Below are 227,259 nucleotides of genomic sequence, written 5' to 3' on the forward strand. Positions count from 1 at the left end.
CGAGGGCGTCGACGACGTTGGACTTGCCGGAGCCGTTGGGGCCGACGATGCACGTGATGCCCGGCTCGAGGCGCAGGTCGGTCGCCGAGGCGAAGGACTTGAAGCCCTTGAGGGTCAGGCTCTTGACGTACATGAGCGGCGGGGTCCTCCGTCGGCCGGGCGATCGATCCCGCTCACTCTACGTCGCGGGCCGCACCGGCCCCGGGATCTCGAGGGTCGGGCGGGGGTCGTCCGGCTCGTGACGGTCGGCGGCGATCAGTCGGGCGGCCGATCAGTCGGCGCTGGTCAGTCGGCGGTGGGGGTGCCCTCGGTCGCGGCGCCGGCGGGGCCGTCGGCGGCGCTGCCGGCGGCGGCGTTGCCGGCGATCGCCTCGTGGTGGCGGATCACCTCGGCGATGATGAAGTTGAGGAACTTCTCGGCGAAGTGGGGGTCCAGCCCGGCCTCGTCGGCCAGACCGCGCAGCCGGGCGATCTGCCGCTCCTCGCGGGCCGGGTCCGCCGGCGGCAGGCCGAGGTCGGCCTTGAGCTCCCCGACGCGCTGGGTCGCCTTGAAGCGCTCGGCGAGCAGGTGGACCAGCGCGGCGTCGACGTTGTCGATGCTTTGCCGCAGCCGCTGCAGCTCGGAGGGTGGCTCGCTCACGTCCGCCAGCCTAGGCGCCGCCCCCTTTGTCGGTCCGCACGCCCCCGCCGCCCGCTTCCCCGCACGCCATCCCATCCGCGCACCCACGATCCCCTTCGCGCGCCCTACGACGCGGGCTACCACGCAGTAAGTGCTGTGATCACGACACTTACTGCGTGGTAGCCGGAGGTTCTGGGTGCGCGGCGACTACTTCTCGACGAAGGTGGTGAGGCCGTCGCGGGGGGTACCGGGCTGGCGGACGACGCCGTCCACGCGGCCCGGGCGGCGGATGGTCGAGGGCTGCTCGCCGAGCCGCTCCCCCAGGGTGTCCAGCGCTGCGGGATCTCCCTGGGCGACCACCTCGACCCGGCCGTCACCCATGTTGCGGGCGTGCCCGACGAGCCCGAGCTCCAGCGCCTGGGAGCGGGTCCACCAGCGGAAGCCGACGCCCTGCACCCGACCCTTGACGAACCAGGTGGCGCGCTGCGGCGTCGACTCGCTCATGGCCGCCAACCTACCGGCGCGCCAGGCCCGCCGAGCCCGAGCGCGGTCGGGAAGCTGACCCGGGCACCGAGGCGGGCGAAGGGGACCGGACCCCGGTGAGCCTCCCCCACCCCGGGGCGCGAAGTCCCTAGATTCCCCTGCGTGAGCGCCACCCTGACCTCACCCGTGGAGGAGCAGACCCCCGCGGGACGCCCCCTTCGTGGCCATCTCGCCGGCCTGGACGGGCTGCGCGCGGTGGCCATCGGCGCGGTGCTGCTCTTCCACCTCGACCCGGCGTGGCTGCCCGGCGGCTTCCTCGGCGTCGACGTCTTCTTCGTCATCTCCGGCTTCCTCATCACCACCCTGCTGGTCCGCGAGCGCACCGCCACCGGCCACGTCGACCTGCGTGGCTTCTGGACCCGCCGCGCCCGCCGGCTGCTGCCCGCGCTGCTCGTCGTCGTGCCGGTCTGCGTGCTGCTGGCCCGCACCGTCGAGACCGACCTGCTCGTCGGCATCCGGCGTCAGGTGCTCGGGGCGCTCACCTTCTCCACGAACTGGCTGGAGATCGCCAACGGCAGCAACTACTTCGAGGCCACCTCGCCGCAGCTCTTCATGAACTTCTGGAGCCTGGCGGTCGAGGAGCAGTTTTACCTCGCGTGGCCGTTCGTCATGCTCGGGCTGCTGGCGCTGCACCGCCGCACCGGGGTGACCGAAGGGGTGATGGCCGGCCTCGTCGCGGGCATCGGGCTGGTCTCCGCGCTGCTCATGGGGCTGACCTACGACCCGGCCAACCCCACCCGCGCCTACTACGGCACCGACACCCACCTGGTCGGCCTCATGCTCGGGGCCGCGCTGGCGATCGTCTGGGCCGGACCGGGACGCGCCTGGACGTGCTCGCCCGGCTGGCAGCGGCGCCGCCGCGGGCTGATCGCCGTGGCCGGGGTGACCGTCGTCGCGCTGCTGCTCCTGGCCGGCGAGGAGCACGCCTGGACCTTCCGCCTGGGCATCCCGCTGATCTCGCTGGCGACCGCGGTGCTGCTGCTCGGCGCGATCGACCGGCCGGGTCGGCTGCGCGCGATCCTCGAGCTGCCGCCGATGACCTGGCTCGGGCAGCGCTCGTACGGCATCTACCTGTGGCACTGGCCGGTCATCCTCATCGTCGGCCAGGACATGCCGGCCGCCGCCGGGACCACCGCCTTCGTGTGGACCCGGGTGTGGGCGGTCGTGGTGACCCTGGCGCTGGCCGACCTGACGCTGCGCTTCGTCGAGATGCCGGTGCGTCGGCTCGGCTTCCGCGGGGCGCTGGCCGCGGCCCGGGGCGCGCTCGTGGGCTCGGCGCGGCGCACCCGGCAGATCACCGCGGGTCTGGCGGCCGTCGCCGTGCTGGCGCTGGTCGTCGTGCTGACCACGGCGCCGGAGACCACGAAGACCCAGCAGACGATCGAGCAGAACCAGGCGGCCGCGAGCGGGCCGCGGGACAGCGAGCCGAGCGCCACGCAGACCGCGAGCTTCACCATGCCGGAGGGCGACGAGATCGACGTCTTCGGCGACTCGATGGTCGTCGGGTCGGTGCCGGCGCTGGAGTACTACTTCCCCGGGATCCAGATCGACGCCGAGTCCAACCGGCGCTGGAGCGACGGGCTGACCGCCGTCGAGGACGCCGGGGACTCGCTGCGCCGCGCGGTGGTCCTCGGCTTCGGGACCAACGCCGGCACCGACGTCGCCACCGTGGAGCGGCTGCTCGACGAGATCGGCGAGGACCGGATGGTGGTCATCGTCAACCTGCACGCCGACCGGCTCTCCCGGATCGACAGTGACAACGAGGCGCTCACCGAGATCGCCGCCGACCGGCCGAACGTCGCGATCGCCGACTGGGACGCGGCGGTGGCCGGGAGCCCCAAGGAGCTGCAGGCCGACGGGATCCACCCTTCGCAGCCCGGGTCGCACACCTACGCGGCGACGATCCGGCAGGCCTTCGCCGACCTCTCCGAGAAGCACACCGGCAAGGCCGTCGAGCTCGAGGAGCTCCCGCAGCCCTGAGCACCCCGGCAGGTCGAGAACTGGACCCGCTCTGGGTGTTTTGAGCGTTTCATGGCGTATCCTGAAGAGATGGCAGGAGCGATCGCGCATGAGAAGGCCGTGCAGCTGCGCGAGGCGGTGGATGAGGCCCTTCGCGGCACGCCCGAGATCACGGACACCGCCCGCGCGGCATTCGCGCGGCTGCTCGACGTGCTCGAGTCCAGCGACGACGCAGTCGTCTTCCCGGCCGAGGCGACCATCTCTACGAGTCAGGCGGCCGCCCTGCTCGGCGTCAGTCGGATGACTGTGGTGCGGCTGGTCGACCGCGGTGACCTGCAAGCGGAGACCAGTGCCGTGCACCGTCGCATCTCGGTCTCTGAGCTAGCGCGCTATCAGGCAGAGGCTCAGTCCCGCAGGCGCTCCGCGATGACCGAACTCGCTGGTGACGTCACCGCGGCCACTCCTGCCGACCGGGTGATCGAGACACGGTGATAGACGCGACAGAGGGAGGCACCCGCGGAGCCATCCTCGACGCGTGCGCGCTGGTGCCGATACGCCTGGCCACGACGTTGCTGTGGATCGCCGAAGCAGGGATCTTCGAGCTGCTCTGGTCCGACCAGATCCTCGACGAGGTGCGGCGCAACCTTCCGAAGCTCGGCATCAGCGAGGAGAGGGCTGCGCACCGCGTGCGCACGATGCGAGACGCCTTCGGAGCAGCCGCGCTCGTCGATGACTTCGACCACCTGACGGACGGCATGACCTGCGACCCGAAGGATCGGCACGTACTCGCGGCTGCGGTCCGGGCCGAGGCCGACACGCTGGTGACGTTTAACCTCAAGGACTTCCCCCCGACCTCAACGCGCGATCGGCAGATCGACGTCGTCCACCCGGACGCGTTCCTGACCGGCCTGCTGGCCGAGGACCCGACCGGTGTCGTCGAGGCCCTGCGCCGAGGTAGCGCCGCCCTGACGAACCCGGCGCAGACCGCCACCGAGTTCATCGCCTCGCTGACCGCGACGGTGCCGATCTTCGCCAACCTGGCCGCCGACGAGATCCGCTCCCTCGACAAGGGCCCCGAAGCGCCTTCCTCGCCGATCACCGCGCTCGTGAGCGCCGACCAGGACGAGGCCGTGGCCGCGTTCGGCGAGGCCGGAGACCTGACCGACCCCGCGCAGGTCGCGCTCCGGTGGTGGATGGCCCTCGACGCGGAGCCGGAGGCGGCTCGCGGACTCACGTTCGCACCTCGCGCGTGGGGCGACTACCAGTGGGCCGTCAACATGCTCGCCGACAAGTCGCTCGCGTCACGAGTGATCCGCGCCGTCGACGAACCGGAACGGATCGCGTTCATGCGCTTCATCCCCGAGGTCGCCGCCACCGCGCAAGTTTTCGCCGCCTACGCGACGACCGTCACATTCCTCACGCTGGTCAGACTCGATGACGGCACGTGGCGGGTCTGGGGCCTCGGCCCGGCGGTCCTGGCCGCCAGGGACATCGTCGGCGACACCTAGGACGCCTAGAGGTCAACGGCAGCACGTTGGCCGGCCGTTCGGTCGGACACCCAGACGTCTGCCCGCTTCGCCGGCAGACAGTCCCCGCACCTCCGCACGCGAGGACCTCTCGGATGCGCGACAAGCCTTCCCCGGTGACCGTGCCTTTATCGGGTAACCCGATAAAGGGGAGGCGGGTGAGGTCAGCGGCGGGTGCGGGGCCGGGGCTGGCAGCGGGGGCAGGAGGTCGAGCTGCGGTTCATGAAGGTCTCCCGCCGCATGAGCGTCCCGCAGCGCGGGCACGGACGCCCCTCCTGCCCGTAGGCCGCCAGCCGGCGGTCGAAGTAGCCGGAGGTGCCGTTGACGTTGACGTAGAGCGCGTCGAAGCTCGTGCCGCCCTGCTCCAGCGCCTCGGCCATGACGTCCCGGGCGTGGTCCAGCAGCCGCCCGATCGCCGGCTTCGTCAGCGTCGCGGCGACCCGCTCCCCGTGCAGCCCGGCTCGCCACAGCGCCTCGTCGGCGTAGATGTTGCCGATCCCGGAGACGACGGTCTGGTTGAGCAGCACCCGCTTGATCCCGCTGTCCCGGCGCTTGACGTCCCAGATCACCGCGGCTCGGTCGTAGCCGGGGTCGAAGGGGTCGAGGGCGATGTGCCCCAGGCTGGTCGGCACGAGGTCGTCGTCGAGGTCGACGAGGGCGAAGCCGCCGAAGGTGCGCTGGTCGACGAAGCGCAGCTCGCGCCCCCCGTCGGCGAAGGTGAACCGGCCGTGCAGGTGCGCCGGCTCGGCGCTGCCCGGCTCAGCGACGAGCATCTGGCCGCTCATCCCCAGGTGCACCACGAGCCCCTCGTCGGCCACCTGCTCCGGCCCGTCGGCCAGCGCCAGCCAGAGGTACTTGCCGCGGCGGTGGGCGCCGGTGACGACCCGCCCGGCCAGCCGACCGGCGAGGTCGTCCGGGCCCTCGACGTGACGGCGGGCGACGCGGGTGCCGCGCAGCTCGACGGCGGCGATCCGGCGGCCGGTGACGTGGTCGGCGAGGCCGCGGCGGACGACCTCGACCTCGGGCAGCTCGGGCACGTCAGGCGGGCGCGGGCTGGTCGCCGGCCTCGTCGCCCTCGTCCTGGACGCTCTCCGCGACCGAGCTGCCGTGCAGCGCGCCGCCGTCCGTCCCGCCGTCGTCCGCGGCGTCGGTCATGAGCGCCGCGTAGGCGGTGGCGGCCGCCCGCTGCTCGGCGTCCTTCTTCGTCCGCCCGGTGCCGCGGCCCCACTCGGAGGCGTCGATGACGGCTCGGGCGACGAAGGTCTTGTCATGGTCCGGGCCGCTGTCCTCGGTGCGGTAGGCCGGTGCGCCCATGCCTCGGGCGGCAGCCGCCTCCTGCAGCGAGGTCTTCCAGTCCAGCCCGGCGCCGAGGCGGGCGGAGCGCTCCATCACCGGGTCGAGCAGGGCGTGCACCAGCCGCGCGGCGGCGTCCGGGCCGGCGTCGGGCGAGAGGTGCACGGCGCCGAAGAGGGCCTCGAGGGTGTCGGCGAGGATCGAGCTCTTCTGCCGGCCGCCGGTGGCCTCCTCGCCGCGCCCGAGGTAGACGTGGCCGCCGAGGTCGATGGTGCGGGCGACGTCGGCCAGGGCCCGCATGTTCACCACGGCGGCGCGCATCTTCGCCAGCTGCCCCTCGGTGAGGTCTGGGTGGCTGCGGTAGATGTGCTCGGTGACGACGAGCCCGAGCACGGCGTCGCCGAGAAACTCCAGGCGCTCGTTGTGCGGCAGGCCGCCGTTCTCGTAGGAGTACGAGCGGTGCGTCAGGGCATGCGTGAGCAGCGACGCGTCGACGGGCGCCCCGCACAGCTCGGTCAGCAGTGCGGAGAGCTCCTCGACGGGTCGCTGCTCGGCGTCGTCGGGTCGGCCCATGGGACCGCCCGGGTCAGGCCTGGTGCTCGGCGCGGTCGGCGCTGCCGTAGTAGCGGCCCTTGTAGGTGCCGCACGTCGGGCAGGCCTGGTGGGCCGGAGCCGGGTTCTTGCACTGCGGGCAGGTCGACAGCGCGGCCGGCGTCGCCTTCCAGTTGGCGCGGCGGCTGCGGGTGTTGGAGCGGGACATCTTCCGCTTCGGGACGGCCACGTCAGTTCCTCTTCTCGTCGTTCGTCTCGGTCTCGCTCGACCCCTGGCTGCCGGCGAGAGGCGCCAGGGCCTCGAGCGCCGCCCACCGGGGGTCGATCACGTCGTGGTGGTGCTCCGGGTCGTCCTCGAGCCGGGCCCCGCACTGGGAGCACAGCCCGGGGCAGTCGTCCCGGCACACCGGTTGGAACGGCAGGCTCGGCAGCACCGCGTCCCGGAGCACCGTCTCGAGGTCGATCATGTCGTCCACGATCTGGTGCTCCTCGTCCTGGTCGTGCTCGGCGTCCACCTCACGGTGGTGCTCCGCACGGTCCGGCCAGACGAACAGCTCCTGGAAGCGGGCGTCGACCGGCAGGTCGATGTCGTCCAGGCACCGCACGCAGGCCCCGACCGCCGTTCCCGACACCGTCCCGGTCACCAGCACGCCCTCGTGCACGGACTCCATGCGCACGTCGAGGGCCAGCGGCTGGCCCTCGGGGACGGCGATGACGTCGGTGCCGAAGTCGGCGGGTGCGCCGGCGGTGCGCTCCACGGCATGCATCGCTCCGGGTCGCCGACCGACGTCCTTGGCGTCGAGCACCAGGGCCGAGGCGGGATCGAGGCGTTCCATGGTCACAGTCTCCGGCAGGGGACGGCCTGGGTCACGACGACACCGGCCGACGTCCCAGAGTACCGGCGGCTCCCCCTTCGCCCAAACCCGCGCCCGCAGAGGTCAGGCGGAGCTCTCCGCCAGCCGGGCGACGAGCTCGGTGCGGACCCGCTCGCTGACCAGGCCGGTGATGTCCCCGCCGAAGCGGGCCACCTCCTTGACCAGCGAGCTGGAGACGTGCTCCAGCGCCGGGTCCCCGGGCAGGAAGAGGGTCTCGACGTCGGTGAGGTGCCGGTTCATCAGCGCCATCGGTACCTCGTAGGCGAAGTCGGTGCCGCCGCGCAGCCCCTTGACGATGCACGGCGCGTCTAGCTCGGTGCAGACGTCCACGAGCAGCCGGTTGGCGAAGGCGGCGACCCGCACGTTGCCGAGGTGGTCGACCTCGTCGTGGATGAGCGCGATCCGCTCCTCGACGCTGAAGGTGCCGTGCTTCGCCGGGTTGTGCAGCACCGCGACGACGACCTCGTCGAAGAGGGCGGAGGCCCGGCGGATGACGTCGGTGTGCCCGGCGGTGATCGGGTCGTAGGACCCGGGGCAGACGGCTCGGCGGGGGCGGGTGGTGGTCTCGGCGCTCACCGGGACACTGTGCCACGGGCCGGGTGGCTCAGATGTGGTACTCGATGCCGATCCGCTCGGCGGACCACAGGACGGTCTCGCCGTAGGTGCGCGAGCCGATCGAGACCAGCCCGGCCGGCCAGGTCGGCTCCGGGGAGCGGGTGGAGCGCTCGAGCACGACGAGCGCCTCCTCGGCGAGCCAGTCCCGGGCCAGCAGCAGCTCGAGCACCCGGGAGAGGGTGTCCTCGTCGACCTCGTAGGGCGGGTCGGCGAGCACGAGGTCGTAGCGCAGCGACGCGGGTCGGTCCAGGGCCGACTCGACCGTGCCGCCCTGCAGGCGCGCGCCGGCGGCGCCCAGGTCGGAGATGTTGGCGCGGATGACCCCGCAGGCGCCCTTGTCGGACTCGACGAGCAGCACGCTGGCGGCGCCGCGGCTGGCGGCCTCCAGGCCGAGGGCGCCGGAGCCGGCGTAGAGGTCCATGACGTGCGCGCCCTCGACCATGCCGCGCGCCTCGAGCGAGGAGAAGAGGGCCTCGCGCACCCGGTCGCTGGTCGGCCGGGTGCCGTCGCCGTCGGGGGTGCGCAGCCGGCGGCCGCCGGCCTCGCCGCTGATGATGCGTGTCACGGCTCCATCATCGACCATCCCCGGCCGAGGGTCACACCGGGCCGCTGCCGACGCCCCCGCCGCCGCCCACCTGCCCCCTTCTCCGCAACTGCCCGGGCTAATCACCCCACCCCGCGCAACTGCCCGGGCAAATCACCCCACCCCGCGCAACTGCCCGGGCAAATTTCGCCCTCCCCCGCAACTACCCGGGCAAATCACCCCACCCCGCGCAACTGCCCGGGCAAATCACCCCACCCCTGCGCAACTGCCCGGGCAATTTCGCCCCACCCGGCAACTGCCCGGGCAAATGCGCAGTGGTGGGGGTCAGCCCTTCTCCAGGTGCGCGGCCTGGTCGGGGTCCAGCCAGGCGGCCATCTCCGCGGCCAGCTCGGGACACCCGGTGAGCTCGGGGTCGGCGGCCAGCAGCGCCGCCGCGTCCTCGCGGGCCATCTCGATGAGCTCCTCGTCGCGCAGCACGGACAGGTGCTGCAGCTGCGAGCGCACCCCGTGCTGGGCGTTGCCGAGCACGTCGCCCTCGCGGCGCTGGGTCAGGTCCAGCCGGGAGAGGTCGAAGCCGTCGCTGGACCCGGCCACCGCAGCGAGCCGTTCGTGCGCCGAGTCGGCCTCGCTGGCGATGAGCAGCAGGCACAGACCGGGCTCGCTGCCGCGTCCGACACGCCCGCGCAGCTGGTGCAGCTGGGAGACCCCGAAGCGGTCCGCGTCGAGCACGACCATCGCCGAGGCGTTCGGCACGTCGACGCCGACCTCGATGACCGTCGTCGAGACGAGCACGTCGATCTCGCCGCGGGTGAAGCGGGCCATCACCGCGTCCTTGTCCTCGGCCGGCATCCGACCGTGCAGCGCCGCGATCCGCACCCCGGCCAGCTCCGGCTCGGCGCCCAGCTGCTCGAGCACCTCGAGCACCGCCGCCAGCGGACGCTCGGCCGCGCCGCTCGCTCCGTCGCCGCTCTCCCCGTCACCTTCGACGGTGCCGACCGCCTCGCCGTCGGCGCTCTCGTCCTCCTCGGGCAGCGGCTCCTCGACGAGCTCCAGGCCGTCGGTGTCCCCCGGGCCGCCGACGTCGTCGCCGATCCGCGGGCACACGACGTAGGCCTGGCGCCCGGAGCGCACCTCCTCGGCCAGCCGCGCCCAGGTCCGCTCCAGCCACCCCGGCCGGTCCACCGGCACGACGTGGCTGGTGATCGGCTGGCGCCCGCGGGGCAGCTCGCGCAGCGTCGAGGTCTCCATGTCGCCAAAGACGGTCATCGCCACCGTCCGCGGGATCGGGGTGGCGGTCATCACGAGCACGTGCGGCGGGGTGGCCCCCTTCGCCCGGAGCGCGTCGCGCTGCTCGACGCCGAACCGGTGCTGCTCGTCGACGACCACCAGGGCCAGGTCGGCGAAGCTCACCTTCTCCTCCAGCAGGGCGTGGGTGCCGACGACGATCCCGGCGGTGCCGGAGGCGATCTCCAGCAGCGCCTCCTTGCGCGCGGCGGCGGACAGGCTGCCGGTGAGCAGGGTGACCCGGGTGGCGTTCTCCGCGCCGCCGAGCATGCCGCCCTCGGCGAGGTCGCCGAGCATCCGGCGGATCGAGCTCGCGTGCTGGGCGGCGAGCACCTCGGTGGGCGCCAGCAGCGCCGCCTGCCCGCCGGAGTCGACGGCGGCGAGCATGGCCCGCAGCGCGACCACGGTCTTGCCGGAGCCGACCTCGCCCTGCAGCAGCCGGTGCATCGGGGTGGGCCGGGCCAGGTCGTCGAGGATCTCGCCGCTGACCTGCTGCTGGCCCGGGGTGAGCTCGAAGGGCAGCCGGGAGTCGAAGTCGGTGAGCAGCCCCCCGTCGCGGCGTCGCCGCTCCTGGGTGACCACCTGGGCGGCCTCGGCCCGGCGGGTGGCCAGGATGGTCTGCAGCACCAGCGCCTCCTGGTAGCGCAGCCGGCGCCGCCCGGCCTCGACCTCGCCCCGCTCGCGCGGGGCGTGGATGGCCCGCAGCGCCGCCTCCCGGTCCAGCAGCCCGCGCCGGTCGCGGATCTCGGCCGGCACCGCGTCGGGCACGCTCTCCAGCTGGCCGAGGACGAGACGAACGCAGCGGGTGATCGTCCACGGGTGCACCCCGGGCACGTGCCGGTAGATCGGGATGAGGCCGCTGTGGTCGGCGTCGCCGAGCTCGCCGAGGGCGGCCGCCTCCTCCAGGGTCGCGTAGCCGGGGTGGGCGAGCTGGCGCTGCCCGCGGTACTCGGTGACCTGCCCGGCGAAGAGGTACTCCCGGCCCTGCAAGAGCTTGCGCTCGTGGCCGCGGGCGTCGAAGAAGGTCAGCCGCAGCCGGCTGCGGCCGTCGGTGATCCGCGCCTCGAGCATCCGTCCGCGGCGGTTGCGCATGGAGCGGGTGGTGACCTCCTCGACCCGGGCCACGGCGACGAGGAAGTCACCGACCCGCGGCTGGCCGAGGTCGGCCTCGGCGGTCCGGTAGCGCCGCGGCCAGAAGGCGAGGAGGTCCCCGGCGGTCTCGATGTCCCGGTGGGTGGCGAGCTTGGACGCGGCCTGGCCCAGCAGCCCCTTGAGCCGGGTGCGCTCGGTGACCACTACTCCGCCCCGAGCAGCAGCGGGTAGTGCGGCTGGCCCCCGTCGACGACCTCGATCTCGACGCCGCGGTGCTCGCCGCGCAGGCGCTCCTGCAGCCGGTCGGCGACCCCGTCGGGGGCCTCGTCGCCGACGACGAGGGTGACCAGCTCGGCGGTCCCGCCGGTGACCGCCTGCAGCACCTCGGTGGCCACGGTGTCGAAGTCGTCGCCGACGATGGCGATGTCGCCGCCGACGATGCCGAGCACGTCCCCGACCTCGCAGGCACCGCCGGAGGTCAGTCCCGCCTTCGCCGCGATCGTCACGGCGCCGTGCCGGGTGGCCGCGGCGGCCCGGGTCATCGCGACGACGTTGCGCGAGGCGCTGGTGCCGGGTTCGAAGACGGCGAGCGCGGCGATCCCCTGGACGGCCGTGCCGGAGGCGACGACGTGCACCTCCTGACCCTCCTGGCCGGCGGCGTGGGCGGCGGCGTCGGCGGCCAGCCGGGTGTCCCGGTCGTTGGGCAGCAGGATGACCTCGGCGGTCCCGGTGGCCCGGACCGCCTCGAGCAGCTCGCCGGCGGAGGCGCGGTGCCGCGGTCCGCTGGCGACCGTCGTCGCGCCGGCCTGCTCGAGCAGGGCGGCGATGCCGGGGCCTGCCGCACAGGCGACGACCGACAGACCGACCGCCGGGGTGCGGTGGCGGGTGTCCTCCAGCGCGGTGACGGCCAGGTCGTGCGGGCGGGCGTGGTCGAGCCCCGCGTCGATGGCGGCACCGATGTCGTCGGTGTGCACGTGCACCCGGCAGGTGTCGCCGGCCACCGAGACGACCACCGAGTCGCCGATCCCGTCGAGGCGCTCGCGCAGCGTGGCAACCGCCTCGTCGCCCACCCCGTCGAGCCGGTACATCACCTCGAAGGCGGGGTGGGTCGGTGCGGGCGCGGCCTGCGTGGCCCCGGAGGAGGGTGGCCGGTCGACCACGGGGCGGGACCACTCCGCCCGTCGCTCCATGCTCGGGTTGAGGGTGAACTCGTCGACGAGGAAGCCGTCCACCGGGTTGCTCTCCCGCACCACCCGGTCCAGCGCCTCGAGGAAGAGCAGGTAGCCGGCGCCACCGGCGTCGACCACGCCGGCCGCGGCGAGCACGTCGAGCTGCTCCGGGGTGCGGGCCAGCGCGTCGCGGGCGCCCTCGACGGCGGCCCGGGTGACGCCGGCGAGCTCGGCGCCGTCGTCGGCGGCGCGCTCCGCGGCGGCCGCGGCCTCGTCGGCGACGGTGAGGATCGTGCCCTCCTGGGGGCGGACGACGGACTCCCGCGCGCGCTGAGCGGCCCGGGTCAGCGCGGCTGCCACCAGCGCGGGCGCGGCGCGGCCGTCGGGCTCGACGAGCACCTCCGTGGTACCGCGAACGATCTGGCTCAGGATGACCCCGGAGTTGCCGCGCGCGGTGAGCAGGATCGCCCGGGACATCGCGGTGAGGTCCTCGCCGAGGTCGTCGACGCCGAGCACCCCTCGCTGCTCGTGGTCGGTGCGCACCGCGTCCAGCGCCTGGTCGAGGGTCAGGTAGAGGTTGGTGCCGGTGTCGCCGTCCGGGACGGGGTAGACGTTGAGCGCATCGATCTCGGCCCGTCGCGCGGCCAGGGCTGCCCGGGCGACCACGGCCCATCGGCGCAGGGCGGCGGTGTCCAGGTCGGCGAGCACGTCTGACACGGTAGTCCAGCGGTGCGGTCGGGATGCTCGCATCCACGGCGATCTGGGTGCGCGTCTCCGCGTCGACCACGGGTGAGCGCACCGGTGGGTGCCTCGTCGACAACCTGAGTGAGCGCAGCCGGTCGCCTCGCCGCACCGTGAGGCACCGATATACCCTCGCTCGCGGCGCCGGCGCCGGCCGAGTTGGTCAGCACCAGCGCCCTCGGCTACGCTGGACCGGTTGCCCGGCGCCAGACCCCGGTGGTTCGTCACCGACGCAGGTCATCTCCGGCGCACACCTCGACCACTGACACGACACCAGGAGATCAACCGTGGCTGCCAACTGCGACGTCTGCGGCAAGGGACCCGGCTTCGGCCACTCCATCTCGCACTCGCACCGGCGCACCAAGCGTCGCTGGAACCCGAACATCCAGCGCGTGCGCGCCACCGTGGGCGGGACCCCGAAGCGTCTCAACGTGTGCACCTCGTGCCTCAAGGCCGGCAAGGTCACCCGCTGACCTGAGCCGCCCGTTCCGACAGCCGTCGCCCCCGCTCGGGTCGGCGGCTGTCGCGCGTCTGGCCCCTCCCCCCTTCGCACCCGTGACGAGCCTTTATCGGGTAACCCGATAAAGGCTCGTCTCCCGGGGAAGCCTTCTCCAGGAAGCGAGAGCTTCTCGACATCGGTCGGGTGCGCCTGCTCGGTCACTCGACGTCGGCAGGTCGCCGCCCCGCAGGACGAAGGGGGCGCCTCAGCGCCGGAAGTGGTCCCAGCCGGCCGCCTCGACGGCCCGGGCGTCCACCGTCACCCCGGGCGGTCCGTCCAGCACCCGGCCGATGACCTGCCAGCCCGTCGGGACCGCCACCGGAGCGAAGGTGGCCACCAGCGCGTGCTCCTCGCCCCCGGCGAGCACGTGGTGCAGCGCCCTCTCGGGTCCGTGCACCTCGTTCAGCGGCCCGGCAGCCACCGCCGTCAGCGCCGCACGCTCAAGATCGACCGCCACCGCGCTGGCGGCAGCCACCCGCCCCAGGTCCTGCACCAGGCCGTCGGAGACGTCGATCATCGCGCTCGCCCCGGCCTTCGCCGCGACGGGTCCGGCGGCCAGCGGCGCCCCCAGCGCGGTGCGGTGCACCTCTCGCAGCTCGTCGGCCGCCTCTCCCCCGCCCTGATCGGTGCCGTCGAGGTAGAGCGCCAGCCCACCACCGGAACGCCCCAGCGTCCCGGCCACCGCGACGACGTCCCCCGGTCGAGCGCCGCTGCGGCGCACCGGGTCCCGCCCCTGCAGGTCACCCATCGCCGTGACCCCGACCATCACCGTCCCGGCCGGAGCGCCGGAGAGGTCGCCGCCGATCACCGCGGCACCGGCCGCACGGCTGGTCCGCCCGACGCCCCGGGCGAGCTCGGTCACCCAGGCCATCGGGGTGGCCGGGTCGGCGGCCAGCGCCAGCACCAGACCGGTCGGGACCGCGCCCATCGCCGCCACATCGGCGAGGTTCTGGCGGACCACCTTCTGCCCGACGTCGTCACCGGTCGACCAGTCGTCGCGCCAGTCGAGGCCGCGCACCATCGAGTCGGTGGTCACGACGACGCTCCCCGACGGGGTCGCCAGCACGGCCGCGTCGTCCCCGGCAGCCACCGGCACGTCGCCGGGCTGCGGGCCGAGCGCTGCCAGCACCTCCGCCAGCACCGCGTCCTCACCGAGCTCGCCCAGCGTGGGCCATGACTGGGCGCGGCCGTCCGGCCGCCGGTCCGACTCGCTCACCCGTACCTCCTGATCGAGAAACCATCGACGGCGACAGGGCACCGCCAGCGCGTGACCGAGCACCACCAGCCCCGTCACGAACCCCTGAGCTGCCGGGTCCGCGCTCACGGTAGCGTCGAGCCGATCTGATCGTGCGACCCCGGAGGCTCCTCGCCGATGCGCCGCCTGGCCACCTGCACCGCGCTGGCCGCCCTGGTCCTCGCCGGCTGCTCCTCGGCCGTCGAGGTCGCCGTGCCCGACGCGGGCGGCTCCTCGGCGTGCGCCACCGCGGCCGAGAGCTGGCCGCAGACCCTGGCGGGCCAGCCGGTCGCCGAGACCGATCCGGCAGACCCCGCCGTGCGCGCCTGGGGCGACCCGGCGATCATCGCCCGGTGCGGTGTCCCGGCGCTGGGTCCGACGACCGACAGCTGCGCGGTGGTCGACGGGATCGACTGGGTGGTCGAGGATCTCGAGGACGGCAGCCGGGTCACCACCTTCGGCCGGGACCCGGCGATCGAGGTGCTCGTGCCGGAGGACTACGGCGCCCCGGCGCTGCTGCTGCCGCCGCTCACCGAGGCCGCGCAGGACCTGCCGCGCAACGACCTGACCTGCACCTGAGCCGGGGAGACGGCCCGCTCAGCGCAGCCCGACCGGCCGCTCCAGCGCCAGCTGGACGAGCTCGTCGATGAGCTCCGGGTAGCTCAGCCCGCTGGCCTGCCACATCCGCGGGTACATCGAGTGCGGCGTGAAGCCGGGCATCGTGTTGATCTCGTTGAGCACGACCTCGCCGCGCTCGGTGACGAAGCAGTCCACCCGGGCCAGCCCCTCGCAGCCCAGCGCCTCGAAGGCGGTCGCCGCCACCCGCCGCACCTCCGCGGTCACCTCGTCGGTGAGGTCTGCAGGGCAGGACAGCTGCACCGAGGCCTCGTCGAGGTACTTCGCCTCGAAGTCGTAGAAGTCGTGACCGCTGCGCAGGTCCACCGCGATCTCGCCGGGCATCGAGGTGCGCGGGGCGTCGGTGCCCCGGCCCTGCAGCACGGCGCACTCGATCTCGCGGCCGACGATGCCGGTCTCGACGATGACCTTGGGGTCGTGCTCGCGCGCGGCCTCGATCGCCGCCTCCAGCCCGTCGAGGTCGTCGACCTTGGAGACACCCATCGACGACCCGGCGCGGCACGGCTTGACGAAGACCGGGAAGGTCAGCGCCCCCACCGCGTCCATCGCAGCCGCCTTGTCCCGCCGCCACTGCGCATCGGTGATGACGACGAAGGGCGACATCGGCAGCCCCGCCCCGCCGAGCACGAGCTTCATGTAGTGCTTGTCCATGCCGGTCGCCGAGGCGAGCACCCCGGAGCCGACGTAGCGCAGGTCGGCCAGCTCGAGCATCCCCTGCAGGGTCCCGTCCTCGCCGTAGGGGCCGTGCAGCAGCGGGAAGACGACGTCCACCTCACCGAAGGCGGCCAGCGCCTGCCCCGGCTCGTGGACCACCAGGGTGCGGTCCCCGGTGCGCTTGGGCAGCAGCACCTCCGCGCCACGACCGAGCACCTCGGGGGTATGGCCCGGGGTCAGCTGCAGCGGCGCCGGGTCGTCGGCGACGAGCACCCACGAGCCGTCCCGAGCGATGCCGATCGGCACGACCTCGTAGCGGTCGCGGTCGATCGCCTGCAGCACCCCGGCGGCGGTGGCGCAGCTGACCGCGTGCTCGGAGGAGCGTCCCCCGAAGACGACGGCGACGCGCGGGCGCGCCGGCGTGGTGGGGTCGTGCGGGGTGGGGGTCGCGTCGCTGGTCATCACCGCCGACTCTAGTCCCCGCAGCCGCGCCGTATCGTGGCCGCATGCCCCAGCCCGCGGACGCCCCCGCCACCCAGGTCGTCTCCCTCGGCCGCCCGCCGCAGGAGCCGGGTGCCCCGATGAGCGTGCCGCCGGTGCTCACCTCCACCTACGTCGCGGACGGCCCGGTGAACTACGCCCGGGTCGGCAACCCGACGTGGACCGCCTTCGAGGACGCCGTCGGCCCGCTCGAAGGGGGCCGTGCCCTCGCCTTCGCCTCCGGGATGGCCGCGGTCGCGGCCGTCGTCTCGCTGGTCCCGGTCGGTGGCACGGTCGTCGCCCCGGCCGCCGCCTACAACGGGGTGGTCGTGCACCTGACCGAGGCCGCCGAGCGCGGGCAGCTGCAGGTGCGCTGGGTGGACGACGTCACCGACACCGCCGCGGTGACCGCGGCGCTGGAGGGGGCCGACCTGCTCTGGCTGGAGTCCCCGACCAACCCGCTGCTGGACGTCGCCGACCTGCGGACCCTGCTGGCCGTAGCCCGCGAGCGCGGTGTGCTGAGCGCGGTGGACAACACCTTCGCCACCCCGCTGCTGCAGCGCCCGCTGGAGCTCGGCGCAGACGTCGTGGTGCACTCGGCGACGAAGTACCTCGCCGGGCACTCCGACCTGCTCATGGGCGTCACGGTCACCGGGTCGGAGGGCGCCGCCACCCACGAGCGCCTCGCCCGGCACCGGCAGCTCTCCGGCGCGGTCCCCGGGCCGATGGAGACCTGGCTGGCGCTGCGCGGGCTGCGCACGCTGGCCGTCCGGCTCGAGCGGGCCTGCGCCAACGCCGCCGAGCTCGCCGCTCGCCTCGGCGACCACCCTCGGGTGCACCGGGTCCGCTACCCCGGCTTCGGCGCGATCGTCTCGATCGAGGTCGACGGTGGCGCCGAGGGCGCCGAGCGGCTGTGCGCGGCCACCCGGCTGTGGGTGCACGCGACGAGCCTCGGCGGGGTGGAGTCGCAGCTGGAGCGCCGCCGCCGTCAGCCGGGCGAGCCCGAGGCGGTGCCGGTCGACCTCGTCCGGCTCTCGGTCGGCATCGAGGACGTTGAGGACCTCTGGCGCGACCTGGACGCCGCGCTCCGCGGCTGAGCCCGCCGAGGACGACGGTCAGTCGGTCTCGTGCTTGCGCGCCCGCGACAGCAGCGCCCGCACCATGTTCTGCACCGAGTGGCCGTGGTTGACCGCGTTGTTGACCTGCTCGGTGATCGGCACGTCGACGCCGTGGTGGCGGGCCAGCTCGAGGATCGAGGCGCAGGACTTCACCCCTTCGGCGGTCTGGCGCTTCTCCGCCTGCACCTGCTCGACCGTCATCCCCTGGCCCAGGCTCACCCCGAAGGCGTGGTTGCGCGAGAGCGGCGACATGCACGTGGCGATGAGGTCGCCGACCCCGGCGAGGCCGGACAGGGTGCGCGGGTCGGCCCCGAGGGCGACCCCCAGCCGGGTGGTCTCGGCCAGGCCACGGGTGATGATCGAGGCCTTGGTGTTGTCGCCCAGGCCCATCCCCTCGGCCATGCCGACGGCCAGGGCGATGACGTTCTTCACGGCGCCGCCGACCTCCGCGCCGACGATGTCGGCGGAGGTGTAGGGGCGGAAGTAGTCGGTCGAGCAGGCGGCCGCGACCCGCTCGGCGGAGGCGACGTCGGCGCAGGCGACGACGCTGGCGGCGGGCTGCTGCTGGACGATCTCGCGGGCCAGGTTGGGTCCGCTGACGACAGCGATCCGCTCGGTCGGCACCTGGCCCACCTCGGCGATGACCTCGCTCATCCGCTTCGTCGTGCCGAGCTCGACCCCCTTCATGAGGGAGACGACCACCCGGTCACCGCCGGCGAGCAGCGGCGCCCAGCCGGTGAGGTTGTCCCGCAGCGACTGGCTGGGCACCGAGAGCACGACGATCTCGGCGTCGCCGACCACCTCCTCGGGGTCGGTGGAGGCGCTGATCCGCTCCGAGAGCCGGGTCTGCGGGAGGTAGTCCTCGTTGACCCCGGCGTTGATCTGGTCGACCACCTCCTGGCGGCGCCCCCAGATGCGGACGTCGTTGCCCCCGCCGGCGAGGATCGTGGAGAAGGCGGTCCCCCAGCTCCCGGCTCCGAAGACGGCGATGTGGCTCACGGGTGACCTCCTGGTCGGGTGCGCGGGGCGCGTCGGTAGTTGCCGGTGACCTGCTGGCCGTGGGTGGACGGGTCGTGCCGCTGCGCGGGGGCCGGCTCGCCCCGCAGCTGTTCCAGCTCGGCGGTGATCGCCGCCATGATCCGGTCGGTGGCCTCGGCGGCCACGTGCCGCTCGTCCGGGCGCGCCGCCAGGTCGGTGAGGTCGACGGGCGGACCGAAGCGGATCTGCACCCGGTGCCGGCGGTGCAGCCGCGGCACCCGGGCGTAGGGCGGCAGCAGCTCCTGGGCTCCCCAGGTGGCGATCGGGATGACCGGCGCGCCGGACTGCAGGGCGAGGCGGGCCGCGCCGGACTTGCCGCGCATGGGCCACAGCTGCGGGTCCCGGGTCAGCGACCCCTCGGGGTAGACCGCGACGCAGCGTCCCTGCTCGAGCGCGGTGACCGCGTCGCGGAGCGCGTCGACCGCGCGACGCGACTCGCGGTAGACCGGCACCTGCTGGGCGCCGCGCATCACCTGCCCGACGACCGGCGTCTGGAAGAGCTCGCTCTTGGCGAGGAAGACCGGGGCGATGCCGCGCAGGTAGAGCACGTGCGCCCAGGGGAAGGGGTCGATGTGCGAGACGTGGTTGGGGGTGACGATGAACCCGCCGGAAGCCGGGACGTGCTCGGTGCCGCTGACCTCGTAGCGGGTGGCGGCGCGGAAGATCGGCCGCAGCGCCCCGGCCACGACGCGGTAGGTGCGGGGGACGTCGGTGCGGTGCTCGATCACCGTCCACCCCTTCCGCTGCCGGCCTCGTCGTCGTGGCGTGGCTCACCCTAGATCACCCTGCCGCTCCCCCGTGGCAGGTCGGCGCGTCCGACGGCCCGCCCGGCGGCACCGGCGGTCAGGGGCGCGGCTCAGCGCTCCTTCGCCACGTAGGGGGTGACGCTGGAGCCGTCCCCGATGGCGTCGTAGCCGATGACGCCCAGGCCGCCGTTGCGCAGCAGCAGGACCGTGTGCACGTCGGCCAAGGATCCCTTGCCTGCGCCGCGCGCCGCCTCGTGCACGTCGGCCTCGACGAGGCGGTGGCGGCGCAGCGCCCGGTCCCCCATCGTCCCGTCCTCGTAGAGGACCACCGGCGGGTGGTCGAGCAGGTGACGCATCCGCTCCGACCGCGACCGCAGGTAGGCGAAGGCCCACTTGAGGGCGACCAGCACGACGAGCACCCAGATGAGCTGCACCACGGCGACCTTCTGGGCGGTGATGGTCCGGCCGAAGGCGGAGCCGAGCGTCACCGCGACGACGAAGTCGAGCGGGGTCATCTGGGACATCGTCCGGGGGCCGCTGGTGCGCAGCAGGATGAGCAGCACGACGTAGCCGACCGTGGCCATGACCGCGCCGTGCACGATCGGGGTCCAGCCGTTCCAGATCATCGAGGAGTCCATGGCGGGCACGCTCCCACACCCGCGTCCGACCTGGTGAGCGGCGCTCCGCAGCGGCTGCCCCGTCCCCCGCGGGGCAGCCGCCACCTGGCCATGCTCAGCGGGTGAGGTCGACGGTCGTCCCGCCGCTGAACATGGAGTCGTGGAGCTCGATCTGGCTGGGGGTGGCGCCAGCCGGCAGGTCGAAGACGAGGGTTCCCTCGACGGTGTTCCCGGGGTTGATCTCCTCGAGGAAGACGTCCTGGGCGCTGTCGAGGTAGATCGCAGCCTCGGTGTCGGCGGAGTGCTCGCGGCCCTCCTCGTCGATGACGACCTGGTCGCTGTCGCTGAAGTACTGGGCGGAGTCACCGGTGTTGGTCACCGAGATGTCCACCAGCCAGAAGGTGCCCTGGGCGCTGGTCCCGAGCATGTCGTCGCCGATCTGCTGACCACCGTCGCGCACCTGCGACACGGTGAAGTCGAAGGTGCCGTCGCTGACGACGTCACCGGGGGCCGCGGCGCCCTCGTCCGGTGCGTCGGCCCCGTCGCCTCCGTCGGTGCTCTCGGCGGACTCGCCGGCAGTCGTGCCGGCGCCTTCCTGCCCGCTCGCCGACGTCCCGCTCGGGTCGTCCCCGGACAGTCCGAGGGCGGCCCCGCCGCAGCAGAGGACCAGCAGCAGGCCGAGCCCGAGCAGGGTGGTCAGCACCTTGTGACGGCCGAACCAGCTCTGCTGGCGAGGCGGGGCGGGCGGATTGCTGGGCTGCCAGCCTCCGGGGCCGGGCTGCGAGCCGTGGGTGGGGTGGTCCTGGGACATGGCATCTCCTGTCGTGGTGGTGTGACCATGGGACCGTCTGCGCCGGGCCGCTCACATCCGTCGATCGGTCACCGCGGACTGTCCCTTCGGCGCACGCCCCCTGTCGGTGGCGACGCGTACTCTCCGGTGCCATGACCACGGGCCGGGGAGGAGCGAGCGAGCTGATGCTGCGCCTGCTGCGCAGCACGACCTGGCGCTCGGTGCTGTGGGTGCTCGTCTGCGTGCTCGCGGCGACCATGGCAGCGGCCACCTTCGACGGCCGCCGCGGCGGCTCGGCCGAGGAGGTGAGCGACCTGGGCCTCCTCGTGTGGTTGGTCGGCATCCTGCTCGCCGTCTCGGTCGTGTGGCGACGGCGGTGGCCGCACTCCCTGGGCGTGCTGGCTGCCGTGGTCACCATCGCGGCACCCCTTGACCCCGTGGCCGGCCTGGTCCTCCTCATGCACGCAGTGATGCGGGAGCGCTCCTGGCGCACAGCTGCACTGACCGCCCTGGTGCTGGCGGCCACCTGGGTGAGCACCTGGCGCGACCTGCAGGGGCGCACCCACCTGGAGTCCTTCTGGAGGATCTTCAGCCAGGACACCACCGACATGACCCCACCTGACCAAGGGCCTGCCCCGTGGTGGCTGCCACCCGTGATCGCCGTGGCGATGGTGGCTGCCGCGGTGGCGACCGGCTGGTTCCGCAGCCTGCTCGCCGAGGCGCGGCAGGAGGGGGCCGACCACCAGGCCCAGGCGCACCTGCTCGGGGACCAGGTGGCCCGTCAGACCGAGCGGGAGCAGCTGGCCAGGGAGGTGCACGACGCGCTGGGTCACCGGCTGTCGGTCATGGCGATCCATGCTGGTGCGCTGGAGGCGCACAGCAGCTCCAGCACCGACCCGCTGGCCCGGTCGGCTCGCCTGGTCCGCGAGTCCGCCAGCCAGGCGAACGCCGACCTGCGCGACCTGCTGGCCACGCTGCGCAGCCCGGATGAGCCGACGACGCCGCAGCAGGGCATCGACGCGGTGGGTGATCTCGTCGACGAGTCGGTGGAATCCGGGATGCCGCTCATCGCCACGGTCCGTCTTGACGACACCAGGACGCTGCACCCGCAGGTGAGCCGCAGCGTCTACCGGATGGTGCAGGAGCTGCTGACGAACGCACGCACGCACGCACCCGGCCACGGGGTGCGGCTGGTGGTGCGGGCCAGCGCCGCCGCGGGCATCGACATCGAGACCGCCAACCATGTCAGCGATCCGCACCGGCGCCACTCCCGTCCCGCGGGAGGATCGTCAGGGCACGGGCTGCCAGGCATCCACGAGCGCGTGCAGCTGGTGGAGGGCGAGATGTACGTCTGGCTCGACGACGACCAGGTGCACCGGGTCGCCATCCACCTGCCGTGGGTGCCGGCTGGGCCTGCGGCCGAGCAGGTCGCCTCCGGAGACGCCCGATGAGCGACGGTCGAGCAACGGGCGGACAGCACGCCCTGAGGAACTCCTCGGCCGACCCGGCCGGGACGCCCGAGGGCAGGACGGTGCGGGTGCTGCTCGTCGACGACGACCACATGGTGCTGCAGGGCCTCGAGCTCATGCTCGGGGCGCACCCTCGGATCAGGGTGGTCTCCGCTGTCGGCTCGGGCGAGGAGGCGCCGGCGGCGACGCTCGCGCACCGACCCGACGTCGTCCTGATGGACGTGCGGATGCATGCCCGCGACGGCATCGAGACGACCGCCGTGGTCAAGGCCCTGCCCAACCCTCCCAAGGTGCTGATCCTGACGACCTTCGACTTCCAGGACATCACCGTGGGTGCGGTGCGCTCCGGGGCCGACGGCGTGCTGCTGAAGACCACCTCGCCCACCGATCTGACGACAGCGATCCTGGAGGTGGCTGCGGGACGCTCCTACTACTCCCCTGCCCCGGCCAGCCACCTCACCGACGTCGTCCGGGACGACTCCCGGTCGGCACGGGCGGACGGCGCGGCGCGGGCGCTGCAGCTGCTCTCGCCTCGCGAACGCGACACGCTCGTGCTGCTCGCCCTGGGGGGCACCAACGACGGCATCGCCCGTCGGCTGCACGTCAGTGTCGGCACGGTGAAGTCGCACATCAGCGCGGCTCAGGCGAAGCTCGGGGTGAGCAGCCGCACCGAGCTCGCGGTGCTGGCCGAGCGCGGCGGGCTGCTCGACCAGGAGACCTGACCGTCGCCCGTGCCGTGCGGCACGGCGACGGACTAGCCTGCGGACCATGCAGGCGACGGTCTTCTCGCAGGACGCCGGCTCGGGCGCCCAGGTGGTCACCGACGACGGGGTCGCCTACCAGGTCTCCGACGAGGTGGTGGCGGCCAGCGGCCTGCGCTTCCTGCGGGCCGGGCAGCGGGTGAGCATCCGCCTCGAGGACGCGCACGTCACCCGGTTGTGGATCGTCGGGATCGGCGAGGGCGAGACGATCCGGTGACCGGAGTGCCGGCCCGCGGATCGCGGGCCGGCACAGCGGGTCAGGACTTCTTGGCCATCGACTTCTTCGCGGTCGACTTCTTGGCCGTGGACTTCTTGGCCGCCCCGCCCGAGCTGGCCTTCTTCGCCGACGACGTCTTCGCGGTCGAGCTCTTCTTGGCGGCTCCGCCCGAGCCGGCCTTCTTGGCCGACGACGTCTTCGCGGTGGACGACTTCTTCGCCGCGCCGCCCGAGCTGGCCTTCTTGGCCGACGACGTCTTCGCGGTCGAGGACTTCTTGGCGGCCCCGCCCGAGCTGGCTTTCTTCGCGGTGGACGACTTCTTCGCCGCCCCACCGGAACTCGACTTCTTCGCGGTGGACGACGTCTTCGCCGCGCCGCCCGAGCTCGACTTCTTCGCCGGGGCCTTCTTCGCGGTGGACGGGGTGTCCCCCGGGGCGGCCGCGCTGGTGCCGGCCGTCTTCGTCGAGCTCGCCGCGGTGGACGGGGTGGCTGCGCGACCGCCGGAGCCGACGGTCGCGGCGACCTCGGCGGCGGCGCGGGTCGCGCTGCTCACGGTGCCAGCGGCAGCGCGAGCGACCGCACGGGCCTCCTTGGGCAGCGAGGCCGGGTTGGCCACGTACGCCTTGAAGGAGGTGCCGGCCTTGAAGCGCGGGACGATCGCCTCCGGGATCTTCACCTCTTCGCCCGTCCGTGGATTGCGTCCGGTACGGGCGGCGCGAGCGGCCTGCTCGAAGGTGCCGAAGCCGGTGATGGCCACGTGACCCCCTCTGGCCACCTCGCGCACGATCGCGTCGAGCACCGCCTCGAGGGCCTCGGTCGCGGCCTTGCGGCTGCCGAGGGTCTCCTCCAGCGACTTGATCAGATCTCCCTTGTTCACGTCAGCTCCCATAGGTGAGGCGATGCCGGTCACCCGGCGGGGACGATCGGGCGGTCACCCGGTCTGGGTCAGACCGTAGGCGTCATAGCAGGTCGCGGTCCACACCGACGCGCGATCCGTCGGCGGACGGACAGCCCTGTCGCTCAGGCGGAGACCGCTCCGGTGGTCGGCTTCCAGCTCGGGCGCAGCGCCTCGAAGTCGGTGATCTCCTGCTCGTGACGCATGGTCAGCCCGATGTCGTCGAGACCCTCGATGAGCCGCCAGCGGGTGTAGTCGTCGACCTCGAAGGGAGCCACCACCTCGCCGGCGGTGACGGTCTTGGCGACGAGGTCGACGGTGACCTGCTCGCCCGGGTTGTTCTCCAGGAACTTCCACAGCAGCTCGACGTCGTCCTGGCTGACCTGCGCGGCGAGCAGGCCGCCCTTGCCGGAGTTGCCGCGGAAGATGTCGGCGAAGCGGCTGGAGATGACCACCCGGAAGCCGTAGTCCATGAGCGCCCAGACGGCGTGCTCACGGGAGGAGCCGGTGCCGAAGTCGGGGCCGGCCACGAGGACCGACCCGTCCCGGAACGGCGCCTGGTTGAGCACGAAGTCGTCGTTGGCGCGCCAGGCGGCGAAGAGCCCGTCCTCGAAGCCGGTCCGCGAGACCCGCTTGAGGTAGACGGCCGGGATGATCTGGTCGGTGTCGACGTTGCTGCGGCGCAGCGGGACGCCGACGCCGGTGTGCGTGGTGAACTTGTCCATGGCGTCTCAGATCCTCTCCAGCGCAGGGGTGCCCGTCGGTGCGGCCGGGGCGTCGGCCGGGCCCAGGTCGGCCGGGCTGGCCAGGGTGCCGCGCACCGCGGTGGCGGCGGCGACCAGCGGGCTGACCAGGTGGGTCCGCCCGCCCTTGCCCTGGCGGCCCTCGAAGTTGCGGTTGGAGGTCGACGCGCTGCGCTCCCCCGGGCTGAGCGTGTCCGGGTTCATCCCCAGGCACATCGAGCAGCCGGGCAGGCGCCACTCGGCGCCGGCGGCGGTGAAGACCTGGTCCAGGCCCTCCTGCTCGGCCTGCACGCGCACCCGGGCCGAGCCGGGGACGACGAGCATCCGGACACCCTCGGCGACCTGGTGCCCCTTGATGACGTCGGCGGCGGCGCGCAGGTCCTCGATCCGACCGTTGGTGCACGAGCCGACGAAGACGGTGTCCACGGCGACCTCGCGCAGCGGGGTGCCCGCGGTCAGGCCCATGTACTCCAGCGCGTTGCGCGCAGCGACGCGGTCGCTCTCGTCGGCCATCGCCTCGGGGTCGGGCACGGCATCCCCCAGCGGCGAGCCCTGGCCGGGGTTGGTGCCCCAGGTGACGAAGGGGGTCAGCGTGCTCGCGTCGATCTCGACCTCGGCGTCGAAGGTGGCGCCCTCGTCGGTGCGCAGCTCGCGCCAGGCGGTCACGGCAGCGTCCCAGTCGGCCCCCTTCGGCGCGTGGTCCCGGCCCTCGAGGTAGTCGAAGGTGGTCTGGTCGGGAGCGATCATCCCGGCCCGGGCGCCGGCCTCGATGGACATGTTGCAGATCGTCATCCGCGACTCCATCGACAGCGCCTCGATGGCCTCGCCGCGGTACTCGAGCACGTAGCCCTGACCGCCGCCGGTGCCGATCTTGGCGATGACCGCGAGGATGATGTCCTTGGCGGTCACGCCGGGCTGATGCTCGCCCGTGACGGTGATCGCCATGGTCTTGAAGGGCTTGAGGGAGAGCGTCTGGGTGGCCATGACGTGCTCCACCTCGCTGGTCCCGATCCCGAAGGCGAGCGCGCCGAAGGCCCCGTGGGTGGAGGTGTGGCTGTCGCCGCAGACGACGGTGGTCCCGGGCTGGGTGAGGCCGAGCTGCGGGCCGACGACGTGGACGATGCCCTGCTCGGCGTCACCCATGGGGAAGATCCGCACGCCGAACTCGGCGCAGTTGTCCCGCAGGGTCTCGACCTGGGTGCGGCTGACCGGGTCGCTGATCGGACCCGGCGTGGTCGGGACGTTGTGGTCCTCGGTCGCCAGGGTGAGGTCCGGTCGGCGCACCGGACGACCGGCCAGGCGGAGCCCCTCGAAGGCCTGCGGGCTGGTCACCTCGTGCAGCAGGTGGAGGTCGATGTAGAGCAGGTCGGGCTCGCCCTCCGCACGGTGCACCACGTGGGCGTCCCACACCTTCTCTGCCAGCGTCTTCGCCATGGCTCCTCCCCTTCTGGTCCGATCGGATGATGAGGTGCCCACGGCGGCGGTGGCCGGCGTCGCGGGCTCTCCACGAGAGTCGCACGTCCCCGGGGCCCCAACGCTTGCGTCTCACGAGGTGAGATGTAAGTATCACTCCATGGACAACGGGAGTGGAGTCGGCGTCCTCGACAAGGCCGCCGTCGTGCTGGGGGCGCTCGAGGCTGGTCCGTCGACCTTGGCACAGCTGGTCGCCGCGACGGGCCTGGCGCGACCGACGGCGCACCGCCTGGCGGTGGCGCTGGAGCATCATCGGCTGGTCGGACGGGACATGCAGGGGCGCTTCGTGCTCGGGCCGCGGCTCGGTGAGCTGGCGGCCTCGGCCGGGGAGGACCGGCTGCTCGTCGCGGCCACCCCGGTGCTGGGGGCGCTGCGCGACCACACCAACGAGTCGGCCCAGCTCTTCCGCCGGCAGGGCGAGCACCGGGTGTGCGTCTCGGCCGCGGAACGACCCGTGGGTCTGCGCGACTCGATCCCGGTCGGCGCGACGCTGTCGATGATGGCGGGCTCGGCCGCGCAGGTGCTGCTGGCCTGGGAGGAGCCCGACCGGCTGCACCGCGGCCTGCAGGGCGCCGCCTTCTCGGCGACGATGCTCTCCGGGGTCCGGCGGCGCGGCTGGGCGCAGAGCGTCGGCGAGCGCGAGGCAGGCGTAGCCTCGGTCAGCGCGCCGGTGCGCTCCCCCTCCGGGCGGGTGATCGCCGCGGTGTCGATCTCCGGACCGATCGAGCGGCTCTCCCGGCAGCCGGGCCGGCTGCACGCGGCCACGGTGATCGCCGGCGCGAACAAGCTCACCGAGGTGCTCGAGCGGCACGCGCAGGCGGCCGAGGACGCCGACCGCGACACCGAGTAGCCGCTCCGCGCCACGACCCGCGCCGCAGCACGTCGAAGGCCCCCGCTCGTATCGAGCGGGGGCCTTCATGACGTAGCCCCGACGGGATTCGAACCCGCGCTACCGCCTTGAGAGGGCGGCGTGCTAGGCCGCTACACAACGGGGCCTTGCCGTGCTCCGCCGGTGACCGGCGGGCGGACCGGAGGAACTCTACCCCGCGGGGCGGACAACTCCGAAATCCGTTGCCTCGTGGAGGCACAGCGCTGGGGTACCAGGACTCGAACCTAGAACAACTGAACCAGAATCAGCCGTGTTGCCAATTACACCATACCCCAATGGGTATCACTGCCCCTTCGTGCCGAGGCACGCGCGGGCGGTGAACCGAGGAGCGAGTCTAGCGGGCGGTCCGGGCGCACCCAAATCATGGGGCTGGCCCGACGACCGGAACCCGCAGATCGCCGGCAGGCAGGCTCAGAGCTCGGCGCGCAGCCGCCGCAGGCGGGCCAGCGTGGCGTGCTTGCCGAGGATCTCCATGGACTCGAAGAGCGGCGGGCTGATCCGCTGCCCGGAGACGGCGGTGCGCAGCGGCCCGAAGGCCAGGCGCGGCTTGATCCCCAGACCGTCGACGATCGCCTCGCGCAGGGCGGCCTCGATCCGCTCGGTGGTCCACTCGTTGCCCTCGCGGTTCTCGCCGAGCACCCCGGCCGGCAGGGCCAGCGCGTCCAGCGCCGCGATCCCGGCGTCGAGCACCTCGGGAGCCGACTCCTTCAGGCCGCTGCGGGCGTCCTCGGCGATCTCCAGCTCCTCGTCGTCGACGAAGAAGGGGTGCACCAGCGCCGGGGCCTCGGTGAGCAGCGCCATCCGAGTCTGGATGAGCTCGGTGACCGAGCGCAGCCGGGCGATCTCCCCCATGCTCGGGCTCTCCCCCAGCACGCCGGCCCGCTGCAGGTAGGGCAGCAGGCGGGAGGTCAGGTCGTCGAGGTCGAGGTCGCGGATCCAGGCCCCGTTGAGCCACTCGAGCTTCTTGAGGTCGAAGATCGGGCCGACGGTGTTGACCTTGCCCCAGTCGAAGTCGGCCGAGAAGTCGGCGAAGGTGAACTGCTCGACGTCCTGGCCGTCCTCCCCCTTCGCCGGCGGGTAGGCCAGCAGGCCGAGGAAGTTGACCAACGCCTCCGGCAGGTACCCCTGCTCCTCGAACCAGGTCAGCCGCGCCCACGGGTTCTTGCGCTTGGAGATCTTCGACTTGTTCTCGTTGCGCAGCAGCGGCATGTGCGCGAAGGCCGGCGGCTCCAGACCGAGCCAGCGGTAGAGCAGCACGTGCTTGGGGGTGGAGGAGATCCACTCCTCGCCGCGGACGACGTGGGTGATGCCCATCTCGTGGTCGTCGACGACGACCGCCAGGTGGTAGGTGGGGAATCCGTCGGCCTTGAGGATGACCTGGTCGTCCGGCAGCGGTGCGGAGACGGTGCCGCGGATGACGTCCTCGAAGGTGGTCGGCGCGTCGTCGGGGACGAGCATCCGCACCACCGGGGTCTCGGAGAAGCCGTCGAGCTCGGCCCGCTCCTCCTTCGTCTTGCCGTAGCAGAGCCGGTCGTAGCCGGTGGGCTGCTTGAGCTTCTGCTGGCGCTCGCGCATCGCGGCCAGCCGCTCCGAGGAGCACCAGCAGTAGTAGGCGTGACCGTCGGCGATGAGCCGCTCGACGTAGGGGCGGTAGGTCTCCAGCCGCTCGCTCTGGCGGTACGGGGCGTGCGGGCCGCCGATGTCCGGGCCCTCGTCCCAGGTGAGCCCCAGCCAGGTCAGGGTGTCGTAGAGCTGCTGCTCGCTGGTCGCGTCGAAGCGGGCCCGGTCGGTGTCCTCGACCCGCAGCACGAACCGGCCGCCCTGCTGGCGCACGAAGGCGAGGTTGAAGAGCGCCATGTAGGCGGTGCCGACGTGCGGGTCCCCGGTCGGCGAGGGGGCCACCCGCAGCCGCGGCGTGGCGTCCGGACCGCCGACGGTCGACTCGGGCATCTGGTCAGGGAGGGTGGCCTCGGCGGCAGCGGCGCCGTCGGTCGCGGAGGGGGTGCTCATGGTTCCTCGATGCTAGTCGCCTCCCTGTCCGTGGGCCGCATCCCGTCGCCGGCGCCGGGGCGGGGCCCGGGGGCGGATCCCGCTCCCGCTCCGGCTCCGGCTCCGGAGAGCACGGCAGCGGTCAGGCGCACGACGATGTGCCGGGCCAGCAGGGCGCAGGCGGCGTAGAGGACGTAGAGGGCCGCCGTGGCCAGCGCGGCCGGGCGCACCGTCTCCGCCCAGGTCAGCGGGGTGGCCCAGGGATCCACCGCCCCCCAGCTCGCGGCCATGACGCCGGCGGCGGGCCACAGGGCGACCCAGGTGGCCCACCACCACTGCACGGGCCGTCGGGCGCCTGCAGCTCCGGGGCGTCGCGACCTGCGGTCCAGGTCGAGCACGACGAGCGCGGGCAGGACGAGGTTGACCCACGGCAGCACCCAGGCCAGGAGCGCCCAGCCGGGCCAGTAGCGGGCGTACCAGTCGACCCGGTCCGAGGCGCTGGCCAGGTACAGCCAGAGCGCGAAGGCCGCCACCGACGTGACCGCGGCGAGGGTCGTGAGCAGGATCCCGAGGACGGTGACGATCTCACCGAGCCGCGGCAGCAGCGCGTCTCGGCTGGCGCCGGACTCGATCCGCTGCGCGCCGAGCCAGAGGACGAGGCAGGCGATCACCGTGATGGCGGAGAGCGCGGCCACGACCGCCAGGAGGAGCTGAAGCCCTGCGGCCAGGCGCGGCCACCACGGCGGCAGCGGGCGCGCGGTGGGTGACGGGCCGGTGGGCGCGAGGGTCGGCTGCGGCGGTGGGGCCGGTGGGTCCATGCTCCGAGGCTAGGGAGATCCGCGACAGCGGCCGCGGAGTTCTCCACAGGGGGCTCAGTCCGGGTAGCGCTCCTCCATCGCCTCGGTCATCGGGTCCCAGTGATGGCCCCACGCGCCGACGCCGACGTCACGACCCACCTCAGCTCCCGTGCCCACGTCGTCCGCGACGTCTCCGAGGTCGCCGTCGAAGAGACCGGCCACTCCCCCGACGACTCCACCGACCACCGCGCCAGTGCCGGCCACGGCGTCGCCCTGGTCGCTCTGCGGGGTGTCCAACGTGATCGGTGTGCCCTGCGCGTCCGGGATGGCGCCGCCGAGCAGACCGTCGTCCTCGGCGGTCTCGGTGAGGATGTCCGTGTCCATGCGGTAGGTGCGGATCTGCCCTTCGGACGTCTCCGCCAGCACGGACTCTTGGGTGGACCCGTCGCCGCGCATCTCGGCCGCCTGCGCTGCGGTCGTCTCGTGGACCCCGGCAGCATCGAAGGTCACGGCTGGCTGCCCGGTCGCCATCGCGGCAGCCGCAGCCTGGCCACCACCCAGGCTGTGCCCGGTGAAGGTGACGTTGCCGCCGCTGGCGTCGTCCACGGCGACCGCGAGCTCCATGGCGTCCTCGTAGGCGGCGCCTCCGCCGACGGCACCCTGACGGGCATTCGTCCACCAGTCGAAGCCCTGGTCGCTGCCGCGGTAGGCCACGACATAGCCACCGTCCGGGGTGCGGTACACCTCCGCCTGCATGCCGTGCTCGTCGGAGAGCAGCTCGGGATTGATGCCCAGCTCCTCGACCGGGTCGACGACCTCGTACCCCTCAGGCAGGTCCGGCTGCTCGTCATAGAAGAGGTCGTCCTCGTAGAGCCCGTTGTCCGGTCCGTAGGAGTGGTGCGCGAGGTACCAGAGGTCCTTGTCCTCGGGCTTCCCCTCGGTGCCACGGATGTCCTCGTCGAAGGTCGAACCCTCGCTCTCGCCGTCGTCCGGCGGGCCGGTCGGCGCCGGACCTGACGGCCCGGCCGGAGCGATGCCGGAGGGGCCGGTCGGCGCGCCCGGGCCGATGCCCATGGTGATCCCCAGCCCCTGGGTGCCGCCCTCCGCACCATCGCTCGCCGCGACCTGCTGGTCGGCCTCCTCCAGCATCAGCGCCGCCGCCGACTCCAGCCGCTCCGCGCACTCGTCCAGCGCCCGCGCCGAGACCTGCCACCGCCGCGCGAAGGACTCCAGATCCTCACCTTCCCAGGCCCCCTGCAGCACCCCCAGCCGCCCGGACCCGGACTCCCGCACCGCCACCGTCCGACGCGACTGCACCCGCAGCTGCCCCGCGATCCCCTTCAACCTCTCGGCATGCGCACCGTGCGTCAGCGACATCCGTCACCCCTTCGTGGCGTTCGTGATCACCCGACGCTACGACGCCCACCCGCCCCTGCCCATGGGGAGCACTCCCCTACCGGCTCGCGAAGGTGACCGGCTCGATTAGGTGCCGCGACCGCCCGGACACAGACGCTCACCTTCGTCCCAGGCGCCTAGCGTGCAACCTGAGCGGACCCAGCTGCCTAGGGGGTTGCGGGGTGGAGGGCCTGGCGGGGCGGGGGGGCCGGGCGACGGGGGTCAGGGGGTGTCGGAGACGAAGGGGTTGGTGAGGGTGCCGATCTCGTCGATCTCGACGTCGACGCGCTGCCCCGCGGTCACCGGGCCGACGCCGGCCGGGGTGCCGGTGAGGATGACGTCGCCGGGCAGCAGGGTGAAGGCGCGGCTGGCGTGCGAGACCAGGGCGGCCACGTCGTGCACCATGTCGGCGGTGGTGCCGTCCTGGACCACCTCGCCGTCGCGGCGGGTGACGATCCGGCAGGCGGCCGGGTCGAGGTCGGTCTCGATCCACGGGCCCAGCGGGCAGAAGGTGTCCATCCCCTTCGCCCGGGCCCACTGCCCGTCGCCGCGCTGCAGCTCGCGGGCCGAGACGTCGTTGGCGCAGGTGTAGCCGAAGACGACCTTGCTGACGTCATCAGGCGTGATGTCCTTGGCCATCCGCCCGATGACGACCGCGAGCTCGCCCTCGTAGTGCACCTCGCCGGCCCAGCCCGGCAGCACGACCGGGTCGCTCGGGCCGACGACCGCGGTGTTCGGGACGAGGAACATCATCGGCTCGGCCGGCGGCTCGTTGCCCATCTCGGCGGCGTGGTCGCGGTAGTTGCGGCCGATCCCGATGACCTTGCTGCGCGGGATGACCGGCGCGAGCAGCCGCACGTCCTCCACGGCCGCGGTCTCCCCGGTCAGCTCGATCCGCTGGTAGAGCGGGTCGCCGGTGACCTCGGCGATCTTCTCCCCGGCCCCGTCGACGAGGCCGTAGACGGGATCTTCTCCGGTGGTGTACCTCGCGATGCGCATGCCCCGAGGCTAACGATCCGGGCCCGCCGACCGCGCGGCCGGGCGACCCCCTCCCCTTCGCCACCCCCTGCGACGCGACCTACCACGCAGGAAGTGTCGTGATCACAGCACTTACTGCGTGGTAGCTGGGGGTCTTGGGGGCGCGGCTACCCTGGGGCGGATGACCGAGCGCCTCCCCCGCACCGACTGGCAGCAGCGGGCGCGGGCGCACGAGGAGGCGGTGGACGCGCTCACCGCGGGCCACCGCGAGCGCCGGTCCCGCGGCCAGACCCACGAGGTCGAGGACTTCCTCTTCACCTACTACCCGCACCGACCCGGCCGCCTGCGCCGCTGGCACCCCGGCCCGGACGTGATCCTCGAGGACGCCGACGACGAGTACGCCGACCGGAGCGGCTACGTCGTCGCCGAGGACGGATCGGCCACCGTCGACGTCCCCGCCGTGGTCGAGCGAAGGGGGCGCACCCTCACCTTCGTGCAGAGCCTGCTGCGGGCGACCCTGGACCGACCGGCGCACCTGGGCTGCTTCGGGATGCACGAGTGGGCCATGGTCTACCGGCTGCAGCCCGGCGAGCAGCGCCACGAGGACCTGCCGCTGCGGCTCAGCCAGGCCGAGACCGACCGGGTCGTCGAGGGGCACCAGGTCCGCTGCAGCCACTACGACGCCTACCGTTTCTTCACCGCACCGGCGCGGCCGCGCAACACCCTCTCCCCGACCCGGGAGAGCCAGGTCGCCATGGAGCAGCCGGGTTGCCTGCACGCCGGGATGGACCTCTACAAGTGGGCCTTCAAGCTGAGCCCGCTGGTCCCCTCGACGCTGACCCTGGACGCCTTCCGGCTGGCCCGCGAGACCCGCACCCTAGACATGCAGGCCTCGCCCTACGACGTCACCGGCCTCGGCCTGGACCCGGTGCCGGTGGAGACCGCCGCCGGCAAGGCCGAGCACCTGCAGCGGCAGCGCGACCTCGCCGCGCGCAGCAACGCGCTGCGGCGCCGGATGCTCGACGTGCTCGGCCCGCTCACGCCCGACCAGGCGACGCTCAGCCCGGCTGCCCACCCCCGTCCGGATCGGTGACCAGCAGCCCCAGGTGCAGCTCCAGGCGGTGGCGGCCGTCGGCCAGGTCCAGCCCGGTGATCTGCTCGATCCGCCCCAGCCGGTGGTAGACGCTCTGCCGGTGCAGGTCCAGCTCGCCCGCGGTGGCCGCGACCGACCCGGCGCGGTCGAGGTAGACCCTGGCCGTGCGCACCAGCTCCGGGTCGGCCGCGAGCAGCGCCCGGACCGCCGGGGTCCGCGCCGCCTCGGCGAGCGCGTCGGCGTGCGAGCCGCCGAGCATCCGTCGCACCCCGAGCTCGTCCCAGGCGTGCACCCGCGTCGCCGCCGGCCCCGAGCGCCCGGCCGGGGCCTCCGGCCGCACCACGCGAAGGGCGGCCCGGGCCTGGGTCCACGAGTCCCCGGCCTCGGCCAGCGGCACCACCTGCCCCACCCCGGCGACCACGGTGCGCCCGGGGTCCTCCTTCTCCAGCTGCCCGAGCGCCCGCTCGACGAGGGAGCGAGCCTCCCCCAGCGGGTCATCGGCCCCGGCACCACCGACGAGCGGCAGCAGCAGCACGACGTCGCCCTCGGCATCACCCACGGCCGCCCGGCGCGGCAGCCCGCCCGCGCCGCGCAGGCTCTCCGCCGACAGCCGCTGGCCCGGGGCGGCCCCCAGCACGGCCACCACCGCGCGCGAGCCCGGCGCGACCGCGAGGTCGTCGGCCAGCGCCCGCGCCCCGGCCGACCGCTCCGCAGGGCCCGCGTCGAGCAGCTCGTGCAGCAGCCGCTCGGTGGCCCGGCGCCGGCTGACCTGCCGCGCCAGCTGCTCCCCCGCCTCGTCGGCGAGGTGCATCGCCGCGGCCACCCGCTCGGGCGCGTAGCGCGAGCCCTCGCCGATCACCCACAGGTACCCCTGGACCACCCCGCGGCCGCGCGCGGGCAGGCACAGCCGCGGCCCGATCCCCCGCTCCGGGTCGCCCGGCACCGGCACCGGCCCGGTGGCCCGGGCGATCCCGAAGCCCTCGAACCAGGCGCGCACCTGGGGGCCGGCGCCCTTCCCGAGGATCGTCTCCACCCGCACCGGGTCGGTCGCCCCGGGATGAGCGGCGAAGGCGAGCAGCCGGAAGCGGCGGTCCTCCAGGGTCACCGGCCCCTCCAGCAGCAGCGACGCCTCGTCGACGAGGTCCTGCAGATCTGCCATCAGACGATCGTATGGCAGATCGCTATGAGCCCGTGACATCTGTGCGTGGCCGCCGCCACGCCCCGGGCATAGCGTGCTGACCATGACCACCGACGCTCTCGCCCCTGCTCCCGCCGACGTCGCCGCCGAGCTGCGGGCCGTCGCCGACGACGCCGTCGCCCTCGCCGACCGCTGGTCCGAGGCGACCCACGCCGGGGAGACGAAGGCCGAGGCGGCCACCACCGGCCGGCTGGCCGCGCTGCTCGCCGACCCGGCCGGCCTGGACCTCGCGGTCCGGTTCGTCGACCGGGTGGCCCGACCCGAGGACGACGCCGTCGCCGCCCGGGAGCTGGCCCGGATCACCTCCTCGGACGCCGCCTCCTTCCTCGGCGTCGGAGACCGGGCCCTGCTCGGCCTCGGCGCGAAGGTGGCCCGCCTCGCCCCCCGGCTGGTGGTCCCCGCCGCTCGGATGCGGATGCGGCAGATGGTCGGCCACCTCGTCGTCGACGTGCGCGACCCGCACCTCGGCACGCACCTCGCCGCGGCCCGCGAGGACGGCTTCCGGCTGAACATCAACCTCCTCGGCGAGGCCGTCCTCGGCGAGGAGGAGGCCTCCTCGCGCACCGAGCGCACCCGTCGGCTGCTCGCCCGCGACGACGTCGACTACGTCTCGATCAAGGTCTCCTCGCTCGTCTCGCAGATCATCACCTGGGACACCGAGGGGACCATCGAGCGCTGCCTGGAGCGGCTGCGCCCGCTCTACCGCACCGCCGCGGCCAGCAGCCCGCGCGCCTTCGTCAACCTCGACATGGAGGAGTACCGCGACCTCGACCTCACCCTGGAGGTCTTCACGCGGATGCTCTCCGAGCCGGAGTTCCACGACCTCGAGGCCGGGATCGTGCTGCAGGCCTACCTGCCGGACGCGATGCCCGCCCTGGAGCGGCTCGTCGACTTCGCCCAGCAGCGCCGGGCCGCCGGCGGCGCCCCGATCAAGGTGCGCCTGGTCAAGGGCGCCAACCTCGCCATGGAGCGGGTCGAGGCGCGGATGCACGACTGGACCCAGGCCCCCTACGGCACCAAGGCCGAGGTGGACGCCAGCTACCTGCGCTGCGTCGAGCGGGCGCTGCGCCCCGACGTCGCCGGCGCACTGCGTCTCGGGGTCGCCAGCCACAACCTCTACGACGTCGCCACCGCGCATCTGCTGGCCGAGCGCCGCGGGGTCAGCGAGCACCTCGACGTCGAGATGCTGCAGGGCATGTCGCCCTCGCAGGCCCGCGCGGTCCGCGACACCGTCGGCACGGTGATCCTCTACACCCCGGTCGTCGACCCGCGGGACTTCGACTCCGCGGTCAGCTACCTGGTGCGCCGCCTGGAGGAGAACGCCGCCCCGGAGAACTTCCTGCACTCCTTCTTCGCCGAGGGGTCGGCCGCGATGAGCGAGCAGGAGGCCCGTTACCGGCGCAGCGTCGAGGACGCCGCCACGGTGGGCTTCGGCGCGCGCCGGGAGGACGCGCCGGCCACGATCACCGCCACCTTCAGCAACACCCCGGACGCCGACCCGGCGCTGCCCTCGGTGCGCGCCCGCGCCGGTGAGGCCGTCGACCAGCCGCTGGCCGAGCTCACCTCGCCGCACCTGGGCAGCACCGCCGAGATCGACGGCGTGGTGGCCACCGCCGCCGGTGCGCAGGCGGCCTGGGCCGAGCGCCCGGCGGCCGAGCGGGCCGAGCTGCTGCTGGAGGCGGCCCGGAGCATCGAGTCCCGCCGCGACCACCTGCTCGCCGTGATGGCCGCCGAAGGGGGCAAGACCGTCGCCGAGGCCGACCCGGAGATCAGCGAGGCCGTCGACTTCGCCCGCTACTACGCCGACAGCGCGCTCGCCCTGGAGGACGGCCCGATGACCGACGGGGCCACCTTCGCCCCGGACCGGGTCGTGCTCGTCACCCCGCCGTGGAACTTCCCGCTGGCCATCCCGCTCGGCGGGGTGCTGGCTGCCCTCGCCGCCGGCTCCGCGGTCATCATCAAGCCCGCCCCGCAGACGCCGCGGATCGTCGAGGCAGGCGTGGCCGCGCTGCACGACGCCGGCATCCCGCAGGACGTGCTGCAGGTGGTGCGCACCGAGGAGGACGAGGTCGGCCGCTCGCTCATCGCGCACGCCGACATCGAGACCGTCGTGCTCACCGGCGCCAGCGAGACCGCGCGGCTCTTCGCCGGCTGGCGCGACGGGCGCGAGCGCGGGCCGCGGGTCTACGGCGAGACCTCCGGCAAGAACGCGCTCATCGTCACCCCGGCCGCCGACATCGACCTGGCCGTCGCCGACCTGGTGCACTCCGCCTTCGGGCACGCCGGCCAGAAGTGCTCGGCCGCGTCGCTGGCCATCCTCGTCGGCTCGGTCGCCGACTCCGACCGCTTCCGGCGGCAGCTCGTCGACGCCGTCCGCTCGATCCGGGTCGGCTGGCCCCGTGACCTCGGCACCCGGATGGGTCCGGTCATCGAGGCGCCCGGCGAGAAGCTGCACCGCGCGCTGACCACGCTGGAGCCCGGGGAGACCTGGCTGGTCGAGCCCGAGCAGCTCGACGACTCCGGGCGGCTGTGGTCGCCCGGGCTGAAGGAGGGGGTCGCGCCCGGCTCCTTCTTCCACCTCACCGAGGTCTTCGGTCCGGTGCTCGGGCTGATGCGCGCCGACACCCTCGACGAGGCGATCACGCTGCAGAACGCCACCGACTTCGGCCTCACCGGCGGGCTGCACAGCCTCGACGAGGACGAGATCGCCACCTGGACCGAGCGCGCCGAGGTCGGCAACGCCTACGTCAACCGGCACATCACCGGAGCGATCGTGCAGCGACAGTCCTTCGGCGGCTGGAAGGGCAGCTCGATCGGCCCCGGGGCGAAGGCGGGCGGCCCGAGCTACGTGGCCCAGCTGGGGTCCTGGGTCGCCGACGGGCAGCCGAGCGCGACCGCGCCGGTGGCCGAGCGGGTGCAGCGGGTCGTCGACGGGATGCTCGAGCGGCTCGACGAGCGCGTCGACGTCGCCGAGCGCGGCTGGCTGGCCGCGGCGCTGGGCAGCGACGCTCAGGCCTGGGCCCAGGAGATCGGCGTCGAGCACGACCCGTCCGCGCTGGTCGTCGAGACCAACGTCTTCCGCTACCGGCCGCTGCCGCTGACCCTGGTGCGGGCCGGCGCCGACGCCCGACCGGTCGAGGTGGTCCGGCTGGTCGCCGCCGCGGTGCTCGCCGCCACCCCGGTCGCGGTCTCGGCCGACCCGTCGCTGCGGCTGCCGGCCAGCCTGGCGCACGCGGTCGTCTCCACCGAGGACGAGGCCGCCTTCGTCGCCCGCGCGCAGCGTCGGGTCGGCGGCGGCCGGGTGCGCCTGGTCGGGGTCGGCGAGCAGCGCGGGCCGCTGCTGGACGCCCTGGCCGCGGTCGGCGTGGACGCCATCGACGGCGAGGTGCTGGCGACCGGGCGACGCGAGCTGCTGTCCGTGGTGCGCGAGCAGGCGGTCAGCACCACCCGGCACCGCTTCGGGCACGTCGCGGCGGACCGCTCCGCGCCCTGATGTCCGCGGTCAGCGCGGGTCGACCCCGGCGCGGCGCAGCCCGTAGGTGATGCCGTCGAGCAGCGCCTCCCAGGAGGCCTCGACGATGTTGCCGGCCACGCCGACGGTGGTCCACGAGCTGGCGCCGTCGCTGGTCTCGATGAGCACCCGGGTGATCGCGTCGGTCCCGTGCGCGGCGTCGAGGATGCGCACCCGGTAGTCGATGAGCTCCAGCTCGGCGATCTCCGGGTATACGACGCCGAAGGCCTGGCGCAGCGCCTCGTCGAGGGCGTTCACCGGGCCGTTGCCCTCGCCGGTCGCGACGATCCGCTGCCCGCCGGCGTGCACCTTCACGGTGGCCTCGGAGAGCGCGTCCTCGCCGCCGCGGGCATCGGTCATGATCCGCCAGGACTCGATCCGGGCGAGCTCGAGGTCCTCCTCGCCGAGGAGGCGACGCAGCAGCAGCTCGAAGGAGGCGTCGGCCGCGTCGAAGGTGTAGCCGCGCTGCTCGAGCTCCTTGACCCGGGCCAGCACCCGCGCCAGCGCCTCGTCGTCACCGGCGAGGTCCACCCCGAACTCGCGGCTCTTCAGCTCGATGCTCGCCCGGCCGGCCATGTCGGAGACGAGCATCCGCATGTCGTTGCCGACGTCCTTGGGGTCGATGTGCTGGTAGAGGTCGGGGTCGACCTTGATCGCCGAGGCGTGCAGCCCTGCCTTGTGCGCGAAGGCGCCGGCCCCGACGTAGGGCTGCCGGGAGAACGGCGGGAAGTTGGTGACCTCGCTGATCGCGTGCGCGATCCGGGTGGCGTCCTGCAGCCGGTAGGGCTCGACGAGGTCCATGCCCTTCTTCAGCTGGAGGTTGGCGACGACGGTGACGAGGTCGGCGTTGCCGGTGCGCTCGCCGTAGCCGTTGATCGTCCCCTGCACGTGGGTGGCCCCGGCCTCGACCGCGGCCATGCTGCTGGCCACCGCGCAGCCGGTGTCGTTGTGGCAGTGGATGCCCACCCGCGCGCCGGTGCTGGCGATGACGTCGGCGACGGCGTCGTGCACCTGCCCGGGCAGCATCCCGCCGTTGGTGTCGCACAGGGCGACGCAGTCGGCGCCGGCCTCGACCGCCGCGGAGACGCACGCCAGCGCGTAGTCACGGTCGAGGAGGTAGCCGTCGAAGAAGTGCTCGGTGTCGACGACGACGGTGCGCCCGTGGGCGACGAGGTGGGCGACGGTGTCGGCGATCATCGCGAGGTTCTCCTCGCGGGTGGTCTTCAGCGCGCGCTCGACGTGCCCGACGTGGGACTTGGCGACGAGGGTGACCACCGGGGTTCCGGCGTCGAGCAGCGCGGTGACCTGCGGGTCGGTGGCGGCGCTGCCGCCGGCCCGCCGGGTGGCGCCGAAGGCGGCCAGGGTCGCGGTGCGCAGCTGCAGCTCCTGCGCGGCCCGGGCGAAGAACTCGGTGTCGTTGGGGTTGGCCCCGGGCCATCCCCCTTCGATGTGGGTGACGCCGAGGTCGTCGAGGTGACGGGCGATGGTCAGCTTGTCAGCGACGGAGAGGTTGATCCCCTGCTGCTGCGCCCCGTCGCGCATCGTCGTGTCGTAGACGTCGAAGCCGTGCATCGTCTCCAGCCTGTCCTGCTCGCGGCGCGGGTGCGATCCCGCGTGGGTGGGTGCCCCGCCCGTCGCGCCGGCCCGAGTCATGGGTGGCGCCTCGTCCCGCTGTCGTCTCGCTCCCTGCCCGAGACACACGAAAGACCCCCCGGGTGCGGGAGGTCTGCGCGACGAGCGGGGCTCGTCGCGCCTAGATAATGAGCAGCGCCGCGGTGGCGGCGGTCATCGTCTCGGGCGGCATGCGCCTCAACCTGCCACGCCCGCCGACGGGTGGACACCGCCGTCCGGATGATGGGACGGCGTCGCGCTCAGAGCAGCGCCTCGAGGACCCGGGCCACGCCGTCGTCCTCGTTCGCCCGGCAGGTGTCGGTGGTCGCGGCCCGCACGCTGTCGTGGGCGTTGGCGACGGCGAAGGAGCGCCCGGCCCAGGCGAGCATCGGCAGGTCGTTGGGCATGTCGCCGAAGGCCCAGACGTCGTCGGCGGCGATGCCCAGCTCGGCGCTCCACGCGGCCAGGGCGCTGGCCTTGGTCACCCCGGGCGCGGACATCTCGGCCAGGCCGCCGGCGCCGGAGTAGGCCAGGACCACCCGACCGGCGACGACCTCCGTGGCCGCGGCGAGGAACTCCTCGTCGTCGAGGTGCTGGTTGCGGGCGAGCAGCTTGCCGACCCGGGCGTCGCCGAGGTCCTCGATCCGGTCGGTGGTGACCAGGTCCTCGGGGTGGTCGTGGATCGCCGCGAACATCCGCTCGGCGGCCAGGCCGGTCGCGCGCTCGGCGGCGAAGCCGGTGCACGGCAGCTGCTCGCGCAGGTCACGGGCCACCTCGGCGACCAGGGCCGGGTCGATGGTGCGCTCGGCGAACACCCGGCGGTCGGCGACGTCGTAGCGGAAGGCGCCGTTGCCGCAGACCGCGATCCCGCGGTCGCCGACGACGTGCGCCAGGTCGTGCAGCCAGCGCGGCGGACGGGCGGTGACGAGCACGGTCTCGATGCCGGCCGCGGCGACCGCCCGGAGCGCGGCCACGCTGCGCGCCGAGACGGTGCCGTCGTCGCGCAGCAGGGTGCCGTCGAGGTCGGTGGCGACCAGCCGCGGCCGCCCTCCCCCGACGCGCTCCCCGGTGCTCATGGCTCAGGCCAGCCGGGTCATCCAGCCACGGGTGTCCTCGGCCCGGCCGTACTGGATGTCCAGCAGCCGCTCGCGGATCCTCTTGGTGACCTCGCCGCCGCCCTCGCCGGCGGTCGAGGGCACCGAGCCGCCCTCCCAGCGCAGCTCGCCGACCGGGGTGATGACCGCGGCCGTGCCGCAGGCGAAGACCTCGGTGATCTCGCCGGAGGCGACCCCGTCCTTCCACTCCTGCAGGGCGATCCGCCCTTCCTCGGGCTGCAGGTCGAGGTCCTTGGCGAGCTCGAGGATGGAGTCTCGGGTGACCCCTTCGAGGATGGAGCCGGTGAGCTCGGGGGTGCGCAGCCGCCCGTCCTTCATGACGAAGAAGAGGTTCATCCCGCCCAGCTCCTCGATGTAGGTCTGGGTCGCCGAGTCGAGGAAGACCGCCTGGTCGCAGCCCTGGGCGATGCCCTCGAGCTGGCCGGCGAGCGAGGAGGCGTAGTTGCCGCCGGTCTTGGCCGCGCCGGTGCCGCCCTGACCGGCGCGGGCGAAGTGCTGGCTGACCCACAGGGTGATCGGCTTCAGGCCGCCGGAGAAGTACGCACCGGCCGGGCTGGCGATGACCGAGTAGGTGACCTCGTGCGCCGGTCGGACCCCGAGGAAGGACTCCGAGGCGAACATGAAGGGTCGCAGGTAGAGGCTGGTCTCGCCGGTGCCGTAGGCAGGCACCCAGGCCTTGTCGGTGGTGACGATCTGGCGCAGCGACTCCACGAAGTCGGCCTCGGGCAGCTCCGGCAGGGCCAGCCGGGAGCAGGAGCGGGCCATCCGCGCGGCGTTCTTGTCGGGGCGGAAGGTCCACACCGAGCCGTCCTCGTGGCGGTAGGCCTTCATCCCCTCGAAGACCTCCTGCGCGTAGTGCAGGACGGCGGCGGCCGGGCTGATCTGGATCGGGCCGAAGGGGTGCACCCGCGCGTCGCCCCAGCCGGAGTCCTTGCGCCACACCACGCTGACCATGTGGTCGGTGAAGTGGTTGCCGAAGCCGGGGTCGGCGAGGATCGCCTCACGGTCGGCGGCGCTCACCGGGCTCGGGTTGCTCTCGGTGGCGAAGGTCAGCTGGGTCATCGTCGACTCCTCGGGTGCGGCGGGGGCGGGCCCGGGATCGCCGGGCACTCCGCAGGGTAGTCGCTCTCGCTGGGCCCGGTCTCAGGTGATCGCGGTGGGGTTGCGGGTGCCGGCGGGCCGTGCGTGGTGCCCGTCGGTGGAGGTGATCCAGCGAGCCGCCCCTCAGAGACGCGCGGCGATCGCGTCCCCGATCTGGCTCGTGGCGCGCGAGGCGGTGCCGCGCTCGGCGAGGTCGGCGGCCACCGCGGTCTCGACCCGCTCCGCCTGCGCGCCCAGCCCGAGGTGGGCCAGCAGCATCGAGGCGGAGAGGATCGCGGCGGTCGGGTCGGCCTTGCCCTGGCCGGCGATGTCCGGCGCCGAGCCGTGCACCGGCTCGAACATGCTGGGCGACTCGCGGGTCGGGTTGATGTTGCCGCTGGCGGCCAGGCCGATGCCTCCGGCGACCGCCGCGGCGATGTCGGTGATGATGTCGCCGAAGAGGTTGTCGGTGACGATGACGTCGAAGCGGGCCGGGTCGGTGGCCAGGAAGATCGTCGCCGCGTCGACGTGCTGGTAGGCGGTCTCCACGTCGGGGAACTCGGCGCCGACCTCTTCGACGGTGCGCCGCCACAGGTGCCCGGCGTGGGTGAGCACGTTGTGCTTGTGCACCAGGGTCAGGTGCTGGCGCGGCCGGGCCTGGGCGCGGGCGAAGGCGTCGCGGACGACCCGCTCGATGCCGAAGCGGGTGTTGACGCTGACCTCGGTGGCCACCTCGGCCGGGGTGCCGACGCGCAGCGCTCCCCCGTTGCCGGTGTAAGGCCCCTCGGTGCCCTCGCGGACGACGACGAAGTCGAGCCCCTTGCTCGTCACGTGGTCGGCCAGCGGGCTGGTCACCCCTGGGAAGAGCTTGGCCGGGCGCAGGTTGACGTAGTGGTCCAGGGCGAAGCGCAGCGGCAGCAGCACCCCGCGCTCCAGCACGCCCGAGGGCACTCCCGGGTCGCCGATCGCGCCGAGCAGGATCCCGTCGTGGCCGCGCAGCTCCGACAGCACCGAGTCCGGCAGGGTCTCCCCGGTGCGGTGCCAGCGGGTCGCGCCGAGGTCGTACTCGGTCGTGCGCACCGTGACGTCACCGCCGACGGCGTCGATGACCTTCAGGCCCTCGGCGACCACCTCGGGGCCGATGCCGTCGCCGCCGATGACTGCGATGTCGAAGCTCTGCTGCGTCATGCCGCGCAGCCTAGGTCGGCCTCCGGCATCCGCCCGGCGGGGCCCGCATCGCGGACGTCGGTGGTCGGAACCGACGCGCGTCAGCCGGCGCCGAGGATGAGCAGGGTCCCGGCGAAGACGATGCCGGAGAGGATGAGCGTCACCAGGGTGTAGCCGAGGATGTCGCGCACCTTGAGCCCGGCCACCGCGAGCATCGGGATCGCCCAGAAGGGCTGGATCATGTTCGTCCACTGGTCGCCGTAGGCGATGGCCATGATGACCACCGACTGGTCGACCCCCTGCGCCTCGGCGGCCCCGGCGAAGAGCGGCGCCATGAGCTCGAACTGGCCCCCGCCGGAGGGGACGAACATGTTGAGCAGCCCCGCGGAGAGGAAGGTGAGCAGCCCGAGGGTCCCGGCCGAGCTGATGTCGATGAACCACTGGCTGATCTTCTCCACCAGCCCGGTGGCCCCCATCATGCCGATGATCCCGGCGTAGAGCGGGTACTGCAGCAGCACCTCGCCGACCGCCCGACCGCCGCGGGCGACCAGCCCGGCGAGCTCGCGGGCGTTGCCGACGAGCAGCAGGATCAGCGCGAGGAAGGTCCAGTTGACGATGTCCAGGGTGAGGTTGAAGCCGTTGTCCATGAAGTACAGGACGAGGTAGGTGCCCAGCAGCACGCCCATGATCAGCGGCACCGCACGCAGCCGCTCGATGCGGTCGGCGGGGGTGTGCTCCTCGTGGTCCTCGGGCGTCGGGTCGGTGTCGATCGGCTCCTCGAAGACGGCCTCGGGGGCGACCGTGACCGTCTCGCCGGCCCGCGGGGCGAGCAGCATCATCGACCCGATGACGACCACCAGGGTGACGATGGTCGCGATGATGTTCCAGCTGGAGAAGGTGGTCTCGGTGATCGCCACGAGACCGCCCGGGAGGTCGGTGTAGGCGCCCCCTTCGGTGGCGGCGTTGAGCGGGCCGGAGCCGGAGTAGCCCATGTGCCAGACGACGAAGCCGCTGTAGCCGGAGGCGACGAGCAGCGGGTAGTGCAGCGGCTCTCGGCGCTCCCGGAAGACGCGCGCCACCTCGACGGCCATGACCCCGGCGACGATGAGCCCGAGCCCGAAGCTGATCAGCGAGGCCAGCCCGCCGATGAGCGCGACGAAGCCGTAGGCCTGGCGCGGGCTGCGCGGGACCGAGGCGACCCGCACGAGGAGACGGTGCACCGGGCGGGTGTTGGCCAGGGTGTAGCCGAGCAGCAGCACCAGGCTGACCTGGGTCATGAAGGCGAGCAGCCCGATGAGCCCGTCGCCCCAGCCCATGATGACCTCGCGCGGCGAGGCCGGGGTCAGCACGAGGGCCATGATCATCGTGATGATCGTCAGCAGCACGGCCAGGACCATCGGTCCGGGGATGTAGCGCTCGACGAATCGGCTGAGCGGGCGGGAGAGGGTCGACAGCACTGGCGGCCCGTCCTTCCTTCGTGATCGGGGGCCTCGGCCCTGGTGGTGGGTCTGGCCCGTGGTTCGTCTGGTCGAGGTGGTGAGTCAGGTGCGGGTAGCGCCGTCGCGCAGCGCGCGACGCTGGATCTTGCCGGTGAGGGTCTTCGGGAGCTCCTCGACGAGGTGCACCTCGCGCGGCGCCTTGTAGCGGGCCAGCCGCTCCCGGGCGAAGGCGATGAGCTCGTCGGCGTCGACGTCCGCGCCCTCGGCCAGGGTCAGGTGGGCGACCACCCGTTCGCCGGAGTAGTCGTCCGGCTCGCCGACGACCGCCGCCTCGTGCACCGCCGGGTGCCCCAGCAGCGCGTCCTCGACCTCGCGCGGCCAGACCTTGTAGCCGGAGACGTTGATCTGGTCCTTGAGCCGGTCGACGATGTGCACCCAGCCGTCGGCGTCGATGATCGCGCCGTCGCCGGTGCGCAGCCGCCCACCGGGGAAGGTCTCGGCCGTCGCCTCGGGCTTGCCCCAGTAGCCGGGGACGACGGCGGGCCCGGCGATCTCCAGCTCGCCAGGCTCCCCGGTCGGCAGCGGGCGCCCGTCCGGGTCGACGATCCGCAGCTCGACCCCGGGCAGCGCCTTGCCGATGGACAGGCTGCCGCTGGTCGCGTCCACCGGTGCCCGCTCCCCCGGCGGCACGGCGATCACCGCGGAGCTGGTCTCGGTCATCCCGTAGATGTTGTGGATGTAGACGCCGTGCCGCTGCTCGAAGCGCTCCACGGTGGCGGGCGGCACCGGTGCCCCGCCGGAGTGCAGGCAGCGCACGCTGGCGAAGGTGTCCTCGGGCAGCTCGAGGCGATCCATCCCGTTGAAGACGGTGATCGAGCCGGTGGTGCAGGTGACCGCCTCCTCCCGGATGAGCCGGGCGGCGCCGTCCGGGGTGGGTCGGCCCGGAAGGATCACCGCGGCACCGGCCAGCAGCGGGGTGGCCAGGTCGATGACGGCGCCGGTGATGTGGAAGAGCGGCGCCACCGCGAGCACCCGGTCGGCGGGGGTCAGGTGCATCACCGCGGCGCTGGTGGCGGCGACGGCGAGCAGGTTGCCGTGGGTGTTCATCGCCCCCTTCGGCGGTCCGGTGGTGCCGGAGGTGTAGGTGAGCAGGGCGACCGTGTCGTGGTCGGCCGCGACCGGCTCGGCGGAGCGTCCGTCGTGGGCGGCGAGCACGGTGGCCAGGTCGTGCTCCGGGTCCTGCTCCTCGTCCAGCTCCGGGCCGGCCTGTCCCTCGCCGACCGTCAGCAGCCAGGCGACGTCGGTGCCCTCGACGAGAGCCGCGATCTCCTCGTGGCGACTCGCCTCGACGAGCAGGCCGACGGCGCCGGAGTCGGTGACCAGGTGGCGCAGCTCGTCGCCGGCGTACATCGGGTTGAGCAGCACCGCGGCCGCCCCGCGCCGCCACAGGGCGAGCATCAGCATCACGACCTCGGGGACGTTCTGCAGCTGCACCCCGACACGGTCGCCGGGGCCGACCCCGCGGTCGGCGAGCGCGGCCGCGAGCGTCTCGGCGGCCCGCTCCAGCTCCGCCGCGGTCGTGCTCGTGCCGTCGTGGCGCAACGCGAGGCCGTCGGGGGCGTGGGCGACGACCTGCTGCCAGGCCTCGGTCAGCGACCCGCGCAGGGCGGGCATCGGCTCGGGCGGGGCGGACATCGTCGTCTCCTGGGCGGTGCGGCACCGGGCACGCGGCCGGGTCGGTGCCCCGAGACTGTCCCGCGGATGCCCCCGGGCGCAAGCGTCGCGGCCGGTGACGGACAGACCTGCTCCCGTGCCGTGACCTGCGCGGAGGCCGGTCGAGCGCGGTCAGTCGACCAGGCGCGCGGCACCCTTGTCGGCGGACTGGGCGAACTTCGCGAAGATCTTCAGCGCCGCCGAGATCGGCCGCTCCCGGGCGACCGGCTGCCACCCCTTCGCGTCCTGCTCGGCGCGGCGGGCGTCGAGCTCCTCGTCGGGCACGAGCAGCTGCACCCGCCGGTTCGGGATGTCGAACTCGATCATGTCGCCGTCGCGGACCAGCCCGATGACGCCACCGGCCGCGGCCTCCGGGGAGACGTGCCCGATGGACAGCCCGGAGCTGCCGCCGGAGAAGCGGCCGTCGGTGATCAGCGCGCACTTCGGGCCGAGACCGACGCCCTTGAGGTAGGAGGTCGGGTAGAGCATCTCCTGCATGCCCGGTCCCCCCTTCGGGCCCTCGTAGCGCACGACCACGACGTCGCCCTCCTGGATCTCCTTGGAGAGGATCATCGTCACCGCGTCCTCCTGGCTCTCGGCGACCTTGGCCGGGCCGGTGAAGTTCCACTGGTGCTCGGGCACGCCGGCGGTCTTGACGATGCAGCCGTCGGCGGCGAGGTTGCCGGTGAGCACGGCCAGGCCGCCCTCGGCGGTATAGGCGTGCTCGACCGAGCGGATGCAGCCGCCCTCGCTGTCGGTGTCCAGGCTGCTCCACCGGTTGGTCGAGCTGAAGGCCTCGGTGGTGCGCACGCCGCCGGGGGCCGCGTGGAAGAGCTCGAGCGCCTTGTCGGTGGCGGTGCCGGAGCGGATGTCCCAGTCGCCGAGCCACTCCTTGACCGAGCGGCTGTGCACCGCACGCACCGACTCGTCCAGCATGCCGCCGCGGTGCAGCTCGCCGAGGATGGCGGCGATCCCGCCGGCACGGTGCACGTCCTCCATGTAGTAGTCGCCGGAGTTCGGGGCGACCTTGACCAGGCACGGTGTGACCCGGCTGAGCGCGTCGATGTCGTGCTGGTCGAAGTCGACGCCGGCCTCCTGGGCCGCCGCCAGCAGGTGCAGGATCGTGTTTGTCGAGCCGCCCATGGCGATGTCCAGGCGCATCGCGTTGGCGAAGGCGGGCTTGCCGGCGATCGAGCGCGGCAGCACCGAGTCGTCGTCGCCGTCGTAGTAGTCGCGGCACAGGTCGACGACCAGCCGGCCGGCGTCGAGGAAGAGCTCGCGACGGGCCGAGGCGGTGGCCAGCGTGGAGCCGTTGCCCGGCAGCGAGAGGCCGAGCGCCTCGGTGAGGCAGTTCATCGAGTTCGCGGTGAACATCCCCGAGCAGGAGCCGCAGGTCGGGCAGGCCGACTGCTCGATGGTGGTGATCTCCTCGTCGGAGACGTTCTCGTCGACGGACTTGATCATCGCGTCGACGAGGTCGAGGCGGGTCTGCGCGGTGCCGTCCTCGCCGATGATCGCCTTGCCGGCCTCCATCGGGCCGCCGGAGACGAAGACGGTGGGGATGTTCAGCCGGAGCGCGGCCAGCAGCATGCCGGGCGTGATCTTGTCGCAGTTGGAGATGCAGACCAGCGCGTCGGCGCAGTGCGCCTGGACCATGTACTCGACGGCGTCGGCGATGACCTCGCGGCTGGGCAGGCTGTAGAGCATGCCGGCGTGACCCATGGCGATGCCGTCGTCGACGGCGATGGTGTTGAATTCCTTGCCGACCCCGCCGGCCTCCTCGATGGCGCCGGCGACGAGCTGGCCCATGTCCTTGAGGTGGACGTGGCCGGGGACGAACTGGGTGAAGGAGTTGGCGATCGCCACGATCGGCTTGCCGAAGTCGTTCTCCCCCATGCCGGTGGCCCGCCACAGGGCGCGGGCGCCGGCCATGTTGCGGCCGTGGGTGGTGGTCTTGGAACGCAGCTCGGGCATGTCTCTACCGTAGTTCTCGGGTCGATGAAGGGCGAACGGCCGCAGCCGCCACGAGCGGTCGTGGCGGCTGCGGCGGTGTCGTGCGCGGACTCAGGCGTCGCGGCGGTCCAGGCTCTCCTGGAGGGCGCGGCGGGCCTCGCGGGTCTCGTCGCTCATGACGTGCTCCTCACGTCGTCGTGTCAGGGCGGCGGCGACGGCGGTGCGCCCTCGTCGGTCGCGGGGCGAACGCTGCGGGCCACGGGATCGCCGCTGGCCGGGCCGTCGTCGGCTGCGCACGACGCTACGCCGGTTCGTCCACGAGGTGGACACCCCTTCCACATCCTGGACACACCTCCGCAACTGCCCGGGCAATTCACACCCCCGTCCGCAACTGCCCGGGCAATTCACACCCACCTCCGCAACTGCCCGGGCAAATTTCGCACCCCCTCCGCAACTGCCCGGGCAATTCACACCCCCGTCCGCAACTGCCCGGGCAAATTTCACCTCTCCCCCTCCGCAACTGCCCGGGCAATTCGCACCTAGCTGTCGGTGCGTTCGCGCGGGTGCGCACTCTTTACCGGGACCGCGGTCCGGCGAGGCGACGGTTGACGAGGAACACGACGAGCACGGCACCCAGCGCCGCCAGCGCCCAGCACCAGGACAGCCGGCCGAGGAAGGCGTCGATCACCGCGAAGCCGATGGTTGTGTAGATGGTCGCCCAGAGCAGGGCGCCGACGACGACGGCGGGCAGGAAGCGCGTCCAGGGCATCCGCAGCAGCCCCGCGCTGAGGTTGATCGCGGTCTGGAAGCCGACGGTGAGGAAGCCGAGGCTCACCGCCGGCGGCCCGACCCGGCGCACGAAACGTTCCGCCCGCTGCAGAGCCGGTCGCTCCAGCTGCTCGGCGGCCCGGGAGCGGTCGCCGGCGCTCCGGATGCCGCGGCCGATGGCGAAGGTGAGGGTGCCGCGCAGCAGCGCGACGAGGAAGAGGAAGCCGAACGCCAGCCAGACCGGCCAGTCGCTCGTGAGCTCGTCCACGGCGGTCACGCTACGTCACCGGGACCGCACCGACCGCGGCCGTGCCAGGAGAGCCTGCCCAGCGTCCACGCAGCGTGACCCCTTGTCCCCGCCGACGGCGCCAGGCAGGGTGGACAGATGCGCGTCGTCGTCACCGGTGGGCTCGGGGCCGTGGGCTCCCGGGTGGTCCAGCAGCTGCGCTCGCAGGATCACGATGCGGTGGTCGCCAGCCGCCGCACCGGGGTGGACGTCGCAACCGGTGAGGGGCTGGAGGCGATGCTCGAGGACGCCGAGGCGGTGGTGCACACGGCTGACTCGGCCTCGCCCCGGGCGCGGTCGCTGCGCGAGATCACCGTCGGCGGGACGCGACGGGTGGCCGAGGCGGCGGCACGCGCGCCGCGCCGCCCGCACCTGGTCACGCTGTCGATCGTCGGGTGCGCCGAGGTCCCGTACGTCTACTACCGGGCGAAGGCGGCGGCCGACGAGGCGGTGCTCGCCTCCGAGGCCTCGGCGACGGTCGTCGCGGCCACCCAGTTCCACTCGCTGGCCGCGTACTTCGCCCGCCTCGGCAGGATCGGGCCGGTGGTGCTCGGTCTGCGCGGGATGCGCATCCAGCCCGTGGAGATCGACTGGGTGGCGCAGCGCCTGGCCGAGATCGCCGTCGGCCAGGCCCCCTCTGACGCGGTCCGCGGCCCGGACCTGACCGGGCCGGCCTCCTTCGACGTGGCGACGATCTCCCGGCTGGTCGCCGAGCACCACGGTCGGCGGGCGCCGCGGCCGGTGGCGCTGCCGGCGCCGGGGCGGACGCTGGGCGGCTTCGCCGGGGGCGCGATCCTGCCCGGGCCGGACGCCGAGGTGGGCGGTCTCCCCTTCGCCGAGTGGTTGGCGGCGCAGCCGGTGCCGCTGCGCGGCCGCTGACCGCGCACGCCCTCCTCTTCCCCCTTCCCCACCCCACCGACGCCCACCTGCACCGGGCTACCACGCAGTAAGTGCTGTGATCACGACACTTACTGCGTGGTAGCCGGGTGTCGTGCTGGTGGCGCTGACGATGTCGAGAAACGCTCGATCCCCCGAGAAGCCTTCTCGGGGGATCGACGCATTATCGGGTAACCCGATAAAGGGGTGGCGGGTGGGACTCAGCGGGCGGCAGAGCCCTCGGTGTAGTCGTCGTCGGTCTGCTGCCAGGCGAAGTGGCTGCGCAGGGTCTTGCCGGTGGCCTCGATCGGGTGACCGGCCTCCTCCTGGCGCAGCTGCTGGAACTCGGTGGCCCCGTTGTCCTGGTCGTCGATGAAGCGCTTGGCGAAGGAGCCGTCCTGGATGTCGGCGAGCACGCCCTGCATCCGCTCCTTCACCCCGGCGTCGATGACCCGCGGGCCGGAGACGTAGTCGCCGTACTCGGCGGTGTCCGAGATCGACCAGCGCTGCTTGGCGATGCCACCCTCGAACATGAGGTCGACGATGAGCTTCATCTCGTGCAGCACCTCGAAGTAGGCGATCTCCGGCTGGTAGCCCGCCTCGGTGAGGGTCTCGAATCCGGCCTGGACGAGGTGGCTCATCCCGCCGCAGAGCACCGCCTGCTCACCGAAGAGGTCGGTCTCGGTCTCCTCGGTGAAGGTGGTCTTGATGACCCCGGCGCGGGTGCCGCCGATGCCCTTGGCGTAGGCCTTGGCCAGCTCCCAGGCCTGCCCGGAGGCGTCCTGCTCGACGGCGATGATGTCCGGGATGCCGCGCCCGGCGACGTACTCGCGGCGCACCGTGTGGCCCGGGGCCTTCGGCGCGATGAGGATGACGTCGACGCCGGCCGGTGGCTGGATGTAGCCGAAGCGGATGTTGAAGCCGTGCGCGAAGACGAGCGCGTCGCCCTCGGTGAGCACCGGCTCGATCTCCTCGGCGTAGAGCGAGCGCTGAGCCTGGTCCGGGGCGAGGATGACGATGACGTCGGACTCCTCGGCGGCCGCCCGCGGGGTGAGCACGGTCAGGCCCTCCTCCTCGGCCTTGGCCCGGCTGCGGCTGCCCTCCTTGAGGCCGATCCGCACGTCCACGCCGGAGTCGCGCAGGTTGAGGGCGTGCGCGTGGCCCTGGGAGCCGTAGCCGATGACGGCCACCTTGCGTCCCTGCAGCAGGCTCAGGTCGGCGTCGTCGTCGTAGTAGATCTCGGCCATGTCAGGTCGTTCTCCTTCGTCGTTCGGGGTCGGGTGCCGCGTCGGCGACGCGGCGAGGGGTGGGTCGAGGGCGGGCGGGGTCGAGGGCTGGTCAGTGCCGGGCGCGGTCGGTGATCGAGCGCGGCCCGCGGTTCACGGCGACCATCCCGGACTGGACGATCTCCTTGATCCCGTAGGGCTCGAGGATCTCCAGCATCGAGGCGATCTTGTCCGCGTTGCCGGTGGTCTCGAGGATCATCGACTCGGCGGTGGCGTCGAGCACCTTCGCCTTGAAGATCTGCGCGGTCTCCAGGATCGAGCTGCGGGTGGAGGCGTCGGCGCGGACCTTGACGAGGACGACCTCGCGGTTGACCGCGGACAGCGGGTCGAGCTCGACGACCTTGAGCACCTCGACGAGCTTGTTGAGCTGCTTGGTCACCTGCTCCAGCGGCAGCAGGTCGACGTCGACGACCACGGTCATCCGGGAGATCTCCGGGTGCTCGGTCGGCCCCACGGCGAGGCTCTCGATGTTGAAGCCGCGCCGGGAGAAGAGCGCCGAGATGCGCGCCAGGACGCCGGGCTTGTCCTCGACGAGGACGGACAAGGTGTGCCGGTTGCTCATGCTCTGCTCACTCACCGTCGTGGTCGGCGTCGGTGTCCTGGTCGAAGGCCTCAGACTCCTCGCGGTCCCACTGCGGGGCCACGTCGCGCGCGATCTGGATGTCGTCGTTGCTGATCCCGGCCGGGACCATCGGCCACACCATGGCGTCCCGCTCGACGACGAAGTCGACGACGACCGGGCGGTCGTCGATCGCCATCGCCTGCCGGATGGTGTCCTCGAGGTCCTCCGGGCGCTCGCAGCGCAGCCCGACGCAGCCGTAGGCCTCGGCGAGCTTGACGAAGTCGGGGATCCGGTTGCCCACCGAGGTGTGCAGGTCGGTGTTGGAGTAGCGCTCGTTGTAGAAGAGGCTCTGCCACTGCCGGACCATGCCGAGGCTGGAGTTGTTGATGATCGCGACCTTGATCGGGATCTCGTTGATGACGCAGGTGGCCAGCTCCTGGTTGGTCATCTGGAAGCAGCCGTCGCCGTCGATGGCCCACACCACCCGGTCCGGCTCGCCCACCTTCGCGCCCATCGCGGCAGGCACGGAGTAGCCCATCGTGCCGGCACCGCCGGAGTTCAGCCAGGCTCCGGGGCGCTCGTAGCCGATGAACTGGGCGGCCCACATCTGGTGCTGGCCGACGCCGGCGGCGTAGACCGCCTCCGGGCCGGCGATCTGACCGAGCGCCTCGAGCACGTGCTGCGGCATGAGGCCCCCGTCGGGGTCGGGGGTGTAGCCGACCGGGTAGCTCTCCCGCCAGCCGGTGGTGCGCCGGCGCCACGGCCCGTAGTCGGGCAGCTCGTCCTCGTCGCGGACGGCCGCGGTCAGCGCGGCGATGATCTCCTTGGCGTCCCCGACGATCGGCACGTCGGCGACCCGGTTCTTGGAGATCTCCGCAGGGTCGATGTCGGCGTGGATCACCTTGGCGTGCGGGGCGAAGGTGGACAGCTGCCCGGTCACCCGGTCGTCGAAGCGGGCGCCGAGGGTGATCAGCAGGTCGCTGCGCTGCAGCGCGGTGACCGCGGCGACGCTGCCGTGCATCCCGGGCATGCCCAGGTGCAGCGGGTGGCTGTCCGGGAAGGCGCCGCGGGCCATCAGGGTGGTCACCACCGGGATCCCGGTGGCGTCGGCCAGCGCGAGCAGCTCGGCGTGGGCGCGGGCGCGGACCACGCCGCCGCCGACGTAGAGGACCGGCTGGGTGCTGCCACGCAGCAGCTTCAGCGCCTCGCGGATCTGCTTGGCGTGCGGCTTGGTCACCGGGTGGTAGCCGGGCAGCTCGAACTGCGGCGGCCAGGCGAAGGTGGTGCTGGCCTGCAGCGCGTCCTTGGCGATGTCGACGAGCACCGGGCCGGGCCGGCCGGTGCCGGCGATGTGGAAGGCCTCGGCGATCACCCGCGAGATCTGCGCCGGGTCGGTGACGAGGTAGTTGTGCTTGGTGATCGGCATCGTGATGCCGCGGATGTCCGCCTCCTGGAAGGCGTCCGTGCCGATCGAGCCGGAGGCGACCTGCCCGGTGATGGCGACCATCGGCACCGAGTCCATGTAGGCGTCGGCGATCGCGGTGACGAGGTTGGTCGCGCCCGGGCCCGAGGTGGCCATGCACACCCCGACCCGGCCGGTGGCGGCGGCGTAGCCCTCGGCAGCGTGCCCGGCGCCCTGCTCGTGGCGCACCAGGATGTGCCGCAGCGCGGTGGAGTCCATGAGCGGGTCGTAGGCCGGCAGGATGGCCCCGCCGGGGATGCCGAAGACGACGTCGGCGCCGACGTGCTCGAGCGCCAGCACGAGGCTGCGGGCCCCGGTGACGTCCTCGATCCTCGTCGTCTGCTCGGCCCGCTCCTGGCTCGCGGCCGGCCGCGGCGCACGCTGCGCCAGGCTGGCCGGGCTGGGAGCGCTGGTCGTCCCGCTGCTGCTCACCGTCTCGCCCTTCGTCGTCGCTGACACCCGTCTGCTCTCCTCATCCTCTCCCGGCATGAAAAAACCCCTCAGCCCGGGTCTGCCGGGTGAAGGGTGCGCGCCGCCCTCGGCCGTCGCCGGTCAGGCAGCGCGCCGGGGAAGTACGAGGTTCCGGGTCATGCGGCGAACTCTGCTCCGCCGCCCCGCCGGTGTCAATCCCTGAGACAGCGACTTCCGCGATGTGGACGGTGCGGCCGCGGCACGGTCCGGGAGGTGGTTCCCGGGCCGTGCCGCGGCCGAGCGGTCAGCCGCCGACGATCAGTAGTAGCGGGTGGTGCACAGGTAGGCGCGGGTGCGCACGTTGCTCATCCCGTACTTGCCGGCGCGCTTGCGGGCCAGCGAGATCGTCGAGTCCTTGTACCGGCCGTAGGCGGTGGCGTAGCGCACCGGGCGACCCTTGCTGTCGTACTTGATGGCCAGCGAGGCGCACCCGTTGCGCACCGACACGACGGTGCGGCACTGCCACGCCTTCGAGTAGCGCTGGCAGCGGTTCATCCCGCCGCGCTGGGCCCAGTACATGCTCGAGGCGTCGTTGGAGTACCCGACGGCCAGGGTGAGCGGGTTGAAGGCGATCGACCCGTAGTAGCTACGACGGTCGGCGCGGTCCTGCGCCGCCGGGGCGGTCTGGGTGGTCTCGGCGGTCGGCGCCGCCTGGGCGGGCGCGGCCATCGCGCCGCCGACGCCGGTGGCCATGGCGGCCGCCAGGATCGCGGCGCGGGTGCGGGTGAGCTTCATCGGGTGTCCCCTTCGTCCGTGGTGGTGTGGCAGGACGAAGCATCTACCCCCGAGGGGCAGGAGGGGAAGGGGGAGAACTCCCCTCCGCTCCCGCAGCGCCCGCCCCGCTGCCGGCGACGCTCAGCCGGCCGGGTGGCGAACCTGCTCGAGCACCGCGCTGCCGTAGGCGAGGTCGGACCAGTGCCCGCGGTAGCTGAGCACGGCCGCGGTCCCCGCGGCGAAGCCCCGGGTGAGCGCGTCGTGCGCCTCGTCGTCGCCCTCGCCGTCGGCGAGCATGCTCACCGCTGCCGGGACGCCCGGGGCGTGCCCGACGACGAGCACGACGCTGGCGTCCGGGGTGGCCTCCCGGGCGACGGCGAGCACGTCGTCGCTGTCGCCGTTGTAGAGCCGGTGCTCGATCTGGACCTCGGCCTCCGGGCAGCCGGCCGCGCCGACCTCCTCCATCGTCTCCCGGGTGCGCTGCGCCGGGGAGCAGAGCACCTCGTCGCAGCCGTAGCCGTGCTCGCGCAGCCAGCGCCCGAGCTCCTGGGCGTCGGCGCGGCCCTGCTCCGAGAGCGGCCGGGAGTGATCGTCCCCGGACGGGCCGGAGCCCAGCGCCGAGGCGTGACGTACCAGTACCAGGATGCGGTCCTCCGACGACGTCGTCATGACGACATGATCCTCCCGCAGCGGCCTCAGCGCCACCGCCGCACGGTCTCCGGAGCTGACCTGCTCGCCCCGGGACAAGCCCCGCCGCCCAGCCTGTCGCGGGCCGCGCGCCGCAGCGTCCGCGACCCCTGGCCGCGATGAAGGGTACCCTTACCTTGCCGGGGTGACGGGAGAGGAACCGGCGTGAGCGACGAGACCGACGACCAGACCCACGGACCGAGGCAACGCACCGGCGTGCTGCTGCTCGCCGTGCTCATCACCTTCAGCGCCCAGCAGGTGCTCATGCCGGCGCTGGCGCCCTTCGCCCGGGAGACGGGTCCGAGCGAGACCGAGCTGGGATCGGTTATCGGGATCGCCGCGGGCATCCTCGTGCTCGCCGCTCCGCTGTGGGCGCGCACCTGTGCGCTCCAGGGTCCGCGCGCGATCCTGGTGACCGGGCTGCTGCTCACCCTCGTCGGCAGCGGCGGATTCGCGCTGGTGGCTACCGCAGCCCTGGACGGGCAGCTCTCGGGGGGCACCACCTTCGCCCTCGTGCTGCTCACCCGCGGCCTGATCTTCGGCGCCGGTCTGGCCGCGGTCCCGGTCGCCGCGCTGGCCTTCGTCGCTGCCGCCACCAGCGGCACCGAGCGCACCTCCGGTATCGCCAAGGCCGGTGGCGCGCAGGGCGCCGCGGTCGTCGTCGGGCCGACGGTCGGGACGGTGGCCGCCTTCGCCGGGCTGCTCGGGCCGCTGTGGGTGGCGCCGCTCTTCGTGCTGCTGGCGCTCGTGCTCGTGGTGCTGCGGCTGCCGCGCACCCGCCCGACCAGCCCGCCCGGGAGCCGGGTGCGGCTGCGGCCGTGGGACCCGCGGCTGCGCTCCTTCCTGCTGCTCGGCCTGGCGCTCTACACCAGCCTCGGGCTGGTGCTGCTCACCCTGGGCTTCGCGATCCAGGACCAGGGCGGCCTCGACCCCGCCGAGGCGGCCCGGGCGACCGGCGCGGCCACGGTCGCCTGCGGGGTGGTCCTCGGCCTCGTCCAAGGGGTGCTCGTCCCGCGCCTGGACCTGTCCCCACGCGCGCTGATCCTGCTCGGGGCCCCGATCGCGGCCGTGGGCCTGGTCTGCCTGGCGGTGGCCGGCGGCGCGCTCGTGCTCGGCGCCAGCATGGTGGTGGTGGCCCTGGGCATGGGTCTGGCCTCACCGGGCTACATGGCCGGTCCCTCGCTGGCGGTCGCCGACGAGGTGAGCAGCCAGCGGTGGCCGGCCTGCTCACCGCGACCAACGGCCTGGCCTTCGTCATCGGCCCCACCGCCGGGGGCGCGCTCTACGCGCTGGCCCACCCGCTGCCCTTCGTCGTCGCGGCGGTGATCACCGCGGCCGATGTGCTCGTGGTGCTCCTCGACCGGCGGGTCACCGACCAGCCCTCCCCCGACCAGACCGCCAGCGACCGACGGCCGGCGAGCGCCTGAGGCGGCCACGCGACGCCGGGAGCGTCGGTCAGGGTGTCGCGACGAGATGCATCGGCTCGTCCCCGCGGGCCAGCCGGGTCAGCTGCTCGCGCAGCAGCGCCACGGCCCGCGGCCGGAAGGCCTCGCTGGGGCCTCCGGTGTGCGGGCTGATGATCACCCCGTCCGCGCTCCACAGCGGGTGCTCCGGCGGCAGCGGCTCGGGGTCGGTGACGTCGAGGGCGAAGCGCAGCCGCCCGACCTCGGCCAGCGCGGCATCGGTCACGAGGGCGCTGCCGCGCCCGACGTTGACCACCAGCGCCCCGTCCGGCAGCGCGGCCAGGGCCCCCTCGTCGAGGATGCCGGCGGTGGCCGCCGACCCGGGCAGCACCGAGACGACGATGTCGTGATCGGGCAGCAGCGCGGACAGCTCGTCGATGCCGTGGACCTGGTCGACGAGCTCGTCCCCGCCGCGGGCGCGGGAGGCGACGGCGGTGAGCCGCACCTCGAAGGGGGCCAGCCGCGCCGCGATCGCCCGACCCACCGAGCCGTAGCCCAGCAGCAGCACCCGGTGGTCGGCCAGCCCGGGACGCACCCGCGCCGGCAGCCACTCGCCGCGCCGCTGCGCGGCGGCGAACTCGTCGAGACCACGCTGCGCGGCGAGCACGAGAGCCAGCGCCAGCTCGGCGGTGGCGGTGTCGTGCACCCCCTTGGCGTTGGCCAGGCGCACACCCTCCGGCAGGCGCTCGGGGACCCCGTCGAAGCCTGCGGTGAGCAGCTGCACCAGGCGGGTGCTCGGCGCCTGCGGCAGCCCGTCGAGCCATCCTGACCCGGACATGTAGGGGGCGACGACGACGTCGATCTCTGCCTCCGGGGGCGGCCCGCCGGCGGGGTCCCACACGAGCGCGTCCACCCCCTCGACGGGCCCGACGTCCTCGCGCCAGCTGTCGTCCGGGAAGGTCACGGTGAGCACGCGCAGCAGTCTAGGTCCGACGGGCCGGGCTCGACCGGCTACCGCTGGCGCTCCCGGGCGAGGCGCCGGGCGAGCACCCAGGACAGGCCGCCCACGAGCAGGGTGCCCCCACCGGCGATCGCCGCGCGGGCGAGGTCGTCGTCGCCGGTGCCGCCGACAGCCTCGACGCCGGTGCTGGAGCCTGCGGTGGGTCGGGCCGCGGACGCGCCGCTGCGGCTCCGGCCCTGCTGGTCTGACGTGCCGCCTCCGGGCCGTGTGCTCGACGACGGCGTCCCGGTCGCGCTCCCCTGGGTGGTGCTCGAGGTCTTGGTGGTCGAGGGCGCGCTCGAGGGCGTCGAGCTCGAGCGGGACGAGGCGCTGCTCGCGCCCGCGGTCGGACCGCCCGCGCCCTGCAGCCGACGCGCCCCGGGCAGCAGCTCGGCCGCCACGAGCCCGTACCCGACGTCGCCGGGGCAGGTGGTCAGCGACATGTCCCGGTGCCCGGCGACCGGCTCGGTCGTCACCGCGGTGCCGGCCGGCCAGCGGTCCGAGCCGCGGGAGGTGAAGCGCACCGTGGATCCCTCGCCGAGGTCGATGCCGTCCCGCTCGGCCAGCCAGGCCAGCAGCCCGGTCATCGCGGTGACCGCGGCCGGCGTGGGACGGGTGCTGCTGAGGTCACCGATGAAGCAGCACAGCTCGGCGTGCCCCTGGCTGCCGCCGGTGGCGTCCCCGCGGACGGGGGCGGCGAGGCTGCCCTGGCGCCCCTCCCACACCTGGCCGCCGACGTCGACGAGGAAGTTGTAGGCGAGGTCCGGCCACCCCTTCGTCCCGGTGTGGTGGCGGTAGAAGGAGCGCAGCTGGTCCACCGAGGCGCTGGCCGGCACGTTCGGGGTGGCGGTGTGGTGCACCAGCAGGAAGCGCACGTCCTCCTCGGCGCGCAGCGCCCCGGTCGGCGGCAGGTCGGCGCCCCAGTCCGTGCGCGGCCGCACCTGAGGGGCCTGGGCGCGCCCCGCGACGGCCGTGGTGCGGCGGCTCACCCGACCTGGCGCTCGTAGCAGTCGCCGCCGAGGTCGTAGCCCATGTCGCGGCAGGCCGCACGCGCCGCCTCCTGCGAGCCGAACCCCACCACGGACACCGCCCAGTAGCCCGGGCGCAGCCCCGGGATCGTGCTGGAGTCGACGACCACCGTCCCGTATCCGCCGGACAGCTGGCCGGCGCGCTGGCTGGCGTAGGCCGGCGTGTGCTCCGACTTCTCCAGCGACTCCAGGACGACCAGCCAGCTGCCCGAGGGCAGCTCGGTGACCACCTCGGTGCCGTCCTCGGTGGCGGTGACCGTGCGGGTGGTCTCGGTGACCGTGGCCGTGCTGGCGCTGCTGGGTGGCGCCGCCGCCGTGGGCACCTCGGCGGTCGGCGGCGGGGAGGCGGTCTCGGTGACCACGGTGACCGTCGCCTCGTCCCCGGCGACCTGCTCGTCGTCCTGACCGACGACCGCCACCCCGTAGGCGATGGCCGCGGCCACGAGCACCAGCGCGAGGATCCCGGCGAAGATCCAGCCCACCGAGCCGCCGCTCGAGCGCTGCGGGTAGGCCGGCGGGGTGGCCGTCGACCAGCCGGCACCGGCCGCCGGCGTGCCGCAGTACGGGCAGCGCTCACCGTGGAAGGCGTTGTGACAGACCTGGCACTCCTGCACGAGCCACCCCCGGGGACCGTGTCGGCGTCGTGACCGGCGCCACGACGCATCCAGCGTAGGCAGGTGCGCACCGGACGGCGGTGACGATCACGCGGTCGTCACGCGGTGATCACGCCACTGCGTGACGAGCGCGTGCGGGCCGAGATCTCAGGTATTTCTGCTCATGGACAGCACGGTCCCGGTGTGGGTCGATGGTTCGGCAGCGCCCTCGTCAGCGCGCAGCCCGCGCGCTCGGCGCCGTGTCGAAGGGGACACCATCATGACATCCACGACCCGCACCTGTACGGCACTCGCCCTGTCCGCCGCCCTGCTCGTGGCCGCACCGACCACCGGCGCGAGCGCCGACCCGGTCACCCCGGGCGAGCGGGCGGCCCGCTCGGCACCCGCCGGCCACCACGACTTCGTCAGCAGCGGGGTGGTGCTCGCCGGCGCGGTCAACAACGAGTTCGGGCCCCGCATCTGGGGCAACCGGCACCAGCTGCGGCTGACCACCGACAACGGGGTCGCCTCGGGGTACCTGCGCTCCTTCTACTGCCCCTCCGGCGCCTCGGTGAGCCCGACCTGGGCCTCGTCCCGCTGCACCCACCGGCAGACGATCCGGCTGCAGCGCTGGCCGGGCTTCGACGTCGGCTGGGTCAGCTCGACCGGGCTCTCGGCGACCCAGCGGGGCAACCTCTACGGCGCGCGGGACGGTCGGGTGCGCTGGCCGTTGGAGAGCAACCTGACCCTCTACGCCACCGGCTACCCGATGGACGACGGTGACGGCACCTTCTACTCGTGGTGGCGCGAAGCCAGCGTGCGGGGCACCTTCGCCGGGCTGCCGATCCTGGCCGGCAGCCGCCGCGAGGGTCTCATCGGCGGGTACGGACCGGCCTGATCCGCACCGGGGTGCAGATGGCCGGCCCTCGGGAGCCGGGGGCCGGTCAGCCGTCGACGCCGAGGGAGGCGAGGATCAGCTCCCGCGCCCGACCGGCGTCCGCCTGCCCCTTCATCTCCTTCATCACCTGGCCGATGAGGGCGCCGGCGGCCTGCACCTTGCCGCCGCGGATCTTCTCGGCGATGTCCGGGTTGGCGGCGACGACCTTCTCGACGGCGGCCTCCAGGGCCCCGTCGTCCTGGACGAGCTCCAGCCCGCGGGCGTCCGCGACCTCGGTCGGGGTGCCCTCGCCGTCGAGCACGCCCTCCAGGGTCTGCCGGGCCATCGAGTCGTTGAGCCGCCCCGAGGTGACCAGCGACTCGAGCTCGGCGACGTGCGCCGGGGTGATGCCGACCCGGTCGGCGTAGGTGACCAGGTCGGTGCCCTCGGTGTTGGCCCGGCGCGAGGGCTCGGCCAGCCACCACTTGCGGGCGGTCTGGGCGCTGGCGCCGGCGGCCACGGTCTCCTCGATGAGCTCGACGGCGCCGGCGTTGAGCACGTCGCGCATCTCCAGGTCGGAGTAGCCCCACTCCCCCTGCAGCCGGCGGCGGCGCTGCGCCGGGGGCTCGGGCAGGGTCGCCCGCAGCTCCTCGACCCGCTCCGCCGACGGAGCCACCGGCACCAGGTCGGGCTCGGGGAAGTAGCGGTAGTCCTCGGCGTCGGACTTCTCCCGGCCGCTGGTGGTGATGCCGGTGTCCTCGTGCCAGTGCCGGGTCTCCTGGACGATCGACCCGCCGCCGGTGAGCACCGCCGCGTGCCGGCACACCTCGTAGCGCACCGCCCGCTCCACGCTTCGCAGGCTGTTGACGTTCTTGGTCTCGCTGCGGGTGCCCATCGGCACCGCCAGCTGCTCGGCGTTGCGCGGGTCGGTCGGGTCGCCCGCCTTCGGGCGCAGCGAGAGGTTGACGTCGCAGCGCATCGAGCCCTGCTCCATCTTCACGTCCGAGACGTCCAGGGCGCGCAGCAGGTCGCGCAGCGCGGAGACGTAGGCGCGGGCGATCTCGGGGGCCCGCTCGCCGGCCCCGACCAGCGGCCGGGTGACGATCTCGATGAGCGGGATCCCGGCCCGGTTGTAGTCGACGAGGGAGTGGTCGGCGCCGTGGATGCGCCCGGTGGCGCCGCCGACGTGCAGCGACTTGCCGGTGTCCTCCTCCATGTGCGCGCGCTCGATCTCGACGCGGTAGGTGCTGCCGTCGTCGAGCTCGACGTCCAGGTGCCCGTCGACGGCGATCGGCTCGTCGTACTGGCTGGTCTGGAAGTTCTTCGGCATGTCCGGGTAGAAGTAGTTCTTCCGGGCGAAGCGGGACCACGGCGCGATCTGGCAGCTGAGCGCCAGCCCGATCCGGATCGCCGACTCGACGCCGACGGCGTTGACCACCGGCAGCGCGCCGGGCAGCCCGAGGCAGACCGGGCAGACCTGGGTGTTCGGCTCGGCGCCGAAGGTGGTGGCGCAGCCGCAGAACATCTTCGTCGCGGTGCCGAGCTCGACGTGCACCTCCAGACCCATGACCGGGTCGAAGGTGGCCAGCGCCTCGTCGTAGCCGAGCACCTCGTCGGTGGCGCGGGTGGCGGTCATCTCAGGCTCCCTTCGTCGGCAGGGCGGGGGCGCTGTCCAGCAGCGGGCCGCCCCAGTCGGCGTGCAGCCGCTGCTCCAGCGCGGCGCCGACCGAGTAGAGGCGCTCGTCGCGCATCGCCGGGGCGAGGATCTGGAATCCGGCCGGCAGCCCGTCCTCGTCGGCCAGACCGCTGGGCAGCGACATCCCGGGCAGCCCGGCGAGGTTGGCCGGGATGGTGGCGATGTCGCCGCGGTACATCGCCAGCACGTCGCCCGACTTCTCCCCGACCCGGAAGGCGGTGGTCGGCGCGGTCGGGCAGACCAGCACGTCGGCGGTCTCGAAGGCGGCGGCGAAGTCGTCGGCGATGAGCCGGCGCACCTTCTGCGCGCTGCCGTAGTAGGCGTCGTAGTAGCCCGAGGAGAGGGCGTAGGTGCCCAGGATGATCCGGCGCTTGACCTCGTCGCCGAAGCCGGCCTCGCGGCTGGCGGCCATCACCTCCTCGGCGCTGGGGTCGCCGTCCGGGGCGACCCGCAGCCCGTAGCGCATGGCGTCGAAGCGGGCCAGGTTGCTGCTCGCCTCGCTGGGCAGGATGAGGTAGTAGGCCGCCAGCGCGTGCTCGAAGCTGGGGCAGCTCACCTCGACGACCTCGGCGCCGGCGTCAACGAGGTGGGCGACCGCCTCGTCGAAGCGGGCCTGGACGCCGGGCTGGAAGCCCTCGCCGGTGAGCTCGCGGATGATGCCCACCTTCGTGCCGGCGACGTCGGCGCGGCGGGCGGCCTCGACGACCGGCGGGACCGGGGCGTCGATCGAGGTGGAGTCCATCGGGTCGTGCCCGGCCATCACCTCGTGCAGCAGGGCGGTGTCCAGCACGGTGCGCCCGCACGGACCGGCCTGGTCCAGCGAGCTGGCCATCGCCACCAGGCCGTAGCGCGAGACCCCGCCGTAGGTGGGCTTGACCCCGACGCTGCCGGTGACCGCGGCCGGCTGACGGATCGAGCCCCCGGTGTCGGTGCCGGTGGCCAGCGGTGCCTGGAAGGAGGCGAGCGCGGCGCTGGAACCACCGCCGGAGCCGCCGGGCACCCGGCCGAGGTCCCAGGGGTTGCGGGTGTCGCCGAAGGCGGAGTGCTCGGTGGAGCTGCCCATGGCGAACTCGTCCATGTTCGTCTTGCCGAGGATCGGCAGGCCCGCGGCGCGAAGGCGGGTGACGACCGTCGCGTCGTAGGGCGGGACCCAGCCGGCCAGGGTGCGGCTGCCGCAGGTGGTCGGCTGGTCGGTCGTCGTCATGACGTCCTTGACCGCGACCGGGACGCCGGCCAGGTCGTGCAGGCTCTCGCCCGCGGCCCGGCGGCGGTCCACCGCGTCGGCGGCGGCCAGCGCGGCCTCGTCGGCGACGTGCAGATAGGCCCGCACGCTCTCGTCCACCGCGGCGGTGCGGTCGAGGTGGGCCTGGGTGACCTCGCGGGCGCTCAGCTCGCCCGCGGCCAGCGAGCCGGCGAGGTCGGCGGCGGTCAGCCGGGTGATGTCGGTCACGGGGGTGTCCTTCGTCGGTGGGGCCATCGGGTCTGGGGGCGACGCGGGTCTGGGGGACGCGGGTCGTGCGGGCGGCTCGGGCCGGGATGCCGGCGCGCGCGGCGCCGGGCGGGTCGGGCGCGCGAGCGCCGGGATCACTCCTCGGAGAGGATCCGGGGCACGGAGAAGCGCTGCTCCTCGGCGGCCGGGGCTCCGGCCAGGGCCTGCTCGGGGGTGAGCGAGGGGCGCACCACGTCCTCGCGGGTGACGTTGACCAGCGGCATCGGGTGGCTCATCGGCTCCACCCCCTCGATCGGGGCCTGCTGCACCTGGGCGACGGCGCCGAGGATCTCGTCGAGCTCGCCGACCATCCGGTCGAGCTCGGCGTCGCTGAGCCGGATCCGGGCGAGGCCGGCCAGGTGGGCGACGTCGTCGCGGGTGATGCTGTCGCGGCTGGGGTCGGGCATGGGGGTCAGTCTATGGCGGTGCCGGCCACGGCCACGACCGGCACCTGGCGACGGGCGGCGGTCACCGACGCGGCGTCGACGTCGGCGACGAGCAGCCCGTCGCCGCCGTCGAGGCGGGCGCGCACCGCCCCGGTGGGGTCGGCCAGGGCCGAGCGCCCGATGCCGAAGGGGCCCTGCGTGGAGCGCGGGGTCCAGGACTGCCCGGCCGCCAGCAGCCAGGCCTGGGCGTCGTGCGCGCGGGCCCGGGTGAGCAGGTCCCACTGGTCGGCCTTGCCAGGGCCGTCCCCCCAGGAGGCGGGCAGCACGACGAGCTGGCAGCCGCGGCGTCCCAGCTCGGTGAAGTGGTCGGCGAAGCGGACGTCGAAGCAGGTGGCCAGGCCGACCCGCCACCCGTCGACGTCCACGTCGACGACCTCGCGCCCCGGGGCGACGCCGTCGGACTCGGTGGTGCCGAAGGCGTCGAAGAGGTGGATCTTGCGGTAGGTCGTCTCGGCCACCCCGGGGCCGGTGACCAGCAGGGTGTTGTGCACCCGGTGCCGGGTGCGGCCCTCGTCGGTGGTGATGGTGTCCGCCGGGGTGAAGAGGCCGACGACGAGGACCACCTGGTGCTCCTGCGCGGCGGCGCGCACCCCGTCGGCGAAGGGGCCGTCCAGCGGCTGGGCCACCTGGTCGAGGCGGCGGTTGGTGAAGGCGGACATCGTCGCCTCGGGGAGCACGACGAGCCGGGCGCCCTGCTCGGCGCCCGCGGCGGCGGCCTGCCGGACGAGGTCGAGGTTCGCGGCGGGGTCCTCGCCGGCGGTCAGCTGGGCCGCGGCGACGCGCAGCGGTGCGGGCTCGGGCGTTCGGGCGGGCTCGGGCGTTCGGGCGGGCTCACGCACCGGCGCTCCCGGGGCCGTGCTCGTCGGCGGCGAGCACCTCGCGGGCGGCGGCCAGGACCACCTCGTCGCGGCACCCCGCCGCGAAGCCCTCGATCCGCTGCCGGATCTCCCGGCCGAGCAGCCGCTGGCCGATCGGTACCGCGACCGGGGAGAGCCAGGAGGGGGTGATGTCGTAGGTGTACTTCCACACCGCGCGGGTGCCGCCCTCCTCCGGGCTGAAGCGCCACCCGCCGCCGAAGCGGGCGAAGAACCACGGGCCCTGCACCATCGTCATCCCGACCGAGGTCGGCGGCCGCCAGGAGACGTAGCGGCTGGTCATCGCCGGGCTCAGCGGGCCGAGGAAGGAGCTGCGGGTGAAGGTCTGCACGCCGACCCCGGGAGCAGTGGCCCCGTCGAGGAAGTGCTGCTCGCGGATGAACGGGTCCCACCGCAGCCGCACCGGGCCATGGGTCTGCGACACGGCGAAGGCGAGGTCCGGCGGGACCGGCACGTGGACGTCCGCGCTGACCTGGGGCATGCGACCAGCGTAGGCGCCCGGCCCGCGCAGCGGCCAGAGATCCTAGGCTGGCGGCATGGCCACCCTCTTCACGAAGATCATCGACGGCGAGATCCCCGGGCGCTTCGTCTGGTCCGACGACGTGTGCGTCGCCTTCCTGACGATCGAGCCGCTGACCGACGGGCACGCGATGGTCGTGCCGCGCGCCGAGCTGGAGCAGTGGACCGACGCCGACGAGCAGACCTGGGCGCACCTGCAGCGGGTCGCCCGGATCGTCGCCCAGGCGCAGCAGGAGGAGTGGGCGGCGCCGCGGATCGGGATGCTGCTGGAGGGCTTCCTCGTGCCGCACCTGCACGTGCACGTGTGGCCGGCCTTCTCGGCGGACGACTTCGACCCGCACGCACCGATGCAGGACGTGCCGGCCGAGCGGTTCGACGAGGCGGCCCGTCGGCTGCGCGAGCGGCTGGTCGCCGAGGGGCACGGGGCGCACGTCCCCGACGCCTGAGCGCCCGTCAGCCGACCGTCGGCGGACGGTCAGACGACGCTCAGGCGGTCGCGAGGTCGGTGAGCTCGGTGACGTCGTACCAGAGCAGCGCGTCGTAGCCGGTGCCCTCCTCGCCGGGCTCCTCCTCGACGTGGAAGGAGACGACGTCCTCGAGGTCCACCCCGGGCGCGTCGGCCGCCGACCCGGCGACCGCGTCCGCGCCAGCTCCATCGGCGGCGACGCCCTCGGCGGTCTCGGGCACCTCGGCGGCGGCGACCACCCGGCGACCCTGGCCGGGCAGCGCCGCGGCGGCGTCCAGCGCGGCGCACATCGCGTCGAACTCCAGATCCTCCTCGTCGGCGCGTGGCTCGGCGGCGCGCATCGCCGGGGTGACCGCGTACCGCGGCCGCGACGGCAGCCGACCGGAGTTCTCGACAGCGGCCAGGTCCTCGGTGCGCAGCGGCAGGTAGACCCTCACGAGCGCCGCCCGCTGCGGTGCGCGGTGCGCAGCTCGTCGAGGGAGTCGTAGATCGCCTGGGCGAGCACGTCGAGGTCGGGCATGGCGTCCCGGTCGGCGGTGAGCCCGTAGAAGACCTTGCCGTCGTAGGAGGTCATCCCGATGGCCAGGGCCTGACCCCGGCCCAGCGGCATCACCGGGTAGGTGGAGGCCATCCGCGACCCCTCGACCGAGAGGGTCTGCTGCGGACCGGGGACGTTGGTGATGACGAGGTTGAAGAGGCGCCGGGTCATCGCGCTGCCCAGCCGCGCCCCGAAGCTGTGCAGGGTCGGCGGGGCGAAGCCGTTCATCGACGACAACGAGGCGGCGTCCACCCCTTCGATCGCGGCGCTCTCCATCTGCTGACGCATCGCGAAGGCGATCTGGTGCAGCCGCATCGAGGGGTTGGTCTCGCCCACCGGCAGGTCCACGAAGCAGGCCCGCAGGGTGGTGCCCCCGGCGGCGTCGCCGTCGTCGCCCTTGATGCTCACCGGGACCATGACCCGCACCGTGGTCGTGCTGGTCACCGGCAGGCCGCGGGTCTGCATCCAGGTGCGCAGGCCGCCGCTGATCGTGGCCAGCACGACGTCGTTGATGGTGACGTCCTCGACGTAGCGGCCCCGGGTGAGCCGGGTGCGGATCGAGCGGTAGTCCTCGAGGTCGGTCTTGAGCACGACGAAGCGGCGGGCCGAGCCGACCGGCTGGTTCAGCGGGCTGTCCGGCGCCGGGCTGGCGCCGACCTTGGCGAGGGTGGCGACCACCTGGCCGGCGGTCTCGGCGACCCGCCGACCGGTGTCGGTGACGTCCCGCAGCCCGGTGCGCAGCGTGCCCAGGGCGGTGCGCGGGCTGAGCACCGAGGACATCACCGCGTCCGCGACGAGCCGCAGGTCGGAGGGGGCGTACTCGCCCGGGTCCTCGCCGGCGACCGCCTCGGGGTCGAGGATGAGCGCGGCGATGTCGACCGCCTCGATGCCGTCGACCATCGACTGGTGCGCCTTGGTGACGACCGCGAACCGGCCGTCCTCGACCCCTTCGACGAAGTAGGCCTCCCACAGCGGCCGGTCCCGGTCCAGCGGGCGGGAGAGGATCCGCGCGACGAACTCCTCGAGCTGGCCCTGGTCCCCGGGGACCGGTAGCGCCGAGCGCCGCACGTGATAGCTGAGGTCGAAGTGCGGGTCGTCCACCCAGACCGGGTTGGCGATCCGCCCGGGCACGTGGCGCACCCGCTGCCGGTAGCGGCGGCGGCCGGCGATCCGGTCGCTGATCACCTGGACGAACTGGTCGTAGTCGAAACCCTCCTTGGGCGGGTCGAAGACCATCACCGAGCCGACGTGCATCGGGAGGGTCGGCTCCTCCAGGTAGAGGAAGGCGGCGTCCTCGGCGCTCAGACGGTTCGACACGCCCGCCATGGTCTCACGCTCCCGGAGACGGGTCAGCGGCTCGGCGGAACCATCCCGACCTCGTCGGACGTCGCCCGCGGTCACCGACGCAGCAGCCGCGACCCGGTCCGCGACGGCCGGGGCAGCGCCCGTCCGGCGAGGGCGCCGGCGAGCTCGCGGAGGGCGGCGCGCAGCGGGCTGCCCGGCGCCGTCTCGGCGAGGGTGCGCCCGGCCAGCATGGCCGCGTCGGTGCTCGCCGGGTCGTCCGGGAGGAAGGCGATCCGCTCCAGTCCGGCGAAGCGCCGCAGCGAGTCGGCGATCCGGCGCTGCGGGTCGGACCCGACGGCCGACGCACGGACCCGGTTGACCACGGGACGAGGTGCCACCACCGGCAGGTCGGCCAGCGCCTGCACGGCCCGCACCATCCGCTGCAGGCCGACCGGGTCGCCCGCCCCCACGACGAGGATCTCGTCTGCCGCCTCGAGCGCGACCAGGGTGGTGGCGTTGCGGCGCGGCGCGAGGGTGTCGTAGCTCAGCTCCTCGTCGTCCTCGATGCTGAAGCCGCAGTCGACCACCACGAGCGGTGCGAGGTCACGGGAGAGGTCCAGGACGTGCTCCACCGCCGCGGCCCGCAGCTCGGTCCACCGGGCCGGGGTCGGGATCCCGGAGAGCACCCGCAGACCGGGCAGCACCTCCGGGGCGACCCGGGCCAGGGTCGGCAGGTCCAGGGAGCCGGCCTCGGAGGCCCGCACCGCGGCGGCCGCACCGGGCGCCTCGTCGATCATCGACAGCGCCTGGGCCACGCTGGCGCCGTAGGTGTCCACATCGACCAGCAGGGTCGGGACGCCGGACCCGGCGAGCTCGGCCGCCAGGTTGACCGCCACCGTGGTCCGGCCCGGCGCGCCGGTCGGGCCCCAGACGCAGACGACGCGACCGCGGGCCCGGCCCGCCTCGGGTGCCGGTGGCGGCTCGTCGGTGGGTCTCGGCGGCCCCGCCTGCGGGTCGTCGGTCGCGACGGCCACTCCCCCGGTCGACGTCGGGCCCGCGCCCACCGTCCCGGCCAGCGTCGCCGCACCGGGAGCCGGTCCGCGCCGGGCGACGCCGAGCAGGTCGGCCAGCTCGTCGGCGGGCGTGCCCAGGTGGACCACCCGGGTCAGGCCGAGCTGGCGCAGCCGACGCTCGCTGTCCTCGTCCCCCTCGGCGGAGGCACCCACGACGTGCACCCCGGCCAGGTCGAGCTGGTGCAGCGCGTCGCGGTCCAGGCCGCGCAGCTCGAGCGAGACCAGGGCCACGTCCCCGTGACCGGCCGCGACGGCGGAGACCAGCTCGGCCAGGTCCACGCAGCGACGGCCGACATCGATGCCGGGGAGGCTGTCGACGAGGGCGACCATCCGCGCCTCCCACTCGTGGCCCAGCGCGGTGACGACGGTGCTCACCCGGCGCTCCGCTCGGCGACGAGCTTGATCGGGGTCTCCTCGGAGTCCAGCGTCAGCAGCCGCTGAACCTGCGACTCAGGGACGAGGATCGTCACCGCGTCGGTGCTCTCCGAGCCGAGCACCCGCCCGGAGGGCTCGGGCACACCGGCCACGGTCACCCGCTCGAGCATCTTCTCGTAGACGATCTCCTCCTCGGCCGCCGCACCGGTGGCCGCGGTCGGCGCCTCGCCGGCCGCGGGGTCCGAACCCTCGCTGCTCGCCGGGTCCGATCCCTCGCCGCTCGTCTCGTCGGGCTCGCTCGGGTCCTCCCCGGCCGCGCTGGCCGGCACGGCGGTGTAGACGCTCACCCGGGAGCCCTTGGTGAGGTCGGTGAGGTAGATCGGGTCGACGTGCACCGGCACCGGGCTGACCGTCAGCGAGGACGCGTCCACCAGGGCGTCCCGGGGGACGAGCTCGCCCTGGCGCAGCGGACGGTCGACGACCGCGTCCTGGGGCAGCCCGTCCTCGGTGCGCAGGTAGGCCGCCGCGTCGTCGTCGAGCTGCACCTCGACCCGGGTCAGGTCGTCCTCGCCCACCCGGTCGCCGGGGGTCATCTCGCCGGCGGCGACCCAGACCCCTTCGCGCTCGTCGACGGCGCTGAAGGCCAGCGCCCCGACGATCACCGAGGCGAGCACGAGGACGACGCCGAGCACGAGCCGGGAGTCCTTCCAGGTGGCCGGGCGCAGTCGTCGGGCCTGGGGCGTGGGTAGCTGGGTCACGGGCTCGGCCTCTCCTGCTGGTCGGTGTCGCCCGAGCATCATGCCCCGGTATCGCGGGCCTCGCGCGGCGAGATCCACAGGCAGGCCCGTGATCCGCAGCATCCACAGGGTGGCTCGTGGGGCGGGGCGGCGCGTCCCGTGGTGGTGGCAGACTGGCCACGACCGCACCCTGCCGAGACCCAGGAGGACCAGGTGCCCCGGCGCTTCATCCCGCTGAGCGAGGTCTCCGAGATCCTCGGGATCTCCTCGGCCCAGGCCTACGCCCTGGTGCGCAGCGGGGACCTCCCGGCGATCAAGGTCGGCGGCCGGGGGCAGTGGCGCGTGGAGGTCGACGAGCTGGAGGCCTACATCCAGCGGATGTACGCCCAGACCCGCGACCTCGTCGCCGGCGGCGAGGAGGTCGACGCGCCGGAGCGGGCGCCCGGGGGCTGACCGACGCCGGCTCGGTGCCGACCCAGGGTTGACGCCCGGCTAGCCCGAGCTCACCGAGGCCAGCCCGGCGAAGGGGATCGTGCGCACCGAACGCACCGAGTCACGGCGCCGCGGGGCGTCCAGCGGATGCTCCGCCAGGTCGAAGGCGTCGGCACCCACCGCGTCGACCGTCCCGTGGGCGCTGCCCCCGGCGATGTCACCGACGACCACCGGGCGACGGTCCCGGCTGATCACCCGGAGCGCGTAGCCCAGCCCGAAGCGTCGTGCCCGGGCGTCGTCCCGGCGCGCCCCGCTCAGCCCGTGGATGCTGACCACCGCGGGCAGCGGCACCAGCACCGTGCGGGTCCGCTCCTGGAGCAGCAGCCACCCCTCGCCGGTGTCGAGCAGCTCGCCACGCACGTCGTCACCGCCGAGCAGGCGCAGCGCCAGCTGCGCGCCCACCGCGGCGACGAGGCGCTCGGAGAGGGTGACCCGGGCCCGCTCGGCCCGGGTCCGGTCGGCGATCTCGCCGTCGCGCTCGCGCCGGTCCTGGGCCTCGAGCTGGGCCTCGAGGTCGTCGAAGAGCCGGTCCCACCGCATGGTGCGCAATCTAGTCCGGTGGAGCGATTGCCGACGGGCGATACCCATGATTTGCTGTCTATCACTATCAAACAGCATCAAAAAGCACTGATAGATGCCACGAGGACACCCGGGGGATGACATGGACACGGGCGATGACATGGACGTGGGGGACGTCATGGACGCGAGCACGGCGGAGACGGGATCGACCCTGGCCGGCCGAGGGGGCGCGGGCCGTCCGGCGCTGGCGCTGCTCGTGGGAGCGGGTCTCCTCGCCGGCTCGGCGCAGCTGGCCCGGTGGACGCTCCCGCAGGGGCTCGGCCCGGCCGGCGACCCGGTGCAGCTGCTCGTCGGGGCGGCCGCGGTCGCCCTCGCGGGCCTGGTGGGCTGGCTGCTGCTGTGCATGGCGCTCACCCTGCTGGCCCGCCTGCCGGGCGCGGCCGGTCGCTGCGCCGCGCGCTGGCGACGCCGCCTCGCGCCGCGGCTGGTGCGCCGCTGGGCGGCTCTCGCGGTGGGCCTCGCGGTGCCGATCGGCGTGGGCCCCGCCGCAGCCGCCAGCACGGTCGCGACCTCCGTGGCCGCTCCGGGCGCCGCGCCCGCCGAGGACGAGCCGGGCGGGCGTGGGACCGGGTTCCCGGTGACCGGCCGGGCAGGAGCCTCCGCCGACGCCTCCCCGGAGACACCGTCCGCGGCATCGTCGGACGACGCCACCGCGCAGCCACCCTCCGCGACATCCTCGGACGACCCGGAGCGCCCGGGCTGGACCCCGCAGCGCCCCAGCTCGTCGCCGCAGCGGGCCGACGGGTCGCTCGTCGGCTCCCGCGTCGGCCCCCCGGGCGAGGGCGGCGCCGCCGAGGTGGTGGTCCGTCGGGGCGACACCCTGTGGAGCATCGCCGCCCGGGCGCTCGGTCCGGGCAGCACCGACCTGGAGATCGCCCGCGCCTGGCCGGACTGGCACGAGGCGAACCGGGCGGCGATCGGCCCGGATCCCGATCACCTGCTGCCGGGCACCCGGCTGCAGGCCCCGACGTCGACGTCCGAGGGGGCCGCGCGATGAGCCTGCGACCCGTGCTCGGCCCGGTCCGGATCTGCCCGGCTCCCCCGTCGGCGCCACCCGGGGTGGCCCTGCCCACCCACGAGGAGAACGCCGAGGAGAGCACCGGCAGCGGCGACCACGACGCACCCCCGTACGTGCAGGACGCGCTGGCGATGGACTTCGCCTCGGCCCGGGACGACCAGATCTTCGGGCCGCAGCCGAGCCGGGCGGCGGACCTGCCCGACCCGGCGGGATGGGCGGCGCACATCGCCCAGGCGATCGTCGAGGTGATGCACGGCGCCCGCCCGGCGACCCAGGTGCTGCGCTGGACCTCGCCCGAGGTGTACGCGGTGATCGCCCGACGCGGGGCGCTGGCCGCGCGGCGAGAGGCCGCCGCCCGGGGTGCGGAGCGCCGTCAGGACGCCGCCACCGACCACCGGCCGAGGCGCCGCACCCAGGTCACCCGGGTCCTCGTCGGGCACCCTCGACCCGACGTGACCGAGGCATCGGTCGTGCTCGTCGACGGCAGCCGGGTCCGCGCGCTGGCGATCCGGCTGGTCGGCCGCGACGGGCGCTGGGTCGTCGAGGCCCTGCAGATCGGCTGACCCGCAGGGCCCACGGACCTGCCAGCGCCAGGCTCAGCGCTTCTTGGCCTTCTTCTTGCTCTTCTTCGCCGCCGCCCGACGCTGGGCGCGGCTGCCGCCGCCGGCGGAGCCCCCTTCGTCGTGCTCCTCGACACCGCCGTCGGCGCTGGGCGCGGAGTAGTGCAGCCGGCGGTTCGCCCGCTCCTCGTCCAGGCCCTTGGCGCGGATCTGCGGACGCTCCTGCTCCGCGGTCGCACCGTCGGCCGCGTCATCGGCGGTCTCTGCGTCGCTCGCGCCGTCCTCGCCGAGCAGCTCGTCGACGCTCTTCGGAGCGGTGCTCGAGGCGGGCACGCTGGGCACCTCGACCTCGGTGTTGAAGAGGTAGCCGACGCTCTCCTCCTTGATCGCGTCGTTCATCGCCTCGAAGAGCCCGAAGCCCTCCCGCTGGTACTCCACGAGCGGGTCGCGCTGGGCCATCGCGCGCAGCCCGATGCCCTCCTTGAGGTAGTCCATCTCGTAGAGGTGCTCGCGCCACTTGCGGTCCAGCACCGAGAGCACCACCCGGCGCTCCAGCTCGCGGGCCACCGGCTCGGTGAGCTCGGCCTCGCGCCGGTCGTAGGCCTCGTGGATGTCGGTGACCGTCTCCTCGCGCAGGTTGGCCGCGTTGAGCTTGGCGATGCCGCCGGCCCGCTCGACCAGCTCCTCCTTGGTGAAGCTGATCGGGTAGACCGCCTTGAGCGCCGTGAAGAGCCGGTCGAGGTCCCAGTCCTCGGAGAAGCCCTCGCCGGTCTCGGCGTCGACGTAGCCGCCGACGACGTCGGTCATGAAGAGGCGCACCTGCTCCTCGAGGTCCTCGCCGCCGAGCACCCGACGACGCTCGTCGTAGACCACCGTGCGCTGCCGGTTGAGCACGTCGTCGTACTTGAGGACGTTCTTGCGGGTCTCGTAGTTCTGCCCCTCGAGCTGGCTCTGCGCGCTCTCGATGGAGCGGGTGAGCATCTTGCCCTCGATCGGGGTGTCGTCGTCGATCTTGGCCGTGGTCATCACCCGGTCGACGAAGCCGGCGTTGAAGAGCCGCATGAGGTTGTCCTGCAGGGAGAGGTAGAAGCGGGACTCCCCAGGGTCGCCCTGACGGCCGGAGCGGCCGCGCAGCTGGTTGTCGATGCGCCGGGACTCGTGGCGCTCGGTTCCCAGGACGTAGAGGCCCCCGAGCTCGGTGACCTCGTCGTGCTCGGCCTCGACCGCCTTCTCGGCGTCCGCCAGCGCCTCGTCCCAGGCCGCCTCGTACTCCTCCGGGGTCTCCTCCGGGTCCAGCCCGCGGGCGCGCAGCTCGGCCACCGCCCGGAACTCGGGGTTGCCGCCGAGCATGATGTCGGTACCCCGACCGGCCATGTTCGTCGCCACCGTGACCGAGCCCTTGCGGCCGGCCTCGGCGATGATCGACGCCTCCCGCTCGTGGTGCTTGGCGTTGAGCACCTCGTGCTTGATGCCGCGCTTCTTCAGCTGGGCCGAGAGGTACTCGCTCTTCTCCACGCTGGTGGTGCCGACGAGGACCGGCTGCCCCTTCTCGTGGCGCTCGACGATGTCGTCGACGACCGCGCCGAACTTGGCCTCCTCGGTCCGGTAGACCAGGTCGGCCTGGTCCTCACGGATCATCGGCTTGTTCGTCCGGATCGGCACGACGCCGAGCTCGTAGATCGAGTTCAGCTCGGCCGCCTCGGTCTGCGCGGTGCCGGTCATCCCGGAGAGGGTGTCGTACATCCGGAAGTAGTTCTGCAGGGTGATCGTGGCCAGGGTCTGGTTCTCGTTCTTGATCTCCACACCCTCCTTCGCCTCGATCGCCTGGTGCATGCCCTCGTTGTACCGACGGCCGGCGAGGATGCGCCCGGTGTGCTCGTCGACGATGAGGACCTCGCCGTCGATGACCACGTAGTCCTTGTCCCGGGTGAAGAGCTCCTTGGCCTTGATGGCGTTGTTGAGGTAGCCGATCAGCGGGGTGTTGACGCTCTCGTAGAGGTTGTCGATGCCCAGCAGGTCCTCGATCTTCTCGATGCCCGGCTCGAGCACCCCGACGGTGCGCTTCTTCTCGTCGACCTCGTAGTCGCCCTTCGCCTCGATCCCCTTCATCGGCTCGGCGCCGTGACCCTTCTCCAGGCGGCGGACCATCTTGGCGAACTCGGTGTACCACTTGGTCGGCTGGTCGGCCGGGCCGGAGATGATCAGCGGGGTGCGGGCCTCGTCGATGAGGATCGAGTCCACCTCGTCGACGATGGCGAAGTTGTGGCCGCGCTGGACGAGCTCGTCGGTGGACCAGGCCATGTTGTCGCGCAGGTAGTCGAAGCCGAACTCGTTGTTCGTGCCGTAGGTGATGTCCTTGGCGTACTCCGCCCGCCGCTGGGCGGGGTTCATCCGGGAGAGGATCACGCCGGTCTCCAGGCCCAGCGCCCGGTGCACCCGGCCCATCAGCTCGGCCTGGTACTCGGCGAGGTAGTCGTTGACGGTGATGACGTGCACGCCCTTGCCGGAGAGCGCGTTGAGGTAGGAGGGCAGGGTCGCGACGAGGGTCTTGCCCTCACCGGTCTTCATCTCGGCGACGTTGCCCATGTGCAGCGCGGCGCCGCCCATGATCTGGACGTCGAAGTGGCGCTTGCCGAGGGTGCGGCGGCTGGCCTCGCGGACGGCGGCGAAGGCCTCCGGGAGCAGGTCGTCGAGGCTCTCGCCGTCCTCGATGCGCTGCTTGAACTTGTCCGTCTCGCCGCGCAGCTCCGCGTCGCTGAGGGCCTCGAAGTCCTCCTCGATGGCGTTGACCTGCTGGGCGATGCCTTCGAGGCGCTTGACGATGCGGCCCTCTCCGGCGCGCAGCATCCGCTCGACGATCTTCACGGGCTGTCTCTCTTCCCTCTACGGCTGGTCTCCGACGGTCCAACGCACACGTCGGGCACGAATATCCCAGGCCACCCTAGTCGTCGCCGACCTAGACTCCCCCGATGGCCGACGAGACACCGCTGCCGCACGCGGTACCGACCCTGGGCGACGGACGGGTCGAGCTGCGCGCGCTGACCGAGGCGGACCTGCCCGCGCTGGTGGAGCAGAGCCGTGACCCGGCATCGGTGCGCTGGACCGGGGTGCCCGACCCCTACGGCCTGGACGACGCCCGGCACTTCCTGGACCTGCACCGCCGCGCCTGGGCCGACGGCTCCGGCGCGTACTGGGCGGTCACGGTCGCCGCCGGCGAGGACGGGCCGGGGCTGCCCTTCGCCGGGCTCATCGACCTGCGCCACCCGCCCGGCGCCGGTCCCGCCTGGGAGCTGGGCTTCGGGCTGCACCCGCAGGCGCGCGGGCGCGGAGTGATGAGCGCCGCGGTGCGGCTGGCCGCGGGCTGGGCCTTCGACCACGGCGCCGCCAGCCTCTACTGGCACACGGAGCGTGGCAACTTCGCCTCGTGGCGGGTGGCCTGGGCGACCGGCTTCACCGACCACGGGCTGCTGCCGGCCCGGGTCCCGGTGCGCGGCGGTGGCGCGGCCAGCGCCTGGTGCGCCTCGCTGCTGCCCGGTCGGCCGATGCGACCGGCCCACCCCTGGCTGGAGGCCCCGGTGCTCGCCGCCGACGGGATCCGGCTGCGCCCGCTGCGGCCGGACGACACCGCGATCGGCGAGCCGCACGACCACCCGCCGCACCACGTCCCGGCCGGCGCCGTGCCGACCCCCGAGACCGTCGAGGACTGGCTGCTGCGTCGCGGTGAGGTGATGGCCCGGGGCACCAGCACCAACTGGTGCATCGCCGACGGCGAGACCGACGAGCCGCTGGGCGAGGTGCTCGTCTTCGTCCGCCACGGCACGCTGGAGGTCGGCGGCACCGCCGAGCTCGGCTACCTGGTCAAGCCCTCGGCCCGCGGTCGGCGGGTCGCGGTGCGGGCCGCCCGGCTGGCCGCCGACCACGCGCTCGCCGCCACCGACGCCGGGGGCCTCGGGCTGCGTCGGCTGCTGGCCGAGACCGCCTCGGACAACCTGGCGAGCAACCGGGTGCTCACCGCGGCCGGCTTCACCCGGTGGGGCGAGGAGGCGCAGGCCGACGCCCCGGACGGCTCGGTGGGCCCGGCGACGCACTGGGAACGTCTCGGCTGAACGGCCGGTGCGGGCGACGGCAGCCGGCCGGTGTACCGACGGCAGCCGGCCGACGCGCCTCGGGCTCGCCCGCAGCCGCTCACCTTCGTCGAACGTCCTCACCTTGCAGGGTGAGGGGCTCCAGCTGCCTAGGGGGTTGGGGGTCGGGGAGTGACGGTGGGGAGGGTGAGGAAGGTGGCCAGCTGGTGCAGCTCGGCGTCCAGCTCGGCGGCGTCGCTGCGGCCACCCCGGCCGGGTTCCCAGGTGACCTGCTGGACCCGCAGCGCCCCGGCGGACCGGTCCGCCTTGAGGTCGATCCGGCCGACGAGCTCCTCGCCGAGCAGGAACGGCAGCACGTAGTAGCCGTGCACCCGCTGCTCGGCCGGGGTGTAGATCTCGATGCGGTAGCGGAAGCCGAAGATGCGCTCCACCCGCGGCCGGTACCAGACCAGCGAGTCGAAGGGCGAGAGCAGCGCCCGGGCCTGCACCCGCCGCGGGCGCCGGGCCGCCGGGTCGAGGACGGCCGGACGCGGCCAGCCGTCGACCTCCACCGGCAGCAGCTCGCCGGCGGCGACCAGCCGCTGCAGCGCCGGCTCGGTGCGGTCCCGGCGGGTGCGGAAGTAGTCCGCGACGTCGGCGGCGTCGGCCACGCCCATCGCCCGGACCGCGATCCGGGCGAGCTCGTCGTAGGCCGCGTCCGGGTCCGGCCAGGCGTCCCGGTCCAGCCACCGCTCCCGCTGCTCCGGCGGAGCCACCCGGCCCAGCCCGGCGTAGCGCCGCTCGAACTGGCTGGTGCGGCCCGCCGAGGAGATCCGGCCGGCCCAGAAGAGGTGCTCCAGCGCGTTCTTCACCAGCGACCAGTTCCAGCCCCAGTGCTCCCCCTTCGGCCCGCGTTCGTGACCCAGGGCGGCCTCCAGCTGGCGGGCGGTGCGCGGCGGACCGGAGGCGACCTCGTCCAGGACCGCGGCCACGAGCTCAGGGTGCTCCCGCTGGACGCGCTGGATCCCGCCCCAGGAGCCGTCCTCGGCCCGCCGCATCCGCGGGTGCTCCATGAGCGGCCAGGTCGACGGCGGCAGCAGGCTCGCCTCGTGCGCCCAGTACTCGACCATGCGCCGGGGCGCCCGGTCGCGCATCCGGTCCAGCAGCGCCGGGTCGTAGGGACCCAGGCGGGAGAAGAACGGCAGGTAGTGGCTGCGGGCGAGCACGTTGACGCTGTCGATCTGGACGAGCCCGACGGTCTCCAGCACCCGGATCAGGTCCCGGGTGGTGACCGCGTGCCCGGGACGCGGGCGAGCCAGTCCTTGCGCGGCGATCGCGATCCGGCGGGCGGCCCCGGGGCTGAGCCTCACGCGTCCTCGGCGTGGGCGATCGGCACCAGTCCGGTGCGCATCGCCCAGGCCGCCGCCTCCACCCGCGAGGAGAGCTCGAGCTTCTCCAGGATGGAGCGCACGTGGTTCTTCACGGTGAACTCGCTGATGTAGAGGCGCTCGCCGATCTCCTTGTTGCGCAGGCCGGCGGCGACGAGGGTGAGCACCTCGATCTCCCGCTCGGTCAGCACCGACCACGGGTCCACCGGCGCGGGCCGGCTCAGCGCCGCGAACTCGGCCAGCAGCGACCCGGCGATCCGGGGGTGGATCAGCGAGTCGCCGGCGGCCACCCGCCGCACCGCCTCGCCCAGCTCGTCCGGGGGACCCTCCTTGAGCAGGTAGCCGACCGCCCCGGCCCGCACGGCGGCGAAGAGGTCCTCACGGGCGTCGCTGGTGGTCAGCATGATCACCCGCAGCCCGGGGTGCTCGGCGATCGCCCGGGCGCAGATCTCCGGTCCGGCCATGCCGGAGATGTTGAGGTCGAGCAGCATGACGTCCGGGCTCGCGGTGGAGAGCACGTCCAGCGCGGTGGGGCCGTCGTCCGCCTCGCCCACGACGAGGATGCCCTCGTCCGCCGAGAGGAAGCTCTTCAGCCCCTCCCGGTAGAAGACGTGGTCGTCGACGACGACGACACGGATCGGCCCAGCCCCCACTGCTCTTCCTCCCGCCACGCTCAGACAACCCCCGACGACCCATTGTGCTCCCGACCACACCCCGACCGCTGGCGATCGGGCAGATCGGTCGCGGGACGACCCTCGGGCCGCCCCGCGACCGACGGGCTCAGCCGCCCGCGCTGGCCGCCGGCTCGACGCCGTTGCCGGCCGCCGGGTCGACCTCGAGGTGGATCACGCCGTAGGACCAGCCGCGACGGCGGTAGACGACGCTCGGCCGGTCCAGCTCGACGTCGTGGAAGAGGTAGAAGTCGTGACCGACGAGCTCCATGTCGCGAACCGCGTCGGCCAGGGTCATCGGGCTGGTCTCGTGCACCTTCTCGCGCACCTCGACCGGGCTGTCACCCTGCGAGCCGAAGCGGTCCGGCTGCTCCGGCTCGGTCTCCTCGAAGGACTCCGGGGTGACCACCGGCAGGTCGGCGGTGGCCTCGGCGACCGACAGCCGTCGGCGCCGGTCGCGTCGCACGTTGCGCTTGTCGTGGGCCCGGCGCAGCCGCTCGATGAGCTTGTCGGCGGCCATGTCCACCGCGGCCTGACGGTCGTCGTGGGCCGCCTCGGCCCGGATGACCGGGCCCTTGGAGCGGCAGGTGATCTCGACCCTCTCGCTGGCCTTGGCCTGGCGGGGGTTGGGCTCGTGGCTGACGAGCACCTCGATCCGCTGCACCCTCGGCTCCAGCTGGGGCACCTTCTCCAGCTTGCTGTCGAGGTAGTCGCGCAGGCGGTCGGACACGTTGACGTGTCGTCCGGTCACAGCAATTTCCACGGTGGTCCTCCTCGGACGTCGGTGACGAGACTCAGCGCCTGGCCGGGGCGTGCGGGCCGCCGCACCACCTCCCGCCGAGGTCGCCGTCGCCGTCCGAGGACGCGACGAGCCCCTCTGCCGTGCCGGCGGTGCCGGTGAGCGAGGGGCCCATGACGACACGTTAGTCCCCCGACCGCGTCGGGGACAGGTTTCCGCCGGAACCGGCCGCGCCGCCGCGCCACGGGGTGGCCGCCAGGGCGGCCAGCGTCACCTCGCCCGCCCCAGCCGCGAGCAGCACCCGACGGGCCTCGGCCAGGGTGGCCCCGGAGGTGACCACGTCGTCGACGACCACCAGCCGGGAACCGCGCACGTCCGCCCCGCCGGCCACCCGCAGGGCACCGTCGAGGTTGCCGCGGCGGGCCGCCGCCCCCAGGCCGGCCTGGTCGGCCACCACCCTGCCCGGCCGCAGCAGCGGCCGCACCGCGGGCTCGCCGTCGAGCCGGCGGGCGGCCCGGCGCACCATCGTCTCGACCGGCGCGTCCCCGCGGCGCCGCCGGTTGGCCGCGGACGAGGGCGCCGGCACCAGCACCGCCGGGCCGGGACCGAGCTGCTCGATCGCGCGCCGCACCGGCTCGCTGAGCAGCCGTCCCAGCACCGGCAGCAGGTCGCGGCGCTCACCGTCCTTGGCCGAGCGGACCAGGCGCGCGCCCACCCCCGCGTAGGTGAGCATCGCGTGGCAGCCCGGCCATCCCGGCGGGGGCGGTCGAGGGTGCACCGGCACCGGCGGCAGGGCGGCCCGCGCCAGCTCGTCCCGGCAGCCGGCGCAGAGCAGCGCCCCCGGGCACCCGCAACCGGCGCAGGTCAGCGGGACGACGAGCTCGACCGCGGCGAGCAGCGACGATCCGGATCCGTCCATGGCCCCAGGTTGGCGCCCGGCCCGGCACCCCGCCCGCTCGCTCACGGGGTCGTGGACGGGCCGCCGCCCGGGCGACGGGCTGTGGACGAGCCTCAGGAGCCCCCGACGACGACGTCGTCGATGGCGGTCAGCTCGCGCCAGCTCGACCCGGTGCGGATCCAGCAGGTGCCCCGGGCGTTGCCGAGCACGATGTCCCGCTCGCCGCCGATGGTGGTCACCTCCACGGCGCCGCCCCTCGGCGTCATCTCGCGCAGCTCGCCACCGACGTCGACGAGGTAGGGCATCACGGTGCGCTGGGTGTGGTCGCGGCCGATCACCGCCAGCGTGGTCTCGCCGACCCAGACCACGTCCCGGATCTCGACCAGCAGCGCCGCCACCCGCAGCGGCCGCTGGGAGAGCCCGGTCGGCAGCCGGTTGGCGCTGCGCTCGACGCCGACGACCTCGAGCACGCTGGCCCCGCCGTCCGGGGCGGACACCAGCGCCAGCCGGCTGCCCTCCGGCGAGACCGCCGCGGCCTGCACGAGCCGGTCCTCCAGCCAGCCGCTGGGCAGCGCCTGCGGCGCCGAGGCCTGCTCGTCGGTGACGTCGGCGGCGGAGTTCACCGACCAGATGTGGTTGCCCTCCTCGGTGCCCAGGCCGTGCCCGGCCAGCCAGAGCACCCCGTGCACGTCGTAGCCGGGGCGGACCAGATCCCGGGCGAAGGAGGGCACCGGCACGATGGACCCGTCGTCGCGCCAGCGGGAGAGCTCGGTGCCCTGGGCGCTGACCGCGGCGACCTCGGCCGCGTCGGTGGACAGGGCCAGGTGCCGCCACCGGGTGGGCACCTCGGCGAAGTCGGAGTCGCGACCGGCCAGCCGCTTGCGGTCCAGGGAGGTGAGCCGGTCGTCGTCCACCCCGACGAGGTGGTCGCCGACCCGGACCATCACCGGCCGCTCGCTGGGGCGCGGGTCGACGTAGTCGAGCTGCTCGGCGGTGGTCAGCGGCGCCTGCACCCCGCTGAGCTCGATGCTGGCCCCGCCGACCGTGACGTTGACCTCGCTGACGTCCGGCAGCTGCATGAGGGTGGCCACCAGCTGGGCGACGAGCTGACGGCGGTCGGTGGCGTCGGCGGAGAGCGACTCCGGCTTGAGGTCCACCCCGGCCACGCCGTCGGTGACCGGGACCGAGTCGACGATGAGCTCGGCCCCGTCGTCGCTGCGCACCGCCCCGGTGAGGTACTCCGGCACCCCGCCGAGCTGGGCGCGGGTGAGCCGGGTGGCCTGCTGGTCGACCGGGATCCAGCGCAGGTCGGCCACCAGCCGGTTCCACACCACGGCCGGGTAGTGCACCGGGTAGGCCCGGTACATCCGGCTCACCTCGTAGCTGGGGACGACCCGTCCGAAGCCCTGCTGCAGCTCGCCGATGCGCCAGCTTCCCTCGATCCGGGTCAGCCCGAAGTCGAAGGTGGCGCTGTCGTAGGGCGCGCCGACCGTGTAGCGCGCGTCGCTGTCGATCCGGGCGGACACCCGCAGGGTCACCCGGTAGCGACCGTCGCCGAGCTCGGAGATGGCCGGGGTGCCGGAGTAGACGACGGTCTGGGAGTCCGGCAGCCAGGCGTCGGCCGCCTCGTCGGTGAGGAACTCGCGCGGCACCCGCAGCTCGGGCCCGGTGGCCTTGCCGGCGCGCATGAAGCCGCGGATGGTCTCCATCGGCCCGTCGCCGGCCTGCGGCCCCGGCGGCAGGTAGCGCACCACCCGCGGCTCGGCGTCGATGTCCAGCCCGGGACGGATCGTCTGGTCCGCCTCCAGGCCGCAGCCGGCCAGCCCGCCGAGCGCGCCGAGCCCGAGCACGCCGCGGCGGGTCAGCCGCCACCCGGCGGCGCCTCCCGGGCGATCCGGCCCGGTCACGGCACGGCCTCGGCGAGGTCCCCCTCGCGCGGGGTCAGCGGCAGCGGCGCCTCGCCGATCGAGCCGCCCCCGCGGCGCGGGAGGGTGAGCCGGAAGCGGGAGCCGTTGCCGGGCTCGCCCCACGCCTGCAGCCAGCCGTGGTGCAGCCGGGCGTCCTCCAGCGAGATGGCCAGGCCCAGACCGGTGCCGCCGGTGGTCCGGGTGCGGGCGGGGTCCGCCCGCCAGAAGCGGTTGAAGACGAGCGAGCCCTCGCCCGGTCGCAGCCCCACCCCGTGGTCCTCGACGACGACCGCCACGGCGTCCTCGTTCGCGGCCACCCAGACGTCCACCGGCCGCCCTTCGCCGTGCTCGACCGCGTTAACCACGAGGTTGCGCAGGATCCGCTCCACCCGCCGGGTGTCCACCTCGGCGACCGCCTCCCCCGGTCCGGGGCCGTGGATCCGGACCTCGCTGCCGGCCGCCTCGGCGATCGACCCGGCCGCGGTGACGACCCGCTCGATCATCGGCACCAGGTCGGTGGGGTCCTGCTCCAGGACCGCGGCGCCGGCGTCGTAGCGGCTGATCTCGAGGAGGTCGGCCAGCAGCGCCTCGAAGCGGTCCAGCTCGGTGCTCAGCAGCTCGGCCGAGCGGGCCGAGACCGGGTCCAGCTCGTCCTTGGAGGAGTCGAGCACGTCGGCCGCCATCCGGATCGTGGTCAGCGGGGTGCGCAGCTCGTGGGAGACGTCCGAGACGAAGCGCTGCTGCACCCGGGAGAGGCCCTCGAGCTGGCGGATCTGGGTCTGCAGGTTGTCGGCCATCTCGTTGAAGGAGCGACCGAGCTGGGCGAGGTCGTCGTGGCCCCGGGCGGACATCCGCTCGTTGAGGTCGCCGCCGGCCAGCCGGGTGGCCACCTCCGCCGCCCGGCGCACCGGGGAGACCACCGTGCGGGTGACCACGTAGGCGATGGCCGAGACGAGCAGGATGAGGAAGGCGGAGCCGAGCAGGAAGGACCGGGAGATGACGTCCAGGGTGCTCTGCTCCTGGTCCATCGGGTAGATCATGTAGAGGTCGTAGGGCCCGGCCGGCGAGATCGTCACCTGGGAGCCGACGACCACCGCGGGCACCCGGTCGGTCTCCCCGGCCTCGTCGTCGATGACCGCCTGCGGCTGCTCGTCGAGGGTGCGCTCGAGGTCGATGGTCGTGGTCTGCTGCCGCTCCGGGTCGGCGCTGACCGCCTCGCGCAGCGCCGGCGGGATGTCCTCCAGGCCCACCCCGGAGCCGGTGATCGTCGTGCCCAGCTGCAGCGGGGTCTCGTTGTCCAGGCTGCGGGTGAGGATGACGTACCGGCTGGTGTCCCCGTCCGGTGGCGCCAGGCTCTGCCGGACCACGGTCCCGGCGTTCTCGGCGAGGTCGTCCTCGTTGTCGTTGCGGTCGCTCTCGTCGAAGAGGTTCTGCGCCTCGATGGTCAGCTGGCGCGCCTCCGCCTGGGAGATCTCGATGCGGTCGTCGACCAGGCCGTCGGCGATGCTGCGGTACATCGAGACGCTGATCACCGACACCGTGGCGAGCCCGAGGACGAGCGTGGTGGCGACCACCCGGAACTGCAGGCTGCGCCGCCAGAGGCCGACGAGCCGCTTGGCCAGCCGCGTGGCCGGGTTGTCCGACCGCGACCGCTCCGGTGCCTGCGTCGCGGTCGACATGCTCAGGCGGACCCGGCCTTGTACCCGACGCCGCGCACCGTGACGACGATCTCCGGGTGCTCCGGGTCGTGCTCGATCTTGCTGCGCAGCCGCTGCACGTGGACGTTGACCAGGCGGGTGTCGCCGGCGTGCCGGTAGCCCCACACCTGCTCCAGCAGCACCTCGCGGCTGAAGACCTGCCAGGGCTTGCGGGCGAGCGCCACGAGCAGGTCGAACTCCAGCGGGGTGAGCGCCAGCGGCTCCTGGCCGCGCATCACCGAGTGGCCGGCGACGTCGATGGTCAGGTCGCCGATGGTCAGCCGCTCCGGCTCGGGGTCGTCGCCGCGGCGCAGCCGGGCGCGCAGCCGGGCGATGAGCTCCTGCGGCTTGAAGGGCTTGAGGATGTAGTCGTCGGCGCCGGCCTCCAGACCGACGACGACGTCGACGGTGTCGGTGCGGGCGGTGAGCATGACGATCGGGACCCCGGACTCGGCGCGGATCCGGCGGCAGATCTCGATGCCGTCCAGGCCGGGCAGCATGACGTCCAGCAGGACGAGGTCCGGGCGGGCCTGGTGGAAGGTGTCCAGGGCCTGCGAGCCGTCGCCGACGTGCGAGACCTCCAGCCCCTCCTTGCGCAGCACGATCCCGAGCATCTCGGCCAGTGCCTGGTCGTCGTCGACGACGAGGACGCGTCCCTTCACCTGGGTCTCCCTCTCCGTGCCATGGGCGTTCTCCGGGCCGGGGTCAGTGTCCCACAGGGGACGCGGACCTCCTGGGGTGCCACGCGCGACGGGGGTGTCCCGGGCGCTGTGCCCGGGACACCCCCGTCGTGGTGCGCTGGTCGGCGCCGTCCAGCGCCCTCCAGCACCGGTGACGCTCAGTAGCGGTAGTGCTCCGGCTTGTACGGACCGGCCACGTCCACCCCGAGGTACTCGGCCTGCGCCTTGCTCAGCTCGGTCAGCTCGACGCCGAGGGCGTCGAGGTGCAGCCGGGCCACCTTCTCGTCGAGGTGCTTGGGCAGGGTGTAGACCTCGTTGGCGTACTCGTCGGTCTTGGTGAAGATCTCGATCTGCGCGATGGTCTGGTTCGCGAAGGAGTTGCTCATCACGAAGCTGGGGTGACCGGTCGCGTTGCCGAGGTTCATCAGGCGGCCCTCGGACAGCACGATGATCGAGCGGCCGTCGGGGTAGGTCCACTCGTGGACCTGCGGCTTGATCTCGGTCTTGGTGATGCCCTCGGTGCGGGCCAGCCCGGCCATGTCGATCTCGTTGTCGAAGTGGCCGATGTTGGCGACGATCGCCTTGTTCTTCATCTGCGCCATGTGCTCGGCGGTGATGACGTCGTAGCAGCCGGTGGTGGTGACGAAGATGTCGCCCTGGCCGACGACGTCCTCGAGGCGGGCGACCTGGTAGCCCTCCATCGAGGCCTGCAGCGCGCAGATCGGGTCGATCTCGGTGACGATCACCCGGGCGCCCTGGCCGGCGAGGCTCTCCACGCAGCCCTTGCCGACGTCGCCGTAGCCGCAGACCACGGCGACCTTGCCGCCGATGAGCACGTCGGTGGCCCGGTTGAGGCCGTCGATCAGGCTGTGCCGGCAGCCGTACTTGTTGTCGAACTTGCTCTTGGTGACCGAGTCGTTGACGTTGATCGCCGGGAAGATCAGCTCGCCGGCCTCGGCCAGCTGGTAGAGCCGGTGCACACCGGTGGTGGTCTCCTCGGTGACGCCCTTGATCTGCTTGGCGATCTCGGTCCACTTCGTCGGGTCGGACTCCATGGTGCGGCGCACCAGCGCCTTGAAGACGGTGAACTCCTCGGCGTCGTCCTCGGTGGTCGGCGGGACCTGCCCGGCCTCCTCCCACTGCCGGCCCTTGAGCACGAGCATGGTGGCGTCGCCGCCGTCGTCGAGGATCATGTTCGGCCCGTCGTTGCCGGGCCAGGTGAGGATCTGCTCGGTGCAGCTCCAGTACTCCTCGAGGGTCTCGCCCTTCCAGGCGAAGACCGGGACGCCCTGCAGGTCGTCGGCGCTGCCGTTCGGGCCGACGACGACCGCGGCGGCGGCCTCGTCCTGGGTGGAGTAGATGTTGCAGGAGGCCCAGCGGACCTCGGCGCCGAGCGCGGTGAGGGTCTCGATGAGGACGGCGGTCTGCACGGTCATGTGCAGCGAGCCGGCGATCTTCGCCCCGGCCAGCGGCTGCGAGGCACCGAACTCCTCGCGCAGGCTCATCAGGCCCGGCATCTCGTGCTCGGCCAGACGGATCTGGTGGCGGCCGGCCTCGGCGAGGCCCAGGTCGGCGACCTTGTAGTCGAAGGACACGTCAAAGCTCCTTGGGTTCGTGGTGGCTGACGCGGCGTCGCCCGTCCGGGCCGCTGGGGTCATCACCCACGCCGGCGGCTCCCAGTGTAGACGGCAGCCCGCGCACCGGCCGGACCCGCGCCGGTGGGGGACGCGGCGGTCGGGTGCCGGGGCTCAGCCGGCCCGGGCGGTCCCGGCCTCGTCGTGCTCGCCGCCGTCGTGCTCCCCGTCGTCGCCACGACCGATCGGCAGCACGTGCATCACCGCGACGATGACCGCGCCCCAGGCGAGGCCGAGGAGGAAGGAGAAGAAGGTGTTGGTGAGCCACCCGAGCACCCAGCCGAGGGCACCGGTGGCCTCGGCCACCCCTTCCTCGAGGTGGTGCACCCACTCGTAGGGCTGCGGCAGCCAGCCGGTCTCCTCCAGTCCCACGAGGATGATGTGGCCGCCGACCCAGAGCATGGCGACGGTGCCGATCACCGAGATCGCCGCGAGCACCTTGGGCATGGCCTTGACCAGCCCGCGCCCGAGGCTCTCGGTGGACTCCTTCTCGGCCAGGCGCAGCCCGATGTCGTCCATCTTGACGATGGCCGCGACGACCCCGTAGACGACCGCGGTGATGAGCACGGCGACCACGGCGAGGATGACCGCCCGCGAGACGAAGCCCTCGTCGGCGACCTCCTTGAGCGCGATCACCATGATCTCGGCGGAGAGGATGAAGTCGGTGCGGATCGCGTTGGAGGTGACCCGCTCCTCCTGGGCGGCGGCGCCCTCCCCCTGCGCGGCGACCGGCTCGGCGTGGCCGCCCTCGTGCCCGGAGACCTTCTCCCAGATCTTCTCCGCGCCCTCGTAGCAGAGGTAGGAGCCACCGATCATGAGGATCGGCTCGATGATCCAGGGCAGGAACTGGCTCAGCAGCAGCGCCGCCGGGAGGATGAAGAGCAGCTTGTTGCGGATGCTGCCCGTGGCGATCTTCCGGATCATCGGCAGCTCGCGGTCCGGCTTCACCCCTTCGAGGTACTGGGGGGTGACCGCGGTGTCGTCGACGACGACCCCGGCGGACTTGGCGCTGGCCCGGCCGGCGGCCGCGGCGACGTCGTCGACGCTGGCGGCGGCCAGCCGGGCGAGCGCCGCGATGTCGTCGAGCAGCGCGAAGAGACCGCCGCTCATCGCCGGGCCCCCGTCGGGGCAGCGGTGGGCGCGGCGGGGAGGTCTCGCTCGGTCAGCACGGGCACGAGGGTAGCCGCCCGCTCAGGACGGCAGGCTCTCGGACACGTGCGGGTCCATCTGCTCCAGCAGCCCGAGGATCGCGTTCTCGGCCACCTCGGTCAGCGCCGGGTGGATCCAGTACTGGCCACGGGCCACCTCGGTCAGCGGGGTGCCCAGCGACATCGCCTGGATCAGCGGCTGGATGATCACCGAGGCCTGGGGGCCCACCAGGTGCGCGCCGAGCAGCGCTCCGGTGCGCCGGTCGCCGACGAGCACGCACCGGCTGGTCTCGTCCTCCAGCGCCCAGCCGTAAGCGGTGGCACCGTAGTCCTGGACGTACCGGACGACGTCGTGGCCGGCCTCCTGCGCCTGGGCCGTGGTCATGCCCACCGCGGCGACCTGGGGGTGGGTGAAGACCGCCGAGGGGACCGCGTCCAGCCGGAAGGAGCGCAGGTCGTCGGGGTGGGCGAGGTTGTGCGCGACCACCCGGGCCTGCTGGTTGGCCACGTGCTTGAGCTGCTCCGGCGAGCAGACGTCGCCCAGCGCCCACACCCCGTCGGCGGTGGTGCGCCCGTGGCCGTCGACGACGACCCGGCCGTCGGGGTGCAGGTCGATCCCGGCGGCGTCGCAGCCCAGCCCCTCGGTGCTGGGCGCGCGCCCGACCGCCACGAGCACCTCGTCCACCGTCACGGTGCTGCCGTCGCTGAGCGAGGCCACGACGCCGGCGTCGCCCTGCTCGAGCCCGGTGACCTCCACCCCGGTGCGCAGGTCCCAGGCGTCGGCGGCGGCGGCGTCGACGGCCTGGTGCACCTCGGTCTCGTGGTGACGGAGCATCCCGTCACCACGCACCGCGAGCGTCACCCGGGTGCCGAGGGAGCCGAAGACGTGCGCCATCTCGGCGGCGATGAAGCCGCCACCGACGATCAGCAGCCGCTCCGGCAGCGCGGGAAGGCGCATGATCGTGTCCGAGGTGTGCACCGGGACCGACGAGGCGGCGATCGCCGGGGGCAGCACGGCGTGGGCGCCGGCGGCGACGACGACCTGGTCACCGGTGACCTCGACCGGGCCCTCGGGCAGGTCGACGACCAGGGACCGCTCCCCGACGAAGCGGGCGTGCCCCCGGTAGAGGGTGGTGCGTTCGCCGTCGCGGCGGTACTCCTCCCCGGACGCCGCGATCGGGTCGATCCGGCCGAAGATGCGGTCCCGGATCGCCGGCCAGTCGGCGCCGTCGAAGGTGGTGGCGATGCCGAGGCGGTCGTTGTGGGCCGCCTCGTCGGCCCGGTCGGCCGGGAGCACGAACATCTTCGTGGGGATGCAGCCGACGTTGAGGCAGGTCCCGCCGAAGTGCGGGCCGCCCTCGATGATCGCGACGTCCCGCTCGGCCAGGCGCCGGGTGACCAGGCTGTTGCCCGAGCCGGAGCCGATGATGACGATGTCGTGGTGCGGCATGGAGCTCCTCGGTGCTGGCGGCGCTGGTCGGGGTCGGGGCTGGTAGCGGGCGGGTCGGGGCGGTTTGCGGTCGGGTTCGGGCGGGTCGCAGACGGACGGGTCGGGCTCAGTCGAGCGGCGGCAGCGGCGCCGCCGGGTCGAGGCTGTGACCGATCCCGAGGTACACGCTGGCCAGGTCGACCAGAGCGGTGAGCCCGGCCACCCGTTCCAGGGCGTGCCCGGGCTCCGCGTGCTGCTCGATGACCCGGGTGCCGGTGGCGGCGGCGCGCTCACGCACGCTCTGGGCCCGGTTGTGCCGGGCGCGCTCCCCCTCGTCCGCCTCGGGCCCCGGCACCGGGTCGCGCAGCAGCAGCAGACCCACCGGGGTGCCGACGGGCTCGTCGAGGTAGGGGTCGGCGAAGATGTCCCGGCCGCCGTCCGGAGCGGTCCCGGAGCCGGCCATCGGACCGTCGAGGCAGGCCAGCACGGGGGCCGCCTCGTCCGGCAGCCAGCCCCAGGCGCCGGGCGTGCGTGCGGTGCGCGCCAGCATGGTGCTGGCCCGGCGTGCGGCCACCCCGGTCACCTCGCCGTCGCCCAGGGTCAGCGGGACGATCTCGGCCAGGTCGGCGGCCAGCGACTTCGCCGGGTTGACGACGCTGTCGGCGTCCGGGCGGCAGGCCTGCGCCTGCCCGTCCAGGCGGTCGGCGACCCGGTCGAGCAGCCCCCCGGGCAACGTCGCCAGCCCGGCGTCGGCGACCGCGAGCAGGACCGGCGTCGCCAGCCCCCAGAGCGCGGTGCGGGAGTGCCCGGCCACGGTGGTCGGGTCGAGGGGCACATGGGTGCCGCGCGCGTCCGCGGCCGCCTCGGCCAGCGGGCCGCCGGCCGCCCCCACGGTGAGCAGGTGGGCCCCGCGACGGGCGGCCTCACGGGCCTGGCCGAGCGGTCCGGAGGCCGTGCCGGAGAGGGAGACCGCGACGACCAGGTCGAGCGGACCCACCCAGCCGGGCAGCGGACCGCTGCCGCCGAGGGAGAGCGGCACGGCACCGGTCCGGCCCAGCACCAGCTGCAGCAGACCGGCCACCCCGTCCGAGGCGCCGACGGCGGCGAGGTGCACCGCCCGGGGCCGCTCCCCGCCGGTGACCCGTCCGTCGGCGACGCCGGCCTCGCGGGCGACCGAGCCCGCCCGGCGCACCTGGGCACCCGCGGTGGCCAGGGCACGCAGCATGTCCGTGCGGTCGATCGCCGCACGCTGCCGGGGGTCGTCCAGCCGGCTCTCGTCGAGAGGGGTCATCGGACCGCTCAGCCCGGGCGCCGGGCCTCGTCCACGAGCAGCACCGGGATCCCGTCCTCGACCCGGTAGACCAGGCCGCAGCTCTCCCCGGTGCAGGCCAGCTCGGGGCCGGACCCGCCGTCCTGGTCGCGCAGCTGCGACCGGCAGGCCGGGCAGCGCAGGATCTCGCGCAGCCAGGGGTCGATGGTCGTTCCGCTCATCTCAGGCCTTCCGGATCAGGGCGAGCACGTCGTCACGCACCCGCGCCATCGTCTCGTCGTCGCCGGCCTCGACGTTGAGGCGCAGCAGCGGCTCGGTGTTGCTCGGCCGCAGGTTGAACCACCACATGGCGCTGTCGGCACCGCCGTCGTGACGGACCGTGAGGCCGTCGACCTCCTCGATCCGCACCCCTTCGTCACCCTCGTGGGCCGACCGGACCGCGGCAGCGACCGCGGCGGCATCGGCGACCTCGGAGTTGATCTCCCCGGAGGCCGGGTAGCGGCTGTAGGGGGCCATCACCTCGCTGAGCGGTGCGTCGCTCTCGCCGAGCGCGGCCAGCACGTGCATCGCCGCCAGCATGCCGGTGTCGGCGAACCAGAAGTCGCGGAAGTAGTAGTGCGCGCTGTGCTCGCCGCCGAAGACGGCGTCGTGCTCGCTCATCACCGCCTTGACGAAGGAGTGCCCGACCCGGGTGATCACCGGCCGTGCCCCCTTCTCCCGGATGATCTCGGGCACGGCGGCGGAGGTGATCGCGTTGTGCACCACCGCGACCTGGTCGGCGGTGGCGCCGGCCGCGACCTCGCGGGCGATCTCGCGGTCGGCGATCATCGCGGTGATCGCGCTGGGGCTGACCGGGTCGCCCTTCTCGTCGACGACGAAGCAGCGGTCCGCGTCGCCGTCGAAGGCCAGGCCGATGTCCGCGCCGTGGGTGCGCACCCGGGCCTGCAGGTCGACGAGGTTGCGCGGGTCCAGCGGGTTGGCCTCGTGGTTGGGGAAGGTGCCGTCCAGCTCGAAGAACATCGGGTCGAGGGTCAGCGGCAGCTCCGGCAGCCCGGCGTCGGTGCCGAGCACGGCCGGGGCGGTCAGGCCGGCCATCCCGTTACCGGCGTCGACGGTGACCCGCAGCGGGCGGCTGGCGGAGAGGTCGACCCGCTCGCGCAGGAAGGCGGCATAGTCGGCCAGCAGGTCGCGGTGGGTCACGCTGCCGGCGGTGACCCCGTCGAAGCCGCTGACGCCGTCGTCGAGCAGCTGCTGCGCCCGGTCCCGGATGTCGAAGAGGCCGGAGTCCTGGCCGACGGGTCGGGCTCCGGCGCGGCACAGCTTGATGCCGTTGTAGCGGGCCGGGTTGTGGCTGGCGGTGAACATCGCGCCCGGCAGGTCCAGCGCCCCGGAGGCGTAGTAGAGGCCGTCGGTGCTCGCCAGGCCGATGAGCACCGCGTCGCAGCCACGGGCGGCTGCCCCGCGGGCGAAGGCCTCGACGAGCTCCGGCGAGCTGGGACGCATGTCGTGGCCGACGACCACCGACCCGTGGTCGTGCGCGACGACCTCGGCGAAGGCCGCGCCCAGGGCCCAGGAGACGTCGATGTTCAGCTGGTCGGGCACGAGGCCCCGGACGTCGTAGGCCTTGATGAAGTCGGAGAGCGTGGTCACGCAGGTCAGCGTAGTTGGCGCGAACCGGCCGGGCTGCTCGCGGGCGAGGCGCGCCGGGTCAGTCGCGGTCGCGCAGCACCCGCAGGTGGCCGCGCCGGCTCGTCTCGTGCACGCTCTCCGGCTCCTCGCGCGCCGGCACGGCACGGGGCGTCGCGGCCGCCGGGTGCTCGGGGCGGCGGCGGACGACCTCGGCGAGCGCCACCAGGTCGTCGTGGGTGGCCGGAGCGGGCTGGTCGGTGGACAGGCGCACCACCTCCCAGCCGCGCGGGGCGGTCAGCCGGGCGGAGTGGTCCTCGCAGAGGTCGTAGGCGTGCGGCTCGGCGTAGGTGGCCAGCGGGCCGAGCACCACGGTCGAGTCGGAGTAGACGTAGGTCAGCGTGGCCGCCGCCGGGCGGGTGCAGGCGGAGCGGGAGCACTGACGGGTGAGAGCCACCACGGCACTGTAGGCCACCGGGGCGGGGTGGCCCAGCCGGGCGCGCCGCGGCTGGCCTACCGTGGGCCGGGTGAGCCGGGCACGAGACCGACGTGGGCGCGGGCTGCGCGGACCGCTGGCCTGGCCGACGGTGCCGGCCATGGTGAGCCGCGCGGAGGCCTTCGACGCGCTGGTCCTGGACACCGCGGGCAGGTTCCGGGACGTGCTCGGGCGCCGCTGGTCCCAGGTGGAGTTCGCCGTGCAGGACGTGCCGGCCGAGGGCCCGCTGCCGTGGGAGACCTCGGCGCCGCTGGCGCGGCTCTTCCCGGCAGAGCGGGGGCTCCCGGCGCGGGTGGTGCTCTACCGCCGGCCGATCGAGGCCCTCACGGTGCGCGGCGACGAGACCGCGGCCCTGGTGCACGAGGTGGTGCTCGACCAGGTCGCGCAGCTCCTCGGCGTGGATCCCGGCGAGATCGACCCGCCCGGCTGATCCCCACGTTCCCTCCGTCCGGGGACCCCGCCCCTCCCCTTCATCCGCAACTGCCCGGGCAATTGCCAAGGAGAGCCCGCAACTGCCCGGGCAGTTGCGCAGGGGGCGCAATTTGCCCGGGCAGTTGCGCACGGGGGTCGTAATTTGCCCGGGCAGTTGCGCAGGAGGGCCGTGAATTGCCCGGGCAGTTGCGCAGGAGGGCCGTGAATTGCCCGGGCAGCTGCGCAGGAGGGCCGTGAATTGCCCGGGCAGTTGCGCACGGGGGTCGTAATTTGCCCGGGCAGTTGCGCAGGAGGGCCGTGAATTGCCCGGGCAGCTGCGCAGGAGGGCCGTGAATTGCCCGGGCAGTTGCGCAGGAGGGGCGTGATTTGCCCGGGCAGTTGCGCAGGAGGGCCGTGATTTGCCCGGGCAGTTGCGCACGGGGGGCGCGATTCGCCCGGGCAGCTGCGCAGGGGAGGGTGGGCGGGTCAGTCCAGGTTGGTGACCGGCACGTCCTGCACCGTCAGCGGGGTCGGCACCAGGGGCACGGACGAGGTGAGCACCTCGCCGTCGGCCTGCGACAGCAGCACCGTGGCACGCACGTCCTCGGCCTCGGTGCTCGCCCGGACCGCGTCGACGGCGCCGACGGAGAGCACCCGGCTGCGGCCGGCCGGCACGTCCACCGTCTCGGTCTCGGTCTCGCCGCCGCGGGTGAGGATCACCTCGACCTGGGCATCCTGCTCGCCGGCCGTCACCTCGACGAAGCGGCGGACATCCTCGGGCAGGTCGGCCGGCAGGGCGGCACCGGCCAGGGGTCCGACCTCGGGGGCCGCCACCGACCACGCGAGATCGCGGACCCCGCCCTGGCCGCTCGGCGAGAGCGTCCAGGCGCCGGCCACCACGGGGACGTCGGACTCGACCACCCAGGTGTGCACGCCGGGCATCTCCGGCAGGTCCACCTCGGCCAGCCGGCCGGCGGGCACGGTGACCACCTCGATCGCCTGCTCCTCGTCCTCGGCGATGCCGCGCACCTCGACGACCGCGTCCTCCTCGCCGGGCGCACCCAGCACCAGACCGCGCCCGGCGCCGTTGGCGTTGCCGGGCAGCACCTGGCGGGTGGCCGGCTCCGCCGTCGGGCCGACCAGCTCCACGCCGGAGGGATCCAGCCCGTCGAGCCAGACGTCGCTCACCGCGGCGACCACCTGGCCCCCTTCGCTCTGCACCCGCACCACCTGGGCGGCCCGGGTGCCGGAGAGACCGTCGAGCAGCACCTCGGTCCGCTCCCCCGCCGGGACGACGACACCCTGGCCGCCGCCGGGCGCCTGCGGGCCGTCCGGGGTGAGGAAGCTGACGTCGACGCTCACCGGGTTCGCCCCCGGGTTGCTCAGCACGAGCCGCTCCTGGCGCCCGGCCTCGCCGCCGCCGGCGACCAGCCACTGGTCGGCCGAGGGCTCCGTGCACCCGGTGACGGCCAGGCCGTAGGCCTCCTCGCCGCCGACCTCGAGGCTCTGCCCGGCCACCACGCCCGGGGCGCTCTGGCCCGAGGCGCGCGCCGTCACCGGATCGGCGCCCAGCTGCTCCAGCCGGCGCAGGTCGCCGTCGGCGCCGGCCGCGTCGCCCGGTCCGAGCTCGGTGCTGCCGGGCGCCTCCGGCACCGTCACGAGGTCGGCGAGGCCCTCCGGGTCAGCCGGGGCGAGCACCGCCTGCCCGGTGACCGTCGCCTGCGGCGCACCGTCCCCGACGAAGGGGTCACCGGGGCAGGTCAGCGTGCTGCTGTCGACCGCCACGTCGCGGGTGCCGGTCGGCTCGTCGGCCTCGGCCGGCAGGTCCAGCCGGTCTGCGCCGAGCAGCACCCCCGCGGCCAGCGCGCCGACCGCGCCGACCCGCGCCAGCGGCATCAGGGCGGACCTCATGCGTCCCTCTCCTCGTCCGTGGTTCGCGCCGGGCGCCGCGGACGGCCCCCGACCGGCAGGGCCAGGTAGAGGGCGAGCGCCAGGGCCAGCCCCTGCAGCCCCTTCCACCACGGGTGGCCGACCCCGACCTCGACGGCCACCTCGTCGGCGTCCTGCGGCAGCTCGTAGGCCGGGGTGGCGCTGCGGTGGTCGAGGTCGAGCGAGCGGCCGTCCGCGGTCACCTCGGCATGGTCGGCCCAGTCCAGCGACTCGGCGACGACGAGGCGGCCGCCCTGGCCGACCGGGACGTCACCGTCGGTCTCACCATGGCCGCCGGAGACATCCACCGCTGACGGGGAGCCGTCGGCGACGACCCGCACCCGGCTGGGCGCCTGGCCGCCGCCGCCCTCCGGGCGCACCGTCCAGGTCGTGGTGCCCGCGCTGGTCCCCAGACGCACCAGCCCCGGGGTGGCGTCGACCACCCGGCGCTCGGCCTCGGTGGGACCGGTCACCACGACGTAGCCGATGCCCTGCTCGGCAAGCACCTGCCCGGCGGCGTCGCCGGTGGTCCCGCCGTCGCCCAGCAGCCCGGCGACGACGTCGGCCACGCCCTGCTCGGCCGGCGTCGGGGCGGTGGCGGTCGGCAGGTCCCGCACGAGCGGGCCGATCTCCGCGCCGACCAGGCGGTAGGTGATGCCGTCCTCGGCCCGCTGCACCAGCAGCGTGCGGGTGGCCCCTGGTCCTTCGGCGGCGTCGACGGCGACCGTCGGCCGCGGCTCGCGCCAGGTGGTCAGCCGCTCGCCGAAGGACTCCTGCGCCACGGTGACCGCCGAGCCGACGGCCGCGACCGCCAGGACCAGCACGGGCACGAGCAGCAGCGCGCGACGCTCCCGACGCAGCCGCTGCGGCAGCACGTCGGCGGCCGTCAGGACCGCGGTCAGGGCGCCACCGACGACGAGCAGCATGCCGGTGCCGACCCACGGGGTGATGCTCGCCCCGGCGTCGCTGCTGCCGACCGGTCGCTGTCCGAGGGTGAGGTAGGGCGCACCCACCGCCCAGGCCAGGCCGAGGCCGGCCGCGAGGACGCAGAGCCAGGAGAGCGGACGCCGACCGGGCACGAGCAGCGCCAGCACCCCGACGGCGAGGATGGCGGCGGTCCACGCCCAGACGTGCGGCGCCCCGGGCACCTGGGCCAGCGCCAGCCGCCACGGCTCGGCGGCCGTGGTGGTGTCGGTGGCGCCCCAGCCGGCCAGCAGCCGTCGCGGCTGCTCCTGCAGGGTCAGCAGCCACGGGCCGAGCAGCAGGGTGGGCAGCAGCGCCAGGGTGACCCCCCGGCCACGACGCCCGACCGGCCCGACGAGCAGCCAGACCAGGCCGAGGACAACGACGGCGACGCCCGCGACAGGGAGGACCGTGGCCAGCAGCGCGGTCCAGAGCGCGGTCCGCGCGGCGTCGGCGACGGTCCCGGTCGGGCGTCCGGCCCGGACCAGCCCGGCCACGATCCGGGGCAGCAGCACGATCGCCAGCAGCGGGCCGATCCGCCCTTCGCCGACGGCCGCGGCGGCCGGCGCGGTGGAGACCCAGGCGAGGGCGACGACGGCCCGCAGCCAGCGACGGTCGGTGAGGGTGCGGGCGCTGAGATAGGTGACCAGGGCGGCCAGCGGCAGCGCCGCGACGACGAAGGCGGCCAGCGCCAGGCCGGCCGGGGACTGCACCTGGCCCAGGCCGGGGACGTGCTCGACCAGCCAGGCGAGCCCGGCCAGGACCAGCATGGCGGGGCTCTGCTCCGCGGCCGAGCCCCAGCCCGGCCCGTTCCACGCCGACCACCAGGCGTCGAAGAGCTGGGCGGAGGTGGCCCGGCCCCCGGTCAGCTCGCCGCCGACGAGGCCGGCGTCCAGGCGGCTGCGCATCTCGCCGGTGATGTGCCGGCCGGCCCAGGCGGACATGCCGAGCGTGGCCAGCAGCAGCCAGGGCAGCGGGTGGGTCAGCCACCCGCCGGAGCGCTCAGCCTCGAGCGAGCGGGCGTCGACGCCGTCGGCGCCGCGCTCCCCGCGCAGGTCGTCGGCGAGCGCCTGCCGTGCGGTGGCGGGGGTGACGAAGAGGGCGTCGAGGTGGCTGCGGGAGACCTCCCGCGGGCTGGTCCGGGTCCCGCGGTAGCTGCTCGGGGAGAGGAAGGCCGGCAGCTGCGAGATCTCGTCGCGGGCGAGGTCGGGTCGCTTGGCCAGCAGCAGCCCGAGCGCGGTGAGGGTGGTCAGCAGGGCCAGCCAGGGTCCGCGCAGCAGGCGGGTCGGCAGCGAGGCATGCGCCATCGCGGCGCGGCGGGCCTGGCGGCGGTGCGCGCCGCTGGGGCGGTGCTCGGCGGCCGTGGGGGTCAGCGCGACCCGGGCGCCCGGGACGCCGACGACGCGGTGCCCGGCCCGCTGGGCACGCCAGCCGAGATCGAGGTCCGCCCCGATCTCGCCGAGCCGGGCCAGGTGCCCGCCGAGCTCGACGAGGACGGCCCGGTCGAGCAGCGCCCCCTCCAGCGGCGCGGCGAGCAGGTCGCGGCCGCCGAGCTCGTCGTACTGGCCCTGGTCGAGGGCGTCCGGTCGGGGGTCGGGCACGAGCCGACCAGCCCGGGTGGCCTGGATGCCGAAGCGGACGAGGCGTCGCGGGGCCTCGGCGTCGACGAGCTTGGGGGCGGCGACACCGACGCCCGGACGGGCCGCGGCGACCAGCTGGTCCAGGCTCTCCGGGTGGGGCACCGCGCGCGAGGGCAGCACCCACAGCAGGTCACGGCCCTGGCCAGCCTCGGGGAGCGCCTCGACCACGCGCTGCAGGGCACGCCGGCTGCCGGTGCCGGTACCGATCCGGGTGCGCAGCACCTCGATGCCGGCGTCGTCGACCGGGTCGAGCAGGTCGTCGGTGTCGCCGAGACCGTCGAGCGAGGCGTCGACGAGGACCACCCGATCGGGGGGTCGGCGCTGGGAGAGGAGGGAGCCCAGCAGCCGCCCGGTGTCGTGCGGGTCACGGGCGACGAGCACGACCGTCACCGTCGCCGGCGGCGCGGCCGCCCGACGGGAGGGTGCCGCGGGCTGGTCGTCCAGACGCGTCGGCGGCACGGCCTCGAGCGTGCTCAGACCGCGCGCTTCTTCAGCTTGCGGCGCTCCCGCTCGGAGAGGCCGCCCCAGATGCCGAAGCGCTCGTCGTTGGCCAGCGCGTACTCCAGGCACTCCTGGCGCACCTCGCAGCCGGTGCAGACGCGCTTGGCCTCACGGGTGGATCCGCCCTTCTCCGGGAAGAACGCCTCCGGGTCCGTCTGGGCGCAGAGCGAACGCTCCTGCCAGGACAGCTCGGAATCGTCGTCCTCGGGGACGGCGGTGATCAGGTGTAGCTCGTGCAACATGGGTCCTCCTCGACCTCGCCTCTCGACCCAAGACCTCGATGCCGCCGCAGCCCGTCGCGAAGGACATCACTGGAATTACACGCGTGTCATGCGCTGTAGTCAAGCCGTAGCGTGCTATCCGCACCGGTCCGACCCCGCCAGAGGGGCCGGTGCGAGGATGGCGACCATGCGAATCACCGTGCTCTCCGGAGGGGTCGGCGGCGCCCGCTTCGTCCGCGGTCTGCTGCACCACCGGGACCGTACCGACGAGCTCGCGGGCAGCGAGATCACCGTCATCGGCAACACCGGCGACGACATCACGCTCTACGGTCTGCGGGTCTGCCCGGACCTGGACACGCTGCTCTACACCCTCGGTGAGGGGGCCGACGAGGAGCGCGGCTGGGGTCGGGCGCAGGAGAGCCACGCGGTGCAGGCGGAGCTGGCGGCCTACGGGGTGCAGCCGCAGTGGTTCACGTTGGGCGACAAGGACATCGGCACGCACCTGGCCCGCACCACGTGGCTCGGTCAGGGGGCCTCGCTGAGCCAGGCGACCGACCGGCTGGCGCAGCGCTGGGGCCTGCCGGCGAAGGGGGTCCGCCTGCTGCCGATGAGCGACGTGCCGGTCGAGACGCACGCCGTGCTCGACGGCGAGGAGGCCCAGGAGGCGGTGCACTTCCAGCAGTGGTGGGTGCAGATGGGCGCCCGCCCCACCCCGGCGCGCTTCGTCGTCGCCGGTATGGACCGCGCCACCCCGGCCCCCGGGGTGCTGGAGGCGATCCGCGGCGCCGACGTCGTCGTCCTGCCGCCGAGCAACCCGGTGGTCTCGCTGGGGATCATCCTGTCCGTCCCCGGTCTGCGGGACGCGGTCCGCGGGTGCGCCGCGCCGGTGGTCGGGGTCAGCCCGCTCGTCGGCGGCCGCCCGGTCCGCGGCCACGCCGACGTCTGCCTGGAGGCCATCGGGGTCGAGGTCAGCTCGGCCGGGATCGCCGGCCTCTACCGCGACCTGCTCGACGGCTGGCTGGTGGACCCGCAGGACCCCCGGCCGAGCGCCCCCGGGTCGCGATGGACCACCCGGGCGCACTCCTCGCCGCTGCTGATGAGCGACCTGGAGGCGAGCGCCGACATCGCCGCTGAGACGCTGCGGCTCGCGCAGGACGTGCGGCGGTGACCTCCGCCGATCCCGACCGGGTCGAGGTGCTCGCCCTGCACGGGGTCGGCGAGGTGGGTGCCGACGGCCTGGCTGCGCTGGCCTGCGACCTGGTGGCGGCTGCGGCCGAGCACGGCGGTCTGACCGACGGTGACGTGCTGGCCGTCTCCAGCAAGGTCGTCTCCAAGGCGCTCGGCCTGCGCGCGCCGGCCGACCAGCGCGAGCAGGCGGTCGCGGCCGGGACCGTCCGGGTGCTGGCCGAGCGCGCCGTCGCCCACGGCCGGGTCACCCGGGTGGTCGAGGCGGCGGCCGGGCCGGTGATGGCCGCGGCCGGGGTGGACGCCTCGAACGTCGGCGTCGACCCGGACGCGGTGCTGCTGCTGCCGGCCGATCCGGACGGCTGCGCGCACGAGCTGCGCCAGCAGCTGGCGCAGCACAGCGGCAACGACCCGGACCGGCTGGGCGTGCTGGTCACCGACACCGCGGGGCGGGCCTGGCGGGCCGGGCAGACCGACCTGGCGCTCGGCGCCAGCGGGGTCCGGCTGGTCCACGACCACCGCGGCGAGCCGGACGCAGACGGGCGTGCTCTCTCGGTGACCAGCCGGGCGGTGGGCGACGAGCTGGCCGCCGCCGCCGACCTCGTCAAGGGCAAGGCCCGGGGCGTCCCGGCAGCCCTGCTGCGCGGCCTCCCGGCGATGGTCGACCCCACCGCTGCGGGGGCCCGGAGCCTGGTGCGGACCGGCCCTGGCGACTGGTTCGCCCGGGGGCACGTGGAGGCCGTGCGCGCGGCGCTCGGCGCGGCACCGGGCGGCCCGACGGCCTCGGCCGTCGGCATCCCCGCGACCGGCACGGAGACCGTGGCGGAGAGGCTCGCCCGGGCGCTGCGGCTGACCCTGCTGCCGCTCGCGGAGGATCTGGCCGAGCAGGCCGGCGCCGACCTCGGCGAGGACGAGCTCACCCTGGTCGCCGCGGACCGCTACGTGCTCGGGGTGCTGCGCGCCCGCGCCGAGGTCGCGCTGCACGCCGAGGGGCTGCGGGTGGTCGACGAGCGGTGGACCAGCGACGGGCTGCGCCTGCGCGTCGCCGGGCGGGACCTGAGCGCGCCGCCGGGCGAGACCTGAGCGCGCAGCCGGTCGAGCCTGGAGCGCCAGGGCCGAGGCCCGAGCACGTCCGGGCCGGCTGCCTCACCAGCGGGTCGGCAGGTGCGTCGGCAGCGAGCGGCGCGGACCCCGGCGCGGCACCCCCGGGCCGGCGCCCTCGATGATCCGCTGCGCCCGGTACCGCTGCGGCGCATAGGGCGAGAGCAGCGCGGCCATCGCCTCGTCGTCGCCGATCTCGCCGGTGAGGTTGTAGGTGACGTTGCGGGCCACGTGGTAGTCGCCGTAGCTCGGTGAGTCGGCGTCGCCGAGCGCCCGCTGGGTCACCTCGGCCGTGGTCCACACGCCCACCCCTGGGAGCGAGCGCAGCCGGGCCCGCGCCGCCTCCAGCGGCAGCCCGGCGCACTCGTCGAGCCGACCGGCCGAGCGCAGCGCGGTGACCACCACCCGTGAGCGGGAGGCGTCCACGCCGGCGCGCAGCCACTCCCAGGACGGGATCCGGGCCCAGTCCGCGCTGCTGGGCGGGCAGACCAGCCCCAGCGCGGCGCCCGGGCCGGGCGCCGGCTCGCCGAAGCGGCGCACCAGCCGCCGCTGGCTGGTGAAGGCCTCCCGGCCGGTGACCCGCTGCTCGAGCACGCTGCAGACGAGGGACTGGGCGACCAGCCCGGTGGCCGGGACCCGCCAGGCGGCGTAGCGCGGCCAGGCGCGGGCGACCAGTTCGTGGTGCGGGACGAAGCCGGAGACGTCGTCCCGCTCCCCGAGCAGATCGGGGAGCCGGTCGAGCATCCAGTCCGCTCCGCTCCCCCAGGCGCTGGCGGCCACCTGCTCGCCCTCGGGGCGCAGGTGCAGCGTGGTCGGGCCCTGCGGGGTGTGCCAGGCGAACCACCAGCCGTCCGACCGGCGCGACGAGGTCGGGTCGCCGCGCCCGCGCACCAGCGTCCCCAGGCTCAGGTCGAGGTCGACCGGGTCGGGCGGCCGGTGCGCTCTGCTGCGTTCCACGGGGACCTCAGGCGGTCGGTCCGGTCGCCAGACGGGCGGAGCCGGGCGTCAGCGACGCCGGAAGGTGAGCAGGATGAAGGTGTAGTCGAGGTCGACCCGGTCCCAGTGCACCGGTCGCTCCTGGTGGGCCAGCACCGCGTCGTCGAGGGTGCCGACGAGCTCCAGCCCGTGCGCCTCGGCGGTCGCCACGAGGTCGCGGATCTCCGCCGGGGAGAAGATGTGCACCTCGCTGCCGTAGACGGTGCGCCCGGTGGTGTCCGGCGGGTCCTGGTCGTAGTCGGTGGAGACGCACAGTACCCCGCCGGGGCGCAGCAGCCGCGCCGACTCGGCGAGGAAGCCCTCCAGCGGGACCCCGTGCTCGATCACCGACATGCACGTGATCGCGTCCAGGCGGCCGTCGGCGATCCCGGTGTCGGTGACGTCCCCGTAGCGGAACTCCACCCCGTCCCGGCTGACCGCGGCGCCGAACTCGAGGTTGATGCCCAGCAGCGAGCCCGGCTGCTCGCCCAGCCCGTAGAGGCGCAGCCACGGCAGCACCGGCGAGTAGCGGGCGCTGCCGGCGTCCATCACCCTGGCGCTCCGGCTGCCGTCGTCGGCCAGGTCCAGCACGGCGCCGATCGCGCCGAGGGCGTCCCAGTTCTTCGGCAGGTCGCGGTGCAGCGGCAGGCGCAGCCGCCGTGCCTCGGCCGCGGCCGCCTCCCAGGTGGCCCGGGAGTCCAGCACCCCGGTGGGCGGGACCGACGTCGGCAGCGGGCGGGCCGCCCCCTTCGTCCGGGCCTCGACCCGGCGCTGGCCGCCCACCCGCGCCCACAGCACGTGCTCGGCGACACGCTTGGCGACGGCGAGGACCCGGCCCCCCGGAGGCGCGGCCACCTGGCCGCCGGTGCTGGTGCTCTGCTCAGACATGGTCGTCCATCCTAGGTCGGCGATCGGGCAGGAGATGGTGGGTACGTCCCCAGAGCCAGCCGGCGCCGGCCCAGGCGACGTCGGCCACCACGGTGAGGAAGCGGGAGACGACGACGACGGCGGTCGCGGCGGCCACCGGCATCGAGGTGGCCAGCAGCAGCACGAGCACGCCGTCGCGCACCCCGACGCCGGCCGGCACGATGAAGCTGAACATGCCGATGCCGGCGGCGAGCAGGTAGCCGCTGACCGAGACCAGCAACAGGTGCCAGCCGTCGTAGCCGGCCGGGGCGACGCTGCGGGCCATCACCCAGACGGCCAGCCCGCCGGCGCCCCAGGAGAGGGTGAACCAGAGCGCCGAGAGCCCGACCGCGGCGGGGGTGAGGTCGTGCGGCAGCGGGTCGCGCCGCAGCAGCCGCATGGCCGTGCGGATCCCCCGGTTGAGCAGCGGCGGCCAGAGCAGCACCGCCAGCGCCAGGATGACCGCGACGATCGCCCACGGCGGGACCGCGCCGGCCTCGCGGGTGAGCAGGGCCGGCAGCGCCGGCAGCCCGGCGATCATCCCGGTCAGCGCCGAGATCATGATCGTCAGCAGCCCGATCACGGCGGTCCGGCTGCGCGGGACCCCCAGCCCCTTGGCCATGTCCGCCTGGACGACCACCGACCACACCGAGCCGGGCAGGTACTTGCCCAGCTGGCCGACGAAGAACACCCCGGAGGCCGGGGCGATGTGCAGCCGCGACCCGAGGTCGGCCATCAGCACCCGCCAGCCGCACACGGTGAGGAAGGGCGAGGCCAGCGAGAGGAGCACCGCGGCGACCAGGCTGGCCGGGCCGATCCGGCCGATGTCCCCTCGGACGGCGTCCCAGTTGCGCCACAGGGCGATGCCGACGGCCAGCAGGATGACGACGAGCACGACGACCCGGACGACGTCGAGCAGGCGCTTGCGCGACGAGCGTCTCGGGGCGGCCGCCGGCTCGGCCGAGGGGCTGGCGCCGGTCATCGGCGCCGCAGGGTCAGCCGGACCAGCGCGTGCGCCGCCTCCGGGTCGGCGCTGACCCGCGCGGCGTGCTGCAGCCGCGCGGTGAGGTCGCCGTCGAGGTCGCCGACGAGGGCCAGGCCGGCGCTGTCGGCGCGGGCCACGGCGCCGCGCAGGTCGGCGGTGGTGGCCACCGCGCCGTGGGCCCCGCCGACCGGCAGGGTCAGGCACAGCAGGCCGCCGTGGCGGAGCGCCCCCGCGGCCTGGTGCAGCAGCGGGCCGAGCTCGTCGACGGTGACGTCGCCGGGGTGCAACCTCGAGATGAGGTCGAGGCTCTGCGGGTCGACGTCCAGCGCCGGGGAGTCGCTCTCCTCCCCCGCCTCCACCGGGGCGAACCCGGCCGCTCGGGCCCACCGGGCGAAGGGCGAGCCCTCCCCCGAGGCGTCGACGACGACCGCCGACCGGTGCCCGTCGTCGACCGCGGCGACCAGCGCCTCAAGGGCCCCGAGGGCCGCCCAGCGGGCCATGCCGCGGCCGCTGCGCGGCAGGCCCAGCCCCCGGGCGACGGCGGTGGCCTCGTCGATCTGGGCGTCGACGGCGAGGACGTCGGTCGGACGGACCGAGGCGGGGAAGTCGCGCCGGGTCAGCTCGACGGTGGTCCCGGCGCGCTCCAGCTGCTCCCGGACCGCGCGACCGGTCCGGCGACGGGCACCCAGCAGACCTCGCCGGGCCCGCGTCAGAGGACCGGACGTGCCGCGCTCGGCGTCCGGCTCGGTCGCCGTGACCCCGGCGGCCGCACGCTCCAGCGCACCGACGTAGCGGGCCCAGGGGCCGGTGAGGTCGGGCGGGCGCACCGCCGCCAGCAGGCCGGCCAGGGTGCCCGGGTCGGCCAGCCGGCGCAGCGCGGCGGCCACCGCCGGCTCGTCGTCCGGGGGCACCAGGTAGCCGTCCACCCCGTCACGGACCTGCTCGCCGAAGGTGCCCACCCGGGAGGCGAGCACGGCCATGCCGTGGGTCTGGGCGAGCAGCACGTTCTGGCTGGCGGTGGCGCTGCGGTAGGTCAGCGCGAGCACGTCGTGCTCGGCGAGGAGGCCGGCGATGTCGTCGGCGGGCACGTAGCCGCTGCGGATCTCGACCCGGCCGCGCAGCGCCGGCTCGGCGGCCAGGCCGCGGATGGTCTCGCCCGCCTCGCCCCACATCTCCCCGGCGACGGTGAGGGTGACCTCGGGCACCTGGCGCATCGCCCGCAGCAGCACGTCGATGCCCTTGTAGCCGCGCACCAGCCCCAGCGCGAGCAACCGGGTCGGGCCGTCGTGCCGGGCCCGCTCGGCGGGCGGACCACCCGGCAGGTGCGGCGGCAGGTCGGCGACGACGACGTCGGCGGCGCCCAGCTCGCGGGCGAGGCCGGCCTGCTCGGCCGAGTGCACGACCACCGCGTCCACCCGCCGCACCAGGGCCCGCATGAGGGCGGCGTCCCCGGGGTGCGGCTCGTGCGGCAGGACGTTGTGGGCGATGACGATGCTGCGCGGGCCGCCGGCGCGGCCGGCGCCCGCCGCGGCGAGCAGGGTCAGGTGCAGCGGGACCACCGGGGGGATGACGTGCACGACGATGATGACGTCCATCTCGCGCAGCCGCCGACCGGCCCGGACCAGGGTGTCCGGGCGCGCCCAGGAGAGGGCGCGCACGGTCCGCGGGAAGGGGGTGACGTCGGGCGAGCCGCCGCTGGGCACCGACTGCTCGCCGGGGTAGAAGAAACTCGGGTAGAGGTGGCTCCAGGAGACCAGGGTCACCTCGTGGCCGGCCGCCTCGAGCTCGTGGGCGAGCGTGGTGGTGTGCGACGCGACGCCACCCTTGTACGGGTGCGTCGGGCCGACCAGGGCGACCTTCAGCGAGGCCTCCGGGCTCATCCGCGCCGCGCTAGACGGTGGTGTCGTCGCGGCTGCGCACGAGCAGGTCGGCCATCAGCGCCAGCGAGCCGATGAGCAGGCCGGCGACGAGCAGCAGGATCGTGCTGGCCGGGAAGTAGAAGGGGTGGCGGACCATGTCCACCAGACCCTTGCCGACCCCGATCAGGAAGAGGATCAGCGCCGGCGGCATGAGCACCCGCAAGGGATCGAAGTACATCACCATCCGCAGCACCTGCAGGATGTAGCGGTAGGCGTCCCGGAAGAACTTGAACTTGCTCTCCCCGGCCCTCTTCGCGTAGCTCGTCTCGACGTACCGGATGTCGTGCTGGTTCATGAGGAAGGCCAGCGTGATCGTCGTGACGCAGGAGAAGCCGGGCGGCAGCAGCCGCAGGTAGGGCAGCGAGACCGAGCGCCGGAAGGCCCGCAGCCCGGAGTTGAGGTCCGGGATGCGCTGCTTGCTCAGCCACTCGGCGATCTTGCGGATCACCCACTTCGCCGGCACCCGCGCCCACTTGTGGGTGCCCTCCTCGGTGGTCCGGGCACCGACCACCTGGTCGTAGGAGTCGTCCTCCTCGAGGATGCGCACCAGGTCGGGGATCCGCTCGTTCTCGTAGGTCATGTCGGCGTCGGTCCACACGACGATCTCGCCGCGGGCCTGCTGGGTACCGATCCGGCGGGCCGTGCCGGAGCCACCGTTGCGGCGGAAGGCGAGGATGCGGATCGCGGGATAGTCCCGGGCGGCCGTGGTGAGCACCTCGAGGGTGTTGTCGGTGGAGGCGTCGTCGATGCAGAGCAGCTCGTAGTCGAACTCGCTGGCGTCCATGACCCGGCTGATCCGCTCGATCTCCAGCAGGACGTGCTCACCCTCGTTGAAGCACGGCAGCACGACGGTCACCTGCGGGTCGCCGGGGCGCCGCTCGACCGGCTCGCCGACGCCGACGTGCTCCACGACGGGGTCGCGGCGCCCGGGGTGTCCGGCGACCGCGGGGGTCACCGAGGAGGGTGCGTTGGGGTCCCACGTCGTCTCGGACGCAGGTCGGGTCATCGGCCGCGTGGGCTCCTCGTGCTCGCTCATCTCGGGTGGCAGCCTATGCGACCCGCAGGGCGCGGCCGGTCACGGCACGCGGCGGCCGGGTCAGCCGCCCGCGGGCACCCTGCCCGTCCACACCTGCAGCGGCAGCTCGGTGGTGCCGTCGGGGCGTTCCTCGAGGATGCGCATGTCCTCCTCCAGGGTGACGTCGACGACCTGGGTCACCTCGGTGGCGCCGAGGTCGGTGAGGCTGGCCTCGTCGCGGTTGGCCAGCAGCAGCACCCGGCCGCCCCGCTCGGCGACCAGGGCGTCCAGCTGCTGGGCCGCGTCGGCGAGCGCCTCCGGGTCGTCGCGCAGGCTGCCCTCGGCGGCCAGCGCCGGGACCTCGCACATGCCGCGGGAGACCTGGGGCCACTGGTTGACCGCCCAGTCGTCGACGGCGAGCACCACGTCCTGCGGCTGCAGCGACGCGCATACCTGCTCCACCGCCGCCAGCTCGCCCTGCTCGATCCGCTCGGTGGCGTGCGGGGCGGTGGCCAGCCAGGTGGGCACCGCGGCGACGGCGAGCAGCGCCGCCCCGGCCGCGGCGGCCGCCGGGTGCTGGCCCCGCTCGGCGAGCCGCCGGGTCGCCCAGGCGGCCGCGGCGACGACGAGCACGAGCACCAGCGGGAGGGCGATGAGCAGCCGACGGTCGGCCCAGGGGTGATCCGGGGTGATCCCGGGGCGCCACAGGGTCAGCAGCGTGGAGCCGGTGGTCACCAGCAGCGCTGCGCCCCACGCGGGCAGCCGGGCGGGCTCCCCGTCCCGCCAGGCGCTGCCCAGCCGGTGGGCCAGCAGCGCCAGCGCGAGCAGCGCGACGACGAGCGCGGCCGGCCCGACCCACCAGGAGAGCCACTGCACCGAGTGCTCGGCGTAGGTCCGTCCGCCGTCCACGGTCAGCCCCTGCTCGGCCTGCATCCGGGCGACGTACATCGCCCCCGGGTCGCTGGGGTCCTGGCGCACGGTCATCACCAGCGGGCGCAGCGCCAGCCCGACGCCGACGAGCACGACCAGCCCGGCGAGCAGCCCGGGCAGCCGGCCGGTGACCGCGGCGGGCAGGCTCCACCCGGCGCGGGCCCGGCCCAGCAGCCACCAGCAGACCAGCGACATCAGCAGCACGAGCGCGACGAGCGGCACCAGCGATCCGGCGATCTCGCCGAGGTAGCGCCAGCTGACGACGCCGGCGACGAGGAAGCCGACGATCGTGCTGGCCGCGGCGCCGACGAGGACGTCCCGGGGCCAGGTGCGTCCCCGGGCCATGAGCAGCGCGGCGACCGGCACCAGCAGCATGGTCTCGCGCAGGGCGTCGATCCGCACGATCGTCGTGCCCCCGACGAGCAGCCCGGCGAGCAGCGCGGCCAGCCGCAGACCACGACCGGCGGCACCCGTCGCCCGTCCCGGTGGCCCGCCCCCGGCCGGTCCTCCCCCGGCGGCGCGGGCGTCCTCGGCGGCGGCCGCGACGAGGGTGAGCAGCAGGAAGCCCGCGGCCAGGGTGAGCCCGGCCAGCGGCTCGGAGTAGGTGGACCGGGAGGTGTGCAGCCACGGGAAGCAGGCGCCGACCAGCAGCGCCGCCGGCGCCCCCCACCAGGGCCCGACGACCCGCGAGACCAGCAGCCCCAGGGCGAGCAGGGCCAGCCCGCCGAAGACCGCCGGCGCCCAGAAGGTGGCCTCGGCCCCGGCGATCGACCACGGCAGCGAGTACCAGAGCGCCGGGCCGGGCATGAACTGCGGCTGGACGGTCGGGCTGTCCGCCGACCCGATCTCGTAGAAGGCCGGCGACTCCAGGGTGATCCCGTCGATCTCCAGCGCCTGCGGCCCGCCGATGCTCTCCGGCTCGACCGGGACCGGCCGGGAGCCGGTCTCGGCGACGTAGACCGTGGCCTGCAGGTAGCTGGCCGAGTCCCGCCGCGGCAGGATCTGCTCGGAGTGGGTGACCCCGGTCCACACGGTGACCGCGAGCACGGCGAGCACGAGCAGCAGCGCCGGCCACGGACCGCGGGCGCCGCCGCGCGGATCGGGCACCCGCGCGGACACCCGCCAGGAGGCGGCCCCGGTGACCAGCAGCGCGGTCAGCGCGACCAGCGGGTGCCAGGCGCCGAGCAGGGCGATCACCGAGCCGACGAGGCCGAGCGAGACGGTCCACAGCGCGAGCGCGACCACCGCCCGCTCGAGGACGAGGGTGGTCCGGCCGGAGCGGGGCGGTCGGGGGTCGTCCACGGCGGACACCGTAGCCGAGCGCCGTACGGTGGCCGCATGACCACACCGGCCGAGCTCTTCACCGGGCTGCTCCGCGAGGACGCGGCGGCGCCCCGGATCACCTGCTACGACGACCTGCCCGGCCCGACCCTCGGCGAGCGCATCGAGCTCTCCGGTCGTGTCCTGGGCAACTGGGTGAGCAAGGCGGCCAACGCCCTGCAGGAGGAGCACGACCTCGAGCCGGGCGGGCTGGTCCGGCTCGAGGTGGCGGCGCACTGGCGGGCCCTCTACTGGGCGCTGGCCACGTGGAGCGTCGGCGGCGGCGTGGTCCTCGGCGCAGGCGTCGACGGCGAGGAGGACGAGGTGCTGCTGGTCACCGACGACCCGGACCGCCTGCGGCCGGGTCCGGCGGTGCTGGTGACCCGCGGCGCGCTGGCCCGCCGGGCCGCGGCACCGGTGCCGGACGGGGTGATGGACGAGGCGGCCGAGCTGGCCACCTTCGGTGACGACTTCACGGCCTGGATGGAGCCCGCGGGCAGCGACCCGGCGCTGGTCACCACCGGCCGCCGGCTGGACCACGGCTCGCTGGTGGCGGCGGCCGGCGCGGCCCACCCGCTGAGCGCCGGCGCCCGGGCCCAGCTCGTGGGCCCGGGCACCGAGGAGCTGCTGCTGGGCTGCCTGGCCGCCTGGTCCGTCGGCGGGTCGGTGGTCGCCCACCTCGGGTCGCCGCAGCCGGACGTGGTGACCCGGCGGGCCCAGGACGAGGGGGTCACCGCCACCCTGGGCTGAGGCCCGCGGTCACGGGCCGCCGGGACGGGCCGGCGGGACGGGCCGGCGGACGTGGTGGTGCCGGCTCAGCCGCGCCGCGCCCGCACCTCGCGCTCCAGGGCCTGCCAGGTCAGGCCGCCGACGTAGCCGGTGCGCGACAGGCCGTGCCGGCCCTGCAGCGCACGCACCGCGTCCGCGGTGGAGGTGCCGTAGACACCGTCGTCCTTGAGCCCGAGGTAGCGCTGCAGGATCTTCACCGCGTAGCCGGTGGAGCCCTTGCGCAGCACCGTCTTGCGGTACCGCAGGAAGGGGTACTTCTGGTTCTCCAGGGCCTCCCACGTCTTCGCCGTGGTGGTGCCGGTGGTCGGCAGCCCGTTGTGCCACTGGAAGGAGCGCAGCGCCTTCTCCGTGCCGGAGCCGAAGGCGCCGTCGACGGCGACCCCGCCGAGGGCCCGCTGCAGCGTCTTGACGGCGGCCCCGCGGGAGCCGGTGCGCAGCACCGTGGACTTGAGGTTCTGGTACTCGGTGGTGGTCTTGATCGCCGGCGCGGCCGGCTTGTCCGGCGTGGTGGTGCTGCCGCCGCCACCGTTCTTCTTGTAGTCGATGCCGGCCAGGGCGCGCCACACGTTGTTGGTGACGATCCCGTCGACGATGAGGCTCTTCTTCTTCTGGAAGGCCTTGACCGCCGCCTCGGTGCCGGAGCCGAACTGGCCGTCGGCGGTGATCCCCAGCGTCCGCTGCAGCGCCTTGACGGCGGACCCGGTGGACCCCTTCTTGATGGAGGTGTCGAAGTAGCGGGCCAGCCCGCCGTCGATGTCGCCGCGGGCGGGGATCTTGCCGAGCAGGACCATCTTGTTCCAGGTGGCCTTGTCCAGCACCCCGGTGACCTTGACGTCGTTCTTGCGCTGCCAGGTCTTCAGGGCGGTGAAGGTGGCCGGGCCAAACTCTCCGTCGGCGCTGACCCCGATGACCTTCTGGGCGAGCGCCACGTCGGAGCCGGAGGCACCCTGGCGCAGCGTCGGGTAGCTGCTGCTGTCGACGACGTTGCCGGGGGTGCCGCCCGGGGTGCGGGTGACGCTGGTCCACGGCTTCCCGGTCCACCAGGACGTGCGCTGCATGGCGCCGTCCCAGCTGAAGCTGAAGTGGATGTGGTCGGTGTGCGGGCTGACGCCGCTGTAGGGCCGCCAGCCGGCGCTCATGTTGTAGGTCGACCAGATCTTGCGGTTCCAGATGATGTACATGATCCCGAAGCGGCGGGCCATGGCTGCCGGCCGACCCTGGCTGTCGGGGGCCATCAGCCAGGCGAGGACGCTGTCTGCGACCTCGCGCTCGTGGGAGTCGTAGGCGTTGAGCATCCAGTCCAGGGCACGACCCTCGGAGTGCTCGGTGAGGCCGTAGTTGCAGGCCCGGGAGATGCCGTAGCTGTACTCGCTGTAGTGGTTGGCCATGAGCCGGGCGAAGGCGGTGACCCCTGGCTTGGCGTCCGGGTCGCAGACGGTCTGCGGCAGGTACGGCGAGGCCACGTCCAGACCGCTGGGCAGGTTGCTGTTGGTCGGTGGTGCCGGCACGGCACCCTGGCGCGCGGTGGCGATCGACGCCCCCAGCGGGAGGGCGAGGGCCGGGACCATCGTCGCGCCGACCAGGCGGGCGGTACGGGACACGCGGGTGCTCCTTCGTGGCGTCGTCACGGAGGTCAGGGGGAGGACCTCTCCAGGAAGGTCAGGGGTGAGCCGTCCTGGGCCAGGGCACCAGCAGTCACACGAACATCAGCCACCCCGGCCAACCACTCTTATTCCATCCGCACCACCAGACACGCCAGACCCAAGAGGCTAATTACGTCCCTGTTGTTCGGGGATTTCGGGCTCCTGCGGGGTCCGTCGTGGCCCAGGTCACCCGCCCGATAGCCTGCGCGACATGGACAAGGTGGTCACATCCCCGGCCGACGCCGTCGCCGACATCCCGGACGGCGCCTCCCTGGCCGTCGGCGGCTTCGGCCTGTGCGGCATCCCCAGCGTGCTCATCGCCGAGCTGCACTCCCGCGGCGTGCGCGACCTGGAGTGCGTCTCGAACAACTGCGGCGTCGACGACTGGGGGCTGGGCGTGCTGCTCGACGCCGGCCAGATCCGTCGGATGGTCTCCTCCTACGTCGGGGAGAACAAGGAGTTCGCCCGGCAGTACCTCAGCGGCGAGCTGGAGGTCGAGCTCACCCCGCAGGGCACCCTCGCCGAGAAGCTGCGGGCCGGCGGCGCCGGCATCGCCGCCTTCTTCACCCGCACCGGGGTGGGCACCCAGATCGCCGAGGGCGGCATGCCCTGGCGCTACGACGGCCAGGGCAACGAGACCGCGAACATCGCCGTCGCCTCGCCGGCGAAGGAGACCCGCACCTTCAGCACCACCACGCTGGACGCCGACGGCGCCAGCGTCACGGCCGACCACGAGTTCGTGCTCGAGGAGGCGATCGCCACCGACTTCGCCCTGGTCCGGGCCTGGAAGGGCGACCGGCACGGCAACCTCGTCTTCCGCACCAGCGCCCGCAACTTCAACCCGCTGGCGGCGATGGCCGGGCGGGTGTGCGTGGCCGAGGTCGAGGAGCTGGTCGAGCCGGGCGAGATCGACCCGGACGAGGTGCACCTGCCGGGGATCTACGTCCACCGGGTGGTGGCGCTGACCCCGGAGCAGGCGCAGGAGAAGCGGATCGAGAAGCGGACGGTCACCCCGGCCGGGACGAAGGAGGCCTGAGATGGCGCTGACCCGTGACGAGATGGCGGCCCGGGCTGCCCGCGAGCTGGCCGACGGCGACTACGTCAACCTCGGTATCGGCCTGCCGACGCTGGTGCCCAACTTCGTCCCCGACGACGTCGAGATCGTGCTGCAGTCGGAGAACGGGATCCTCGGGGTCGGGGCCTACCCCGCCGAGGACGCGGTCGACGCCGACCTCATCAACGCCGGCAAGGAGACGGTCACCCTGCGCCGGGGCGCGAGCATCTTCGACTCGGCGACGAGCTTCGGGATGATCCGCGGCGGGAAGGTCGACGCCGCCATCCTCGGCGCCATGCAGGTCGCCGCCAACGGCGACATCGCCAACTGGATGATCCCGGGCAAGATGGTCAAGGGCATGGGCGGGGCGATGGACCTCGTGCACGGCGCCCGCAAGGTCGTCGTGCTCATGGAGCACGTCGCCAAGGACGGCACCCACAAGATCGTGCCGGACTGCACGCTGCCGCTCACCGGCAAGGGCGTCGTGCAGCGGATCATCACCGACCTCGCGGTCATCGACGTCACCGCCGACGGCCTGGTGCTGCGCGAGCTCGCTCCCGGGGTCACGCAGGACGAGGTGCGTGCCGCGACCGGGCCCGAGCTGGCCGTCGACCTGGGCTGAGCCGCTCGTAGAGCACGCGACGACGCGGCGCACAGGTCGTCGCCGCGGCTCACGCCTCCCGGGCCGCCCAGAGCCAGCCCGAGGGCACGACGTCGGCGTCGCCGACCGCGCGCACCCGCGTCCATCCGGGCGCCTGCTGCAGGGTGCTCGCGGTGCTCGACGGCAGGCCGGAGCCCCCGACGAGGACGACCGTCGAGGTGCCGCCGGCGAGCGCCCGGTGCAGGCTGCGGCCCGCTCCCCCGGGCACCAGCGCCACCTCGCTGCCGCCGACCGAGCGGTCGAAGTAGCGGCCCAGCGCACCGGCGACGTCGGCCGTGTCGCGCCCGGAGACCCGGATCGGCCCGATCCCCCGGCTGCGCAACGAGGACTCCACCGCGGCGGAGACGTGCGCCGTCGAGCCGAGCAGGTGCACCCGGTCCACCCCGGCCCGGCTGAGCGCTCCCCGGGTGCGCCACGGCAGCACCGTCGAGCCGGCGACGACCACGGGTTCGCGCAGCCGCCGGGCGGTCCCGGAGAAGGCGGCGGAGACCTCCTTCGAGCTCGTGGTGGTCACCGCCACCCGGGTGACGGTACGGCGCCGACGGATCTCGTCGAGGACGGCGGCGGCCACCGAGTCGGTGCTGTCCTGTCCCAGGCGGGTGACGCTCAGGCCGCGGGCGCGCAGCGTCGCCAGCACCCCGTCGCCGATGATGCCGGGACCGCCGACGACGAAGGCGTGCCGCAGCCGGGAGCCGCGCCGGTCGAGCTCGGCGAGGGTGGCCGCCGGCAGGGTGCTGCGGCCGGAGAGCAGCAGCGGCCCGGACACCGTGCCGGCCAGCGGCTGACCGATGAGGGTGTGCACCGAGTCCTGCTCGTACATCCCGGTGATGACCACCGACGACGCCGAGGACGAGGTGCGCCGGGCCATCGCCGCGGCCAGCTCCGGCGGGTAGTCCCCGGAGGTTCGCGCCGACGCGCGCCGCAGCACCGCCGAGGGCAGCCCGAGCGCACGGCGCAGGGCCGTGCCGGAGCGGGTGGCGGTGCGCCCGTCCGAGGAGGTGGCCACCGCCCGGGCCACGCCGTGCCCGGTGGTGCGCCCGCTCAGGTCCAGCGAGACGACGTCCGGCAGGCCGAAGGCGGTGGCCAGGGCGCTGCCGCTGACCGTGCGGGTCCAGCTGCGGTAGGGGTTGGCCGCGGTGAGGCTGGCGCTGTCGTAGCGGCTGCGCAGGTAGGGCAGGTAGCCGCCGAAGACGTCCTCGCTGTCCTCGCTCCAGCCGCCGTTGCTCGAGGAGTACAGCGCCTCGATCACCGCGCCCTGGTAGCGGGGCACGTAGCCGGTGGTGCTCGCTCCGGTGGCCCGCACCGCGGCCCGCCAGCGCGGCCAGGCGGCCAGCTCGCCGCCGGTGGGCAGCGGGTGGAAGACCTGGTCGGCGGTGGTGTCGGTGACGTGGCAGGCGCAGTCGCTGCGCAGACCGGCGGCCACCTTGCGCAGCGCGAAGGCGCGGGCCGCGGCGGCCTGCGCCTCCAGGGCCGCCTCCGGCCAGCTCCACGGCACCTCACGGATCTGGTCGAGGTACTCCTCGTGCAGCCGCATGTGCAGCACCGCGTCCACCCCGGAGGAGGTCGACGGGGTCAGGTGCAGCCGGCCGTAGCGGTAACGGTTGCCGGCGACCTCGAGGTCGGTGCGCGCCTCCCACACGTCGACGAGCAGCCTGCTGCCGCTGACGCTCCAGCCGCAGGCGGAGCAGGCCGCGGCGAGGGTGCTGCCGGACCGGGTGACCCGCACCTGCTGGCCGGCGCGGGCGGTGACCTGCCTGCTGCCGACGGTGATCGTCACGGTGCCGCCGCCGGAGGCGGTGGCCCGGCCGACCAGGTCGACCCGGAGACCGCGCGCTCCAGCGAGGTGGCGATGGTGGCGTCGTCGCGCACCGCGTCGTAGGTGGTGCCGCGGTAGTAGTGCGCCAGGATCCGCTGCGCGGAGTACCCCTTCTCGGCCAGCGCCCGCGCGCCGTACTGGCTCATCCCGACGCCGTGACCGAAGCCGGAGCCGGTGAGGGTCCACGAGGTCGGCGCGGCCGTGGCGGCAGCAGGCGCCGCGGCGGCGGGCGGGGCGGCAGGAGGCGCAGCCGCGGCCGATCCGACCGGGACCAGCGCCCAGGCCGACACGGCGGCGACCACGCCGGCGAGCCGGCCCCCGACCCGCCGCCGACCGGTCACGACCGGGCCTGCTGGCAGAAGCTCGGCGGCGAGGAGGTCGTCGAGCGGATCCAGATCCGGCCGCTCGTCCACGTCGGCACCGGCTCGGCCCGGCCGTCCCGGTCGATCGCGGTCAGCGTGTAGTAGTAGTACCCGGGCGGGGCCCAGGACCCGTCGGCCAGACGGCCGCTCCAGCCGGTGTCGATCGGCGAGGATGCCGAGGCGAAGCCCCGGCGGTAGCGCACCAGCCCCTCGCAGGAGTTGCGGATCTCCAGGCGGTACTCGACCCGGCCCTGCACCCGGGCGGTCAGCCCGGTGTTCGAGGCGGCCGTGCCGTAGCGCCAGGAGGTCTCGGAGGCCTTCGGGTTGTAGAACATCGCGCCCTGCGCGTCACCGGTGGCCTGGCGGATCGACGGCAGCCGGTCGTAGAGCCGCTGCCCGGGGCAGGCGGTCTGGCCGGCGTCACGGTGCCCGGAGATCGTGGGGGTGACCAGGGTGGAGCTGCCCGAGGGGATCCAGGCGTAGCGCCGCGGGTCGGCGTGGTGCCGGCCGAGCTTCCACGCGTAGAGCCGGGCGTAGGCGGACCGCACCGCGCTGGGGACGGCGGTGCTGGTGTGGTCGCCGAGCGCGCTCATCGCGAAGGAGTTCGAGTTGTAGCCGGCGGTGTGCGCCCCGACCACCGGCCGGTCGACGCCGCCGGCCCGGCCCTCCCAGACGCGGCCGAAGCGGTCGACGATGAAGTTGTAGCCGATGTCGTTCCAGCCGCGGCCCTGCACGTGGTAGCGGTAGATCGAGCGGATCATCGCCGGCACCTCGGCGGCGGAGTAGCTGTTGCTGTTGACGGTGTGGTGGACGAAGCCACCCTTGATGTCGCCGTAGGAGGGCGAGCCGCGGCGGATCGACTCGTCGGCGCCCCAGCTGGCCCGGCTGAGCACCTCCGGCTCGGCGCGCAGCGCCGAGCTGCGCGATCCGGCGGCGGCCACGTCGGTGGGCGAGGCGTCCTGCGCCGTGCTCGAGGAGTCGGCGCTGACGACGCCCGGGTCGACCAGCTCGACCTCGGCGTCCTGCGGCTCGCCGGACGTCCCGCCGGGCAGGTCGTCGATGCGCACCTGCACCGCGTCGGACTCCTCGACGATCATCGGGTCGGTCCCGCCGCGCTGGGCGGCCGCCTCCCCGGCCCCCGGGTCGGGGGCGTGCTCGTCGCTGACCGGCAGCTCGGTCCAGCCGCTCCACCCGTCGTCGGTGCGGGTCCGGGCCCACACCGCGACGTCGCTGCGCTGACCGGACCAGGTGACCCCGACGAGGCGGAAGGGGTCGGTGTCCTGCTGCGGGGTGAGGGCGACGGTGCTGGAGCGCCCGGCGCTGCTGCCCATGGCGCGGGCGCGCGGGGCGGTGGGCGCCTGGGCCGCGGCAGCGGCGTCGACGCCCCGGACCGGGAGCGACTGCTCGCTGCCCGGGCGCGGGTCGGGATCGGCGTCGGGGTCGGCCTGGGCGGCCGACGGGAGAGCGGCCGGGGTGGCCACGATCAGGGCGGTGGCGAGCAGGCGGGCGAGAGCGCGCGAGGTCTTCACGGGGTTGGTCCTCATGAGTCAGGGGGGACGAGTCAGGGGGACGAGTCAGGGGATGACGGAGGGCGCGGCGTGACGCAGAGGTGCCGCACGGTCCGGGCGCCGGGTGTCAGGGGTCGGTGTCGGGTCCCGGACGTGATGACGGCCATGACCATATGGCACTTCCGAACCAGGTGGGGGGCTATCGCCGTCGCCACTTCGTACGCCCTTCGAGCCGTCGTCAGGACGACGGGGCGAGGTGGGCGCGAGCGAGCACATCCGGTCGCCTCCGCCCGGTGCGAGGCGACCAGGTGCGCTCACTCAGCTGCTGAGGACCGCGGCGCGGCCGCGAGCGCCCGCGGCGAGGTGAGGAAGCCGATCCCCCACGACCAGTGCATCGTGGCCATCGCCAGCGGAACCCGGGCGCGCACCGCCGGCGGTTCGCCGCGGCCGGCCGACCACCCGCCGAGGCCCACGCCCACGGCGTAGCCCAGCGGCACGAGCAGCGCCGGGCGCCAACGGGTGCCGAGCGCGGTCGCCGCCAGGGTGCCGACGACCATCGCCGGCGCGGCCAGGTATCGGGCGCCCGCCGTGCCCGGGTGCTGCCGCGCGACCACCCGGCGCCACCGCCCGTAGTCGCGGTACTGCCGGGCCAGGCGCCGCACGCTGCCGCGCGGGCGGTAGGTGACCCGCAGGGCGGGGGTGAACCACACCAGGCCGCCCGAGGTGCGGATGCGGTGGTTCATCTCCCAGTCCTGGGCGCGGGCGAAGTGCGGGTCGTAGCCGCCGACGCGGCGCAGCGCCTCCCGGCGGAAGACCCCGAGGTAGACGGTGTCGGCCGGGCCGGCGCCGCCGCCGACGTGGAAGCGGGCCGAGCCGACCCCCAGCGGCGAGGTCATGGCGCAGGCCACCGCCCGCTCGAAGGGCGTCCGGCCGACGGCGTGCATGATGCCGCCGACGTTGTCGGCCCCGGTCTCGGCCAGCTCGGCAACGGCCAGGCGTAGGTAGTCCGGCGGGATCTCGGCGTGCGCGTCGACCCGCGCGACCACCTCGCCGGTGGCGGCCTCGATGGCCCGGTTCAGACCGTCGGGGGTGCGCCCGCTCGGGTTGTCCACGAGCACCACCCGGGGATCGGCGGCGGCCATCTCGGCGGCCACCCGGGGGGTGTCGTCGGAGCAGGGACCGACGGCGAGCACGACCTCGAGCTCGCCGGGCCAGTCCTGCTGCAGCACCTGACGGACCGAGGCGGCCAGGTGCGCCTCCTCGTCCAGGACGGGCATGACGACGCTGACACGCTGGACTTCGCTGGGCACCGCCCCAGTATGGCGGCGCGTGTCGCGCCGTCCGTCCCCACCCAGGCGCACCTCGTACCCTGTCTCGCATGCCTGACCCCTCTGACCGCCCGCGTCGGCCTGCTCGCCCGCCTCGGCGCCCCGGCGACGAGGACGAGGCGATGACCTTCGACATGCGCCGCGGTCGGCGCCCGAAGGCGGACGAGACCGCGCGCGCGATCCCCACCGGGCGCCGCGACCCGCAGCAGGCGACCCAGCAGGTCCCCTCGGGTCGGGGCGGCGCACGCCCCTCGTCCGCCGGACGCCAGCGGTCCGGCACCCGCTCCGGCTCCGGGGTGGCGGCAGCGCCGTCCGCCGGCGCGGCCGGTGGCGAGCCACGCACCCGGGTCATGCCCGTGGCCGGAGCCGGCGAGGGTGCCCGCGGCGCAGGCCCGGACGGTCGGGGCGAGCGTCCGGGGGGTCGCGCACCGGGCGAGCGAGGGCCTGGCGAGCGCGGACCGGGAGGTCGCCGACCCGGCGACGAGGCCGGTCGTGGCGGCCCGCCGCGAGGCCCCCGTGACGAGCGCGACGGCGGTCGTCCGCGCCGCGGACGACGTGGCCGCCGCATCCTCACGGTGCTGGCGGCGCTGGTGCTCGTCTGGGCGCTGGCCACCGTGTGGGCGGTCAACAGCGCATGGGACCAGGTGAGCACGGTGGACGCGACCCCGGACGGGGACCGCCCGGACAGCGCCGGGCGCAACACCCTTCTCGTCGGCTCGGACAGCCGCGCCGACCTCACCCAGGAGCAGCGCAACCGCCTGGGGACCGGTCAGGACACCGGCGGTGCGCGCACCGACTCGATCATCGTGCTGCACCAGGGCGGCGGCGACCCGACCCTGCTCTCGATCCCGCGGGACAGCTATGTGGAGATCCCCGGGCACGGGATGAACAAGATCAACGCCGCCTACGCCATCGGCGGGCCGGAGCTGCTCGCCGAGACCATCGAGCTCAACACCGGGCTGCGGATGGACGGCTACATGGAGATCGGCTTCGACGGCTTCGCCAACGTCGTGGACGCGGTGGACGGGGTGTGGATCTGCGTCCAGCAGGACATGGACGACGAGCAGGCGCACATCAACCTCAAGAAGGGCTGCCAGACCCTCAACGGCACCGACGCCCTGGGCTACGTGCGGGCCCGCTACTCCGACCCGGAGGGCGACCTCGGCCGGGCGCAGCGGCAGCGCCAGTTCCTCGGGGCGCTGATGGGTGAGGTGGTCACCCCGGCGAACCTGCTGCAGCCGTGGAAGATCCACGGGCTGGGCGGCGACGCGGCCAGCAACCTCACGGTCGGCGAGGACGACTCGATGATCGGCACCGCCCGGGCCTTCTGGGCGATGCGGGCTGTCGCCAACGGCGAGGGCAACTCGGTGACGGTCCCCGTGGACGACAACAACTACGCCACCGAGGTCGGCTCCGCGGTGCACTGGGACGAGCAGCGCAGCCAGCAGCTCTTCGACCAGCTGGCGAACAACGAGGAGCTCACCGTCACCCCCAGCGACGACTCCTGACCCTCGCCCCCTCCCCCCTCCTCTGCCCTCCCATTACTCCCCAACCCCCTAGGCAGCTGCATCCGCTCACCCTGCAAGCCGAGCGAAGGGGACGAAGGTGAGCGTCTGCGTGCCGGGTCCCCATGCGTGGCGGCCATCACACCTCGGTAGCGTGGAGCGGGTGGGCCGCCCGCGGCACGGCCCGCCCTGTGACCCGAGCGCCGCACGAGGAGCAGTCGTGGAGCGGATCGGAGTCGTCGGTGGCGGGCTCATGGGGGCGGGCATCGCCGAGGTGTGCGCCCGTGCGGGCAGCGCGGTGGTCGTCGTCGAGTCCGAGCAGACCCGCGCGGACGACAGCCGGGCGCGCCTGGAGAAGTCGCTGCGGCGGGCACAGGAGCGCGGCAAGCTCGACGACGCCGAGGCCGTCCTGCAGCGGATCACGGTCACCACGGAGCTGGAGGACCTGGCCGACCGGCAGCTCGTCGTCGAGGCGATCGTCGAGGACGAGAGCGCCAAGGTCGACCTCTTCAAGCGGCTGGACCAGATCGTCACCGACCAGGACGCGATCCTCGCCTCCAACACCAGCTCGATCCCGATCATGAAGCTGGCCACGGTGACCAGCCGGCCCTCGCACGTCCTCGGCATCCACTTCTTCAACCCGGTACCGGTGCTCAAGCTCGTCGAGCTGGTGCCCTCGCTGATGACCGCCGACGAGACCACCGAGCGATCCCGGGAGTACGTCGAGGGGAGCCTGGGCAAGAACGCGATCACCTGCCAGGACCGGGCCGGCTTCGTCGTCAACGCGCTGCTCATCCCCTTCGTGCTCAGCGCGATCCGGATGTACGAGTCCGGCTTCGCCACGGCCGAGGACATCGACCAGGGCCTCGTGCTGGGTGCGGCGCACCCGCAGGGTCCGCTGGCGCTCGCCGACCTCATCGGTCTGGACACGACGATGTCGGTCGCGCAGTCGCTCTACGAGGAGTTCAAGGAGCCGCTCTACGCTCCCCCGCCGCTGCTGGCCCGGATGGTCGACGCCGGGCTGCTCGGCCGCAAGGTCGGGCGGGGCTTCTACACCTACGACCGCTGAGCCGCCGCGCCCGGACCTCGAGGCCTGACCTCGGGTCCGGGCCCGGAGCCCCGGACCGGGCACAGGCGCTCACCTTCGTCCTATCCGCTCGGCGTGCAGGCTGAGGGGATACAGCTGCCTAGGCAGTTGGGGAAGAGGGAGCGGCGGGTAGAGGGGGTCAGCGGGTGGAAGGGAGGCCGGCGAGGAGCTGGCGGGCCATGACGAGCCGCTGCACCTGGTTGGTGCCCTCGTAGATCTGGGTGATCTTGGCGTCGCGCATCATCCGCTCCAGCGGGAAGTCGCGGGTGTACCCGGCGCCGCCGAGCAGCTGCACCGCGTCGGTGGTCACCTTCATCGCCACGTCGGAGGCGTAGCACTTGGCGGCCGCGCCGAAGTAGGTGAGGTCGGCGTCCCCGCGCTGCGACTTCGCTGCGGCGACGTAGACCATCTGGCGGGCCGCCTCGACCTCCATCGCCATGTCGGCCAGCATGAACTGGATGCCCTGGAAGTCGGCCACCGCGCGGCCGAACTGCTGACGCTCCTTGACGTAGGCCAGCGCCTCGTCGATGGCGCCCTGGGCGATCCCGACGGCCTGGGCGCCGATGGTGATCCGGGTGTGGTCGAGGGTGCGCAGCGCGATCCTCAGCCCGTCGCCCTCGCCGCCGATGATCCGGTCGCCGGGGATGCGCACGTCGTCCAGGTGCAGCTCGCGGGTGGGGCTGCCCTTGATCCCGAGCTTGCGCTCCTTCTCGCCGAAGCCGAAGCCCTCGTCCCCCTTCTCCACGACGAAGGCGGAGATGTTGCGCCCGCGCTCCCCGTCCGGGTCGGTGACCGCCAGGACGGTGTAGAACTCGGAGATCCCGGCGTTGGTGATCCACGCCTTGGTGCCCTTGAGCACCCAGTCGTCGCCGTCCCGGGTGGCCTTGGCCCGCATCCCGGCGGTGTCCGAGCCGGCCTCGCGCTCGGAGAGGCCGTAGGAGAAGAAGCCCTCCCCGGAGGCCAGCCGGGGCATGTACCGGGCGTTGATGTCGGCGTCGCCGCCGAGGATCACCGGCATCGAGCCGAGCTTGTTCACAGCGGGGATGAGCGAGGAGCTGGCGCAGACCCGGGCGACCTCCTCGATGATGATGCACACCGCGAGCGCGTCCGCGCCGACGCCGCCGTGCTCCTCGGCGACGTGCGCGGCGTGGAAGTCCGCGGCGACCAGCGCGTCGTGCGCCTCCTGCGGGTACCGGCTGTCCTCGTCGACCGCGGCGGCGAAGGGGGCGATCTTGTCCCGCGAGACCGCGCGCACCGCCTCACGGAGGGCCTCGTGGTCCTCGGTGGTGCGGAAGAGGTCGGTGTCAGCGTTGGTGGTCACGCCGCCGATGCTATCCAGCGGCCCACCGGGCTCAGCTGTCGGTGCCGAAGAGGTCCCGGGTGTAGACCTTCTCGGCGACGTCCTCGAGCTCGGGCACCCGCCGGTTGGCCACGATGACGTCGGCCATCGCCTTGAACTCCTCGAGGTCGCGGACCACCCGCGAGCCGAAGAACTCGTCCTCGTCGAGCTCCGGCTCGAAGATGACCACCTCGACGCCCTTGCCCTTGATCCGCTTCATGATCCCCTGGATCGAGGAGGCGCGGAAGTTGTCCGAGCCCGCCTTCATGATGAGCCGGTGCACGCCGACCACGTCGGGCCGACGGCGCAGGATGTCCTCGGCGACGAAGTCCTTGCGGGTGCGGTTGGAGTCGACGATCGCCTGCATGAGGTTCTGCGGGACGTCGCTGTAGTTGGCCAGCAGCTGCTTGGTGTCCTTGGGCAGGCAGTAGCCGCCGTAGCCGAAGGACGGGTTGTTGTAGTGGCCGCCGATCCGGTGGTCCAGCGCCACGCCGTCGATGATCTGCCGGGTGTTCAGCCCGTGCGTCGCGGCGAAGGTGTCCAGCTCGTTGAAGTAGGCGACCCGCATGGCCAGGTAGGTGTTGGCGAAGAGCTTGATCGCCTCCGCCTCGGTGGGGTCGGTCAGCAGCACCGGGACGTCGGTCTCCTGCGAGCCCTCGACGAGCAGGTCGGCGAAGCGCCGGGCCCGCTCGGAGACCTCGCCGACGACGATCCGCGAGGGGTGCAGGTTGTCCCGCAGCGCCTTGCCCTCGCGGAGGAACTCGGGGCTGAAGATGAGGTTGTCGGTGCCCAGCCGCTCGGAGAGCCCTCGGGTGAAGCCGACCGGGATGGTCGACTTGATGACCATGGTGGCCTCGGGGTTGACCGCCATGACGTCGGCGACCACCCCTTCGACGCTGGAGGTGTTGAAGTAGTTCGTGCCCGGGTCGTAGTCGGTGGGCGTGGCGATGACCACGTACTCGGCGCCGGCGTAGGCGTCCTCGGTGTCCGTGGTGAAGCGCAGGTCCAGCTCACGGTGGGCGAGGAAGTCGCTGATCTCCTCGTCGTGGATGGGGCTGCGCCCCTCGCCGAGCATGGCTACCCGGCGCTCGTCGATGTCGTACCCGACGACCTCGTGGTGCTGGGACAGCAGGACGGCCATGGACAGACCCACGTAGCCGGTCCCGACGACGGCGATCTTGGTGCTCACGCGATTCCTCTTCGGTAGACGTCACCGGGGGGCTGGCGGCCCCGACGCATTATGACCCACGCGCCCGACCGTCCGTGATCTGATGTCGGCATGGCGTACGAGCACCAGAACGACAACGACACCATCCGCAGCCTGCTCAACGACCCGGGCACCTGGGTGGTCGTCGGCCTGAGCAACGACACGGAAACCGACGCCTACCAGGTCTCCCGGTGGCTGCGGGCCGAGTGCCACAAGGGGATCATCCCGGTGCACCCGGACGCCGAGGAGGTCGACGGCGACACCGGCTACGCCAGCCTGGCGGACATCCCGGACCAGGACGTCAAGGTCATCGACTGCTTCGTCTCCTCGGCGAACGTCGGCGCGGTCGTCGACCAGGCCATCGAGCACAAGGACCGGCTGCAGATCGACGCGGTCTGGATGCAGCTCGGGGTGGTCGACGCGGACGCGGCGCAGCGTGCCCGCGAGGCCGGGCTGGACGTCGTCATGGACACCTGCCCGAAGATCGAGGCCCGCCGGATGCGCACCGAGGGCTCCGCCCGCTGACCGACCGGCGCTCCGCGCCAGGCCCTGACCCCCGGCCGCTGACCGCAGCGGCGTCAGCCGTCGGCCAGGCGGGCGCGCAGGCGCTCCCCCTTCGCCCGGGCCTGGGCGCCCAGGTCGGCGGCGTGCTGCACCAGACGGGCCCGCAGCGCGACGTCGTATGCGCTCTCTCCCGAGGCGAGGATGCGCGCGGCCAGCAGACCGGCGTTCGCGGCGCCGCCGATCGCCACGGTGGCCACCGGGATCCCGGCCGGCATCTGGGCGATCGAGAGCAGGCTGTCCATCCCGTCCAGGGTCTTCAGCGGCACCGGGACCCCGATCACCGGCAGCGGGGTCAGCGAGGCGACCATGCCCGGCAGGTGGGCCGCTCCCCCGGCGCCGGCGACGATCACCCGCAGCCCTCGGTCGGCGGCCCGCTCGGCGTAGTCGACCATCTCCCGCGGCATCCGGTGGGCCGAGACGACATCGGCCTCGTAGGGCACCCCGAGCCCCTCCAGGGTGGTCGCGGCGGCCTCCATCACCGGCCAGTCGCTGTCGCTGCCCATGATGATGCCGACCAGCGGCTGCTCGCTCATGCCGTCCTCCTGCCCGTGCTCACTGCGTGATCGCCCCTTCGATGTAGCCGGCGGCGTGCCGGGCCCGCTCCCGCAGGTCGGCCAGCTCGGTCCCGGAGACGTTGACGTGGCCGATCTTGCGTCCCGGCCGCACGCCCTTGCCGTAGAGGTGCACCTTGGCCTCCGGGTCCCGGGCCATGACGTGCCGGTACGCCGGGTAGAGGTCATCGTGGTGGCCGCCGAGCACGTTGCCCATGACCGTCCACGGCGCCCGCGGGCGGGGCGAGCCCAGCGGCAGGTCGAGCACCGCCCGCAGGTGCTGCTCGAACTGCCCGGTGACCGCGCCGTCCATGCTCCAGTGCCCGGAGTTGTGCGGGCGCATCGCCAGCTCGTTGACGACCACCGAGCCGTCGGCCAGCTCGAAGAGCTCGACGGCCAGCACCCCGGTGACCGCCAGGGCGGCGGCGATCTCCAGGGCCACCTCGGTGGCCGCCACCGCGGCGTCCTCGCCCAGGTCGGGCGCCGGGGCGATCACCTCGGTGCACACCCCGTCGGTCTGCACGGTCTCGACGACCGGCCAGGCCGCCGCCTGGCCGGAGGGGCTGCGGGCGACCAGGGCGGCCAGCTCCCGGACGAAGGGGACCCGCTCCTCCAGCAGCAGCTGCTCCCCCTTCTCCTGGGCGGTGGCCAGCCAGTCGGTCAGGTCCTCCGGACCGGCGGCGACGAGCACGCCCTTGCCGTCGTAGCCGCCGGTGGGGGTCTTGGCGACCAGCGGCCAGCCGACCTCGGCGGCGAAGGCGTCCACCTGCGCGGCGTCGGCGACCGCCGCCCACCGCGGGCAGGGCACCCCGGCGTCGGTGAGCGCCCGGCGCATCACGAGCTTGTCCTGGGCGTGCCGCAGCGCCTCCGGGCGGGGGTGGACGGCGACCCCGTCGGCGACCAGCGCGGCCAGCACGTCGGCCGGCACGTGCTCGTGGTCGAAGGTGACGACGTCGCAGCCGGCGGCGAAGTCGCGGACCGCCTCCAGGTCGTCGTGGGCGCCGACGGGGGCCGACGGGACCGCCAGCGCGGCCGCCGCGGTCTCGCTCTCGGCGAGGACGGAGAGGGTGATGCCGAGCTCGGTGGCGGGACCGGCGCACATCCGGGCCAGCTGCCCACCACCGATGATCCCGACGACCGGGAAGCCGCCCGGGGCACGCTGAGGTCGAGGCACGATGCCGAGGATATCGGCCGCGGCGACTACCCTGCTCGGGTGTCAGGATCAGGATCCGGGGACGAGCAGGCCACGACGCGCGCACCGCGCCGGGGTCTCGTCGGCCTCGTCGACACCATCTGGCACGAGATGGCGAAGTTCGGCCTCATCGGGCTGATCAGCTTCGTCATCGACCTCGGCGGCATGAACCTGCTGACCCACACCGTCCTCGAGGACAAGGTCACCACCGCCAAGATCCTCAGCGGCGTCGCGGCCACCCTCTTCGCCTGGGTGGGCAACCGGTCCTGGACCTTCGCCCACCGGCGCAGCCGCCCGGTCAGCCACGAGGTCACCCTCTTCTTCGTGGTCAACGGGCTCGCCCTGGGCATCTCGACGCTGTGCCTGGTGATCTCGCACTACGTGCTCGGCTTCGAGTCGCGGCTGGCCGACAACATCAGCACGATCTTCGGGATCGGGCTGGGCACGATCTTCCGCTTCTGGGCCTACCGGGCGTTCGTCTTCGCCAACGAGCCGATGGACGTGGACACCTCGCCGCTGGCGCACGACGACGAGGCCGAGGGCGACGAGGCCGAGGGCGGGCGCGCGGACCGGGCGGGCACCGAGGCGACGCGCCAGCGCGACTGACCCGCAGGCGGACTGCCGAGGTCGCCGGAGGTCGCCAGGGCACCGCCGGGTCAGCGCGAGCGCGGGCCGGCGAGGAAGACCGAGAAGATCGCCGGGCGCGCCTGCACCAGCTCCAGCCGGCCACCGTTGCGCAGCGCGATCTGGCGGGCCAGGGCCAGACCGATGCCCGAGCCGCGCGAGGTGACCGAGCGCTCGAAGATGTGCGGGGCGATCGCCGCCGGGATCCCGGTGCCCTCGTCGCGCACCTCGACGAGCACCGCGAGCCCGCGCCGCGAGACGTCCACGGTCACCGTGCCGGCCCCGTGCTCCAGGGCGTTCTCGACGAGGGTCTGCATGACCTGGGCCAGGTCGGCCGGCGCGGCCCGCACCAGCAGACCGCGCTCCCCCTCCACCCGCATGCTGCGCCGCGCGGCGGTGAAGGCCGGCTGGTACTCGCGCTGCAGCCCCGCCAGCACCGAGTCCAGCGAGATCTCCGGCAGCGCCGCGTCACCGTCCTTGCTGCGGGCCAGCAGGGTGTCGACGACCCCGGTGAGCCGCTCCACCTGGGCCATGGCGATGCCCGCCTCGTCCCGGGCGACGGCGAGGTCGTCGGTGTCCACGATCTCCTCCAGCCGCATCTGCAGCGCGGTCAGCGGGGTGCGCAGCTGGTGCGAGCCGTCGCGCACCGCCTCCTGGGCGCTCGCCTGCCGCCGGGCGACGGCGGCGGCCCGCTCGGCCAGCTGCTGGTTGGCCTCGTCGATCTCCTGCAGGCCCACCGGCTCGCCGGCCCCGGCCTGCGGCCCGTCCCCGAGCGCGTCGACCTGGGAGCGCAGCCGCTGCATGCCCCGCTCGTGCCGACGCAGCACGACCTCCGCCGCAGCCAGCCCGAGCCCCGCGGCCAGGGCGGCCGCGGCGACGGCGGCGGCGAGCACCACCGCGCCGTCGCCCTCGGACCGCCCGGCGAGGCGCAGCACGAGGACGTGACCGAGCACGGCCAGGCCCGCGGCCACCACCGCCACGCCGACGACCAGCCGCCGCAGCACCTGCCGCAGGCCGGTCACGGGTCGAACCGGAAGCCGATCCCGCGCACGGTCGCGATGTGCCGGGGCGCCGCGGGGTCGTCGCCGAGCTTGCGGCGCAGCACGGAGACGTGCATGTCGAGGGTCTTGGTCGACCCGAACCACTCGGTCTCCCACACCTCGGCCATGAGCTGCTCGCGCGAGACCACCTTGCCGCTCTCGCGGACCAGCACCCGGAGCACCTCGTACTCCTTCGTCGTCAGCGGCAGCTCCTCGCCGTGGAACCAGGCGCGGCGAGCCTCCGGGTCGACCTGGACGGTGTCCTCGGCCGGGCGCTGCTGCTCGCTCGGCTGGCGCCGCAGCAGCGCCCGCACCCGGGCCATCAGCTCGGCCAGCCGGAAGGGCTTGGTGACGTAGTCGTCGCCGCCGGCGTCCAGTCCGACGACGGTGTCCACCTCGTCGGCGCGGGCGGTGAGGATGAGCACCGGCACGGTGGCGCCGGTCGCCCGCAGCCGGCGGCAGACCTCGAGCCCGTCGAGCGTGGGCAGCCCGAGGTCGAGGATCACCAGGTCCGGCTCCTGGGTGGTCGCCGCCTCGAGGGCGGCCTGCCCGTCCGCGTGCGCGGTGACCTGGTAGCCCTCGCGCAGCAGGGCGCGCGAGAGCGGGTCGGCGATGCTCGCATCGTCCTCGGCGAGCAGGACGCGTGTCATGCGGGTGATCCTAGGTGGTCGTGGCGCGGCCGGCCGGGACTACGGGTGGACACCGGGCTGCGGTCCGCGGACGCCGGTGACCCGGACCAGCCGGGAGGGCACCACCTCACCCAGCCCGCGCAGGGTGCGCCGCCGGGTCGGGGTCGTGGAGAAGGCGCTCAGCGGTGCCAGCAGCCGGGCCAGCGGGTCGTCGACGAAGACGCCGCTGGCCGGGGCCGCGGCGGTCAGCCGGCTGGCCCGGTTGACGGTGGTGCCGAAGACGTCGCCGAGCCGGTGCACGACGTTGCCGTGGGCCATCCCGACCCGGGCGTCCGGCAGCAGGTCGTCGGCGGCCATCGCCTCGACGAGGTCCAGCGCGATGGCCGCGGCCGGGGCCGCCTCCGCGGTGGAGAACATCACCTCGTCGCCGGCGGTCTTGACCACCCGGCCGCCGTGGGCGGTGACGATGTCGGTGCACAGGTCCTCGAAGCGCTGCACCATCCGGGCCAGGTCGCGCTCGTCGAGGCGGCGCACCACCGAGGTGAAGCTGACCAGGTCGGCGAAGCCGATGACCAGCGGCTGCGCGGCGGGGTCCTCGTCGCTGGAGGCGGTGGTGATGACCTGGTTGATGGCCGCCGAGAGCTGACGGCGCCAGACGTAGGCCAGCAGCGGCTCGAGGTCGTCGACGTGCTCGGCGACCCGGATCGCGGTCTCCTCGGTGATCGCCGCGGTGGCCTCGCGGGACGGCTCGAGGTCGCCCAGCTCGCGGGTCACCTCCTCCAGCAGCAGCTGGGTCTGCCAGCTGGCCAGCCGGTCCATGGTGCGGGCCAGGGCGCGGGTCATCGCCAGCGCGAACTCCTCCTCGACCTCGCCGCGGCGGACCAGGTCGGCGACCCGCTGCAGCGCCTCGAGGTCGGCCTCGGTGAACATCGCGTCGCCCTCGCCGACCAGCGGGAAGCCGAGGGCGTGCCAGAAGCGGCGGGCCGAGCGCACCGAGACCCCGGCGCCGCGGGAGACCTGGCGCCGACCGAGCGAGGCCGGCCGGCCCAGCAGAGCACGCTCGAGCACGTCGGGCAGCGGGTCCCGCCCCAGCCGCTTGGTCCCGTCGTCGGCGCGCGCCCCGGGGTCCGCCTCGCTCGCGTCCGACGGGGTGCTCGGGGGCGCCGAGGGCTCGCGGTCGTCCGCGTCCATCCTGCGCCCTCCTTCGTCCGCTGTGCTCGTCGGTGCCCGGGTGACGCGCCGGCCTCAGCCGGACGCTGCGTCCGTGCCCGGCGGCCGGATGTGGTGCACGTCACCGGCGCTGAGGCTATCGAAGCGCCCCCGCAGCCGCAGGCCCCCGTCGTCGGCCACGCCGTCGACGTGGTGGCGCTGCACGCTGCCGTCCGGCAGGTGCACGTCGACCTCGCGCCCGATCGTCACGCACGCCGAGCGGTACTCCTCCCGCACGGCGGCCGCCTGCGTGCCGCCCGCGCGCACCGCGGCGTGCCGGCGACGCAGCCCGATCAGCAGCCGGGCCGCCAGCCCGGTCCGGTCCACCGTCCCGCCGGCCAGCCGCACCGAGGTGGCCCCCGGGACCGGCAGCTCGTCGCGGTCGTGGTCGACGTTGACCCCCGCGCCGACCACCACGAGGTCGGTGCCCGGCACCAGCTCGCAGAGGATGCCGCAGGTCTTGCGGTCCTCGTCGGCCGGCAGCAGCACGTCGTTGGGCCACTTCAGGTCTGCCTGGACGCCCGCGGCCGCGACGGCCTCGCGCACCGCGAGCCCGGTCACCAGCGGCAGCCAGCCGTCCGGCTGCACCCGGGGCACGAGCACCGAGACGGCCACCCCGGCCCGAGGCACCTCGCCCCAGCGCCGCCCCAGGCGGCCCCGGCCCGCGGTCTGCTGCTCGGCCAGCACCGGCTGCCAGGGCACCCCGAGGCGGCGGGCCTCGACGTTGGTCGAGCCCACCTCGGCCAGCACCACCGGGGGCTGCCAGCCGTCCTGCCCGGGCAGGGCCTGCGTCAGCCGACGGACGTCGACGGATGTCCTCACCCGGGCAAGGCTAGGGTGGGCCGCATGTCGCAGAGCACCGAGTCCTCCGTGGAGGCCAACCAGAGCATCGGTGGGACCGACGTCCCCGCGGACATCGACATCCACAGCACCGCCGGCAAGCTCGCCGACCTCAAGCGCCGGGTCGCCGAGGTCGCCCACGCCGGGTCCGAGCGGGCGGTGGAGAAGCAGCACGCGCGAGGCAAGAAGACCGCGCGCGAGCGGATCGCGATGCTCCTCGACGAGGGCAGCTTCGTCGAGATGGACAAGTACGCCCGGCACCGCAGCACGAACTTCGGCCAGGAGGCGAACCGTCCCTACGGCGACGGCGTGGTCACCGGCTACGGCACCGTCGACGGTCGCCAGATCGCCGTCTTCGCCCAGGACTTCACCGTCTTCGGCGGCTCCCTCGGTGAGGTCTTCGGAGAGAAGATCGTCAAGATCATGGACTTCGCGATGAAGATCGGCTGCCCGGTGGTCGGCCTCAACGACTCCGGCGGCGCCCGCATCCAGGAGGGCGTGGTCTCGCTCGGCCTCTACGGCGAGATCTTCAAGCGCAACGTGCACGCCTCCGGGGTCATCCCGCAGATCAGCCTCATCATGGGCCCGTGCGCCGGCGGGGCGGTCTACTCCCCCGCGGTCACCGACTTCACCGTCATGGTCGACCAGACCTCGCACATGTTCATCACCGGCCCGGACGTCATCAAGACCGTCACCGGCGAGGACGTAGAGTTCGAGGACCTCGGCGGCGCCCGCAGCCACAACACCAAGTCCGGTGTGGCGCACTACATGGGCAGCGACGAGGAGGACGCCATCGACTACGTCAAGGCGCTGCTGTCCTACCTGCCGAGCAACAACCTCGAGGACCCGCCGGTCTACGGCGAGGAGCTCGACCTCGCGGTGACCGACGAGGACCGCTTCCTCGACACGGTGATCCCGGACTCGGCGAACATGCCCTACGACATGAAGGGGGTCATCGAGCACGTCGTCGACGACGGCGAGTTCCTCGAGGTGCACCCCCTCTTCGCGCCGAACATGATCTGCGGCTACGCCCGGATCGAGGGCCGCTCGGTCGGGGTCGTGGCGAACAACCCGATGCAGTTCGCCGGGACGCTGGACATCGACGCCTCGGAGAAGGCGGCCCGCTTCGTGCGCACCTGCGACGCCTTCAACGTGCCGGTGCTCACCTTCGTCGACGTCCCCGGCTTCCTGCCCGGAACCGACCAGGAGTGGGACGGCATCATCCGGCGCGGCGCCAAGCTCATCTACGCCTACGCCGAGGCGACCGTGCCGCTGGTCACCGTCATCACCCGCAAGGCCTACGGCGGCGCCTACGACGTCATGGGCTCCAAGCACCTCGGCGCCGACATCAACCTCGCCTGGCCGACCGCGCAGATCGCCGTGATGGGCGCCCAGGGCGCGGTGAACATCCTCTACCGCAAGCAGCTGGCGGCGGCCGAGAGCGAGGGTCGGGACGTCGAGGAGGCGCGGCAGGAGTTCATCACCGCCTACGAGGACGCGCTGGCCAACCCGTACGTGGCGGCCGAGCGCGGCTACATCGACACGGTGATCACCCCGAGCAACACCCGGATGAACGTCTCCCGGGCGCTGCGCGCGCTGCGCAGGAAGCGGGAGAGCCTGCCGGCCAAGAAGCACGGGAACATCCCGCTGTGACCCGGTCGCCTGCTGAGGGATCTGACCCGGAGGCCACGGAGGCCACGGAGGCCACGGAGGCCACGGAGGCCACGGACGAGCCGACCTCGGTGCGCGCCATCGAGGTGCTCGGCGAGGCCACCGACGAGCAGGTCGCCGCGCTGCTGGCCGTGATCAGCGGCCTCGGCGGCGGAGAGCCGGAGGAGGCTCCGCGCCCCGTCTCGCGCTGGGCCTCGCGCGAGCGCCTGGTGCGTCGCCCGGTCTCCCCCGGTCCGGGCGGCTGGCGGGCCTCGGCCTTCCCCCGCTGACCCTCCCCGTCACCCCCTCCGCCTCTGGGTCGAGGTGATACCCACCCCCTTCGACGGCGTGGATCACCTCGACCGCCGCGGTCTCGCGAGCATGCTGCGGATCTGCGCGGCGAACCGACCTTCGTACAGCCGCAGCCCCAGCAGGTCCACCCGCAGCAACGGCTCGCCCCCGATGACCAGGTCGTTGGTGCGCAGGTGGTCCAGGGCCACGTGCGCGCCCGCGCGGTGACCGCTGCCGTCGACCTCGATGCCGAAGCCCGCCTCCTCCCAGAAGGCGTCGAGGTAGCAGCGACCTCCCGGCGTCTCGCGCACCACCTGGCGGGACGGGGGCGGCAGCGCGTGCCGCCGGCACATCGCCCCCAGGTCGAGCTCGCCGATCGACTCGACCCCGCCGTGCACCGCCTCCCCGATCTCCCGCAGGTGACGCCGGCGCGTCCGACCCGGAGGCTGCCGGGTCAGGTCTCGCAGCGCGGCGGCATCGACGAGGCGCTGCTGCACGGGCATGACCAGCAGCAACGCAGCCTGGCGGTCGCTGACCGCCCAGTGCCCCGCCCGAACGCTCGCCCACAGCGGTGCTGTCACCGGCACCGCCCGGGCGAGCACCTCTCCCGCCGCGCGGCGCGCCACCTTGTGCAGCACGACGTCGCCGGGGGCGCTCACCCGTGCCGTGTGCGGCACCGAGACGTGCACCCGCTCGTCCTGGTACCCGGTCAGCCCGTGCCAGGCCAGCGCCGACACCCCGTCCAGCGCGGCCACCCGTTCCCCCACCTCCCACACCGCGCGCACGGCACGTCCTCGGGCGCTCAGCGGGCCGTTGTGCAGGGCCACCGCCTGCTGCCCCTGCACGACCCAGCGACCGGCCCGGACCTCCCGACGCACCTGCTTGTGGGTCCAGCCGTGCTCGCGCAGCTGCCGGCGACCGAGCACCAGCCCGCTGGCGGAGGCGAGGTCCCGGAGCGTCTCGACCGAGGTAGCCATGCCTGAGGGTCACCCCCGGCAGATCGCCCTGGCCCCCCACGGTCGCGCATGGTGGACGGGACCTCGACCAGCCGACCCCCTGTGCATGACGCGCGTCCACCCGTGGGTCGAGGTGATACCCACCCCCTTCGACGGCGTGTATCACCTCGACCACCGCATCGCGCGCGCCCGCTACGGTGGCGCCATGGCCAGCGTGCTCTCCACCAACGTCGGACGACCGATGCAGCAGGCGGTGCCGAAGGGGCGCCCCACCGGCATCGGCAAGCAGCCCGTGGAGCAGATCACCGTCGCCGACCCCGGCCCCAAGCGGGAGGGACCGGCGGGCGAAGGGGTCAGCGGCGTGGCCGGCGACTTCATCGGCGAGGGCCGTCACCACGGCGGCAGCGACCAGGCGGTCTACGCCGTGGCCCGCGCGGAGCTGGACCACTGGGCGGACGAGCTCGGTCGCGCGATGCCGGACGGGTTCTTCGGCGAGAACCTCACCATCACCGGCCTGGACGTCGATGCCGCCGAGATCGGCGACGTCTGGCGGATCGGCTCGGCCGTGCTGCAGGTGAGCGCGCCGCGGATCCCGTGCGCCACCTTCGCCGCCCGGATGCAGGAGAAGGGGTGGGTCCGCCGGTTCGCCGAGCGGGGCCGCGTCGGCGCCTACCTGCGGGTGCTGCAGCCGGGCACGATCCAGCCCGGTGACCCGGTGCTCGTCGAGCCGGCCGGCTCCGGGGTGGACGTCCCGACGAGCCTGCGGGCCTTCATGGGCGACACCGAGGCCGCACAGACGGCTCTGGACGCCGGGGTCTTCGCGGGGTCCGACCGGGACGATCTGGAGCAGGTGCTCGCCCGCGGCTGAGCGCTGCAGGATGCTGGTCTGAGCGGCCGGCGCCTGCACGGGTGGTGCACCGCCGGGGCCGGTAGCGTCGGGCAGATGAACGCGCCGAGCGACGGGCCACGCCAGCAGACCGAGATCGACCGCATCGCCGAGGCGCACCTCGACGCCGAGGTGGCGCTCAGCCCGATCGAGGCCACCTACCTCGGCCTCCCGGGCGGTGAGGACCGGCTCGACGACCTCTCCCCCGACGGGCTCGCCGAGCACTCCGCGCTGCGCCGCCGCACGCTGGCCGCCCTCGACCGCGCGGCCCCGCAGGACGAGATCGACCGGGTGACCCTCGAGGCGATGCGCGAGCGGCTCGGGCTCGCCGAGGAGATGCATGCCGCCGGGGAGGACCTGGCGGATCTCAACGTCATCGCCTCCCCCGCCCAGGGCATCCGGGACGTCTTCGACGTCATGCCCACCTCGTCCGACGACGACTGGCGCACCATCGCCCGACGGCTCGGCCAGGTCCCCGCCGCGCTGGAGGGCTGGCTGGCCTCGCTGCACGCCGGTCTGGACACGGGCCGGGCGCCGGCCCGCCGTCAGGTGGACGCGGTCGCCCAGCAGGCGCGCGACCTCACCGCCGCCGACGGCTACTACGCAACCCTGCTGCGCGGTGCCAGCGCCGACGGCCGGGCGCTCGACCCAGCGGTGGCCGACGCGCTCCGCCACGGCGTCGAGGCGGCTGCGGCCGCCTACGCCGCCCTCCCGGACCGGCTGCGCCGGGTGCGGGCGGCGGCGCCCGAGCGGGACGCGGTCGGTCGCGAGCGCTACCAGCTGCACTCGCGGCAGTTCCTCGGTGCGCAGATCGACCTCGAGGAGACCTACGCCTGGGGCCAGGAGGAGCTGGCCCGGATCGACGGGCTGATGCGCGAGACCGCCGAGCGCATCCGTCCCGGGGCGAGCGTGAAGGAGGCGGTGGCGCTGCTCGACGCCGACCCCCGCTACCAGCTGCACGGCACCGAGGCGCTGCGCGCGTGGATGCAGCAGCGGGCCGACGAGGTCGTCGACCGGCTGGACGGGGTGCACCTCGACGTCCCCGACCCGGTGCGCACCATCGAGTGCATGATCGCCCCCACCCAGACCGGAGGCATCTACTACACCGGTCCCAGCGACGACTTCTCCCGGCCGGGGCGGATGTGGTGGTCGGTGCCGAAGGGGGTCACCACCTTCGGGACCTGGCGCGAGCTGACCACGGTCTACCACGAAGGGGTGCCCGGCCATCACCTGCAGATCGGGCAGGCGGTGCACCGGCGCGACCTGCTCAACCGGTGGCGCCGGCTGGCCAGCATGACCTCCGGCCACGCCGAGGGGTGGGCCCTCTACGCGGAGTGGCTGATGGCCGACCTCGGCTTCATGGACGACCCCGGCGACTACCTCGGCCTGCTCGACGGGCAGTCGCTGCGCGCGGTGCGGGTGGTCATCGACATCGGCGTGCACTGCGGCTTGGACGCGCCGGCCGAGGTCGGGGGCGGCGCGTGGACCTACGAGAAGGCGTGGCAGATGCTGGACAGCTATGCCAACCAGGGCACCGAGCAGCTGCGCTTCGAGCTGGACCGCTACCTCGGGTGGCCGGGCCAGGCGCCCAGCTACAAGATCGGCGAGCGGATCTGGCTCGACCTGCGCGACGAGGCCCGGCGGGCAGAGGGAGACGCCTTCTCGCTCAAGGACTTCCACGCGCGTGCCCTGGACGTCGGCAGCGTCGGCCTGGACACCCTGCGGTCCGCGCTCTCGCCCTGATCCTGGGTCGAGGTGATCCCCGACGACGCCCGCGGCGCGGATCACCTCGACCGGCAGGGGGTTCGCTCGGACTACTCCGCAGATCGTGGCAGCGCCCTAGCCTGACCTCATGCGCGTCGTCGCGGCGGGGGCCGCAACCTTGACCGTCCTGCTCACCGGGTGCTCGCTCGGCACGTCCGAGCAGAGCTCCGACTCCTCGAGCACGGTCACCGTGACCGAGTCCTCGACCCCGGCCAGCGACTCGTCCTCCGCCGCGCCGGCGACGAGCTCGGCATCGACCAGCACCGCGACGACGAGCACGAGCAGCGCCCCGGCACCGGACGCCGGTGGCGAGCTGCCGGGCGACCCCGGCGAGTACGCCGACGCCTTCGTCCGCGCCTGGGGGGTCGGCGACCGGGTCGAGGCCGAGCGCTACGCCACCGGCGACGCCGTCGACTCCCTCTTCGCCTACGACGGCCGGGGCGGCAGCACGTGGACCCGCGACGCGGTCACCAGCCAGGACGGCCGCACCCAGGTCGGCTACACCGACGGCACCGGGCAGTCCCTCTACGTGCTGCTGGACACCGTCACGGTCGGCGCGCCGGACGCGGTGGTCAGCGCGAACGTCGAGTGGGAGGGCACCAGCGAGGACGCCGCGGCGGAGGAGGACCCCGGCGCCGCGACCGGTCTGCCCAGCGACGTCGGCGACTACGGCGACGCGCTGGTGCGCGCCTGGGGCGTCGGCGACCGGGACGCCGCCGACGCCTACGCCACGGCGTCGGTGCTGTCCACGCTCTTCGACGGGTACGGCACCGGTGGCAGCGACTGGAGCCGCACCGGGAGCACCGCCGACTCGATCACCTACACCGACTCCTTCGGAGACACGGTCACCATCTACGTCGACGCGGCGACCGTCTCGGCCGGGCGGGGCGACGCGGCCTACCTGGCCGTCTTCTCCTGACCGCAGCACACCACCGCGCCCGCCGCGAGCGCCGGGTCGAGGTGATCCACGCCGACGTGCGCGGCGCGGATCACCTCGACCCGTGGGGCGTCGGCCCGGTCAGCGCACCGCCCAGCAGTTGCTGCGCAGCGCCTTGCCCTCGAAGCGGTCCTCGAGGAAGGGGATCACCTGCGAGCTGTTCGGCAGGATCCCGCCGAGGTGCAGCGGGGCCCAGTTCGGGCTCCAGCGCAGGTTCGTGCCGCTGGCGCACCAGTCGCGGGCCAGCTGCTTGCCGACGCCGTAGGGGATGGTGTCGTCCAGCCGGCTGTGGGTCAGCAGCACCGGCACGTCAGGGGTGCGCTCGCCGATCGTGTTCTCGGCGATCACGCTCTTGAAGGGCTCCTCGTCGAGGTAGTCGGTGATCGGCCGACCGTCGGCGGAGTAGTCGGCGGACTCGGTGAAGGCGTACTCGCCGAAGTTCGTCACGCAGGCGCTCTCCACCTTCTCGGCGAGCGCCTTGCCGTCCTCGTTGAGGTAGGCGGGCAGGTCGACGTGGTGCCCCTGGCTCAGCCCGACGAGGGCGAAGTAGAGGAAGGCCGCCCAGAAGGAGCCGTCGAGGTTCTCGGCGACCTTCGCCAGGTCGGCGGGCACCGCGCCGGCGACGACTCCCTTCACCGGCAGCTCCGGGGCGTACTCGGCCCGCAGCTCGGCGGCGGAGGCGGCCGCGCCGCCGCCCTGGGAGTAGCCGACGATGCCGATCGGGCTGGTGGCCAGGCCGCTGCGGGGCAGCGCCCGGGCGGCACGGGCCATGTCGAGCACCGCGTGCCCCTGCACCTCCCGGTTCATGTAGGTGTGCGCGCCGGGCGTGCCCAGCCCCTGGTAGTCGGTCATCGCCACCGAGTAGCCCTCGGCCAGCAGCGAGCTGAAGAAGAGCGACTCGTACTCGAAGCTGTCCGAGAGGAAGCGGGTCGGCGCGCAGCCGTCACCCATCCCCTGGGTGCCGGGGGCGTAGCTGACCACCGGGCGCTCGCCCTGACCGGTCCAGGCCTTCTTCGGGGTGATGACGATGCCGGTGACGGCGATCGGGGTGCCCTCCCGGTCCAGCGAGGAGTACATCACCCGGCGGGCGTCGAAGTGGGCTGCCTTGAGCCCGAGCGGGTCGAGGACCGAGGTCGACGGCTCCTCCTTGAGGACGGTGCCCGGCGTGGCCGGGATGTCCTCCGGCGGCTCGTAGAAGTCGCGCCGCTCCGGCTCGGCGACGCCGGTGAGGGTCTCCGCGCCAGCGGTGCCGGGCACGTCGTTCTCGTCGGCGCCGGCGGCACCGACGGCCGGGACGGACAGGGCGAGCGTCAGCGTGGCGCCGGTGAGGGTTCGTGCGGTCCGGGACATGTGTCCTCCAGGTGGCGGGCGTCCGGGCCGCGAAGGGGGCGACGACGACCCGCGTACCTACGGAACAGTAAGTTACCGAGGGTCAGCGGGTTCGGCAGCGGCTGTGGCGTGCCGCACAATGTCCTGCGTGGACCCCCTCTCGATCGCTCTGCTCCTCGTCGGCGTCACGGTCACCGTCATCGTCGTGGCCCGCGCCTGCGAGCCGATCGGCCTGCCCAGCCCGCTGGTCCTGCTCGGCGTCGGCGCGGTCGGCTCGCTGCTGCCCGTCGTCCCGCAGATCTCGATGTCCCCCGAGCTCGTGCTCTACGGGCTGCTGCCGCCGCTGCTCTACGCGGCGGCGATCAGCACCTCCCTGGTGGACATCCGCACCAACGCCGTCCCGATCCTCGGGCTGTCGGTGGGGCTGGTCCTCTTCACCGCGCTCGGGGTGGCCCTGGTCGCTCAGGCGCTCATCCCGGACCTGCCCTTCGCGGTCGCCTTCGCCCTCGGTGCCATCGTCGCTCCCCCGGACGCGGTCGCCGCGACCGCGGTCGCCCGGCAGATCGGTCTCCCCCGTCGGATCACCACCCTGCTCGAGGGCGAGTCGCTGCTCAACGACGCCACCGCCCTGGTGTCGCTGCGCACCGCGCTGGCCGCCGCCGGGCTGGCGGTGCACGGCGCGGGCAGCGAGGAGGTGAGCGTCGCCGGGGTCGCCGGCGACTTCGTGTGGGCGGTCGTCGGCGGCGTCGGGATCGGGGTGCTCACCTTCGTCGTCGTCGGGATGCTGCGCCGCTACCTCACCGAGAGCGCCGCGGACACCGCGCTCTCCTTCGCCAGCCCCTTCATCGCCTTCGTCCCGGCGGAGTCGCTGGAGGCCTCCGGGGTGCTGGCCGTGGTCACCGCCGGTCTGCTGCTGGCCCACAAGGCCCCGCGGCTGCAGAGCTCGTCCTCCCGGCTGGCCGAGCGGATCAACTGGACCACGGTCACCTTCGTCCTGGAGAACGCGGTCTTCCTGCTCATCGGCCTGCAGCTGCAGGAGATCCTGCAGGCGCTGGACGACGCCCAGGACCTCACCTTCGGCCGGACCATGCTCATCAGCCTCGTCGTGCTGGCCACCGTGCTCCTGCTGCGGCCGCTGTGGATGGTGCCCTTCGCCTGGGTCTACACCCGGGTGGACGGGGTGCCCGGGCACTCCCGGGTGCGGGAGAGCCTCGTCGGGTCGTGGGCCGGGATGCGCGGCGTGGTCACCCTGGCCGCCGCCTTCACCCTGCCCGAGGGCACCCCGCACCAGCCGGTGCTGGTGATGATCGCGCTCGTGGTCACCGTCGGCACCCTGCTGCTGCAGGGGCTCAGCCTGCCCCGGGTGGCGGCCGCGCTGGGCGTCGAGGGCCCCGACCCGCGCCAGGACGCGCTCGTCGAGGCCAGCGTCGTCGGCGCGATCACCGGCGCCGGGCTGCGCGAGCTCGAGGCCGACCCGGACTCCGACCCGGACGTGCTCGCCGAGCTCAAGGAGCAGTCGACCATCCGGGTCAACCGCACCTGGGAGCGGCTGGGCAGCCTCAGCGAGAGCGAGGGCGAGACCCCGGCCGAGGCGAGCGCCCGGATGCGCACCCAGATGATCGACGCCGAGCGGGCCGAGCTGCTGCGCATCCGCAGCCAGGGCCAGGTGGACCAGGAGGTCCTCGCCGGGGTGCTGCGCCAGCTCGACGCCGAGGAGTCGGCGATCTCCTACGGCGCGGACAAGGCCGCCCGGATCCGCCGCTCGCCGCTGCTGCCGCCGCCGGAGGTGGCGCCCGGCTGCGAGCACCTGGCGGCGCAGCCAGCCAGCGTCACCCCGACCACCCCGGAGGGCTGCCAGGAGTGCGTGGCCGCCGGGCAGCGCTGGGTGCACCTGCGGGTGTGCACGCAGTGCGGGCACGTCGGCTGCTGCGACTCCTCGCCGGGCCGGCACGCCAGCACCCACCACCACGAGACCGGGCACCCGGTGATGGCCAGCCTGGAGCCGGGCGAGGCCTGGCGGTGGTGCTTCGTCGACGACGTGCTGGGCTGAGCACGAACCCGGCGCGCCCGGCGTCGGCGACCGCTGGGTCGGCGACCGCTGGGTCGGCGGCCCGGGGTCGGCCGGTGGCCCCGGGTCAGCCGGTGGTCGCGGCCTCGGGCTCGGCGCCTGTGGTGACCGGCCCGTGGTGCCGCCCGATCGGCAGCACCAGCGGCTTGCCGGAGACCGGGTCGGGGATCACCTGGCTGCGCATGCCGAAGACCTCGGCGACCGTCTCCGCGGTGAGCACGCGGTCGGGGGCGCCGCTGGCGACCATCCGACCGCCGCACATGGCCACGAGATGGTCGGCGTAGCGCGCGGCGAGGTTGAGGTCGTGCAGCACGATGACGATCGTCGTGCCTCGCTCACGGTTCAGGTCGGTGAGCAGGTCGAGCACCTCGACCTGGTGGCTGATGTCGAGGAAGGTCGTCGGCTCGTCCAGCAGCAGGATGTCGGTCTGCTGGGCCAGCGCCATGGCGATCCACACCCGCTGTCGCTGACCGCCGGAGAGCTCGTCCACCGCGCGGTCCGCCAGCTCGGCGGTGGCGGTGAGGTCCAGCGCCTCGGCGACCGCCTCGTCGTCCGCCGACGACCAGCGGCTGAGCATCCGCTGGTGCGGGCTGCGGCCGCGGGCGACGAGGTCACCGACGACGATTCCCTCCGGGGCGATCGGCGACTGCGGGAGCAGTCCCAGGGTGCGAGCGAGCTCCTTGGTCGGCAGCCGGTGCAGGTCCTGGCCGTCGAGCACCACGGTGCCCTCGGCGGGGGTCAGCAGCCGCGACAGCGAGCGCAGCAGGGTGGACTTGCCGCAGGCGTTCGCCCCGACGATGACGGTGATCTCCCCGGGGGGCACGAGCAGGTCCAGGCCCTCGACGACGGTGCGCTCGCCGTAGCCGAGGGTGACCTGCCGGGCGTGCAGGGTGTGGTCGTCGGTCACAGCGAACCTCCGGCGCGGTTGGTGCGGATGAGCAGGTAGACGAGGTAGGGCGCGCCGAGGGCGCCGGTGATGACGCCCACCGGGTAGCGGCTGCCGAAGGCGTTCTGCCCGAGCAGGTCGGCGCCGAGCACGAGCAGCGCACCGACGAGGGCCGCCGGGACCATCAGCGAGCCGCCGGAGCCGGTGATCCGGGCGGCGATCGGGCCGGCGAGGAAGGCGACGAAGGCGATCGGGCCGGCCGCCGCCGTGGCGAAGGCGATGAGCGCGACGGCCGCGAGGATGGCCACCAGCCGGGTGCGCTCCACCGGCACCCCCAGCGCGGAGGCGGCGTCGTCGCCGAGCTGCATCAGCCGCAGCCCCGAGGACTGGCTGAGCAGCACCGGGGTGAGCACGAGGACCGCGGCCAGCAGCGGCAGCACCGTGGACCAGCTGGCGCCGTTGACGCTGCCGCTGAGCCAGCGCATCGCCACCTGCACGTCCCACGCCGCGGCCTTGACGATGACGTACCCGACGAGCGCGTCGAGCATCGCCGCGATGCCGATGCCGATGAGGATGAGCCGGGTGCCCAGCACCCCGCCCTCGTAGGCGAGCGCGTAGATGAGCCCGGCGACGCCCATCGCGGCGAGGATGGCGACGACCGAGGTGATCGTCTCGTCGAGGTGCAGCACGACGAGGCAGAAGACCGCGGCGGCGCTGGCGCCGCTGGAGATGCCGATGATGTCCGGCGAGGCCAGCGGGTTGCGCAGCATCGTCTGGAAGGTGACCCCGCCGAGGCCGAGCGCGACCCCGGCCAGCACCGCCAGGACCGCCCGCGGCAGGCGCAGGGTGCCGACGGTGAAGGAGGCCCCGGGCACGTCCTGACCGGCGATGACCTGCAGCACCTCGCCCGGCCCGTAGAAGCGTTCGCCGACCATGAGGCTGGCCATGAAGAGCACGAGCACCGCCGCGCCCATGGCCAGGCAGGCCGTGAGGCGGGAGCGGGAGCGCCGGGTGCGGCCGGCGCGGAACCGCTGCCGCGTGCCGACGGCGGCGTCCGGCGACGCGTCCGACGGCGAGGCGGGCGGGGGCGAGGCGGGCGAGGTGGTGGTCACAGGGCACGCGCCTTCTGCCGGCGGACGATGAGGATGAAGATCGGCGCCCCGACGAGCGCGGTGACGATCCCGACGTCGACCTCCGAGGGGCGGGCGACCACCCGGCCGATGACGTCGGCCGCGGTGAGCAGGACCGCCCCGACGACCATCGAGAAGGGCAGCAGCCACCGGTGGTCGAGCCCGACGACCAGGCGGCAGGCGTGCGGCACGACGAGCCCGACGAAGGCGATCGGCCCGGCCGCAGCGGTGGCCCCGCCGAGCAGCAGCACCGCCGCGGCCGTCGCCAGCCCGCGGATCAGCCCGACCCGCTCGCCGAGCCCGGAGGCCAGCTCCTCGCCCAGCGCCAGCGCGTTCAGACCCCGGGCGATGGCCATGGCCAGCAGGGCCCCGAGGACGAGGAAGGGCAGCACCTGCATGATCCGGGTGAGCGAGGCGCCGCCCACCCCGCCGATCTGCCAGAAGCGGTAGGAGTCCATGACGTCGACCCGGGGAAGCAGGATCGCCGTGCTCATCGACTGGAAGGCGGCTCCGCTGGCCGCCCCGGCCAGGGCCAGCTTCAGCGGTGTCGCGCCGCCCCGGCCCATCGAGCCGATGGTGTAGACGAAGACGGCCGCGACCGTGCACCCGGCGCTGGCGACCAGGACGTAGCCGGTCGGCGAGCTGAGCCCGAAGAAGGCCATGCCGACGACGACGAAGAGCGCGGCGCCGGGGGTGATGCCGAAGATCACCGGGTCGGCCAACGGGTTGCGGGTCAGCCCCTGCAGCACGACGCCAGCCGCGCCCAGGGCGGCGCCGACGAGCATGGCCAGCACGGTGCGCGGGATGCGCTTGGTCACCGCGGCCTGGCCGATGGTGTCCTGCGCCCCGCCGAGGGCGGCGACCGCGTCGTCCAGGCTCACCCCGCGGTTGCCGAGCACGAGCGAGAGCAGGCCCACCCCGGCCAGCACGGCCAGGGCGAGCAGCATCCAGCCCAGGCGCGCCGCCGCCGCAGACCGGGTCCCGGTCTGCGGCGGCGACTCCGGCTCGGCCGGGCTGAGGGTCGTGCTCACTTCGCCTTCGCGGCGGCCTCGTCGAGGATCGTGAGGTACTCGTCCAGGCCCCAGTCGATGGACAGCGGCGACGGGTTGGCCGAGGCGGCCAGCGGCGTGCCGTCCTCGAGCACGGCTACCGAGCCGTTCTCGACGGCCGGGATCTGGGAGAGCAGCGCGTCGTCCTGCAGGGTCGAGAGCAGCGTGTCGTCGCCGTAGGAGATCATCAGGTCGACGTCCTCGAAGTCGTCGGCCTGCTCCGAGCTCACCGTGGTGTAGAACTCCTCGCTCTCCTCGGCGGCGGTGCTGACCATCTCCGGGGTGGTGAAGCCGAGGTCCTCGAGGAAGACCGCGCGCGGGTCGTTGGTGTTGTAGTACCCGACCTGGGAGAGGTCCTTCGGGTCGAGGTAGGCGAAGACCGCGCTCTTGTCGGCGAGGTCGGGGTGGTCGGCGACGGTCTCCTCGATGGTCGCGTCGAGCTCGGAGATGAGCTCCTGGCCCTCGGCCTCCATGCCGAGCGCCGTGCTGTTCATCTCGATCATCTCGTCCATCGTCGTGCCCCAGGCGATGTCCGGGTAGGCGACGACCGGAGCGATCTCGCTGAGGGTGTCGTAGTCCTCCTGGGTCAGGCCGGAGTAGGAGGCGAGGATGACGTCGGGCTCGGTGTTGGCCACGGCCTCGAAGTCGATGCCGTCGGTCTCGTCGAATAGCTCCGGGGTCTCGGCGTCCAGCTCGGTGAGCTTCTCCTCGACCCACGGCAGCACGCCGTCGCCGTCGTCGTCGCCGTAGTCGGCCTTGGCCATGCCCACCGGGACCACGTCGAGCGCCAGCGGCACCTCGTGGTTGGCCCAGGCCACGGTGGCCACCCGCTCCGGCTTCTCCTCGATGGTGGTCTCGCCGAAGGCGTGCTCGATGGTCACCGGCCAGGCACCGGAGCCCCCGTCGCCGCCGGAGGTCGAGTCGGCGTCGTCGGACGAGCTCCCGCAGGCGGCGAGGGCGAGCGTCGCGACCGCCGCGACGGCGGCGCTGAGGATGCGCGTGGACATGGAGCTCCTAGGAAGGTGGTCGGGCGGACCCGAGATAGGTAAGGCGAGCCTATCTAACACGATGGGCGGCGTGCGCGCGAAACGCGACGCGGTGCGGCTGGTTCGATGGGGACGTGCCCCGTCAGCTCGTCCTCGCCTCCGCCTCCCCCGCCCGCCTCGGCCTGCTCCGCGCCGCGGGCATCGAGCCGGGGGTCGTCGTCAGCGAGGTCGACGAGCGCGCCGTCGAGGACCAGGCCCGGCGCGAGCAGCCCGAGCTCACCCCGGCAGCCCTGGCCCAGCTGCTCGCCGAGGCGAAGGGGGCGGATGTCGCCGCCCGGCTCGGCGGCGACGACCGGCTGCTGCTGGCCGGCGACTCGGTGCTGGAGATCGACGGGGCGGTGCACGGCAAGCCCGGTACCGCGCCGGAGGCCACGCGGCGGTGGCGGGCGATGCGTGGGCGCCGCGGGGTGCTGCACTCGGGCCACCGGCTGATCGACCTGGCCACCGGACGGGCGGTGGGACGCCCGGCCTCGGCAGCGGTCTCCTTCGCCGAGATCAGCGACGCCGAGATCGAGGGCTACGTGGCCACCGGAGAGCCGCTGCACGTCGCCGGCGGCTTCACGCTCGACGGGCTGGGCGCCCCCTTCGTCACCACCGTCGAGGGCCACCCGAGCACGGTCGTCGGGCTGAGCCTGCCGCTGCTGCGCGAGCTGCTCGCCGAGCTGGACGTGCCCTGGTGGCAGGTGGCTGCCGGCTGACCGCGGCGACGCGGCACAGACCGGGGACCGCCGACGCCGGACGTGACCCGGCTCAGCCGGCGGCGCGGTCCTGCTCGCGCAGCGCGCCCTTGACCACCTTGCCGCCGGCGTTGCGCGGCAGCGGCTCCCGGCTGACGACGAGGTCCTTGGGCAGCTTGAAGGAGGCGATCCGCCCGGACACGTGCTCGTTGAGGTCGCTCAGCGTCAGCTCCGCGGCCTGGGCGCCGATCGTCACGTAGGCGACCGGAACCTGGCCCCAGCGCTCGTCGGAACGGCCGATCACCGCGACCTCGAGCACGTCCGGGTGCGAGGCGACCGCGTTCTCCACCTCGGCGCAGTAGATGTTCTCGCCGCCGCTGATGATCATGTCCTTCTTGCGGTCGACCACCCAGAGGTAGCCCTCCTCGTCCTGACGGACCAGGTCCCCGGAGTGGAACCAGCCGCCGTCGAAGGCGGCCGCGGTCTCCTCGGGCTTGTTCCAGTAGCCCTGCATGACGTTGGGCCCGCGGTAGACGATCTCGCCGACCTCGCCGGCCGGCACGTCACGCATCTCCTCGTCGACGACCCGCACCTGCATCGAGGGGATCGGCCGGCCCACCGACCCGAGCTTGCGGCGGGACTCGGCCCCGCGCAGCACGCAGGTGATCGGCGAGGTCTCGGTCTGCCCGAAGACCGCGACGTTGAGCGCGTCCGGGAACTGCTCCCCCATCGCCTGCAGGGTGGCGTCGCTGGCCGGCGCCGCCCCCCAGCTGATGATCCGCAGCCGCAGGTCGCGCTCGGCGATGTCCGGCTGGGCGCAGATGAGGTCCCACTGCTGGGGCACGTTGAAGACGACGGTCGCCCCCTCGGCCTCGTAGGCGTCGAGCACCGCGGCCGGGTCGAAGGCACCGAGCGGATGGATCACGGTGGTGGCGCCGACGAGCAGGTTGGCCACCGTGGAGCCGAGCCCGGCGATGTGGAAGAAGGGGGCGGTGAGGAAGCCGACGTCGGAGTCGTCGAACATCTCCATCGCCCGGATGCAGGTCAGCGCCTGGACCTGCAGGTTGCGGTGGGTGAGCATGACCCCCTTCGGCCGGCCGGTGGTGCCGGAGGTGTACATGATCAGCGCGACGGCATCCTCCGGCACGTCGGGGACGTCGATCGGCTCGTGCGCGGCGACGAGCTCCTCGAAGGGCTCGCCGGCGACCGGCTGCTCGGCCTCGCCCACGACGACGGTGGCGCCCACGGCGGCGGCCTGCTCGGTGGCCGCGAGCAGCGGCGCCAGCGGCGCGTCGACGACGACGGCCGCCGGGGTGCAGTCGGCGAGGATGTAGTCCAGCTCGGGCGGTGCCAGCCGGAAGCTCAGCGGAACCGCCATCGCGCCGAGGCTGTTGGCCGCCAGCACGGCCTCGACGAACCAGGGGTGGTTGAGGGTGAGCAGGGCGACCCGGTCGCCCTCGCCGACGCCACGCTCGGCCAGCGCTGCCGCCAGCCGACGGGAGCGGTCGGAGAGCTGGGCCCAGCTGGTGCTCTCCCCGCGGAAGCGGAGCGCGGGCCGCTCCGGGCGCATCAGGGCGTGCGTCGCGACGTGCGCGACCCAGTGGTTGCGGAACGTCCAGGCCGGGGCGGTGGTGGTGCTCGTCATCGCGGGGATCCTCCGATGCTGCGCTGCTTCGGTCTCTGCTCAGCATGCCAGCCGGACCACCCGCTGGGAAGGGGTTTTGTTAATCGCGAATCACATGGGTGCGTCTCACTGGTCGGCTGCCCGGACCACAGGCGGGCGTGGTTGACTGCCGGGCATGGGAACCCTGGGGGCCGGGCGGCGAGCCGGATGAGTCGTCGACCCGCGGCACCAGGGAGCCGCCCGCGCAACCGCAAGGAGCTCATCCTGCTGGCGGCCGGTCGAGCCTTCGCCGCCGGCGGCTACCCGGGCACCTCGATGGAGGACATCGCCCGCGCGGTGGGGATCACCGCCGCCGCCCTCTACCGGCACGTGCCGAGCAAGTACGAGCTCTTCCGGCAGTGCACCGAGGTCATGGTCGGCTCGCTCGCCGAGACGCTGGCAGAGCAGGAGGCCGACGCCGACCTGGGGCAGGTCCTGCTGGCGCTGGCCCGCACCACCGTGGCCGACCGGGCTACCGGCAGCCTCTACCGCTGGGAGGCCCGGTACCTCGACGCCGACGACCGGGCGTCGCTGCGGGCGCGCTTCGCCGAGGTCGTGGAGGGGGTGGACGCCCACGTGGGTCGTGCCGCCCCGGAGCCAGCTGCCAGCCGCAGCAGCCGCACGGCGGCCGCGCTGGGCGCGATCGGCTCGGTGACGGTGCACCGCACCAGCCTGGCCGCGCGACGCCTGGAGCGGCTGGTCACCGAGGCCGCGCTGCGGGCGGCCACCGCGGACGTCGACCTGCACGCCGACGACCGGGGAGGCGCGGGCTCCGGCGAGACGTCGGTGGCGTCGGTGCTCGCCCCCGGCGCCGGCCGGCGCGAGCAGATCCTCGCCGCCGCGGTGCCGCTCTTCCACCGGGAGGGATTCGCCCAGGTGACGATGAGCCGGATCGCCGCGGACGTCGGGCTGACCCCGTCCGCGCTCTATCGGCACTTCGACGGCAAGACCGAGATCCTCGCCGCCGCCTGCCTGCAGGCGGCGGACTCGCTGCAGGCGGCGGTGCAGGCCCGGGTGGACGTCGACACGGCACCGCGCCTCGCTCTGGCCGGGCTGGCCGAGGCCTACGTCGACCACGCCTTCGCCTGCACCGCGCTCACCGCGGTGGCCGAGGCCGAGGTGCTCGGACTGCCGGAGGATCTGCGGCGCCCGGTGGTGCAGGTCCAGCGTGACCACGTGGGTCTGTGGACCGAGCAGCTGCGGCGGCACCGCCCGGAGCTCGAGGTCCGCGAGGCGCGGGTGCTGGTGCACGCCGCGCTCGGGGTCGTCGTCGAGGTGGGCCGCCACCTGCACTGGCAGGACAGCCCGGGGCACCGACGGGTCACCCGCGAGCTCATGCTCCGCGCCCTGGACGCCTGACCCCTCCCCCGACTGCGCAAATGCCCGGGCAGTTGCGGACCTTCGCGTGAATTGCCCGGGCAGTTGCGGACCTTCGCGTGAATTGCCCGGGCAGTTGCGGACCTGGGGGTTAGCGGTAGGTCTGGCCTGCCGCCGCCAGCTCGACCAGCGACTCCGGCGGAGCCAGGTGCGGACCGTAGGCGTCGGCCAGCTCGCGGGCCCGCTCGACGAAGCCGGCCGGTCCGCCCTCGTACTGGTTGATGTACTGCAGCACCCCGCCGGTCCACGCCGGGAAGCCGATCCCCTGGATCGAGCCGACGTCGGCGTCGGCGACCGAGCGCAGCACCCCGTCGTCCAGGCACCGCACGCTGTCGACCGCCTCGGCGAAGAGCATCCGCTCCTGCAGGTCGGTCATCGGCACCTGGGCGCTGCCGGAGGTGAAGGCCTCGCGCAGCCCCGGCCACAGCCCGGTCCGTCGCCCGTCGGCGTCGTACTCGTAGAAGCCGGCCCCGCCGGCGCGCCCGGTGCGCCCGTGCTCGTCGATCATCGCGTCGACCACCGGCTCGGCGCCGTGCTCGGTCCACGTGCCGCCGGCCGCCTCGGTCGCCGCCCGGGTCTCCTTGCGGATGGTGCGCGGCAGGGTGAGGGTGAGCTCGTCCATGAGCTGCAGCGGCCCGGTCGGGTAGCCGGCCTGCAGCGCGGCCTGCTCGACCAGGGCCGGCTCCACCCCTTCGCCGACGGCGGCGATGCCCTCGTCGATGAAGCGGCCGATCACCCGAGAGGTGAAGAACCCGCGGCCGTCGTTGACCACGATCGGCGTCTTGCGGATCTGCCGCCCGAGGTCGAAGGCGGCCGCGATGCTCTCGTCGCTGGTCTGCTCGCCGACGACGATCTCGACCAGCGGCATCTTGTCCACCGGGGAGAAGAAGTGGATCCCGACGACCCGCTCGGGGCGCTGCACGCCGGCCGCCAGGTCGCTGATCGGCAGGGTCGAGGTGTTGCTGCCGAGGATCGCGTCCGGGGCCACCTCCTCGACCCGGCGCAGCACCTCGTGCTTGACCGGGACGGACTCGGCGACCGCCTCGATCACCAGGTCGATGCCGGCCATGTCGGCCAGGTCGTCGGTCGGGGTGATCCGGGCGAGCAGCTCGGCGGAGCGCTCGGCCGTCGTCCGCCCGCGCTCGACCGCCGCGCGCTCCCGCTGCTCGGCGTACCCCTTGCCGCGACGCGCCGTCTCCAGGTCGAGGTCGCTGAGCACGACCTCGATGCCGGAGCGGGCACACACGTAGGCGATCGCCGCACCCATCATCCCGGCACCAACCACCCCGACCCGGCGGGCGGCGAAGGGGGCCGGCCCGTCCGGCCGCGAGGCCCCGCCGTTGACCCGCTGGGTGGCGAAGAAGACGCCGATCATGTTCTTGGCGACCTGCCCGGTGATCAGGCTGACCAGGTAGCGGGACTCGATCCGGGTGGCGGTGTCGATGTCGACGAGGCTGCCCTCGACCGCGGCCGCCAGCGCCGCCCGCGGCGCCGGGTAGGGCGCCCCCTTCGTCTGCTTGCGCAGGTTCGCGGCGAAGGCGGGTAGCACCGAGGCGACCTTCGGGTGGTCGGCGCCGCCGCCGGGGATCCGGAAGCCCTTGACGTCCCACGGCTGCGCCGCCTCCGGGTTCTCCCGGATCCAGGCGGCCGCCGCCGGCACCAGCTCGGACTCGTCGCTGACCAGCTGGTCCAGCACCCCCTTCTCGGCCGCCGCGGACGCACGGTGCTGGGTGCCGGTGAGGATCCAGTCCATCAGCGCCGGCTGCAGACCGAGCATGCGGACCAGGCGGGTGACGCCGCCGCCGCCGGGCAGCAGACCGAGGGTGACCTCGGGGACCCCGACCTTGAGGTCGCGGCGGTCCACGGCGACCCGGTGGTGGCAGGCCAGCGCGATCTCCAGGCCGCCGCCGAGCGCCGAGCCGTTGAGCGCGGCGACGACCGGCCGGCCGAGCTGCTCCAGCCGGCGCATGTCGGCCTTGATGGCGTCGATGTGCGCGGTGAGCTCGGCGGCCCGGTCCGGGGTGCCCTGGGAGAGCAGGGTGAGGTCACCCCCGGCGAACCACGTGGACTTGGCGCTGGTGAGCACCACACCGGTGATGCTCTCGCGCTGCGCCTCCAGCCGGTCGACCATCGCCGAGAAGCCGGCCGACCAGGTGTCGTTCATCGTGTTGACGCTCTGGTCGGGGTCGTCCATCGTCACCACGACGATGCCCTCGGCGTCCTGCTCCCAGTGCAGACCGGGGATCTCCTGCTGCGTGCTCATGCTCGCGTCCTCTCGGGTGGTCTCGCTGCGGCGCTCGGCCGCGTCGTCGCTGCTGCGTTGGGTGGACCAGCGGCCCTGCGCGTCGCTCAGACGCGCTCGATGACGGTGGCGACGCCCATGCCGGCGCCGACGCACAGGGTGGCCAGGCCGGTGCTGAGGTCGCGCCGCTCCATCTCGTCGAGCAGGGTGCCCAGGATCATCGCGCCGGTCGCGCCGAGCGGGTGGCCCAGGGCGATCGCGCCGCCGTTGACGTTGACCTTGTCGTGCGGGATCTTCAGGTCCTTCATCCACTTCAGCACGACCGCGGCGAAGGCCTCGTTGAGCTCGAAGAGGTCGATGTCCGAGACGCTCATCCCGGCCCGGGCGAGCACCTTCTCGGTGGCCGGGGTGGGGCCAGTGAGCATGATCGTGGGCTCCGAGCCGACGACGGCGCTGGCGACGACCCGGGCGCGCGGGGCGATCCCGGCGCGCCGTCCGGCGTCCTGGCTGCCGACGAGGGTGAGGGCGGCGCCGTCGACGATCCCGGAGGAGTTCGCCGCGGTGTGCACGTGCTCGATCCGCTCGACGTGCGGGTAGCGCTGCCGGGCGACCGCGTCGAAGCCGCCCTGGTCGCCGATGCCGGCGAAGGCGGGACGCAGCCCGGCCATCGACTCAGTGGTGGCGTCCGGGCGGGGGTGCTCGTCCCGCTCCAGCACCGGGACCCCGTTGAGGTCGCGGACCGGGACCAGGCTGCGGTCGAAGCGTCCGGCCGCGACCGCCTCGGCCGCCCGGCGCTGCGAGGTGAGCGCGTACTCGTCGACGTCTTCGCGGGTGAACCCCTCGAGGGTGGCGATCAGGTCGGCACCGATGCCCTGCGGGACGAAGTAGTGGTCGTAGGCGGTGGTCGGGTCCTGGTGGTAGGCGCCGCCGTCGCTGCCCATCGGCACCCGGGACATCGACTCGACGCCGCCGCCGAGGACGAAGGAGTCGCCGGCCAGCACCTTGGCCGCGGCGGTGTTGACCGCCTCCAGCCCGGAGGCGCAGAAGCGGTTCAGCTGCACCCCGGCGACGCTCTCCGGCAGGCCGCCGACCATGGCCGCGGTGCGGGCGATGTCGCCGCCCTGCTCACCGACCGGCGAGACCACCCCGAGCACGATGTCGTCGATCTCGCCGAGGTCCAGGCCCGGGTTGCGCGGGGTCAGCTCGTGCAGCAGCCCGGCGACCAGGTCGACCGGCTTGGTGCCGTGCAGGGCGCCGCCGCGGTTCTTGCCGCGCGGGGTGCGCAGGGCGTCGTAGATGTAAGCGGTCACAGTCCCATCCCTCGTCCGACGATCTCCTTCATGATCTCCGTGGCCCCGCCGTAGATCGTCGCGATCCGGCAGTCCTCGTAGTCCCGGGCGACCCGGTACTCGCGCATGTAGCCGTAGCCGCCGTGCAGCTGCAGGCAGCGGCTGACCAGGCGCACCTGGAGCTCGGTGCACCACCACTTCGCCGCGGCCGCGTCCTCGGCGCTGAGCTCGCCGGCGACGTGCTTGCGCAGGCACTCGTCGACGTAGGCGCGGGTGACGTCGAGCTCGGTCTTCATCTCGGCGAGCGCGTGCCGCGAGCTCTGGAAGGTGCCGATCGGCCGCCCGAAGGCGGTGCGCTCCTTGGCGTACTCCAGGGTCCGGGCGAAGGTGCCCTCGGCGGCGGCCAGCGAGCCCAGGGCGATGGCCAGGCGCTCCTGCGGCAGGTTGCGCATCAGGCCGAGGAAGCCGCTGCCCTCCTCGCCGAGCAGGTTGGCCGCGGGGACGCGCACGTCGGTGAAGGACAGCTCGGAGGTGTCCTGGGCGTGCAGCCCGATCTTCTCCAGGTTGCGGCCCCGCTCGAAGCCCTCCATGCCGCGCTCGATGACGAGCAGCGAGATGCCCTTGTGCGGGTCGTCGCCGGTGCGCACCGCGGTCGCCACGAGGTCGGCGTTCTGGCCGTTGGAGATGAAGGTCTTGGCGCCGTTGACGATGTAGTCGTCGCCGTCGCGCACCGCCCGGGTGGCGATCCCGGAGAGGTCGGAGCCGGTGCCGGGCTCGGTCATGGCGATGGCGGTGATGAGCTCGCCGCTGGCGATGCCGGGCAGCCAGCGCTGCTTCTGCTCGTCGGTGGTCAGCCCGGTGAAGTACGGGAAGACGATGTCGTTGGACAGGGCGATCCCGCCGGTGCCGCTGGAGACCGCGCCGCGGCCGAGCTCCTCGTTCATCACGGCGTTGAAGCGGAAGTCGTCCACCCCGCCGCCGCCGTACTGCTCGTCGATGGAGAAGCCGAGCACGCCGTCCTGCGCCGCGGCGGTGAAGAGCTCGCGGTCGACGAGACCGCTCTCCTCCCAGCGCTCGGCGTTGGGCACGACGTGCCGCTCCACCCAGCCGCGCACGGTGGCGCGGAAGTCCTCGTGCTCCTGCTCGTACAACGTCGAGGCGGTCATCACGATCCTTGCTCGTCGGGGCCACGCTGCCGCCCCCATCATGCCCACGAACCGACCGCTTTGTAAATGGGGATTCACATGATGCGGGTCACCGCTCAGACCGGCGGGATGCTGCGCCGCTTCGTGGCGAAGTGCCGCTCGCGGCCCCGGGCGTGCGCGATCCGCCGGACGAGGTCGGCCCGCAGGTCCTCGGCCTCGACGACGTCGTCGATGACCAGGTCGGCGGCCAGCCGCTCGAGATCGACGTCCTGCTCGTAGTCCTCGCGCCGGGCCGCGACGAAGGCGTCCCGCGCCTCGGCCCCCTCGCTCGCCTCGATCGTCGCGATGGTGTTGGCGTAGACCGCGTTGACCGCGGCCTCGGGCCCCATCACCGCGATCCGGGCGGTCGGCAGGGCGATCGTCGCGTCCGGGGCGAAGCCGGGACCGCCCATCGCGTAGAGCCCGGCGCCGTAGGCCTTGCGGACGACGACGCAGACCTGCGGCACGGTGGCCGCCGAGACGGCGTGCACCATCTTCGCGCCGTGCCGGATGATCCCGCCCCGCTCGACCTCGCTGCCGATCATGAAGCCGGGCACGTCGGCCAGGTAGATCAGCGGGATCGAGTAGGCGTCGCACATCCAGATGAACCGGGCGGCCTTGTCGGCGCTGTCGGCGAAGAGGACCCCGCCCTTGGCCATCGAGTTGTTGGCGACGATGCCGACGGTCTGCCCCTCCAGGCGACCCAGCCCGACGACGAGCTCGGGGGCGAAGAGCGCCTTGACCTCGAAGAAGGAGTCGTCGTCGAGCAGGCCGTCGATGACCTCGTGGATGTCGAAGGGCTGGCTCTCCCGCTCCGGGACCACCGCCCGGGTCAGCGGCTGCGTCGGCGGCTCGACCTGGTAGCTCGGGACCTCGCCGCGCCAGGACAGCGGCAGGTAGCTCAGCCACAGCCGGGCCAGCTCGATCGCCTCGGCGTCGTCGCCGACGAGCACGTCGCCGCAGCCGGAGACGGTGCAGTGCATCCGGGCACCACCCATCTCCTCCAGGCTGACCCGCTCGCCGACGACCATCTCGGCCATCCGCGGGCTGCCCAGGTACATCGAGGCGTTGCCCTCGACCATGATGACCAGGTCGGTGAAGCTGGGGATGTAGGCGCCGCCGGCGGCGCTCGGCCCGAAGAGGCAGCAGACCTGCGGGACCTTGCCGGAGAGGGCGACCTGGTTGTGGAAGATGTGCCCGGCGCCGCGCCGCCCGGGAAACATCTCCACCTGGTCGGTGATCCGGGCACCCGCGGAGTCGACGAACCAGAAGACCGGGAGCTCCTCGCGCAGCGCGGTCTCGGTGGCCCGCACGATCTTCTCGACGGTGCGTGCGCCCCACGAGCCGGCCTTGACGGTCGGGTCGTTGGCGATGACGATGACCGGCCGCTCGTCGACCAGCCCGCGGCCGGTGACCACCCCGTCGGCGGGCAGCCCGTCGGCGAGCGCGTTGGCGTACCGGCCGTCCTCGACGAAGCTGCCCTCGTCGAGCAGCAGCGCGATCCGGTCCCGGACGTAGAGCTTGCCCTGGGCCTCGAGCTTGGCGGCCGCCTTCTCGGTGGGCGCGGCGGAGGCGGCGTGCGCCTGCTGCAGCCGGGCCCGGACGTCGGCGACCCGCGGGTCGCCCGGGTGCTCGGCGGGGTGCTGGCTGGGGTGTCCTGCCGGGGACATCAGGAGACCAGCCCGAGGTGGCGGGCGATGACCATGCGCTGCACCTCGGAGGTGCCCTCGCCGATCTCGAGGATCTTGGCGTCCCGGTAGAAGCGGGCCACCGGGTACTCCTCCATGAAGCCGTTGCCGCCGAAGATCTGGGTGGCGATCCGGGTGGCGGTCACCGCCGCCTCGCTGGTGTAGAGCTTCGCGATGCTCGCCGCCTTCGCCACCTCGGCGGCGCTGCGCCGACCGCGGTCGGCCTCGTCCTTGAGCCAGGCCGCCTTGTAGGTCAGCGCCCGGGAGGCCTCGACCATGACGGCCAGGTCGGCGACCTGGAAGGAGACGCCCTGGTTGGCGCCGATGGGGCGGCCGAAGGCGGTGCGGGTGCCGGCGTACTCGGTGGCCAGCTCGAGCATCCGCTGGGTCAGGCCCAGGGCCAGCGCGGAGATCGCGATGCGACCGTCGTCGAGGGTCTTGAGGAACTGCCGGAAGCCCTCCCCCTCGGCGCCGAGCAGGTTCTCGGCGGGGACCCGGCAGCCGTCGAAGGTCAGCCCGTGGGTGTCGCTGATGTGCCAGCCGAGCTTGTCGTAGGCCGGCTCCACGGTGAGGCCCGGGGTGCCGGAGGGGACGATGATCGCCGAGATCTGCGGGCGGCCGGCGTCGCTGGTGCCGGTGCGGGCGGTGACGGTGACGCACGAGGTGATGTCGGTGCCGGAGTTGGTGATGAAGGCCTTGGCGCCGTCGATCACCCAGTCGGCGCCGTCACGCACCGCCTTCGTCCGGGTGCCACCGGCGTCGGAGCCGGCGTCCGGCTCGGTGAGGCCGAAGCCGGCCAGCGCCCGACCGGCGACGAGGTCCGGGAGCCAGGTCGCCTTCTGCTCGTCGCTGCCGAAGGTGAGGATCGGGTTGATCCCCAGGCCGACCCCGGCGGAGAGCGTGATGCCGATCGACTGGTCGACCCGGCCGAGCTCCTCGATGGCCAGGCAGAGCGCGGTGAAGTCGCTCTGCACCACCCCGTCGACGGTCTCGGCGCTGCCGCCGTGCTCCTCGGGGACGACCAGGCCGAAGAGGCCGAGGTCGCCCATCCGGGCGACCACCTCCAGCGGCAGGTGGTGCTCCCGGTCCCAGCCGGCCACGTGCGGCTCGATCTCGCGGGTGGCGAACTCGCGCACGCTCGCGCGGAAGTCCTCGTGGTCCTGGCTCAGCTCGAACATCGTCGTCCTCGCGTCGGTGGAGGCTCCTGGGGGTCGCCCCGGAGCACGGTCTGGCACGTCGGTCTGGTGCTTGACGTTGACGTCAACGTAAAGCATGCTCACGGGTCATGACAAGCACGCGCGAGGAGCAGCGCACGTGGAGCATCGCGGAGGTGGCCGAGGAGCTCGGGATCACCCACCGGACGGTGCGCCACTACGAGCAGCTGGGCCTGGTCTCCCCGGCGCGGGAGGGCACCCGGCGGGTCTACCGGCGGCGCGACCGGACCCGCCTCGGCCTCGTGGTGCGCGGGCGGCGGCTGGGCTTCCCGCTGGAGGAGATCGCCAAGATCATCGACCTCTACGACGCCCCGCGCGGGCGCACCAGCCAGCTGGAGTACGTGCTCTCCCAGATCGACGAGCGCCGCGCCGACCTCGAGCAGCGCCGTCGGGACGTCGAGGCGGCCCTCACCGAGCTGGACACCTTCGAGCAGCGCTGCCGCGACGAGCTCGCCTCCCGCTGACCCTCCCCCTCCCCCTCCGCAACTGCCCGGGCAAATCACACGGCCTCCCTCGCAACTGCCCGGGCAAATCACCACCCTCCCTCGCAACTGCCCGGGCAAATCACCACCCTCCCCCGCAACTGCCCGGGCAAATCACACGGCCCCTCCGCAACTGCCCGGGCAATTCACCACGGTGGAGCCCGCGCGGAGTCGCGCCCTGTGGATAACCCCACGGGGCTCGGCCCCGAAGTCGGCAGCCTGGCCTTCGTGACCACCACGCTGCACGTCGACCTCACCAACGTCGGGGACCTGCCCGTCTTCAGCCGGGAGCAGGCCAGGGGGTGGGGCATCTCCGACCGCGACCTCGCCGCGCTGTGCCGAAGGGGCAGCTTCCGGCGTCTCGCGCGCGGTTGGTACTCGTCGCGCATGGACGCCACGCCTGAAGAGCTCCATGTCCTCCGGACCGTCGCCAACATCCGCCTGCATGCTGGCCGATCCGTCGCGGTCCGCCACTCGGCAGTCCTGCTGCACGGGCTCCCGCTGGCCAAGGCTGATCTCGACATCGTCGAGCTCGCCCGCGCCGGGCAGGGCCATGGCCGGATACGTGCTGGCGTCCGCGAGAGCCTGCTGGAGGGGCGCCCCACGACGCAGGTCGAGCTGCCGGACCTCGGCGCCGGCGCATCTCTCGTCACGGTCCCGCACGCGATCGTGGGCACCGCACAGACCAACAATCCCTCGGCCGCCCTCGTCGCCGGCGACCACGCCCTTCGCCTCGGCCTGTGCACGCCCGCCGAGATCCACGAGGCGCTCGCCGATGCCGCAGGGCAGACGGGGGTCGGCCAGGCGCGCCTGGCGCTGGCGCATCTCGACGGCCGTCACGAGTCACCCGGCGAGACGCTGACCGCAGTGATCCTGCGGACGCTCGGGTGGGACGTCGACCCGCAGGTCGAGGTGGTGGCCGCTGGCCGGCTCTACCGTCTGGACTTCGCTCTGCGTGCCTACCGGGTCGCCATCGAGTTCGACGGCCAGGTGAAGTACAACGATCCAGCGGCGCACCTCGCCCAGGAGCGCCGCGAGGCGGACCTCAGATCCGTCGGTTGGGCCTTCGCGCGGTTGGGCTGGGACGACCTCGACGACCCGGCGATCCTCGGCGGGCGCATCCGTTCGGCGATCGCCGAGCTGGACCCGGTCGCCTGACGCCAGCGGCCGATGTGATTTGCCCGGGCAGCTGCCCCCTTCTGGTGATTTGCCCGGGCAGTTGCGCACCCCTCGGTGATTTGCCCGGGCAGTTGCGGAGGCGGCGTGTGAATTGCCCGGGCAGTTGCGGAGGGGCCGTGTGAATTGCCCGGGCAGCTGCGGAGGGGGCGGGCGGGTCAGAGGCGGACGACGTGGGCCTTGGCCCGGTGCTCGATGCGGAACTCGGGACGGGCGGCGAAGAAGTCCTGCGTCGCCTGGCGCGATCCGTCCCAGTAGTAGTAGTCGTCGAGCACGATGCGCCCGCCACGCACCAGCTGCGGGGCGACCCGCTCCAGGCAGACCATCGTCGAGTCGTACCAGTCGCCGTCCAGGTGGGCCAGCGCCACCGGTCCCTCGACGTGCAGCGTGTCCTCGAAGAGACCCGCCACCAGCTCGACCCGGTGCTCGGGAGCCGGGACGCCCAGCCGGTCGAAGGAGGCGCAGACCTCGCCGAGCAGATCCTCCCGGTAGCCGTAGTAGGTGTCGTCGCCGATGCCCGACGACCGCCCGGAGACGATCTGCCGGTACCGAGCGTGCACCGCCTCGGGGTCTCGCTCGGACGGCTCCGGGATCATCCCGAAGACGTCGTAGACCGCCATCGGCCGTTCCCGCGACTTGGCCGCGGCGAGCACGATCGCCGACCCGCCCAGGGCGGTGCCGGCCTCGATGATCTGCCCCTCCCGACCGGAGCGCTCGATCTCCCCGACCAGCGCCGCGAGCGCCCGCAGGTCCTCGGCCCGCAGATAGGTCAGCCGTTCCTGCCGCACCCGGGCCACCACCTCCTCGACGCTCTCCGGGAGGTCGTCGCCGAAGGGGTAGCGGGTCGCCGCCCGGAGCAGCTCCAGCTCTGCGGTCATCCGCTCGCGCTGCTCGTCCGATCGCGTGAGCCTCCCCCGCAGCCGGGAGAGCTCGCGACGCAGGTCCTCCTCCGGAGCTGGGGACGTCTCTGCACGGGACCGTTCGTCGGGCACGGTGCGTCTCCTCTCGTGTCCTGTCGTGGCAGGCGCCGCCCAACCTAGCCGGAGACCTGCCGGGCCAGGTAGGCGTCGATCTCGGCGTGGCCGGGAGCGGTGGTCGGCCCGCGCCGGGTCACCTTGACCGCCGCGGCGGCGTTCGCCCGTCGGCACGCCTCGACCCACCCGGTCCCCCGGGCACGTTCGGCGACGAGCACGCCGGTGTGCGTGTCGCCCGCCCCGTTGGTGTCCACCGCTCGCTCCGGGAAGCCCGCGAGGACGGTCGCGCCCGCATCGCACACCGAGACCGCGCACCCGGCCGGACCGTCCCGCACGATCGTCACCGCACCGGCCGGCAGCAGGGCCCGCACCGCGTCCGCGGCATCGGCCATCCCGCTGGCCCCGGTCAGCGCGCTCGCCTCGTCGAGGTTCGAGGTCCACACGCTCGTCCGCGCGAGCACCTGCGTCACGAGCTCGGCCGGCAGGCCCTCGAGGGCGTCCCCGGGGTCGAGGACGACGACGACCCCCTCTGGCAGCCCGGCGAGCCAGGTCAGCAGCGGCTCGCGGGTGCGGCCGTGCAGGCTGTAGCCGCTGACGCACACGAGGTCCCCGGGCCGAGGGTGCGCCGCGTCCAGCGACGCGACGCTGATCTCGCGCTCCGCCTCGTGGGTGGTGACGAAGGTGCGCTCCCCACCCGGCTCCAGCAGCACCAGGCACGAGCCGGTGTCCTGGTCGAGGACCGGCGGGCTCGCCAGCTCCACCCCGTCGTCGGCGAGGGCGGAGCGGACCATGTCGCCGTGCGGGCCGGTGCCGTGGGCCCCGGCGTGCACGCACCGGGCGCCCGAGCGGGCCGCCGCCAGCAGGATCGTCACCGCGCCGCCGGCGTGCCGCGCGCACCCGTGCGCCACGACGTTGCCGCCGCGGCGCGGCAGCCCGGGCACCTCGAGCACCACGTCGACGAGCGCCTGGCCGGTGTGGATCACCCGCGGGGCCGGGTCCGCCACGTCGCCGCCGGCACCCACGTCACCCCGCCCGTCCCCGACGCCTCGGTCGAGGCTCACCCGGGCACCTGGGTGGCCGCCCGCTCGGCCAGGCACGGCTCCCGGCGCCAGCACCCGACCATGTGGTCGTCGACGATGCCCATCGCCTGCATCGCCGCGTAGGCGGTGGTCGGTCCGACGAAGCGGAAGCCGAGCCGCTTGAGGGTGCGCGAGAGCGTCACCGACCCGTCGGTGACCGCCGGCACGTCCTCCACCCGCCGGGGGGCAGGCTGGGTCGACGGCTCCGCCGACCACATCACCCGGGCCAGGCTGTCGCCCTGCCCGTGCAGCGCCAGCAGCGCCCGGGCGTTGCCGATGGTGGCCTCGATCTTGCCGCGGTGCCGGATGATCCGGGCGTCGGTCAGCAGCCGCTCCACGTCGCCCTCGCCGTACGCGGCGACCCGCTCGGGGTCGAAGCCGGCGAAGACCTCCCGGAACGCCTCCCGCTTGCGCAGGATGGTGATCCACGAGAGCCCGGACTGGAAGCCCTCCAGACAGAGCTTCTCGAAGAGGGCCCGCTCGTCCGTCGTCGGGCGCCCCCACTCGGTGTCGTGGTACGTCACGTAGTCCTCGGCCTCACCCGCCCAGGCGCACCGCTGCCGCCCGTCCGCTCCCGCCAGGAGCCCGTCGCTGCTCATGAGCGGCAGGCTAGACCCGAGCACCGACGACGCCGGCCCGACCCGTCGGGCACACTGGGCGGCATGGCACCTGAACCCCGCTTCACCTCGGTGGACGACGTCCGCGAGCGCCTGGCCGCGGTCGGCTACCTCGCCTCGGACGCCATCGCGACCACCGTCTACCTCGCCGACACCCTGGGCAAGCCGCTGCTGGTCGAGGGGCCGGCCGGCGTCGGCAAGACCGCGCTGAGCACCGCCGTCGCCGCGGCCACCGAGGCCGAGCTCATCCGGCTGCAGTGCTACGAAGGGGTCGACGAGGCCCGCGCCCTCTACGAGTGGAACCACGCCAAGCAGCTGCTGCGGATCACCGCCGCCGGCGCCCACCACGACGCCTCCGGCGACGACGAGGCCGACTGGAGCAGCGTCAAGGAGGACATCTTCACCGACGAGTTCCTGCTCGACCGGCCGCTGCTGAAGGCGGTGCGCAGCGAGCGCCCCAGCGTGCTGCTCATCGACGAGCTGGACAAGGCCGACGTGGAGATCGAGGGCCTGCTGCTCGAGGTGCTCTCCGACTTCCAGGTGACCGTCCCCGAGCTCGGCACCATCCAGGCGCGGCACACCCCCTTCGTCGTGCTCACCTCCAACGCCACCCGCGAGCTCTCCGAGGCGCTGCGGCGCCGCTGCCTCTACCTGCACATCGACTACCCCGAGGCCACCCTGGAGCGCCAGATCGTCGACCTGGCGGTGCCCGGCCTGGACGACGCCCTCGCCGACTCGGTGGTCCGGCTCGTCGGGGCGCTGCGCGAGATGCGGCTGCGCAAGTCGCCGTCGGTGGCCGAGACCGTGGACTGGGCCCGCACCCTGCTCGCCCTGGGCGCCGGCAACGACCTCGACCCGGCGATGCTGCGCGAGACCCTCGGCGTCGTGCTCAAGCACCGCGACGACATCGAGACCGCCGCGGCCCGTCTCGAGCTGGACCGTGAGCTCGCCTGAGGTCGCGCTCGAGCCGGGCGCGCTGGGCGCCCGGCTGGTCGAGCTGGGCCGGTCGCTGCGGCGCCACGGGGTCACCGTCGGCACCTCCGAGGTCGCCGACGCGGCCGCGGCCGCGCACGCCCTCGGCCTGACCGACCGGGAGCGGCTGCGCGCCGGGGTGGCCGCCTCGATGATGCGCCGGGCCGGTGACCGCACCGTCTTCGACCAGCTCTTCGACCTGCACTTCCCGGCCGCCCTCGGCGAGCGGGCAGCCCCTGAGCCGGAGATCGAGGGCACCGACCGGGAGCGGGCCGAGGCCATCCGCGAGCGCCTGGTGCAGGCCCTGGCCGACGGCGACGAGGACGAGCTGGAGCGGCTGGCCGCACTGGCCCTGCGCGAGCTCGGTGCGCTGGCGAACCAGGCCACCATGGGCGGCTGGTCGGCCGGTCAGGCGCTGGACCGGCTGGCCCCGCAGACGGCGATCGCGGCCGCCCTGGAGCGGGCCCGGGACGCCGGAGAGGTGCCCGGCGGCTCCGGCGAGGGCAGCGGCGGTGGTGGCGAAGGGGGTCAGGGCGCCACCGGCAGCGGCGCCGGCGGCGGCTCCGGCTCGCCGTGGCGCCCGGAGCGGATGACCGACCGGATCGACCGCGACGAGATCCGCGGCCGGGTGGCCGCCTTCCGACGGGCGGTGGAGACCGAGGCGGCCCGACGCAACGCCGAGGTCCGCGGCCGCGACCGGATCGCCCGCTACGGCGTGCGGGACCCGTTGGAACGCAAGGACTTCCTGCTCACCGGCCGGACCGAGGCGGCCGAGCTGCAGGCGGCCATCGCGCCGCTGTCGCGCAAGCTCGCGGCGCGGCTGGCCGCCCGCCAGCGGCGCAGCGGCCGCGGCGGCATCGACATCCGGCGCACCCTGCGCGCGGCGATGTCCACCGGCGGGGTCCCGGTGCGCCCGGCGCACCGACGCCGGCACCGCAGCCGCGCCGACGTCGTGCTGCTGTGCGACATGTCCGGCTCCGTCTCGGGCTTCTCCCGCTTCACCATCCTGCTGCTGCAGTCGCTGGCCGGGCAGTTCCGCCGGGTGCGCTTCTTCGGCTTCGTCAACGTCACCGACGACATCACCGACATCGTCCGCGAGTCCCGGGTCGGGGAGGACATCAGCCGACAGATCGCCGAGCAGGCCACCCTCTCCCGGTGGCACGGCAGCAGCGACTACGGCGGGGCGCTGGCCGACTTCGCCGAGCGGCACCTGGACGCGGTCGGTCCGCGCAGCACCGTGCTCATCCTCGGCGACGCCCGGACCAACGGCACCGCCCCGCGGCCGGAGGCGCTGCGCGAGATCGTCGCCCACGCCCAGCACGTCGTCTGGCTCAACCCGGAGGCGGCCCGGCAGTGGGACAGCGGCGACTCGGTCGCCGGGGTCTACGGGCGGGTGGTGGACATGCACGAGTGCCGCAACATCGACCAGCTGCGCCACTTCGTCACCCGGGTGCTGCCGACCTGAGCCTGGCTCCGCGGCTGCCGACCGGCGCCGCGCCCGGGGCACCGGCCCGACCGGCCCGCAGACACCGGGCGCGGCACCGCTCCGGCAGGCGTAGCATCACTGGTGATGGCTGCTGCGAGAACGACTTTGACCGCCCTGCGGGAGCTGGTCCGCCCGACCGTCGGCAGCCGTGAGACCGGCTGGGAGCAGCACCGCGAGGGCGTGCAGCGGCTGCTCGACTCCTTCGCCGCCGTCCCGGCCAGCCAGCAGGTGCGCCTGGCCAAGCGCACCTCGAACCTCTTCCGGCACCGCGCCGCGACCACCGGGCCCGGCCTGGACACGACCGGGCTGACCGGGGTGATCGAGGTCGACCCGATCGCGCGCACCGCCGACGTGCAGGGGATGTGCACCTACGAGGACCTCGTCGACGCGACCCTCGCGCACGGGCTGATCCCGCTGGTGGTCCCGCAGCTGAAGACGATCACCCTCGGCGGCGCGGTCACCGGCCTGGGCATCGAGTCGACGAGCTTCCGCAACGGCCTGCCGCACGAGTCGGTGCTGGAGATGGACGTGCTCATCGGCACCGGCGAGATTGTCACCGCCCGGCCGGACGGCGACGAGCACGAGCGCCGGCTGTGGCGCGGCTTCCCCAACTCCTACGGCAGCCTCGGCTACGCCGTGCGGCTGCGGATCCGGCTGGAGGAGGCGCCCCCCTTCGTCGCCCTGCGGCACCTGCGCCTGCACGACCTGGACAGCCTGCAGCAGACGATGACCGAGATCGTCGAGGCGGGCGAGCACGACGGCGAGCGGGTGGACGCGATCGACGGCGTCGTCTTCGGCGCCGAGGAGAGCTACCTCGTGCTGGCCCGGTGGAGCCACGAGCCGGGGCCGGTCAGCGACTACACCGGCCAGCAGATCTTCTACCGCTCGCTGCAGCACCCGCGCGGGACCACCCGTGACCGGCTGACGATCCGGGACTACCTGTGGCGCTGGGACACCGACTGGTTCTGGTGCTCCCGGGCCTTCGGCGCGCAGAACCCGCGGGTGCGCCGGCTGTGGCCGCGGCGGCTGCTGCGCAGCAGCATCTACTGGAAGATGGTCGCGGTCGACCAGCGCCACGACGTCGCCGACCGGCTGGAGGCCCGCAAGGGCCTGCCCCCGCGGGAGCGGGTGGTCCAGGACGTCGAGGTGGACATCTCCCGCACCGCCGACTTCCTGCGCTGGTTCCTCGCCGAGGTGCCGATCGAGCCGATCTGGCTGTGCCCGCTGCGGCTGGCCGAGACCACCGCTGCCGAGGGCAGCGAGCGCCCCTGGCCGCTCTACCCGCTGGAGCCGAACCGCACCTACGTCAACATCGGCTTCTGGTCGACGGTGCCGATCACCACCGACGACCCGACCGCGTGCAACCGGGCCGTCGAGGCGCAGGTCAGCGCGCTCGGCGGGCACAAGTCGCTCTACTCCGACGCCTTCTACGACGAGGCCACCTTCGCCCAGCTGTACGGCGGCGAGCACGCCGCCGCGCTGAAGGCCACGCTCGACCCCGACTCCCGATTCCCCACCCTCTACGACAAGGCGGTGCGCCGACGATGACCCGGCTCGAGGACTCCCCCACCGACGCCGGCGAGACGATGAGCGTCGGGGAGATCATCGGCGCCTTCCTGCCGCCGGACGTGCCGCTGCGCTTCCGCGCCTACGACGGCTCCACCTTCGGCCCCGCGGACAGCCCGCTCGAGCTCGAGGTGGTCTCGCCGCGGGCGCTGCAGTACGTCGTCACCGCCCCCGGCGACCTCGGGCTGGCCCGGGCCTACCTCATGGGCGAGCTGGTGGTGCACGGCGTCCACCCCGGGTCGCCGCACGACCTCTTCGCCGCGCTGGAGCAGGTGCGCAAGGAGACCGCCACCCGCCCGGACGCGCGCACCCTCGCTCGGATCGCCCGCTCGCTGGGCTTGGAGTCGCTGCACCGGCCGCCGGTGCCCGAGATGGAGGTGGCGCCCGGCTGGCAGCGCTACCTCAAGGGCCTGCGGCGGCACTCCAAGGAGCGCGACTCCGAGGTCGTCTCCTACCACTACGACATCTCCAACCGCTTCTACGAGCTGGTGCTGGGGCCGTCGATGACCTACACCTGCGCCTGCTACCCCGAGCCCGGCGCGAGCCTGGAGACCGCCCAGGAGAACAAGTACCGGCTGGTCTTCGACAAGCTGCGGCTGCAGCCCGGGCAGCGTCTGCTCGACGTCGGCTGCGGCTGGGGCCAGATGGTGCTCTACGCCGCCCGCCGCGGGGTGCACGCCCTCGGCGTGACGCTCAGCGAGCAGCAGGCGGCCTGGGCGCAGGAGCAGATCGCGAAGGAGGGTCTGTCGCACCTGGCCGAGGTGCGGCTGCAGGACTACCGCGACGTGTCCGAGTCCGGCTTCGACGCGGTCAGCTCGATCGGGATGACCGAGCACATCGGGCAGAAGCAGTACCCGGCCTACTTCGGCGCGATGCTGGCCCGGCTGCGCCCGGGCGGGCTCTTCCTCAACCACTGCATCACCCGGCGGGACAACACCGACACCTCCGGGGCGGGGCAGTTCATCAACCGCTACGTCTTCCCCGACGGCGAGCTGTGCGGCGCCGGCACGGTGCTCGGCGCGATCCAGGACGCCGGGATGCCGGTGCTGCACGAGGAGAGCCTGCGCCCGCACTACGCGCTCACCCTGCGGGACTGGTGCGCCAACCTCACCGAGCACTGGGAGGAGTGCGTCGCCGAGGTGGGTGAGCCCACCGCCCGGCTGTGGGGGCTCTACATGGGCGCCTGCCAGTACGGCTTCGAGGACGGCCGGGTCGAGCTGCACCACGTGCTGGCGGTCGCCCCGGGCGGCGAGGAGCTGCCGCTGCGGCCGTGGTGGGCCGCCTGAGCCGTCCGATCTCCAGAGGATCTCCACATCTGCCTCCCGTCTTCGGCACAGGGGCCTGCCTAGCCTGACGCCATGACCGAGGCCAGCAGCTCCGCGAGCACCCGCCGCACCGTGCTCGTCGTCGAGGACGACCGGGTGATCAACCGGGCCCTGGCCGACCGGCTGACCGCCGAGGGCTTCGCCGTGGCGCAGGCCTACGACGGCCCCGGCGCGGTGACCACCTTCGCCGAGCAGGGCCCGGACGTGGTGCTGCTCGACCTCATGCTGCCCGGCTTCGACGGGCTGGAGGTGTGCCGCCGGATCCAGGCAGAGCGCCCGGTGCCGGTGCTCATGCTCACCGCCCGGGACGAGGAGACCGACATCGTCGTCGGCTTCGGGGTCGGCGCCGACGACTACCTCACCAAGCCCTTCCGGATGCGGGAGGTGGTGGCCCGGGTGCACGCCCTGCTGCGTCGGGTGGAGCGGGCCGTCGAGCTGGCGAGCACGAGCGTGGGCGACCGGCTGCTGGTGCGCGGCGACCTCGTGCTCGACCTCGGGGCGCGCCGCTGCACCGTGGCCGGTCAGGCGGTGCATCTGACCCCCACCGAGCTGGACCTGCTGCACCTGCTGGCCTCGGCGCCCGGCGTGGTCCAGCGCCGCGAACAGCTCTCCGTGCGCCTCTTCGGCTGGGAGGAGAGCTACGGCAGCCGCACCCTGGACAGCCACGTCAAGGCGCTGCGGGCGAAGGTGGGGCCGCACCGGATCCGGACCGCGCACGGCGTGGGCTACGCCTTCGAGGACGGCGCCGAGGCTGCCGGAGCGCCTGGCACCGACGAGCCCGGCACCAACCAGCCCGGCACCGAAGAGCACCGGGGCCGGCGAGCACCGGGTCGGCGATGAGCCGCGAGGAGCCGCTGAGCCGGCTCACCTCGATCCGCGCCCGGCTGGCGGCGCTGGTTGCCGCCGGGGGCCTGGTGGCCGTGCTCGTCGGGGCCGTCGGCAGCCGCGCCGGCGTGCCCGTGTGGCTGGCCGTGCCGGCCACCCTGGCGGTGGCCGTGATGATCACCCGGTGGCTGGCCACCGGGCTCACCCAGCCGCTGCGGGAGATGACCGAGGCCGCCGAACGGATGGCCGCCGGCGACTACGACGTGCAGATCACCACGACGGCGCGGGACGAGGTCGGCGTGCTGGCCCAGGCCTTCACGACCATGGCCCGCCGGCTGGGCGAGGCCGAGGAGCACCGCCGCCGGCTGGTGGCCACGGTCAGCCACGAGCTGCGCACCCCGCTCAGCGCCCAGCAGGCGCTCCTGGAGAACCTCGCCGACGGCGTCACCACCCCCGACGAGCCCAGCCTGCGGGCCGCGCTGGCCCAGTCGGAGCGGCTGGGCGCGCTGGTCGGTGACCTGCTCGACCTCTCCCGCGGCGACGGGCGCGGGGTGCCGCTGCACCCCGAGCCGATCCCCGTCGGCGCGCTGCTGGAGCAGGCCGCCGCCGAGGGCGCGCTGCAGGGTCGTGACGTCAGCCTGGCGCTCGACGTGCAGCCGGCCGACCTCGTGGTGACCGCCGACCGCGGCCGGCTGGCCCAGGTGGTGGCCAACCTGCTGGACAACGCCGTGCGGCACAGCCCGGCCGGCGGCACGGTCACCCTGGCCGCCCGGCACGTCACCACCGGCGTGCCCCGCTGGTCGCTCGTCGTCAGCGACGAGGGACCGGGGCTGAGCCCGGAGCGGGCCGAGCACCTCGTCGACCGTTTCGGTGCCGGCGGCGACTCCGGCGGCGGCACCGGGCTGGGCCTGGCCATCGCCGGCTGGGTGGTCACCATGCACGGCGGCCGGATCGAGGCGCTGCCGCCGCTCGACGGGCGGGTCGGCGCCCGGATCAGGGTCACCCTGCCGATCGAGCCGGATCTCTCCGGCGCCACCCGCACCGACCAGACCGCCCAGACCGCAAGGCCCATCCAGGCCGAGAAGGAGATGACCATGTCCCCGGCCGACCGCCCGGAGAGCACCTCCCGCCCCGCAACAGCTGCCCGTCCGGCAGGCACCGGCACGGCGGGCGCCCCCCGCCCTGCAGGCAGCCGCGCGGTCGCCACCCACCCTGCGCCGGCGCTCCCCCCTCAGGGTGCGTTACGGGCGACGGCGCCGGCCGCCCCAGGGCTCGCGACGCTGGCCCGGTGGTGGCCCGAGCGCGACTCCACGCCGCAGCCCGGGATGCTGCTGGCGGCGCTCTCGGTCGGGCTCGCCGCGGCCGTCCTCGTCGTCGACGCCGAGGTCGGGCTCGGTCTGCTGATCGTGCTGGCCCTGGGTGGGGTGCTCATCTGGCGCGCCTCGCCGCACCGCGCGACCCGGTGGTCCTGGCTCACCGCCGCGCTGGCGCTGCCGCTGGGACTGACCACCGTGCTGCGGGCCGACGTCGGCTACGTGCTGCTGGCCATGCTCACCGCCGGGACGCTGGCCGCGATCGCCTGCACCCGCGCGACCACCCTCGTCGGGATGGCGCTTAGCGTGGCCGCCTGGCCCACCGCCGGGCTGCGCGGGCTGCCGCTGCTGGACCGCACCGTGCGCCGGCTCGGACGGCGCGGCAACCTCTGGTCCGGCGCCCGCATCCTCGTCGTCAGCCTCGCCCTGCTGCTCGTCTTCGGCGGGCTGCTGGCCTCGGCCGACGCCGTGCTGGGCTCGTGGGCCGCGCACCTGGTGCCGACCCTCAGCGACGTCCTCGTCCTGCGGGTCTTCACCGCGGTCTTCTTCACCGGGATCACCCTCTGCGGCCTCTACCTCGCGCTCAACCCGCCGCGGGTCGAGGGGCGCTCCCCCACCGAGCTGGTCTCCTCCCGGATCCCGGTGCGGGAGTGGCAGATCCCGATGCTCGTCGTCATCGCCGTCTACCTCGCCTTCCTCGCCGCCCAGGTGGCCGCGGTCACCGGCGGGCACGACTACGTGCTGCGCACCACCGGCCTGACCTACGCCGACTCGGCCCGGCAGGGCTTCGGGCAGCTCACCCTGGCCACCCTGCTCACCGTGCTGCTCGTCGCCGGGGTGCGCGCCTGGGGCCGGGTGGAGACCGCCCGCGACCGGCACCGCATGCAGCTGACCTGCGCGGCGCTGTGCCTGCTGGCGCTGGGCGTCGTGGTGTCGGCGCTGCGGCGGATGGCCCTCTACCAGGAGGCCTACGGCTACACCGTGGCCCGGGTGCTGGCCGACCTCGTCGAGGTGTGGTTCGGCCTCGTGCTGCTGGCCCTGCTCGTCTCGCTCTTCGCACCGTCTCGCCGGTGGCTGGGCCGGGCGGTGCTGCTCACCGGGGTGGCCGCGGTGCTCGCCTTCACCGTGGGCGGGACCACGGGGTTCGTCGCGGAGCGCAACCTCGACCGGTACGCCGACGGGTCACCGGTGGACGTCGCCCACCTGGCCCGGCTGGGCGACGAGGCGGTGCCGGCGGTGCACGCTTCTGCCCTGCCGACGCGGGTCAAGGCGTGCATCCTGCTCGACCCGGAGCTGCGCGGGGTCCGGACCGCGGACCCCGGCGCCGAGGACACCGCGACCGGGCTGTCCCGGCTGGCCGGGTGGAACCTGTCCCGCGACCGGGCTGCGGAGATCCGCGCCGGCTACACCCTCCCCGACGACTGCGCGAGCGACCGGGAGCGCGTGCGGTGAGCGGGGCGCCAGCCCGGCGGAGGCCGTCGGCCCGCCCGCCGCGTCAGCTGCCGGGGGCGTCGTAGGCGAAGTCGGCCGGCACCGGGCCGATCCGGCCGCCCCGGTCCAGGCCGGAGATCGCGGCGACGTCGTCCTCGTCGAGGCGCACGTCCAGGCTGGCGTGGTTCTCCACGATCCGGCTGGGGGTCACCGACTTCGGGATGACGACGTTGCCGATCGCCAGGTGCCAGGCGATGACCGCCTGGGCCGGGGTGATGCCGTGCTTGGCGGCCACCTGCGCGATCACCTCGTCGTCGAGCAGCCCGCTGCCCTGCCCGATCGGGGCCCACGCCTCGGTGACGATGCCGTGCTCCTCGTGGAAGGCGCGCAGCTCGGCCTGGGCCAGGTAGGGGTGCAGCTCGACCTGGTTGATCGCCGGCCACTCGCCGGTCTCGTCGTGCAGCCGCTGCAGGTGCTCGATGTCGAAGTTGCACACGCCGATGGCCCGGGTCAGGCCCTCGTCGCGCAGGGTGCGCAGCGCCTGCCAGCTCTGCACGTAGCGGTCGACCGAGGGCATCGGCCAGTGGATGAGGTAGAGGTCGGCCTGCTCCAGGCCGAGCCGCTCCAGCGAGCCGGTCAGCGCGGCGCGCGCCGTGCCGTGGTCGCCCTGGTCGGCGTTCCACAGCTTGGTGGTGACGAAGACGTCCTCGCGGGCCACCGGGGAGTCGGCCAGCGCCCGACCGACGCCGGCCTCGTTGCCGTAGACCTTCGCGGTGTCGATGTGCCGGTACCCGGCCTCCAGCGCGGCGGTGACCGGCGCGACGACCCCGTCGTCGTCGACCTGGAAGACACCGAAGCCGAGCTGCGGGATCGAGACCGTGCCGGACGGGGTGGTCAGCGGGGTCAGCGGGGAAGCAGTCATCCACCCACCGTAGGACCCTGCCCACCCTCGCCGCACATCCCGCACCACACCTCACCCGCCTCCCCTTTATCGGGTAACCCGATAAAGGCTCGCTCGCCGGAGAAGGCTTCCCCCGGGAACGAGAGGTTCTCGCCGGCCGCGGACGACGCCCGGCCCACCTCGCCGCAGCCCCCCGCGCGCTGCCGATAGGCTCCGCTCATGGCCATCAGCAAAGTCCTCATCGCCAACCGCGGCGAGATCGCGGTGCGCATCGCCCGAGCCTGCAAGGACGCGGGCATCGCCTCGGTCGCCGTCTACGCCGAGCCCGACCGTGACGCCCTGCACGTCAAGGTCGCCGACGAGGCCTACGGTCTCGGCGGCCAGACCCCGGGCGACAGCTATCTCGTCCAGGAGAAGCTGCTCGAGGTGGCGAAGGAGGCCGGCGCCGACGCGGTGCACCCCGGCTACGGCTTCCTCGCCGAGAACGGCGACTTCGCCCAGGCGGTGCTCGACGCGGGCCTGATCTGGATCGGCCCCAGCCCGGAGGCGATCGACGCCCTCGGCGACAAGGCCAAGGCCAAGCACATCGCGGTCGCCGCGGACGCCCCGCTGGCCCCCGGCACCAAGGACCCGGTCAAGGACGCCGACGAGGTCGTCGCCCTCGCCGAGGAGTTCGGCCTGCCCATCGCCATCAAGGCGGTCTACGGCGGTGGTGGTCGCGGCCTGAAGGTGGCCCGCACCATGGAGGAGATCCCCGAGCTCTACGACTCCGCGGTGCGCGAGGCGGTCTCCGCCTTCGGCCGCGGCGAGTGCCTCGTCGAGAAGTTCCTCGACAAGCCCCGCCACGTCGAGACCCAGTGCCTGGCCGACCAGCACGGCAACGTGGTCGTCGTCTCCACCCGGGACTGCTCGCTGCAGCGGCGCAACCAGAAGCTCGTCGAGGAGGCCCCGGCCCCCTTCCTCACCGACGAGCAGCACGCCGAGCTGGTCCGAGCCTCCAAGGCCATCCTCAGCGAGGCCGGCTACGTCGGCGCGGGGACCTGCGAGTACCTCGTCGCCGCCGACGGCACGATCTCCTTCCTCGAGGTCAACACCCGCCTGCAGGTCGAGCACCCGGTGACCGAGGAGGTCACCGGCATCGACCTGGTGCGCGAGATGTTCCGCATCGCCGACGGCGAGGTGCTCGGCTACGAGGACCCGGTGGCGCGCGGGCACTCCTTCGAGTTCCGGATCAACGGCGAGGACGCCGGCCGCAACTTCATGCCGGCCCCGGGCACGGTCACCCGCATGCGGGTGCCGCACGGCCCGGGCGTGCGCTGGGACGCCGGGATCGAGGAGGGCGACACCGTCGCCGGCGCCTTCGACTCGATGATCGCCAAGCTCATCGTCACCGGCTCCTCCCGCGAGCAGGCGCTGGAGCGCTCCCGACGCGCGCTGGCCGAGCTCGAGGTCGACGGCATGCCCACGGTTCTCCCCTTCCACCAGGCGGTCGTCTCCGACCCGGCCTTCGCCCCCGAGGGCGGCGAGCCCTTCGCGGTGCACACCCGGTGGATCGAGACCGAGTTCGACAACCAGATCGCGCCCTACGGCGGTGAGACCGGCGAGGCCGAGGAGGACGAGGAGCGGCAGCGGATCACCGTCGAGGTCGGCGGCAAGCGGCTCGAGGTCGTGCTGCCCGGCGGCCTCGCCCTGGGCGGCGGCGGCCAGGCGAAGAAGAAGGCCCCGAAGCGCTCCGGCGGCTCCGGCGGCGGCGCCGCGGCCTCCGGCGACAGCCTCACCGCGCCGATGCAGGGCACCATCGTCAAGCTCGCCGTCGAGGAGGGCCAGGAGGTCGCCGAGGGCGAGCTGGTCGTGGTCCTCGAGGCGATGAAGATGGAGCAGCCGATCAACGCGCACAAGGCCGGCACGGTCGGCAACCTGCAGGCCGAGGTCGGCGCCACCGTGAGCAACGGTGGGGTCATCTGCGACATCACCGACTGAGGTCGCACCGACCCAGGGTCCCGCCGGACGGCGAAAGGGGGCCCCGACCAGATCTGGTCGGGGCCCCCTTCGTCGTTCGGGTGACGTCGCTGCTGACCCGTTCTCAGCGACCGCCCTTGAGCTTGGCCCAGGTGGCCGGGCCGACCACGGCGTCGGCGGTCAGCCCCCGCAAGCTCTGGTAGCGCTTGACCGCGGCGGCGGTGGTCGAGCCGAACTTGCCGTCCACCTTCATGGTCGTGCCGAGGTTGGCGTTGATCCCGCGCTGCAGGTACTTCACCTCCATGCCCTCCGAGCCCTGGCGGAGCTTGGTCCCCTTCGCCGGGGCGGTCTCCAGGGCGCCCCAGGTCTTCGGGCCGACGACACCGTCGGCCTTGGTGCCGATCTTCTTCTGGAAGGCCTTGACGGCCGCATCGGTGGCCGAGCCGAAGGAGCCGTCGGCGGTCACCTTGTGCCCGGCGGTGGTCAGGTGCACCTGCAGCCTCTTGACGTCGTTGCCCCGGTCGCCCTTGCGCAGCTTGGGGTAGTTGGGGTTGCTGCTGCTGGAGCTGCCGCCGGGCAGCCCGGGGAAGCTGTAGGTGATGGCCTTGCCGCGGCTGACCGTGCTGCCGCAGCGGAAGTCGTTGAGCAGCGAGGACGAGCGGATGACCGCGTCGTTGCGCTCGACCTGGAAGTGCAGGTGGTTGCCGGTGGAGTTCCCGGTGCTGCCCACCTTCCCGATGACCTGTCCCTTGGTGACGGTCTGCCCGGTGCGCACCGACTTGCTACTCAGGTGCAGGTACCGGGTCTCCCACCCGCCGGCGTGGTCGATGACCACCCGGTGGCCGGGGCTGGAGGCGTAGTCGGCCTGGCGGACCTTGCCGTCCGCGGCCGCGACCACCGTGGTGCCGGCGGGGGCGGCGATGTCGAAGCCCTCGTGCGCGTTGCCGGAGCTGCAGTAGCCGCTGGGGTTGCCGGTGATCCGGCCGCTGGCGGGGACGATCATCGCCCCGTCCTCGGCCTGGGCGGCACCGGCGCCGACGGTGGTGAGGCCGAGGCCGGCAGCGGCCGTCGCCGAGACGGCGGCGGCCAGCATCCGGCGCGAACGGCTGGGTCGTGCGGTGACTGTCCATGGTGTCGTCATCGTGGGTTCCTCTCGATGGTGCACACGTCGTGGTATGGCATGGCGAGATCGCCTCGGAAGGGTGGAAGGCGTTGGGGCACACCGCGACCGGCCGATGGATCACACCCGCTCAGGGGCGGCTCGGTGCTCCCGTGAGCACGCTAGCGGGATGTCGTCGGACGCGCGCGGCGAACGGCCCCACCCGGCCATCCCCCTTTGCTCCCCCTCCGCTCCTCAGAGCAGCCGCACCCCAGGACACCGCGCCCCAGATATCGACCTACCACGCAGTAAGTGTCGTGATCACAGCACTTACTGCGTGGTAGCCCGGTCGGTGGGGGGCGTCGTGCCCGGGCGGGGTGGGTCGGGAAGGGGGGTCAGTCCGTGGGGTGCAGCCGGCGCGCCGCCTCGGCGATCGAGCCGCTCAACGAGGGGTAGACGGTGAAGGTCGAGGCCAGCTGGTCGACCGACAGGCGGTTCTGAACGGCGATCGCCACCGGGTAGATGAGCTCCGAGGCCCGGGGGGCGACGATGACGCCGCCGGTGACTGTGCCCGCACCGCGGATGGCGAAGAGCTTGACGAAGCCCTCGTGGATGCCGAGCATCTTCGCCCGCGGGTTGGTCGAGAGCGGCATCGTCACCGCGTCGACGTCCGCGTTCTCCTCGGCCTGCTCCGCAGTCATCCCGACGGTGGCGATCTCCGGGTCGGTGAAGACGTTGCTGGAGACCGTCGGCAGACGCAGCGGCGCCACCGCGTCACCGAGCGCGTGCGACATCGCGATCCGGCCCTGCATCGCGGCCACCGACGCCAGCGCCAGCACCCCGGTGCAGTCCCCGGCGGCGTAGATGCCGCGCACGCTGGTGCGCGAGACCCGGTCGACGACCACGTGGCCCGAGTCGCTGAGCTCGACCCCGACGTCCTCCAGACCCAGCCCCTGAGTCTGCGGCACCGCGCCGACGGCGATGAGCACGTGGCTGCCCTCGACCTCGCGGCCGTCCTCGAGGGTCACCACCACCCCGTCCCCGCGGCGCTCGGCCGAGGCCATCCGGGACCGGTTGAGCACGGTCATCCCGCGGCGACGGAAGACGTCCTCGATGACCTGGGCAGCGTCGCTGTCCTCGCCGGGCAGCACGAGGTCGCGTGAGGAGACCAGGGTGACCCGGGCCCCCAGCCCGAGGTAGCCCTGCGCCAGCTCGGCGCCGGTCACGCCGGAGCCGACGACGATCAGGTGCTCGGGCAGCGAGGGCAGGCCGTAGATCTGCTGCCAGGTGAGGATCCGCTCGCCGTCCGGCTGCGCGGTCGGCAGCACCCGCGGGGTGGCCCCGGTGGCGAGCAGCACGATGTCTGCCTCGATCCGCTCCCCTGCGGCATCGCCGCTCTCCACGACGACGCAGGTGGCCGAGTCCAGCCGACCCGCGCCGCGGACGATCCGCACGCCGTCCGCCTCCATCCGGGAGGCGATGTCCTCCGACTGGGCCGAGGCCAGGCCGAGGACCCGCCGGTTGACCTGGGCCAGCTCGGCCCGGGCGTCGGCGACGTGGTCCCCCTCGTCGTCCTCGAGGTGGACCCCGAGGTCGGAGGCGGCGTCGAGCTCGCTCATCGCGTCGGCGGTGGCGATGAGGGTCTTGCTGGGCACGCAGTCGGTGAGCACCGCGGCGCCGCCGACGCCGTCCCGGTCCACGACCGTCACCCGGGCACCCAGGTGCGCGGCCACCAGGGCCGCCTCGTACCCACCCGGCCCGCCGCCGAGGATCACCACAGAGCTGGATCGTGTCACCGGTCCATCCAACCACCCCGGCCCCACCGGTCCCGACCCCGCGGCCCCTCCCCACGGTGCCGAGGTCGGCCCCGGCCCGCTAGTACATTGCCGGGGTGAACGACGCCACCGCCGCCCCCGCACCCAGCACCGAGACCCCCCAGCAGCTCGCGGAGGAGGCCGCCGCGGTGATCGCCGAGCGCACCGGCCGCCCGCGCCACGACATCGCCCTGGTGCTGGGCTCGGGCTGGGCCGGCGCCGCCGACCTGCTCGGCGAGACCACGACGACCATCGACAACGCCGACGTGCCCGGCTTCGCGCCGGCCGCCGTGGCCGGCCACTCCGGCTCGATGCGCTCGATCACCGTGGCCGGCTCGGGGCGCCAGGCCCTCGTCTTCGGGACCCGCACCCACTTCTACGAAGGGCGGGGCGTGGCGGCGGTGGTGCACGCCGTGCGCACCGCGGCCGCAGCCGGCTGCAGCACCCTCGTGCTGACCAACGGGTGCGGCGGGCTCGACCCCGACCGGGCGCCCGGCACCCCGGTCCTCATCCGGGACCACATCAACCTCACCGCGGCCACCCCGCTGGAGGGGGCCACCTTCGTCGACCTCACCGACCTCTACACCCCCCGGCTGCGCGAGCTGGCCCGCGAGGTCGACCCCACCCTGGACGACGGGGTGTACGTGCAGTTCCGCGGACCGCAGTACGAGACCCCGGCCGAGGTGCGGATGGCCGGCATCCTCGGCGGCGACCTCGTCGGGATGAGCACCGCCCTGGAGGCCATCGCCGCCCGAGAGGCCGGCATGGACATCCTCGGCATCTCGCTGGTCACCAACGCCGCCGCCGGGGTCAGCGACCACCCGCTCTCCCACGAGGAGGTCGTGGCCGCCGGCCAGGCCGCGGCCGGGCGCTGCAGCCGGCTGCTGGCCGACGTGGTCGGGCGGATCTGATGGGCTCACCCGCCGCCGGCGACCCCCGAGGGCCCGCACCCGCCGTGGCCGGGCTGATCGACGAGGTGCGCGCCTGGATCGCCCAGGACCCCGACGAGGCCGCCCGCGCGGAGCTGGAAGGGCTCGTCGAGGCGGCCACCGGTACGGGCGAACCGGCCGCCGAGGCCGTGACCGATCTGCGCGACCGGTTCGACGGGACGCTGGAGTTCGGCACCGCCGGCCTCCGGGGAGCCCTCGGCGCGGGCCCGAACCGGATGAACCGGGCCGTGGTGATCAAGGCCGCCGCGGGGCTGCTGGCCCACCTGCGGACCACGGTGGACGAGCCCACCGTGGTCATCGGCTTCGACGCCCGGCACGGCTCCGACGTCTTCGCCCGGGACACCGCCGCCGTGGTCGTCGCCGGGGGCGGTCGGGCGATGGTGCTCCCCGAGCCGCTGCCGACGCCTGTGCTGGCCTTCGCCGTGCGCCACCTCGGCGCCGACGCCGGGGTGATGGTCACCGCCAGCCACAACCCGCCCCAGGACAACGGCTACAAGGTCTATCTCGGCGACGGTCGGCAGATCGTCCCCCCGGCCGACGCCGAGATCGCCGCACAGATCGACCAGGTCGGGCCCGCCGACGAGGTACCGCTGGCCCGTGACGGCTGGGAGACCCTCGGCGGCGACCTGCTCGATGCCTACGTCGAGCAGGTCGCCGGCCTCGTCTCCCCCGGCCCCCGCGAGCTGTCCGTGGTGCACACCGCGCTGCACGGCGTCGGCACGCAGACCCTGCGGCGGGTGCTGACGACGGCCGGCTTCGCCGAGCCGGTGGTGGTGACCTCGCAGGCCGAGCCGGACCCCGACTTCCCGACCGTGGCCTTCCCCAACCCCGAGGAGGACGGCGCGCTCGACCTCGCCCTGGCTCAGGCCGAGGAGGTCGGCGCGGACCTGCTCGTCGCCAACGACCCGGACGCCGACCGGTGCGCCGTCGCCGTGCCGGCCCCCGAGGGAGGCTGGCGCCTGCTGCGCGGCGACGAGCTCGGCGCGATCCTGGGCCACCACGTGCTCGCCCAGGGTGTCGGCGCCGACGCGGCCTTCGCCTGCTCGATCGTCTCCTCCCGGCTGCTCGCCGCGCTGTGCGCCGGCGCCGGGGTGCGGCACGAGGAGACCCTCACCGGCTTCAAGTGGATCGCCCGCGCCGAGGGCCTGCGCTACGGCTACGAAGAGGCGATCGGCTACTGCGTGGCGCCGGACGTCGTGGCCGACAAGGACGGGATCAGCGCGGCGCTGCTCGTCGCCGAGCTGGCCGCGGCGCTGCGCGCGCAGGGCCGCACGCTGCTCGACGTCCTCGACGACATCGAGACCGCGCACGGGGTGCACGGCACCGACGCCTTCTCGGTGCGGGTGGCCGACCTCGGCCAGATCGAGCAGGTGATGCAGCGCCTGCGCGCGGCTCCCCCGGAGCAGGTCGCCGGGCGTGCGGTGAGCCGCCTCGACGACCTGGCCACCGGGGACGGCGGCCTGCCGCCCACCGACGGCCTGCGCTGGTACCTCGACGACGGGTCGCGGGTGATCGTGCGCCCGTCGGGGACCGAGCCGAAGCTCAAGGTCTACCTCGAGGCGGTCGTCCCGGTGGACGGTCGCGACGGGCTCGCAGCGGCCCGCGACGAGGCCCGCGGCACCCTGGCGGCGCTGCGCTCGGACCTGCAGCGGCTGACCGCGATCGACGGGACGACGACCGACTGACCCGGTCTGGGTAGGCTCCCGCCCCATGACCGGCGCCCCCTCCCCCGTCGGCCGGGTGGTCCTGCTGGCCGGACCCAGCGGATCCGGCAAGTCCCGGCTCGCCGACCGGCTGCACGCCGCGCACGGGTGGCCGGTGGTCCGCCTGGACGACTTCTACCGCGACGGCGACGACCCGGACCTCCCGCTGAGTCCCGAGCTGGGCATCCCGGACTGGGACGACCCGGCCAGCTGGGACGCGCAGGCGGCCTGCCACGCCCTGGCCGAGCTGGTCGGCACGGGGTGCACCCGGACCCCGGACTACGACATCGCCACCAGCCGGGCGGTCGGGCACCGCGAGATCACCGCCGCACCGGACGACCTCGTCGTCGCCGAAGGGATCTTCGCCGCCGAGATCGTCGACCGGCTGCGTGCAGACGGCCTGCTGCACTCCGCCTGGTGCGTGCGCCACCACCGGCTGCAGACCTTCGCGCTGCGGCTGGTGCGCGACCTGCGGGAGCGGCGCAAGCCGCCGCTGACCCTGCTGCGCCGGGGGCTGCGGCTGCTGCGCGACGAGCCGGCCGTGGTCGCCGCGCTGGTGGCCCGCGGCGCCCGCCCGGCCTCCCCGCGCCAGGTCGAGCGGGCGCTGTCCGGACCCGTAGGCTCGCCGTCATGACCCCTGCCGTCCCGGACCGCCGGCCCGCCTACGCCCCCGGCACGACGATCACCACCCGTGACGTCGCCGACCTCGTCGACCACGCCCTGCTCAAGCCCGAGCTCACCCCGGACGAGGTCGCGGACTCGGTGCGCGAGCTGGCCGGTCGGAGCATCTGGAGCGTGTGCGTGCGGCCCAGCGACGTCGCCCTCGCGGCGGCCACCATCGGCGAGGTCGAGGGCAGCAGCACCGCGGTGTGCACGGTCATCGGCTTCCCGCACGGCACCACCAGCACGACCGCGAAGGTGGCCGAGGCCCGGCAGGCGCTGACCGACGGCGCCACCGAGCTCGACATGGTCCTCAACGTCGGCCGGCTGCGCGGCGGCGACCTCACCGCGGTCCGCGACGACATCGCCGCGGTCGTCGAGGTCGGCCACGAGGCCGGCGTGCTCGTCAAGGTGATCTTCGAGACCGCGCTGCTGGACGAGCAGCAGACGGTGGACGCCTGCCGGGCGGCCGCGGACGCCGGGGCCGACTTCACCAAGACCTCGACCGGCTTCGCCGGCGGCGGCGCCACCCTGCCCGACGTGCGCCTGATGCGGGCGCGCACCCCGGAGCGGATGGAGGTCAAGGCCTCCGGCGGGGTCCGTGACATCCCGACCCTGCTGGCGATGCTCGCCGAAGGGGTCACCCGGATCGGCACGTCCAGCACGGCGGCCCTGCTCGCCGAGGCGGAGGCCCTGGCCGCCGACGAGCTCGTCGTCCCCGAGCCGGGTCAGGACGTGCCCGCCGGAGAGGGCTACTGAGCCAGACGCGGGCCACCGCGTCGCTGCACGTCTGCTGCACCGCTGCGCAGCTGCTGCGTCCCGCCCGGCGACGACGTCACTGCGCCCCGAGGACCTCGTAGACCGGCTTGATGACGTCCTCGATGAGCACCATCCGCTCGTCGAAGGGCAGGAAGGCCGACTTCATCGCGTTCGTCGTCACCCAGCGCAGGTCCTGCAGCGTCCACCCGGTCTCGGTGACCAGGGCGTACATCTCCTGGGTCATCGAGGTCCCGCTCATCAGCCGGTTGTCGGTGTTGAGGGTGACCCGGTAGCGCAGCCGCGCCAGCAGGGTGATCGGGTGCTCGGCGATGGAGCGGGCGGCGCCGGTCTGCACGTTGCTGTGCGGGCACATCTCCAGCGGCACCCGGGTGTCCCGGACGAAGGCGGCCAGGCTGCCCAGCCGCAGCCGGTCGCTGCCGTCGGTCACCGCGGCCGCGGCGGCCACCGGGTCGTCCGCCGCCGGCTGCTCCCCCAGGGCGATGTCGTCGACGATCCGCACCCCGTGGCCGAGCCGGTCGGCGCCGCACACCTGCAGCGCCTCCCAGATGCTCGGCAGGCCGAAGGCCTCCCCGGCATGGATGGTGAAGTGGGCGTTGTCCGCCTTCATACGGTCGAAGGCGTCCAGGTGACGGCTCGGCGGGAACCCGGCCTCGGCCCCGGCGATGTCGAAGCCGGCCACCCCGTGGTCGCGGTAGCGGACGGCCAGCTCGGCGATCTCGGCGGAGCGGGCGGCGTGCCGCATCGCCGTCAGCAGCGCCCGCACGACGATCGGGCGCCCGGCCGCCGCGGCCTCGCGCTCGCCGTCGCGGAAGCCCGCGTTGACCGCCTCGATCACCTCCTCCAGGCTCAGCCCGCCCTCGAGGTGCTGCTCCGGCGCGTAGCGGGACTCGGCGTAGACGACGCCGTCGGCGGCCAGGTCGAGCACGCACTCCTTGGCCACCCGGTGCAGCGCCTGCGCGGTCTGCATGACCCCGACGGTGTGCACGAAGGTCTCCAGGTAGCGCTCCAGCGAGCCGGAGTCGGCCGCGCGGCGGAACCACTCGCCGAGGCCCTCGGCGGTGCGCTCGTCGCCGCTGACCGGCAGCTCGTGGCCGGTCTCGTCGGCGATCTCCAGGACCGTCGCCGGGCGCACCCCGCCGTCGAGGTGGTCGTGCAGCAGCACCTTCGGCAGCGAGCGGATCCGCTCCCAGGTCAGCTCGACGGGGGCGGCGGCGCCACCCGCAGGGTCGTCTCCGGTGCTCGCGGCGATCTGGGTCGTGGGGGGCATGGCGACACCCTAGGGCCAGGCACCGACCACCACCGACCGCTCACTCCTCGATCAGGGACTTCTTGACGACCTTCCCCATGGCGTTCCTCGGCAGCTCGGCGACGAAGCGCACCTCGCGCGGCCGCTTGTGCCAGGAGAGGTCGGTGCTGACGTGCTCCACGAGCGCCCGGGCGAGCGGCTCGTCGGCGGTTCCGCTGGGGACGACCCAGGCGACGATGCGTTGCCCGAGGTCGGCGTCGGCGACCCCGGCCACCGCCACCTCGGCCACCTCCGGCCGGGCCAGCAGCGAGGTCTCGATCTCGCCGGCCCCGATGCGGTAGCCGCCCGACTTGATGAGGTCGACCGACTCGCGTCCGACGATCCGGTGGAAGCCGGTCTCGTCGACCGCCGCCAGGTCGCCGGTGACGAACCAGCCGTCGTCGGTGAAGGACTCCGCCGTCGCCTCCGGACGGCCGAGGTAGGCGTCGAAGACCATCGGGCCGGTGACCTCGAGCCGACCGATGCTCTGCCCGTCGGGGGCCACCGGCGCCCCGTCCTCGCCGCGGACGCGGGTGCGCGCCCCCCGGACCGGGAGCCCCACCCAGCCGGCCCGACGCTCGCCGTCGGCCCGCGCGCTGAGCGTGATCATCGTCTCGGTCATCCCGTAGCGCTCCACCGGCGCCTGACCGGTCAGCGCCGCGACCCGGTCGAAGACCGGCGCCGGCAGCGGCGCGCTGCCGGAGACCAGAAGTCGGGCCGAGGAGAGGGCCCGGGCCGACGCGGGGTCCTCGGCGATCCGGGACCAGACCGTCGGCACGCCGAAGTACATGCTGCCGCTGGTCTCGGCGTAGCGCTCCGGACGGGGGCGCCCGGTGTGCCGCAGCCTCCCCCCGACCCGCAGCGGCCCGAGGACCCCGAGGCAGAGCCCGTGGGTGTGGAAGAGGGGCAGCCCGTGCACGAGCACGTCCGCTGCCGTCCAGTCCCAGGCGTCGATCAGGCCGTCCAGGCCGGCCGCCAGCGCTCGATGGGTCAGCGCCACCCCCTTCGGGGCACCGGTGGTCCCCGAGGTGTAGAGGATGATCCCCGCCGCGTCCGGAGCCGGCGACGGGGGCAGCCCGCCGGAGACGTCGAGCCGGACCGGGACCTGCGGCAGGTCGACCCCGTCCCGCGCGGACCCGACCCATGCGGTGGCTGCGGAGTCGGTGAGCACGTGCCGGACCTCGCCGGGCCCGGCGTCGGGCGGCACCGGCACCACCGGCACGCCGGCGAGGAGACCGCCGACGACCGCGACCAGGGTCTCCGGGCGCGGCTCGGCGAGCACCGCGACCGGCCCCTCGTCGGGCAGCGACGCGGCCCAGGCCGCGGCCGCACCGACCAGCCTCTCCCGGGAGAGGGTCACGCCGTCGATCTCGACGACGTCGGGCAGGTCCGGGCCGTCCAGCAGACCGGTCAGCAGGTGGGTGGTCGTGGGGGTCATCCGAGCACCATGCCAGGGATGATCAGGGTGAGGGTGAGCACCAGCGGCCCGATGACGACCATCGACAGGCCCCAGACGCTGAGCAGCTTCGTCATCCGTGGCCGGTCGGCCTCCTCGGCGGCGGCGACGTAGGTGGCCCCGACGGTGGAGAAGGGCGAGACGTCGACGATCGACGAGCAGACGCCGATGGCGCAGATCATCGCCCAGCCCGGGATCGAGCTGTCCCCGATGAGCGGCAGCGCCAGCGGCACCAGGGCCGCCAGCATCCCGGTGGTCGAGGCGAAGGCGGAGACGAGCCCGGCCACCGCGCACAGCAGGACCGCGGCCAGCAGCGGGGTGCCGATGGCCGCCGCGCTCTCGCCGAGCATGTCCAGGACGCCCATCTCGGTCAGCACCCCGACGTAGGTGATGATCCCGCCCACAAGCAGCACCGAGCCCCAGTCGATCCGGCTGGTGGCGCTCTTCCCGGCGTCCGGGTCGACGACGGCCAGCAGCGCGGCGAAGGCGAACCCGAGCACACCGATGTCTGGCTCGTGGCCGGTGATGCTGAGCACGACGACGGTGGCCACGAGGAGCACGATGGCGACGAGGGTGAGCAGCTGGACGCGGGTCAACGGGGCCGGCGCCTCGGTGTCGGCCCCGGTGTCGGCGTCCGACGGGACGACCAGCGAGGACTGGCCGTAGCGGCTCAGCGGTCGGCCGGTCGGCGACCCGCCGGCAGCGGCCCCGGCGGGGACCACGGTCTCGGCCGCGGTGCCGGCCGCGACGGTCCCGCGACCGAAGAGGAGATAGGCGACCGCCAGCAGGATGAGGTTGGCGATGATCGCCACGGCCGCCAGCAGCAGCGGGCTCAGCTCGATCCCGGCGGCGTCCGCGGTGCCCCAGGTGATGATCCCGAAGAGGCTGGTGGGCATGAAGGCTCCGGCGCTCAGCCCGGTGCCCATCGCCAGGGCCATGAGCATCGGATCGAGGCCGCGGCGCGCGGCGACCGTCATCCCCACCGGCGCCACCACCAGGCCGCCCAGCGGGGCACCCATCGCCGAGATCATCGCCGTGAGCAGGAAGAAGACGAGCGGGTAGAGCCGGTCGCGTCCGCTGACCTTGGCGATGGTCGCGGCCACCACCCACTCGATGGTGCCGTTGCTGTGGGCGATGCCGAAGAAGTACGTGACCCCGACGAGCAGGACGAGGATGGACAGCGGGAAGCCGCCGATCACGTCCTCCAGGGCCATGTCCGCCAGGCTCAGACCCACCGCCGCGGCGAAGGGGAACATGACGATCCCGATGTTGACGTTGCGGATCGCGCCGATGGCGAAGACCGCCACGAAGATCCCCAGCGCGACGAGCTGAGCGGTCATGGAGACTCCCTTGTCCCGGTTCGCTGATGCCGGTGCTGACATCACGGTCCACCTGATGGCACAATGTGTCATCTATTGGACCGCGGGCGTACCGTAGTGCAGCCGTGGAAGGGGTGCAACGGGTGGCGACGACGAGCGTGCAGAACGCCTTCCTCGTGCTGGAGGCCGTGGCCGACCTGCAGCCGGCCGGGCTGACGGCGGTGGCGCGTGCGGTCGGGCTGCCCAAGAGCACCACCCAGCGCATGCTGCTGACCCTGGCCGAGGTGGGCTGGCTGCGGGCGACCGACGACTCCCCCACGCGGTGGGTGCTCACCTACCGCGCGCTGCGCGTGGCCGGTCAGGTGGACGGTCGCCACGGTCTGCGCGAGACGGCGCTGCCCGAGATGAGCGCGCTGCAGCACGCCACCACCGAGACCGTCCACCTCACCGCACCCGACGGCGACCACCTCGTCCTCCTGGAGCGGCTGGACACCCCGCACCACCTGCGCGCCTTCCTCCCTCTGGGAGAACGCATCCCGTACCACGCATCGGCCACCGGGCAGGCCTACCTCGCCGCCAGCACCGACCTCGTCGTGGATCGTCTGACCGCGCGACCGTTGGACGCGCGCACGTCGGGCACGATCACCGACCCCGTGCTCCTGCGCGCCCGGCTCGAGGAGATCCGCGAGCGGGGGTGGTCGATCAACGTGGGCGGCCTCTCCAGCGGGATCACCGCTCTCGGCGCGGCGATCGTCGGCCACGACGGTCTCCCGCTCGGCGCGGTCTCCGTCTCCGGACCGAGCAGCCGGATCACCGCCGACCGCTTCGCCGACCTCGGGACGGCCGTGGCGCGCTCGGCCGCGCGGATCAGCGCGGGGCTCTGAGCGGGAGCGGCCGTGGGCGTCAGCCCTCCGCGGAGATCCGGTCGAGCACGACGGTGCGGCGGGCAGGAGCCTGGTCGCCGATGCTCCAGGCCCCGGCGAGCGCCTCCCGGGCCCGCGCGAACCGCTCCGGGGTGTCGGTGTGCAGGGTGAGCAGCGGCTGACCGGCCCGGACCGGCTCGCCGACCACCGCGTGCAGCTCGACCCCGGCCCCGGCCTGCACCGGGTCCTCCTTGCGCGCCCGACCGGCGCCGAGGCGCCAGGCGGCCACGCCCACGGCGAAGGCGTCCATCGCGGTCAGCACGCCGTCGGCCTCCGCGGTGAGCACCTCCCGCTCCCGGGCCACCGGCAGCGCCGCGTCCGGGTCGCCGCCCTGGGCGGCGATCATCCGCCGCCACACGTCCATCGCCCGGCCGTCGCCGAGCGCGGCGGCGACCTCGTCGCGGGCCACCTCGCGGCCGGCCGCGGCGAGCATCTCGTGGGCCAGGGCCACGGTGAGCTCGACGACGTCCTCCGGGCCGCCACCGGCGAGCACCTCGACGGACTCGCGCACCTCCAGCGCGTTGCCGGCGGTGCGTCCGAGCGGGGTGGACATGTCGGTGAGCAGGGCGACCGTCGAGACCCCGGCGTCGGTGCCGAGATCGACCATGGTCCGGGCCAGCTCGGTGGCGTCCTCACGGGTCTTCATGAAGGCCCCGGAGCCGACCTTGACGTCGAGCATGAGCGCACCGGTGCCCTCGGCGATCTTCTTGCTCATGATCGAGGAGGCGATCAGCGGCACCGCCTCGACGGTCCCGGTGACGTCGCGCAGCGCGTAGAGCTTCTTGTCCGCCGGGGCCAGCCCGGAGCCGGCGGCGCAGATCACCGCGCCGACCTCCCCCAGCTGGCGCATCATCGCGGCGTTGCTCAGGTCGGCCCGCCAGCCGGGCACGGCCTCGAGCTTGTCCAGGGTCCCGCCGGTGTGCCCCAGGCCCCTGCCGGAGAGCTGCGGCACGGCCACCCCGAAGGCGGCGACCAGCGGGGCCAGCGGCAGGGTGATCTTGTCGCCGACGCCGCCGGTGGAGTGCTTGTCCGCGGTCGGGCGGGACAGCGCGGAGAAGTCCATCCGCTCGCCGCTGGCGATCATCGCCGCGGTCCACCGGGAGATCTCCGCCCGGGTCATCCCGTTGAGCAGGATGGCCATCGCCAGCGCCGACATCTGCTCCTCGGCGACCGCCCCGCGGGTGTAGGCGTCGATCACCCAGTCGATCTGGGCGTCGGCGAGGCCGGTGCCGTCCCGCTTGGCCCGGATGATGTCGACGGCGTCGTGCGCCTCGCTCACGCCTCCCCCTTCGCTGCCGTGTCCTGGCCGGCGACCGGCTCGGAGCCGAGTGCCGTGGCGTCGAAGGCCTGCGGCAGCACCTGGTCCAGGCCCTGCTCGCCGGCCGGTGTCTGGATCCGGCAGTCGGCGCCGCCGTGCTCCCACAGCAGCTGGCGGCAGCGGCCGCAGGGCATGATCGTGCGGCCGGAGCCGTCGACGCACCACACCGCGACCAGCCGCCCACCGCCACCGCGGTGCAGCTCGCTGACCAGGCCGCACTCGGCGCACAGCCCCACCCCGTAGGCGGCGTTCTCGACGTTGCAGCCGGAGATCGTGCGGCCGTCGTCGACCAGCGCCGCCACCCCGACCGGGTAGCCGGAGTAGGGGGCGTAGGCGGTGCCCATCGCCTCGACGGCGAGGGCGTGCAGCCGCTGCCAGCCCGCCTCGTCGAGCGCGTCGAGCGCGGCGGGTGCCACGTCAGTTCCCTTCGCCGCGGCGGTAGACCTTGCCCACGGCCGCGGGTGGTCGCAGCCGTTGGCTGGCCAGGGCGAGCACGAGCAGCGTGGTCAGGTGCGGGGCGAAGTTGGTGACGTCGGCGACGACGGTGTCGGTGAGCAGCCAGAGCAGCCCGACGAGCACGCCGGCGGCGATGGCGACGCCGCCCTGCAGGGCGCGCCCGTTGCGGACCACCTGCCAGACGCCGATGACCACCAGGAGCAGCGCGATGAGCAGCAGCAGGGCGTGCAGCCCGGCCCCGCCGCCCCGCAGCTGCAGCGCGTCCATGTACCCGAAGAGCCCCGAGCCCATGAGCAGCCCGCCGGGGCGCCAGTTGCCGAAGATCATCGCCGCCAGACCGATGTAGCCGCGCCCGTCGACCTGGGACTCGCGGTAGATGTTCGAGGCGACCATCGCCAGGAAGCCGCCGCCGAGACCGGCCAGCGCACCGGAGATGGTCACCGCGACGTACTTGTAGAGGTAGACGTTGACGCCGAGGGTCTCCGCCGCGACCGGGGACTCGCCGCAGGCGCGGATGCGCAGGCCGAAGGGGGTGCGCCAGAGCACGAGGTAGGTGCCGACGATGAGCAGCAGCCCGATGACGGTGAGCACCGAGAGCCCGCCGGTCAGCGCCCGGAGCAGGGCCGCGGCGTCGGAGACGACGAACCAGCCCTGCGACTCCACGTCGGCCAGCGGCTCGTTGATGAAGGGCACCTCGAGCTTGGGCAGCGCGGGCAGCGGCGGCGACTGCACGTCGCTGCCGCCCTCGAGCTCGCCGAAGAAGCGCGCCGCGAGATAGCTGGCCACGCCGAGGGAGACGATGTTCAGCGCGACGCCGGAGACGATGTGGTCGACGCCGAAGGTGACCGTGGCCAGGGCGTGCACCAGCCCGCCGAGGGCGCCGCACACGATCGCGCCGACCACCCCCGTCCACGGGCCGCCGTTGAGCGCGCCGAAGGCGGCCCCCCAGGTCCCGAGGATCATCATCCCTTCGAGCCCGATGTTGATCACCCCGGCCCGCTCGGCCCACAGCCCGCCGAGACCGGCGAAGGCGATCGGCATGGCCGCGGCCAGCGCGGCGCTGAGCGTGCCGGAGGAGGCGATGTCGCCGCGTCCGGTGATGAGCCGGATCGACGAGAGCAGCACGATGGCCGCGGCGATGCCGAGCAGCCACACCCACAGCGGGGCGCGGCGCCGACGGGCGGCCGGGGCGGCGGTGCTGGCGCCGACCTGCAGGTCGCTGCTCATGCCGAGGCTCCTTCGGTCGCGGCGGGGGCGTCGAGCTCGGCGGCCACCTGCCGCTGCTCCATCCGCTGCTCGATCCGGCGGACCACCTCGTAGGCGACGACGACGGCGAGCAGGATGGTGCCCTGGATGATGTAGACCAGCGCCGGCGAGACGTCCGCCTGCAGCTGCAGCCCGTCGCTGGCCTTCTCCAGCCAGGACCACAGCAGCGCGGCGAAGGCGATGCCGACCGGGTGGTTGCGGCCGAGCAGGGCCACCCCGATGCCGACGAAGCCGACCCCGTCCTGGAAGTTCGCGCCGTAGGCGTGGTCCAGGCCGAAGAAGGCCGGCATCCCGATCAGCCCGGCGACGGCTCCGGAGGCCAGCATGGCGATGAGCACCATCCGCTTGACCTTGACCCCGCTGGCCACGGCGGCGGTCTCGGACTCGCCGGTGGCCCGCAGGTCGAAGCCGAAGCGGGTCTTGTTGATGACGAACCAGTAGGCGAGGCCGACGACGACCGCCAGCAGCAGGAGCGTGTAGACGCGCACCGGGGTGTCCGGCACCAGCGCCAGACCGTCGAGCTGGCTGGACTCGGGGATCTCGGTGGTGCTGCGGGCGTTGCTGCCCTCGGCGCGCGAGCCCCAGCTGCGCAGCCCCCAGGCGACCAGGCCCGCGGAGATGGTGTTGAGCATGATCGTCGAGATGACCTCGGAGACCCCGCGGGTCACCTTCAGCCAGCCGGCGATGCCGGCCCACACGGCGCCGACGGCCATCGCCACGAGCAGCGCGAGGATGACGTTGAGCGGGCCGGGCAGCCAGGCGTGGCCGGCGACCAGCGCGGCGGCGAAGGTGGCGATCCGGTACTGCCCGTCGACACCGATGTTGAAGAGCTTCATCTTGAAGCCGATGGCCACCGCGACGGCCGCGATGTAGTAGGTGACCGCGCTGTTGACGATGTTGACCATCGTCCGCGGCCGGGGCTCGGTGAGCAGGGTCTGCCAGACCAGGCCGACCGGGTCGCCGACGGCCACCAGCACCAGGCTGGTGATGATGAAGGCGACGACGATCGCCAGCGCCGGCGCGGCCAGGGTCAGGCCCAGGCGCCGCAGGTTGAGGGTCATGACGCGTCCTTCCCGGCGCCGGTCATCGCGCTGCCGAGCTCCTGGCTGGTCACCGTGTCCGGGTCGAACTCGCCGGTGATCCGGCCCCGCAGGATGACCTTGATGGTGTCGCTGAGCCCGATGAGCTCCTCGAGGTCGGCGCTGATCAGCAGCACCGCCAGGCCCTCGCGTCGGGCCTCGCGGATCTGGTCCCAGATCGCCGCCTGCGCCCCGACGTCGACGCCGCGGGTGGGATGGGCGGCGACGAGGACGGTGGGCTGGTGGCTCATCTCGCGGCCGACGATGAGCTTCTGCTGGTTGCCTCCGGAGAGCGAGCCGGCGGTGACGTGGATGCTCGGGGTGCGCACGTCGTACTCGCGCACGATGCGCTCGGTGTCCGCCTTCGCCGGTCCGGCGGTGATCATGCCGTGGCCGGCGTTGGGGGCCTGGGTCTGGTGCCCGAGCACCCGGTTCTCCCACAGCGGGGCGTCCAGCAGCAGGCCGTGCCGGTGCCGGTCCTCGGGGATGTAGCCGACCCCGGCCTCGCGGATCGCCCGCACGCTCCAGGAGGAGACGTCCTGGCCCTCGAGCTCGACGCTGCCGCGGCTGGCCGGGCGCATGCCCATGAGCACCTCGACGAGCTCGGCCTGCCCGTTGCCCTCGACGCCGGCGATGCCCAGCACCTCGCCGGCCCGGATGGTCAGGTCGACGTCGTCGAGCAGGTCGCGGCGGCTGCCGGCTCCCCCGGCCAGGGTGACGCCACGGACCTGCAGCACCACCCGGTCGGTGACCGTGGACTCCTCGGTGGCCGGCGTGGGGAGCTCGCTGCCGACCATGAGCTCGGCCAGCTGGTGCGCGGTGACCTCCGCCGGGTCGACCGTGTCGACCGTGCTGCCGCGACGGATGACGGTGACCGCGTCGGCGACGGAGAGCACCTCGTCGAGCTTGTGCGAGATGAAGATGACGGTCAGGCCCTCGGCCTTGAGGCCGCGCAGGTTCTCGAAGAGCTCGTCGACCTCCTGCGGGACGAGCACCGCGGTCGGCTCGTCGAGGATGATCGTGCGGGCGCCGCGGTAGAGGACCTTGAGGATCTCCACCCGCTGCCTGGCGCCCACCCCGAGCTCGCCCACCAGGGTGCCCGGCTCGATGTCCAGCCCGTAGGCCTGCGAGAGCCGGTCGATCTCGGCCCGCGCGCCGCCGCCGATGCCGTGCATGCCCTCGGCGCCGAGCACGACGTTCTCGGCGACGGTGAGGTTGTCGGCGAGCATGAAGTGCTGGAAGACCATGCCGATCCCCTGCCGGATCGCATCGGCCGGGGAGCGCATCTCGACGGCCGAGCCGTCCACCTCGATGGTGCCCTCGTCGGGTCGCTGGACCCCGTAGAGGATCTTCATGAGGGTGGACTTGCCGGCGCCGTTCTCGCCGACGATGGCGTGCACGCTGCCGCGCGCCGCGGAGAAGGTGACGTCCTTGTTGGCGACGACCCCGGGGAAGCGCTTGGTGATGCCCTCGACCCGCACCGCGGGGACAGCGTCACCCGCGCTCGGGGACGGGGTGCTGGCTGCCGTGCTGATGTCGGCCTCCTCGTGGTGCGGGCAGGGCCCGGGGCGCACCGGGCAGGGGTGAGACTAGCGCCACCCGGCACGCCGTCGGCCCGGACCGCGCCCACCGGGGGCGGGGTCCGGGCCGACGGTGCCAGCGCGATCAGCTCTCGGGGACGGTGATCTCGCCGTCGATGATCTGCTGCTTGTAGTCGTCGAGGTCGCTGGTGATGTCGTCGATCTTGCCGCCGGTGGTGGAGTAGCCCACGCCGCCGGCCTGCAGGTCGAAGACGATGTTGCCGGACTGCTGCTCACCCTCGGTGGCGGCCTTGACGTAGTCGAAGACGGCGACGTTGACGTTCTTGACCATCGAGGTGATGATCACGTCGCGCACGCCCTCCTCGGCGGTCAGCGCCTGGTCGGAGTCGACACCGATGGCCATCTGGTTGGCCTCGCTGGCGGCCTTGAAGACACCGGCCCCGGAGCCACCGGCCGCGTGGAAGATGACGTCGGCGCCCTGGTCGAACTGGCCCTCGGCGGCGGTCTCGCCCTTCGCCGGGTCGGCGAAGCCGGAGCCGTCGTCGGCGAGGTACTGGGACTGCACCTCGATCTCCGGGTCGACCGCCTTCGCGCCCGCCTCGAAGCCGGCCTCGAACTTGTTGATCAGCGGCACGTCGGTGCCGCCGATGAAGCCGATGTTGCCGCTCTTGGACTTCATCGCCGCGGCCGCGCCGACGAGGAAGGAGCCCTCGTTCTCGGCGAAGGTCAGCTGGGCGACGTTGTCGGCGGTGGAGTCCTCGGAGGCGTCGTCGATGATCGCGTAGCTGATGTCGGGGTTGGCCTCGGCGGCCTGCCCGATCGCCTTGGCGTAGATGTAACCGACGGCGATGACGTTGGTGCAGCCGGCCTGGACGAGCTGGTCGAGCCGGTCGGTGCGGGCGGCGTCGTTCTCGCCCTGCTGGGCCTCGACCTCGTCGATCTCGACGCCCAGCTCGTCGGCGGCCTGGTCCAGGCCCTTGGCCGCGCTGTCGTTGAACGACTGGTCGCCACGGCCACCCACGTCGTACGCCAGGCAGGCCTTGATGTCGCTCGAGGCGCCGCCGGCGGTGTCGTCGCCGCCGCTGGCGGAGTCGCTGCTCCCGCAGCCGGCGAGGGCGAGCGCGCCCACGGACATGATCGATGCAGCCTTCACGGTCGGACGCAAGGTGCTCTCCTTCTTCACAGGGGTGGTGGGGCACCCGCGTGCCCATCCCGGGGATGGTACGTCGGGTCGTGGAAGGCTCCACCACCCGCGGGAGCACCGTTATGAGACCGGGACAGGGCCGTGATCCACGCGCGTCCACTCACCGGCCGCCGCGAGGGTCAGCAGCGCGGTCCCGGCCCGGACCGCCTGCTCGTCGACGACGAGGTCGCCCTGGTGCAGGTCGTAGGTGCGCCCGCCGGGGGTGCGGGTGCCGAGGCGGGCCATCGCGCCCTCGGCCTCGTGCAGCATCCACGCGAAGTCCTCGCCGCCGAGGCTCTGCGGGGTGGGCACCGGGCGCAGCCCGGCCGACATGGCCGCCCGGCCCAGCGCCGCGATGGCCCCCGGGTCGTTGACCACGGGCGGGACGCCGCGGACGAAGTCGACGTGCACCGCCACCTGGTAGGGGGCGGCGACCGCCTCGACCACCTCGGTGAGCAGCGGGCCGATGCCCTCCCACAGCGAGGCGTCGAGCAGCCGGATGGTGCCCTCGGCGACCCCGGTGGAGGGGATGACGTTGTTCGTCTCGCCGGCGGCGACCCGCCCCCAGACGAGCACCGCGCCGGAGCGCGGGTCGAGACGGCGGCTGAGGATCGCCGGCACCTCGGTGACGATCTTGGCGAGGGCGAAGGTGAGGTCCTGGGTCAGGTGCGGCCGCGAGGTGTGCCCCCCGGAGCCGCGGACCGAGACGACGAAGCGGTCGGCGGCCGCGGTGAGCGGCCCCTCGCGCAGCCCGACCTCGCCCACGTCGATGGAGGGGTCGCAGTGCACCGCGTAGGCGGTGTCGACGCCAGACATGACCCCGGCCGAGACGAGCGAGGCGGCCCCACCGGGCATCTTCTCCTCGGCGGGCTGGAAGATCAGCCGCACCCCGACCCGGCGCGCGGCCAGCTCCTGGGCGACCTCGGAGAGGGCCAGCGCGGCGCCGAGCAGCACGGTGGTGTGCACGTCGTGCCCGCAGGCGTGGCAGGCCCCCGGCCGGGTCGAGGACCAGTCCAGGCCGGTGCGCTCGGTGACCGGCAGGGCGTCGATGTCGCCGCGCAGCGCCACCCGTCGCAGCGGCTGCTCGTCACCGAGGTCGACGACGAGGCCGGTGTCGGAGACGGTGCTGATCCGCAGGTCGGCCCCGGTAAGGCGCTCCCGGATGACCTCGGTGGTGCGGTGCTCCTCGAAGGAGAGCTCGGGGTGGGCGTGCAGGTCCCTCCGGACGTCGATCAGCTCGGGCAGGAGCCGGTCGATGACGCGCAGCAGCGTCGGGGCGAGGGGTGCGTTCATGTCCCGGGCGACTCTACCGACGCCGTGGTGGCGCCCGACGCACGCCCGGACGTGGGCTCGTGGGTGTCGTGCTGATCGGTGCCGTGCCGATCGGTGTCGCACTGTTCCGTGTCGGGCTGATCGGTGCCCGACTCCGAGCCGGCGTGCGCGGCCAGCGTCTCCTGCGCGACCCGGCGCATCATCTCCCGCGCCACCGGCGGCTCCAGCACCTCGACCCAGCTGCCGAAGCCGGCCAGCACCCCGGCCAGCCCGCGCAGGCTGCCCACCGGCGCGGTCAGCCGCTGGTGCTCGGGCCCGTCCGGCGCGCTCTCCACCGGGCCGCGCAGCACCATCGCCAGCTGGCGCCGGGCGAGGTCGGCCTGGTCGCTGCGGACGCGCAGCACCACCCGGACCGCCGGCCGGCCCTGCCAGCGGTCGCGGATCTCCCGCCAGGTGGCCAGCAGGTCCACCGACGGGGGCCGCCGGCACGGCTCGTCGAGCACCTCCAGCGTCTCGAAGCGGTCCACCCGGTAGGTGTGCGGCCGCCCGCGGTGCGCGGCGACGAGGTACCAGCTGTTCCCGGCCAGGACCAGGCCCCACGGGTCGAGGGTGCGCCGGCCGCCCCAGCGGGAGGACGCGGCGCGATAGCTGCCACGCACCCGTCGATCGGCCTCGACGGCACCGGCCAGGGTGCGCAGCAGTGCCGGCTGGTGGCGCACCCCGCTCCAGCCGCCGGGGTCGACGACCAGCCGGTCCAGGGCCCGACCGATCCGGCCGGTCTCGTGGCTGGGCAGGCCGGTGGCCAGCTTGCGCAGGCCCGCCTCGTGCTCGCCGGAGAGCCCCAGCGCCTCGGCCACGGCCGGTCCCCCGGCGACGAAGAGCGCCCGCGCCTCGCCGGGGGTGAGCTCCTCGACGTCCGGCCGGTAGCCCGGCAGCAGCGCGTAGCCGCCGCTGCGGCCGCGCTCGGCGTAGACCGGCACCCCGGCGGCGGAGAGGGCCTCGATGTCCCGCATCACCGTGCGGGGGCTGACCTCGAGTCGGCGGGCAAGCTCGGCGGCGCTCATCCGCTCGTGGGCACGCAGCAGCCCGACGAGCTGCAGCAACCGGTCGGCACGCACCCGATCAGGATGTCAGGAAAACATGACACAGCGCGTCACCTATCGGGGGTGAAGGTGGTTCTGCCGGGGATGCACCGGCCGACCGCAGACCACTCTCAGGAGGACCCGATGACCCAGAGCGCACCCGACCTTCGCCCCGTCCTGGCCCGTAGCCAGGACCGGCTCACCGACCTCGTCCGCGGCCTGGACGCCGACCGGCTCACCCGCCCGACCCCGTGCGAGGGATGGTGCGTCGCCGACCTCGTCGAGCACCTGCTCGCTGTCGAGGGACGGGTCGCCGCCCTGCCCGCGCGGGGCGACGTCGAGGGTCTGCCCACTCGGCTGCCGCTGCCCGAGGGCGACCTCGGCGACGCCTTCGCGGCGGCGGTCGAGGAGGCCCGGCAGGAGTGGTCCGACGACGCGGTGCTGGACCGCGAGCTGAGCCCGCCGTGGGGCACGATGCCCGGCCGGGCGGTCCTCGGCGGCTACGTCATGGAGCACCTGGCGCACGGCTGGGACCTGGCCGTCGCGATCGACGAGGACCCCGAGGCGCTGGCCGACGTCGCCGCGCAGGTCCTGCCGGTGGCCCAGCAGAACGTCCCGGCACACATCCGCGACGAGGACTGGGTCCCCTTCGGTCCCGTGGTCGAGCCCGCGGCCGACGCCGGCCCGACCGAGCAGCTGGCGAACTGGCTCGGGCGCACCACCCGCTGAGCGGCGTCGTCTGCCAGGCGGACCGCAGTGCGGACTGGCTGCTATCGACCGGGGTCGGCCGCTCAGACCAGGTCGTCGCGGCCGGCCGCCTTCAGCGACTCGACGACCCGCTTGACGTCCTGGGCCCGCTCCCGGCTGGTCACCAGCAGGGCGTCGTCGGTCTCGACGACGACGACGTCGTCGAGACCGACGACGGCGACCAGCCGGCCGGACTCGGAGACCACCAGACCGCCGGCGTCGACCGCCTCGACCTGGGTCGGGTCGCCGACCACGGTCACCGCCTCGTCACCGGCGAGCAGCGTGGACAGCGACTTGAAGTCGCCGACGTCGTCCCAGGAGAAGTCGCCGGGGACGACCGCGACCCGGCCCTCGTCGGCGGCCGGCTCGGCCACCGCGTTGTCGATGGCGATCTTCTCCAGCTCCGGCCAGCGCTGCTCCAGCTCCTCCGGCGCGGCGGCGATCGCCCGCAGCCCGGCGGCGAGCTCGGGGTGCCACTGCGCCAGCAGGTCCAGCAGCACCCGGGCGCGGACGACGAACATGCCGGCGTTCCACCGGAACTCGCCGGTGGCCAGGTAGGAGGCGGCGCGGCGGGCGTCGGGCTTCTCGACGAACTGCCGCACCCGAGCGGCGGTCCGCCGCCGCGGCAGGCCACGGCCCATCTGGATGTAGCCGAAGCCGGTCGCCGGGTAGGTCGGCTGGATCCCGATGGTGACGAGCAGCTCGGTCTCGGCGGCCACCGCGACCGCCTCGCGGACCGCCGCGTCGAAGCGGGCCTCGCCCTCGATGACGTGGTCGGCGGCGAAGGAGCCGAGCACCGCCTCCGGGTCGCGCCGCTCCAGCACCGCCGCCGCCAGCCCGATGGCTGCCATCGAGTCCCGCGGGGACGGCTCGGCGATGACGTTCTCCCGGTCCACCCCGGGCAGCTGATCGGTCACCGCCGCGACGTGCCGGGCACCGGTGACGACGACGACCCGCTCCCCCACCAGCGGCTGCAGCCGGTCCACGGTCAGCTGGATGAGGGTGCGACCGGCGCCGGTGAGGTCGTGCAGGAACTTCGGCGACCCGGCCCGCGAGATCGGCCACAGCCTGGTGCCGGCACCGCCGGCCGGGATGACCGCCCAGAAGCGGGCCAGCGCGTCGTCCGTATCGCTCATGGCGCCCGACCGTAGCCGAGATGGCGGCGCCAAGACGTCACCTGCTGCTCATCCGCCACCCACCTCACGGCCACCGCCTGGGACACCTGGCGGCGCGAGCCTGGGATCTCGTGAGGATCGCTATCGTCACCGAGTCCTTCCTGCCGAGTCTCAACGGCGTGACCACCAGCGTCTGCCGGGTCGCCGAGAGCCTGCGCGACCTGGGCCACGAGGCGACCATCGTCGCCCCCGGCCCGGCGCCGACGACCTTCGCCGGTCACCGGGTGCGCACCCTGCCGGGAGTCCCGGTCCGCGGCTTCCGCGCCGGCCTGCCCACCGCCGGGGTGCGCCGGGCGCTGCGCGACTTCGACCCCGACGTGGTGCACCTGGCCTCCCCCTTCCTCGTCGGCGCCGGCGGGGTCAGCCAGGCGGAGCGGCTGCGGCTGCCCACGGTGGCGGTCTACCAGACCGACATGCCCAGCTACGTGCGCCAGCACGGACCGGGTGCGCTGGGCCGCGGCGCCTCGCAGGCCACCTGGCGCTGGGTGCGGCGGCTGCACTCGCGCGCCGACCTCACCCTCGCCCCGAGCCGCCCCACCCTCGAGGAGCTGCGCCGGCACGAGGTGCCGCGCACCGACCTGTGGGGCCGCGGCGTGGACACCCGCCTCTTCCACCCCGGGCACCAGGACGACCCGCGCACCCTCGACCTGCGGCGTGCGCTGGCGCCTGGCGGCGAGGTGCTGCTGGGCTACGTCGGTCGGCTGGCGCCGGAGAAGGAGCTGCACCGGCTCGTCGCGCTGGCCGGGCTGCCCGGCACCCGGCTGGTGCTCGTCGGCGAGGGCCCCAGCCGCAACGAGCTCGGTGCCCGGCTCGCCGAGGCGGTGGCCACCAGCCGGCATCGGCCCAACCTGCCGCCGGCCTTCCTCGGGCCGATGACCGGCGACGCGCTCGCCCGCTCCTACGCCGCGATGGACCTCTTCGTGCACACCGGTACCAAGGAGACCTTCGGGCAGACCCTGCAGGAGGCCGCCGCCAGCGGGCTGCCGGTGCTCGCACCGGCCGTCGGCGGCCCGCTCGACCTCGTCCGGCACGGCGAGACTGGCTACCTCTACGACCCGGACGACCCGGCCACGATGAGCGCGCTCGCGGCCGAGCTGGTCGCCTCGCCGGCGCTGCGGGACCGGATGGGCCGGGCCGGGGCGCAGATGGTGGCCGGGCGCTCCTGGCACTCGCTGACCGAGCGGCTCGTCGGGCACTACGAGCAGGTGCTCGCCGGCCGCGCCGCCTGAGCCACCCGAACGGCCCCTGGTCGACTCCCGCGCAACCACTGCCCGCGCTCCCGTCGGCTGCCTAAGATGACCGCCGTGGAGGAGCGCTGGCTGGACGAGCGGCAGATGCAGGCCTGGCTGCGCCTGGTGGCCGTCACCGAGATCCTGCCGGCCACGCTGGACGCCCGGCTGCGACGCGTCTCCGGGCTGACCCACTTCGAGTACCAGGTGCTGGCGATGCTCTCGGAGAGCCCGGACCGGACCCTGCAGATGTCCTGGCTGGCCCGCCGCACCAACGCCAGCCTGCCGCGGCTGAGCCACGTGGTGCGCCGCCTCGACGAGCGCGGGCTGGTGCAGCGCCGCCCCAGCGAGGCGGATCGTCGGGCCACCGACGCGGTGCTCACCGAGGCCGGCTGGCAGACGGTCGTCGCGGCCGCCCCGGACCACGTGGCCACGGTCCGTGAGCACGTCGTCGACGTGCTCACCGACGTGCAGCTGCAGCAGGTCTCGACGGCGATGGCCGCGATCCTGGCCAGCCTCGACCCCGAGGGTCACCTCACCCAGGCGCCGGCCGGGGCAGCCGAGGAACCAGGCTGACCCGGGTCAGGCCGACCCGGTCAGCGTGAAGCTGTGCTGCGGCCGCCAGACCTCGTCCGGCCCGTGGTCGTAGAGGTGGATCTGGGTCACCTCGAAGACCGCGTCGAACGTCGCCAGCCCGGCGAAGGCCTCGTCCAGGGCCGGCTCCGGCAGGGCGTGGGCCACCGTGACGTGCGGGTGGTAGGGGAACTCCAGCTCCCGGTGCACCGGCCCGGCGCGCACCGCCTGCTCGAGCATCTCGCAGCTGGGGATGCCCTGGGCCACCTGGACGAAGACGACCGGGCTGACCGGGCGGAAGGTCCCGGTGCCGCGCAGCTGCATGGTGAAGGGGGCGTGCCGCGCCACCACGTGCTCCAGGTGGGTGCGGAAGACCGGCAGGGCCGGGTCCGGGATGTCCGTCGGCGGCAGCAGCGTGACGTGCGGCGGGATCGCCCGGGCCATCGGGTCGCCGACCCGCTCCCGAGCCGCCTGCAGCATCTCCCCCCACGGCTCGGGGATGGCCACGGCCACACCGTGCACGGTCATGCCGGCGGCACCGCCGGCAGCAGGCCGACCCGCTGGCGGACCCGCTCCATCGTCGCCCGGGCGACCTCCTGGGCGCGCTCGGCCCCCATGGCCAGCACCCGGTCCAGCTCGGCCGGGTCGTCCAGCAGCTCGCGCATCCGCGCCTGGAAGGGCTCGACCGCGGTGACCACGACCTCGGCGACCTCCTTCTTGAGGTCGCCGTAGCCGCGCCCGGCGAAGGCCCGCTCCAGCTCCTCGACCCGGGTGCCGGAGAGCACCGAGTGGATGACCAGCAGGTTGGAGACGCCCGGCTTGGCCTCGACGTCGTAGCGCACCTCGCCGTCGGTGTCGGTGACCGCGGAGCGGATGTTCTTGGCGATCTTCGAGGGGTCCTGCATGAGGTCGATCAGGCCCTTCGGGCCCGAGGTCGACTTGCTCATCTTCGCGGTCGGCTCCTGCAGGTCCATCACCTTCGCCGAGCCCTTGACGATGTACGGCTGGGGCACCACCAGCGCCTCGCCGAAGCGGGTGTTGAAGCGCTCGGCCAGGTCGCGGGTGACCTCCAGGTGCTGGCGCTGGTCCTCCCCCACCGGCACGTAGGCCGCGTCGTAGAGCAGGATGTCGGCGGCCATGAGCATCGGGTAGGTGAAGAGGCCGACGTTGGCGTTCTGCCCCTTGGCCGTCTTGTCCTTGAACTGGGTCATCCGGCTGGCCTCGCCGAAGGCGGTCAGGCAGTTCATCACCCAGCCCAGCTCGGCGTGCTCGGCGACGTGGCTCTGGCAGAAGACCGCCGAGCGCTGCGGGTCGACGCCGCCGGCGATGAACTGGGCCGCGGTGACCCGGGTGCGCTCGCGCAGCACCTGCGGGTCGGTGGGGACGGTCAGCGAGTGCAGGTCGGCGACGAAGTAGTAGGCGTCGAAGTCGTCCTGCAGGCTCACCCAGTTGACCAGCGCCCCGAGGTAGTTGCCGAGGTGCAGGGAGTCGCTGGTCGGCTGCATCCCGGACAGGATCCGGGGTGCGCCGGTGGGCTGGTCGGACATGGATCCCATCATGTCAGCACGCCCCCGGCGTGAAAGACTGGCACCAGCTGCGCGCCCCGGCGCCCCGCGGCGGTGCGCACCCCCGAGCCGACCATGGAGGTCATTGATGTCCGACCCGCAGATCGTGTGGACCCAGATCGACGAGGCACCGGCGCTGGCGAGCTACTCGCTGCTGCCGATCGTCGAGGCCTACACCGGCAGTGCCGGCGTCGACGTCACCACCAGCGACATCTCGCTCTCCGGCCGCATCCTCGCCCAGTTCCCGGAGCGGCTGACGGCGGAGCAGCGGGTCGAGGACAACCTGGCCCGGCTCGGCGAGCTGGCCACCTCGCCGGAGGCCAACATCATCAAGCTGCCGAACATCTCGGCCTCGGTGCCGCAGCTGCGGGCGGCGATCACCGAGCTGCAGGGGCAGGGCTACGACATCCCCGACTACCCCGCCGAGCCGTCGACCGACGAGGAGCGGGAGGTCAACGCCCGCTACGCGAACGTCCTCGGCTCCGCGGTGAACCCGGTGCTGCGCGAGGGGAACTCGGACCGTCGCGCGCCCGCCTCGGTGAAGAACTTCACGAAGAAGCACCCGCACCGGCTCGGCCCGTGGAGCGCCGACAACAAGGCCCGGGTCGTCTCGATGAGCGAGGGCGACTTCTACGGCAACGAGCAGTCCGTGGTCATGGACACAGCGGACGAGCTGAGCATCACCATGCACGCCGCCGACGGCGGCGAGACGGTGCTCAAGGACGGGATCGCGGTCCAGGCCGGCGAGATCGTCGACGGCACCTTCATGTCGGTCACCGCGCTGCGCGCCTTCTACGCCGCGCAGATCGAGGCCGCGAAGTCCGAGGACCTGCTGCTCTCGCTGCACCTCAAGGCGACGATGATGAAGGTGTCCGACCCGGTCCTCTTCGGTCACGCCGTCTCGGTCTGGCTGGGCGAGGTCATGGACACCCACGCCGACGCCTTCCGCGAGGCCGGGGTCAACCCGAACCAGGGCCTGGGCTGGCTCTACAGCGGCATCGAGTCGCTGCCGGCCGAGACGCAGCAGCAGATCCGCGACGACATCGACGCCGTCTTCGCCGCCCGCCCCGCGCTGGCGATGGTCGACTCCAGCAAGGGCATCACCAACCTGCACGTGCCCAGCGACGTCATCATCGACGCCTCCATGCCGGTCGTCATCCGCGACTCGGGCCAGATGTGGAACGCCGACGACGCCCAGCAGGAGACGCTGGCGATGATCCCCGACCGCTCCTACGGGCCGATGTACCAGGCGGTCATCGAGGAGCACAAGAAGAACGGCGCCCTCGACCCGGCCACCATCGGCTCGGTGCCCAACGTCGGCCTGATGGCGCAGAAGGCCGAGGAGTACGGCTCGCACCCGACCACCTTCGTCGTGCCGTCCGCCGGCACCGTGCGGGTCACCACCTCCGGCGGCGAGACGCTCATGGAGCACCAGGTCGAGGCCGGCGACATCTGGCGGATGAGCCGGGTCAAGGACGTCCCGGTCCGCGACTGGGTGGGCCTGGCGGTCAGCCGCGCCCGGGCCACCGGGGCGCCGGCGGTCTTCTACCTCGACGAGCAGCGCGCGCACGACCGGAACATCATCGCCAAGGTCGAGCAGTACCTGCCCGAGCACGACACCGACGGTCTGGAGATCGTCATCAAGGCCCCGGTCGAGGCGATCACCTACTGCCTGGAGCGGATCCGCCGCGGCGAGGACGCCATCTCGGTCACCGGCAACGTGCTGCGCGACTACCTCACCGACCTCTTCCCGATCCTCGAGCTGGGCACCAGCGCCAAGATGCTCTCCATCGTGCCGCTGCTGGCCGGCGGCGGGCTCTTCGAGACCGGTGCCGGCGGGTCGGCGCCCAAGCACGTGCAGCAGTTCGTCACCGAGGACTACCTGCGCTGGGACAGCCTCGGCGAGTTCTCCGCGCTGGGCGCCTCGCTGGAGCACCTGGCGGCGACCTTCGACAACCCCAAGGCCCAGGTGCTGGCGGACACCCTCGACCAGGCGATCGCCACCTTCCTCGAGGAGAACAAGTCGCCCTCGCGGAAGCTGGGCAGCATCGACAACCGCGGCAGCCACTACTACCTCGCGCTCTACTGGGCCGAGGCGCTGGCGGCGCAGACCCAGGACGCCGAGCTGGCCGAGCGCTTCGCCTCGGTGGCCACGGACCTGCGCGAGAACGAGGCCACGATCAACGAGGAGCTCATCGGCGCCCAGGGCCAGCCGGTCGACCTCGGCGGCTACTTCCGGCCGGACCCGGAGAAGGCCGCCGCGGCGATGCGCCCCAGCCCCACGCTGAACGCGATCATCGACGCCGTCTGACCCTCGTCGCCGAGCCGGCCCGCCCTCCCCGCCGGACGGTCGGGGCGGGCGGGATCCGGATGGCGCGCGGCACCGAAGCACTGTCATGACCGGTGACCAGCCTGCCCACGCCCGCCGCACGCCGCTCTGGGTCGGGGCGGTGCGCGGACTCCTGGCCGCCGGCCTGGGCACCGCCGCCGCGCACCTGGTGGCCGCGCTCACCGAGCCGGCCGCATCGCCGGTGCTCGCCGTGGGCTCGCAGGTCATCGACGCGACGCCGACCCCGGTGAAGGAATGGGCGGTGGCCACCTTCGGCACCGCCGACAAGCCGATCCTCATCGGCTCGGTGGCCCTGGTCACGCTGCTGCTCGCGGCGGGCGCCGGGGTGCTGCACACCCGGCGGCCGCTGCTCGGCTACGGGCTGCTGCTGGCGCTGACCGTGCTCGCCGGGGCGGCCGCGCTGGCCGCGCCGGCCGCCGGGGTGCTGGCCCCGCTGCCCGCGCTGGTCGCGGCCGTGGTCGGCCTGGCCACGCTGAGCGGGCTCGCCCGCGCCTGGCGCCCGGGAGAGCCGGCACAGCCGGGACAGCCCACCCGGCGCGGCCTGCTCGCCGTGGGCGGCGTCGGGCTGGCCGCCACCGCCCTCGGCGGCGCCGGCGAGGTCGTGCAGCGTCGCCGGGCCACCCCGACGGTCGCGCTTCCGGACCCGGCCGAGACGCTGCCGCCCCTGCCGAAGGGGGTGGAGTCGAGCTACCCCGGCATCTCCTCCTTCCGCACGCCGAGCACGAGCTTCTACCGGATCGACACCGCCCTGACCGTCCCGCGGGTCGACCCGGAGAGCTGGACGCTGACGATCGACGGCGACGTGGACAACCCCTTCACGCTCACCTTCGACGAGCTGCTCGCGATGGACATGGTCGAGCGGGACATCACGATGACCTGCGTCTCCAACCCGGTGGGCGGCCCCTACGTCGGGGCGGCGCGGTGGCTGGGTGTGCCCACCCGGGTGCTGCTGGAGCGGGCCGGGGTGCGCTCCGGGCCGGACCAGGTGCTCAGCACCTCCGACGACGGGATGACGATCTCGACCCCGCTGCAGGCGCTCACCGACGACCGGGACGCGCTGGTCGCGGTGGGGATGAACGGCGAGCCGCTGCCGGCGCAGCACGGCTTCCCGGTGCGGCTGGTGACGCCGCGGCTCTTCGGCTTCGTCGGCTCGACGAAGTGGCTCACGCGGATGACCGTGACGACCTATGCCGCCGAGAGCGCCTACTGGACCGACCGGGACTGGGCGATCGACGCCCCGGTGCACACCCAGGCGCGGATCGACACCCCGGCGGCGCTGGACACCCTCGAGCCCGGACGGCGGATCGTCGGCGGCGTGGCCTGGGCGCAGGGGCGCGGCATCACCCGCGTCGAGGTGCGGGTGGACGACGGTGAGTGGCAGCGAGCCACCCTGGGCCCGGATGCCGGTATCGACTACTGGCGTCAGTGGTACCTGCCCTGGGAGGCGACCTCCGGCCGGCACGAGCTCACCGTGCGGGCCACCGACGCCGACGGCGAGACCCAGACCACCGATCGCGCCGAGCCCTTCCCCTCCGGCGCCACCGGCCAGCACCGGATCATCGTCACCGTCTCCTGACCCCCTTCCCCATCCCCACCCCACCCACGCGTCACCCACGACCTCCGGCTACCACGCAGTAAGTGCTGTGATCACAGCACTTACTGCGTGGTAGCTCGCGGTGGTGCGCAACTGCCCGGGCAAATGCCGCTCACCCAGCGCAACTGCCCGGGCAAATTACTGGGGTGACGCGCAACTGCCCGGGCAAATGCCGCTCACCCAGCGCAACTGCCCGGGCAAATTCGGGTTCCCCGCAACTGCCCGGGCAAATTACTGCGGTGGTGCGCAACTGCCCGGGCAGTTGCGCATCCCTTCGGAGCGTGCCGGGGCAGTTGCGGAGAAGGGGGTGGATGCGGGCGTTCCGAGATCGAGGCAGATCCGGTCCCATCCGGATCGGGACCGGCGCCGAACACCCCGTGTCAGACGCACCCAGACGAGAGAGGACCTCTCATGCGACGCATCACCCGCACCACCGCCGTCGCGGCGATCGCCGCGCTCCCGCTCGGCCTGGCCGCCTGCGGCTCGGACGACACCAGCTCGGGCAGCGAGGACACCTCGACCAGCGCCTCCGAGACCAGCTCGTCGGACATGGGCTCCGAGGACAGCAGCTCGGACGAGAGCATGTCCGAGGACAGCAGCTCCGAGAGCAGCGGCAGCGCGATGGCCGGTGGCGAGCCCTTCGGCCCCGGCTGCGAGGGCGTGCCGGAGAGCGGCGCCGGCTCCTTCGAGGGCATGGCCCAGGACCCGGTGGCGACCGCGGCCGGCAACAACGACGACCTCTCCACCCTGGTCAGCGCCGTCAAGGAGGCCGACCTCGTCGACACCCTGAACAGCGCCGACGGGATCACGGTCTTCGCGCCGACCAACGACGCCTTCGAGGCGATGGACCAGGAGACCCTGGACAGCGCCATGGCCGACCCGAGCGGCGTGCTCACCGACGTGCTCACCCACCACGTCGTCGAGGGCGAGCTCACCCCCGAGAACCTGGCCGGCGAGCACGAGACGCTGGCCGGCGACACCATCACCGTCGAGGGTGAGGGTGAGGAGTTCACCGTGGGCGAGGCCAGCGTGGTCTGCGGCAACGTGCAGACCGCCAACGCGACCGTCTACATCATCGACGGCGTGCTGATGCCGGAGATGTGAGCCGATCGGCCGCATGATGGACCCCGTGGAGGCAGCGTCGACCGGATCACGTGAGTCGGTCGACGCTGCCCGCGGGCAGGCCCAGCAGCTGACCACGCTGCTGCGCCAGGTGGCCACCGGTGACGAGCAGGCCTTCGCCGAGCTCTACGACCTCACCGCGCCGCGGCTGCACGGGCTGATCGTGCGGGTGCTGCGCAACCCGGCCCAGTCCGAGGAGGTCACCCAGGAGGTGTACCTCGACATCTGGCGCACGGCCACCCGCTTCGATCCCGATCGCGGCAGCGCGCTGTCCTGGATGCTGACCATCGCCCACCGTCGAGCGGTGGACCGGGTCCGGTCCGCGCAGGCGGCCAGCGACCGCGAGGAGCACTACCAGGCCACCCACCAGGCGCCGGCCTACGACGCCACCGCCGAGACCGCCACCACCCGGCTGGAGTCGGCCCGGGTGACCCGGGCGCTGCAGGACCTCACCGACCCGCAGCGCCAGGCGGTCACCCTCGCCTACCTCGGCGGCTACACCCACACCGAGGTGGCCACCCTGCTCGACCTGCCGCTCGGCACCGCGAAGACGCGGATCCGGGACGGCCTCATCCGACTACGAGACGCCCTGGGGGTGACCTCATGAGCCCGGACCTGCACAGCCTCTCCGGCGCCTACGCGCTGGACGCTCTCGACGCCGACGAGCGGACCGCCTTCGAGGAGCACCTCCGCGTCTGCGCGGCCTGCCGCGACGAGGTCGCCTCCTTCGCCGAGGTCACCCCGCTGCTCGCCGCGGGCGACGAGGTGGCGCCCCCGCCGTCGCTGCGCGATCGGGTGCTCGCCGACGCCCGCACCACCCGCCAGGACCCGCCGCTGCCGCGTGGCAGCACCGCCCGGGAGCCCCTGGCGGGCACCCCGCCGACGGATCCCACGGTCGGCCCGGTGGACGCCGGCCCCGACGACGAAGGGGGCGAGGACGACGTCGCGCAGCCCGTCGGGCCCGACGACGAGGCCGCCCCGGTCACCCGGCTGCGCCCCCGGGCACGGACCGTGGTGGCCGCCCTCGCGGCGGCCGCGGCGCTGGTCCTCGGCGGAGGCGTCGCCTGGCAGGCGGTCCAGGACGAGGACACCGTCGAGCAGACCACGCTGGCCCAGCGCGTCCTGGACGCCCCGGACGCCACGGAGTCCGCGACCGAGGTCTCCGGCGGCGGCACGATCACCCTGGTCCGCAGCGAGTCGCTGGGCCAGATGGCGGTGGTCGGCCACGACCTGCCGGACACCGACGAGGATCACGGCTACCAGGCGTGGATGCAGGACGACCAGGGCGCGATGCACCCGTCGTCGATGATCCCCGTCGACGGCACCCCGACGGTGCTCTCCGGGGACGCCACCGGGATGACCGGGGTCGGGGTGACGGTGGAGCCGGACGGGGGCTCCACCGAGCCGACCACCGAGCCGGTCGCGCTCATCGAGCTCTGAGCATCGAGCCCTGAGCGGCGGACCCGCTTCCCTGACGACACCGGTGTGACCAGAGCCACACCGGTCCGGAGCAGCGCGCCCGACACGCGGCAGCGTCCTCGCCTTGACCCACTGCTCCCACCGGAGGACTCTTCGCTCATGGGCACCCCGCCCCTCGCCCACCGTCTCGGCGCCGAGGCCCTCGGCACCTTCTGGCTCGTCCTCGGCGGCTGCGGCAGCGCGATCTTCGCCGCCCAGCACGTCGTCGACGGCACCGACACCGGCCTCGGATCGGCTTCGTGGGCGTCGCGCTCGCCTTCGGCCTCACCGTCCTGACGATGGCCTACGCCGTCGGCCACGTCTCCGGCGGTCACTTCAACCCGGCGGTCACCCTCGGCGTCGCCGCGGGCCGTCGCTTCCCGTGGAAGGACGTGCCGGCCTACATCGGCACCCAGGTGGTCGCCGGCCTGCTGGCCGGGGTCGTCCTCTACGTCATCGCCGGCGGCAAGGAGGGCTTCGACGCCGCGGCCGGCTTCGCCGCCAACGGCTACGGAGACAGCTCGCCCGGCGGGTACACCCTCGCCGCGGTGCTGCTCACCGAGGTCGTGCTCACCGCCTTCTTCCTCTACATCATCCTCGGCGCCACCGACGGTCGCGCCCCGGTCGGCTTCGCCCCGATCGCCATCGGCCTCGGGCTGACCCTGATCCACCTCATCTCCATCCCGATCAGCAACACCTCGGTCAACCCGGCCCGCTCCACCGCCGTCGCCTTCTTCCAGGACGGCGCCGCCGGCCAGCTGTGGGCCTTCTGGGTGGCGCCGATCGTCGGCGCGCTGATCGCCGGCGCCACCTACGCGGTGATCACCGGCGAGCACCGCGCGGACGAGGACATCGAGGGCGAGGTCGCCGCCCGCTGAGCGGCCTCGCAGCCCCGGCGGCGACGACCGGGGCGGCGGTGGCGGCTAGAGTCGGGGACGACCACCTGCACACCCGTCGCGAAGGGGTAGAAGTCCCAGTGAGCACCACTCCCGTCAAGGTCGCCGTCACCGGCGCCGCCGGCCAGATCGGCTACAGCCTGCTCTTCCGTATCGCCAGCGGCTCCCTCTTCGGCCCGGACACCCCGGTCGAGCTGCGGCTGCTCGAGATCACCCCCGCCCTCAAGGCCCTCGAGGGCGTCGTCATGGAGCTCGACGACTGCGCCTTCCCGACGCTGTCGTCGGTCGAGATCGGCGACGACCCGGAGCAGGTCTTCGACGGCGTCAACCACGCCCTGCTCGTCGGTGCCCGCCCCCGCGGCCCCGGCATGGAGCGCGGCGACCTGCTGGAGGCCAACGGCGGCATCTTCGCCCCGCAGGGCAAGGCGCTGAACAAGGTCGCCGCGGACGACGTCCGGGTGACCGTCACCGGCAACCCGGCCAACACCAACGCGCTCATCGCGATGAGCAACGCCCCGGACATCCCCGCGGAGCGCTTCGCCGCGCTGACCCGCCTGGACCACAACCGGGCGATCAGCCAGCTCTCGTCGAAGCTGTCGGTGCCGGTCACCGAGATCCGCAAGATGACGATCTGGGGCAACCACTCGGCCACCCAGTACCCGGACCTCTTCCACGCCGAGGTGGGCGGGCGCAACGCCGCCGAGGCGGTCGGCGACCAGCAGTGGCTCGAGGAGACCTTCATCCCGACCGTGGCCAAGCGCGGCGCCGCGATCATCGAGGCCCGCGGCGCGTCCTCGGCGGCCTCCGCGGCCAGCGCCACCGTCGATCACGTCCGTGACTGGGCGCAGGGCACCCCGGACGGCGACTGGGTCTCGATGTCGGTCTGCTCGGACGGCTCCTACGGCGTCCCGGAGGGCCTGATCAGCTCCTTCCCGGTGACCGTGAGCGACGGCGCCTGGAGCATCGTGCAGGGCCTGGAGATCGACGACTTCTCCCGCGGCCGGATCGACGCCTCGGTGGCCGAGCTCGAGGAGGAGCGCACGGCCGTCACCGGGCTCGGCCTGCTCGGCTGAGCGACAGCCGCCAGAGCCTCCGACCGGCGCCCGCGCCGGACAGCGAAGGGGTCCGCACCAGCTGGTGCGGACCCCTTCGTCGTGCTCACGGTGCCGTGCTGGCTGTGCGGTGCCACGTCCCCCGCGCGGCACCGACCAGCTCAGTGGCGTCGCCGCACCAGCGCCGGCTCCCGGAGGCGCCGCACCAGCAGGACCAGGCCGAAGCCGGCCATGCCCGCCAGTCCACCGGCGGCGAGGGCCGCGGGCGAACCCTGCGTCGCCGGGTCGTCGGTCTGCACGACGCCCGGCGTCGAGGCGCCCGGCGCTGCCGCCACCTCGGGCACCGCCGCGGCCGGGGCCGCCGGGCCGGGCACGACGATCGCAGTCGAGGGACCAGGGGCGTCCGGGGCCGGAGGGTCGCTCGGCGGGGGCGTCGACGCCCCGGACGGCGGCGGCGGGGTCGTCGAGGTCTCCGGCGGCGGAGGCGTCGTCGAGGTCTCCGGCGGCGGCTCGCTCGGCGGCGGAGGCGTCGTCGACGTGCTCGGCGGCGGCGGGGTCGTCGAGGTCTCCGGCGGGGGCTCGCTCGGCGGCGGAGGCGTCGTCGACGTGCTCGGCGGCGGCGGGGTCGTCGAGGTCGACGGCGGTGGCGTGGTCGTCGTCGTGGTGGTCGAGGTGGGCGGCTCGCTCGGCGGCGGCGTGGTCGTGGTGGTCGACGTCCAGGGCGGGGTGGTCGTGGTGCTCGTCGACGTCGGCGGCTCGCTCGGCGGAGTCGTCGTCGTGGACGTCCACGGCGGCGTGGTCGACGTCGAGGTCCAGGGCGTGCTCGTGGTGCTGCTGGGCCAGCTCGTCGTGCTGGACCAGGTGCTGCTGCTCGGCCAGGTGCTGCTGGACCACGTGCTCGAGCTGGGCCAGCTGCTCGTGGTCCAGGTCGACGTGGTCTTCGGCTTCCCGTCGGCGTGCCCGCCCTGCTCCTGCCCGGCCCCGGAGGCGGTCGCGGCGCCGGCTCCGGCCACCCCGATCACCCCGCAGGCCAGGCACATGGCGGCGTTCTTGATCGTGGACATCGGTCCTCCCCGGTGCTGCGCGACCACCCGACCCCGGCGATACCTCGTGCCGTCACGGCACACGACCCCCGCGGACAGAACGCCGCTGATCAAGGGGGCAGATCCCCCCGCCCCCGGAGGACGACCCCCGTCCTCCAACCACCAGGTCTACCCCTGGTCCGGGTACCGGTAAAGGGGTTCGCCGGTCGGGTGACGCTGTGATGACGCACCCGTCACGGTGCGGTCATCCCGCCTGGCACCGATCAGGTCACCGATCCGACGTGCCCGGGCTACCACGCAGTAAGTGCTGTGATCACGACACTTACTGCGTGGTAGCCGGCGATGTGGCCGCATCCTGCGTGGTAGCCGGGAAGGGGGCCCGGCGTGGTAGCCCGCAGCGCCTGGGCCCGGTTCAGCGCCCGCTCTCGGATCAGCGCGGGGTGAGGTCGAGGCTCAGGCCGGAGACGAGCACCGCCAGCCCCAGCACGAGCAGGGTGGCGACGTCCACGGCACGGGCCCGGACCACCAGCCCTCCGGCCCGCTCCTCGGGCAGGGTCAGCCGCAGCAGCGCACCCAGGGCGAGGCCACCGCTGACGATGACGCTGGCCCACAGCATCCGGTCGATCGCCACACCCACCCCGAGGAGCACCAGCGCGGCCACGAGCCACCAGGCACCCAGGCCACGAGCCACCCGAGGGCGGCTCTCCACCGTGACCGTGGGGGTCTCGTCGATCTCCACGCCGCGACCCGCGCTCAGCCCTGGGCGTCGGCGAGACGCTCGGCGGCCTCGACCACGTTGGTCAGCAGCATCGCGCGGGTCATCGGACCGACCCCGCCGGGGTTGGGACTGACCCAGCCGGCCACCTCGGCGACGTCGGCGGCCACGTCCCCGGCGACCCGGCTGCGTCCGTCCTCGGCGACCACCCGGCTCACCCCGACGTCCAGCACCGCGGCGCCCGGCTTGACCATGTCCTTGGTGATGATCCCCGGCTTCCCGGCGGCGGCGATGACGATGTCGGCCTGCCGGACCTCACCGGCCAGGTCGCGGGTGCCGGTGTGGCAGGCGACGGTGGTCGCGTTCTCGCTGCGCCGGGTGAGGATGAGGCTGAGCGGGCGGCCGACGGTGATGCCGCGCCCGACGATCGCCACGTGCGCACCCGCGATCGGCACGTCGTAGCGGCGCAGCAGGTCGAGGCAGCCGACCGGGGTGCACGGCAGCGGGGCCTCCTTGCCGAGCACCAGCCAGCCGAGGTTGGTCGGGTGCAGCCCGTCGACGTCCTTGTCGGGGTCCACCTCGGAGAGGATCGCGAACTCGTCGAGACCGGTCGGCTGCTGCACGATGAAGCCGGTGCACGCCGGGTCCTCGTTGAGCCCGCGGACCACGTCGAGCACCTCGGGCAGGGTGCTGCTCGCCGGCAGGTCGCGGCGGATGCTCGTGATGCCCACCTCGGCGCAGTCCTTGTGCTTGGCGTTGACGTACCAGCGGCTGCCCGGGTCGTCGCCGACCAGGACCGTGCCCAGCCCGGGGGTGACCCCCCGCTCGCGCAGCGCGGCCACCCGGCCGGTGAGCTCGCGCTTGATGTCGGCCAGAGCCGCCTTGCCGTCGAGGATCGTCGCAGTCACGGGGGCCATCCTCCCATCACGCCGGACCCGTCACGCGGGACGTCGCCGCGGCCGGGCGAGCATCGCCGCGAGCACCGCGGAGGCGAAGGTGATGACCACCCCGAGCAGCACCAGCGGGGTGACCGACTCGCGGGCCTGGGGGTGCAGCAGGTCGAGCAGCACCGCCGTCCCGAGGAAGCCGGTGAGCATCGGCAGGGTGTAGGTGAAGACGCCGAGCTGGTTGACCGCCCAGGCGGCGATGGCGATGAAGCCGATGCCCAGCAGGCCGCCGAGGAAGGCCCACCACGGCACCCCGGCCAGGGACGTCCAGGCCAGGTCGCCGAGCGCCCACGCGCCCAGCGCGAGCAGGGCCAGCAGCGCGGTACCGGTGAGGAAGTTCAGCCAGGTGGTGGCGATGAGCCGCCGGCTGGCGGCGTTGACCTTGACGTTGGTCGCCTGCTGCACGGCCTGTCCCCCACCGACGAGGATCGCCAGCAGCACCGGCACCAGCGCCAGCTCGCCGCCGATCCGCGGCGCCATCGCCACCGCCACACCGGCCAGGGCGAGGCCGGCGGCCAGCACCCGGCTGAGGTGCACCGGCCGCCGCGGCGCCCCGGCGATGCCGAGCCGGTCGACGGCCAGGGCGTTGCCGGTCTGCCCGGCGATGGAGGCCACGGTGAAGAGGGCCACCCCGATCACCGGCACGGCGAAGGCCTGCACGGCGACGAAGAGCGCCCCGATGAGGCCGCCCAGGGAGTGCCGCACGGCCAGCGAGCCGTCCCGCCAGGCCCGGCCGATGTCGGCGACGCCGCGCCGGACCGAGGGCAGCACGAGGACGAGGACGGTGAGCACGAGCAGCCCCGAGCCGAAGCTGTACAGCGCGGTCTGGATGGGCTGGCCGGTGATCCGGGACATCTCCCCGTTCATCCGGCTCTGGGTGGCCATGAGCGCCCCCGCGACGACGGCGCCGAGGACCGGCGCGGTGGTGCTGGCGCCGCCGCCCGGGTGGACCGTGGAGCCCTCCCGGGCGCGGGGCTCAGTGGGCAAAGTGGCGGGTCCCGGTGAAGTACAGGCTCACCCCCGCCTCCTTGGCAGCCTCGATCACCTCGGCGTCGCGCATCGACCCGCCGGGGGCGACCACGGCCCGCACGCCGGCGTCGAGCAGCACCTGCAGGCCGTCGGCGAAGGGGAAGAAGGCGTCGGAGGCGGCGACCGCGCCCTTCGCCCGCTCCTGCCCGGCCCGGGTCACCGCGAGGTGGCAGGAGTCGACCCGGTTGACCTGGCCCATCCCGATCCCGACCGAGGCCCCGTCCTTGGCCAGCAGGATGGCGTTGGAGCGGACCGCGCGGACCGCCCGCCAGGCCATCTGCAGGTCGGCGAGGGTGGCCTCGTCGGCGGCCTCCCCGGCCACCAGCGTCCACCGGGCGGCGTCGTCGCCGTGCCCGGCGGTGGGTGCGTCGTCCGGGGTCTCCTGGACCACCGCGTCGACGAGGTCGCGCTCCTGCACGAGCAGCCCGCCGGTCACCGGCCGGGTCTCGACGCCCTCGCGGACCGGCGGCGGGCAGGTCAGCAGGCGGATGTTCTTCTTGGCGGTGAGCACCTCGAGGGCGTCGTCGTCGAAGGCCGGGGCGACGACGACCTCGGTGAAGATGTCCTTGACGGTCTCGGCCATCGCCCGGGTGACCGGGCGGTTGGTCGCGATGATCCCGCCGAAGGCGCTCACCGGGTCGCAGGCGTGCGCGCGGCGGTGCGCGTCGGCGACGTCGGTGCCGACGGCGATGCCGCAGGGGTTGGCGTGCTTGATGATCGCCACCGTCGGCTGGTCGCCGTGGTCGTGCGCGGCGCGGACCGCGGCGTCGGCGTCGACGTAGTTGTTGTACGACATCTCCTTGCCGTGCAGCTGCTCGGCGGCGGCGAGGCCGGTCCCGCTGTCGTCGCGGTAGAGGGCCGCCCGCTGGTGCGGGTTCTCGCCGTAGCGCAGCACCTGCTGCCGGGTCCAGGTGCCGCCCACCTGGGCGTCGAAGCCGGTGCCGTCACCGGTGTCGGCGAGCGTCCCGGCCATCCAGTCGGCGACCGCGACGTCGTAGGCCGCGGTGTGCCCGAAGGCCTCGGTGGCCAGCCGCTCCCGCTGCGCCTGGGTGAAGCCGCCGCCGGCGACGGCCTCGAGCACCTCGGCGTAGCGCGCCGGGTCGGTGACGACGGCGACGCTGGCGTGGTTCTTGGCGGCGGCACGGACCATCGTCGGGCCGCCGATGTCGATCTTCTCGATGCAGTCCTGCACGCCGGCGCCGGAGGCGACGGTCTCGGCGAAGGGGTAGAGGTTGACGACCACGAGGTCGAAGGGGGCGACCCCCAGCTCGTCGAGCTGGGCGACGTGCTCCGGCAGCCGGGTGTCGGCCAGCAGCCCGGCGTGCACCCGCGGGTGCAGCGTCTTCACCCGGCCGTCGAGGCACTCGGGGAATCCGGTGAGGTCCTCCACCTTCGTCACCGGAAGGCCCAGCCCGGCGATGGTGGCGGCCGAGCCGCCGGTGGAGACCAGCTCCACCCCGGCGTCGGCGAGGCCACGGACCAGGTCCTCCAGGCCGGACTTGTCGAAGACGGAGACGAGGGCGCGGCGGACGGGGCGGCGGTCGGTCACGGGGAGCAGCTCCTGCGAGGTCGGTGGACGTCGGCGCACCCAGGCGGGCGATGCGCACGGACTCACTCCCCGGTGGTGCCCCACCTGCGCCAGTCGTGTGCCGCCAGGATATGCCCTCGCCGGGTCCCACCCAATCCGGGCGTCGGTCAGGCCGGCCCGAGGACGACCCGGCGCCCGTCGACGGTGAATCCCCGCACCAGCAGGTCGGCCGCGACCTCGACGAGCATCTCCCGCTCGAGGACCTTGATCCGCTCGTGCAGGGAGTCCTCGGTGTCGTCCTCGGCGATCGGCACGACGCGCTGGTCGATGATCGGCCCGGTGTCCATGCCTTCGTCGACGAGGTGGGCGGTGCTGCCGGTGACCTTCACCCCGTAGGCGAGGGCGTCGCGCACCCCGTGCGCCCCGGGGAAGGCCGGCAGCAGCGCGGGGTGGGTGTTCAGCACCGGGGCGGTCGCCAGGGTGGCCGGCCCGAGGATCTTCATGAAGCCGGCGGTGATCACCAGGTCGGGGCGGTGCGCGGTGACCTGCGCGGCCAGCGCGCGGTCCCAGGCCGCCCGGTCCGGGTGGTCGCCGACCGGCGCCACGAAGGTGGGCACCCCCGCCGTCTCGGCCCGGTCCAGCCCGGCGATGCCCGCGCGGTCCGCGCCCACCGCGACGACCTGGGCCGGCAGCTGCCCGGAACCCTGGGCGTCGAGCAGCGCCTGCAGCAGCGATCCGGTCCCGGAGACGAGCACGACGATCCGGCTCATCGGCGCAGCACCCACCAGTCGCGGGCGACGACGAGCAGTGCGCCCACGCCCATCTCGACGGCGAGCGCGAGCGCGAGCGCGCCGGCCGGGGCGCCGATGTCGGACAGCCGGGCGCCACCGAGGGAGCCGCCGCCGACGGCGTCGAGCAGGGCCAGCGCCACCGCGGCGACGAGCACGACGATCCGGCTCATCGGCGCAGCACCCACCAGTCGCGGGCGACGACGAGCAGTGCGCCCACGCCCATCTCGACGGCGAGCGCGAGCGCGAGCGCGCCGGCCGGGGCGCCGATGTCGGACAGCCGGGCGCCACCGAGGGAGCCGCCGCCGACGGCGTCGAGCAGGGCCAGCGCCACCGCGGCGACGAGCACCCCGGCGAGGGCGGCCGCCGCCTTGGTGCGCACCGCGGCCAGCCGGGGCACCTCGCGCAGCGCCGCCCGGGCCACCCAGGCCCCGAGGGCGACCGGCAGGAGCACGAGCAGGTGGGTGATCCAGGGCAGGTCGCCGGGCTGCGGCTGCGCGGCGAGCACCGGGATCATCGGCAGCACCCCGGACTCCGCGCTCGCCCAGGTGGTCAGCGCCCCGTCGCTGGTCGAGAAGCCGGGGCCCGCGGCCAGGGACAGCGCCCACAGCCCGAGGTTCGAAGCGGCGGCCAGCTGCAGCAGCACGAGCACGGTGCCGCCGAAGACGCCGGCGCCGAGCTCGCCGTGGACCTGCCCCACCCGGCCGAGGTGGACGAGCACGGCGACGACGAGCAGCAGGGTGCCCATGGCCAGACCGCCCGCCGCGCCCCGCAGGCCGGGGGCCAGCCCACGGCGCACCGCGAGCGGGGCCTGCTCCCATCGATCCGCGGCCCGCTCCGGCAGGCCGCGGGCCCACAGCAGGCCGAGCACCGGCACGACCAGCAGCGGCAGCGGCAGGCTGAGCGGGGCCGGGCTCGCCGGCGACAGCAGCCCGAGCAGCACGGCGAGCCCGCCGACGAGCGCGTAGCCGCCGACCCAGCTGCCCGCGCTGCGCAGGTCGTCGGCCAGCGGGGTGCGGGCGGCACCGAACCGGGCCAGCGCCACCAGGGCGAGCAGCCCGAGCAGGGGTGTCAGCGCGACGAGACCGGAGCCGACGGCGACCCGGCCGCCACCGAGCAGCAGCCAGGTCAGGGCGCCGGCACCGACCCCCTCGCCGGTGCTGGCCGTGGCCCGGGGCACCGCGAGGGCCCCGAGCAGGACGAGCCCGAGCACCAGCACGAGGCCGGCGAGCGCGGTCGCCGCGCCGCCGAGCGCCGCCACCAGCTCCGGCCGGTGGACCTGCTCGCCCTCGTCGTCCGGAGTCGTGGTGGCGGATCGGATGAGCTCCATGACCGTCACCGGCTCATCCTCGCCGAGAGATCACTCCTGGGCGGGGAGGCAGGCCGGTGCGCCCGCGATCCCGCGCGACCCACGGCGGGCGCGGGCCTGCGGCAGCGATCAGCCGGCGAGGCCGCGCAGGGTGAGCGCCGTGGCCAGCGCGGCCTCGACCGCCTCCCGGCCCTTGTCCTCCCGCGAGCCGGGCAGCCCGGCCCGGTCCAGGGCCTGCTCGTCGGTGTCGCAGGTGAGCAGGCCGAAGCCGACCGGGACCCCGGTCTCCAGGGCCACCTGGCTCAGCCCGTCGGTGGCCGCGGCGCACACGTAGTCGAAGTGCGGGGTGCCGCCACGCACGACGACGCCGAGGGCCACCACGGCGTCGTGCTCGGCCGCCAGCGCCCGCGCCACGACCGGCAGCTCGAAGCTGCCCGGCACCCGGACCACCCGCGGGTCGCGGGTCCCGGCGTCGGTGAGCGCGGCCAGCGCCCCGGCGAGCAGGCCGTCCATGACCTCGGTGTGCCAGGAGGCCGCGACGACGGCGACCCGCAGGTCGGCGGCCCCGTCGAGGGCGAGGGTGGTCGGGGATCCGTGGCCGCTCATCGTGCTCCTCCGTCATGCGTGGTCAGGTCGTCCGTGGTCAGGTCATCGGTGGTCAGGTCGTCCGTGGTCAGGTCATCGGTGGTCAGGTCGTCCGTGGTCAGGTCGTCCGTGGCCGGTCCCGGCCGGTTCTCGGACGCACCCAGCCAGGGCAGGTCGTGGCCCAGCCGCTGCTGCTTGGTGCGCAGGTAGCCGACGTTCTCGTCGGTGACCCGGCTGGGCACCGGCACCCGTTCGGTCACGTCGATGCCGCGCTCGCGCAGCGCCGCCACCTTCGCCGGGTTGTTCGTCAGCAGGCGCACCCGGCCGACCCCGAGGTCGCGCAGCACGTGCGCCGCCAGGGTGTAGTCGCGGGCGTCGGCGGGCAGCCCCAGCCCGGTGTTGGCATCCACGGTGTCCTGGCCGGTGTCCTGCGCGGCGTAGGCCCGCAGCTTGTCGACCAGGCCGATCCCCCGCCCCTCGTGCCCGCGGGCGTAGACGACCACCCCGGCACCGGCCTGCACCACCGCGGCCATCGCGGCCTCCAGCTGGGGGCCGCAGTCGCACCGGCGGGAGCCGAAGACGTCCCCGGTGAGGCACTCGCTGTGCACCCGCACCAGGACCTCGTCGGCGGCGGCGAGGTCGCCGTGGACCAGGGCGACCTGCTCGGCGTCCCCCGGCATCTGGCTGCGGTACCCGACCGCGGTGAAGCGACCCGCGTCCGTCGGCAGCGAGGTGGTCACCACCCGCTGCACGAGGATCTCGGTGCGGCGGCGGTGGCGGGCCAGGTCGTCGATGGAGACCAACGGCCAGCCACGCTCGTCGGCGAGCTCGCGCAGCTCCGGCAGCCGGGCCATCTGGCCGTCGTCCCGGACCACCTCGCAGATCACCCCGGACGGGGCGCGACCGGCCAGCCGGGCCAGGTCGACCGCGGCCTCGGTGTGCCCGCGCCGCACCAGCACCCCGCCCTCGCGCGCCCGCAGCGGGAAGACGTGCCCCGGGCGGGCGAGGTCCCCCGCGCCGGTGGCCGGGTCGGCCAGCAGCCGGGCGGTGCGGGACCGGTCCGCGGCGGAGATCCCGGTGCTCACGCCGTGGCGGGCGTCGACCGAGACGGTGTAGGCGGTGCCCTTGGCATCCTCGTTGACCGCGGTCATCGGCGGCAGGTCGAGCCGGTCCAGGTCGGCCCCGGTCATCGCCACGCAGACCACGCCGCTGCCGAGCCGCACGGTGATCCCCATGAGCTCGGGGGTGGCGGCGTCGGCCGCGAAGATGATGTCGCCCTCGTTCTCCCGGTCGGCGTCGTCGACGACGAGCACCGGTCGTCCGGCGGCGATCGCGGCGAGCGCGTCCTCCACCCGGTCCAGCGGGACGGGCTGCTCGGCGGGCGTCCGGGCGCTCATGCCGCCCCCTCCCGGTCGGTCAGCTCCCGCGCGGAGAGCAGCCGCTCGACGTACTTGGCGAGCACGTCCACCTCGAGGTTGACCCGGTCGCCGACCTGCTTGCGGCCCAGCGTGGTCAGCTCCAGCGTGGTCGGCACGAGACCGACGGCGAAGGTGGGCTCCGGGTCGCCGACCGGGCTCACCCCGGTCACGGTGAGGCTGGTGCCGTCGACGGCGACCGACCCCTTCTCCACGACGTACCGGGCCAGCGCGGGCGGCAGCCCGACCCGGACGGTCTCCCACCGCTCCCCCGGCTCGCGGGCGACGATCCGTCCGACCCCGTCGACGTGCCCCTGGACGAGATGACCGTCCAGCCGACCGGCGACCGGCGCGGCCCGCTCCAGGTTGACCCGGTCGCCGGGGCGCAGCCCGCCGAGGGTGGAGCGCGTCAGGGTCTCGGCCATGACGTCAGCAGTGAAGACCGGCCCGTCCGGCTGCTCGTCGGCGACGGTCAGGCAGACCCCGTCCACCGCGATGCTGGCGCCGTGCACGACGCCCTGCATGACCAGCGGGCCGCGCAGGCTGAGCCGGGCGGAGTCGGCCGCCGTCTCCACGGCGACCACCTCGCCGAGCTCCTCGATGATGCCGGTGAACATCTCTCAGCTCCTCTCCCGGCGCACCCGTGCGCTGATCCGCACGTCGTCGCCGAGCGTCGTGACGTCGAAGGGGGTGAGGCGCAGCGCCTCGGAGATCGTGGTGATGCCGGCCGGCCCCAGGGCCGACGGCCCGGCGCCGAGCAGCGCCGACGCGAGGTAGGTGACGACCTCGTCGACGAGGCCCCGGGCGACCATCGCCCCGGCCAGGGTCGGGCCGCCCTCGACCAGCACCGCGCGGCTGCCGCGCTCGTGCAGCGCGTGCAGCAGCCCCACCAGGTCCAGACCGGAGCCGTCGCGCGGGAGCGCCAGCAGCTCGGCGCCCGCGGAGCGGACGCGCTCCCGCGCCGCGGCGTCGAGGTCGTCGGCGACGACGACCAGGGTGGGCGCGCTGTCGTCGAGGACCCGGGCGTCCGGGGCGATCCGGCCGCCGGTATCGAGCACCACCCGCAGCGGCTGCCGCCGGACCGCCGGGCCGCGGGCGGCCAGGTGCGGGTCGTCGGCGCGCAGCGTCCCGCCGCCGACGAGGACGGCGTCGCTGCGGGCGCGCAGGGCGTGCACGTCGGCGCGGGCGTCGGGGCCGGTGATCCAGCGGCTGCTGCCGTCGGCGGCGGCCACCCGGCCGTCGAGGGTGCTGGCCGTCTTGAGGGTGACGTGCGGGCGCCCGGTGCGCACCGCGGTGAGCCAGGCGCGGTTGACGTGCTCGGCGGCCGCGGTGGCGGCGGCACCGGGCTCGGTGATCACCTCGACCCCGGCCGCACGCAGGTCCGCCGCGCCGCCGCCGGCCGTGGGGTTGGGGTCGGCGACGCCGACGACGACCCGGGTCACGCCCGCGTCGATCAGCGCCTGGGTGCACGGGCCGGTCCGACCGGTGTGCCGGCACGGTTCGAGGGTGACCACCGCCGTGGCGTCGCGGGCCCGCTCGCCGGCGTCGCGCAGGGCCATCACCTCGGCGTGCGGTCCGCCGTGCTGCTCGTGCCAGCCCTCGCCGACGACCTGACCGTCGGGGGCGAGCAGCACCGCGCCGACGACCGGGTTGGGGCTGGTCGTGCCCAGCCCGCGCTCGGCGAGCCGGCAGGCGCGGCGCACGGCCTCGTCCCAGGTGCCCTCCACGCGGAGCCTCCGTCCGTCCTCACCGCGGTCAGCGGGGTCGACGGAGGCACGACGGCGCGAGCCGTCGGACGACGAGCAGGGGCGCACGCGAGGCGCACCCGCCCGTCGCGTGCTGCCTCCCATCCGGACTCTCACCGTCGGTACCGGATTTCCACCGGTTCGGCCTCGCCCCGTCGTGCGGGATGAGGTTCGCGGACTGTCACCGCCGGCTCGGAATTTCACCGACCCCGGAGCACGCGTACATCTGCTGGTACCAGGTCAGGATACCCCTGCCGCGGACGGTCGAGACCTGTGAGACCGACCACCTGCGCGTACCCGGGCGCCAGGCGCGGGCGGGGCCGCCGGGTGAAGCACGAGGTGCTACCGCGAGTGGCGCCAGAAGGTGACGCCCAGAGGAGCCGCCTGGAGGTGGGGACAGCGCCGACCCGGGAGCAGGGGGATGTCGACCGGGTCGGCGCTGCACTGGTCACAGTACGGCCACGACGCCCTCGATGCCACGCCGACGGGCGGGGCATCGTGCAGATCACGTACCCCCTTCGGCATGACGACGGGGCCGGTCCGCAGACCGGCCCCGTCGGGTTGTGCTGGCGGCTCAGCCCTGCTTCGCCTGCATGATCTCGCGCATCAGGTCGGCCGTCTCGGACGGCGTCTTGCCGACCTTGACGCCGGCGGCCTCGAGGGCCTCCTTCTTCGCCTCGGCGGTGCCGGAGCTGCCGGAGACGATGGCGCCGGCGTGACCCATGGTCTTGCCCTCCGGCGCGGTGAAGCCGGCGACGTAGCCGACGACCGGCTTGGTGACGTTGGCCTTGATGTAGTCCGCGGCCCGCTCCTCGGCGTCGCCGCCGATCTCGCCGATCATGACGATCGCGTCGGTCTCCGGGTCGGCCTCGAAGGCCTCCAGGCAGTCGATGTGCGTGGTCCCGATGATCGGGTCGCCGCCGATGCCCACCGCCGTGGAGAAGCCGAACTCCCGCAGCTCGTACATCATCTGGTAGGTCAGCGTCCCGGACTTGCTGACCAGGCCGATCCGGCCGGCGCCGGCGATGTTCGCCGGGATGATGCCGGCGTTGGACTGGCCGGGGGTGATGATCCCCGGGCAGTTCGGGCCGATGATCCGGGTGGCCTTGTCCTTGCTGTAGTTGTAGAACTCCGCGGTGTCCTTGACCGCGATGCCCTCGGTGATGACCACGGCCAGCCCGATGCCGGCGTCCACGGCCTCCATCACCGCCGCCTTGGCGAAGGCGGGCGGGACGAAGAGCACCGAGACGTCGGCGCCGGTCTCGGCCATGGCGTCGGCCACCGAGCCGAAGACCGGGACCTGCTGGCCGCCGTCGAAGTCGACCGTCTGGCCGGCCTTCTTCGGGTTGACCCCGCCGACGATGTTCGTGCCGGAGGCGAGCATGCGCGTGGTGTGCTTCATGCCCTCGGAGCCGGTCATGCCCTGGACGATGACCTTGCTGCTGTCGTTGAGGAAGATAGCCATTGCTGTGGTTGTCCCGTCCCTTACTTCGCGGCCAGCTCGGCGGCCTTGCTGGCCGCGCCGTCCATGGTCTCTTCGATGCTGACGAGCGGGTGCGCGAACTCCGCGAGGATGCGGCGCCCCTCCTCGACGTTGTTGCCGTCCAGGCGGACGACCAGCGGCTTGGTGGCCTCGTCGCCGAGGGTCTTCAGCGCCCCGACGATGCCGTCGGCGACCGCGTCGCAGGAGGTGATGCCGCCGAAGACGTTGACGAAGACGCTCTTGACCTGCTCGTCGTTGAGGATGACGTCCAGGCCGTTGGCCATGACCTCCGCGGAGGCGCCGCCACCGATGTCGAGGAAGTTGGCCGGCTTGCTCGCGCCGCCGGTCTGGTCCTCGCCGGCGTAGGCGACGACGTCCAGGGTGCTCATCACCAGGCCGGCGCCGTTGCCGATGATCCCGACGTTGCCGTCGAGCTTGACGTAGTTCAGCCCGAGCGCCTTGGCCTTGGCCTCCAGCGGGTCGGCGGCGTCCTTGTCCTCCAGCTCGGCGTGCTCCGGCTGACGGAAGTCGGCGTTGCCGTCCAGGGTCACCTTGCCGTCGAGGGCGAGGACGGTGCCGTCCTCGGTCTTGACCAGCGGGTTGACCTCGACGAGCGTCGCGTCCTCCTCGGCGTAGACCGTCCACAGGCTCTTGAGCACCTCGGCCACCTTGGGCGCGGTCTCGGCGTCGAAGCCGGCCTGCTCGACGATCCGCTGCGCGGTCGCGTCGTCGATCCCCACGTTCGGGTCGACCTCGACCCGGGCGAGGGCCTCGGGGCGCTCCTCGGCGAGCTGCTCGATCTCGACGCCGCCCTCGGTGCTGCACATCGCCAGGTAGCTGCGGTTGGTGCGGTCCAGCAGGATCGAGAAGTAGTACTCCTCGGCGATCTGGGCACCCTGGGCGATCATCACCTTGTGCACGGTGTGACCCTTGATGTCCATGCCGAGGATGGCCTCGGCGTGCTGCTCGGCCTCGTCCGCGGTCTTGGCGACCTTGACGCCGCCGGCCTTGCCGCGCCCGCCGGTCTTGACCTGGGCCTTGACGACCGTGACGCCACCGGACTTCGTCCCGATCTGCTCGGCGGCCGCGCGGGCCTCCTGCGGGGTGGTGGCGACGGCGCCGGCCAGGACCGGGACGCCGTGCTTCTCGAACACGTCGCGTGCTTGGTACTCGAAGAGATCCACGAGGTGATTCCGTCCTCTGCTTTGGTCTGCTGCGATGCAGGTGTGCGCCCCAGAGCCTAGTGCGGCGGGGCGCCGGGCGCCGCAGGTGTCCGCCTGGCGGGGCCGGTGCTGCCCGGATGCCCGACGAGCCGGGTCCGGCTGTGCCCGTTCGGCTCCGCCGGGGTACCACGCCGGGTTACGCTGCCCGGACCATGATCTGTCCCGCACGGGTGGTCCCTGCCACCGGAGGAGACCGGCACGGTGGCAGCGGCGAGGACGCCGGCCTGCGCACCCTGATCGGGCAGCGGCTGCGTGCCCAGGCCACGCCCCAGGCGGTCGTCGGCGGCATCGTCGAGGCGGTCTGGGCCAGCACCCACGTGGCGCTCTACCCCTTCGGCACCCGTACCCCGAAGCGGGGCAGCGACGGCCACGGCTACCGGATCGAGCACCTCTCGCCCACCCAGCGCGGCATGCTCATGTCCGGGGTCGCCGAGTCGGGCACCCCGATCCTGCTGGTGCACGGGATGGCCGACAACCACTCCATCTTCGCGCTGCTGCGCCGCGGGCTGATGCGCCGCGGCTTCAGCCGGGTCTTCGCGATGAACTACTCGGTGCGCACCCGGGACGTGCGCACCGCCGCCGCGCAGCTGGCCGAGGAGATCGAGGTGATCGTCACCGAGACCGGCTACGAGCGGATCCACGTCGTCGCGCACAGCCTGGGCGGCATCATCGCCCGGTACTACGTGACCCGGCTGGACGGGGACGAGCGGGTGCACACCCTGGTCACCCTGGGCTCGCCGCACCACGGCACCCTCGCGGCGCACCTGCTGCCGACCCGGATCACTCGCCAGCTGCGCCCCGGCAGCGCCCTGCTGCGTGAGCTCAATCAGCCGGCGGACGGCTGCCGCACCCGGATGATCGCGCTCTGGTCGGACACCGACGAGGCCATCTTCCCGGCGGGCAACGCGGCGCTGCGCCAGGCCGGGGTGCAGGTCACGAACATCGCGCTCAGCGGGGCGGGGCACCTGACCCTGCCGATCCTGCCGACGGTGGTGCACCAGCTGGCGACGAGCCTGACCCAGCTGGACACCGAGGGCGAGCCGACGGCCTCGATCACCGACATCTCGGTGTGAGCCCTCTCACGCGCCTGACCTGCAGCGGACCGGGCTTCTGGCCGTAGATCAGCGTGCTGCGGGGGTTCTGTCCACAGCGCCGGTTTTGTATAACGAACAGGTCACGCTACTGTCGTCGGTCGGTAACAGCATGACGTCCGAGACCCCCTGCGAGGACACCCCCTGATGACTGACGACTACGTCGGGCGGCACCGCCCGCCCACGCGCGCCGAGCGGCGCGCGCTGGCCAGGCGCACCCGCGCCCCGAAGACCCTCGGCCCCGGCTACGCCCTGCCGACCGCCGCGGCCGCGACCCTGGTGCTCAGCGCCGCCGGCGCGACCGCCGCCCAGACCGCCTTCGGCGCCAGCACGGCCACCGCCGCCCAGGCCGCCATCGCCTCCCCCGCCTCGGTCGCCCAGGACTCCGGCGTCGCCGACGCGGCGCGCGAGCAGATGGCCACCCAGGTCGCCGACAGCGCCGGTCTGGCCGAGCGTCGCCAGGCCTCCTCGGTCTCGGTCGCCAAGGACCAGGGCCGGGCCCAGCAGGCGCAGCGCGCGGCCCGAGCCGAGCGCCGCGAGGCGGCCGCCGAGAAGAAGCGCGAGGAGGCGGCCGATCGTCGCGAGGCTGCGGCCTCCCGCGCCGCGGAGCGCTCCAGCACCACGAGCTCGGGCTCCTCGTCGAGCGCTGCCAGCGCCGCCGGCCCGCAGGACTGGGTGCAGCCCATCGACAACCCGACCTTCACCTCCCCCTTCGGCCCGCGCTGGGGCCGGCTGCACGCCGGTCAGGACTACGCCGCGCCGACCGGCACCCCGCTGAAGTCGATGAGCAGCGGCACCGTGGTCCAGGCGGGCGAGATGTCCGGCTACGGCAACACCGTGGACATCGAGTACTGGGACGGCACCGTCTCCCGGTACGGCCACATGGACAGCATCGACGTCACCGTCGGCCAGGAGGTCGGCCCGGGTGACGTGGTCGGCCGGTCCGGCAACACCGGCCGCTCCACCGGCCCGCACCTGCACGTCGAGATCCACCCGGACGGCGGCGAGCCGGTCGACCCCGGCCCCTGGCTGGAGGAGCGGGGTCTGGGTCTGGTCTGAGACCGGCCCGCACCGCACGACGACGGCCGCCGAGCATCGCGCTCGGCGGCCGTCGTCGTGCCTACGGTCGGGGTCTGCCCGACCATGTCGGCGGGTCAGGCCTGGCGGCGCCGCCTCAGAGCTTCTCCAGCGGGGCGTAGCGCAGCAGCAGGCGCTTGACGCCGGTCTCACCGCCGAAGTCGACATGGGCCTGCGCCTTGTCCCCCTCGCCGTCGACGCGGACGACGGTGCCCAGGCCGAAGACGTCGTGGGTCACCCGCTCCCCCGCGGTCAGCGAGATCGCCGGCCGGTTGCCCGGGGACCGCACCCCTGGCCGGGCCGCGAGCCGGGCCACCGCAGGCTCGGCGCCGCGCGCGCCGGCGCCGCGGCCACCGCCGACGCCTCCGCCGGTGGGACCGGTGCGCTCCCAGCGCACGAGGTCCTCGGGGATCTCGTCGAGGAAGCGGGACGGCGGGTTGTACTGCGGGGTGCCGAAGGCGGAGCGGACCACCGCCCGAGACAGGTGCAGCCGCTCCCGGGCCCGGGTGATGCCGACGTAGGCCAGGCGACGCTCCTCCTCGAGCTCGGTGGGGCTGCCGAGGCTGCGCAGGTGGGGGAAGGTGCCGTCCTCGAGCCCGGTGAGGAAGACCACCGGGAACTCCAGGCCCTTGGCGGTGTGCAGCGTCATCAGCGTGACCACCCCGGTCTCGTCGGCCTCGGGGCCGTCCGGGATCTCGTCGGCGTCGGCCACCAGGCTGACCTGCTCGAGGAAGGCGTCGAGGTCGATGTCCTCGCCCTCGGCGGAGCGGACGGCGTCGAACTCCCGGGCCACCCCGACGAGCTCGGTGAGGTTCTCCAGCCGGGTCTCGTCCTGAGGGTCGCGACTCTCCCGGAGCGCGTCGACGTAGCCGGTGCGCTCCAGCACCGCCTCCAGCAGGTCACCGATGCCGCCGCCGGCCTCGCGCAGGTCGGTCAGCCCCTCCAGCAGCGCGGTGAAGCCACGGATCGCGGTCACCGACCGGGTGGCGATGCCCGGGGCGTCCTGCGGACGGCCCAGGGCCGCGACGAAGGGGATCTGCTCCCGCTCGGCCAGCTGGGCGATCGCCGCCTCGGCCCGGTCGCCGATGCCCCGCTTGGGGGTGTTGAGGATGCGGCGCAGGTTGACCGTGTCGGTGGGGTTGGCGACCACCCGGAGGTAGGCCAGGGCGTCCTTGACCTCGCGCCGCTCGTAGAAGCGGGTGCCGCCGACGACCTTGTAGGGCAGCCCGACCCGGACGAAGACCTCCTCCAGCGCCCGGGACTGGGCGTTGGTCCGGTAGAAGACGGCGACGTCGCTGGGGCGCACGCCGTGCTCGTCGGTGAGGCTGTCGATGGTGGTGGCGACGAAGGAGGCCTCGTCGTGCTCGTTGTCGGCGACGTAGCCGACGATCTGCTCGCCGTCCCCGGCCTGGGTCCACAGGTTCTTCTTGCGGCGGGACTCGTTGCGCTCGATGACCGCGTTGGCCGCGCCCAGGATGGTCTGGGTGGAGCGGTAGTTCTGCTCCAGCAGGATCGTGCGGGCGTCCGGGTAGTCCTGCTCGAACTCGACGATGTTGCGGATCGAGGCCCCGCGGAAGGCGTAGATCGACTGGTCGGCGTCACCGACGACGACGAGCTCGCTCGGGCCCACCGAGTGCTCGCCGAGATCGGCGTCGCGGTCCCCGCCTACGAGGGTGCGCACCAGCATGTACTGGGCGTGGTTGGTGTCCTGGTACTCGTCGACCATGACGTGCCGGAAGCGCCGTCGGTAGTGCTCGGCCACGTCCGGGAAGGCCTGCAGGAGGTGCACGGTGGTCATGATGATGTCGTCGAAGTCCAGCGCGTTCGCCTGGCGCAACCGTTGCTGGTAGCCGGTGTAGACCTCGGCCAGGGTGCGCTCGGCCGGGGTGCTGGCCGGTCCGCCGCCGCTGTCCAGGTCGTGCTCGCTGCCGACCCGCCGGGCGTACTCCTCCTCGTCGACGAGCTCGTTCTTGAGGTTGCTGATCTGGTGGCCGAAGGAGCGCGGCGGGTAGCGCTTGGGGTCGAGGTCCAGGTCGCGCATGACCAGGGCGACCAGGCGCTGGCTGTCCGCGGCGTCGTAGATCGAGAAGCTCGAGCGCATGCCCACCTTCGACGCCTCGCGGCGCAGGATCCGCACGCACGCCGAGTGGAAGGTCATCACCCACATCGCGCGCGAGTGTGGGCCGACGAGGTCCTCGACGCGCTCGCGCATCTCGGCCGCCGCCTTGTTGGTGAAGGTGATCGCCAGGATGCTGCCGGGCGAGACCCCGCGGGCGCCGAGCAGGTGGGCGATGCGGTGGGTCAGCACCCGGGTCTTGCCGGAGCCGGCACCGGCGACGATGAGCAGCGGGGAGCCGGTGTGCAGGACCGCCTCGCGCTGCTGCTGGTTGAGCCCGGCGAGCAGCTCCTCGGGGTCGGCGGGCGCGACCGGGCCGGGATGCTCGCTCCGCGCCGGACCCTCCTCGGTCATCGCCCAGGTGGGCACGCCCGCGTCGGTCACGTCGGTGCCCCAGCCACCGGCCGGGGCGTCGGGGAGGTCGTCGAAGAGGCTGCTCATCTCGCGGCCAACCCTACGTCGCGCCGGTGACCGCCTCCGGCGACGAGTCCCACGCCCGGACCGGGAGCCCGTCGGCCAGCCACGCCTCGAAGCCGCCCACGACGTCGCCGGCGCGCCGCACCCCGATCTCGCGCAGGGCCTGGGCGGCCAGGGACGAGCTGTACCCCTGCTGGCAGAGCACGAGGACGCGGGCAGCGGCGTCGGCCTGCGGCAGCGCCGCGCCCGAGGACGGGTCGAGCCGCCACTCCAGGACGTTGCGGTCGACGACGAGCACGCCGGGCAGGTCGACCTCGCCGTGGCGGGCGCGCTGCTCCACCGGGCGGGTGTCGACGATGAGCGCCCCGTCGCCGGCCTCGGCGAGCGCCTGTGCCGGGGTGACCCGGTCGATCTGCTCCCGGGCTCGCGCGAGCAGACCGTCGATGCCCGGGGCGCCGGCCGGGGTCTCGCCAGGGGTCTCGTCGGGGGTATCGGTAGAGGTCACGACGGCTCGCGCTGCTCCACGGCGGCCACCTCGAGCCGGCCCGCGACGAGGTCGTAGCGGGTCATCTGTGCCAGGGACGGCGAGTACGCGTGCACGCTGACCGCCTCGTCCTCACCGAGGTTGACCACCTCGTGGGTGTGCGCGCCGCCGTAGGCCCTGCCCTCGTCCGAGGGCAGCTGCTGCGCCTGCAGGCCGCTGGTCAGGGTGCGCTCGGTGAGCTCCCCGGCCACCACCGTGAAGGCGCCCATGCTGCCGCCGTGGTCGTGCCAGCCGGTGCTCGCCCCGGGCGGCCAGCGCAGCAGCCAGATCTGCAGGTGCGGGGTGCGCGAGATCTCCGCCCAGCTGCGCTGGGTCGGGTCCCCGTCGGGGCGGGTGGTCGGCTGCTGCACCAGCTCGGGGTCGCGGGCGAAGAGATTGGCCAGGCGCAGCAGGTGCACGGGGGTGAAGTGACGCACGCCCACGGTGGGGCCGTCGGTGATGATGCTCATGGGTTCTCCGGTGGGGTCGAGGGCGCCGGGCACGGCGCGGGTCGGGGCCGTGTCAGACCGCGTGACAGACGCGGGACCAGCGCATGGCCTGGTGCGTCGTGGAGAACATGCCGCCAGTCAAGCACGGCGCGAGCACTCCGGGCGAGCGGGATACAGTCCGTGAGATGGCCCACCTGGTACGACCGGACGCGCGCTACCACGCGTCCTACCTGGCCGCCCACGACGAGCTGGTCCGCGAGTCCGCGGACGGCCAGGCGGCACGGGACGGCGACGGGGACTGGCAGCAGGCGCCGGATCCGACGACCGGCTTCGCCGGCCTCTCCTTCACCCGTGAGTCCCTGGAGGACCCGGCCGAGTTCCGTCGGCTGGTCGCCGCCCGTCGGGCCGAGGAGCTGCCGGAGACGCCGCGACCCGCCGGCCGGGTCCCGTGCACCTTCCTCTGGCTGGTCGAGGGCGAGGAGTACCTCGGCTCCTTCGCCCTGCGGCACGAGCTCACACCCTGGCTGCTGGACCAGGGCGGGCACATCGGCTACCGGGTCCGGCCGTCCGCCCGCGAGCGTGGGCACGGCAGGACCGGCCTGGAGCAGACCCTGGAGCTGGCCGCCGAGATGGGCATGCCGCGGGTGCTGATCACCTGCCGCGAGGACAACCTCGCCTCCCGGCGGGTGATCGAGCACGTCGGCGGTGTGCTCGAGGACGTGCGCGGCGGCATGCGCCGCTGCTGGGTCGAGCTCGGCCCGTCGCCGTCCCCGGACGGGGTGCGCCCCCGGCCGTGACGGTGCCCGCGCCGCCGCGCGGTCACCGCAGCCGACGCACCCCGGCACCGCTGACCATGGCGGTCCGGGCACCGCTCATCGGCACCGGCCCCCCGGTGGTGCGGCGGGCGCGACGCTCGGCCCGCATCGGTTCCACGAGCTCCTCGAACTTCGCGCTCGGGGCGACCCCGAACTCTCGGACGCTGCGTCGGTGGAAGTCCTCGTAGACCTGCCAGGCGGCCACCCGGTCACCCTCGAGCAGGTGGATGGTGGCCAACGCCCGGTGGACGCTCTCGCGCATCGGGTCCAGCTCGGCCGCGGCACGGGCCAGCGGCAGCGCGTCGGCCGGGTCGTCCTCCATCTGCCGCCGCACCACGGTCGAGATGCGGTCCAGCACACCCTGGCGCAGCCGGTCCCGCTCGGTGACCACCCACTCGTCGTACCAGCCCGGCAGCAGCTCCTCCACGCCGAGCAGATAGCCGGCCTCGGCCGCCGGGGCGACCTCCTGGCGCGGCGCCCGCAGGCGGTCGCGCAGCATGGCGACGTCGGTGCTCGCCCGGCCGGCCAGCTGCAGGGTCTCCTGCTCGGCGTCGAGCAGCCCCGGCGCCCGCCGTCGCAGCTCGACGGCGGCGGTGCGCAGGTTGGCCGACGCCCGGGCCTCGTTGCTGTCCGGCCAGAGCATGCCGGCGAGCACGCTGCGTCTGCGGGCACCGACCAGCGCGAGCAGCGCAACCAGGCGCTGCTCCCGTGGTGGGACCTTGATCTCCCGGCCCTGGGTCTCCAGGTGCCAGGACCCGAGCACGCGGACCTGCCAGGTCCGCGCACCCCCCCGTGGGTCGTTCGTCGTATGTGTCATGTCGCCCTCCCCCGGCGCGACACAGCCTCCCTCGAGGATCCGGGGAACCGCTGGCGCGCCGCTGGCACGACAGTAGCCAGACCGACTGCCGCCGTGAAGGTTCGGACGAACTATCCGAACGTGACGAAGGCGACCCCGCACGCTGCCGGGCGCTGTGCGCGCCTCCAGACTGCGCCGGAGCCAGGGCCGCCGCGCGTCGCGTCACGTCGTCATCACGCCGCCGTCACGCATGCGATGCGGGGCGGGGCGTTCACTGGGACGTGGCTGGTGAGCGTCGGTCCGGGGGGCAATCGGATCGGGGGCACCAGATCTGGTGACGACGCACACTCACACGGGAGGACAGCCATGCATGCACTGATCACCGGGGGGGCCGGCTTCATCGGCTCGCACCTGACCGAGCACCTGGTGGAGCAGGGGTGGACCGTCACGGCGCTGGACGACCTCAGCACCGGGAGCGCGGAGAACCTCGACCCGGTCCGCCGTATGCCCGGTGGCGCCGGCGTCGAGCTGGTCCGTGGCTCGGTCACCGACAGCCCGCTGGTGCACCGGCTGGCCGACGGCGCCGACGTCATCTTCCACCTGGCCGCGGCGGTCGGAGTGCTGACCATCCAGCAGCAGACGCTGCACAGCATGCGGACCAACCTGGCCGGCACCGAGACGGTCATGGAGGCGGCGCAGGCGCACGGGTCCACCGTCCTCTTCACCTCCACCAGCGAGGTCTACGGCAAGAACACGACGATCGGGCTGCGCGAGGACGACGACCGGGTGATGGGCTCGCCGCTGCTGAGCCGGTGGTCCTACGCGGAGGCCAAGGCCATCGACGAGACCCTGGTGCAGCAGTACCACCTGCACCACGGGGTGCCCTCGGTCATCGTCCGGCTCTTCAACACCACCGGCCCG

206 protein-coding genes, 2 tRNA genes and 2 riboswitches (1 of these 210 only partly in view) are annotated in these 227,259 nt (G+C 73.9%); of the genes, 68 read left to right on the forward strand and 140 right to left on the reverse strand.

From position 1 onward, the window contains the following. The 3 genes from BJY28_RS16990 to BJY28_RS00015 all read right to left on the reverse strand — a co-directional run. Positions 1-133: AAA family ATPase (locus BJY28_RS16990; RefSeq protein ID WP_179461188.1), on the reverse strand; the 133-nt coding region annotated here is incomplete at its 3' end. Between the two features lie 152 nt (positions 134-285). Further along, positions 286-639: a chorismate mutase gene (locus BJY28_RS00010; protein ID WP_425485686.1), complete on the reverse strand. Its 354-nt coding sequence runs from the start codon at positions 637-639 to the stop codon at positions 286-288. A 186-nt stretch (positions 640-825) separates the two neighbouring features. Further along, the gene (locus tag BJY28_RS00015; RefSeq protein ID WP_179461190.1) at positions 826-1,122 is read right to left on the reverse strand and encodes an acylphosphatase; all 297 of its coding nucleotides are present in this window, start codon (positions 1,120-1,122) and stop codon (positions 826-828) included. 141 nt (positions 1,123-1,263) lie between these two features. On the opposite strand from BJY28_RS00015, the gene BJY28_RS00020 reads away from it, so the two are divergent. The 3 genes from BJY28_RS00020 (at position 1,264) to BJY28_RS00030 (ending at position 4,628) form a co-directional block, all read left to right on the forward strand. Beyond that, entirely contained in the window at positions 1,264-3,141 is a 1,878-nt protein-coding gene (locus BJY28_RS00020; protein WP_179461191.1) for an acyltransferase family protein, read from the forward strand. Between the two features lie 69 nt (positions 3,142-3,210). Beyond that, positions 3,211-3,612 carry a helix-turn-helix domain-containing protein gene (locus BJY28_RS00025; protein ID WP_179461192.1) on the forward strand — a complete coding sequence of 134 codons (402 nt, stop codon included), beginning with the start codon at positions 3,211-3,213 and terminating at the stop codon, positions 3,610-3,612. Then, complete coding sequence (locus tag BJY28_RS00030; protein WP_179461193.1) at positions 3,609-4,628, forward strand: VapC50 family PIN domain-containing toxin; 1,020 nt, start codon at positions 3,609-3,611, stop codon at positions 4,626-4,628. The genes BJY28_RS00025 and BJY28_RS00030 overlap by 4 nt, the downstream gene beginning before the upstream one ends. A gap of 182 nt (positions 4,629-4,810) precedes the next feature. Here BJY28_RS00030 and mutM read toward each other — a convergent pair whose 3' ends face one another. The 8 genes from mutM to BJY28_RS00070 form a co-directional block, all read right to left on the reverse strand. Then, positions 4,811-5,683 (reverse strand): bifunctional DNA-formamidopyrimidine glycosylase/DNA-(apurinic or apyrimidinic site) lyase, encoded by an 873-nt coding sequence (gene mutM / locus BJY28_RS00035; protein ID WP_179461194.1) that lies wholly within the window; start codon positions 5,681-5,683, stop codon positions 4,811-4,813. Position 5,684: 1 nt separating this feature from the next. Next, positions 5,685-6,512 carry a ribonuclease III gene (gene rnc, locus BJY28_RS00040; RefSeq protein ID WP_179461195.1) on the reverse strand — a complete coding sequence of 276 codons (828 nt, stop codon included), beginning with the start codon at positions 6,510-6,512 and terminating at the stop codon, positions 5,685-5,687. A gap of 13 nt (positions 6,513-6,525) precedes the next feature. Beyond that, positions 6,526-6,720, reverse strand: a complete 195-nt coding sequence (gene rpmF / locus BJY28_RS00045; protein ID WP_179461196.1) for a 50S ribosomal protein L32 — start codon at positions 6,718-6,720, stop codon at positions 6,526-6,528. A gap of 1 nt (position 6,721) precedes the next feature. Next, entirely contained in the window at positions 6,722-7,327 is a 606-nt protein-coding gene (locus BJY28_RS00050; protein WP_179461197.1) for a YceD family protein, read from the reverse strand. Between the two features lie 102 nt (positions 7,328-7,429). Beyond that, entirely contained in the window at positions 7,430-7,942 is a 513-nt protein-coding gene (gene coaD / locus BJY28_RS00055; RefSeq protein WP_179461198.1) for a pantetheine-phosphate adenylyltransferase, read from the reverse strand. Positions 7,943-7,970: 28 nt separating this feature from the next. Further along, positions 7,971-8,546 (reverse strand): 16S rRNA (guanine(966)-N(2))-methyltransferase RsmD, encoded by a 576-nt coding sequence (gene rsmD / locus BJY28_RS00060; protein ID WP_179461199.1) that lies wholly within the window; start codon positions 8,544-8,546, stop codon positions 7,971-7,973. A 303-nt stretch (positions 8,547-8,849) separates the two neighbouring features. Then, positions 8,850-11,105: a helicase-related protein gene (locus BJY28_RS00065; RefSeq protein ID WP_179461200.1), complete on the reverse strand. Its 2,256-nt coding sequence runs from the start codon at positions 11,103-11,105 to the stop codon at positions 8,850-8,852. Then, entirely contained in the window at positions 11,105-12,778 is a 1,674-nt protein-coding gene (locus tag BJY28_RS00070) for a DAK2 domain-containing protein (RefSeq protein WP_343036868.1), read from the reverse strand. Before BJY28_RS00070 ends, BJY28_RS00065 begins: the two co-directional genes overlap by 1 nt. A 320-nt stretch (positions 12,779-13,098) precedes the next feature. Here BJY28_RS00070 and rpmB point away from each other — a divergent pair, with 320 nt between their 5' ends. Further along, positions 13,099-13,284, forward strand: a complete 186-nt coding sequence (gene rpmB, locus BJY28_RS00075) for a 50S ribosomal protein L28 (RefSeq protein ID WP_179461202.1) — start codon at positions 13,099-13,101, stop codon at positions 13,282-13,284. Between the two features lie 231 nt (positions 13,285-13,515). On the opposite strand, the gene thiL is transcribed toward rpmB, so the two are convergent. Beyond that, positions 13,516-14,526 (reverse strand): thiamine-phosphate kinase, encoded by a 1,011-nt coding sequence (gene thiL, locus BJY28_RS00080; protein WP_343036869.1) that lies wholly within the window; start codon positions 14,524-14,526, stop codon positions 13,516-13,518. Positions 14,527-14,682: 156 nt separating this feature from the next. Between thiL and BJY28_RS00085 the strand changes: the two genes are divergently transcribed. Then, entirely contained in the window at positions 14,683-15,123 is a 441-nt protein-coding gene (locus tag BJY28_RS00085) for a DUF3515 family protein (protein WP_179461203.1), read from the forward strand. An 18-nt stretch (positions 15,124-15,141) separates the two neighbouring features. Here BJY28_RS00085 and BJY28_RS00090 read toward each other — a convergent pair whose 3' ends face one another. Continuing rightward, positions 15,142-16,296 (reverse strand): D-alanine--D-alanine ligase family protein, encoded by a 1,155-nt coding sequence (locus BJY28_RS00090; RefSeq protein WP_179461204.1) that lies wholly within the window; start codon positions 16,294-16,296, stop codon positions 15,142-15,144. Between the two features lie 44 nt (positions 16,297-16,340). On the opposite strand from BJY28_RS00090, the gene BJY28_RS00095 reads away from it, so the two are divergent. Continuing rightward, positions 16,341-17,411, forward strand: a complete 1,071-nt coding sequence (locus BJY28_RS00095) for a trans-sulfuration enzyme family protein (RefSeq protein ID WP_179461205.1) — start codon at positions 16,341-16,343, stop codon at positions 17,409-17,411. A gap of 18 nt (positions 17,412-17,429) precedes the next feature. Here BJY28_RS00095 and BJY28_RS00100 read toward each other — a convergent pair whose 3' ends face one another. The 4 genes from BJY28_RS00100 to BJY28_RS00115 all read right to left on the reverse strand — a co-directional run bounded on the left by BJY28_RS00100 (position 17,430) and on the right by BJY28_RS00115 (position 20,644). After that, a complete protein-coding gene (locus BJY28_RS00100) occupies positions 17,430-18,431 on the reverse strand; it encodes an NAD(P)H-dependent glycerol-3-phosphate dehydrogenase (RefSeq protein ID WP_179461206.1) in 1,002 nt (333 codons plus the stop codon). Next, the gene (locus BJY28_RS00105; protein ID WP_179461207.1) at positions 18,428-19,198 is read right to left on the reverse strand and encodes a 1-acyl-sn-glycerol-3-phosphate acyltransferase; all 771 of its coding nucleotides are present in this window, start codon (positions 19,196-19,198) and stop codon (positions 18,428-18,430) included. The genes BJY28_RS00100 and BJY28_RS00105 overlap by 4 nt, the downstream gene beginning before the upstream one ends. A 128-nt stretch (positions 19,199-19,326) precedes the next feature. Further along, positions 19,327-19,854, reverse strand: a complete 528-nt coding sequence (locus BJY28_RS00110; protein ID WP_179461208.1) for a DUF421 domain-containing protein — start codon at positions 19,852-19,854, stop codon at positions 19,327-19,329. Between the two features lie 94 nt (positions 19,855-19,948). Continuing rightward, entirely contained in the window at positions 19,949-20,644 is a 696-nt protein-coding gene (locus tag BJY28_RS00115) for a DUF4352 domain-containing protein (protein WP_179461209.1), read from the reverse strand. A 131-nt stretch (positions 20,645-20,775) separates the two neighbouring features. On the opposite strand from BJY28_RS00115, the gene BJY28_RS00120 reads away from it, so the two are divergent. Genes BJY28_RS00120 through BJY28_RS00130 form a run of 3 tightly spaced genes read left to right on the forward strand, consistent with a single transcriptional unit; the run spans position 20,776 to position 23,070 of the window. After that, complete coding sequence (locus BJY28_RS00120) at positions 20,776-22,074, forward strand: sensor histidine kinase (RefSeq protein ID WP_179461210.1); 1,299 nt, start codon at positions 20,776-20,778, stop codon at positions 22,072-22,074. Then, entirely contained in the window at positions 22,071-22,814 is a 744-nt protein-coding gene (locus BJY28_RS00125) for a response regulator (RefSeq protein ID WP_179461211.1), read from the forward strand. The genes BJY28_RS00120 and BJY28_RS00125 overlap by 4 nt, the downstream gene beginning before the upstream one ends. 46 nt (positions 22,815-22,860) lie before the next feature. Further along, entirely contained in the window at positions 22,861-23,070 is a 210-nt protein-coding gene (locus tag BJY28_RS00130; RefSeq protein WP_179461212.1) for a hypothetical protein, read from the forward strand. A gap of 40 nt (positions 23,071-23,110) precedes the next feature. Here BJY28_RS00130 and BJY28_RS00135 read toward each other — a convergent pair whose 3' ends face one another. The 3 genes from BJY28_RS00135 to leuC all read right to left on the reverse strand — a co-directional run bounded on the left by BJY28_RS00135 (position 23,111) and on the right by leuC (position 26,142). Further along, complete coding sequence (locus BJY28_RS00135) at positions 23,111-23,947, reverse strand: HU family DNA-binding protein (protein WP_179461213.1); 837 nt, start codon at positions 23,945-23,947, stop codon at positions 23,111-23,113. Between the two features lie 143 nt (positions 23,948-24,090). Further along, positions 24,091-24,690: a 3-isopropylmalate dehydratase small subunit gene (gene leuD, locus BJY28_RS00140; protein ID WP_179461214.1), complete on the reverse strand. Its 600-nt coding sequence runs from the start codon at positions 24,688-24,690 to the stop codon at positions 24,091-24,093. Positions 24,691-24,696: 6 nt separating this feature from the next. Further along, positions 24,697-26,142 (reverse strand): 3-isopropylmalate dehydratase large subunit, encoded by a 1,446-nt coding sequence (gene leuC, locus BJY28_RS00145; protein WP_179461215.1) that lies wholly within the window; start codon positions 26,140-26,142, stop codon positions 24,697-24,699. 139 nt (positions 26,143-26,281) lie between these two features. Between leuC and BJY28_RS00150 the strand changes: the two genes are divergently transcribed. Continuing rightward, positions 26,282-27,031, forward strand: coding sequence for an IclR family transcriptional regulator (locus BJY28_RS00150; protein WP_179461216.1), 750 nt, complete (start codon positions 26,282-26,284; stop codon positions 27,029-27,031). Positions 27,032-27,104: 73 nt separating this feature from the next. Here BJY28_RS00150 and BJY28_RS00155 read toward each other — a convergent pair. From BJY28_RS00155 to BJY28_RS00180, 6 genes are all read right to left on the reverse strand, one after another. After that, positions 27,105-27,177, reverse strand: a tRNA-Glu gene (locus BJY28_RS00155). A 96-nt stretch (positions 27,178-27,273) separates the two neighbouring features. Next, positions 27,274-27,345: transfer RNA gene (locus BJY28_RS00160), tRNA-Gln, on the reverse strand. Positions 27,346-27,481: 136 nt separating this feature from the next. Further along, on the reverse strand, positions 27,482-29,080 hold the full coding sequence (gltX, locus tag BJY28_RS00165; protein WP_425485687.1) for a glutamate--tRNA ligase: 1,599 nt from the start codon (positions 29,078-29,080) through the stop codon (positions 27,482-27,484). Further along, complete coding sequence (locus BJY28_RS00170; RefSeq protein ID WP_179461217.1) at positions 29,077-29,877, reverse strand: DUF4328 domain-containing protein; 801 nt, start codon at positions 29,875-29,877, stop codon at positions 29,077-29,079. Before BJY28_RS00170 ends, gltX begins: the two co-directional genes overlap by 4 nt. Positions 29,878-29,931: 54 nt before the next feature. Next, positions 29,932-31,233: a WXG100 family type VII secretion target gene (locus tag BJY28_RS00175; RefSeq protein ID WP_179461218.1), complete on the reverse strand. Its 1,302-nt coding sequence runs from the start codon at positions 31,231-31,233 to the stop codon at positions 29,932-29,934. A 240-nt stretch (positions 31,234-31,473) separates the two neighbouring features. Beyond that, the gene (locus BJY28_RS00180; protein ID WP_179461219.1) at positions 31,474-32,250 is read right to left on the reverse strand and encodes a fumarylacetoacetate hydrolase family protein; all 777 of its coding nucleotides are present in this window, start codon (positions 32,248-32,250) and stop codon (positions 31,474-31,476) included. Between the two features lie 160 nt (positions 32,251-32,410). On the opposite strand from BJY28_RS00180, the gene BJY28_RS00185 reads away from it, so the two are divergent. Further along, positions 32,411-33,322, forward strand: coding sequence for a 3-methyladenine DNA glycosylase (locus BJY28_RS00185; protein ID WP_179461220.1), 912 nt, complete (start codon positions 32,411-32,413; stop codon positions 33,320-33,322). Here the strand turns inward: BJY28_RS00185 and BJY28_RS00190 are convergent. After that, the gene (locus BJY28_RS00190; RefSeq protein ID WP_179461221.1) at positions 33,288-34,481 is read right to left on the reverse strand and encodes a PucR family transcriptional regulator; all 1,194 of its coding nucleotides are present in this window, start codon (positions 34,479-34,481) and stop codon (positions 33,288-33,290) included. The two genes, BJY28_RS00185 and BJY28_RS00190, sit on opposite strands and share 35 nt — an antisense overlap. 82 nt (positions 34,482-34,563) lie before the next feature. Between BJY28_RS00190 and BJY28_RS00195 the strand changes: the two genes are divergently transcribed. Then, positions 34,564-38,013 (forward strand): bifunctional proline dehydrogenase/L-glutamate gamma-semialdehyde dehydrogenase, encoded by a 3,450-nt coding sequence (locus BJY28_RS00195; RefSeq protein ID WP_179461222.1) that lies wholly within the window; start codon positions 34,564-34,566, stop codon positions 38,011-38,013. Positions 38,014-38,022: 9 nt separating this feature from the next. Here BJY28_RS00195 and cimA read toward each other — a convergent pair whose 3' ends face one another. The 9 genes from cimA to BJY28_RS00240 form a co-directional block, all read right to left on the reverse strand. Beyond that, a complete protein-coding gene (gene cimA, locus BJY28_RS00200) occupies positions 38,023-39,603 on the reverse strand; it encodes a citramalate synthase (protein WP_179463835.1) in 1,581 nt (526 codons plus the stop codon). 299 nt (positions 39,604-39,902) lie between these two features. Further along, a complete protein-coding gene (locus BJY28_RS00205; protein WP_179461223.1) occupies positions 39,903-40,718 on the reverse strand; it encodes an HAD family hydrolase in 816 nt (271 codons plus the stop codon). A 3-nt stretch (positions 40,719-40,721) separates the two neighbouring features. Then, a complete protein-coding gene (locus BJY28_RS00210) occupies positions 40,722-41,819 on the reverse strand; it encodes a branched-chain amino acid aminotransferase (RefSeq protein WP_179461224.1) in 1,098 nt (365 codons plus the stop codon). 162 nt (positions 41,820-41,981) lie between these two features. Continuing rightward, positions 41,982-43,025, reverse strand: coding sequence for a 3-isopropylmalate dehydrogenase (locus tag BJY28_RS00215; protein WP_179461225.1), 1,044 nt, complete (start codon positions 43,023-43,025; stop codon positions 41,982-41,984). A gap of 80 nt (positions 43,026-43,105) precedes the next feature. Then, positions 43,106-44,461, reverse strand: coding sequence for a TIGR00366 family protein (locus BJY28_RS00220; RefSeq protein ID WP_179461226.1), 1,356 nt, complete (start codon positions 44,459-44,461; stop codon positions 43,106-43,108). Positions 44,462-44,545: 84 nt separating this feature from the next. Continuing rightward, the gene (locus BJY28_RS00225; RefSeq protein ID WP_179461227.1) at positions 44,546-46,138 is read right to left on the reverse strand and encodes a class I adenylate-forming enzyme family protein; all 1,593 of its coding nucleotides are present in this window, start codon (positions 46,136-46,138) and stop codon (positions 44,546-44,548) included. 150 nt (positions 46,139-46,288) lie between these two features. After that, positions 46,289-48,130: a dihydroxy-acid dehydratase gene (gene ilvD / locus BJY28_RS00230; protein WP_179461228.1), complete on the reverse strand. Its 1,842-nt coding sequence runs from the start codon at positions 48,128-48,130 to the stop codon at positions 46,289-46,291. Between the two features lie 90 nt (positions 48,131-48,220). Further along, the gene (locus tag BJY28_RS00235) at positions 48,221-48,439 is read right to left on the reverse strand and encodes a hypothetical protein (protein WP_179461229.1); all 219 of its coding nucleotides are present in this window, start codon (positions 48,437-48,439) and stop codon (positions 48,221-48,223) included. A gap of 244 nt (positions 48,440-48,683) precedes the next feature. Further along, entirely contained in the window at positions 48,684-49,145 is a 462-nt protein-coding gene (locus BJY28_RS00240) for a VTT domain-containing protein (RefSeq protein WP_179461230.1), read from the reverse strand. A 117-nt stretch (positions 49,146-49,262) separates the two neighbouring features. Between BJY28_RS00240 and BJY28_RS00245 the strand changes: the two genes are divergently transcribed. Beyond that, positions 49,263-50,042: an SDR family oxidoreductase gene (locus tag BJY28_RS00245; protein WP_179461231.1), complete on the forward strand. Its 780-nt coding sequence runs from the start codon at positions 49,263-49,265 to the stop codon at positions 50,040-50,042. Between the two features lie 218 nt (positions 50,043-50,260). On the opposite strand, the gene ilvC is transcribed toward BJY28_RS00245, so the two are convergent. The 5 genes from ilvC to BJY28_RS00270 form a co-directional block, all read right to left on the reverse strand. After that, the gene (ilvC, locus tag BJY28_RS00250) at positions 50,261-51,286 is read right to left on the reverse strand and encodes a ketol-acid reductoisomerase (protein ID WP_179461232.1); all 1,026 of its coding nucleotides are present in this window, start codon (positions 51,284-51,286) and stop codon (positions 50,261-50,263) included. A 91-nt stretch (positions 51,287-51,377) separates the two neighbouring features. Further along, entirely contained in the window at positions 51,378-51,887 is a 510-nt protein-coding gene (gene ilvN / locus BJY28_RS00255; protein ID WP_179463836.1) for an acetolactate synthase small subunit, read from the reverse strand. 7 nt (positions 51,888-51,894) lie between these two features. Beyond that, on the reverse strand, positions 51,895-53,808 hold the full coding sequence (locus BJY28_RS00260) for an acetolactate synthase large subunit (RefSeq protein WP_425485688.1): 1,914 nt from the start codon (positions 53,806-53,808) through the stop codon (positions 51,895-51,897). A gap of 270 nt (positions 53,809-54,078) precedes the next feature. After that, positions 54,079-54,555 (reverse strand): DUF4189 domain-containing protein, encoded by a 477-nt coding sequence (locus BJY28_RS00265; RefSeq protein ID WP_179461234.1) that lies wholly within the window; start codon positions 54,553-54,555, stop codon positions 54,079-54,081. A gap of 120 nt (positions 54,556-54,675) precedes the next feature. Continuing rightward, a complete protein-coding gene (locus BJY28_RS00270) occupies positions 54,676-55,203 on the reverse strand; it encodes a SixA phosphatase family protein (protein ID WP_179461235.1) in 528 nt (175 codons plus the stop codon). Positions 55,204-55,386: 183 nt separating this feature from the next. On the opposite strand from BJY28_RS00270, the gene BJY28_RS00275 reads away from it, so the two are divergent. Continuing rightward, positions 55,387-56,547: an MFS transporter gene (locus tag BJY28_RS00275; protein ID WP_179461236.1), complete on the forward strand. Its 1,161-nt coding sequence runs from the start codon at positions 55,387-55,389 to the stop codon at positions 56,545-56,547. A 129-nt stretch (positions 56,548-56,676) separates the two neighbouring features. On the opposite strand, the gene BJY28_RS00280 is transcribed toward BJY28_RS00275, so the two are convergent. The 3 genes from BJY28_RS00280 to BJY28_RS00290 are packed head-to-tail and all read right to left on the reverse strand — an operon-like array spanning position 56,677 to position 59,266. Further along, a complete protein-coding gene (locus BJY28_RS00280; RefSeq protein ID WP_343036870.1) occupies positions 56,677-57,597 on the reverse strand; it encodes an NAD(P)-dependent oxidoreductase in 921 nt (306 codons plus the stop codon). A 38-nt stretch (positions 57,598-57,635) separates the two neighbouring features. After that, complete coding sequence (locus BJY28_RS00285; RefSeq protein WP_179461237.1) at positions 57,636-58,613, reverse strand: N-acetylmuramoyl-L-alanine amidase; 978 nt, start codon at positions 58,611-58,613, stop codon at positions 57,636-57,638. Beyond that, positions 58,610-59,266 (reverse strand): SPOR domain-containing protein, encoded by a 657-nt coding sequence (locus BJY28_RS00290; protein ID WP_179461238.1) that lies wholly within the window; start codon positions 59,264-59,266, stop codon positions 58,610-58,612. The genes BJY28_RS00285 and BJY28_RS00290 overlap by 4 nt, the downstream gene beginning before the upstream one ends. Before the next feature lie 259 nt (positions 59,267-59,525). On the opposite strand from BJY28_RS00290, the gene BJY28_RS00295 reads away from it, so the two are divergent. Beyond that, complete coding sequence (locus tag BJY28_RS00295) at positions 59,526-60,143, forward strand: hypothetical protein (protein ID WP_179461239.1); 618 nt, start codon at positions 59,526-59,528, stop codon at positions 60,141-60,143. A 46-nt stretch (positions 60,144-60,189) separates the two neighbouring features. On the opposite strand, the gene gatB is transcribed toward BJY28_RS00295, so the two are convergent. The 5 genes from gatB to BJY28_RS00320 form a co-directional block, all read right to left on the reverse strand. Continuing rightward, the gene (gatB, locus tag BJY28_RS00300) at positions 60,190-61,758 is read right to left on the reverse strand and encodes an Asp-tRNA(Asn)/Glu-tRNA(Gln) amidotransferase subunit GatB (protein ID WP_179461240.1); all 1,569 of its coding nucleotides are present in this window, start codon (positions 61,756-61,758) and stop codon (positions 60,190-60,192) included. A 1-nt stretch (position 61,759) separates the two neighbouring features. Continuing rightward, positions 61,760-63,268 carry an Asp-tRNA(Asn)/Glu-tRNA(Gln) amidotransferase subunit GatA gene (gene gatA, locus BJY28_RS00305; RefSeq protein ID WP_343036871.1) on the reverse strand — a complete coding sequence of 503 codons (1,509 nt, stop codon included), beginning with the start codon at positions 63,266-63,268 and terminating at the stop codon, positions 61,760-61,762. 134 nt (positions 63,269-63,402) lie between these two features. After that, the gene (gene gatC, locus BJY28_RS00310) at positions 63,403-63,714 is read right to left on the reverse strand and encodes an Asp-tRNA(Asn)/Glu-tRNA(Gln) amidotransferase subunit GatC (RefSeq protein WP_179461242.1); all 312 of its coding nucleotides are present in this window, start codon (positions 63,712-63,714) and stop codon (positions 63,403-63,405) included. 5 nt (positions 63,715-63,719) lie between these two features. Beyond that, positions 63,720-64,592, reverse strand: coding sequence for a nitrilase-related carbon-nitrogen hydrolase (locus BJY28_RS00315; RefSeq protein ID WP_343036872.1), 873 nt, complete (start codon positions 64,590-64,592; stop codon positions 63,720-63,722). Then, positions 64,585-65,109: an SRPBCC family protein gene (locus BJY28_RS00320; protein WP_179461243.1), complete on the reverse strand. Its 525-nt coding sequence runs from the start codon at positions 65,107-65,109 to the stop codon at positions 64,585-64,587. Before BJY28_RS00320 ends, BJY28_RS00315 begins: the two co-directional genes overlap by 8 nt. Before the next feature lie 55 nt (positions 65,110-65,164). On the opposite strand from BJY28_RS00320, the gene BJY28_RS00325 reads away from it, so the two are divergent. Continuing rightward, positions 65,165-65,593: an HIT family protein gene (locus tag BJY28_RS00325; RefSeq protein ID WP_179461244.1), complete on the forward strand. Its 429-nt coding sequence runs from the start codon at positions 65,165-65,167 to the stop codon at positions 65,591-65,593. Between the two features lie 40 nt (positions 65,594-65,633). Here BJY28_RS00325 and BJY28_RS00330 read toward each other — a convergent pair whose 3' ends face one another. The 4 genes from BJY28_RS00330 to BJY28_RS00345 form a co-directional block, all read right to left on the reverse strand. Continuing rightward, positions 65,634-66,050 (reverse strand): DUF6912 family protein, encoded by a 417-nt coding sequence (locus BJY28_RS00330; protein WP_179461245.1) that lies wholly within the window; start codon positions 66,048-66,050, stop codon positions 65,634-65,636. Further along, entirely contained in the window at positions 66,047-67,468 is a 1,422-nt protein-coding gene (locus BJY28_RS00335) for a wax ester/triacylglycerol synthase family O-acyltransferase (RefSeq protein WP_179461246.1), read from the reverse strand. The genes BJY28_RS00330 and BJY28_RS00335 overlap by 4 nt, the downstream gene beginning before the upstream one ends. A gap of 80 nt (positions 67,469-67,548) precedes the next feature. Beyond that, positions 67,549-68,883, reverse strand: a complete 1,335-nt coding sequence (locus BJY28_RS00340) for a CpaE/TadZ family protein (protein WP_343036873.1) — start codon at positions 68,881-68,883, stop codon at positions 67,549-67,551. Continuing rightward, positions 68,880-69,641 carry a hypothetical protein gene (locus BJY28_RS00345; protein WP_179461247.1) on the reverse strand — a complete coding sequence of 254 codons (762 nt, stop codon included), beginning with the start codon at positions 69,639-69,641 and terminating at the stop codon, positions 68,880-68,882. The genes BJY28_RS00340 and BJY28_RS00345 overlap by 4 nt, the downstream gene beginning before the upstream one ends. 192 nt (positions 69,642-69,833) lie before the next feature. Between BJY28_RS00345 and BJY28_RS00350 the strand changes: the two genes are divergently transcribed. Then, positions 69,834-70,073: a helix-turn-helix domain-containing protein gene (locus BJY28_RS00350; protein WP_179461248.1), complete on the forward strand. Its 240-nt coding sequence runs from the start codon at positions 69,834-69,836 to the stop codon at positions 70,071-70,073. Positions 70,074-70,112: 39 nt separating this feature from the next. Here BJY28_RS00350 and BJY28_RS00355 read toward each other — a convergent pair whose 3' ends face one another. After that, positions 70,113-70,652 carry a hypothetical protein gene (locus BJY28_RS00355; RefSeq protein ID WP_179461249.1) on the reverse strand — a complete coding sequence of 180 codons (540 nt, stop codon included), beginning with the start codon at positions 70,650-70,652 and terminating at the stop codon, positions 70,113-70,115. A gap of 121 nt (positions 70,653-70,773) precedes the next feature. On the opposite strand from BJY28_RS00355, the gene BJY28_RS15755 reads away from it, so the two are divergent. Both BJY28_RS15755 and BJY28_RS00365 read left to right on the forward strand, forming a co-directional pair. Beyond that, entirely contained in the window at positions 70,774-71,688 is a 915-nt protein-coding gene (locus tag BJY28_RS15755) for a LysM peptidoglycan-binding domain-containing protein (protein ID WP_218875111.1), read from the forward strand. Beyond that, positions 71,685-72,272, forward strand: a complete 588-nt coding sequence (locus BJY28_RS00365; RefSeq protein ID WP_179461250.1) for an Rv3235 family protein — start codon at positions 71,685-71,687, stop codon at positions 72,270-72,272. Before BJY28_RS15755 ends, BJY28_RS00365 begins: the two co-directional genes overlap by 4 nt. A gap of 33 nt (positions 72,273-72,305) precedes the next feature. On the opposite strand, the gene secA is transcribed toward BJY28_RS00365, so the two are convergent. Further along, complete coding sequence (gene secA, locus BJY28_RS00370; protein WP_179463841.1) at positions 72,306-75,116, reverse strand: preprotein translocase subunit SecA; 2,811 nt, start codon at positions 75,114-75,116, stop codon at positions 72,306-72,308. 122 nt (positions 75,117-75,238) lie between these two features. On the opposite strand from secA, the gene BJY28_RS00375 reads away from it, so the two are divergent. Next, positions 75,239-76,375 (forward strand): GNAT family N-acetyltransferase, encoded by a 1,137-nt coding sequence (locus BJY28_RS00375; protein WP_179461251.1) that lies wholly within the window; start codon positions 75,239-75,241, stop codon positions 76,373-76,375. Between the two features lie 128 nt (positions 76,376-76,503). On the opposite strand, the gene BJY28_RS00380 is transcribed toward BJY28_RS00375, so the two are convergent. The 14 genes from BJY28_RS00380 to BJY28_RS15925 form a co-directional block, all read right to left on the reverse strand. Then, on the reverse strand, positions 76,504-77,703 hold the full coding sequence (locus BJY28_RS00380) for a DNA glycosylase AlkZ-like family protein (protein ID WP_179461252.1): 1,200 nt from the start codon (positions 77,701-77,703) through the stop codon (positions 76,504-76,506). Beyond that, the gene (locus tag BJY28_RS00385; RefSeq protein WP_343036875.1) at positions 77,700-78,374 is read right to left on the reverse strand and encodes a response regulator; all 675 of its coding nucleotides are present in this window, start codon (positions 78,372-78,374) and stop codon (positions 77,700-77,702) included. The genes BJY28_RS00380 and BJY28_RS00385 overlap by 4 nt, the downstream gene beginning before the upstream one ends. A 127-nt stretch (positions 78,375-78,501) precedes the next feature. Further along, on the reverse strand, positions 78,502-79,155 hold the full coding sequence (gene hpf / locus BJY28_RS00390; RefSeq protein WP_179461253.1) for a ribosome hibernation-promoting factor, HPF/YfiA family: 654 nt from the start codon (positions 79,153-79,155) through the stop codon (positions 78,502-78,504). Between the two features lie 160 nt (positions 79,156-79,315). Next, complete coding sequence (locus BJY28_RS00395) at positions 79,316-80,050, reverse strand: ComF family protein (protein ID WP_179461254.1); 735 nt, start codon at positions 80,048-80,050, stop codon at positions 79,316-79,318. A gap of 92 nt (positions 80,051-80,142) precedes the next feature. Further along, positions 80,143-81,936 (reverse strand): LpqB family beta-propeller domain-containing protein, encoded by a 1,794-nt coding sequence (locus tag BJY28_RS00400; protein ID WP_179461255.1) that lies wholly within the window; start codon positions 81,934-81,936, stop codon positions 80,143-80,145. Beyond that, entirely contained in the window at positions 81,933-83,615 is a 1,683-nt protein-coding gene (mtrB, locus tag BJY28_RS00405) for an MtrAB system histidine kinase MtrB (RefSeq protein ID WP_179461256.1), read from the reverse strand. Before mtrB ends, BJY28_RS00400 begins: the two co-directional genes overlap by 4 nt. A 2-nt stretch (positions 83,616-83,617) precedes the next feature. Then, a complete protein-coding gene (gene mtrA / locus BJY28_RS00410) occupies positions 83,618-84,295 on the reverse strand; it encodes an MtrAB system response regulator MtrA (RefSeq protein ID WP_179461257.1) in 678 nt (225 codons plus the stop codon). Positions 84,296-84,471: 176 nt separating this feature from the next. After that, positions 84,472-85,908, reverse strand: a complete 1,437-nt coding sequence (gene ahcY / locus BJY28_RS00415; RefSeq protein WP_179461258.1) for an adenosylhomocysteinase — start codon at positions 85,906-85,908, stop codon at positions 84,472-84,474. Positions 85,909-86,061: 153 nt separating this feature from the next. Beyond that, positions 86,062-87,057, reverse strand: a complete 996-nt coding sequence (locus tag BJY28_RS00420; protein ID WP_179461259.1) for a DUF808 domain-containing protein — start codon at positions 87,055-87,057, stop codon at positions 86,062-86,064. 81 nt (positions 87,058-87,138) lie between these two features. Next, positions 87,139-88,545: a mycothione reductase gene (locus BJY28_RS00425; RefSeq protein ID WP_179461260.1), complete on the reverse strand. Its 1,407-nt coding sequence runs from the start codon at positions 88,543-88,545 to the stop codon at positions 87,139-87,141. A 106-nt stretch (positions 88,546-88,651) separates the two neighbouring features. Then, a complete protein-coding gene (locus BJY28_RS00430; RefSeq protein ID WP_179461261.1) occupies positions 88,652-89,815 on the reverse strand; it encodes an SIS domain-containing protein in 1,164 nt (387 codons plus the stop codon). 8 nt (positions 89,816-89,823) lie between these two features. Beyond that, positions 89,824-90,015: a Trm112 family protein gene (locus tag BJY28_RS00435; RefSeq protein ID WP_179461262.1), complete on the reverse strand. Its 192-nt coding sequence runs from the start codon at positions 90,013-90,015 to the stop codon at positions 89,824-89,826. A 1-nt stretch (position 90,016) separates the two neighbouring features. Beyond that, positions 90,017-91,444 carry a phosphomannomutase/phosphoglucomutase gene (locus BJY28_RS00440; protein WP_179461263.1) on the reverse strand — a complete coding sequence of 476 codons (1,428 nt, stop codon included), beginning with the start codon at positions 91,442-91,444 and terminating at the stop codon, positions 90,017-90,019. Between the two features lie 58 nt (positions 91,445-91,502). Then, entirely contained in the window at positions 91,503-91,877 is a 375-nt protein-coding gene (locus BJY28_RS15925; protein ID WP_343036876.1) for a DUF3499 domain-containing protein, read from the reverse strand. Between the two features lie 70 nt (positions 91,878-91,947). Here BJY28_RS15925 and BJY28_RS00450 point away from each other — a divergent pair, with 70 nt between their 5' ends. Then, positions 91,948-92,346: a metallopeptidase family protein gene (locus BJY28_RS00450; RefSeq protein WP_343036877.1), complete on the forward strand. Its 399-nt coding sequence runs from the start codon at positions 91,948-91,950 to the stop codon at positions 92,344-92,346. 467 nt (positions 92,347-92,813) lie between these two features. Here BJY28_RS00450 and BJY28_RS00455 read toward each other — a convergent pair whose 3' ends face one another. Genes BJY28_RS00455 through BJY28_RS00465 form a run of 3 tightly spaced genes read right to left on the reverse strand, consistent with a single transcriptional unit; the run spans position 92,814 to position 97,602 of the window. Continuing rightward, entirely contained in the window at positions 92,814-94,238 is a 1,425-nt protein-coding gene (locus tag BJY28_RS00455) for a DUF5719 family protein (protein ID WP_179461266.1), read from the reverse strand. After that, on the reverse strand, positions 94,235-97,318 hold the full coding sequence (locus BJY28_RS00460; RefSeq protein WP_179461267.1) for a glycosyltransferase: 3,084 nt from the start codon (positions 97,316-97,318) through the stop codon (positions 94,235-94,237). The genes BJY28_RS00455 and BJY28_RS00460 overlap by 4 nt, the downstream gene beginning before the upstream one ends. A gap of 14 nt (positions 97,319-97,332) precedes the next feature. Next, the gene (locus tag BJY28_RS00465; RefSeq protein WP_179461268.1) at positions 97,333-97,602 is read right to left on the reverse strand and encodes a WhiB family transcriptional regulator; all 270 of its coding nucleotides are present in this window, start codon (positions 97,600-97,602) and stop codon (positions 97,333-97,335) included. A gap of 166 nt (positions 97,603-97,768) precedes the next feature. Here BJY28_RS00465 and cofD point away from each other — a divergent pair, with 166 nt between their 5' ends. Both cofD and BJY28_RS00475 read left to right on the forward strand, forming a co-directional pair. Next, positions 97,769-98,749 (forward strand): 2-phospho-L-lactate transferase, encoded by a 981-nt coding sequence (gene cofD / locus BJY28_RS00470; protein WP_179461269.1) that lies wholly within the window; start codon positions 97,769-97,771, stop codon positions 98,747-98,749. Beyond that, the gene (locus tag BJY28_RS00475; RefSeq protein WP_179461270.1) at positions 98,746-99,849 is read left to right on the forward strand and encodes a coenzyme F420-0:L-glutamate ligase; all 1,104 of its coding nucleotides are present in this window, start codon (positions 98,746-98,748) and stop codon (positions 99,847-99,849) included. The genes cofD and BJY28_RS00475 overlap by 4 nt, the downstream gene beginning before the upstream one ends. A gap of 63 nt (positions 99,850-99,912) precedes the next feature. Here the strand turns inward: BJY28_RS00475 and BJY28_RS00480 are convergent, their stop codons facing one another. The 6 genes from BJY28_RS00480 to BJY28_RS00505 are packed head-to-tail and all read right to left on the reverse strand — an operon-like array spanning position 99,913 to position 107,899. Continuing rightward, positions 99,913-100,824 (reverse strand): DNA glycosylase family protein, encoded by a 912-nt coding sequence (locus BJY28_RS00480; protein WP_179461271.1) that lies wholly within the window; start codon positions 100,822-100,824, stop codon positions 99,913-99,915. 48 nt (positions 100,825-100,872) lie between these two features. After that, positions 100,873-101,730, reverse strand: a complete 858-nt coding sequence (locus BJY28_RS00485) for a class I SAM-dependent methyltransferase (RefSeq protein WP_179461272.1) — start codon at positions 101,728-101,730, stop codon at positions 100,873-100,875. Continuing rightward, positions 101,723-102,730, reverse strand: a complete 1,008-nt coding sequence (locus BJY28_RS00490) for a lysylphosphatidylglycerol synthase domain-containing protein (protein ID WP_179461273.1) — start codon at positions 102,728-102,730, stop codon at positions 101,723-101,725. Before BJY28_RS00490 ends, BJY28_RS00485 begins: the two co-directional genes overlap by 8 nt. Beyond that, positions 102,727-104,613: a glycosyltransferase family 4 protein gene (locus tag BJY28_RS00495; protein ID WP_179461274.1), complete on the reverse strand. Its 1,887-nt coding sequence runs from the start codon at positions 104,611-104,613 to the stop codon at positions 102,727-102,729. The genes BJY28_RS00490 and BJY28_RS00495 overlap by 4 nt, the downstream gene beginning before the upstream one ends. A 10-nt stretch (positions 104,614-104,623) precedes the next feature. After that, a complete protein-coding gene (locus tag BJY28_RS00500; protein WP_246313312.1) occupies positions 104,624-105,688 on the reverse strand; it encodes a glycosyltransferase family 2 protein in 1,065 nt (354 codons plus the stop codon). Between the two features lie 60 nt (positions 105,689-105,748). Further along, positions 105,749-107,899, reverse strand: a complete 2,151-nt coding sequence (locus BJY28_RS00505) for a hypothetical protein (protein WP_179461275.1) — start codon at positions 107,897-107,899, stop codon at positions 105,749-105,751. Between the two features lie 36 nt (positions 107,900-107,935). Here BJY28_RS00505 and BJY28_RS00510 point away from each other — a divergent pair, with 36 nt between their 5' ends. Continuing rightward, positions 107,936-108,667: a TIGR03089 family protein gene (locus tag BJY28_RS00510; RefSeq protein WP_179461276.1), complete on the forward strand. Its 732-nt coding sequence runs from the start codon at positions 107,936-107,938 to the stop codon at positions 108,665-108,667. A 65-nt stretch (positions 108,668-108,732) separates the two neighbouring features. Here the strand turns inward: BJY28_RS00510 and BJY28_RS15930 are convergent, their stop codons facing one another. Further along, the gene (locus tag BJY28_RS15930; RefSeq protein WP_179461277.1) at positions 108,733-110,307 is read right to left on the reverse strand and encodes a peptidoglycan-binding protein; all 1,575 of its coding nucleotides are present in this window, start codon (positions 110,305-110,307) and stop codon (positions 108,733-108,735) included. 253 nt (positions 110,308-110,560) lie between these two features. Between BJY28_RS15930 and BJY28_RS00520 the strand changes: the two genes are divergently transcribed. Next, a complete protein-coding gene (locus BJY28_RS00520; protein WP_179461278.1) occupies positions 110,561-111,385 on the forward strand; it encodes a CoA transferase subunit A in 825 nt (274 codons plus the stop codon). Between the two features lies 1 nt (position 111,386). Beyond that, positions 111,387-112,025: a CoA transferase subunit B gene (locus BJY28_RS00525; protein WP_179461279.1), complete on the forward strand. Its 639-nt coding sequence runs from the start codon at positions 111,387-111,389 to the stop codon at positions 112,023-112,025. A gap of 49 nt (positions 112,026-112,074) precedes the next feature. Here the strand turns inward: BJY28_RS00525 and BJY28_RS00530 are convergent, their stop codons facing one another. The 4 genes from BJY28_RS00530 to BJY28_RS00545 all read right to left on the reverse strand — a co-directional run bounded on the left by BJY28_RS00530 (position 112,075) and on the right by BJY28_RS00545 (position 117,060). Beyond that, entirely contained in the window at positions 112,075-113,841 is a 1,767-nt protein-coding gene (locus tag BJY28_RS00530) for a SpoIID/LytB domain-containing protein (RefSeq protein WP_179461280.1), read from the reverse strand. After that, positions 113,838-114,221, reverse strand: coding sequence for a hypothetical protein (locus BJY28_RS00535; protein ID WP_179461281.1), 384 nt, complete (start codon positions 114,219-114,221; stop codon positions 113,838-113,840). The genes BJY28_RS00530 and BJY28_RS00535 overlap by 4 nt, the downstream gene beginning before the upstream one ends. Then, positions 114,218-115,771, reverse strand: coding sequence for an N-acetylmuramoyl-L-alanine amidase (locus tag BJY28_RS00540; protein ID WP_179461282.1), 1,554 nt, complete (start codon positions 115,769-115,771; stop codon positions 114,218-114,220). Before BJY28_RS00540 ends, BJY28_RS00535 begins: the two co-directional genes overlap by 4 nt. A 293-nt stretch (positions 115,772-116,064) precedes the next feature. After that, a complete protein-coding gene (locus BJY28_RS00545; RefSeq protein ID WP_343036878.1) occupies positions 116,065-117,060 on the reverse strand; it encodes a glycosyltransferase family 2 protein in 996 nt (331 codons plus the stop codon). 68 nt (positions 117,061-117,128) lie between these two features. On the opposite strand from BJY28_RS00545, the gene BJY28_RS15935 reads away from it, so the two are divergent. Then, positions 117,129-118,586: an LCP family protein gene (locus tag BJY28_RS15935; RefSeq protein WP_246313313.1), complete on the forward strand. Its 1,458-nt coding sequence runs from the start codon at positions 117,129-117,131 to the stop codon at positions 118,584-118,586. 217 nt (positions 118,587-118,803) lie between these two features. Further along, positions 118,804-119,652 (forward strand): 3-hydroxybutyryl-CoA dehydrogenase, encoded by an 849-nt coding sequence (locus tag BJY28_RS00555; RefSeq protein WP_179461283.1) that lies wholly within the window; start codon positions 118,804-118,806, stop codon positions 119,650-119,652. A 157-nt stretch (positions 119,653-119,809) separates the two neighbouring features. Here BJY28_RS00555 and BJY28_RS00560 read toward each other — a convergent pair whose 3' ends face one another. Together BJY28_RS00560 and BJY28_RS00565 are read right to left on the reverse strand one after the other, a co-directional pair. After that, on the reverse strand, positions 119,810-120,991 hold the full coding sequence (locus tag BJY28_RS00560) for an acyl-CoA dehydrogenase family protein (protein ID WP_179461284.1): 1,182 nt from the start codon (positions 120,989-120,991) through the stop codon (positions 119,810-119,812). Positions 120,992-121,022: 31 nt separating this feature from the next. Further along, positions 121,023-122,198: a nucleotide sugar dehydrogenase gene (locus BJY28_RS00565; RefSeq protein WP_343036879.1), complete on the reverse strand. Its 1,176-nt coding sequence runs from the start codon at positions 122,196-122,198 to the stop codon at positions 121,023-121,025. A 90-nt stretch (positions 122,199-122,288) separates the two neighbouring features. Here BJY28_RS00565 and BJY28_RS00570 point away from each other — a divergent pair, with 90 nt between their 5' ends. Further along, positions 122,289-122,741 (forward strand): CoA-binding protein, encoded by a 453-nt coding sequence (locus BJY28_RS00570; RefSeq protein ID WP_179461285.1) that lies wholly within the window; start codon positions 122,289-122,291, stop codon positions 122,739-122,741. 53 nt (positions 122,742-122,794) lie between these two features. Here the strand turns inward: BJY28_RS00570 and purE are convergent, their stop codons facing one another. Together purE and BJY28_RS00580 are read right to left on the reverse strand one after the other, a co-directional pair. Further along, the gene (gene purE / locus BJY28_RS00575; RefSeq protein WP_179461286.1) at positions 122,795-123,313 is read right to left on the reverse strand and encodes a 5-(carboxyamino)imidazole ribonucleotide mutase; all 519 of its coding nucleotides are present in this window, start codon (positions 123,311-123,313) and stop codon (positions 122,795-122,797) included. Positions 123,314-123,332: 19 nt separating this feature from the next. Then, positions 123,333-124,505, reverse strand: coding sequence for a 5-(carboxyamino)imidazole ribonucleotide synthase (locus BJY28_RS00580; RefSeq protein ID WP_179461287.1), 1,173 nt, complete (start codon positions 124,503-124,505; stop codon positions 123,333-123,335). Positions 124,506-124,544: 39 nt separating this feature from the next. Here BJY28_RS00580 and BJY28_RS00585 point away from each other — a divergent pair, with 39 nt between their 5' ends. Then, entirely contained in the window at positions 124,545-125,129 is a 585-nt protein-coding gene (locus BJY28_RS00585) for a GtrA family protein (RefSeq protein ID WP_343036880.1), read from the forward strand. A gap of 50 nt (positions 125,130-125,179) precedes the next feature. On the opposite strand, the gene BJY28_RS00590 is transcribed toward BJY28_RS00585, so the two are convergent. Genes BJY28_RS00590 through BJY28_RS00605 form a run of 4 tightly spaced genes read right to left on the reverse strand, consistent with a single transcriptional unit; the run spans position 125,180 to position 128,847 of the window. Beyond that, complete coding sequence (locus tag BJY28_RS00590) at positions 125,180-126,169, reverse strand: sensor histidine kinase (protein ID WP_343036881.1); 990 nt, start codon at positions 126,167-126,169, stop codon at positions 125,180-125,182. Next, positions 126,166-126,837, reverse strand: coding sequence for a response regulator transcription factor (locus BJY28_RS00595; RefSeq protein WP_179461288.1), 672 nt, complete (start codon positions 126,835-126,837; stop codon positions 126,166-126,168). The genes BJY28_RS00590 and BJY28_RS00595 overlap by 4 nt, the downstream gene beginning before the upstream one ends. A 39-nt stretch (positions 126,838-126,876) precedes the next feature. Then, positions 126,877-128,007, reverse strand: a complete 1,131-nt coding sequence (locus BJY28_RS00600; RefSeq protein ID WP_179461289.1) for an adenylate/guanylate cyclase domain-containing protein — start codon at positions 128,005-128,007, stop codon at positions 126,877-126,879. 54 nt (positions 128,008-128,061) lie between these two features. After that, the gene (locus BJY28_RS00605; protein ID WP_179461290.1) at positions 128,062-128,847 is read right to left on the reverse strand and encodes a biotin--[acetyl-CoA-carboxylase] ligase; all 786 of its coding nucleotides are present in this window, start codon (positions 128,845-128,847) and stop codon (positions 128,062-128,064) included. Positions 128,848-128,871: 24 nt separating this feature from the next. Here BJY28_RS00605 and BJY28_RS00610 point away from each other — a divergent pair, with 24 nt between their 5' ends. Continuing rightward, entirely contained in the window at positions 128,872-130,518 is a 1,647-nt protein-coding gene (locus BJY28_RS00610; RefSeq protein ID WP_218875115.1) for an acyl-CoA carboxylase subunit beta, read from the forward strand. Beyond that, entirely contained in the window at positions 130,515-130,805 is a 291-nt protein-coding gene (locus tag BJY28_RS16700) for an acyl-CoA carboxylase epsilon subunit (protein WP_218875117.1), read from the forward strand. The genes BJY28_RS00610 and BJY28_RS16700 overlap by 4 nt, the downstream gene beginning before the upstream one ends. A gap of 63 nt (positions 130,806-130,868) precedes the next feature. Here BJY28_RS16700 and BJY28_RS00620 read toward each other — a convergent pair whose 3' ends face one another. Further along, on the reverse strand, positions 130,869-131,783 hold the full coding sequence (locus tag BJY28_RS00620; protein WP_179461291.1) for a ferredoxin reductase domain-containing protein: 915 nt from the start codon (positions 131,781-131,783) through the stop codon (positions 130,869-130,871). An 85-nt stretch (positions 131,784-131,868) separates the two neighbouring features. Between BJY28_RS00620 and BJY28_RS00625 the strand changes: the two genes are divergently transcribed. The 3 genes from BJY28_RS00625 to BJY28_RS00635 all read left to right on the forward strand — a co-directional run bounded on the left by BJY28_RS00625 (position 131,869) and on the right by BJY28_RS00635 (position 135,331). After that, a complete protein-coding gene (locus tag BJY28_RS00625) occupies positions 131,869-132,630 on the forward strand; it encodes an MOSC domain-containing protein (protein WP_246313314.1) in 762 nt (253 codons plus the stop codon). Between the two features lie 75 nt (positions 132,631-132,705). After that, positions 132,706-134,391 (forward strand): DUF885 domain-containing protein, encoded by a 1,686-nt coding sequence (locus BJY28_RS00630; RefSeq protein WP_179461292.1) that lies wholly within the window; start codon positions 132,706-132,708, stop codon positions 134,389-134,391. Positions 134,392-134,500: 109 nt separating this feature from the next. Next, positions 134,501-135,331: a hypothetical protein gene (locus BJY28_RS00635; RefSeq protein ID WP_179461293.1), complete on the forward strand. Its 831-nt coding sequence runs from the start codon at positions 134,501-134,503 to the stop codon at positions 135,329-135,331. A 99-nt stretch (positions 135,332-135,430) separates the two neighbouring features. Here the strand turns inward: BJY28_RS00635 and BJY28_RS00640 are convergent, their stop codons facing one another. Beyond that, on the reverse strand, positions 135,431-136,699 hold the full coding sequence (locus BJY28_RS00640) for a lipase family protein (protein WP_179461294.1): 1,269 nt from the start codon (positions 136,697-136,699) through the stop codon (positions 135,431-135,433). A gap of 127 nt (positions 136,700-136,826) precedes the next feature. Between BJY28_RS00640 and BJY28_RS00645 the strand changes: the two genes are divergently transcribed. Beyond that, positions 136,827-138,728, forward strand: a complete 1,902-nt coding sequence (locus BJY28_RS00645; protein ID WP_343036883.1) for a cation:proton antiporter domain-containing protein — start codon at positions 136,827-136,829, stop codon at positions 138,726-138,728. An 85-nt stretch (positions 138,729-138,813) separates the two neighbouring features. Here the strand turns inward: BJY28_RS00645 and BJY28_RS00650 are convergent, their stop codons facing one another. The 4 genes from BJY28_RS00650 to BJY28_RS00665 are packed head-to-tail and all read right to left on the reverse strand — an operon-like array spanning position 138,814 to position 142,818. Further along, positions 138,814-139,653, reverse strand: a complete 840-nt coding sequence (locus BJY28_RS00650; protein WP_179461296.1) for an ATP-binding cassette domain-containing protein — start codon at positions 139,651-139,653, stop codon at positions 138,814-138,816. After that, complete coding sequence (locus tag BJY28_RS00655) at positions 139,650-140,744, reverse strand: FecCD family ABC transporter permease (RefSeq protein ID WP_343036884.1); 1,095 nt, start codon at positions 140,742-140,744, stop codon at positions 139,650-139,652. Before BJY28_RS00655 ends, BJY28_RS00650 begins: the two co-directional genes overlap by 4 nt. After that, positions 140,741-141,793 (reverse strand): FecCD family ABC transporter permease, encoded by a 1,053-nt coding sequence (locus BJY28_RS00660; protein WP_343036885.1) that lies wholly within the window; start codon positions 141,791-141,793, stop codon positions 140,741-140,743. The genes BJY28_RS00655 and BJY28_RS00660 overlap by 4 nt, the downstream gene beginning before the upstream one ends. After that, positions 141,790-142,818, reverse strand: coding sequence for an iron-siderophore ABC transporter substrate-binding protein (locus tag BJY28_RS00665; protein ID WP_179461297.1), 1,029 nt, complete (start codon positions 142,816-142,818; stop codon positions 141,790-141,792). The genes BJY28_RS00660 and BJY28_RS00665 overlap by 4 nt, the downstream gene beginning before the upstream one ends. A gap of 113 nt (positions 142,819-142,931) precedes the next feature. On the opposite strand from BJY28_RS00665, the gene BJY28_RS00670 reads away from it, so the two are divergent. After that, entirely contained in the window at positions 142,932-143,555 is a 624-nt protein-coding gene (locus tag BJY28_RS00670; protein WP_179461298.1) for a Maf family nucleotide pyrophosphatase, read from the forward strand. A 52-nt stretch (positions 143,556-143,607) separates the two neighbouring features. On the opposite strand, the gene BJY28_RS00675 is transcribed toward BJY28_RS00670, so the two are convergent. Continuing rightward, positions 143,608-145,179, reverse strand: coding sequence for a long-chain-fatty-acid--CoA ligase (locus BJY28_RS00675; RefSeq protein ID WP_179461299.1), 1,572 nt, complete (start codon positions 145,177-145,179; stop codon positions 143,608-143,610). A 186-nt stretch (positions 145,180-145,365) separates the two neighbouring features. On the opposite strand from BJY28_RS00675, the gene BJY28_RS00680 reads away from it, so the two are divergent. Next, positions 145,366-146,556 carry a TetR/AcrR family transcriptional regulator gene (locus BJY28_RS00680; RefSeq protein ID WP_179461300.1) on the forward strand — a complete coding sequence of 397 codons (1,191 nt, stop codon included), beginning with the start codon at positions 145,366-145,368 and terminating at the stop codon, positions 146,554-146,556. Positions 146,557-146,665: 109 nt separating this feature from the next. Here BJY28_RS00680 and BJY28_RS00685 read toward each other — a convergent pair whose 3' ends face one another. The 5 genes from BJY28_RS00685 to BJY28_RS00705 form a co-directional block, all read right to left on the reverse strand. Then, positions 146,666-148,837 carry a 3-hydroxyacyl-CoA dehydrogenase NAD-binding domain-containing protein gene (locus tag BJY28_RS00685; RefSeq protein ID WP_179461301.1) on the reverse strand — a complete coding sequence of 724 codons (2,172 nt, stop codon included), beginning with the start codon at positions 148,835-148,837 and terminating at the stop codon, positions 146,666-146,668. Between the two features lie 86 nt (positions 148,838-148,923). Further along, entirely contained in the window at positions 148,924-150,126 is a 1,203-nt protein-coding gene (locus BJY28_RS00690; RefSeq protein ID WP_179461302.1) for an acetyl-CoA C-acetyltransferase, read from the reverse strand. Continuing rightward, entirely contained in the window at positions 150,123-151,271 is a 1,149-nt protein-coding gene (locus BJY28_RS00695) for an acyl-CoA dehydrogenase family protein (protein WP_179461303.1), read from the reverse strand. Before BJY28_RS00695 ends, BJY28_RS00690 begins: the two co-directional genes overlap by 4 nt. A gap of 95 nt (positions 151,272-151,366) precedes the next feature. Continuing rightward, positions 151,367-152,959, reverse strand: coding sequence for an acyl-CoA carboxylase subunit beta (locus BJY28_RS00700; protein ID WP_179461304.1), 1,593 nt, complete (start codon positions 152,957-152,959; stop codon positions 151,367-151,369). Next, positions 152,959-154,155, reverse strand: coding sequence for an acyl-CoA dehydrogenase family protein (locus tag BJY28_RS00705; protein ID WP_179463854.1), 1,197 nt, complete (start codon positions 154,153-154,155; stop codon positions 152,959-152,961). The genes BJY28_RS00700 and BJY28_RS00705 overlap by 1 nt, the downstream gene beginning before the upstream one ends. 107 nt (positions 154,156-154,262) lie before the next feature. Between BJY28_RS00705 and BJY28_RS00710 the strand changes: the two genes are divergently transcribed. Then, positions 154,263-154,655: a MerR family transcriptional regulator gene (locus BJY28_RS00710; RefSeq protein ID WP_179461305.1), complete on the forward strand. Its 393-nt coding sequence runs from the start codon at positions 154,263-154,265 to the stop codon at positions 154,653-154,655. A 246-nt stretch (positions 154,656-154,901) separates the two neighbouring features. Then, positions 154,902-155,831 (forward strand): type IV toxin-antitoxin system AbiEi family antitoxin domain-containing protein, encoded by a 930-nt coding sequence (locus tag BJY28_RS00715; RefSeq protein ID WP_179461306.1) that lies wholly within the window; start codon positions 154,902-154,904, stop codon positions 155,829-155,831. Between the two features lie 176 nt (positions 155,832-156,007). Here BJY28_RS00715 and BJY28_RS00720 read toward each other — a convergent pair whose 3' ends face one another. From BJY28_RS00720 to BJY28_RS00730, 3 genes are all read right to left on the reverse strand, one after another. Continuing rightward, complete coding sequence (locus BJY28_RS00720) at positions 156,008-156,727, reverse strand: TylF/MycF/NovP-related O-methyltransferase (protein ID WP_179461307.1); 720 nt, start codon at positions 156,725-156,727, stop codon at positions 156,008-156,010. Positions 156,728-156,885: 158 nt separating this feature from the next. Then, on the reverse strand, positions 156,886-157,884 hold the full coding sequence (locus BJY28_RS00725) for a PfkB family carbohydrate kinase (RefSeq protein WP_343036886.1): 999 nt from the start codon (positions 157,882-157,884) through the stop codon (positions 156,886-156,888). After that, positions 157,881-158,501 carry a DNA-3-methyladenine glycosylase I gene (locus tag BJY28_RS00730; RefSeq protein WP_179461308.1) on the reverse strand — a complete coding sequence of 207 codons (621 nt, stop codon included), beginning with the start codon at positions 158,499-158,501 and terminating at the stop codon, positions 157,881-157,883. The genes BJY28_RS00725 and BJY28_RS00730 overlap by 4 nt, the downstream gene beginning before the upstream one ends. Positions 158,502-158,564: 63 nt before the next feature. Between BJY28_RS00730 and BJY28_RS00735 the strand changes: the two genes are divergently transcribed. The 6 genes from BJY28_RS00735 to BJY28_RS00760 all read left to right on the forward strand — a co-directional run bounded on the left by BJY28_RS00735 (position 158,565) and on the right by BJY28_RS00760 (position 167,458). Then, positions 158,565-159,473 carry an AAA family ATPase gene (locus BJY28_RS00735; protein WP_179461309.1) on the forward strand — a complete coding sequence of 303 codons (909 nt, stop codon included), beginning with the start codon at positions 158,565-158,567 and terminating at the stop codon, positions 159,471-159,473. Continuing rightward, on the forward strand, positions 159,460-160,956 hold the full coding sequence (locus BJY28_RS00740; RefSeq protein ID WP_179461310.1) for a VWA domain-containing protein: 1,497 nt from the start codon (positions 159,460-159,462) through the stop codon (positions 160,954-160,956). The genes BJY28_RS00735 and BJY28_RS00740 overlap by 14 nt, the downstream gene beginning before the upstream one ends. Positions 160,957-161,061: 105 nt before the next feature. Continuing rightward, positions 161,062-162,525 carry an FAD-binding oxidoreductase gene (locus BJY28_RS00745; protein WP_179461311.1) on the forward strand — a complete coding sequence of 488 codons (1,464 nt, stop codon included), beginning with the start codon at positions 161,062-161,064 and terminating at the stop codon, positions 162,523-162,525. Continuing rightward, the gene (locus tag BJY28_RS00750) at positions 162,522-163,829 is read left to right on the forward strand and encodes a class I SAM-dependent methyltransferase (protein WP_179461312.1); all 1,308 of its coding nucleotides are present in this window, start codon (positions 162,522-162,524) and stop codon (positions 163,827-163,829) included. The genes BJY28_RS00745 and BJY28_RS00750 overlap by 4 nt, the downstream gene beginning before the upstream one ends. Before the next feature lie 72 nt (positions 163,830-163,901). Beyond that, a complete protein-coding gene (locus BJY28_RS00755; RefSeq protein ID WP_179461313.1) occupies positions 163,902-164,708 on the forward strand; it encodes a response regulator transcription factor in 807 nt (268 codons plus the stop codon). Continuing rightward, complete coding sequence (locus BJY28_RS00760) at positions 164,705-167,458, forward strand: DUF4153 domain-containing protein (RefSeq protein ID WP_179461314.1); 2,754 nt, start codon at positions 164,705-164,707, stop codon at positions 167,456-167,458. The genes BJY28_RS00755 and BJY28_RS00760 overlap by 4 nt, the downstream gene beginning before the upstream one ends. Before the next feature lie 43 nt (positions 167,459-167,501). On the opposite strand, the gene BJY28_RS00765 is transcribed toward BJY28_RS00760, so the two are convergent. After that, on the reverse strand, positions 167,502-168,359 hold the full coding sequence (locus tag BJY28_RS00765) for an aldo/keto reductase (protein WP_179461315.1): 858 nt from the start codon (positions 168,357-168,359) through the stop codon (positions 167,502-167,504). Between the two features lie 198 nt (positions 168,360-168,557). On the opposite strand from BJY28_RS00765, the gene BJY28_RS00770 reads away from it, so the two are divergent. Next, positions 168,558-170,318, forward strand: a complete 1,761-nt coding sequence (locus BJY28_RS00770) for an acetyl/propionyl/methylcrotonyl-CoA carboxylase subunit alpha (protein WP_179461316.1) — start codon at positions 168,558-168,560, stop codon at positions 170,316-170,318. Positions 170,319-170,421: 103 nt separating this feature from the next. On the opposite strand, the gene BJY28_RS00775 is transcribed toward BJY28_RS00770, so the two are convergent. Then, positions 170,422-171,438, reverse strand: a complete 1,017-nt coding sequence (locus BJY28_RS00775) for a peptidoglycan DD-metalloendopeptidase family protein (RefSeq protein ID WP_246313316.1) — start codon at positions 171,436-171,438, stop codon at positions 170,422-170,424. A 353-nt stretch (positions 171,439-171,791) separates the two neighbouring features. Then, positions 171,792-173,192, reverse strand: coding sequence for an NAD(P)H-quinone dehydrogenase (locus BJY28_RS00780; protein WP_343036887.1), 1,401 nt, complete (start codon positions 173,190-173,192; stop codon positions 171,792-171,794). A 95-nt stretch (positions 173,193-173,287) separates the two neighbouring features. Between BJY28_RS00780 and BJY28_RS00785 the strand changes: the two genes are divergently transcribed. From BJY28_RS00785 to deoC, 4 genes are read left to right on the forward strand one after another with little or no spacing between them, the layout of a single operon-like run. Next, positions 173,288-174,121 (forward strand): purine-nucleoside phosphorylase, encoded by an 834-nt coding sequence (locus BJY28_RS00785; protein ID WP_179461317.1) that lies wholly within the window; start codon positions 173,288-173,290, stop codon positions 174,119-174,121. Beyond that, positions 174,121-175,845 carry a phospho-sugar mutase gene (locus BJY28_RS00790; protein WP_179461318.1) on the forward strand — a complete coding sequence of 575 codons (1,725 nt, stop codon included), beginning with the start codon at positions 174,121-174,123 and terminating at the stop codon, positions 175,843-175,845. Before BJY28_RS00785 ends, BJY28_RS00790 begins: the two co-directional genes overlap by 1 nt. Positions 175,846-175,870: 25 nt before the next feature. After that, a complete protein-coding gene (locus BJY28_RS00795; RefSeq protein WP_179461319.1) occupies positions 175,871-176,497 on the forward strand; it encodes a uridine kinase family protein in 627 nt (208 codons plus the stop codon). Then, the gene (gene deoC, locus BJY28_RS00800) at positions 176,494-177,282 is read left to right on the forward strand and encodes a deoxyribose-phosphate aldolase (RefSeq protein WP_179461320.1); all 789 of its coding nucleotides are present in this window, start codon (positions 176,494-176,496) and stop codon (positions 177,280-177,282) included. Before BJY28_RS00795 ends, deoC begins: the two co-directional genes overlap by 4 nt. A 76-nt stretch (positions 177,283-177,358) precedes the next feature. Here deoC and BJY28_RS00805 read toward each other — a convergent pair whose 3' ends face one another. The 3 genes from BJY28_RS00805 to BJY28_RS00815 are packed head-to-tail and all read right to left on the reverse strand — an operon-like array spanning position 177,359 to position 181,384. After that, positions 177,359-178,570, reverse strand: a complete 1,212-nt coding sequence (locus BJY28_RS00805; RefSeq protein WP_179461321.1) for an adenosine deaminase — start codon at positions 178,568-178,570, stop codon at positions 177,359-177,361. Positions 178,571-178,610: 40 nt separating this feature from the next. Then, the gene (locus tag BJY28_RS00810; RefSeq protein ID WP_179461322.1) at positions 178,611-180,026 is read right to left on the reverse strand and encodes an acyl-CoA synthetase; all 1,416 of its coding nucleotides are present in this window, start codon (positions 180,024-180,026) and stop codon (positions 178,611-178,613) included. Next, positions 180,023-181,384, reverse strand: a complete 1,362-nt coding sequence (locus BJY28_RS00815) for an SLC13 family permease (protein WP_179461323.1) — start codon at positions 181,382-181,384, stop codon at positions 180,023-180,025. Before BJY28_RS00815 ends, BJY28_RS00810 begins: the two co-directional genes overlap by 4 nt. Before the next feature lie 122 nt (positions 181,385-181,506). Between BJY28_RS00815 and BJY28_RS16705 the strand changes: the two genes are divergently transcribed. Beyond that, a complete protein-coding gene (locus BJY28_RS16705; protein WP_179461324.1) occupies positions 181,507-182,247 on the forward strand; it encodes an IclR family transcriptional regulator domain-containing protein in 741 nt (246 codons plus the stop codon). Positions 182,248-182,266: 19 nt separating this feature from the next. On the opposite strand, the gene BJY28_RS00825 is transcribed toward BJY28_RS16705, so the two are convergent. From BJY28_RS00825 to BJY28_RS00860, 8 genes are all read right to left on the reverse strand, one after another. Next, on the reverse strand, positions 182,267-183,565 hold the full coding sequence (locus tag BJY28_RS00825) for a thymidine phosphorylase (protein ID WP_179461325.1): 1,299 nt from the start codon (positions 183,563-183,565) through the stop codon (positions 182,267-182,269). Beyond that, positions 183,562-183,948, reverse strand: a complete 387-nt coding sequence (locus BJY28_RS00830; RefSeq protein WP_179463858.1) for a cytidine deaminase — start codon at positions 183,946-183,948, stop codon at positions 183,562-183,564. The genes BJY28_RS00825 and BJY28_RS00830 overlap by 4 nt, the downstream gene beginning before the upstream one ends. 73 nt (positions 183,949-184,021) lie before the next feature. Beyond that, a complete protein-coding gene (locus tag BJY28_RS00835; protein ID WP_179461326.1) occupies positions 184,022-185,287 on the reverse strand; it encodes an ABC transporter permease in 1,266 nt (421 codons plus the stop codon). Next, positions 185,284-186,387 (reverse strand): ABC transporter permease, encoded by a 1,104-nt coding sequence (locus tag BJY28_RS00840; protein ID WP_179461327.1) that lies wholly within the window; start codon positions 186,385-186,387, stop codon positions 185,284-185,286. The genes BJY28_RS00835 and BJY28_RS00840 overlap by 4 nt, the downstream gene beginning before the upstream one ends. Next, positions 186,384-187,979, reverse strand: coding sequence for an ATP-binding cassette domain-containing protein (locus BJY28_RS00845; RefSeq protein WP_179461328.1), 1,596 nt, complete (start codon positions 187,977-187,979; stop codon positions 186,384-186,386). Before BJY28_RS00845 ends, BJY28_RS00840 begins: the two co-directional genes overlap by 4 nt. 91 nt (positions 187,980-188,070) lie before the next feature. Then, positions 188,071-189,099: a BMP family lipoprotein gene (locus tag BJY28_RS00850; RefSeq protein ID WP_343036889.1), complete on the reverse strand. Its 1,029-nt coding sequence runs from the start codon at positions 189,097-189,099 to the stop codon at positions 188,071-188,073. 111 nt (positions 189,100-189,210) lie between these two features. Beyond that, the gene (locus BJY28_RS00855; protein WP_179461330.1) at positions 189,211-190,422 is read right to left on the reverse strand and encodes an amidohydrolase; all 1,212 of its coding nucleotides are present in this window, start codon (positions 190,420-190,422) and stop codon (positions 189,211-189,213) included. Next, positions 190,419-191,519, reverse strand: coding sequence for a WYL domain-containing protein (locus BJY28_RS00860; protein ID WP_179461331.1), 1,101 nt, complete (start codon positions 191,517-191,519; stop codon positions 190,419-190,421). Before BJY28_RS00860 ends, BJY28_RS00855 begins: the two co-directional genes overlap by 4 nt. A 108-nt stretch (positions 191,520-191,627) precedes the next feature. On the opposite strand from BJY28_RS00860, the gene BJY28_RS00865 reads away from it, so the two are divergent. Then, positions 191,628-192,212 (forward strand): TIGR03086 family metal-binding protein, encoded by a 585-nt coding sequence (locus BJY28_RS00865; protein WP_179461332.1) that lies wholly within the window; start codon positions 191,628-191,630, stop codon positions 192,210-192,212. Positions 192,213-192,274: 62 nt separating this feature from the next. Here the strand turns inward: BJY28_RS00865 and BJY28_RS00870 are convergent, their stop codons facing one another. Then, entirely contained in the window at positions 192,275-193,366 is a 1,092-nt protein-coding gene (locus BJY28_RS00870; RefSeq protein ID WP_179461333.1) for a mannose-1-phosphate guanylyltransferase, read from the reverse strand. A gap of 110 nt (positions 193,367-193,476) precedes the next feature. On the opposite strand from BJY28_RS00870, the gene BJY28_RS00875 reads away from it, so the two are divergent. Together BJY28_RS00875 and BJY28_RS00880 are read left to right on the forward strand one after the other, a co-directional pair. Continuing rightward, the gene (locus BJY28_RS00875; protein ID WP_343036890.1) at positions 193,477-194,634 is read left to right on the forward strand and encodes a glycosyltransferase family 4 protein; all 1,158 of its coding nucleotides are present in this window, start codon (positions 193,477-193,479) and stop codon (positions 194,632-194,634) included. Between the two features lie 66 nt (positions 194,635-194,700). Further along, positions 194,701-195,210 (forward strand): MarR family winged helix-turn-helix transcriptional regulator, encoded by a 510-nt coding sequence (locus BJY28_RS00880; protein WP_179461335.1) that lies wholly within the window; start codon positions 194,701-194,703, stop codon positions 195,208-195,210. Between the two features lie 6 nt (positions 195,211-195,216). Here the strand turns inward: BJY28_RS00880 and BJY28_RS00885 are convergent, their stop codons facing one another. Both BJY28_RS00885 and trpS read right to left on the reverse strand, forming a co-directional pair. Continuing rightward, positions 195,217-195,735 (reverse strand): 2'-5' RNA ligase family protein, encoded by a 519-nt coding sequence (locus BJY28_RS00885; RefSeq protein WP_179461336.1) that lies wholly within the window; start codon positions 195,733-195,735, stop codon positions 195,217-195,219. Then, positions 195,732-196,754, reverse strand: a complete 1,023-nt coding sequence (gene trpS, locus BJY28_RS00890) for a tryptophan--tRNA ligase (RefSeq protein WP_425485689.1) — start codon at positions 196,752-196,754, stop codon at positions 195,732-195,734. Before trpS ends, BJY28_RS00885 begins: the two co-directional genes overlap by 4 nt. Positions 196,755-196,860: 106 nt before the next feature. Here trpS and BJY28_RS00895 point away from each other — a divergent pair, with 106 nt between their 5' ends. The 9 genes from BJY28_RS00895 to BJY28_RS00930 all read left to right on the forward strand — a co-directional run bounded on the left by BJY28_RS00895 (position 196,861) and on the right by BJY28_RS00930 (position 206,480). Beyond that, positions 196,861-199,083, forward strand: a complete 2,223-nt coding sequence (locus tag BJY28_RS00895) for an NADP-dependent isocitrate dehydrogenase (protein WP_179461337.1) — start codon at positions 196,861-196,863, stop codon at positions 199,081-199,083. Between the two features lie 85 nt (positions 199,084-199,168). Further along, a complete protein-coding gene (locus BJY28_RS00900; protein ID WP_179461338.1) occupies positions 199,169-200,698 on the forward strand; it encodes a molybdopterin-dependent oxidoreductase in 1,530 nt (509 codons plus the stop codon). Between the two features lie 429 nt (positions 200,699-201,127). Then, positions 201,128-201,820, forward strand: coding sequence for a fasciclin domain-containing protein (locus tag BJY28_RS00905; protein ID WP_179461339.1), 693 nt, complete (start codon positions 201,128-201,130; stop codon positions 201,818-201,820). Between the two features lie 16 nt (positions 201,821-201,836). Continuing rightward, positions 201,837-202,445 carry an ECF RNA polymerase sigma factor SigK gene (gene sigK / locus BJY28_RS00910; protein WP_179463860.1) on the forward strand — a complete coding sequence of 203 codons (609 nt, stop codon included), beginning with the start codon at positions 201,837-201,839 and terminating at the stop codon, positions 202,443-202,445. Further along, positions 202,442-203,278: an anti-sigma factor gene (locus BJY28_RS00915; protein WP_179461340.1), complete on the forward strand. Its 837-nt coding sequence runs from the start codon at positions 202,442-202,444 to the stop codon at positions 203,276-203,278. Before sigK ends, BJY28_RS00915 begins: the two co-directional genes overlap by 4 nt. 138 nt (positions 203,279-203,416) lie before the next feature. After that, a complete protein-coding gene (locus tag BJY28_RS16995; RefSeq protein WP_425485690.1) occupies positions 203,417-203,593 on the forward strand; it encodes a hypothetical protein in 177 nt (58 codons plus the stop codon). Continuing rightward, on the forward strand, positions 203,557-204,174 hold the full coding sequence (gene aqpZ / locus BJY28_RS00920; RefSeq protein WP_425485691.1) for an aquaporin Z: 618 nt from the start codon (positions 203,557-203,559) through the stop codon (positions 204,172-204,174). The genes BJY28_RS16995 and aqpZ overlap by 37 nt, the downstream gene beginning before the upstream one ends. A 98-nt stretch (positions 204,175-204,272) precedes the next feature. Continuing rightward, positions 204,273-205,265: a malate dehydrogenase gene (locus BJY28_RS00925; protein ID WP_179461341.1), complete on the forward strand. Its 993-nt coding sequence runs from the start codon at positions 204,273-204,275 to the stop codon at positions 205,263-205,265. Positions 205,266-205,475: 210 nt separating this feature from the next. Continuing rightward, the gene (locus tag BJY28_RS00930) at positions 205,476-206,480 is read left to right on the forward strand and encodes a hypothetical protein (RefSeq protein WP_179461342.1); all 1,005 of its coding nucleotides are present in this window, start codon (positions 205,476-205,478) and stop codon (positions 206,478-206,480) included. Positions 206,481-206,717: 237 nt separating this feature from the next. Here the strand turns inward: BJY28_RS00930 and BJY28_RS15945 are convergent, their stop codons facing one another. The 13 genes from BJY28_RS15945 to sucC form a co-directional block, all read right to left on the reverse strand. Next, positions 206,718-207,026 carry a DUF3017 domain-containing protein gene (locus tag BJY28_RS15945; RefSeq protein WP_179461343.1) on the reverse strand — a complete coding sequence of 103 codons (309 nt, stop codon included), beginning with the start codon at positions 207,024-207,026 and terminating at the stop codon, positions 206,718-206,720. Positions 207,027-207,040: 14 nt separating this feature from the next. Then, complete coding sequence (locus BJY28_RS00940) at positions 207,041-207,910, reverse strand: bifunctional methylenetetrahydrofolate dehydrogenase/methenyltetrahydrofolate cyclohydrolase (RefSeq protein ID WP_179461344.1); 870 nt, start codon at positions 207,908-207,910, stop codon at positions 207,041-207,043. A gap of 30 nt (positions 207,911-207,940) precedes the next feature. After that, positions 207,941-208,936, reverse strand: a complete 996-nt coding sequence (locus tag BJY28_RS00945) for a DMT family transporter (protein ID WP_179461345.1) — start codon at positions 208,934-208,936, stop codon at positions 207,941-207,943. Further along, positions 208,926-210,527 (reverse strand): bifunctional phosphoribosylaminoimidazolecarboxamide formyltransferase/IMP cyclohydrolase, encoded by a 1,602-nt coding sequence (gene purH, locus BJY28_RS00950; protein WP_179461346.1) that lies wholly within the window; start codon positions 210,525-210,527, stop codon positions 208,926-208,928. Before purH ends, BJY28_RS00945 begins: the two co-directional genes overlap by 11 nt. A gap of 30 nt (positions 210,528-210,557) precedes the next feature. Next, positions 210,558-210,634, reverse strand: a riboswitch (ZMP/ZTP riboswitch). Positions 210,635-210,673: 39 nt separating this feature from the next. Then, positions 210,674-211,276, reverse strand: a complete 603-nt coding sequence (gene purN / locus BJY28_RS00955; protein WP_179461347.1) for a phosphoribosylglycinamide formyltransferase — start codon at positions 211,274-211,276, stop codon at positions 210,674-210,676. Continuing rightward, a complete protein-coding gene (locus tag BJY28_RS00960) occupies positions 211,273-211,467 on the reverse strand; it encodes a hypothetical protein (RefSeq protein WP_179461348.1) in 195 nt (64 codons plus the stop codon). Before BJY28_RS00960 ends, purN begins: the two co-directional genes overlap by 4 nt. Then, positions 211,464-212,624 carry a cell division protein PerM gene (locus tag BJY28_RS00965; protein WP_246313473.1) on the reverse strand — a complete coding sequence of 387 codons (1,161 nt, stop codon included), beginning with the start codon at positions 212,622-212,624 and terminating at the stop codon, positions 211,464-211,466. The genes BJY28_RS00960 and BJY28_RS00965 overlap by 4 nt, the downstream gene beginning before the upstream one ends. A 108-nt stretch (positions 212,625-212,732) precedes the next feature. After that, a complete protein-coding gene (gene ribH / locus BJY28_RS00970; RefSeq protein WP_179461350.1) occupies positions 212,733-213,209 on the reverse strand; it encodes a 6,7-dimethyl-8-ribityllumazine synthase in 477 nt (158 codons plus the stop codon). Continuing rightward, on the reverse strand, positions 213,206-214,585 hold the full coding sequence (locus BJY28_RS00975) for a bifunctional 3,4-dihydroxy-2-butanone-4-phosphate synthase/GTP cyclohydrolase II (protein WP_179461351.1): 1,380 nt from the start codon (positions 214,583-214,585) through the stop codon (positions 213,206-213,208). The genes ribH and BJY28_RS00975 overlap by 4 nt, the downstream gene beginning before the upstream one ends. Continuing rightward, positions 214,582-215,220: a riboflavin synthase gene (locus BJY28_RS00980; RefSeq protein ID WP_179461352.1), complete on the reverse strand. Its 639-nt coding sequence runs from the start codon at positions 215,218-215,220 to the stop codon at positions 214,582-214,584. The genes BJY28_RS00975 and BJY28_RS00980 overlap by 4 nt, the downstream gene beginning before the upstream one ends. Before the next feature lie 3 nt (positions 215,221-215,223). After that, complete coding sequence (gene ribD / locus BJY28_RS00985) at positions 215,224-216,330, reverse strand: bifunctional diaminohydroxyphosphoribosylaminopyrimidine deaminase/5-amino-6-(5-phosphoribosylamino)uracil reductase RibD (protein WP_343036892.1); 1,107 nt, start codon at positions 216,328-216,330, stop codon at positions 215,224-215,226. 105 nt (positions 216,331-216,435) lie between these two features. After that, a riboswitch (FMN riboswitch) is annotated at positions 216,436-216,570 on the reverse strand. A 352-nt stretch (positions 216,571-216,922) separates the two neighbouring features. Then, positions 216,923-217,813 carry a succinate--CoA ligase subunit alpha gene (sucD, locus tag BJY28_RS00990; protein ID WP_179461354.1) on the reverse strand — a complete coding sequence of 297 codons (891 nt, stop codon included), beginning with the start codon at positions 217,811-217,813 and terminating at the stop codon, positions 216,923-216,925. A gap of 20 nt (positions 217,814-217,833) precedes the next feature. Continuing rightward, entirely contained in the window at positions 217,834-219,015 is a 1,182-nt protein-coding gene (gene sucC / locus BJY28_RS00995; protein WP_179461355.1) for an ADP-forming succinate--CoA ligase subunit beta, read from the reverse strand. A 191-nt stretch (positions 219,016-219,206) separates the two neighbouring features. Between sucC and BJY28_RS01000 the strand changes: the two genes are divergently transcribed. After that, the gene (locus BJY28_RS01000; protein WP_179461356.1) at positions 219,207-220,127 is read left to right on the forward strand and encodes an esterase/lipase family protein; all 921 of its coding nucleotides are present in this window, start codon (positions 219,207-219,209) and stop codon (positions 220,125-220,127) included. Positions 220,128-220,292: 165 nt separating this feature from the next. Beyond that, positions 220,293-221,204, forward strand: coding sequence for a M23 family metallopeptidase (locus tag BJY28_RS01005; RefSeq protein ID WP_179461357.1), 912 nt, complete (start codon positions 220,293-220,295; stop codon positions 221,202-221,204). Positions 221,205-221,319: 115 nt separating this feature from the next. Here the strand turns inward: BJY28_RS01005 and pcrA are convergent, their stop codons facing one another. The 3 genes from pcrA to BJY28_RS01020 are packed head-to-tail and all read right to left on the reverse strand — an operon-like array spanning position 221,320 to position 224,748. Further along, positions 221,320-223,779 (reverse strand): DNA helicase PcrA, encoded by a 2,460-nt coding sequence (pcrA, locus tag BJY28_RS01010; protein ID WP_179461358.1) that lies wholly within the window; start codon positions 223,777-223,779, stop codon positions 221,320-221,322. Between the two features lie 13 nt (positions 223,780-223,792). Next, positions 223,793-224,260, reverse strand: a complete 468-nt coding sequence (locus BJY28_RS01015; protein WP_179461359.1) for a rhodanese-like domain-containing protein — start codon at positions 224,258-224,260, stop codon at positions 223,793-223,795. Beyond that, positions 224,257-224,748, reverse strand: a complete 492-nt coding sequence (locus BJY28_RS01020) for a cupin domain-containing protein (protein ID WP_179461360.1) — start codon at positions 224,746-224,748, stop codon at positions 224,257-224,259. The genes BJY28_RS01015 and BJY28_RS01020 overlap by 4 nt, the downstream gene beginning before the upstream one ends. A gap of 164 nt (positions 224,749-224,912) precedes the next feature. Between BJY28_RS01020 and BJY28_RS01025 the strand changes: the two genes are divergently transcribed. Beyond that, the gene (locus BJY28_RS01025; RefSeq protein ID WP_179461361.1) at positions 224,913-225,524 is read left to right on the forward strand and encodes a GNAT family N-acetyltransferase; all 612 of its coding nucleotides are present in this window, start codon (positions 224,913-224,915) and stop codon (positions 225,522-225,524) included. A gap of 22 nt (positions 225,525-225,546) precedes the next feature. Here the strand turns inward: BJY28_RS01025 and BJY28_RS01030 are convergent, their stop codons facing one another. After that, a complete protein-coding gene (locus tag BJY28_RS01030; RefSeq protein ID WP_179461362.1) occupies positions 225,547-226,359 on the reverse strand; it encodes an AfsR/SARP family transcriptional regulator in 813 nt (270 codons plus the stop codon). A gap of 345 nt (positions 226,360-226,704) precedes the next feature. Between BJY28_RS01030 and BJY28_RS01035 the strand changes: the two genes are divergently transcribed. Continuing rightward, positions 226,705-227,259 carry the 5' portion of an NAD-dependent epimerase/dehydratase family protein gene (locus BJY28_RS01035; RefSeq protein ID WP_179461363.1) on the forward strand. 447 nt of this gene lie beyond the right edge of the window, so only the first 555 of its 1,002 coding nucleotides appear in the window; it begins with the start codon at positions 226,705-226,707; the stop codon falls past the right edge of the window.

This window comes from Janibacter alkaliphilus (genome assembly GCF_013408565.1).
GTDB lineage: Bacteria > Actinomycetota > Actinomycetes > Actinomycetales > Dermatophilaceae > Janibacter > Janibacter alkaliphilus.

What these genes read in the sequence shown, in the direction of transcription:
- BJY28_RS00015 (WP_179461190.1), bottom strand. Translation starts at nt 1,122, where the DNA reads ATGAGCGAGTCGACGCCGCAGCGCGCCACCTGGTTCGTCAAGGGTCGG.
- BJY28_RS00025 (WP_179461192.1), top strand. Translation starts at nt 3,211, where the DNA reads ATGGCAGGAGCGATCGCGCATGAGAAGGCCGTGCAGCTGCGCGAGGCG.
- rnc (WP_179461195.1), bottom strand. Translation starts at nt 6,512, where the DNA reads ATGGGCCGACCCGACGACGCCGAGCAGCGACCCGTCGAGGAGCTCTCC.
- BJY28_RS00050 (WP_179461197.1), bottom strand. Translation starts at nt 7,327, where the DNA reads ATGGAACGCCTCGATCCCGCCTCGGCCCTGGTGCTCGACGCCAAGGAC.
- BJY28_RS00085 (WP_179461203.1), top strand. Translation starts at nt 14,683, where the DNA reads ATGCGCCGCCTGGCCACCTGCACCGCGCTGGCCGCCCTGGTCCTCGCC.
- BJY28_RS00090 (WP_179461204.1), bottom strand. Translation starts at nt 16,296, where the DNA reads ATGACCAGCGACGCGACCCCCACCCCGCACGACCCCACCACGCCGGCG.
- BJY28_RS00095 (WP_179461205.1), top strand. Translation starts at nt 16,341, where the DNA reads ATGCCCCAGCCCGCGGACGCCCCCGCCACCCAGGTCGTCTCCCTCGGC.
- BJY28_RS00110 (WP_179461208.1), bottom strand. Translation starts at nt 19,854, where the DNA reads ATGGACTCCTCGATGATCTGGAACGGCTGGACCCCGATCGTGCACGGC.
- BJY28_RS00115 (WP_179461209.1), bottom strand. Translation starts at nt 20,644, where the DNA reads ATGTCCCAGGACCACCCCACCCACGGCTCGCAGCCCGGCCCCGGAGGC.
- BJY28_RS00120 (WP_179461210.1), top strand. Translation starts at nt 20,776, where the DNA reads ATGACCACGGGCCGGGGAGGAGCGAGCGAGCTGATGCTGCGCCTGCTG.
- BJY28_RS00125 (WP_179461211.1), top strand. Translation starts at nt 22,071, where the DNA reads ATGAGCGACGGTCGAGCAACGGGCGGACAGCACGCCCTGAGGAACTCC.
- BJY28_RS00130 (WP_179461212.1), top strand. Translation starts at nt 22,861, where the DNA reads ATGCAGGCGACGGTCTTCTCGCAGGACGCCGGCTCGGGCGCCCAGGTG.
- leuD (WP_179461214.1), bottom strand. Translation starts at nt 24,690, where the DNA reads ATGGACAAGTTCACCACGCACACCGGCGTCGGCGTCCCGCTGCGCCGC.
- leuC (WP_179461215.1), bottom strand. Translation starts at nt 26,142, where the DNA reads ATGGCGAAGACGCTGGCAGAGAAGGTGTGGGACGCCCACGTGGTGCAC.
- BJY28_RS00150 (WP_179461216.1), top strand. Translation starts at nt 26,282, where the DNA reads ATGGACAACGGGAGTGGAGTCGGCGTCCTCGACAAGGCCGCCGTCGTG.
- gltX (WP_425485687.1), bottom strand. Translation starts at nt 29,080, where the DNA reads ATGAGCACCCCCTCCGCGACCGACGGCGCCGCTGCCGCCGAGGCCACC.
- BJY28_RS00170 (WP_179461217.1), bottom strand. Translation starts at nt 29,877, where the DNA reads ATGGACCCACCGGCCCCACCGCCGCAGCCGACCCTCGCGCCCACCGGC.
- BJY28_RS00175 (WP_179461218.1), bottom strand. Translation starts at nt 31,233, where the DNA reads ATGTCGCTGACGCACGGTGCGCATGCCGAGAGGTTGAAGGGGATCGCG.
- BJY28_RS00180 (WP_179461219.1), bottom strand. Translation starts at nt 32,250, where the DNA reads ATGCGCATCGCGAGGTACACCACCGGAGAAGATCCCGTCTACGGCCTC.
- BJY28_RS00185 (WP_179461220.1), top strand. Translation starts at nt 32,411, where the DNA reads ATGACCGAGCGCCTCCCCCGCACCGACTGGCAGCAGCGGGCGCGGGCG.
- BJY28_RS00190 (WP_179461221.1), bottom strand. Translation starts at nt 34,481, where the DNA reads ATGGCAGATCTGCAGGACCTCGTCGACGAGGCGTCGCTGCTGCTGGAG.
- BJY28_RS00195 (WP_179461222.1), top strand. Translation starts at nt 34,564, where the DNA reads ATGACCACCGACGCTCTCGCCCCTGCTCCCGCCGACGTCGCCGCCGAG.
- cimA (WP_179463835.1), bottom strand. Translation starts at nt 39,603, where the DNA reads ATGCACGGCTTCGACGTCTACGACACGACGATGCGCGACGGGGCGCAG.
- BJY28_RS00205 (WP_179461223.1), bottom strand. Translation starts at nt 40,718, where the DNA reads ATGAGCACCGGGGAGCGCGTCGGGGGAGGGCGGCCGCGGCTGGTCGCC.
- BJY28_RS00210 (WP_179461224.1), bottom strand. Translation starts at nt 41,819, where the DNA reads ATGACCCAGCTGACCTTCGCCACCGAGAGCAACCCGAGCCCGGTGAGC.
- BJY28_RS00215 (WP_179461225.1), bottom strand. Translation starts at nt 43,025, where the DNA reads ATGACGCAGCAGAGCTTCGACATCGCAGTCATCGGCGGCGACGGCATC.
- BJY28_RS00225 (WP_179461227.1), bottom strand. Translation starts at nt 46,138, where the DNA reads ATGTCCGCCCCGCCCGAGCCGATGCCCGCCCTGCGCGGGTCGCTGACC.
- ilvD (WP_179461228.1), bottom strand. Translation starts at nt 48,130, where the DNA reads ATGCCCGAGCTGCGTTCCAAGACCACCACCCACGGCCGCAACATGGCC.
- BJY28_RS00245 (WP_179461231.1), top strand. Translation starts at nt 49,263, where the DNA reads ATGCGCGTCGTCGTCACCGGTGGGCTCGGGGCCGTGGGCTCCCGGGTG.
- ilvC (WP_179461232.1), bottom strand. Translation starts at nt 51,286, where the DNA reads ATGGCCGAGATCTACTACGACGACGACGCCGACCTGAGCCTGCTGCAG.
- ilvN (WP_179463836.1), bottom strand. Translation starts at nt 51,887, where the DNA reads ATGAGCAACCGGCACACCTTGTCCGTCCTCGTCGAGGACAAGCCCGGC.
- BJY28_RS00265 (WP_179461234.1), bottom strand. Translation starts at nt 54,555, where the DNA reads ATGAAGCTCACCCGCACCCGCGCCGCGATCCTGGCGGCCGCCATGGCC.
- BJY28_RS00270 (WP_179461235.1), bottom strand. Translation starts at nt 55,203, where the DNA reads ATGACGACGTCGTCGGAGGACCGCATCCTGGTACTGGTACGTCACGCC.
- BJY28_RS00295 (WP_179461239.1), top strand. Translation starts at nt 59,526, where the DNA reads ATGACATCCACGACCCGCACCTGTACGGCACTCGCCCTGTCCGCCGCC.
- gatB (WP_179461240.1), bottom strand. Translation starts at nt 61,758, where the DNA reads ATGACCGCCACCCGCGCCACCGACGAGGTGCTCGGCTACGACGAGGCG.
- gatC (WP_179461242.1), bottom strand. Translation starts at nt 63,714, where the DNA reads ATGCCCGACCCCAGCCGCGACAGCATCACCCGCGACGACGTCGCCCAC.
- BJY28_RS00320 (WP_179461243.1), bottom strand. Translation starts at nt 65,109, where the DNA reads ATGCCCCAGGTCAGCGCGGACGTCCACGTGCCGGTCCCGCCGGACCTC.
- BJY28_RS00325 (WP_179461244.1), top strand. Translation starts at nt 65,165, where the DNA reads ATGGCCACCCTCTTCACGAAGATCATCGACGGCGAGATCCCCGGGCGC.
- BJY28_RS00355 (WP_179461249.1), bottom strand. Translation starts at nt 70,652, where the DNA reads ATGCGGTGGGACCGGCTCTTCGACGACCTCGAGGCCCAGCTCGAGGCC.
- BJY28_RS15755 (WP_218875111.1), top strand. Translation starts at nt 70,774, where the DNA reads ATGGACACGGGCGATGACATGGACGTGGGGGACGTCATGGACGCGAGC.
- BJY28_RS00365 (WP_179461250.1), top strand. Translation starts at nt 71,685, where the DNA reads ATGAGCCTGCGACCCGTGCTCGGCCCGGTCCGGATCTGCCCGGCTCCC.
- secA (WP_179463841.1), bottom strand. Translation starts at nt 75,116, where the DNA reads ATGCTGCGCGCCGGAGAGGGCCGCATCGTCAAGCGCCTCGAAGGCATC.
- BJY28_RS00375 (WP_179461251.1), top strand. Translation starts at nt 75,239, where the DNA reads ATGGCCGACGAGACACCGCTGCCGCACGCGGTACCGACCCTGGGCGAC.
- BJY28_RS00395 (WP_179461254.1), bottom strand. Translation starts at nt 80,050, where the DNA reads ATGGACGGATCCGGATCGTCGCTGCTCGCCGCGGTCGAGCTCGTCGTC.
- mtrB (WP_179461256.1), bottom strand. Translation starts at nt 83,615, where the DNA reads ATGTCGACCGCGACGCAGGCACCGGAGCGGTCGCGGTCGGACAACCCG.
- BJY28_RS00420 (WP_179461259.1), bottom strand. Translation starts at nt 87,057, where the DNA reads ATGAGCGGCGGTCTCTTCGCGCTGCTCGACGACATCGCGGCGCTCGCC.
- BJY28_RS00425 (WP_179461260.1), bottom strand. Translation starts at nt 88,545, where the DNA reads ATGCCGCACCACGACATCGTCATCATCGGCTCCGGCTCGGGCAACAGC.
- BJY28_RS00430 (WP_179461261.1), bottom strand. Translation starts at nt 89,815, where the DNA reads ATGACCCCTCTCGACGAGAGCCGGCTGGACGACCCCCGGCAGCGTGCG.
- BJY28_RS00435 (WP_179461262.1), bottom strand. Translation starts at nt 90,015, where the DNA reads ATGAGCGGAACGACCATCGACCCCTGGCTGCGCGAGATCCTGCGCTGC.
- BJY28_RS00455 (WP_179461266.1), bottom strand. Translation starts at nt 94,238, where the DNA reads ATGAGGTCCGCCCTGATGCCGCTGGCGCGGGTCGGCGCGGTCGGCGCG.
- BJY28_RS00465 (WP_179461268.1), bottom strand. Translation starts at nt 97,602, where the DNA reads ATGTTGCACGAGCTACACCTGATCACCGCCGTCCCCGAGGACGACGAT.
- cofD (WP_179461269.1), top strand. Translation starts at nt 97,769, where the DNA reads ATGCGAATCACCGTGCTCTCCGGAGGGGTCGGCGGCGCCCGCTTCGTC.
- BJY28_RS00485 (WP_179461272.1), bottom strand. Translation starts at nt 101,730, where the DNA reads ATGTCTGAGCAGAGCACCAGCACCGGCGGCCAGGTGGCCGCGCCTCCG.
- BJY28_RS00490 (WP_179461273.1), bottom strand. Translation starts at nt 102,730, where the DNA reads ATGACCGGCGCCAGCCCCTCGGCCGAGCCGGCGGCCGCCCCGAGACGC.
- BJY28_RS00495 (WP_179461274.1), bottom strand. Translation starts at nt 104,613, where the DNA reads ATGAGCCCGGAGGCCTCGCTGAAGGTCGCCCTGGTCGGCCCGACGCAC.
- BJY28_RS00500 (WP_246313312.1), bottom strand. Translation starts at nt 105,688, where the DNA reads ATGAGCGAGCACGAGGAGCCCACGCGGCCGATGACCCGACCTGCGTCC.
- BJY28_RS00510 (WP_179461276.1), top strand. Translation starts at nt 107,936, where the DNA reads ATGACCACACCGGCCGAGCTCTTCACCGGGCTGCTCCGCGAGGACGCG.
- BJY28_RS00520 (WP_179461278.1), top strand. Translation starts at nt 110,561, where the DNA reads ATGGACAAGGTGGTCACATCCCCGGCCGACGCCGTCGCCGACATCCCG.
- BJY28_RS00525 (WP_179461279.1), top strand. Translation starts at nt 111,387, where the DNA reads ATGGCGCTGACCCGTGACGAGATGGCGGCCCGGGCTGCCCGCGAGCTG.
- BJY28_RS15935 (WP_246313313.1), top strand. Translation starts at nt 117,129, where the DNA reads ATGCCTGACCCCTCTGACCGCCCGCGTCGGCCTGCTCGCCCGCCTCGG.
- BJY28_RS00570 (WP_179461285.1), top strand. Translation starts at nt 122,289, where the DNA reads ATGGCGTACGAGCACCAGAACGACAACGACACCATCCGCAGCCTGCTC.
- purE (WP_179461286.1), bottom strand. Translation starts at nt 123,313, where the DNA reads ATGAGCGAGCAGCCGCTGGTCGGCATCATCATGGGCAGCGACAGCGAC.
- BJY28_RS00595 (WP_179461288.1), bottom strand. Translation starts at nt 126,837, where the DNA reads ATGACACGCGTCCTGCTCGCCGAGGACGATGCGAGCATCGCCGACCCG.
- BJY28_RS00600 (WP_179461289.1), bottom strand. Translation starts at nt 128,007, where the DNA reads ATGGACGCGGACGACCGCGAGCCCTCGGCGCCCCCGAGCACCCCGTCG.
- BJY28_RS00610 (WP_218875115.1), top strand. Translation starts at nt 128,872, where the DNA reads ATGTCGCAGAGCACCGAGTCCTCCGTGGAGGCCAACCAGAGCATCGGT.
- BJY28_RS00620 (WP_179461291.1), bottom strand. Translation starts at nt 131,783, where the DNA reads ATGGCTACCTCGGTCGAGACGCTCCGGGACCTCGCCTCCGCCAGCGGG.
- BJY28_RS00625 (WP_246313314.1), top strand. Translation starts at nt 131,869, where the DNA reads ATGACGCGCGTCCACCCGTGGGTCGAGGTGATACCCACCCCCTTCGAC.
- BJY28_RS00630 (WP_179461292.1), top strand. Translation starts at nt 132,706, where the DNA reads ATGAACGCGCCGAGCGACGGGCCACGCCAGCAGACCGAGATCGACCGC.
- BJY28_RS00635 (WP_179461293.1), top strand. Translation starts at nt 134,501, where the DNA reads ATGCGCGTCGTCGCGGCGGGGGCCGCAACCTTGACCGTCCTGCTCACC.
- BJY28_RS00640 (WP_179461294.1), bottom strand. Translation starts at nt 136,699, where the DNA reads ATGTCCCGGACCGCACGAACCCTCACCGGCGCCACGCTGACGCTCGCC.
- BJY28_RS00665 (WP_179461297.1), bottom strand. Translation starts at nt 142,818, where the DNA reads ATGTCCACGCGCATCCTCAGCGCCGCCGTCGCGGCGGTCGCGACGCTC.
- BJY28_RS00675 (WP_179461299.1), bottom strand. Translation starts at nt 145,179, where the DNA reads ATGACGAGCACCACCACCGCCCCGGCCTGGACGTTCCGCAACCACTGG.
- BJY28_RS00680 (WP_179461300.1), top strand. Translation starts at nt 145,366, where the DNA reads ATGAGTCGTCGACCCGCGGCACCAGGGAGCCGCCCGCGCAACCGCAAG.
- BJY28_RS00685 (WP_179461301.1), bottom strand. Translation starts at nt 148,837, where the DNA reads ATGAGCACGCAGCAGGAGATCCCCGGTCTGCACTGGGAGCAGGACGCC.
- BJY28_RS00695 (WP_179461303.1), bottom strand. Translation starts at nt 151,271, where the DNA reads ATGACCGCCTCGACGTTGTACGAGCAGGAGCACGAGGACTTCCGCGCC.
- BJY28_RS00700 (WP_179461304.1), bottom strand. Translation starts at nt 152,959, where the DNA reads ATGTCCCCGGCAGGACACCCCAGCCAGCACCCCGCCGAGCACCCGGGC.
- BJY28_RS00705 (WP_179463854.1), bottom strand. Translation starts at nt 154,155, where the DNA reads ATGTTCGAGCTGAGCCAGGACCACGAGGACTTCCGCGCGAGCGTGCGC.
- BJY28_RS00710 (WP_179461305.1), top strand. Translation starts at nt 154,263, where the DNA reads ATGACAAGCACGCGCGAGGAGCAGCGCACGTGGAGCATCGCGGAGGTG.
- BJY28_RS00720 (WP_179461307.1), bottom strand. Translation starts at nt 156,727, where the DNA reads ATGACCGCAGAGCTGGAGCTGCTCCGGGCGGCGACCCGCTACCCCTTC.
- BJY28_RS00730 (WP_179461308.1), bottom strand. Translation starts at nt 158,501, where the DNA reads ATGAGCAGCGACGGGCTCCTGGCGGGAGCGGACGGGCGGCAGCGGTGC.
- BJY28_RS00735 (WP_179461309.1), top strand. Translation starts at nt 158,565, where the DNA reads ATGGCACCTGAACCCCGCTTCACCTCGGTGGACGACGTCCGCGAGCGC.
- BJY28_RS00745 (WP_179461311.1), top strand. Translation starts at nt 161,062, where the DNA reads ATGGCTGCTGCGAGAACGACTTTGACCGCCCTGCGGGAGCTGGTCCGC.
- BJY28_RS00750 (WP_179461312.1), top strand. Translation starts at nt 162,522, where the DNA reads ATGACCCGGCTCGAGGACTCCCCCACCGACGCCGGCGAGACGATGAGC.
- BJY28_RS00755 (WP_179461313.1), top strand. Translation starts at nt 163,902, where the DNA reads ATGACCGAGGCCAGCAGCTCCGCGAGCACCCGCCGCACCGTGCTCGTC.
- BJY28_RS00760 (WP_179461314.1), top strand. Translation starts at nt 164,705, where the DNA reads ATGAGCCGCGAGGAGCCGCTGAGCCGGCTCACCTCGATCCGCGCCCGG.
- BJY28_RS00765 (WP_179461315.1), bottom strand. Translation starts at nt 168,359, where the DNA reads ATGACTGCTTCCCCGCTGACCCCGCTGACCACCCCGTCCGGCACGGTC.
- BJY28_RS00770 (WP_179461316.1), top strand. Translation starts at nt 168,558, where the DNA reads ATGGCCATCAGCAAAGTCCTCATCGCCAACCGCGGCGAGATCGCGGTG.
- BJY28_RS00775 (WP_246313316.1), bottom strand. Translation starts at nt 171,438, where the DNA reads ATGACGACACCATGGACAGTCACCGCACGACCCAGCCGTTCGCGCCGG.
- BJY28_RS00790 (WP_179461318.1), top strand. Translation starts at nt 174,121, where the DNA reads ATGGGCTCACCCGCCGCCGGCGACCCCCGAGGGCCCGCACCCGCCGTG.
- BJY28_RS00795 (WP_179461319.1), top strand. Translation starts at nt 175,871, where the DNA reads ATGACCGGCGCCCCCTCCCCCGTCGGCCGGGTGGTCCTGCTGGCCGGA.
- deoC (WP_179461320.1), top strand. Translation starts at nt 176,494, where the DNA reads ATGACCCCTGCCGTCCCGGACCGCCGGCCCGCCTACGCCCCCGGCACG.
- BJY28_RS00805 (WP_179461321.1), bottom strand. Translation starts at nt 178,570, where the DNA reads ATGCCCCCCACGACCCAGATCGCCGCGAGCACCGGAGACGACCCTGCG.
- BJY28_RS00810 (WP_179461322.1), bottom strand. Translation starts at nt 180,026, where the DNA reads ATGACCCCCACGACCACCCACCTGCTGACCGGTCTGCTGGACGGCCCG.
- BJY28_RS00815 (WP_179461323.1), bottom strand. Translation starts at nt 181,384, where the DNA reads ATGACCGCTCAGCTCGTCGCGCTGGGGATCTTCGTGGCGGTCTTCGCC.
- BJY28_RS00830 (WP_179463858.1), bottom strand. Translation starts at nt 183,948, where the DNA reads ATGGGCACCGCCTACGCCCCCTACTCCGGCTACCCGGTCGGGGTGGCG.
- BJY28_RS00835 (WP_179461326.1), bottom strand. Translation starts at nt 185,287, where the DNA reads ATGAGCAGCGACCTGCAGGTCGGCGCCAGCACCGCCGCCCCGGCCGCC.
- BJY28_RS00840 (WP_179461327.1), bottom strand. Translation starts at nt 186,387, where the DNA reads ATGACCCTCAACCTGCGGCGCCTGGGCCTGACCCTGGCCGCGCCGGCG.
- BJY28_RS00855 (WP_179461330.1), bottom strand. Translation starts at nt 190,422, where the DNA reads ATGAACGCACCCCTCGCCCCGACGCTGCTGCGCGTCATCGACCGGCTC.
- BJY28_RS00865 (WP_179461332.1), top strand. Translation starts at nt 191,628, where the DNA reads ATGACCCAGAGCGCACCCGACCTTCGCCCCGTCCTGGCCCGTAGCCAG.
- BJY28_RS00870 (WP_179461333.1), bottom strand. Translation starts at nt 193,366, where the DNA reads ATGAGCGATACGGACGACGCGCTGGCCCGCTTCTGGGCGGTCATCCCG.
- BJY28_RS00880 (WP_179461335.1), top strand. Translation starts at nt 194,701, where the DNA reads ATGACCGCCGTGGAGGAGCGCTGGCTGGACGAGCGGCAGATGCAGGCC.
- BJY28_RS00885 (WP_179461336.1), bottom strand. Translation starts at nt 195,735, where the DNA reads ATGACCGTGCACGGTGTGGCCGTGGCCATCCCCGAGCCGTGGGGGGAG.
- trpS (WP_425485689.1), bottom strand. Translation starts at nt 196,754, where the DNA reads ATGTCCGACCAGCCCACCGGCGCACCCCGGATCCTGTCCGGGATGCAG.
- BJY28_RS00895 (WP_179461337.1), top strand. Translation starts at nt 196,861, where the DNA reads ATGTCCGACCCGCAGATCGTGTGGACCCAGATCGACGAGGCACCGGCG.
- BJY28_RS00900 (WP_179461338.1), top strand. Translation starts at nt 199,169, where the DNA reads ATGACCGGTGACCAGCCTGCCCACGCCCGCCGCACGCCGCTCTGGGTC.
- BJY28_RS00905 (WP_179461339.1), top strand. Translation starts at nt 201,128, where the DNA reads ATGCGACGCATCACCCGCACCACCGCCGTCGCGGCGATCGCCGCGCTC.
- sigK (WP_179463860.1), top strand. Translation starts at nt 201,837, where the DNA reads ATGGACCCCGTGGAGGCAGCGTCGACCGGATCACGTGAGTCGGTCGAC.
- BJY28_RS00915 (WP_179461340.1), top strand. Translation starts at nt 202,442, where the DNA reads ATGAGCCCGGACCTGCACAGCCTCTCCGGCGCCTACGCGCTGGACGCT.
- BJY28_RS16995 (WP_425485690.1), top strand. Translation starts at nt 203,417, where the DNA reads ATGGGCACCCCGCCCCTCGCCCACCGTCTCGGCGCCGAGGCCCTCGGC.
- BJY28_RS00930 (WP_179461342.1), top strand. Translation starts at nt 205,476, where the DNA reads ATGCCCGCCAGTCCACCGGCGGCGAGGGCCGCGGGCGAACCCTGCGTC.
- purN (WP_179461347.1), bottom strand. Translation starts at nt 211,276, where the DNA reads ATGAGCCGGATCGTCGTGCTCGTCTCCGGGACCGGATCGCTGCTGCAG.
- BJY28_RS00960 (WP_179461348.1), bottom strand. Translation starts at nt 211,467, where the DNA reads ATGAGCCGGATCGTCGTGCTCGTCGCCGCGGTGGCGCTGGCCCTGCTC.
- BJY28_RS00965 (WP_246313473.1), bottom strand. Translation starts at nt 212,624, where the DNA reads ATGGAGCTCATCCGATCCGCCACCACGACTCCGGACGACGAGGGCGAG.
- ribH (WP_179461350.1), bottom strand. Translation starts at nt 213,209, where the DNA reads ATGAGCGGCCACGGATCCCCGACCACCCTCGCCCTCGACGGGGCCGCC.
- BJY28_RS00975 (WP_179461351.1), bottom strand. Translation starts at nt 214,585, where the DNA reads ATGAGCGCCCGGACGCCCGCCGAGCAGCCCGTCCCGCTGGACCGGGTG.
- BJY28_RS00980 (WP_179461352.1), bottom strand. Translation starts at nt 215,220, where the DNA reads ATGTTCACCGGCATCATCGAGGAGCTCGGCGAGGTGGTCGCCGTGGAG.
- sucD (WP_179461354.1), bottom strand. Translation starts at nt 217,813, where the DNA reads ATGGCTATCTTCCTCAACGACAGCAGCAAGGTCATCGTCCAGGGCATG.
- BJY28_RS01000 (WP_179461356.1), top strand. Translation starts at nt 219,207, where the DNA reads ATGATCTGTCCCGCACGGGTGGTCCCTGCCACCGGAGGAGACCGGCAC.
- BJY28_RS01005 (WP_179461357.1), top strand. Translation starts at nt 220,293, where the DNA reads ATGACTGACGACTACGTCGGGCGGCACCGCCCGCCCACGCGCGCCGAG.
- pcrA (WP_179461358.1), bottom strand. Translation starts at nt 223,779, where the DNA reads ATGAGCAGCCTCTTCGACGACCTCCCCGACGCCCCGGCCGGTGGCTGG.
- BJY28_RS01020 (WP_179461360.1), bottom strand. Translation starts at nt 224,748, where the DNA reads ATGAGCATCATCACCGACGGCCCCACCGTGGGCGTGCGTCACTTCACC.
- BJY28_RS01025 (WP_179461361.1), top strand. Translation starts at nt 224,913, where the DNA reads ATGGCCCACCTGGTACGACCGGACGCGCGCTACCACGCGTCCTACCTG.
- BJY28_RS01030 (WP_179461362.1), bottom strand. Translation starts at nt 226,359, where the DNA reads ATGACACATACGACGAACGACCCACGGGGGGGTGCGCGGACCTGGCAG.